Below are 230686 nucleotides of genomic sequence, written 5' to 3'. Positions count from 1 at the left end.
GTCAGTTGCTGGTCCTCGCCGAGGAAACCGCCGCTCTGGTGCTGCCATAGCCGTGCATAGATACCGTTTTTCGCCAGCAGCTGGGCATGGGTGCCCTGTTCGAGAATGCGCCCCTGGTCCATGACGATGAGCCGGTCCATGGCGGCGATGGTCGACAGGCGGTGGGCAATGGCGATCACGGTCTTGCCCTGCATCATGTGATCGAGGCTTTCCTGGATGGCCACTTCGACTTCCGAGTCCAGCGCGCTGGTGGCCTCGTCGAGCAACAGGATCGGCGCGTTCTTGAGCATCACCCGCGCAATCGCCACGCGTTGGCGCTGGCCGCCGGACAGCTTGATGCCCCGCTCGCCCACCAGGGTGTCGTAGCCACAGTGGCCCTGGCGGTCGCTCAGCTGGCTGATGAACTCATCGGCCTGGGCGCTGGCGGCCGCACTGCGCACCTGTTCATCGGTGGCATCGGGACGCCCATAGGCGATGTTGTCGCGAATGGAGCGGTGCAACAGCGAGGTGTCCTGGGTCACCATGCCGATCGCGCTGCGCAGACTGTCCTGTGTCACATGGGCGATGTTCTGCCCATCGATGCGGATCTCGCCGCTGTCGACGTCGTAGAAGCGCAGCAGCAGGTTGATCAGCGTCGATTTGCCCGCACCCGAGCGCCCGACCAGGCCGATCTTCTCACCCGGGCGGATGTCCAGGCTCAAACCGTCGAGCACCTGGCGTTCGCCGTTGTAGTTGAAGCTCACGTTGTCGAACGTCACCGCCCCGCCGGAAGTCGTCAGCGCACCTGCGTCGGGCGCGTCCTGCACCTTCGCCCCGCGGGTCAGCGTGCCCATGCCATCCTGCAGCGTGCCGATGTTTTCGAACAACGAGGTCATCTGCCACATGATCCAGTGCGACATGCCGTTGATACGCAGCGCCATGGCCGTGATCGCCGCGACGGCGCCGGTCCCGATCTCGCCCAGGTGCCACAGCCACAGCGCGTAGCCACCGGCCGCCATCAGCAGGCCGACCACCAGTGCCTGGTTGACGATCTCGAACTGGCTGACCAGACGCATCTGGCGGAAGCCGGTGTTCTTGAAGTCTTCCATGGCCGCGCGGGCGAAGTGCGCCTCGCGGTTGGAGTGGGAGAACAGCTTGACCGTGGCGATGTTGGTGTAGGCATCGGAGATGCGTCCGGTCATCGACGAACGGGCGTGGGCCTGCTCTTGCCCGACCTTGCCCAGGCGCGGCACGAAATACAGCATGGCCAGGCCGAACAGCACCAGCCAGGCCACGAACGGCAGCATCAGCTTGGGTGCGAAACCACCGGCCAGAGCGATGATGGCGATGAAATACACGCCGATGCCCGGCAGGATCTCGATCAGCGTGAACAGCACGTCGCGCACGGCCAGGGCGGTCTGCATCACCTTGGTGGTGACCCGCCCGGAAAATTCGTCGGAGAAGAACGACAGGCTTTGCCGCAGCATCAGCCGGTGGAAGTCCCAACGCAGCCTGAGCGGCAGGTTGATCGCCAGAATCTGGTGCTGGACCATGGTGCGCAAGGCGACCAGGGCAATGCTGCCCACCATCACCAGGCCCATGCCCCACAACACGCGGCTTTCCTGGGCAGCGGCATCGCCGCCCTGCTGCCAGGTGGTGAGCAGGTCGACGACCTGGCCAAGAAAGGAAAACAGCCAGGCTTCATAGACCGACACCGCAGCGCTGAGCACCGCAAATGCCAGGATATAGCCGCGCGCGCCGCGCGTGCAGGCCCAGAGAAAACGGGCCAGGCCATCGGGTGGCGGCGGTACTTCATCGGGTGGGAAAGGGTCGAGCCTTCGTTCGAATGCACGAAGCATGGGGGTCTCCATCGGAATCAAGTGGCGCAGATTCTGCCACTTAATGGCGCACTCGTGGGTCGCGATGGGCGCCTTTGCGAAGAACGGTGCATTCGGCAAACGCGCGCGGGGTGCAATCCACTAGCTCGCCAGGGCCTTCAATCCCCAGAGCACGGCCATTCCGACGGCCAGGGTCAGCACCGTGCTCTTGAACTTCCAGGCGACCACCGCGGCGGCGATCGCCGCCGGAATCTGCGGATTGTCCAGCACCGGTGCACCCTGTCCGTTCGGGTAGATCACCGCCGGCAGCACCAGCGCGGCGAGGACGCTGGCCGGCACGTAGCGCAAGGCGCGACTGAGCAGCTCGGGCATGCGCCAGCGGCCGTGCAGCTCGACAAAGCACAGACGCATGGCGAAGGTTCCCACGCCCACGGCAACGAACAGCGCCCACAGGCCCAGGTCGCTCACGAGGCTCGCCCCCCGGGGTCGGCGCCAGCGCGCGAGGCGATCCGGTCGCGCCTGGTTTCGATGGCGAGGCCCGCAGCGATTCCACCCACCGCAGCGATGACCAGTCCAAGGTTGTAAGGCAGGTTCACCGCCAGCACGGCGAGCACCCCGCCTACCACGGCCGCGCCCAAGGTCGCCGGACTGCGGATGCCAGGCACCAGCAGCGCCAGGAAGGACAAGGGTATGGCAAAGCTCAATGACCAGCTCTGCGGGATGCTCGCGCCCAGGTACACACCTGCCAGTACCGACACCTGCCACGCCAGCCACATGCCCACTGCGGTGCCAGCGTAGTAATGGTGAGCATGGCGGCCCAGTTCCCCGCTGTCGAACTTCAGTGTGCACAGCGCGTAGGCCTGGTCCGACAGCAGGTAGCACAGCGGCCAGGTCCAGCGCCGCGGCAGGCCGTGAAAATGCGGCGCCAGCGACGCGCTGTACATGATGAAGCGCAGGTTGATGATCAATGCCGTAGGGACGATCGCCACGGGCAGGACACCGACGTGCAGCAGCTGCAAGGCGACCATCTGCGCTGAACCCGAGTAGAAGAGCAACGTCATGCCGATACTGGTGCCCGGCGACAGACCCAGCTCGACCGCCATCACCCCAGTGACCAGGCCGAACGGAATCACCCCAGGGGTCAACGGCAGCAGTGCACGGATGCCCTGGATGAACGCTTGGCTTGCACTCGGGAAAGGCATTCAGGTTCCTCGGCTGGGTATGATCTCAGGCCTCAGCAAGACACTTCGCGTGGGGCCTGTGCGACGGCAGCGGCATCGCCTTCGCGCTCGATCCACTCGATCAGTCGTTCGCTGGCCATCGGCGCAGCAATGAAGTAACCCTGCCCCTCGTCGCAACCCCAGCCTTTCACTGCGTCGAAACTGGCCTGGTTCTCGATGCCCTCGGCCACCACCTTGTAGCCCAGACGCTGCGCCAGATCAATGAGTGTGGTGACCAGGCGCCGATCCTTTTCCTGGTTTTCGATGTCCTTGAGCAGCGAACGGTCGAGCTTTACCGAGGTGGCAGGCAGTTCGCGCAGGTAGGTCCAGTTGCTGTAGCCGGTGCCGAAGTCATCGATGGAGATCTCGATGCCCAGCGCACGCAGGCGGGTCAGCTGGTTCCGGCATTCGGCGGGGTTCTTGATCAACGCGCCTTCGGTGAACTCGATCTCCAAGGTGGCAGCCTCGACGCCATAGCGTTCCAGGGTCTGGATCAGCCGGTCGGTGAAAGCCGGCCCCTCGAGATCGCAGGGGCTGATATTGATCGCGACCTTGAAGTCGTAGCCTGCATCCCGCCAATGCCGGGTCTGCTTGATGGCGGCCTCGACCACCCACACGCTCAACAGCCGAATCAGGTCGGTCTTCTCCGCCAGCGGGATGAATTCGTCCGGTCCTATCGGCCCCAAAGTCGGGTGGGTCCAACGCAACAGCGCCTCGACCGCGCAGCAGCGTCCACTGGCGAAGTCGATGCGCGGCTGGAACACCAGGCCCAGTTGCTCGGACTCTTCCAGGGCGTACGACAATGAACTGAGCAGCACGAAGGCACGTTGCTGGGCGATGTCCAGTTCGGCCTGGTACCTGGCCCAGCCGATCCCGCGGTCACGCGCGTAATCGGCGGCACTGACCACCAGACGCACCCAGTCACGGTCGTGGATCGTGTGGCAGTCCAGCTCCAGCGCACCCATGCCGATCTGCGTGCGAATCGGGATCCCGTCATGTTCGACCGGGGTGGCGAAGGCCGTGGAAAACCTCGCGTACAAGGTCGCCAGGCATTCGTCACGCGGCTTGATGAATGCGAAACGGGTGAGACCGATCCGGTACAGCACGCAGTCGTGGCCGATCAAGCCCGCCACCCGACGGCTGATTTCACTGACCAGACGCTGGGAAAACGAATAGCCCAGCGCCTTGACGATATCGTTGACGAAACTGGGCGAGAGGAAATCGACCGCGACCAGCAACGGTTCTTCCCTAGCGCTCAGATGCCGATGGATGTCGTCTTCCAGGCGAATACGGTTCATCAGGCGGGTGGGCCGGTCGATGAACGAATCGGCGCGCAGGTCGTGGAGCCGGTGCACCACCAACTGCGCCAGGTGCCGCAGGCTCGCCCGCTGGCCGGCGGACATTGGCTCACGCGGCTGCTTGTCGATGACGCACAGGCTGCCCAAGGCATGACCGTCATCGGTCAGCAGCGGCACGCCGGCGTAATAGCGTATGCCTGGTGCACCGGTGACCAGCACGTTGTGCCGAAACCGCGGGTCGCGGTGGGTGTCCGGCACTTCGAAGAAGTCGTCGACCAAAATGGTGTGACCGCAAAAGGACACATCCCGTGGCGTGGATGAAACGGTGATGCCGACCTTCGCCCGAAACCACTGTTGCTGTTCTTCGAGAATGGAAATGAGCGCTATCGGCGTGCCGAAGACTTCAGCGGCCAGCGCCACGATCCGATCCAGCACCTCGTCGTCGACCGCGTCGCGGTAGCAGAGCTCGGCTACGCGGCGAACGCGCTCGCGCTCGTTGTCCGGGAAAGGTGGAGCGAAGTGGGTCATCACGGTATTCATTGCCCGATGGTCAGTCGCAAAGGGAGGCACTCAAGACAAGGCTGCATCCCTGTATCGGCAGCCTTTCCGGGAACTGTATACAGCTTTGCCCCAAGAGCACCACTGCCCTTCGTCTCCCTAGACAGCGCCGAAGAAGGCCACCTTCTGCGAAAGCCGGTCCGCCAGGCGAGCCAGCTCGGTGCTGGCGGTCGCGACCTGCTGCGAGCCGGTCGCTGACTGCACCGTCGAGCCATGGATGCGCGTGATGTTCTGCGAGACGTCGTCGGCAACTGCGTTCTGCTGCACCGAAGCGCTGGCAATCTGTGCGTTCATCAGGTTGATCGCGCCCACCTGCTCGCTGATCTTGGCCAGGGCCTCCTGCGCACTGCGCGTCTGGGTGACGGTGTGCCCGACCAGTTCGCAGCTGTTGCGCATGGTCTGCGCGGCCGTCTCGGTGCCCGATTGCAAGGTGCTGATCATCTCGCGGATCTCTTCGGTCGACTGTTGGGTGCGATTGGCCAGCGAGCGCACTTCGTCGGCGACCACTGCAAAGCCACGGCCGTGCTCGCCGGCGCGGGCGGCCTCGATGGCGGCATTGAGGGCCAGCAGGTTGGTCTGCGCGGCAATCGAGTTGATCACGTCGATGACCGACTCGATCTTTTCGCTGTGGCGCGACACCTGGTCGACGGTGTCGGTGGTCTGCTCCAAAGTGAGCGCCAACTGCTCGATAGCCTGCGTGGTGCTGGCCACCAGCCGATTGCCGCTTTCCACTTCGATATCCGCCAGGCGCGACGCATCCGCAGCCTGGGCAGCGTAACCGGACACTTCGCCCACGGTCGCCGCCATCTGCGTGATGGCGGTGGCCACCTGTTCGGCCTCACGGGTCTGCAGGCGAATATGCGCGTCGTTGGCGGTGGAGGTCGCCGACAGCTGCGCCGAAGAGTGAGTGACTTCCCGCGCCGCCGTACGCACCTGCTCGATGGTCTCGCGCAAATGGCCCAAGGCGGTTTGCAATACCCCCATCACGCTACCTGGGTAATCGGTCACGATGGTCTGGTTCAGGTTGCCTGCGGCGAGTTGCTCGATTGCCAGGGCCACTTCGGCCGGCTCGGCGCCCAGCGTCGACTTGACGAAGCGGATGATCACGATCGACAGCACGATGCTCAGCAGCAGCGCGATACCGGTGGCCACCAGCATCAGCGTGCTGAACTGGCTGGCGGTAGCCTGCACATCACCCAGCTTGGCCTTGATCGCGGCTTCCTCGTAGTCGATCAGTGCGTTGATGCGCTTGAGCCATTCGCTGTAGTCATCCGAAGTCTGGCGCAGCAGCAAAGCCTGGGCACCTTGCACATCACCGCCCCGACGCAGCTCGATGAGCGTGCGGGTCGATTCCAGGGTCTGCCGCTCGATGCCCTTGATGGCCGCCAGCAACTGACGCTCCTCCCCTGTTACGCCAGCGCTCTGGAACAGCTGCTCCATGGGCGCGGCGGAATCGACATAGTCTTTTTCCAGCGAGGCCACCTGCGCCAGGTGTTTTTCCAGGTCGCGATCATTGTCCACCAACACCGCGTCACGGATGGCGATGGCACGGTTGTGCACACTGCCACGAAAATTGATGGCGTAACGCTGGATCTTTGCGGCGTTCTCGCTCACGTCACTCAACGTGGAGTCGATGAACGCAACACGCTGGATGCCGATGGCGGTGATCATTACCAACAAGGCGAGAATGGCCGCAAAGCTCAGGGCTATGCGCGTGGCCAGAGACAGAGGTTTTTTCATGGCAGGCTCGAAAGTTCGCCCGATGAGGACGGAAAAGGCGCGCGATCCGAAGGTGCAGTCGCGCCGAAGCGGCGGACGTTACGGCCCTGCTGGCAAGGAAGCCAATTGGCATTTCGCGAAGCAATGATAGCTAAACGCTATCAAACTAATCCCGCGGTGAGTTGTGCATTGGGTTGACACGCAAAACGATCGCTCTACAGTCGCCTGATGGACAACCACTCAGAAATTCCAGCGGTTTTCGACGGTGCGCCAGCTGCCGCCAGGGAGGTCGGCGTGGTCGCTGCCGATGAGGCCAGGCAGGCCGCGCTGACCCTCACGGTTTACGCAAAGGTCCGGGCATCATGAACGCCGGTCGTAACCTGGTAGCGGCGGCATTTGCCCTCACCGCGCTCTCGTACGGGCTGGCGCGTTTCGCCTATGGCTTGCTGTTGCCGCAGATGCGCGTGGAGCTGTCGCTGGACCCCACGGCCGCAGGCTGGATCGGCAGCGGCGCCTTCGCGGCCTACTGCGCAGGCATCGTCTTGACGTTCGTACTCAACGGCACGTTCACGCCACGCACCCTTGCGGTGCTCGCGGGTCTGGCCGCCACGGTGGGAATGGCCTGTATCGTGGTCGCTTCATCGGGGTGGGTGCTGGGTGCCGGTGTGGCGCTTGCCGGGCTGAGCACCGGGTTGACCTCACCACCGCTGGCGAGTGCAGTCGCCGCTCGGTTCAACGCTGCCGGCCGCGCGAAGGCCAATGCGGCGATCAACGCCGGCACGGCTGCTGGCATCGTCTTCTCGGGTGCGGCTGCGGCCATGACCGTGGACGCCTGGCGTGAGCTGTATGCCGTGTTCGCCCTGATCGGCGCAGCGATCACCCTCTGGCTGTGGCGGGCCCTGCCGCAGGGTGGTGGCAGTGACACCGGCGCTGGCATGTCCTTGAAACTGCTTGGCCGACCGGGGCTGGCCCTGCTCTGCCTGAGTGCCTTCGCCATGGGCCTGTCGAGCACCGCCATCTGGACCTTCGGCGCCGACATCCTGCGCGGCGCGTTCGGGGTCAGCGACAGCGGCATTGCCTGGGCCTGGATCGTGCTGGGGGCAGCCGGGGTCAGCGGCGCTGCCACCGGCGTGCTGATCGACCGCTTCGGTACGGCCGTCATCCATGGCGGCTCGCTGTTCGCCATCGTCACAGCGATCCTGACCCTGGCCGCTAGCGAGTTCAGCATCGCCTATGGCTTCGTCGCCATGGGCCTGTTCGGCGCGGCCTACATCATGTCCTCGGGTGCTTACCTGATCCAGGGTACTGCACTGCTGCCGGATCGACCCGACCTGGGCCTGGGTTTTCCGTTCCTGTGCCTGGCACTCGGGCAGACGGCCGGCGCGCCGTTGTTCGGTGCAGCCATGGGCGCCATGGGTGTCACCGCTGCCCTTTTCGCCTTTGCCCTGCCTGCGTTTCTGGCGATATTTCTCAGGCCCAAAACCCGCTAGCAGAATCTTCATTCGATTGCGCTGTGGAGCCCGGAACTTACGCCCGATCCGCCCACTCAGTTCTGTACCTGCCTGCCCTCATTCGAGACCACTGCCTTGGCCACATCTGCCACTTCGCGGCGTAACGCGCTGTCTCTCGACGGCCTGAATTTCTTCCTGGCCGATGTCCGTGACGGGCTCGGACCCTATCTGGCAATCTACCTGCTGGCGGTGCACAAATGGGACCCCGGCAGTATCGGCCTGGTGATGACCCTTGCCGGGCTGGCGGCGCTGCTCACGCAGACACCCGCCGGCGCCCTGATCGACAAGACCCGGCACAAACGTGCGGTGGTGGTGGTTGCCGCCCTGCTGGTCACCGCCAGTTGCGTGGTACTGCCTTTCATTACTTCGTTCGGCCTGGTGGCCGCTACCCAGGCGCTTGGCGCCATCGCCGGCTCGGTGTTCGCTCCGGCCATCGCCGCCATCTCCCTGGGCATCACCGGGCCCAAGGCCTTCACCCGGCGTACCGGTCGCAACGAAACCTACAACCATGCCGGCAACGCCTTCGCCGCCCTGCTGGCGGGCGGGTTTGCCTACCTGTTCGGACCGGTCGCGGTGTTCTACCTGATGGCCGCCATGGCCTTGGCCAGCGTACTGGCAGTGAGCTGCGTGAAGGCCGATGCCATTGACCACGACGTCGCCCGCGGGCTGGAGGCACACCACAAGGACGGTCACGAACAGCCCTCCGGCTTCAAGGTGCTGCTGGGCAACCGTGCGCTGCTGGTGTTCGCGGTGTGTTGTGCGCTGTTCCACCTGGCCAACGCGGCGATGCTGCCGCTGGTGAGCCAGAAGCTTTCGCAGATCGACCTGAGCATGGCCACCCCATTGACCTCGGCCTGTATCGTCGCCGCGCAACTGGTGATGGTGCCTGCGGCCCTGCTGGTGGGTGCGCGCGCCGATCAATGGGGGCGCAAGCCCCTGCTGCTGGCCGGCTTCCTGATCCTGCCGATTCGCGGTGTGCTCTATACGTTTTCCAATGATCCATACTGGCTGGTGGGCGTGCAATTGCTCGACGGCATTGGCGCCGGCCTGTTCGGTGCACTGTTTCCGCTGGTGGTCAAAGACCTCACCCACGGTACCGGGCGTTTCAACGTCAGCCTGGGCGCCCTGACCACGGCGTTCGGCCTGGGCGCTGCGCTGAGCAATGGCCTGGCCGGCCTGGTCGTGCAGGAGGCTGGCTACAGCGCAGCTTTCCTGACCCTGGCCGGGGTCGCTGCTGCGGCCTTCGTCCTGCTGCTCACCGCCATGCCGGAAACCCTGCGCCGCGGCACTGAACAGGAAGCCACGCCTTGCCCCACGCCAGCTTGATCATCTGGGGCGTCAGCCTCCTCGCGACGTTGGGCATCATCACCAGGCCATTGCGCATCCCCGAATACTTCTGGGCGCTGGCGGCAGCGATCGGTCTGGTCGCTGGCGGTTTGATCGCCTGGTCTTCGGCACTGGCAGCGGTACTTAAAGGTACCGATGTCTACCTGTTTCTGGTGGGCATGATGCTGCTGGCCGAACTGGCCCGCCGTGAAGGGTTGTTCGATTGGCTGGCGACCGTCGCTGCCCGCCAGGCCCGCGGCAGTGCGCAACGGCTGTTCGATCTGGTGTTCGTGGTTGGCACCGTTGTGACTGTTTTCCTGTCCAACGATGCCACGGCCGTTGTGCTGACCCCGGCCGTGTACGCGGCCACCCGGGCAGCACGCGTCAACCCGCTGCCGTATCTGTTCGTCTGCGCATTCATTGCCAACGCTGCCAGTTTCGTCCTGCCGATTTCCAACCCGGCCAATCTGGTGATATTCGGCAAGCACATGCCGCCGCTGCTCGATTGGCTGGCCATGTTCAGCCTGCCGTCCCTGGCGGCCATCGCCATGACCTATCTGGTTTTGCGCCTGACCCAGCGTCGCCATCTGCAGCAGCGCCTGGAACTTGTCGAACAACTACCCCACCTGAGCGCAGGTGCTCGACTCACCGCCTGCGGGCTGGCCGTCACGGCGGTGTTGCTGTTGACCGTATCGGCCCTGGACGAAGCGCTGGGCCTGCCGACGTTCCTCGCCGCCGTCAGCACCCTCGCCGTCGTCCACCTGTACCAGAGAAGCAATCCCTGGCCGGTGTGCAAGGGCGTGGCCTGGGGCGTGCTGCCGCTGGTAGCGGGGCTGTTCGTGCTGGTGGAAGGCATTGGCCAGACCGGCGTGACCGGTCAGTTGGCCAACTGGCTGGAACAGGCCGCAAGGCACGCGCCGGCCCAGGCGCACTGGTGGGCAGGAGGCCTGGTGGCGCTGGCCTGCAACATCGGCAACAACCTGCCGATCGGCCTGCTCAGCGGGTCCATCAACGAACTGGCGCACCTGCCGCCCACTGTCACCGGCGCGCTGGTGGTCGGCGTCGACCTGGGCCCCAACCTCTCGGTCACCGGCTCCCTGGCGACCTTGCTGTGGTTGATCGCGGTGCGCCGCGAAGGGGTCGAAATCAGCGCCTGGACGTTCCTCAAGCTCGGCGCAGTGGTCATGCCGCCGGCCTTGATCGCCGCCCTGTGGCTGCTCTGAGGCCGCAGGCGCATTCGCGTCTCAGAACTTCACCGTCGCGGTCAGACGCGCCGTGCGCAACGCGCCCTCTTCCACCTGCAGCGTGCTGCTGCCGGTGGTAGCTGGGTAATACTGCTTGTTGAACAGGTTGTCGATGTTCAGCTGCAGGCGCGTTTCGTAACCCTGGGTGGGCAGGTCCCAGCGCACGAAAGCGTCGGCCAGGGTGTAGCTGTCCATCCAGAAACTGTTGGCGCTGTCGCCCGGCCGCTCGCCCACGTAGCGCGCGCCTGCGCCCACATGCCACTGGCCGGTCTGCGCGGGCAAGGCCAGATGATGGGTCAGGTACAGGCTGGCCGTGTGCATCGGCGCGTTGGGCAGACGATTGCCTTCCTGCTCGGGCGCTTCGGCGTTCTTCAGCACTTCGGTATGGCTGTAGGCATAGGTGCCGATCACACTCCAATTCTCGGCTATCCGACCGGTGACATCCAGCTCGACACCGCGCGAGCGCGCCTTGCCGACCGCCTCGTCGAGGCTGTCGCCATTGCTCTGCAGCACGCTGTTGACCAGGTTCTTCTTCTCGATGTCATACACCGCCAGGTTCACGTTCAGCGCAGCGGTCGGCGTGTATTTGACCCCGGCTTCGTAGCTGCGACCCTCGGTGGGCTTGAAGCTGTTGCCTGCATCGTCGGCGTCGTTGGGCACGAACGAGCGGCTGTAGTTGGCATACAGTGCCACCGTTTCGCTGGGCTGGTAGACGATCCCGCCAAAGGGAATGAATTCGTCGCCGTTGGAATCGGCACCGGGCGCGTACGAGCGGCCCAGGCCCTGATCGCTGTATTGGTCCCAATGCGCCTGACGCCCACCGAACACCAGGATCCAGCGATCGTTGAGGTGCCAGTTATCCTTGAAGTACAGGGATGTGGTGACCAGGTTGTTCTCGGCATTGCTCTGCGCCGCGCTGACCGTGACCGGCTCGGCCAGACGGCCATAGACCGGGTTGCGGATGTCGATATTGCCGGCGGCGGTATTGGCGTTGCGGTAGGTCTTGCCGCGGTATTTGTCCAGCGACTCGTTGTCCAGGCCCACCACGATTTCATGCCGCTGGCCGAACAGCTGCTGGTCGCCGATCAGGTCCAGCGCGGTGTAGCGGCTTTCGTAATCGTAGTGACCGCCATTGGCGATGCGCCGCAACGTGTTGCCGGTGAGCGTGTTGGGTTGAGCGATAGCCAGGCTGTAGCGATCCTGCGTCCAACCGTAGGTCAGGCGACTGCGCCAGGCGTCCCCCAGCTGGTATTCGAACTTCGCTGTGGTGCTCTGGCTGATGCCCACGGTCTTGGCCCAGCGCTCGTCGAGGCGGTCGCGGTAGCTGATGTCGGCGGGTCGCCCAGCGACGAACACGGTGCCACGGTCGAACGGGCTGGCGTAGTCGTTGTAGGTATAGGCCAGCGAAGCACTGGCCCGCTCACCGACCCAGGCAATCGACGGAGCGATCAGGGTGTGCTCGTCGGTCCCATAGTTGCGCCAGTAATCCTCGTGGCTGCGCTCGGCCACCAGCCGGTAGGCCAGATCGGTATCGCCCAGCGGGCCGGTGGTGTCCAGCGACAGCGAACCGCCACCCTCGCTGAAGCCGGATGCGCCGAGGGTGGTGCTGCGGGTGAACTGCGGCTGCTTGCTGACAACGTTGATGACCCCGCCCGGTTCGAGCGCGCCATACATCAGCGAGGCCGGCCCTTTGAGCACTTCAACATGATCGGTGGTCGCCCCCAGGTTGCGACCGATGGCCGAGCGGATGCCGTCGCGCAGGATCGAGTTGTCGTCGTTGCTGCCAAAGCCGCGCTTGATCAGCGCATCCTTGGTGCCGCCCAGGGTGTTGGTCTGGGTGACACCGCTGACGAAGCGCATCGCGTCGTTCAAATCCTTGACCTGGTAGTCGTCCAGCGTGCGTGCCGTTACCGAATTGATGGTCTGCGCTTCATCACGGTTCTGCGTGGCGCTCTTGCTGGCGGTTTCGCCGAGCACGCGGGCATAGCCGTCATCGCCCTCACCTTCGCCGGTGGCCTGGATGACACTGGATGGCAGCTCGGTGGCCGCCATGGCCAGGCAAGGCAGGACTGAGCACAACAGCACCCAGGAATGGGCCCGATTCAACGACTTGACCACGCGTGTAACTCCGTACTGGATAGAAGACGCGAATGCGTCCCATCTCAATTGTACGGACTATCGTGAGCATTTGCTGAATCGGCTGTACGATTTTTTACTACCTGAGAGACGAATTCAGAGACGGAAGCGACCCACCAGATCGTTGAACGAGATGGCCAGGCGCGACAGATCCTGGGTCGATGCGCTGGTCTGGTGAGCGCCTGCGGCCGTCTGCGTCGACAGATCCTGGATGTTGATCAGATTCCGGTCGACCTCACGGGCCACGTGGGCCTGCTCTTCACAGGCGCTGGCGATGACCAGGTTGCGGTCGTTGATCTGCGCGATCCCGGTGGCGATGGATTGCAGCGCATCCCCGGTGGCTTTGGCCAATACCTGAGTGTCCCCTACCAGCCCCTGGCTCTTGCCCATGGCAGCGACTGCCTGGTCTGCCCGCGAACGCACTGCACCGATCATGCTTTCGATCTCGCCCGTGGACGACTGGGTACGCGCCGCCAGTGCCCTGACCTCGTCGGCAACCACCGCGAAACCACGCCCCTGTTCGCCGGCGCGGGCCGCTTCGATGGCCGCGTTGAGGGCCAGCAGATTGGTCTGTTCGGCGATACCGCGAATCACGTCGAGCACCTTGCCGATATCGCGCACCTGAACCGCCAGATCTTCCACGATGGTGGTCGAGGACTGGATTTCGATGGTGGCATTGTTTACCGCTTCTACGGCATTGCGCGCCTGCGTCAGGCCATCGGTGGCCTGGCTGCTGGCGGTCTTCGAGGCTTCCGAAGTGGAGATGGCGTTGCGCGCGACCTCTTCCACGGCCGACGTCATCTCGGTGACGGCCGTGGCCGCCTGCTGAATCTCGTCGTTCTGACGCAACAGCCCACGGCTGCCGTCTTCAGTGACCGCGTTCAACTCTTCGGCTGCCGAAGCGAGTTGATTCGAGGCGTCGGCAATCTGGTGGATGGTGGCCTTGAGGCCTTCCTGCATTTCGCCGAGCGCGGCGAGCAGCTGCCCGGTCTCGTCACGGGCCGAGCTGCCAATGCTGTGGGTCAGATCACCCTTGGCGATCAATTTCGCGCTGGCCACCGCGGTGGCGATGGGCCTGCTGATCAGGCGGCTCATGAACAGCCCCAGTGCCAGTGCTGCCAGGAAGGCCAGTGCGATACCGATATAAAGCACGGTGATCGCCGCCCGCTCCTGCTCGTCGGCGTCACGCGCGCCTTCCTGGATCTGCCGGTTGTTCGACTCGACCATCACGGTCAGCTCGTCCATGACGGTGCGATAGGCCGGCTGGATCTCGCCCGACATGAGCGAGCGCGCCGCCGAAACATCGCCGGTGTCCAGCACCGACAGGACCTTCTGCAGCTGCGCCTGATAGAGCGGCCAGTCACGTTCCATCTTGTCGCCGGCGGCACGCTCGTCGTCGGCCTGTGGCGTCTTGCGGTACGTCGAAAAAGCCTTCTCGCTGTCAGCCAGGTTGGTGTTCATGCTCTGGCGAATCGAGTCCTTGACACCCTGCGAATCGTTCTCCGCATGGGCGGCGATCAGGGCGTAGAGGTCCTTGAGCTGGGCAATCGCTTTGCTCTTGGCTTCGGCCGTCTTGGCAACCGACACCAGGTTGTTAGAGAACACCCCTTTGAGGCTGTCCGACAGCTGACTGACGCCGCGGCTACCCAGCATGCCGACGCCCAGGGTAATGAACGCACACAACCCGAAGGCCGCAATCAGTTTGGAAGATAACTTTGCATCGCGAAGCCACGTCATACAGGTATCCTGTCAGGTCCACCAAAAAAAGCCCCGGGTTCGGCACTTTCCTTAGCGTCGTGGGCGGTATGAACCCGCTATCGGCATCGCCGCAGGAAGCTTGAATAGTGTTCGCAGGCCGTGTGGCCACTTGGCCCTACCTTCTGTCGTGGCGACCAAATGCACCTGCCATACGATCAGCGGTATGAACGCTTATGAGATGATGGCTGTCTGACATCACTCTATCCGCATGACCTTGCGATGCCGCCCATGAACGATCTCAACCGCCGTAATCCATGCCGCTTGCCGATGCTTCTGACGCTGACGCTGCTCACGATCGTGGGGCTCTCCATCCTGTGGGAGTTCCACCTCGAAGCCTATGTGATGCACTGGCTGAACCTGCCCTACGACGGTGACTTCGAAGATGCCGAACGGTGGCGTTTCGTGCTGACATCTTCGGGGTTCTCGATGATTTCGCTGATCGTGCCGACCATCGTGCTCAAGCGCATGGTCACCAGTACTCAACTCAGCTACCGGCGTCTGCAGCGGATCCAGTTTCAAACCGAAACCCTGGCCAAGTACGACTCCCTCAGCGCCTTGATCAACCGTCGCGGCTTTATGGACCTGCTGTGCGAACGGCTTGCACAGCACCGTTGCGTATCGATCATGCTGATCGACCTGGACCACTTCAAAGCCATAAACGACCAGCATGGCCACTCTGGCGGAGACAGCGTGCTGGTCGAGGTGGCCGACCGGCTCAAGCACATCGCACGCTTGCACGGTGGCACCGCCGCCCGACTGGGTGGGGATGAATTCTGCCTGCTGTTTCTGGACTACAGGGATGAGCGCGAGTTGAGCGACATTGCCGCAACGACCATCCAGCGGGTCAGCGAGGCCTTTGTCGAACCCTCTACCCCCGTGCGGCTGGGCGCGACCATTGGCATATCGCGTTCCTGGATCGATGCCACCGAGGCGTCCGCACTGCTGCACTGCGCAGATACGGCGATGTACCGGGGAAAGAACGCTGGCCGCTCCATGTTCAATTTCTACGACAACGAATACGAGCGGCAGCTGCGGGCGCAAGCCGACCTCGACCAAGCCCTCAGGCACGCGGTGGAGCGCGAGGAAATCGTGCCGTTCTTCCAACCCATCGTCACCCTTCCGTCGCAGACGATCGTAGGCTTCGAGGTGCTCGCACGCTGGGCCCGGCCCGACGGCAGCACCGGCATGCCTACCGACTTCATCCCGATACTGGAGCGCCTTGGCCTGATTCCGGCCATGACCCGCTCACTGGTCAAGCAGGCCTGCAGGGCGGCCAGCTTCTGGGACGACACACTGCACCTGTCGCTCAATGTCAGCGCCACCATGATCACCGACGAGCTGTTCCCCGATCGCCTGGCCGAGCAACTCAGGCATGAACGCTTCCCCTACGAGCGCTTCGAAGTGGAGATCACGGAAGAAGCGCTGGTGGGCAACCTCGACGCCGCCCAGCGGAACCTGAGCAAGCTGCATGCCTACGGCATCAGCGTGGCGCTGGACGACTTCGGCATCGGCTATTCGGGCCTGTACCATCTGACGCGGCTGTCCATCGACAAGATCAAGATAGACCGCTCTTTCTTCGAGGCCGGCAGCATCGACCACCTGCCCATGGTGGAAGCCATCCTGGGGATGGCACGCAGTCTGAAAATGAAGGTTACGGCCGAAGGCATCGAGGACTTCCACTTGCCCTACCTGCCGAAATGGCTGGCTGAAAATGGTTGCCATTATGCCCAGGGGTATCTATATGGCCGCCCACAGGCAGGGAGCACCATCGCCGCCGCCGTCCAGGCGCCGTTGACGGTCTGCGCCGCAGCTCAGAACTGAACCCGACGCCCGGTCACCGGGTAGCTCGGGTCGGTGTAGCCAGGCGTCGAGCTATGGCCCGCCACCACCAGGGCGTCGATGAACGCCTCGTCCTCTACGGTGAACCGGTACTGCAACGCCGGCACATAGTCGCGCCATTGCTGTTCGGTGCGAGGCCCGGCGATGGCCGAGCTGATCAATGGGTTGTTGAGCACCCAGGCCAGCGCGAACTGCCCCGAGGTGATACCGCGGGCCTGGGCGTGATCCTTGATGCGTTGCGCCAGGTTCAGCGACTCTGGGCGCCACTCGGTCTGCTGCAGGCGCGGATCGCTGCGCCCCGCCCGCGTGTCGACACCCGGTTCGGCACCGGGGTCGTACTTGGCGGTCAGCACGCCTCGCGCCAGCGGGCTGTAGGACACCACGCCGATGCCATAATGCTCGGCTGCCGGCAGATGCTCGGCTTCGATCTGCCGATTGGCCAGGTTGTACAGTGGCTGGCTCACGGTCGGCCGCTCGACCCCCAGCAGGTCTGCCACCCGGCAGAATTCGGCAAGCTTCCAACTGCTGTGGTTCGACAGCCCGTAGCCGCGGATCTTGCCGGCGCGAATCAGATCGGCCAAGGCGCGCACGGTCTCTTCCACCGGCGTGAAAGGGTCTTCACGGTGCACGTAGTAGAGGTCGAGGTAATCGGTCTGCAAGCGGCGCAGACTGCCTTCCACCGACTCGATCACGCTATGGCGCGAAGCCCCGCGCCCATTCGGCCCATGCACGCCGGGGTTGGGGTTGACGAACTTGCTCGACAGCACCCAACGCGAGCGCTGGCCGGCGATCAGCTTGCCCACCGCGATTTCCGAAGCGCCGTCGTTGTAATTGTTCGCCGTGTCGATGGCATTGATGCCCTGCTCCAAAGCATCGTCGACGATACGCTTGGCAGTGGCGTCGTCGGTCTGGCCACCGAACATCATCGTGCCCAGGGTGATTTCGGAAACCTGCAGACCGTGGCGGCCCAGGCGGCGGTATCTGACGTCGCTCATCGGAAAGTCCTCTCTTGGCAAAACCGGCGGCCATGCAAGGCCCTGTTCCTCGATGCTGGCGTATCCGATCCAATCCAGCAACATACTGGCCTATAGCCTCTATCGGAAAAGACTATTTAAGCTGCGCGGGCTGTGGCCGATAGACTGATCACACTCAAATGAAACAACGCTCATCCCGTGGCCAGGACGCCTACACCAAGATAGAGCCCTCGGAGCACCGCATGCCCACCACCCACATCACGGAAATGCAGGAAGACGTCCATGACGCGGCACGTCAGTTGGAAATGATCTACCAAATGCTCCGCGGCCACGCCTTGTTTCTGCGCAGCAGAAACATCGACCATCTCATAGATGATGTCTTGCTCGTTGAGAACCAGGCGGGCGCTCTGGCCCTGTCCATTCAAGATCTAAAAGGGGCCGCGTCCAGGATGGCCAAGGCGGCGTAGCTCGAAAAGCCTCGTATCCCACAACGTCCAGTATACACGACTCTTATTCCATTCAGGAATTTACTGAAACCATTTAGTGATTATCCAGGCATAAGCACCAATGCTAGTGTCGACGACATACCGATCAGCATTCGTGTCGTCCTTATGCCCAATTATCTCGATTCCCGTCACCGCCAATCGATCCTGAAACTGCAGAATACCTGGACCGCGCGCAGCGACTGGCCAACCTGGCTGCTGCTGCTCTGCACCTATGGCGCCTGGTGGGCGCTGATCGAATTCGGTTCGTTCATCGGGCGACCGCTCACCGTACTGCTGCTGGTGCCGCTGCTTACCTTGTGGATGTCGCTGCAGCATGAACTTCTGCACGGCCACCCTACCCGCTGGCGCAGCGTCAACAAGGTCCTGGGCTATGCCCCGCTGGCTATCTGGTATCCCTACACCCTGTACCGCGACAGCCATCTGGCCCATCACCGCGACGAGACGATCACGCTGCCACGCGACGACCCGGAAAGCCGTTACCTCGATGCCCGGGCCTGGTCAGGCAGCGCGGGGCCCGGCCGGACGCTGCACTGGCTGAACAAGACCCTGCTGGGCCGTCTCTGCGTAGGCCCGGCCCTGGCGCTTGCCGGTTTGATTCACGAGCAGTGCGCCCGCCTGTTGCGCGGCGAGGCGCAAGCGTGGCTGATGTGGGGCACTCATCTGCTCTGCCTGCTGACGCTGTTCGGGTTCATCAGCGCCCAAGGCGTGGCTGTCTTCGATTACCTGCTGGCGAGCATTCTGGCGCTGGCGCTGTCCATGGTTCGTTCCTACTACGAACATCGCCCTGCAGAGGCACCCGAGCAGCGCTCGGTGCTCAACGAGGCGGGCTGGCCCTGGCGCTGGCTGTTTCTCAACCTCAACCTGCACCTGGTGCACCACGACCTGCCGGGGTTGCCTTGGTACTACCTGCCCCGCGTGTACCGCGAGCGCCGCGCGGACTGGCTGCAACGCAGCGGACATTTTTTGGTCAATGGCTACAGCGAGCTGTTTCGGCGTTATGCCGTGTCCCCCGTCGACAGTCCTCTGCATCCTCTAGGTCGAGGCACCCAGCCATGAGCGCCGATGTAATCGCTGCACTGCCCATGTATCCCACGCCCGCCGTAATCGGTGAGGCGTACCAGCGCTGGCTGGAGGAAACCCTGCAGTTGCTGGGCACCGACCGTCCCACGCCCTGGCCGGGTTCACTCGCGGACCTGTGGCTGCATCCACGACTGCTGTTGGCGCAGACCTGCGGCTTGCCTTTGATCACCGAACTCAAGCATCGGGTCCGTATCGTCGGCCGACCTCATTTCGCGCTACCCGAGGCACAGGCCGGACAACATTGCAGCCTGCTGATCGCTCGCCTCGATGACCCACGGCAGACCCTCGCCGAATTCTTCGATTGCCGGGGCGCCTACAACAGCCTCGACTCCAACAGTGGCATGAACCTGCTGCGCCATGCGCTGATCCCCCATGTGCGGGAGGGTCGGTTCTTCAAAAGCGTTCTAGCGACTGGCAGTCATCGCCAGAGCATTGCCCACGTCGCCACAGGCATCGCCGACCTGGCGGCCATCGACAGCGTGACCTTTGCCTACCTGGCTCGCCATGCCCCGAATGAAGTCGCCGGCGTGCGGGTCGTGGAACGTACGGCCAATGCGCCGACATTGCCGTATGTCACCAGCCTCCACGGGCCAGAGCCAGGCTTGCTGCGCGAGGCCATGAATGCGGCACTGGCACATCTGCCAGAGGTTGCGGCAGTGTTGGCTATAACGACCGTGCAGGAAACGGCCTTCGCCGATTACGAAGTATTGCTGGAGTATCGGGACAAGGCGCGGCGGCATATCGGACAAGCCGAGCTGTGGTAGCCTCGCATCGCTTGGGCCGACCCTGGCCGTCAGAAAAAGTACCTTACCGATGCGCCCAGGGTGGTTGATGGCTGAGGCACGATCACCAGGCCGCTGTTGGTGCCATAGGCCACTTCGCTGCCATACCGGTGGGGCTGAAAAGTGCCGTAGACACTGAACTGGTAATCGCTGTAGTCGTAGCTGGCGCGCAGGTCATAGCGCGTGTAGGCAGGCATGGTCTTCCTGCCAGTGCCGACGTAATAGGGAATGCCGCCCAGATGATAAGCATCGGCATTCAATGTAACTTGCCCACCCATGAACCCGTCTCGATACTGAACGCCCGCCTTGTAGGTGTGCTCCGGCACGACCAGTCGCGCACCGATACCCGGCGCCGGGTTGGTGATGACCGCATCGATGATCCGGCCATAACTGATGTAGGTACTGACGGTCGACGTGGCTTGATAGTTGACACTGGTCTCCAGCCCTTTGCGCGTGGTGTCACCTACTTGCTCGTACACACCCGGCGAGGTTTGCACGGTCTCGCTGTCGTTCTGGATGTAATAGAACTCGGTGGTACTGGACAGGCTATCGGTAGGCCGCAGGGTAAAACCCACGTCGTAGGACTTGACCTTGCTGGGGCGTACGCTGCCGTTTATCTGTCCACCCGTGTCCCTGAGCGGAAGCGCACTGCTGCTGCCTGAACTGATGTACTCCGCCGCTGGGGAGCGGAAACCCTGAGCCACATTGGTGAACAGTTCGAGCTGATCGATCGGTGTCCATGCCACGCCGAACCTGGGCGTTGTCACCGAGCTGTTGTAGCCGGTACTGGCGTCTCGAAACTTCAGGTTGTCGATATCGTAGTCGAACCGATCGTGACGGATACCGGCGAGCAACTTGAGCGAATCGATGGGCTTGTACTGGCCCTGCGCGAAGACCCCATAGGTGATGAGGTCCATGTCGAAGTCGTAGTAGAAGTTTTGCGTGGGCTGGAAGTTGCGGTACTGCTGGCGAAAGGCATCGCCTTTGTCGCGACGCACGTCCGTACCGACCATGAGCGATGCCGTGTCTTCATACACGAAGTTATAGGCCAGGCGACCACCGTAGATGTCACGATCATCCTTGCCATAGTTATGTGTGTTCGTACCGTTGGAGATGCCGCGTACGCGCCTGAAGTCTTCGTAATAGGCCGTGTAGTACAGGCCCGCTTCGCCCTCGGCCGGCGACCGATTGAACACGTAGGTATTGCGATTGGCGTTGCCGAAGCCATACAGGTTGTCGGTATCGCGGCGGCCGACGGTGCCCGCCTTCAATGCGGGCAGGCTCAGATAGCCGTCATTCCTGAAGTCCGATTCGTAATGGCTGAACCGCGCCGAGTATTTCGCATCGCCAATGACTTTGGAAAGCTTCCAGAAATAGTTGTCGCGCTGGTTTTCGGCGGCCTTGCGGTATCCGTTGGTCCTGTAGAGGTCAGTCACCAACAGTGACTCCAGGCCTTCATGTTCACCGCCTAGTACCACGTTAGTCCGCTGGCCATCGAAGCTGGCGACATCCACCCCGATGCTGGACGCGACGTCACTGCCGTCCAAGGTTTCGATGTTCACCGCGCCTGCCCGATTCTGATCGCCGTACAGTGCCGACACCGGGCCTTTGATGACGTCCACACGCTTGATCATCTGCGGCGTGAGCCATTCCAGAAATACGGGACCATGCCCTGCCCCGCCCTGACTTGAGGGAATGTTCTGCGGCACCCCGTCCACCGACACCGCCACGTCGGCCCCGTGGGTGCCATTGGTGGCGAACCCGCGCATGCGAAAACCGTTACCGGTGTCCCCCTGATCGATGTTGTTGGCTACCACGCCCGGCACCCGTCGGTAGATGTTGGAGATATCGCGATCCACGTTGAGGGTGCGGATCTCTTCTTCGGTTATCGTCGAGACGGCAGTCGGCAGGCTTTGCGAGGCCGTGCTGATCCGATTGCGCACCAGCGGTTGCGCTATACCCGTGCCGTATCGATCGCCAGAAATCTCGACAAGGCCCAACTCGGTAGGCCCTGGTGGTTCCGACTCCTGTGCCGCCAGCGGCGTGTAGAAACCAACGCTGCCAGTCAGCGCCGCGCCAGCGAATGCCAGGCGCCTGAAGTGATTCGCATATCCGTACATGAATAATTCTGCCTACGTTATGATATAACGTGACAAGATTACAACCGAAAATGTCCGTTGACCAGAAGCGCCCTACACGATTGCCGTGCTGCACCCGCGATGCCTATCGGCATCGTTCGATGCGCACGGTTCAACCCCTGCAGAACACTCGGGAAAACCCATGAAAATTGCTTTGTCATTGCTTGCCGCTGCAACCCTTCTCAGCGCCCAAGGTGCGTATGCCCATGGTATCTGGACCGAACAACGCTACGGCCAGTTGGACGTCGTCTACGGGCACGGCGCAGAAGACCAGGCCTATGCCGCGGATAAGGTCAAAGGCGCATGGGCCTACGATAAACGCGGACAAATGATCCCGGTGACGGTCGAGAAGCTCGGCGACCACGCGCGCCTGCATCCAGCCGCGCAGCCCGCCGTGCTCGCCGTTGCCCTGGACAACGGTGTCTGGAGCAAGAACGCTCAGGGAGAATCGGTGAACAAGCCCATGGCTGACGTACCTGGCGCCGTCAGCGCCAGTCACAGCTACAAGTACAGCCTGGCGATCCTGAAAGCACACGCGCAGGTGCCCGACGCGCTGAAATTGGCCATGGTCATTCGTCCGTTGAAAGATCCGAGCGAAGTAGGCGTCGGTAATCCATTACCCGTTGAACTGACGATCGATGGCAAGCCGGCCGGTGGCATCGCCCTGCTCGATGACTATCGAGGCATGTCGGACGCCAGTAGCGTCGTCACCGATGCACGAGGTCGCGCCACCGTCACCGTGCGCAACGCCGGGTTGAACGTCATCGCGGCTCAAGCCAAGGTAGCCGCGGTCGATCGCAAGGACGTTTCAGAGCGCAGCCTCTTCACCTCGCTGACCTTTGTCGGCAAGGCACACCAACACTGAGTCCGCGAGCCGCCCTTCATTTCAACCAATCCAGCGTCATGATCAGGCGGCGCTCGCCAGCCCGTGCCTGCGGCGAGCGATGAATGATTCCGCGCCCTTCGTTGCTCATCCATCGCTCACCCTTGAACAAGGCCACGTCAGCCGCCAGCAGCTTGTGCGGTGCATCCACCGGTTCGGACCCGGCCTGCCCCAGCCCCGCCCTGGGCATCGCACCCTCTTCGAGCCATTCGCTGCCCCGGCCAGCGTACGTCGTGATCAAGCGCACGGAGACCCGATCGACGTGATAACGCGGACACATCGCCTTGTCCAGAATGCGCAGACGCAGGCCGATACGCTCGGCGCCCAACAGGCAACCGTAGGCCTGGGTCAACCAGGCAACATCCTCGACGAACTCGGCGTAACCCTCACACTGAGCGAAAGCGGCAGCCAGCCCGACCAGATCCGGGGGCTCTTCCCCCTGTAACTCAATCACTCGCGACTCCGATAGTGGATCGTCACGGCACAACAACGCATCAGTGAAACTCGCGATCGCGGGCGAAAATTGCCGCGTCCAGATGGCCAGGTTTATGTCCTCGCGCAGGATCTCCGCCAGCACGGCGGGCTCGGGCGACTGAATGTAATGGGGGGTGGCGGGCATGGCATACATCGCATCAGTGGAGGATATGAATAGATATAACATAACATATCAATAACCACGCCCATGATCCAACGAGATGTGTTAGTCGCGCCGTTGTCACAGCTTTATCACCCAAAGGAGGATGAGCCAGTGAAACAGATTCAAGCAGGCGTGCTCAACGTCGCGTACCGGGACCTTGGCCCAGCCGATGGGCCTGCGGTCGTGCTGTTGCATGGCTTCCCCTACGACATCCGCGCCTACGACGCGGTGGCCGAACGGATCACCGCTGCCGGTTGCCGATGCATCGTCCCCTACCTGCGCGGATACGGGGGCACGCATTTCATCGACGCAAACACGCCTCGCTCGGGTGAGCAAGCAGCCTTGGGGTCGGACCTGCTGGCATTATTGGATGCTTTGAAAATTTCCCAGGCCGTACTTGCCGGCTACGACTGGGGTGGCCGCGCAGCGTGCGTGGTGTCCGCCCTGTGGCCCGAGCGCGTCGTGGGAATGGTCAGTTGCGAGCCGGGCTACAACATCCAGGACATTGCCCATGCGACCCGCCCCGCCGCCCCGCAAGCCGAACAGCGCTTGTGGTATCAGTACTACCTGCACGGCGCCCGCGGCTACGCAGGCCTTGAAGCCGACCGGGATGCCTTCTGCAAGCTGCTGTGGCAACTATGGTCGCCGACCTGGGCATTCACCGATGAGGTGTTTTTGTCCTCGGCGCAGTCGTTCCACACTCCCGACTTCGTCGACGTGGTCACGCACTCCTATCGCCATCGCTTCGGACTGGTCGACGGCGATGCGCAGTACGCGGCCATCGAACAGAGGCTGGCGAAGCAACCCGTCATTGCCGTGCCAACGGTCATCCTGGCCGGTGCTTGCGACGGTGTCACCCCGGTTCAGGATGAGCAGCAGGCGCTACGCCGATTCAGCGGCCCTGTTCGTCGATCAATCCTCGAAGGCGTGGGCCACAACGTCCCGCAGGAGGCACCGGAGGCATTCGCCCAGGCGGTGCTGAGCCTGTCAGGGCCGTGAGGCCCCTACCATGGTGTGGCCCATCAATTGGTGTCGGGTGTCTATTCACTCAAGAGCGTGCGCAGCAGCTCGATCATAGGCTCGACCGCCGGGCTGCTTCGATTGGGTGCCTGCACCAGATGCAATTGCCTTGACGCCACGGAATCATCCAGATCGCGAACGACTATATCCGCCCTGCAGGTGGTGGTGGACAGTTTCGGTGCAAGCGCCACGCCCAACCCTGCAGCGACCATTGCCTGGGTTTCCTGATAGTCGTTGGCCAACAGGGCGATGCGTGGCGTGAACTTGCACTGGGCAGCGGTGCGGTGCAGCAGCTCGGTGATTTCATGACCATCGGACCGGCACACCCAAGCCTCCTTGGCGAGCTGAGCCAGGTTCAGAGGTCCTGCCTCCTGCGCCATTGCGTGCCCTGCTGGCAGCAATACCACCGTAGGGTCCGTGCGTAGCTGCAAGGTCGACCCAGGTTCGTTCAGCCACGGGTATGTCCAAGTAATGGCCAGATCGAGCTCACCCGAGCCGATGAGTTGACGCAGCGCCACCAGACGAGTGCTGCGCACATCCAAGGTGATGGTCGGATGCCGCGCCCTGAACTGCATGACAATTCGCGGCAACAATGAAGACCCCAGCGTCGGAAACACCCCCAGCGACAGGTGGCCGGCGCGGCCTTCGGCAACACTGCGCAGTTCCGTCTCGAGCTGCGCCATCTGTGCCTCGATCAGGTTGACCCGGCGCATGACCCGCTCCCCGGCATCGGTAAGCACCATGCCATGGGGTCGACGCTCGAACAGTGGCAGCCCGATGACGCTTTCCACACGCTGTACCGTTTGAGAAACCGCGGAGGGGGTCAGGTGCAAGCTGCGTGCGGCAGCGGTCATCGAGCCGACTCTGCCGACTTGTGCCACCACTCTGAGTTTTTCGATATCGAGCTTCATGGAAAGAGCCTATTTGCTATTAAGCCAGACTTCAATCTGTGTTTAGCATTTGTCGTTAGGCTTAACGACCTGGCGTTGATATCTTTTTATCAAGCGCTGCAATTCTCGTCAGCAGCACTACCCAGACACAATAAAAACAAAAGGCACCGCTCATGAACCCACGACACAACCTGGTCTCGCAGACAGATCACTGCCTGCCCCATCCGCCCGTCCCCTTTATTGTTCCTGTCCCATTCGACGCCTGCTGAGGAGCACCGACATGTTGGCTCTCCTCGGTTTTGCCACCTTGGGTGTGTTCATGCTGTGCGTCATCCGCAAATGGATGACGGCCTTCGTCGCGATCATAGTCGTGCCAGCATTTTTCCTGCTGTTTACCGGCCAGGGCGCACAGCTGGGCGAAATGATCGCCGCCGGCATCAAGACGGTAGCACCCACTGCCGTGTTGCTGTTGTTCGCCGTGCTGTATTTCGGCTTGATGATGGATGCGCGCTCGTTCGATCCGCTATCGCGACTGATCATCCGCATATCCAAAGGCGACCCAGTCAATATCTGCGTGGGCACCGCCGTCCTCGCCTGTCTGGTCGCCCTGGATGGCGACGGAACCACCAGCTACATGATCATCTGCTCGGCTTTCCTGCCGCTCTACAAAAGGCTTCACATCAACCCGTTGATCATCGCGACCATCGCCACCATGGCGCTGGGTACCGTGTCCGGGACGACCCCTTGGGGCGGTGCTGCAACACGGGCCGTCAGTATCCTGCACCTGGACGCCAGCGAGTATTTCGCGGCAATGCTCGGCCCGATGATCCTGTCCTGCGCCTTCGTCTGCCTCATTGCCTACGTGCTGGGGCGCAAAGCGCGCAAGGCAATCGATCCGCAGCACAGTGCGCAGGTTTCAGCGCAGATCATCGCCGAGAGCTGCCAGGTCGAGCACGCCGCCAACTGGCGGACGGCATTGAACGCTGCACTGACCGTCCTGCTGCTGGTGTGCCTGGTCTTGGGTGTAGCCAACCTCATGGTGTTGTTCATCGCCGGTTTCGTCATCGCACTGTTCGTCAATGTGCCACGTGCTGCCGACCAAGGCGCTGTCATTCAGCGGCATGCAGCAAGTGCCGTGCCTGTGGTGATGCTGGTATTAGGCGCAGGGGTCTTCACGGGGATTTTGACTCAAACCGGCATGACCACGGCGATGGCCGAAGCCTTCGTGGGCAGTCTGCCCAGCCACCTCGGCTCCTTGATCCCACTGGCCACCGCGCTGATCGGCATCCCCCTGAGCTTCTTCATGGCCAACGACGCGTACTTCTTTGGCATCGTGCCGGTACTGGCGGAAATGGCCGCGCGCTACGACATCCCCGCCATGGAGATCGCTCGTGCCGCCGTCATCGGCCAGATGGCCCATTCGATAGGCCCGGCCTCGGCGCCCTTGTGGGCCTTGCTCGGCATCATCAAGGCAGACCTGGGCGACTTCCAGAAATTTGCCTGGAAATGGGTGCTGCTGGCATCGCTGGCCTACATGACTTTTGCCGTCCTGACCGGGGCAATCTCCGTCTCCAGGTAGATCCCGCTCTGCATGGCGAATTTGACTCCATCCCGGCAATGCGGCCTTGAACGAGGTACCGACACGCCTGGTCGATACCTCCCTTCACGATTGGACTCACAATGAAACTGACCTCTACCATCGCAGCACGCACCTGCAGTCTGACCTTCGAGCACTTATCCCCACAGGCCTTATGGAATGCCAAGCTCGCCATCCTCGACACCGTGGGCTGTGCCTTGGCAGGCGCACGTGAACCCGTGGTGCACACGCTGCTGCAGACCGGGGGACTGAACACCCTCGGCGCAGTACCGGTACTGGGCAGACACGAACGACTGGACCCGCTGTGCGCGGCCCTGGTCAACGGTGCTGCAGCCCATGCGCTGGATTTCGACGACGTGAACATCGCCATGGGCGGGCACCCTACCGCGCCGATCCTGCCGGCCTTGTTGGCCTTGGCTGCAGAAGGGGGACACACCGGCCGCCAGCTGTTGCTGGCTTACGTGGCCGGCTTCGAAACGCAGGCCCGCCTGGCACAGAGCGTCAATTTTCATCACTACGACAAGGGCTGGCACCCAACTGCCACCTTAGGCGTGTTCGGCGCAGCTGCGGCCAGTGCTCGGTTGCTTGGCCTCGATGAACAGCAGACCTCGATGGCCTTGGCGCTGTGTGTGTCGTTGGCCTCGGGTGTCAAGGCCAACTTCGGCACCATGGCCAAGCCCTACCACGTCGGCCATGCCGCCAGGAACGGCTTGATGGCAGCGCTTTTGACCCGCAACGGTTTCACCGCAAGCCTGGATGCCTTCGAACATCGCCAAGGTTTCTTCGAAGTGTTCAACGGCCCCGGAAACTATACGCCAGCACTGGCATTGCAGAATTGGGCTGCTCCCCTGGACATCGTGGAGCCAGGTATCGGCATCAAGCTCTACCCCTGCTGCGACAGCACACACACCAGCCTCGATGCCTTGTTCACGCTGCGCCGTGACCACCCTTTCGAGGTTCGCGACGTTGCAGGCATCGAGGTTTACCTGCATCCACTGCGTCTGACCCATGTCGACCGCTCTCTGCTACGGACCAGCCTGGATGCCAAATTCAGCGTGCAATATTGCCTGGCCCGCGCCCTGATCGACGGCCGCATCGTACTTGACAGCTTCAGCGAAAACGCCTTCAACGACGCCGAAGCGCTGGCGCTCATGCAACGCATACATGCCCTGCCTCACCCCACTCCCTCTCTAGCCAGACCAGGCAACTACCTGACCGAGTTGCACATTCGATTGCACAACGGGACGCGGCTGACCGTGCGAGCGCACAGTCCGGCCGGCAGGACCGCCGACCAGCCAGCCCCTCTGGAGAGCATCATGACCAAATTCAACCACAACGCGGCCAAGGCCTTGGATACGCAAGCCGTTGCAACCTTGAGCGATACCCTCATGCGCATGGAGCAATTGCCCCGCGCCGAGGTGATCGGCGATCTTTGCGCGACGCGTTGAACGTCGGTAAAACGCCAAGTGCGTCCTGGGGCAGGTAGTGCAGAACACGGGGCCGAATATATGCACTCGCCCATGTGCACTCGAGGGGCATCCACTTGGACACCGCTGCTGCATTCCCTGTATTGACCGCTCAACCAATGCGAAAGAAAATCTTGCCCAGCATCAGCAGGCTTACGCAAACACAGAGCACAGAGAACATCTGCTGCAAGAGCCGTGCAGGTAGGGTCGGCGCCACAAGGCGGCCGCCAATCATGCCGACCAGTGCCGATACGGTGAACACGGCGCCTGCCGAGGAAAACTTCATACCCTGGCTGAACAGATGGCCCAAGGTACCCAGTGACACCAGTGCAACCACCATCAGTGAAGTGGCCACGACGCCATGCATGCGCACGTCGCTGAACGTTCGAAAGGCGGGAACGATGAAAAACCCTCCTCCAACCCCCAGCAAGCCGGTCAGGAACCCCGAACCCGCGCCAATCGAAGCCAGCGTCGCCAGGCAGCGGGCATTCCAATCGAGTTTGCCCGTTGCAGGGTCGAGCATACAGTTGCGCTGCAGCGCGCCCTGGGCCTCGTCGTCGCGTCGGGACTGCAGGTACATTCGACACGCTACAACCAACATGACCAGCGCAAACACTGTCGTCAATGCTGTACCGGGTACGCGCGCGGCCACGTGAATCCCCAGAGGAGCTGCCACCCATCCGGCGGCAGCCATGGTGGCTGCTGCCTTGTAGCGTACCAGGCCCTGGCGCAACCCCTGCAGCGCGCCGATCGAGGCGGCGCTGCCAACCGCCAGCAACGCGATGGGCGTGGCTTGGGTAATCGACCAACCCAATCCAAGGGTCAGGGCCGGAATCGCCAGAATGCCACCACCTGCTCCGGTGAGCCCCAGCACCAGACCTACACATGCGCCCAATATGAACGTCAGCATCCGATCACTTCGAAGAGCAGTCGGTGAACCACTCGCGCCCCTTGAGCATGCCGTTCCAATAGAACCATGGCAGCAATCGTGCCTTGAGGAACCACGCCGACCTGCGCGGGATCGTCGGGTCCATCGGGAACGTGGGTAACAATTTTCCACCATACCCAAACTCGGCCAATATGACCTTGCCGTTCTCGACAGTGAGTGGACACGAACCGTAACCGTCATAACGGCGAGGCGGTTCCAGGCCTTTGCGCAGTGCGATGAGGTTGTCTGCGACCACTACCGCCTGCTTGCGCGCAGCCGCTGCGGTTTTGGCGTTGGTGGTGCCGCAGACATCCCCCAGGGCAAATATTTCAGGGTAACGCGTGTGCTGCAACGTGGCTGGATCGACCTCCAACCATCCGGCCTTGTCGGCGAGCTCGCTGCGGCGAATCACATCCGGCGCTTGCTGTGGTGGCACGACGTGCAGTACATCGAAGCGTTTTTCCACGCGCGTCACGTTTCCGGCCGTGTCTGTCACATCGAACCATGCGGTCTTGCTCGGGCCATCGACCCTGACCAGATTGGACTGGAAGGCGAGTTTCGCGCCGTAGGCTTCGACATACTTCATCAGCGGGGCGACGAACGTGGCGACCCCGAACAGCACGGGAGCTGCCAGGTTGAACTCGGCCGAAATCGACGACAGCACGCCCTCCTTGCGCCAGTGATCACAGGACAGGTACATCGCCTTCTGCGGCGCGCCTGCACATTTGATCGGCATGGGAGGCTGGCTGAACAAGACCTTCCCACTGCGCAGCGAGCGAACCAGTTCCCAGGTATAAGGGGCCAGGTCGTGACGGTAGTTCGACGTCACGCCGTTCTTGCCGAGGGTGTCTTCAAGACCTTGGATTTCTTCCCAGGCCAGTTGCAGACCTGGGCAGACGATGAGTTGCTGGTACGCCAGCTCGCTGCCGTCGCTGAGCAACACCAGCTTGCGGTCGGGAGCGAAGGCTGACACCGACGCCCTGATCCAGCATGCGCCTTGGGGAATGACGCTTTGCATTGGGCGGACGGTGGCATCGATGGGGTAAGCGCCCCCGCCCACGAGCGTCCAGGCGGGCTGATAGTAATGCTCGGTGGCGGGCTCGACGATCGCAACGCGTAACGATGAATCACGCTTGAGCAGACTGGCCGCTACAGCGATGCCAGCAGAACCTCCGCCCATGACGACTACATCGTACTGCTGGGTCAGAGGGCGGCCTTTGGTTGCCGCCTCGTACAACTTGGCGGACCGATTGCCGGTACGGCAGTAGGCAAGCACCGGCTTGGGCAACTGCTCCAGAAGCGCGTTCAGCGCTTGAGCCTGGGCTGCCGTAGCACCGGAGCTCGCCACCGGTAGATATCGGAACTCCAGCCCCGACGCGACAGCCGCTCGGTGCATGGCCAGGTGGCTGGGTTGCTCAGCCCCACCTTCATCGTCAGGACGATTGCAGATCAGGCTGGCGAACCCTTGAGCCCGCACCTCAGGCACATCCTGGGGATCGAGTTGGCCCGCCACCGAGAACGATGCGTCTATTCGCTTTATCACTTGCTCCATTACAAACCCCGGGCATAGCCACCGTGTGAGAGTTCCAACACCGCGCCCCGGCCGAGCCACGCAAGGTGCGATGGCACAGCGACAAGCAACGGGTCGTGCAGAGGCTTACTTCTTCAGCGCCTGGCCACAATAAAGCCCCGACAAGGTCTGCATCAGCGAGACCACCTCGAAGCTGGCCAACGAGTAGTAGATGTACTTGCCCATTCTGCGGGTGTTGACCATTCCTTCATCGCGCAGCACACCCAGCTGCTGCGACAGCGTCGGCTGCCTGATCCCGGACAGCGCCTCCAATTCCCCGACGTTTCGCTCGCCTTGGGTCAATTGGCACAGCAGCAACAGACGGTCTTCGTTCGCCAAGGCCTTGAGCAAGGCACACGCCTTGGACGCGGAATCGCGCAACAGACCGATTTCTTCGGTGGACAATTGAGCAGTCATGGAAAGCCCCGATGGTTGACCGGTCGACAGTCTACGATTGAATAGTATATGTTTCAATATAGTGTAATGACGTGAATCGAAGAGGTTGCCCGATGACTGCCCAGATAGAAGGTTTCTACGACACCGCCACCTCGACGGTGAGCTATGTCATTTTCGAAGCGTCAGGGGGGGCATGTGCAATCGTGGATCCGGTGCTGGATTACGATGCCAAAGCCGGGCGAATCGGTACCGATAACGCGGACCGCATCATCGCCTTCGTGGACAGCCATGGGTTGCAGGTGCAGTGGCTACTGGAAACACACGCCCATGCCGATCACCTCTCGGCCAGCGCTTACCTCAAAGCCAAGCGCGGCGGCAAAATCGGCATCGGTGCGCAGATCACCGTCGTGCAGAGCGCGTTTCGGGATATCTACAACCTCGAATCCGACTTCCTGCTGGATGGCTCGCAGTTCGACACGCTGTTCGAAGCGGACCAGATCTTCCACATCGGCATCATACCGGTCCAGGTTCTGCACGTGCCTGGCCACACACCTGCGGATGTCGCCTATCGAGTCGCAGACACACAGGTCTTTGTCGGCGATACGCTGTTCATGCCGGATGTCGGCACTGCCCGATGCGATTTCCCCGGCGGAGACGCCGTACAGATGTATGACTCGATCAAACGGCTGCTGAGCCTACCCCCGCAGACCACACTGTTCATGTGCCACGACTATCCTCCTGCCAACAGGGAAGCATCCTGGATCACCACCGTTGCCGAGCAGCGCGCGAACAACATTCATGTGGGTGACGCGTCCGATCTCGAGTCGTTCGTACGCATGCGCACAGCTCGCGATGTCAGCCTGTCGGTCCCGGCGCTGTTGCTGCCGGCGATCCAGGTGAATATCCGCGCCGGGAATCTGCCCCCTGCCGATGAAAGTGGGTTGTGCAGCCTGAAGATTCCTTTGAACAGGTTTTGAGAGGGTTTGTCGTGGTTAGGTAATGGCCTCAGTGAGCATGAGCGGAGCTGTTTCATCGCCACCTCGCTAGAAAGTATCGCCGAAACCCATCTCGAAATAGTTGCTCGAATGATTGCCGGACACCCTGTTCAACAATGAGTTGAATACGGCGTTGAAAGGCGTATGCTCGCTCTTAACGAATAACGTTAAGCGTTCAATCCATGATTCGAAGCTTTGCATGCGCCGATACGGAAGCACTTTTCACCACCGGCAGGACAAGGCGCTGGGCAGACATCAAGTCAGTCGCGGAGCGTAAACTGGCCGCACTGCATGCTGCGAAAGAGCTTCGAGACTTGCGCTCACCGCCCGGAAACCGGCTTCACACCTTGGAAGGTGACAGAGCCGGCCAGCATAGCATCAGCATCAACATGCAGTGGCGGGTATGCTTCATATGGACCCAGAACGGCCCTGAACACGTTGAGATTGTCGACTATCACTGAGGTGCATCATGTTCAAGAATGGCATGCGTCCCATACATCCCGGCGAGATTCTTCGCGAGGATTTCCAGCACGAAATGGGCTTCAGTGCCGCTGCTCTGGCCCGTGCTTTAGGCGTATCTACGCCGACCGTGAATAACATTCTGCTTGAGCGTGGTGGCGTATCGGCTGACATGGCCTTGCGCTTGGCCGTCTGCCTGGATACCACTGCAGAGTTCTGGCTCAACCTGCAAACAGCGTACGAGTTACGTAAGGCAGAGCTGGAGCATGGAGATGCGATTGCAGCGGTACAGCGCTTGGTTGCTTGAAATGAATCCAGATGCCCGCCAAGGGCGGGCTTCAGACACGCGCAGGCTCAAGCGCTCCATTATGACCCTCCCTGGCGCTCCTGTTGCGCCGCTGAAAACTCCTGACCCACTCGCCTGCAAACGCTCGGGGATCATCAGTCGCTGCACGGCAGGGATAATGGCTCAGAGCGAGTCCCGGGAGATCCCATTACTCACACGAACGATGTCAGCCATTACGGCCAGGGCAATCTCCGCCGGTGTCTTGCTTCCCAGGCTCAAGCCTACCGGTGCGCTGATACGGCTAATTGCCCGATCGTCCAAAGCGCCGATGCGGCGAACGCGTTCAAGGCGCTTTTCACTGGTACGTCGTGAGCCCATGGCGCCGATATAGAACGCGGGCGTTCGCACCGCTTCAAGTAACGTCAGATCATCCAGGCGTGGGTCGTGGGTGAGCGCGACAACGGCGGTGCCCGCGTGGCAGCCACCCTTGGCGATGAAGACCGCGGGTAGTTGCTCGATGACTTTCACCCCTTCCACGTGAAACCTGTGGAGCAGCTCGGTGCGCGGATCACAGACAATGACTTCATAGCCCAATGACACGGCGAAACTTGCGCAAAATTCTGCCACAGGCGACAGCCCCGCTATCAATAGCCGCCGCGCTGCGCCAATGCGAATGGCGACCTGCTGGTCGAATACTTCGACGGTTTGACCCTGCGCAGAAGAGGTGTCGAGTGCACGGTCGTCGCTGACCAGAGAAACGTTACGGATGATCCGTTGCTGGCCTTGCAGCGCGTGCAACATCAAGGAAAAGTGCTCGAGTGACTGACAGCCGGGGCCGAACTGCTCAACGAGTACGTCAAGGACGCCTCCACACGGCAGCTCCATTGAAGGCGCCAGACCTCCTTCGCCATATCGAACGATTTGGTTGTCGGGCCCGAACTCGTCACGCGCAAGACGCTCGAGGAAGTCGTCCTCGACACAACCGCCTGAAAGGGACCCGCAAAAACTTCCACTGGCCAGCGCAACCAGCATTGCCCCTGGCCCCCGTGGCGCAGAGCCAAACGTAGAAAGAACAGTGCAAAGCCACACGCACTGCCCCTGTTCAAGCCACTGCTGCCCTTGCTGGACTACTTGGAGGTCAAGGTTGTTCATGGGGCTTACGGTCCACTGTGTTTGCAGAAACCCGAGCAATGAGGTGGGCTGGGACTACCCGATTCAGTATGTGTTGGAGCGACTTTCAAAAGTTGCCCGATCCGCGCGGGTTATTGCCTATTTCTTGCGACCTTGAGGCTAAACCAAGCGCATGCTGCGAGCTCGTCGAACCGGGCAATCATTGCCGCGAACCCGGAAGGTACTGACCTGGCGATCAGATGAGGATGGATGACACACTCATCCGGTGATAGTGGCGAAGTTCGCCGACCACCTCGCGCCCAAAGGCGCGCGCCAGCAGGCTTTGCTCATCCACTCTGAAATCATCCAGGTAGTCTTCGAATGCTGCCAAAGCGCGCATCAGTTCGATCAGTACAGGGACATCGGTCGCAGCGGCTGCGCGAACTGCCGAGCCTGAGGTCAGCACGCGCAAGAGATCGAAGTGGAGGTGCTCTGCACAATGTCGGTATTCGAGAGGCTAAGGCCTTCATCGAGCCAGCCGGTGACACCACCGATCATTTCCTTCACCGCATAACCGAGCTGAGCTATTCGTGCAGCTGCCCGGTGCACACCGTTACAGTGAGGGCCGGCACAGGCTGCAACATGCACGCATGACTCAGGCTCGCTCGCTGCTTGAGAGCACAGTTCTCAATACCGAGCAAATCGCCGAGCGATGCGGATTCGCCTCGGTGGAAAGCTTCAGGGTGGCCTTTCGCAAGGCAGTCGGGCTTGCGCCATCGCTCTATCGAGACGGTTTTGGCCAGCGTTGAATCAGGAGCACAACCAGCAGCCCTGCCGCTCACCCTGCTTTCGGTGTAACGGCTCGTGTAAAAATGAAGACAAAAAAAAACCACTTTCGAGAAGTGGCTTTCTTGTCTGATTTTACTCAGGAATAAATGGTCGGGACGGAGTGATTCGAACACTCGACCCCTTGCACCCCATGCAAGTGCGCTACCGGGCTGCGCTACGCCCCGACCGAGCGTAAAGCTGTTCCAGAACCTCTGAGAACGTCGAGGAATATACCTTAAGCATTTGAATTATGGAAGTATTCTTTTCCAGAAATTCACTTCTTGAGGACACTCAGCACATCTTCGAGCTCGGAGATCGTCTGGCGGATCAGTTGCTTGTACTGCGTAGTGTCATCCTTGGCCTCGTCGCCGGACAGGCGCAGACGCGCGCCGCCGATGGTGAAGCCCTGGTCATACAGCAGCGCGCGGATCTGGCGAATCATCAGCACATCCTGGCGCTGGTAATACCGACGGTTTCCGCGACGCTTCACGGGGTTGAGCTGAGAAAACTCCTGCTCCCAATACCGCAGCACATGTGGCTTGACGGCACACAAGTCGCTCACTTCACCGATGGTGAAGTAGCGCTTGCCGGGAATGGGCGGGAGTTCGTCGTTATGACTTGGTTCCAGCATAGGCCTCAACTCGGGCTTTCAACTTCTGCCCTGGACGAAAGGTGACCACGCGGCGAGCCGTGATCGGGATTTCTTCACCGGTTTTCGGATTGCGGCCAGGCCGCTGGCGTTTGTCCCGAAGGTCGAAATTGCCGAAACCGGACAATTTGACCTGCTCGTTGTCTTCAAGAGCGTGCCTGATTTCTTCGAAGAAAAGCTCGACCAATTCCTTGGCCTCTCGTTTGTTCAGGCCCAACTCTTCATAAAGACGTTCCGCCATTTCAGCTTTCGTCAAAGCCCCCATGCGCTACTTCCTTAACGTGGCGTTCAACCTTTGTTCGAGCGAGGTGAGGATTGTTTGAGTCGTGGCATTCACCTCATCGTCATTAAGAGTGCGCGATGGATGCTGCCAGGTCAAGCCAACAGCCAGGCTTTTTCTATGAGGATCAATGCCTTTACCCTGGTAGACGTCAAACAGCCTGAGGTCCGTGAGCCATTCCCCTGCATTCTCGCGAATGACCGCGAGCACTGCGCTGGCAGCCACATCACGATCGGCCAGCAGCGCCAGGTCGCGGCGCACTTCGGGGAAGCGCGACAACTCCTGGAACTTCGGCAGACGGCCTTCGGACACCTGCGCAAGCACCAGCTCGAAAACGAAGACAGCGCGATCCAGACCCAGCGACTTCACCAGTTCCGGGTGCAATGCGCCCAGATAACCGACCAGCTGACCCTCGCGCTCGATGCGCGCAGTCTGGCCCGGATGCAGAGCAGGATGCTGCCCCGGAACGAAGGTGAAGGCATCCAGCGCACCGGCGAAGCCAAGCACGGCTTCCACGTCGGCCTTGACGTCGAAGAAGTCCACCGTCTCGCGACCCTGCGCCCAGCCTTCGGGCAGACGACTGCCGCAGACCACGCCAGCCAGCATGGGCTCTTGCTTCAAGCCATCGAGCTGACCGACGAAACGCAGGCCGCTCTCGAACAGGCGTACGCGATCCTGCTGGCGATTGAGGTTGTGCTGCAGAGCCTTGACCAGGCCTGGCCACAGCGACGAGCGCATGGCCGCCATGTCGGCCGAGATCGGGTTGGCCAGCAGCAGCGGCTCGACGCCGGGGCTGAACAGTTCGAACAGCTTGGGATCGATGAAGCTGTAGGTGATAGCCTCCTGGTAACCACGTGCAACCAACAGGCGGCGCAGGGCCGGCAAGTCGGAACGTGCCTCCGGGGCGGCCTGTGGCGCCAGCCGCGCTTGCGGGTAGCGCACGGGCAGGCGGTTGTAGCCATAGAGCCGTGCCAGCTCTTCGATCAGATCGACTTCCAGGCTGATATCGAAGCGATGGCTCGGCACCTCCACGGACCACTGCCCTTCCCCGCTGGCCGTGACACCGAGGCCCAATCCGGTCAGCAACCCTTCAATTTCGCTGGCGCCCATTTCCAGGCCCAGCATCTGGCTGACCCGATCGGCTCGCAAGGTGATCGGCGCAATCTGCGGAAGATGCTCCTGGCTGACGTGTTCGACGATCGGACCCGGTTCGCCGCCGGCGATTTCCAGCAACAGTGCGGTCGCACGCTCCATGGCTTCACGGGCCAGATTCGAATCGACACCGCGCTCGAAACGGTGCGACGCATCGGTGTGCAGCCCGTACGAGCGGGCCTTGCCGGCCACCGAGATCGGTTCGAAAAACGCCGCCTCGAGGAACACGTCGCGGGTCTTGGCGGTCACGCCGCTGTTCTCGCCACCCATCACGCCAGCGATGCCCAGCAGGCGCGCGTGGTCGGCAATGACCAGCGTGTCGCCGCGCAGTGCTACTTCCTGACCGTCGAGCAGGGTGATCTTCTCGCCCTCCTCGGCCATGCGCACGCGGATGCCGCCGTCGATTTCGGCAAGGTCGTAGGCATGCATCGGCTGGCCCAGCTCGATCATCACGTAGTTGGTGATGTCTACCGCGGCATCGATGCTGCGCACTTCGCTGCGACGCAGACGCTCGACCATCCATAACGGAGTGGCCCTGGACAGGTCGACGTTGCGCACCACTCGGCCGAGGAAGCGCGGACAGGCGGCAGGCGCCAACACGTCCACTGGCAGCACGTCGTCGCTGACCGGGACTACCGCAGCGATGACCGGACGGGTCACTGGGGCTGCATACAGCGCGCCCACTTCCCGCGCCAGGCCCGCCAGCGACAGGCAGTCGCCGCGGTTGGGCGTCAGGTCGACCTCGATGCTGGCATCGTCCAAGCCCAGGTAAACCCGGAAATCCTCACCCGCAGGGGCATCGGCCGGCAGCTCCATCAGGCCGTCGTTGCCCTCGCCGACCTGCAGCTCTGACTGCGAGCAGAGCATGCCGTTGGACTCGACGCCGCGCAGCTTGGCTTTCTTGATCTTGAAATCGCCCGGCAACTGGGCGCCGATCTTGGCGAACGGAATCTTCAGGCCGGGGCGCACGTTTGGCGCACCGCAAACCACCTGAAAGGTTTCGCTGCCATCGCTGACCTGACACACACGCAGTTTGTCGGCGTCCGGGTGTTGCTCCGTGGCAAGCACTTCACCCACCACCACGCCGCTGAACTCACCTGCGGCCAGGGTCACACTGTCCACTTCCAGACCTGCCATCGACAGACGTGCAACCAGCTCGTCTCGCGAGGCCTGCGGGCTTACCCAGCCGCGCAGCCATTGTTCACTGAATTTCATCCTGCTCTCCTGAAAGATTCGTTACGGCTAGCGAAATTGCGCGAGGAACCGCAAGTCGTTGTCGAAGAACAGGCGCAAGTCGTTGACGCCGTAACGCAGCATGGCCAGACGTTCTGCGCCCATGCCGAAAGCAAAACCCTGGAACTCTTCGGGGTCGATACCCGACATGCGCAGCACGTTCGGGTGCACCATGCCGCAGCCCAGCACTTCCAGCCAGCCGGTCTGCTTGCAGACCCGGCAGCCCTTGCCGCTGCACATCACGCATTGGATATCGACTTCAGCCGAAGGCTCGGTGAAGGGGAAGAACGAGGGCCGGAAGCGTACTGCCAGCTCTTTTTCGAAGAACACCCGCAGGAATTCCTCGATGGTGCCTTTCAGGTCCGCGAAATTGATGTCGCGGTCGATCAGCAACCCCTCGACCTGATGAAACATCGGCGAGTGGGTGATATCCGAGTCGCAGCGATAGACCCGTCCCGGGCAGACGACCCGGATCGGCGGCTGTTGCGACTCCATGGTCCGCGCCTGCACCGGTGAGGTGTGGGTACGCAGCAACATGTTGGCATTGAAATAGAAGGTGTCATGCATCGCACGGGCCGGGTGATGGCCTGGGATGTTGAGCGCTTCGAAGTTGTGGTAGTCGTCTTCCACCTCGGGGCCTTCGGCGATGCCGTAGCCTATGTGGGTGAAAAACTGCTCGATACGCTCCAGCGTCCGGGTAACCGGATGCAGGCCGCCAGTGGTCTGGCCACGGCCAGGCAAGGTGACGTCGATCTGCTCGGCGGCGAGCTTGGCGCTCAGTTCGGCTTCTTCGAATGCCGTCTTGCGCGCATTGAGGACATCTGTGACACGTTCCTTGGCTTCGTTGATCAGCGCGCCCACCTTGGGCCGCTCATCGGCAGGCATGTTGCCCAAGGTCTTCATCACCTGGGTCAGTTCGCCTTTCTTGCCAAGGAATTGAACCCGGATCTGCTCCAGGGCATTGATGTCTTCAGCGTGTTGCACGGCCTCCAAAGCTTGAGAGACCAGCGCATCCAGGTTTTCCATGTACAGACTCCAGATACGAAATAGGGGAAGAGCTTGAAGGCTCTTCCCCTATTCATGACGTTTAACACCCCAGCCCGCCGACGGCAGGCTGGGGTGATTGTCGGGGTACTTAGGCCAGCGAGGCTTTAGCTTTCTCGACAATCGCAGCAAACGCCGCTTTTTCGTTCACTGCCAGATCAGCCAGAACCTTACGGTCGATCTCGATGGACGCTTTCTTCAGGCCAGCGATGAAACGGCTGTAGGACAGACCGTTTACACGAGCACCGGCGTTGATACGAGCGATCCACAGGGCGCGGAACTGACGTTTTTTCTGACGACGGTCACGGTAGGCGTATTGGCCTGCCTTGATTACCGCTTGCTTGGCAACACGGAATACGCGCGAACGAGCGCCGTAGTAGCCTTTAGCCAGTTTCAGAATTTTCTTGTGACGCTTACGGGCAATGACGCCACGCTTAACACGAGCCATGAGTTAGTCCTCTATCTTTGACCGAAATTAACGAAGGCGCAGCATGCGCTCGACTTTTGCCACGTCAGACGGATGCAGCAAGCTGCTACCGCGCAGTTGACGCTTACGCTTGGTCGACATTTTGGTCAGGATGTGGCTCTTGAAAGCGTGCTTGTGCTTGATGCCGTTAGCGGTTTTCAAGAACCGCTTAGCTGCACCACTTTTGGTTTTCATCTTTGGCATGTTCGGGTACTCCACATTCAATTGATAAACATAACCGCAAGGCCTGCCGTGCCCTGGTGGTTACTTCTTTTTCTTGGGGGCGATGACCATGATCAGCTGGCGTCCTTCCATCTTCGGATGCTGTTCGACGGAACCGTATTCGAGCAGGTCACCTTCGACCCGCTTCAACAGCTCCATACCCAGCTCCTGATGCGCCATCTCACGGCCGCGGAATCGCAAGGATACCTTGGCCCTGTCCCCGTCACTCAGGAAACGTACCAGGTTGCGGAGTTTTACCTGGTAGTCCCCTTCTTCCGTCCCTGGACGAAACTTGATTTCTTTAACCTGAATCTGTTTCTGGTTCTTCTTCGCTGCGGCAACCTGCTTCTTCTTCTCGAAGATCGATTTGCCGTAGTCCATCACCCGGCATACGGGCGGGATGGCGTCAGCGGAGATTTCCACCAGATCCAGCTTCGATTCTTCAGCGATACGAAGCGCTTCATCGATAGAGACGATGCCAATCTGCTCGCCGTCAGCGCCAATTAACCGAACCTCGCGTGCCGAGATATTCTCGTTGATCGGGGCTTTCGGTGCAGCTCGTTTATCTTGTCTCATTTCACGCTTAATAATAATTACTCCGAATCTGGGCGACCACGCCGGGAAACCGCTTGTGCAAGGTACTCGGTGAATTGCGCGATGGGCATGGAGCCCAGGTCAGCGCCTTCACGGGTACGCACAGCGACAGTTTGCGTTTCAACTTCCTTGTCCCCGATGACCAGGAGATAAGGAACCTTGAGCAAAGTATGCTCACGGATTTTAAAGCCGATCTTTTCATTTCTCAAGTCGGACTTGGCACGAAACCCGCTTTCCGTCAGATTTTTTTCGACAAGCTGTACAAAATCGGCTTGTTTATCAGTGATATTCATCACCACTGCCTGTGTCGGCGCCAGCCAGGCCGGGAATGCGCCCTCGTAGTGCTCGATCAGGATCCCGACGAATCGCTCGAACGAACCCAGGATCGCCCGGTGCAGCATCACGGGATGCTTGCGACCGTTGTCTTCGGTGACGTATTCGGCGCCCAGGCGGATCGGCAGGTTGAAATCGAGCTGCAGTGTACCGCATTGCCAGACGCGACCCAGACAATCCTTCAACGAGAATTCGATCTTGGGGCCGTAGAAGGCGCCCTCGCCCGGCTGCAGATCGTAGGGAAGCCCGGCCGCGTCGAGTGCCGCAGCCAGGGCTGACTCGGCGCGATCCCACAGCTCGTCGGAACCGACACGCTTTTCAGGACGCGTCGACAGCTTGAGCTGGATGTCCTTGAAGCCGAAGTCGGCGTAGACGTCCATGGTCAGCTTGATGAAGGCTGCGGATTCGGACTGCATCTGCTCTTCGGTGCAGAAGATGTGCGCATCGTCCTGCACGAAGCCACGCACGCGCATGATGCCGTGCAGCGCGCCCGAAGGCTCGTTGCGGTGGCAGGCACCGAACTCGGCCAGGCGCAGCGGCAACTCGCGGTAGCTTTTCAAGCCCTGGTTGAACACCTGCACATGGCACGGGCAGTTCATCGGCTTGATGGCGTAGTCGCGGTTTTCCGACTCCGTGGTGAACATGTTCTCGGCGTAGTTGGCCCAGTGCCCTGATTTCTCCCAGAGGCTGCGATCGACCACCTGGGGCGTCTTGATTTCCAGGTAGCCGTTCTGCTGCTGGATCTTGCGCATGTACTGCTCGAGCACTTGGTACACGGTCCAGCCGTTGGGGTGCCAGAAGACCATGCCCGGAGCTTCTTCCTGGAGATGGAACAGGCCCAGGCGCTTGCCGATCTTGCGGTGATCGCGCTTCTCGGCTTCCTCGATGCGCTTGACGTAGGCCGCCAGCTGCTTCTTGTCGGCCCACGCAGTGCCGTAGACGCGCTGCAGCTGCTCGTTCTTGGCATCGCCGCGCCAGTAGGCGCCCGACAGCTTGGTGAGCTTGAAGGATTTCAGGAAACGCGTGTTCGGCACGTGCGGACCACGGCACATGTCGACGTATTCTTCGTGATAGTACAGGCCCATGGCCTGTTCATCCGGCATGTCTTCGACCAGACGTAGCTTGTAGTCTTCACCGCGAGCGGTGAACACGTCGATGACTTCGGCACGCGGCGTGACCTTCTTGACCACGTCGTATTCGGTGTCGATCAGCTGCTGCATGCGCTGCTCGATCGCCGCCATGTCGTCTGGCGTGAAAGGCCGCTCGTAGGCGATGTCGTAGTAGAAGCCTTCTTCGATGACCGGACCGATCACCATGCGCGCAGTGGGGTACAGCTGCTTGACCGCATGGCCGACGAGGTGGGCGCAGGAGTGACGAATGATCTCCAGCCCCTCTTCGTCCTTTGGCGTGATGATCTGCAAGGTGGCGTCGGCGGTGATCAGGTCACAGGCATCGACCAGCTGGTCGTTGACCTTGCCGGCAACGGTGGCCTTGGCCAGGCCGGCGCCGATGGACGCGGCGACCTCGGCGACGGAAACCGGGTGATCGAACGAACGCTGACTGCCGTCGGGAAGAGTAATGGTGGGCATGGCGCCTCCTCTCCTAGTGGTGACCCCTACCAAAGGTCACATGGGTTGGGATGAGCCAGTACGCGATTCGCCCGGTATGCCCGCCTTACATTGGCAGGAGCCTTGCGGCCGACCGGAACACGAACCAGAGTGACTGGAGCAATCGAAAAAGGTGAATCCCGCACCTCGGCGCCTACTCAAGGCAGCGCCGAACGCAGGGCCGAACATCCTAGCACAGAAGATGCGTCGACTTGCTGCGTCATGTGCACGATACGGCAACTGGGCCCGTCGCTGAACTTGCTGCCCTCTTCACCCCTCAGATGACATGAGTCAAAACCGCCTGAGAACAAGGAGCTATTCATTATGGGTCTCAAACGACTTCTTCCCCTGAGTGCCTGCCTGGCCCTGGTGCTTCCATTCGCGGCCCAGGCTGCCGCGCTGTCCGCCGATGCCAAGGCCGAATATACCGCGCAGTGCCAGGCCGCAGCCGTGCAGCAAGGCGTGGACGCCGCCAAGGCGCAGGCACACTGCAGCTGTGGCGCGAAAGTGATCGAGGAGAAATTCAGCAAGGCCGAGATCGACCAGCTCACCAACAAGCAGGTCGAACCGCCAATGGCGCTGCGCCAGAAGCTGATGAAGGAAGTGCTGGTTTGCAATAACCAGTAGCGCTTTCAGCAGCACCGCAGGACGGCCCCGAGAGACGCCAACGGCGCTACTGGGGGTCGACGGCTGCGGTCAATCGAATCAAGTGCGACTTGATGCGGTTTTTTTTTAAAACATTTTTCAGCTGCAAACCTCAATGAAATAAGGGGCTTAGCAGTTTTGGACAGGCCAATTTGCGACAACTTTGGTTCTTGCGCCAATCAAAGGGGGTTCACAGTCCAGGTTTTGGACTATGATAGGCCCCGTGTGCCCAGTTGGCCTGAGCAGCACAGCACTACTGAATATTATGTTTCTTGGAGATTCACCATGTCTAATCGCCAGACCGGCACCGTAAAATGGTTCAACGATGAGAAAGGCTTCGGCTTCATCACTCCTTCAGGTGGCGGTGACGACCTGTTCGTACACTTCAAAGCTATCGAATCCGACGGTTTCAAAAGCCTGAAAGAAGGCCAGACCGTTTCGTTCGTGGCTGAGAAAGGCCAAAAGGGCATGCAAGCTGCTCAAGTTCGCCCAGAGTAATCTCGGCAACTGAAAAAAACCCGTCCATGTGACGGGTTTTTTTTCGCCTGCGATTCGTGTCGAGTGCGACGATTATTCAGCCACAGTTGACACGGGTGATCTGGCCGCTGTCATCGGCGTTGAGGTTGAGACGGTCGGAACGGTATTCCAGGGTCACCATGTCGTGCGGGCGCAGGACGCGGGCGACCTGTGCGCCTGCCTTGACCCTCGCCTGCTCGAGCAGGTCTGCGGAAACCGGCTTGCCAACGGTGTAGCGTGCGCCGTCGGCGTTGCAGCGCCCATCGAATGCAGGGGCGGCAGCGGCAGACTGTCCGGTCGAGGTTCCGGATGTAGAACAGCCAGTTACAGCCAGGGCTGCCATCAGGATCAACAAGGTCTTGCGCGGGAAAGGCATGCAGCCTCCTCTTTTCAGTGGGTTTTTCTGGTAGGTAAGGTTGTGCGACCGCCTCTGGCCGATTTGGTTGCACATTGGCCTAGTCTGCCCGAGCGCATCGTTACGCGGTGTCAGAGAAATCGTCACTGGATGTGTGTCTGCGGATCAGTACAAGTCAATGTAGTCGGATAGGGGCATGGGCCAGTGTGTCTGCAGGGCCGTGTGGATCTGCTTCACCCAGGTGGCGTCGGATGCCGCAGCAGCGCCAACGTAACCGGATCCGGCGGCCCAGGTTTCCAGACGGAAGCACAGGCCCTGGATATCCGTGCCGCCGACCGCCTCGGTGGAGAGGAAGGCGATGCCGTCGCGGGTCACGCGCAGCTGGGTATGGATGGCCGGATTGCCCGAGGCGATCAGCGCACGGACCGCATCCAGGGTGAGTGAATCGCTTTGCTTGAGATCGATGTGCACATGAGCCTCCATGGCGAAGATTTGACCAAAGTTTGACACGCGCCCTGCCATCTGCCCAAGGGCCGGTGTAAAGCGCTGGCGAAAATGCTTTACTTGGCCACGTGGAGCGAACGTCGTTCGCTCGTGACCGTTGGCGAGAGCAACATGGCAAACGTATCAATCAAGGCGGACATCAAGGTCCAGTGGCCTCAGGGCCAGAGCTCCTTCAGCCCCGGTACGCCCGAGGAGCTGGCGATCATCGGCGTCGACGTGCTGGTCAAGGCATTGGGCACCGATGCGGCGCGCAGCTTCGTCATGCAGGTGTTCGAGCGTTACGCCCACGAACACGTGGCAGCGACGGGCAATACCGTGGCGCACCCCTTGAAGAACGTGCCCACGCCATAACCCGTGATGCACCGGCGCTTCGGCCGGTCAGGGCAGACGCTGCAGGCGTTGGGTCAGCAGATCGAAAAAGCCCTGTGCATTCCCCTCGTTCACCCAGAACACGTTGGCCGGCTGCTCGAGCGTACCGTACCAGTCGGCCACGGTCTGGCCGAAGCTCGGGCCTTCCCGGCTGTCGATGGTAAGGTTGACCTTGCGCCCGCTGAACAGCTCTGGCGCCAGCAGATAGGCAATCACGCTGGCATCGTGAACCGGGCCGCCGGGCAGCCCGTAGTGCTCCATATCGGCCTTGACGTACGCCTGCAGGATATCCACCACCCGCGGCCCGGCCTTGTTCTGCAAGGCAGCCAACTGCTGCAGGCGCGCCGGGCTGGTCAGAACCTTGTGAGTGACATCCAGTGGCACGTAGGTGAGCTTGACGCCGCTGGCCAGTACCACCTGGGCGGCGTGAGGGTCTGCGAACAGGTTGAACTCGGCCACCGGGGTGATATTGCCGCCATTGAAGTGCGCGCCCCCCATGACGATCACTTCCTTGATGCCCTGGGTGATGCCGGGCGCCTGGATCAATGCCAGCGCCAGGTTGGTCTGTGGCCCCAACATCGCCAGGGTGATGCTGTGGGGTTCGGCATTGCTCAGGGTGTCGATCAAATACTGCACCGCGTTGCCCTCGGCCAGCCCTTTGCTCGGCTCATGCACGGCGATACCAGGCACGCCCTCCTCGCCATGCACGTTGGCGGCATAGATCGGCTCGCGGACCAGCGGCTTGGGTGCACCGGCATAGACCGGCACATCTTCGCGACCCGCCCACTCACGGGCCAGGCGTGCGTTTCGCGAGGTCTTGTCGAGGCGCACGTTGCCGGCCACGGTCGTGAGGGCGCGGACGTTGATCTCCTCGGGCGAAGCCAGGGCCAGCAGCAAGGCGACGACATCGTCGGCGCCAGGGTCGGTGTCGATGATCAGATCGATCTTGTCGGCCGCCGTGGCGGCAGCGCTGGTCAGCAGGGCCATCAATGAAAATCCTCGAAGCAGGGTCAGCAGGGAACGTTGCATGTTGCACTCCTTGTGCTCAGTGGTAAGTCTAGAAAGTGACGCCCGCCAACAGGGCGATATTGCTGTAGGGCTGACATTCGCCAGTGCGCACGATGGCGCGAGCGTTCCGCGACAGCTCCTTGAACCGCGCATGGCTGACCGACTGGCGCACACCGAGGGCGCCCTGCTCGTGCAACTGCTGGATTCGCGCCGACGCCGGCGGCAGCACCTGCAGCATCTCCTCGGCGATCACGTGGCTTTCCACCTGCATTTCGCTGAGCAGCACGTCCAGCGTGCTGATGAAGCTGGGAATGCCTGGCGTCAAGGCCAGATCGATCAAGGGCACGCCCGGTGGTACCGGCAAACCGGCATCGCCGATCACGACGATATCGCCATGGCCCAGGGACGCAACCAGTTGCGAAAGCGAGATGTTCAACAAGGCGGTCTTTTTCACGATGCAACCTGCTCCACTTGCGCCAGGGTCGGGATGGAAGGCTGGGCGCCGGCGCGGGTGACCGACAGTGCAGCGGCGGCCTGGCCGAACGCAATGGCCTGTGACTCGTCCAGGCCTCTGGCCAGCGCCGCGGCAAAGCCACCGACGAACGTATCGCCAGCCGCCGTGGTATCCACCGCCTGCACCTTGCGTCCAGGATAATGCCGGGGCTGCGCGCCGTCGGCAAACAGCAGGCCCTGCTCACCCAGGGTGATGAGCACCTTGCCGGCGCCGGCCTGGCGCAGAAGACTGGCCGCCTGCTCGGCCTCGGCCACCGAGCTGACGCTCAGGCCGGTGAGCGCCTGAGTTTCGGTTTCGTTGGGGATCAAATAATCGACCCAGCCCAGCCATTGCTGCGGTAACGGCCCGCTGACCGGCGCCGGATTGAGAATGACCGTCTTGCCAGCCTGGTGAGCGCGCTGCAAGGCGAAAGCCACCACCGCATGAGGAATTTCCAGCTGGCACACCACCACATCGGCGGCCAGCAGCAGGCGGTCGAAACGCTCGATGTCGGCGCATTCGAGCTGGCCATTGCCGCCCGCCACGATGACGATCGCATTCTGGCTGTTGGCATCGACCACGATCATCGCGATCCCGGTCGCTACCGCTTCAGCCACCCGTACGCCCTGGCAGTCGATGCCTTCATCGGCCAACGCCTGGCGCAGCGCCTGGCCATAGGCGTCGGCGCCGACGCAGCCGATCATCGCCACTTGCCCGCCCAGCCGCGCGGCAGCGACCGCCTGGTTGGCGCCCTTGCCGCCCGGCACGGTCGCGAAGGACTGGCCCAGCAGGGTTTCTCCCGCCTGCGGCAAACGCTCGGCCTGTGCCACCAGGTCCATGTTCAGACTGCCTATTACCAATACGTTTGCTTGCATCATCTACCACTCTCAGCGCAATTCATGGGAAAGACCGGCGTATCGCGCCGTGGACTCGCGCACCACGATCTGTGGCGCGATGACGTGTTGCGTCGCAGCCGCACCGGCCGCTCCGGCGATGCGCGCCAGAAGCCGCTCGGCAGCCACTTCACCCAATTCGCCGATGCGCTGGCCGACGGTGGTCAGGGCCGGGTACACATAGCGACTGAGTTGGATATCGTCGAAACCGATGACCGACAGCTGTTCGGGCACCCGGACGCCACGCTCGGCGGCCGCGCGCAGCACGCCCAGGCCGATCATGTCGTTGGCCGCAAAGATCGCCGTGGGCACCGGCCCCGCGAGCAGCTCGACCGCTGCACGGTAGCCACCCGGACTGGTGAAATCGCTGTACAGGACATGCTCGGGCGCGGGTTGCACGGCGTACTCGGCGAGCGCACGACGATAGCCGTCCAGGCGCAGCTGCGCCACGTGGGTATGTTGCGGGCCACTGATGCAGGCGATGGCGCGATGGCCCAGTTCGAGCAGATGCCGGGTGGCCAGGTAGCTACCCTGTTCGTGATCGATGCACACCAGGTCGGCTGCCACCTGCTGCAGGCCGCGGTCGACGATAACCATGGGCGTGCGCACCGCCGCGAGCATATCGGTCAGTGCGGCATCGCCACCCACCGAGGCGAATACGATACCGTCGACGCGCTTCTCCAGCAGCACGCGCAAGTAGTTGCGCTGCTTCTGCGGGTCGTCGTCGCAGTTGCAGAGGATCACGCAGTAGCCGTTGCGCTCGCAGCAGTCTTCGATACCACGCGCCAGCTCGGCGAAATACGGGTTGACGCTGTTGGGCACCAACAAGCCGATGGTCGCTGTGCTGCGCGCTTTCAAGGAGCGCGCCACCGCACTGGGAACGTAGTTGAGCTCGGCAATCGCCAACTCGACCTTGCGCCGCACGTGCGCGCTGACCGGCCGACTGTTGTTCACGACGTGCGAGACGGTGGTGTAGGAGATACCGGCTCGCGCCGCCACGTCCTTGATGGTCGCCATGCTAGCCCCGCTTGCGTGCGCGTTGGCTGCGGTAGGTGTCGAGCACCACGGCGATGACGATCACCGCGCCGGTGATGATGCGCTTGGTCGGCTCGGTTGCGCCGATCTGCGCCAGGCCGGCCGCCAGCACGGAAATGATCAGCACGCCAAAGAAGGTGCTGATGACCGAGCCGCGCCCGCCCATCAGGCTGGTGCCGCCGATCACCACGGCGGCGATCACCTGCAGTTCCAGGCCAGCACCGGCATTCGGGTCGGCCGCCTCCAGCCGGGATATCTGGAACAGCGCGGCCACGCCCGCCAGCAGGCCCATGAGGGAGAACACCAGCACCTTGTAGGGCTTGGGGTTGATGCCGGCCAGGCGCACGGCCTCTTCGTTGGTACCGATGCCGATCAGGTAGCGGCCGAACACGGTGCGAGTCAGGGTCAGGTGGGCAATGGCAATGACGCCGAGGGCGATCAGGAACGAGGGCGCTATGCCGAACGCTACCGGGTCGGACAGCCAGGCGAAGGCATCGCCGATATAGGCGGTGCGCGAATCGGTCATCTGGTAGGCAACCCCGCGGGCCATTTCCAGCACACCCAGGGAGACGATGAACGAAGGAATCCGCCAGGCCACGGTGATCGAGCCGGTGATGGTGCCGGCGAGCGCTGCGCAACCCATGCCGAGCAGGGCTGCGGGCAATACGCTCCAGCCCCAGCCGAGGATCGCCACACTGACCGCCGAGGCCGCCAGCGCCAGCACCGACCCCACCGACAGGTCGATGCCGCCGATGATCAGCACGAAGGTCATGCCGACGGCCAGCACCATGAGGTCGGGGATCTGGTTGGCGATGGTGCTGAACGTGCTGTACGAAAGGAAATGGCTGCTGAGCAGGGAGAACAGGACGATCATGGCCAGCAATGCGCCAGCCAGACCCAGATAGGTGCCGAGGCCCAGGTAAGTGCCGCCGGTTTTTGCGCCGGGAGTGTCTTTGGGCAGTGTCGAAGTTTTCATGCAGGGGTCCTTGCTGCAGGCTCGGCCAGCAGCGCATCGCGTTTTTGATAACCGGCGAACGCGGCTGCCAGCAGTTCATCCTGGCTCCAGTGTTCGCGCTCGAAGGTGTCGATCAGGCGGCCGGCCGAGAGCACCGCGATGCGATCGCAGATCAGCATCAGCTCGCGCAGGTCGCTGGACACCACCACCAGTGCCTTGCCCTGACGGGTGAGCTCGCCCAGCAGGGCATAGATGTCGAATTTGGCGCCCACGTCGATGCCACGGGTGGGCTCGTCGAACAGCAGCACGTTGCAGTCACGCTCCAGCCAGCGGCCGATCACCACCTTCTGCTGATTGCCGCCGGAAAGCTCGGCCACCGTCTGCGCCGGGCTGGAACTGCGGATGCGCATGGCCTCGATCTGGCGCTGGGCCAGGCCTCGCTCGGCCTTGTTGTCGACGATACCGGCCGCGGAAATGGCCGGCATGTTGCCCAGGGCGATATTGGCGCTGATCGACTGCGACAGCAGCAGGCCTTCGCCCTTGCGGTCTTCGGTGATCAGGGCGATACCATGAGCAACGGCGTCGGCCGGGCTGCGAATGCTCACCGGTTTGGGTGGTTGACCGATCGCGACGGTACCGGCATCGCTGGCATCGGCGCCGAAGATCAGCCGCAGCAGCTCGGTACGCCCAGCCCCGATCAATCCGGAAATACCGAAAATTTCACCCTGGCGCACCTCGAAGGACACGTCCTTGACCTTGTCGCCACGGGTCATGCCCTGCACCTTGAACATCGGCGCGCCGATGCGTCGCTCGCCCAGGTCGATACGCTCGCCCAGTTCGCGCCCGACCATGAGGTTCACCAGTTGCTCGCTGTCGTAGCGCGCCATCGGTTCGACACACACCAGGCGTCCGTCGCGCAGCACGGCGATGCGTTGCGCGACCTGCGCCAGTTCTTCCAGCCGGTGGGAAATGTAGATGATCGACACCCCGCGTTCGCGCAGCCGCAGGATCTGCGCGAACAGCATGTCGACCTCGCGTGCGGTGAGCATGGCGGTAGGTTCGTCGAGCACCAGCACCTGACAGTCGCCGATCAGGTTGCGGGCGATTTCGACCATCTGCTGATGGCCGATGCCAAGGTCGCTGACCAGGGTGTCCGGGTCGATGGCATCCAGGCCCACCTGCGCCATGGCCTGGCGGGCCTGTTCGCGCAGGCGGCGACGGTCGATCCAGCCAGCACGGCTGGGCAGATCATGGAGGAACAGGTTTTCCGCGACGGTCAGGGTAGGCAACAGGTTGAGTTCCTGCATGACCATGCGCACCCCGCCGCGCTCGGCTGCAGTGCGACTGCCCGGCAGCCATGGCTGGCCCTGGAACTGCATCTGGCCGGTGGTGGGTGCTTCCAGGCCACCGATTATCTTCGACAGCGTGCTTTTGCCTGCGCCGTTCTCCCCGGTCAAGGCCAGCACTTCGCCGCGGTGCAACTCAAGGTCGATGTCCCACAGCACCGGCTGGGCATAGGTCTTGCCGATGCCACTTACCGACAGCACAACGTTGGATGTCATAGGTTTCTCCAGGCACACCTGCAGGCGACAGGCCGGCACTGGCCAGACCTGCCGCGAGGTGCACTGCATCAAGGCTTGGTGACGAGCTCGACCGGGGTCTGGATGACACCGTTGGCGTCGACGTTGAGCTTGTCGCCCTTGACCAGGGCCAAGGCGTTCTGGATGCCGAACACTGCCTGGCGGGCGGCGAACTGGTCGGCCGTGGCCAGTATGCGGCCGTCCTTGAGCATCGGCTTGATGGCATTGATGTTGTCGTAGCCGACCACCTGGACCTTGCCCGCCTTGCCGGCGGCGCGCACTGCAGACACTGCGCCCAGCGCCATGCTGTCGTTGCCGGCCAGCAGCGCCTTGAGGTCCGGGTACTCGTTGAGCATGGCCGAAGCGACGGCATTGCCCTTGTCGATTTCCCAGTTACCCGACTGCACCGAGACGATGTTCATCTGCGCCGCTTGCATGGCGTCCTTGAAACCGGCAGTGCGCATCTGCGCGTTGGTGGTGGTCGGTACACCTTCGATGATCCCCACCTGGTCGCCAGCGCTCAGGCGCGTAGCCAGGTAGTCACCCACCAGCTTGGCGCCCTTGCGGTTGTCGGGGCCCACGAACGGCACCTGGATGCCTTTGCTCTTAAGCACCCCGGCATCGAGCTGGTTGTCGATATTGACGACCTTGATGCCTGCATCCATGGCTTTCTTGATGATGGGTACCAGTGCCTTGGAGTCCGCCGGAGCAATGACCAGCGCGTCGACCTTGGCGACGATCATCTGCTCGACGATACGGATCTGGTTGGCGGTGTCGGACTCGTCCTTGATGCCGTTGGACACCAGGTCGAAATCGGCAGCGTGCTCTTTCTGGTAGCTTTTGGCGCCGTCTTCCATGGTCAGGAAGAATTCGTTGGCCAGGGACTTCATGACCAGCGCGACCTTGGGCTTCTGGGTATCGGCGAAAGAGGATTGCAACGGGGCGATGGCGCCGATGGCAGCCATCAGGGAGACAGCGAGCAGGCGTCCGGCGAAGGGCAGCTTCATGGGTTTACTCCGATCTTATGATTGTTATCGAGCGCAGCTTGCGGAAACCCGCAAACGTTTGCGTGACAGGAACTATGGTCAGGGATCGGAGAATTGTCAATCGGTGCCGCGGGCTGTAGCAAGGGTCATCACAGCGCCCACTCGAGGCGGGCCGAAACACGGCAGGTTACAACAGCGGGAAACCTATCCCTGATTCCTGTTTATCGGTACTGCCATGACTGACGCTGCTGCTCACACCATCCATGCTGCAACCCCTGCCCTGCGCTGCTTCGACGGCCGGGCGCGGGTGCTGCGCGAGATTGCCTACCACCGCGACCAAGCGGGTCCTGCGCAGGCCCGCATCACTCGCTACGGCCATGACGCCAGCGGGCAATTGATCAGCAGTATCGATCCGCGCCTTCACGCGGCCCAGGCCGAGCGTCCCGAAGTGGCCGCCAACCTGGTACAGGTGCGCAGCTTGAGCGGTCGATGCCTGTACACCCGCAGTGTCGATGCCGGCAACACGCGAACGCTGTACGACGCGTGTGGCCGCGAGGCGATGACATGGCTGGCGAACGGTGTCGAGCAGACGCGCTGCTACGAACCTGCGGCACTGCCCGGCCGGCTGCTGTCGATCCGGGAGCGCTCTGCCCAAGGCGCCTTTCGCACCGCCGAGCGCTGGCAATGGGCGGGCGTTGACGCAGAGGCCAAAGCGTTCAACCTGGCCGGCCATTGCCAGACACGTTTCGACAGCGCCGGCAGACACGTCGTGCAAGCGCGCAGCCTGCTCGGTGCAATCGCCGGCGAGAACCTGCAACTGCTAGCTGGCCACACCGAATGCGACTGGGCGCAGGACGATGCCCAAGGCGAGGCGCGGTGCCTGGAACCGCAAAGCCTGACCAGTACGGTGAGCTTCGATGCCTGCGGCGCAATCATCGCCAGCGAGGATGCCAGGGCGCATCGACAACGCCATGGCCATGACCGTTGCGGGCAGTACCGGGCCAGTTGGGTCACTCGCAATGGCGGCTTGGAGACGCCGGTGGTGCTGGACGTGACCTACACAGCCGGGGGGCAGAAAGAAGTCGAGCGGCATGCCAACGGTGTCGTCATCACCCATACCTATGCAGCCGACACCCAACGCCTGGTCGGCATGCGTACCCAGCGCGCCAGCGACCGCCAGACCTTGCAGGACCTGCGCTACCGGTATGACCCCACCGGTCGGGTGACTCGGGTGCGCAACGAAGCGGAGCAGACACGCTTCTGGCGCAATCAGAAAATCGATCCGCAGCAGGACTACCGTTACGACTCGCTGTCGCAGTTGATCCTGGCCAGCGGTCGGCAGATGGCTGCACTCGGCCAGATGAGCAGCAGCCTGCCATCTGCACTCCCCATCGATACCCGTGCCCATGCGTTGTACCAGCGTCGCTACGCGTACGACGAGGCCGGCAACCTGCAGAGCATTCGGCACACCGTGCCAGCCACTGATTCCGGCTACACGGTCAGACTGACGACCTCGGCGTGCAGCAACCGGGCGGTGTTGAGCAGAGTGTGCGATGACCCTGCATTGATCGACCGCCAGTTCGATGCCGCCGGGCAACAACGCGGGCTGGACGGCTCACAATCTGTCGCCTGGAACAGTCGCATGCAGCTGGCCAGCGTGACGCGCGCCGGGGCCGGCACCGAGCACTACCTCTACGGCCAGCAGCACCAGCGACTGCGCAAGACCCACGCGCAGGGAAGCACTTGCTACCTGCCGGGGCTGGAGTTGCGCCTGCATGACGGCCAGACCCTGCATTGCCTCAAGGTAGCCGAACATATTCGCCTGTTGCACTGGCCAGACGGCAGTCCCGAGGGCCTGGCCAACGATCAGTTGCGCTACAGCTACACCGACCTGCTGGGCAGTCATGGCCTGGAACTCGACGGCGACGGTCAAGTCATCAGCCGCGAGGAATTCTTCCCGTTCGGCGCTACCTCGATCTGGGCGTGCCGCCACCAGGTCGAGGCGAGCTACAAGACCGTCCGTTACTCGGGCAAGGAACGCGACGACACCGGGCTCTACTACTATGGCTACCGCTACTATCAGCCCTGGGCCGGACGCTGGCTGAGCGCCGATCCGGCGGGGACGGTGGATGGGCTCAATCTGTATGCCATGGTGCGCAACTCGCCGTCGTCTGCAGTGGATGACGATGGCCGGATGATGCGTGCCTTGTTCAAAGGCGGCGTCGGCGCAGCGGGTATCGGCTACGAGGCGTACAAGTACCACGAACGTCAGTCGCAAGCGCCAGCACAGCCAGCTGCTGCTCCGCCAAGCACCTCGATGGGCGACCAGCGTGCGGACAACGCCATGGGCAAGGTTCAGCGCATGAAGGACCAATTCAGCCCGGGGCAGCAGATTCTGAACAGCGCCAAGGGCCGTGCGCAGACGGCAGATCACCTCGCGCATGGGCAAGTGCCGGGCGTCGGTGCAGTGCTCAAGGGTGCTGAAAGCGTTGGCACCGTGGTCGAGTTCAGCCAGACCGGGGACCTCTCGCAGATCAACAAAGCACCTCTGGCGGGGGCTATTGCCACGGATGCGGTGAACGGCGTTGCGCACAGCATCAAGGCCACTATCAAAAACACCCAGAAAGCCATGCAAGGCACTGCCGAGCTGGCAACCCTGTCCGAAACCAAGGCCGAGGAACTGCAAGCGTCACTGCACGACCTGCAGGAGCTGACGCAAGACAAGCTGATCACCGGCCTGTCGTTCGGCGCTACGGTCAAGGCAGGCCTGGACGGCGCTGCTGCGGTGGTGCCGCATCCAGTAGCGAAGTTCGGACTCAAGGTGTTGTCGACGGCGTGGACCGTGACCGGTGTGGTGCATGGCGCGGAGGAGCTTGGAGAGATTGCCAAGACTCATGAGGATCTGCTTGCGAGCAAGACCGGTGAAAACCTCATGGGGCAGATGAAGACAGTCAATGCGTCGAATCGCTCGGGGATCATGGACCGCGTCAAGCAGAGCTATGGTCTCTCGGGCAATCCATAACGCCAGCTCGCCACCTGTGCCAGTAGCCACTGGCCGCGACGTTTTGCCACTCAACTAACGCTCTGCCAGGCAGTCACAGCTGAAGCGGTTACATTTTGTAGCCATTTCAGGGGCGCAAGCCCGGCGAGGCCTGATGAGCTTTATTTTGTGGATGGCCGTTCTTGGCGTCCTGCTGTTGATGCTGGCGCTGACGGCGTCTTACTTGCGCTGGCTGCCGGTGACGACCTCTGCGGTGTGCCTGGCATTCGGCGTGGCCATCGGTCCCATGGGGCTGGGCCTGTTCACCACCGATTTCAAGGACACCGCCTCGTGGCTCGAGCGCCTGGCGGAGGCTGCCGTGCTGTTCTCGCTGTTCAGCACCGGGATCAAGCTGCGACTTGGCCTGGGGCGCAGCGCGTGGCGAGCGGCCTATATGCTGTCGGGTCCGGTCATGCTGGTGTCGATTCTGGGCGTGTGCCTGGTGGCGCACTACGGCCTGGGCTTGTCCTGGGGCGTGAGTACCTTGCTGGGGGCCATGCTGGCGCCGACCGATCCGGTGCTGGCATCCATGGTCCAGGTGAATAGCGCGCAGGACTTCGACCGTGTGCGCTTCGGGCTGTCGGGTGAGGCCGGGCTCAACGACGGTACGGCCTTTCCCTTCGTGATCCTCAGCCTGCTGATGCTGCACCATGGCAGCCTGGACAGCCACTGGCTGGGCCAGTGGGCCTTGGAGAATCTGCTGTGGGGCGTGCCGGTCGGGCTCTTGGTCGGTTACGGGATGGGCCGGGCCATCGGTCACCTGATGATCTACCTGCGCGTGCGCAATGCCGACAGTACCAACTCGCCCAACGACTTTCTGGCGTTGGCGCTGATTGCCCTGTCGTACTTTGGCGCCGCATCCCTGGGCGCTTTCGGATTTCTCGCAGTGTTCGCGGCCGGCCTGGGGCTGCGTCAGGCAGAAGTGCGTACGTCGAGATCCGAGGTGCCTTCGGAGCATCTGGCCAAGCCGGTCGTGGGGCACCGCGACCTGGCGCCCGAGGAAGGTACCGTCACCCATCCCAAGGATCTGGAGGACGGGCAATTGGCCGCTGGGGTGATGATGGGAGACATCCTGGTGTTTGGCAATCTGGTGGAGCGGTCGATGGAAGTCCTGCTGATCACCATTCTGGGGGCGACGTTGTCTGCCTACTGGGACTGGCGTGCGGTCGGCCTGGCGGCGGCACTGTTCTGCGTGATCCGCCCGCTGAGCGTATGGCTGCTGGTCAGCCGCCGTCTGCTCGATGGGCACCAGCGGGCGTTGCTGGGCTGGTTCGGCATCCGCGGGATCGGTTCGATCTACTACCTGTGCTACGCCCTGGCTCACGAACTGCCGGAGTCGGTCGAGCAGGTGTGCATCAGCCTGACGTTGTCGGTGGTGGCCTTGAGCATTCTGGTGCATGGCATCAGCACCCAGCCATTGCTGGAGCATTACGAACGTCGGCGCAAGTCCGTCTAGCGGTGGTCGAGGTGGATCAGGGGCTGCGCGGTGCTGCCGGACGCGGCTTGCGCCGCTGCTACAGGGAGTGCGAACACCTGCCATACCGTTATGCGACGACCTTCTGTAGCATCGCCGCAAGCCGCGTCGGCGGTGTATGCGGTGTATCTGAATGGATGCGGTGACACCTGACGCGGCTTGCGCCGCTGCTACAGGGTATGGGTTCGGATGCACCGGCTTGGTCAAAAAGGTATAGAATCCCCAGCATTTGAAGGATCGGTCACCGTCGTGCAGACATGGCCGATCGCGTACAACCCATACAGGCAGATCGGATATTGGAACAGCTAAAGCGCCTCGCGAGCGGGATTGAAGGGCTCGATTTGTTGCTCAAGGGTGGGCTGGTGGCCGGTGCGTCATACATCGTGCAGGGCCGTCCGGGTTCGGGCAAGACCATCCTGGCCAACCAATTGGGCTTCAATCACGTGAGCCAGGGCGGCCGGGTCCTGGTCGCTACGCTGCTCGCGGAATCCCACGAGCGGCTGTTCCAATACTTGTCTACCTTGAGCTTTTTCGATGCCTCGAAGATAGGCAACGAAATCCAGTTCGTCAGTGCGTTCGACACCCTGGAAAACGAAGGCCTGGACGAAGTGGTCAAGCTGCTGCGCCGCGAGATCAGTCGGCAGAAAGCGACGGTATTGATCGTTGATGGCGTGCTCAATGCCCGCTCCAAGGCCGACTCGCAGATCGACACCAAGAAATTCATCTCCGAGCTGCAGGGCCATGCAGCGTTCGCCGGATGTACGGTGCTGTTCCTGACCAGCTCGCGACTGGACGACGGCAGCCCCGAGCACACCATGGTCGATGGTGTGATCGAGCTGGGCGAGGAGCTGTTCAACACCCGTTCGGTGCGCCGCATCCAGCTGCGCAAGACCCGTGGCAGCGGCGCGCTGTCAGGGTTGCATGAATGCGAGATCACCGACGATGGGCTGGTGGTGTACCCGCGCCTGGAAAGCCTGTACAGCCACCCCTCGTGCCCCGACCCCACCGATCTTACCCGCATACCCAGCGGCATTCCGGCGCTGGACAACCTGATTGGCGGCGGTCTGCCGCGTTCCTCGGTGACGCTGGTAATGGGCCCGTCGGGCATCGGCAAAACCAGCATGGGAATCAGCTTCCTGTCGGCGTCCACGCCCGAACAGCCGGGCATGCTGTTTGGCATGTACGAGTCCGAGCGCCGCCTGCAGGTCAAGGCGCGATCGCTTGGCCATGATTTCGAGGCGCTGCAAGCCAGCGGCGCTTTGCACGTGTGCTGGCAGCCCACCACAGAAGGGCTGCTCGACGGTCTGGGATTACGGCTGTTGCGCCACGTCGAGGTCCATGGAATCAAGCGCCTGCTCATCGACAGCCTGGGCGGCATGGCCCGCACGGCGACCAGTACGGTACGCCTGACCGAGTTCTTCAGCACCCTGATGAGCGAGCTGCGCGCCCGCGGCGTGACGGTATTCGCCACCTGGGAGGTTCGCGGCTTGTTCGGCCCGGAGATCACCTCGCCAGCGCCAGACCTCTCCAGCATCGTCGACAACATCCTGCTGACGCGATTCGTCGAACATGAGTCTGAACTAAAGCGCCTGCTGTCCATTCTTAAAGTCAGAGACAGCTACTATGATCCGTCGCTATTGGAGCTGGTCATTCATGGTCATGGAATCGACCTGAGAAAGGCGTTCACAAATGCAGAGGCAGTGTTATCAGGTAGTGCCTCCACGATTTCGAATCCGTGATGCTGCCGGGGTCGAACTGACATGCCCACTATCCTGATCGTCGACGATGAGTATCTCATCGCCGACATTCTTGGTTACGCGTTGGAAGACGAAGGCTATATGGCCGTCAAGGCCGGTAATGGCAAGCGTGCGCTTGAGATCCTCGATCGCGAGCGTCCGGCATTGGTCATTACCGACTTCATGATGCCTGGGATGAACGGCCTCGAACTGGCGCAGAAGATCCGTAGTCACGCTTCGTTCGAGTCTGTGCCCATTCTTTTGATGAGTGGCGCCCAAGGCAACGTCGGCCGGGCAACGCCCGAACTTTTCAACGCCGTATACGACAAGCCCTTCGACATCAACGAAGTGGTAGCACGCGTGCGCGAATTGGTGCCGCTGGATCCGGCCTAGGCGCAAAAGCCGCCGCTCGCGCGTTTTAGAGCGTGAGGATTTCGTAGCCATCGGCAGTCACTGCCACCATATGCTCCCATTGCGCGGACAACGACCGATCGCGGGTCACCACGGTCCAGCCATCGGCCAACTGGCGGGTTCCAGCCTTGCCGGCGTTGATCATGGGCTCGATGGTGAAAATCATGCCCTGGCTCAAACGCATCCCCTCGCCCTTGCGGCCGTAGTGCAGCACTTGCGGATCGTCATGGTAGATCTGTCCGATGCCATGCCCGCAGTACTCGCGCACTACGCTGAAACCTTCACGGTGCGCCACGCTCTGGATGGCGTGGCCGATGTCGCCCAAGGTCGCACCCGGCTTGACCACTTCGATACCAGCCAGCATTGCCTCGTAAGTAGTGTCCACCAGCCGTTTTGCCAGCGCGCTGGGTTCACCGACGTAGTACATGCGGCTGGTGTCGCCGAACCAGCCGTCTTTTATGACGGCCACATCGATGTTGACGATGTCGCCGTCGGCCAGCACCACTTCGTTGCTGGGCACACCGTGGCAAACCACCTCGTTCACCGAAATGCACACCGTCTTGGTGAAACCGTGATAGCCAACGTTGGCCGGGATCACTTTCAATTCGTTGACGATGTAGGCATTGCACAGCTCGTCCAGGTACTGCGTGGTCACGCCGGCCTGTACGTGCGGTGCAATCATGCGCAGTACGTCAGCGGCAAGCGCCCCGGCGCGGCGGGCCATGGCGACTTGCTCGGGGGTGCGGTTCAGATTCTTGCGGCTCACGGGTTTCTCCTGCGATTCGAGCCTCTATGCTAGCAGAGCGCCGCTGCCGTGCCTGTGCGACGCACGCCGACATCATTTAATTTCAAACGATACAAAACTTTTTGTAACCACTTCGTTCATAAGACTCACAGCCCAGCGCCATACCGGCAGATGGTCGCGAAAAGCGCACAGGCAGTGTCTTCGGCAGCGTGATCGACTGCGGTTCGAAGACTTCAACATCAAAGCAGTTCGACATAATCATAATATCCGCTGAAGCCGACGGCCTTTGGGAGTGACCCCTTCCCGGGCCGGCATCGCAACACCGAACGCTGATACCTGCCCTGCTCCTTTCGTGCGCGATCCTGCATGGCGCATAACGACGCATTGCCTGCGCGTAATGAAAGGAATGAGCCTTGTCCAGTTCCAACACCACAACACCCGACACTTCGCCTGCAGGCGAGGAAAACGACGCCACACGCACCTCTCCCGGCCAGATAGTGGTGCGTGTGGCGATCATCGCCACCATGGGCGCGCTGGCCTTCGGCTACGACACGGGGGTGATTTCCGGCGCCCTGCCCTTCATGACCCAGGGGCCGGACCAAGGTGGCCTGGGCCTCACTCCGTTCACCGAGGGCCTGGTGGCTTCCTCGCTGATTCTGGGCGCCGCCTTCGGCTCATTGTTCGCCGGCCATCTGGCCGACAAATACGGACGCCTGACGGCGCTCAAAGGCCTGGCCATCCTGTTCATGATCGGCGCCCTGGGTTCCGCCCTCGCGCCGACGGTGGCGATCATGATCGCCACTCGCTTCGTGCTGGGGTTGGCAGTCGGTGGGGCATCGGCGATCGTGCCGATGTTCATTGCCGAAATCGCCGGCCCCAACAAGCGGGCGCGGCTGGTCAGCCAGAATGAGTTGATGATCGTCACCGGGCAGCTGGTGGCCTATGTCTCCAACGCCCTGCTCGCGCATTTTGCCCACACCCCGGATGTATGGCGCTGGATGCTCGCCATCGCAGTGATCCCGGCGGCCCTGCTGTGGATCGGCATGCACTTCGTGCCCACCTCACCGCGCTGGCTCGCCAGCAAGGGCCGCATGGACGAGGCACGCGAAGTGCTGGAAAGGCTGCGTTCGAGCAAGAAGCAGGTCGACAAGGAAATGAAGGAGATCATTGCCCAGAACGAAGAGCAGCGCGCCGATGTCAGTTGGTCCTCGATCTGGGCCGAGCCCTGGCTGCGTCGCCTGCTGCTGGTGGGCATGGGGCTGGGCTTCGTGGCTCAGCTGACGGGGGTGAATGCGTTCATGTATTTCACGCCGGTCATCCTCAAGTCCACCGGGCTGGGGACCAACGCGGCACTCACCGCCACCATCGGCAACGGCGTGGCTTCGGTGATCGCCACCCTGATCGGCATCTGGCTGGTCGGGCGCCATGGCCGTCGGCCGATGCTGATGACCGGCCTGTGCTTCGTGATCCTCGCGCAGGTGCTGCTCTGCTGCGTGCTGACCATGCTGCCCGCCTCGCTGCTGCAGAGCTACCTGGCACTGGCCTGCATCCTGATGTTCCTGCTGTTCATGCAGACCTTCATCGCTCCGGTCTACTGGCTGCTGATGTCCGAGCTGTTTCCCTCGCACCTGCGTGGCCTGATGACCGGCACGGCGGTGTGCTTCCAGTGGCTGTGCAATGCGTCGGTGGCGTTCATGTTCCCGATCGCCCTGGCCGGCTTCGGCCCTTATACCTTCATGTTGTTCGCGGTGATCAACGTCATGTCGCTGATCTTCGTGATGACTTGCGTGCCGGAAACCCGGGGCAAGTCGCTGGAGCAGATCGAACGGCACATGGAGAAGGAGTTCACTCCGGACGAGGCCGCCAGCGCCTGAGCCGGCAACGGGTCGATATGTCCAGTGCGAGACGTTGCAGGTAACATGGCTGAAGTTGTTTTCATATTCGCCATGTTGCCTGCAAGGACGAACGCCCTCCATGACCCATCCCGACGACGTCATCGCCAGCCGCGTCCTGCAATTGCTGGAGCACCGCGCTCCCGGCGCTTCGATCTGCCCCTCCGAAGTGGCTCGCTCGCTGGAGCAGGATGAACCGCAGTGGCGCGCGCTGATGCCCGAGGTTCGCCGGGTGGCCAGGGCCCTGGCCGCCGCTCGCATCATCGACGTGACTCAAGGCGATGTGCGGCTCGACCCGGACACTGAAGCCGAAGGGCCGATCCGGCTGCGCCGTGGCGCGCACTTCAAGCACCCGTGATGCATAGCCGACCGCCGCTGCTGACGGGCGTCCGGCCAAATGCCACCGACGGGTACTCCGACTGCCTTCTCCGATCTGGCTGAAACCGATGACTCGAACACCTGCGCAAGACCCTGGCGTCACCGACGACACCTGCAACGACCGGCGTGCCCGGACTCGCTTCTGGCTGATCGCCCTGGCGTTTCTGATCACCATGATCGGCACCACTCTGCCAACGCCGCTGTATGCCTTGTATCAACAACACCTGGGTTTCGGTCCGACCTGGGTGACCTTGATTTTCGCCATCTATGCCGCCGGCGTGATCTTTGCGTTGCTGGCGGTCGGCAGCTGGTCCGATCAACTGGGCCGGCGACCGATGCTGCTGGCCGGCCTGGCCATGGGCGCGCTCAGTGCGCTGATCTTCCTCTGCACCGACTCCATCGGCGGGCTGCTGGTCGGTCGGCTGATCTCGGGCTTCTCGGCCGGCATCATGACCGGTACCGGCACGGTGGCGGTGATCGAGGCGGCGCCCAAGCGCTGGCAGGGCAATGCCACCCTGGTCGCCACCGCAGCCAACATGCTCGGCTTGGGCCTGGGGCCACTGCTGGCCGGGCTGACTTCACAATTCCTGCCATGGCCCGTACACCTGGCGTTCGTCGTCCACCTGGTGCTGCTGCTGGCGGCTACCGCAGCCATTCTGTCTGTCGGTGAAACCGTCCAACGCCCGGCCAAGCCGCGGCTTGCCTTCCAGCGTCCCAGCCTGCCAGCGGCGGTGCGCGGGCCGTTCATTCCTGCGGCCATTGCCGGCCTCGCCGGTTTCAGCGTGACGGGGCTGTTCACCTCGCTGGTGCCGTCGATCATGCGTCAGGTCATGGGTCACGACGGAGGGGTCGTGATCGGCGCGGTGATCTTCGTGCTGTTCGCAGGCTCGGTCGTCGGCCAGGCCTGGGTCCGGCGGATCCGCGACAGTGCGCAGATGAGCATCGGTTGCAGCGTGCTGATCGTGGGCGTGGCCTGCCTGGGCATGAGTATCGCCAGCGCGCAGCTGTGGCTACTGGTGCTGGGCGGCGCCTTGAGCGGTATGGGCCAGGGCCTGACCTTCCGCGCCGGCATGGGCGCGGTGGCCAACGCCGCGCCGGCCGGCCAGAAAGCCGGGGTGACCTCGGCGCTGTTCATCGTCTACTACATGTCCATGTCGGTGCCGGTGATTGCGGTCGGCGTGAGCATTCCACAGTTCGGCCTGCATCATTCGGCGGAGTTTTTCAGCGTGCTGGTTGCCTTGGTTGCGGTGGTGGCCATGGTCAGCATGAACGTCGTGCGTGCCCGAGCGTCCAACGTCTGAGGCGACCCGTGCAGGTCGCGACGTATTTCTTCTACAGGAGAATGACCATGACACCGGAAACCGAAGGTACTGAAGAGAAAGGCCCGAACGGCGTGCCTTTCATCAACGACCCAGGCAACGAAGACCCCGGATCGGGCACGAGCAATGCCCCCGTGCCGCTTGAAGACGAAGATGATCAAGATGACGCCTATGAATAGGTCGAATCGGCCACATGCATGACTGTACGGGCCAGTGTTCCCCACGACGGAACACTGGCCGCTATGCTGGATGCCTCCTGCATCCCCTAGCGAGGCATTGGTACAGATGGAGCCCCTTACTCCCGCTGCAAACAGCTGGTTGACCCTTCCCGCCCACCGGCACTGGCTGGCCCTGCAGGGGCAGCGATTGCTGGAGTTTGCCAAGGCCGCGCGGATCGAGAACGGTTTCGCCGACCTCGACCACCGTGGCCGACCGCTGCTGTCCAGCGGCGCATTGACCATTCAGACCGCGCGCATGATCCACAGCTTCGCCCTCGCCTGCCTCCAGGGGATCCCGGGCAGCGCAGCCATGGTCGACCACGGCATTCGCACGCTGCAGGGCCCACTGCGTGATGCACGAAATGGCGGCTGGCATGCCAGCGAGAAACCCGTGGCTGCAGAGCGCAAGCAAGCCTACCTGCATGCCTTCGTTGCCCTGGCGGCGAGCTCGGCGGTTGCCGCCGGACGGCCCGGCGCGACAGCGTTGCTGGCGGATGCGGTCGATGTGCTGGAACGACGCTTCTGGTGCGAGGAGGAGCAGGCATTCCTGGAGTCCTTCGCCCAGGACTGGAGCGATCCGGAAAGCTACCGCGGTGGCAACAGCAACATGCACGGCGTGGAAGCGTGCCTGGCGCTGGCCGACGTCTGCAACGACGACAAATGGCTGGATCGCGCGCTGGCAATCAGTGAACGGCTGATTCACCACCACGCGGCTGCGGCCAGCTACCTGCCGGTCGAACATTTCGACGCCCGCTGGCAACCCCTGGCGGACTACAACCACGAGCGCCCCGCCGACGAGTTTCGCCCATACGGGCAAACCCCAGGGCACGCATTCGAGTGGGCGCGATTGCTGCTGCACCTGGAGGCCGCCAGGCACCGCATCGGCCTGACCAACCCAAGCTGGCTGGCCGACGACGCCCAGCGTCTGTTCGCCGCAGCCTGCGACCTGGGCTGGGCTGTGGACGGGCAGCCGGGAATCGTCTACACCATCGACTGGCAGCACCGTCCAGTGGTCGCGCAGCGCCTGCATTGGACGCTGGCCGAGGCAGTGGCCGCCGCCGCGGCGTTGCACCAGCGCACCGCGGATGCCGCTTACGAGCGCTGGTATCGCGAGTTCTGGGACTACATCGACCTCTACCTGATCGACCGCGAGCACGGCAGCTGGCACCACGAACTCGACGCTCGCAATCGACCGGCAGGGACCATCTGGCCGGGCAAGCCTGATCTCTACCATGCCTACCAGGCAACTTTGTTGCCGACCTTGCCGCTGGCTCCGAGCCTGGCAACCGCGCTGGCCCGCCAGGCCGGCCTGGGCTGAGCTGAGCTGAGCTGAGCTGAGCTGAGCGAGCTACCAGGCAATCTGCGGATTGGCGCGGGCGCGCCAATCCAACGGAATTTTTCTGGCGGGCCATACTCCGACGCACATCACGCCGCTCATCACAAGGAAGAACCTCGGCCCCATGAACAACGCGAAACTGTTCGTCATCGACTATACCCTTCACGGCGATCCCAAATCCTTCGTCATCAGAGCCGAGAAAATGGACAACAGCGAAGCCTGGCATTGGGCGAGCTGCGATGCTGGCGTTGGCCGCATCGGTCGATTCGGCCGCGAGCACGTGACCAAGACCAGCCAGCCCTCGGCCGAGAAATTCGGCATTCACGCGGTGAGCTGGCGCCCTGCCTGAGCAGGCTCGGCGCTCGGATTACCCGCGCGGCAACGTGGCTGGAAAAACTTAGCTAGCGAACGAATTCACTTTACCTGAGGTTGATCTGGAACATATTGTTACAAGATATGTTCCCGGAGTCGGACAGCTGTGCCCGATTGGCCAGGTGTTCGAATCCATGGGTCATCAACAAGATCAAGTAGAGTGAGCACGGCCATGACGTCTGAGGTGGGTAAAGGCAAGGCGATCTTTCGCGTTGTCAGCGGCAATTTTCTCGAAATGTTCGATTTCATGGTCTATGGCTTCTATGCCACGGCAATCGCCAAGACTTTCTTTCCGACCGACAGCGCCTTCGCTTCATTGATGCTATCGCTGGCCACCTTCGGTGCCGGTTTTCTCATGCGCCCGCTCGGGGCAATCTTTCTGGGTGCCTACATCGACCGGCACGGGCGCCGCAAAGGGCTGATCGTGACCCTGGCGTTGATGGCCATGGGCACGGTGTTGATTGCCTGCGTACCGGGCTATGCGACCCTGGGCGTTGCAGCGCCTTTACTGGTGTTGCTCGGCCGGCTGCTGCAGGGCTTTTCCGCAGGCGTCGAACTGGGCGGGGTGTCGGTGTATCTGGCGGAAATCGCCACACCAGGGCGCAAGGGCTTTTTCGTCAGTTGGCAGTCTGCCAGTCAGCAGGTCGCCGTGGTCTTCGCCGGCCTGCTGGGGGTATTGCTCAACCACTTCCTGGATGCACGACAGATGGGCGAATGGGGCTGGCGGGTGCCGTTCCTGGTGGGTTGCATGATCGTACCCGTGATCTTTTTCATCCGCCGTTCGCTGGAGGAGACGCCGGAGTTCGAGGCTCGTACCCACCGCCCAACCCTCAAGCAGGTCGTGCACTCGGTCGCGCAGAATTTCCGTCTGGTGCTGGCGGGCATGGCGCTGGTCGTGATGACCACCGTGTCGTTCTACCTGATTACTGCCTACACGCCGACGTTCGGCAAGAACGAGCTGCACCTGTCGGACATGGATGCGTTGCTGGTGACCATGGCGGTGGGCATTTCCAACTTCATCTGGTTGCCCATCATGGGCGCGCTGTCGGACCGCATCGGGCGCAAACCGTTGCTGCTCGCGGCCACGGTGCTGGCGATTCTGACGGCCTATCCGACCTTGTCATGGCTGGTGGCTGACCCCAGCTTCGCGCGTTTGCTGACGGTCGAGTTGTGGCTGTCGTTCCTGTATGGCTCGTACAACGGTGCCATGGTTGTGGCGCTGACCGAGATCATGCCGCTGGACGTGCGCACCACCGGGTTTTCCCTGGCCTACAGCCTGGCCACGGCGACGTTTGGCGGGTTTACCCCGGTCGCCTGCACCTACCTGATTCATGCCCTGGACAACAAGGCGGCACCGGGCATCTGGCTCAGTGGCGCGGCGGTGTTGGGGTTGGTGGCGACTTTGGTGCTGTTTCGTGGCGACCGCCATGCGCAGCGGACTGCGTTGGCGGCGCAGGCGTGAAACGGTGGCGCGGCCTTCGCGGGCAGAGACCCGCTCCCACAAAAGCACGCGGGCTCTGCCCGTGACGGGGTCCTGACTGACACCCACACACAAAAACGCCCCGAACCAGTCGGGGCGTTTTCATTCAGCGGTCAGGCTCAGTGAGGGAAAGCTGGAGGGTTGACGCCCGCCATGTCTTCCATCACGCGCACGACCTGGCAGCTGTAGCCGAACTCGTTGTCGTACCAGACGTACAACACGACGCGGTTGTCGTTGCAGATGGTGGCTTCGGCATCGACCACACCGGCGTAGCGCGAGCCGACGAAGTCGGTCGATACCACTTCCTGCGAGTTGACGAAGTCGATCTGCCGGGACAGGTCCGAATGCAGCGCCATGTAGCGCAGGTACTCGTTCATTTCTTCGCGAGTACTGGCCTTTTCCAGATTCAGGTTGAGGATGGCCATGGAGACGTTCGGCGTCGGCACGCGGATCGCGTTGCCGGTCAGCTTGCCAGCCAGTTCAGGCAGAGCCTTGGCGGCAGCGGTGGCGGCGCCGGTCTCGGTGATGACCATGTTCAACGCCGCGGAACGGCCGCGACGGTCGCCCTTGTGGAAGTTGTCGATGAGGTTCTGGTCGTTGGTGTACGAGTGAACGGTTTCGACGTGGCCGTTGATGATGCCGAACTTGTCGTTGACCGCCTTGAGCACCGGCACGATGGCATTGGTGGTGCAGGACGCCGCCGAAACGATCTTGTCGTCTGCGGTGATCTGGCCGTGGTTGATGCCGTGCACGATGTTCTTCAGCTTGCCCTTGCCCGGTGCGGTCAGCACCACGCGGTCGATGCCGGGGCAGGCCAGGTGCTGGCCGAGGCCGTCGGCATCGCGCCACACGCCGGTGTTGTCGACCAGCAGGGCATTCTTGATGCCGTACTGGGTGTAGTCGACTTCGCTGGGGTTCTTGGCGTAGATGACCTGGATCAGGTTGCCGTTGACCGTCAGGGTGCTGTTGGCTTCGTCGACATGGATGATGCCGTCGAACGAACCGTGCACCGAGTCGCGACGCAGCAGGCTGGCGCGCTTGACCAGATCGTTGTCGGCGCCCTTGCGCACGACGATCGCCCGCAGACGCAGGCCATCGCCGGCACCTGCCTTCTCCACCAGGATGCGCGCCAGGAGGCGACCGATGCGGCCAAAACCGTACAGCACCACGTCGGTACCGGTACGCTCGCCTTCGTTCTGCTTGCCGACCACGTCTGCCAGTTCTTCACGCACGAACTGTTCGGCAGTGCGCCCGTTGCCGCTTTCCTTGAACTTGACCGCGAGTTTGCCCAGATCGACGGAGGCGGCGCCCAGCTTGAGTTCGCTCATCGCCTTGATCAGCGGGAACGTCTCGTGCACCGACAGCTCCGAGGAATCGGACTGGCGGTGGCGAGCGAAGCGGTGCGCCTTGAGCAGTTCGATCACCGAACGGTTGATCAGGCTGCGGCCGTAGATGGAGGTGACTACGTTGTTATTGCGGTAGAGCTGGCCGATCAACGGAATCATCGCTTCGGCGAGTGCTTCACGATCGATCCATTCACCAAGACACTGGTCGGGCTTCTGAGTCACGGTAACCTTCCACATGTAGGGGCTGAGAAAACGGGCTACATTATGACTTCGCCGCGCGGCGGGAGCAATCCGCGCTTATCGGCGTCGTGAAGTTTGGCGAATCGGGCCGTCAAAAAAACCGAGGTGTACCAATGAGGTAGGCGACACCCGGCGGTTTTATGGCGAGGGACCATGGCGCGCCCTCTGCGGGCCGATTCCTCCGCGATCGAACAAGAAAATCAATGCCCGGATCCTTCAGGGTCTGCTTGTAGAAGCCGCACAATGGCACAACCCCATCACAGCACCTGACAGCCCCCCGCCGCCCCGGTACAATCCCGGTTTTCCGCCGCAACGCTTGGAGCTCAACCTCCCGTGCCTGTTCTGCGCCTTCCGCAACTCCCTGCCTCGGCAGGCAAACATGCCTGGGGCAACCTGCCCGGGGCCGCCCTGAGCCTGGCGATCGCCGAAGCGGCCAATGCCGCCAAGCGCTTCACCCTGCTGCTGACCGCCGACAGCCAGAGCGCCGATCGGCTGGAACAGGAACTGCGCTTTTTCGCCCCGCAGTTGCCGGTGCTGCATTTCCCCGACTGGGAAACCCTGCCCTACGACCTGTTCTCGCCGCACCAGGACATCATCTCGCAGCGCATCGCCGCCCTCTACCGCCTGCCCGAGCTGGCACACGGGGTTTTGGTAGTGCCCATCACCACTGCCCTACACAGGCTGGCACCGACCCAGTTTCTGCTCGGCAGCAGCCTGGTGCTGGATGTTGGTCAGCGCCTGGACGTGGAGCAGATGCGCACGCGCCTGGAAGCCAGCGGCTACCGCTATGTCGACACCGTCTATGAACACGGCGAGTTCGCCGTGCGCGGCGCCCTGATCGACCTGTTCCCCATGGGCAGCAAACTGCCCTACCGGATCGACCTGTTCGACGACGAGATCGAGACCCTGCGCACCTTCGATCCGGAGACCCAGCGTTCCATCGACAAGGTCGAATCGATCCGCCTGCTGCCGGCACGTGAGTTCCCCTTGCAGAAGGAGGCGGTAACCCGCTTCAAGGCGCGCTTTCGCGAACGCTTCGACGTCGACTTCCGGCGCTGCCCGATCTTCCAGGACCTGAGCAGCGGCATCACGCCTGCTGGCATCGAGTACTACCTGCCGCTGTTCTTCGAAGAAACCTCGACCCTGTTCGACTACCTGCCCCAGGACACCCAGGTGTTTTCGCTGCCCGGCATCGAACAGGCCGCCGAGCATTTCTGGAGCGATGTGCGCAACCGCTATGAAGAGCGCCGGGTCGATCCCGCGCGGCCCCTGCTGCCGCCCGCAGAGCTGTTCATGCCGGTGGAAGACTGCTTCGCCCAACTCAAGACCTGGCCGCGCGTCATCGTTAGCCAGGACGATCTGGAACCGGGGCCGGGCCGCGAGCGCTTTGCCGCAGCCAAACTGCCGGACCTGGCCATCGAGGCCAAGGCCAGCCAGCCCCTCGCCGCGCTGGCCGGATTCCTCGACCAGTTCCCCGGACGGGTGTTGTTCACCGCCGAATCGGCTGGCCGCCGCGAAGTGCTGCTGGAGTTGCTGGAGCGGCTCAAGGTCCGCCCGAGAACCGTAGACGGTTGGGAAGAGTTTGCCCAGGGCAAGGAGCGCCTGGCGATCACCATCGCGCCACTGGACGAGGGCCTGCAGATTCTCGACCCGGCCTTGGCCCTGATCGCCGAAAGCCCGCTGTTCGGCCAGCGCGTCATGCAGCGGCGACGTCGCGACAAGCGTGCCGACGCCGCCAACGACAACGTCATCAAGAACCTCACCGAATTGCGTGAGGGCGCGCCGGTGGTGCACATCGACCACGGCGTGGGCCGCTACCTGGGTCTGGCGACGCTGGAGATCGACAACCAGGTGGCCGAGTTCCTGACCCTGGCCTACGCCGAGAACGCCAAGCTGTACGTGCCGGTGGCCAACCTGCACCTGATCGCCCGCTACACCGGCAGCGACGACGCGCTGGCGCCGCTGCACCGGCTCGGCTCGGAAACCTGGCAGAAGGCCAAGCGCAAGGCGGCCGAGCAGGTCCGCGACGTGGCCGCCGAGCTGCTCGACATCTATGCCCGCCGTGCTGCCCGCAAAGGCTATGCCTTCGCCGATCCGGCGCTGGACTACGCCACGTTCAGTGCCGGCTTCGCCTTCGAGGAAACCCCGGACCAGCAGTCGGCCATCGACGCGGTGCGCCACGACATGCTGGCGCCCAAGCCAATGGACCGCCTGGTGTGCGGCGATGTCGGCTTCGGCAAGACCGAAGTGGCCATGCGCGCCGCGTTCATCGCCGTGCACGGTGGTCGCCAGGTGGCCATTCTGGTGCCGACCACCCTGCTCGCCCAGCAGCACTACAACAGCTTTCGTGACCGCTTCGCCGATTGGCCGGTCAGTGTCGAGGTGATGAGTCGCTTCAAGTCGGCCAAAGAAGTCGGCGCAGCCGTCGAGCAGCTGGCCGAAGGCAAGATCGACATCGTCATCGGTACCCACAAGCTGCTGCAGGACGACGTCAAGATCAAGAACCTGGGCCTGGTGATCATCGACGAGGAGCACCGCTTCGGGGTCCGCCAGAAAGAAGCGCTCAAGGCCCTGCGCAGCGAGGTCGACATCCTGACCCTGACCGCCACGCCGATTCCGCGCACCCTGAACATGGCCGTGGCCGGCATGCGAGACCTGTCGATCATCGCCACGCCGCCGGCACGGCGGCTGTCGGTGCGCACGTTCGTCATGGAGCAGAACAAGAGCACCGTGAAGGAAGCACTGCTGCGCGAGCTGTTGCGCGGTGGCCAGGTGTACTACCTGCACAACGATGTGAAGACCATCGAGAAATGCGCCGCCGACCTCGCCGAACTGGTGCCCGAGGCACGCATCGGCATCGGCCACGGGCAGATGCGCGAGCGCGAGCTCGAACAGGTGATGAGCGACTTCTACCACAAGCGCTTCAACGTGCTGATTGCCTCGACCATCATCGAGACCGGCATCGACGTGCCCAGCGCCAACACCATCATCATCGAGCGTGCCGACAAGTTCGGCCTGGCCCAGCTGCACCAGCTGCGCGGCCGCGTGGGGCGCAGTCACCACCAGGCTTACGCCTACCTGCTGACCCCGCCGCGCCAGCAGATCACCCCGGACGCGGAAAAGCGCCTGGAAGCCATCGCCAACACCCAGGACCTGGGGGCGGGTTTCGTTCTGGCTACCAACGACCTGGAGATCCGCGGTGCGGGCGAGCTCCTCGGCGAAGGCCAGAGCGGGCAGATCCAGGCAGTCGGCTTTACCCTGTACATGGAAATGCTCGAACGCGCGGTGAAGTCGATCCGCAAGGGCGAGCAGCCCAACCTCGACCAGCCGCTGGGTGGCGGCCCGGAAATCAACCTGCGTCTGCCGGCCCTGATTCCCGAGGACTACCTGCCCGACGTGCACGCACGCCTGATCCTCTACAAGCGCATCGCCTCGGCGGTGGACGAGGACGGTCTCAAGGACCTGCAGGTGGAGATGATCGACCGCTTCGGCCTGCTGCCCGAGCCGACCAAGAACCTGGTGCGCCTGACCCTGCTCAAGCTTCAGGCCGAGCAACTGGGCATTACCAAGGTCGATGGCGGCCCGCAGGGTGGACGCATCGAATTCGGCCCGAGCACGCCGGTCGATCCGCTGACCCTGATCAAGCTGATCCAGAGCCAGCCCAAGCGCTACAAGTTCGAAGGCGCCACGCTGTTCAAGTTCATGGTGCCGATGGAGCGCGCCGAGGAGCGTTTCAACGTCATCGAGGCGCTGTTCGAACGCCTCACGCCGAAAGCCGGTTGATATGCCCGATGAGCGCTTGATCGATACCCTGCAACCGCGCCCTCGGTTGTGGCTGGGCAGTGTCGAGTTCAGCGCTTTCGAACCGCGCAACGGCAAGATGCAGCGCTACGTGCAGCACCGCGCAGCGCTGGCCTACGGCTATGCGGGCGAGTATGTCAGCGGCCCGCGGCCTACTGCCGTGGCACGCCAGTGGAACAACCAGAGCGCTCGGATCCAGCGCCAGCCGGCCGCCGAGCGGGCCTTGCGCGAGCAGCTGCAGGGCATCGGTTTCAAACTCGCCACCCGTCAGAGCAAGGCTCTGCCCGAAAGCGCCGGCGAAATCTTCGAGCTGCCCAGCGATGCCGCCTGGCTGCGTTTCATCCTCAACGAACTGCCGGGGTTGCGCGAGCAAGGCTGGGAAATCGAATACGCCGAGGATTTCGCGTTCGACCTGACGCCGGTAGAGCGCTGGTACGCCGCAATCGAAGAAGGGCCGGAACGCGACTGGTTCGATCTGGAGCTGGGCATCGTGGTCGACGGCGAGCCGTTGAGCCTGCTGCCGATCCTGCTCAACCTGCTGCGCAGCCACCCCGAGTTGCTCAACCCGGCGCACCTGGCGCGACGGCGCGACGACGAGCAGATTCTGGTGCCCATCCACACCTCCCACCTCGGCTTCCAGCGAACCCTGCAGGTCGCCCTGCCCTATGGGCGGCTGAAGCCGGTGCTGGCGACCCTGGGCGACTTCTACCTGCGCGAGCCTGGGGAAACCTCGATCCGCCTGGCTACAGCCGATGCCACGCGCCTGGAAGGGCTGCAGGCATTGTCCCTGGACTGGCAAGGCGGCGAGCAGGTACGCCATTTCGCCGAACGGCTGCGTGACATTCGCCATTGCCCGGTGGCAGCGCCCGAGGGCCTGAATGCAACCTTGCGCCCCTACCAGCTGGAGGGCGTGAGTTGGATGCAGGCCTTGCGGCAGCTGGAAGTGGGCGGCATCCTGGCCGACGACATGGGCCTGGGCAAGACCCTGCAGACCCTCGCCCACCTGCTGATCGAGAAACAGGCGGGGCGCCTGGATCGCCCGGCCATGGTGGTGATGCCCACCAGCCTGGTGCCCAACTGGCAGGACGAGGCTGCCCGCTTCGCGCCGACCCTCAAGGTCCTCGCGCTGCACGGTGCCGCGCGCAAGAAACACTTCGCCCATCTGGCCGACTACGACGTATTGCTGACCACCTATGCCCTGCTGCCCAAGGACATCGAGGTGCTCGAGCGGGTGCCGCTGCACGTATTGGTGCTCGACGAAGCCCAGTACATCAAGACCCCTGGCAGCAAGGCCGCGCAGACGGCGCGCCAGCTCAACGCGCGGCAACGCCTGTGCCTGAGCGGCACGCCCCTGGAAAACCACCTGGGCGAACTGTGGTCGCTGTTTCATTTCCTCATGCCCGGCTGGCTCGGCGACAGCAAACAGTTCAGCCGCAACTACCGCGTGCCGATCGAAAGGCGGGGCGACGAGGCACGCTTGCAGCATCTGAACGCGCGCATCAAGCCGTTTCTGTTGCGTCGGACCAAGGAGCAGGTGGCCACCGAGCTGCCGGCCAAGAGCGAGATCGTCCACTGGGTCGAACTCAATGACGCACAGCGCGACGTGTACGAGACGGTACGCCTGGCCATGGACAAGAAGGTCCGGGCCGAGATCGACCGCAAGGGCCTGGCGCGCAGCCAGATCATCATTCTCGAAGCGTTGCTCAAGCTGCGCCAGGTCTGCTGCGACCTGCGTCTGGTCAACAGCGTTGCGCCGCCTGCACCAGGGCACAGCTCGGGCAAGCTGACCAGTCTGCTGCAATTGCTCGACGAACTGCTGGGCAACGGTCGACGCATTCTGCTGTTTTCCCAGTTCACCTCGATGCTGGGATTGATCGAACAGGAGCTGCACAAGCGCGGCGTGCCCTATGCGCTGCTCACCGGTACCACCCGCGACCGTCGGGCACCGGTCAAGGACTTCCAGGACGGCAAGCTGCAGATCTTCCTGATCAGCCTCAAGGCCGGCGGGGTGGGCCTGAATCTGACGGCGGCGGACACGGTCATTCACTATGACCCGTGGTGGAACCCCGCAGCCGAGCACCAGGCCACCGACCGCGCCTACCGAATCGGCCAGGAGAAACCGGTGTTCGTCTACAAGCTGATCACCCGTGGCACGGTAGAGGAAAAGATCCAGCGCCTGCAGCAGGAAAAGTCGGCCCTGGCGGCGGGCGTTCTCGATGCCCGCGAAGGCAGCGACTGGCGCCTGCAGGGCGACGATATCGACGCCCTGCTCGCACCGCTGCCCAGCCCTCCCTCCCAGCGCCGCTGAACGCAGGTTCAGTCGAGGAAATCGGCGACCGTTTCGCGCTGCCCCAGCAGGAACCCATCGGCCACCAGGCGCAGAGGCTGCAAGTCGGTATCGCTTCGACCGGCCTCGATCAACTGCGCGAAATAGTGGTAGAGCAATGGGTATTCGCCTGTCGTGGCGAGCGTCTGTGGCACGTCGTCGATCAGCAGGTGTGCACCGCCATGGGTCAGGCGCAGGCAGCCTTCGGCGCAGCGCACCTCGATCTGCCAGAGTTCGTCGTGGCCGTGGTCCCAGTCGAACGCGGCGCTGACCGTCAGGCCGGTGGCGTCACTCATGGTCAGGTCGGCCGCAATCGGCGCCTGCCGGTTGCCGGGAAAGCGCAGGCTGGCGTGGGTGACGAACAGCGGTTCGGGCAACACGTGGCTGATGATCGACAGGGCGTTGATACCCGGATCGAACACACCCAGCCCCCCGGCCTGCCAGATCCACTGCTGGCCCGGGTGCCACTTGCGCACGTCCTCCTTCCACTGGACCGTGACCGCCTGCAGCTGCTTGCCCACCAGCCAGGCCCGCGCGGCCTCGACGCCTGCGGCGAAGCGCGAGTGCCAGGCGAACAGGCACGTCACGCCCTTCTCGGCGGCCAGTTCGACCAATGCCATGGCCTCACCGAGGCTGGCGCAGGGTGGTTTTTCCACCAGCACATGCTTGCCGGCCTCCAGGGCTTCACGCACTTGTGCATAACGGCCCTGGGGCGGCGTGCAGAAGGCCAGCGCCTGGATGTCCGGGCCGTTATCGAGTAGCTCGCGCAGGCTGCCGAAGTGCGCGACACCGGGGCAAGGTGCCCCCAGCGTGGCCACTGCGGCCAGCTCGAAGGCCGGGTTGTCGCGCAGGGCGGGCACATGCTGATCCTGGGCGATCTTGCCGTAGCCGACCACGCCGAGACAAATGGGGGACATCGTGAACTCCTTTTTTATTGTTTGGCTGGGGCGTTATAGCAGTTACGCGGCTGCCGGCATACGCAGCGGCGTACAAGCGGCCAACGGGGATCGGACCGGGACTTGCATGCAGTCGGGCTGTCCATCATCGAAGTTGCGAGCCCGCCATGCCCGACCGCGCCCTGCCAGACCGCCCCATGCCCCCTGCCCTGCGCTTCATGCTGGCCGCCCGCCGCAGCGAGCTGGAAGGTCTGCGCGGACTTGCCGACACCTGCGAACTGGTGACCTTGATCAGCCGCCTGGTCCACGCGCTGCAGCGCGAGCGGGGCTACACCAATGTCTACCTGGGCAGCCAGGTCGAAACCTACCGCAGCCAACTCGACCTGCATACGGAACAGGCGCGGGCACTTGAACAGGACGTGCTGCAGCGGTTGCAGGCCATGGACCTGAACGCGGCCAGCGCTGCCGACCGTGCCCGCCTGTTCAATCGTGTGGCCTACGTGCTGCACGGCTTCGACGAACTGCCCGGCCTGCGCCGTCGCATCCGCGAACGTCTGCTGAGCCCCAGCGTCGCCACGGCGGCCCTGACCCGCCTGGTGGGTGGGCTCATGGCCGTGGTGTTCGAAGCGGCCGACACCGCCATTGATCCGAGTATCACCCGAGTGCTGGTGGCGCTGTTCAATTTCATGCAGGGCAAGGAGCTGGCCGGCCAGGAACGCGCCACCGGCGTGGCGGGCTTCTCGGCAGGCTTCTTCGATGCCGGTGTGCAGGAGCGCATCCTGCACCTGACGCAAAGCCAGCAGCGCTGCTTCCAGACCTTCGGCGAGTTCGCCGACCCAGTGGCCGGGCAGCGCTGGGCCGACCTGCAGCACAGCGAGATCACCGCACAGTTGCTACGCCTGCGCGAAGTGGGTATGCGCACCTCGGCGCAACACCCCGTGGACCCCGGCCTGTCGCAGCTGTGGTTCGAGCTGCACAGCCAGCGCATCGACCAGATGCACGAGGTAGAGACACACCTGGCCGAACAACTGCTCGCCAGCTGCCAGAGCAGCATCAAGCTGGCCAATGCCGACCTGGACAACCACCGCGTGCTGCTGCAACGCCTGGCCAGCCTGGAAACCATGGGCTGTGGCGATGCCCGCCTGTTCAGCGTGCAGGCCAGCGATCTCGACAGCCCGGCGCCCGACGGCCACGGCCCGCAGATGGGCCGCTCGTTGCTGGACCTGCTGCAGGCCCAGACCCACCGCCTGCAGGACGCCAACCTGCAGCTGGACGAAGCACGCCAGGCGCTCAACGAACGCAAGTTGGTGGAACGCGCCAAGCAGTTGCTGATGAACGAATACGCGTTGAGCGAGAGCGAGGCCTACACCCGACTGCGGCAATCGGCGATGTCGCGCGGGCTGCGCATGGTCGACATGGCGCAGAACGTACTGGCCGTGGCCGGCAAGGGTTGATGCCGACATTGCGCCCTATTTGCACATCCCACGGGCGGCATGCTCCGCATCCGTGCACGGTGACGCGGCCTGAAGCTGGCAAACGGCCGCAGCGCCTGGCGCAGGCCGCCTTGGCACGCAACCTGCTTTGAGACCAACAGGACCGCAGCCACCTGTGGTCGACATTTCGAATCCTGGACAACGGTGTCCACGCGCTCCCGACAGCATTGCCGGGAACGGGTGAACGCCGTTTTTTTTGCATTTTTTTTTGGCCGCCACCAGCAGGGGAATCAGCGATGGATGACAAGCCTTTCAAAGGACACCCGGAAAGCGCACACGACGCCAGGCGTCGGCACTTTCTCAAGCAGTCGTTGACCGTCGCCGGTGCCGGCGCAGCCCTCGGCCTGCTGCCACCGGGACTGTCTTCGGCGGTGTGGGCGGCGGGCAGCGACGGCCTGGAAACCACCACGGCCAAGCTGGGCTTCATCGCCCTGACCGACGCCGCGCCGCTGTTCGTCGCCGACGAGAAAGGCTTTTTCGCCAAGCATGGCATGACCGGAGTGGAAGTGCTCAAGCAGTCCTCCTGGGGTACCACGCGGGACAACCTGGTGCTGGGCTCGGCCGCCAATGGCATCGACGGTGCGCACATTCTCACCCCCATGCCCTACCTGATCGCGGCCGGCAAGGTCACCCCCAACAACCAGCCGGTGCCGATGTACATCGTCGCGCGGCTGAACCTGGCCGGCCAGTGCATCTCGGTAGGCAACGAACACGCGGACCTGGCGCTGGGCCTGGATTCCGCGCCGTTCAAGGCCGCGCTGGCCAGCAAGCGGGCCAGTGGCAAGGCCGTCAACGCGGCGATGACCTTCCCCGGCGGCACCCATGACCTGTGGTTGCGCTACTGGCTGGCGGCAGGCGGGATCGACCCGAACAAAGACCTGTCGACCATCGTCGTGCCGCCGCCGCAGATGGTTGCCAACATGAAGGTCGGCAGCATGGACAGCTTCTGCGTGTGCGAGCCGTGGAACGCCCAGCTCATCAACCAGAAGATCGGCTACACCGCCAACACCACCGGCGAGATCTGGAACAAGCATCCGGAGAAAGCCCTGGCCCTGCGCGCCGACTACGTCGACAAGAACCCCAACGCGACCAAAGCACTGCTCAAGGCGGTTATGGAGGCGCAGATGTTCTGCGAGCAGCCACAGAACAAGGAAGAAGTCGCGCAGATCTGCGCCAAGCGGCGCTGGATCAACGCGCCTGTCGCCGACATCACCGAGCGCATGAAAGGCAACTTCGATTACGGCAACGGCAAGGTGGTCAACAACAGTCCACACATCATGCGCTACTGGGATGACTTCGCCTCCTACCCATTCAAGAGCCACGACCTGTGGTTCCTCACCGAGAACAAGCGCTGGGGCTACCTGCCCAAGGACTTCGACAGCCAGGCCTTGGTCGCCAAGGTCAATCGCTCCGACTTGTGGCGCCTGGCCGCTGCGGAACTGAACGTGCCAGCGGCGCAGATTCCCGATTCCGACTCGCGCGGCATCGAAACCTTTTTCGACGGCAAGACCTTCGATCCCCAGAACCCCCAGGCCTATCTCGACAGCCTGTCCATCAAGGCCCTGGCCTGATGTTTCCCGCACGCACCGGAGGTTATCATGAATGCTGAAGTGAAGAAGCTGCACAGCGCCGCGCAAGCGGTCGCCAAGGCTCAGGTCAAGCCGCCGGTACTGGCGGGCCTGCTGAAGAACACCCGGCGCTTCGTGCTTCAGCAGTGTCTGCCGCCGGTGGTGATCGGTGCCCTGCTGTTGCTGGTCTGGCAATTGGTCTGCAGTGGCAAGGGCGCAGCGCTGCCGCCGCCCACTCAGGTCATCACCGACACCTGGGAGCTGATCGTCGATCCGTTCTACGACAACGGCGGCAATGACAAGGGCATGGCCTGGCAGTTGCTGGCGAGCCTGTCGCGGGTCGCCTATGGCTACGCCCTGGCCGTGGTGGTGGGGATCAGCCTGGGCGTACTGGTGGGGCAATCGACCTGGGCCATGCGCGGGCTCGATCCACTGTTCCAGATCCTGCGCACCGTGCCACCCCTGGCCTGGCTGCCGCTGTCGCTGGCCGGCTTCAAGGACAGCTATCCTTCGGCGATCTTCGTGATCTTCATCACCGCCATCTGGCCGATCATCATCAACACCTCGGTCGGCGTGCGCAACATTCCCGAGGACTACCGCAACGTGGCCAAGGTGCTGCGCCTCAATGGCGCGGAATACTTCAGCAAGATCATGCTGCCGGCTGCCGCGCCCTACATCTTTTCCGGCCTGCGCATCGGCGTCGGCCTGTCGTGGCTGGCGATCATCGCTGCCGAGATGCTGATCGGCGGCGTCGGCATCGGCTTCTTCATCTGGGACGCCTGGAACGCTTCGCGCATCAGCGACATCATCCTCGCCCTGGCCTACGTGGGGGTGGTCGGCTTCTGCCTCGACCGCCTGGTGGCGATGGTCGGACGCCTGGTCACCCGCGGCACTTCGCAAAGCTGAGGAGGCAACATGAGCCATTACTTGAGTATCGAAAACGTCGACAAGCACTTCGAGCGCGATGGCGTTACCAGCCAGGTGCTGCGCGGCATCAACCTCAACGTCGCGCGCGGTGAGTACATCTCCATCATCGGCCATTCAGGCTGCGGCAAGTCGACGGTGCTGAACATCGTCGCCGGGCTCATCGAGTCGAGCAATGGCGCGGTGATCCTCGACGGCAAGGAGGTGCGCCAGCCGGGGCCCGATCGCAGCCTGGTGTTCCAGAACCACTCGCTGCTGCCCTGGCTGACCGTCTATGAAAACGTCGCGCTGGGGGTGGACAAGGTCTTCAAGCGCAGCAAGAGCAAAAGCGAACGCCACGCCTGGACCTTGCACAACCTGGAAATGGTCAACATGATCCACGCCCTGCACAAGCGTCCGAGCGAGATATCCGGCGGCATGAAGCAGCGTGTCGGCATTGCCCGCGCGCTGGCGATGCAGCCCAAGGTGCTGTTGCTCGACGAGCCGTTCGGCGCGCTGGACGCGTTGACCCGTGCCCATTTGCAGGACGAGGTGATGCGCATACAGAGCGAGCTGCACAATACCGTGATGATGATCACCCACGATGTCGACGAGGCAGTGCTGCTCTCCGATCGCATCGTGATGATGACCAACGGCCCGGCAGCGACCATCGGCGAAATCCTCACCATCGACCTGCCGCGCCCGCGCAGCCGACTGGCCCTGGCCGACGACCCGAAGTACAACCAGTACCGCCTGGCGGTGCTCAGCTTCCTCTACGAGAAGCAAGGCAAAGTCATCGAAGCGGTGGCCTGATCCACCGCATTGATTGCCGACGCGGCTCGCGCCGCTGCTACAGGGGAATGCAACCCTCCTGTAGGAGCGGTCCGTGGCCGTGAAACGGACGACGCGGCGCATCTGTCAATCCGCGGTGCCCCTTTAGCGGCCGATGACCGCTCCTACGTTGACCGCCCTCCTGTAGCAGCGGTCCGTGGCCGCGAAACGGACGACGCGGCGCATCTGTCAATCCGCGGTGCCCCTTTCGCGGCCGATGACCGCTCCTACGGGATACTTGCCACAGGGCGCGGGCGAACGAACGCTGGTTGGGGTCGGTCTACTGAATGCCGACCAGCGCGTGCAACCCGTGCAAATTTGCAGGCAACGCCTGCATTAATCTGCATTGAAAGCTGCAAACTTGCCTGTCACGATCGCCTGGTCCGCTTATTTATCTCAGGAAATCAATAACAAGCAGGGATTCAGCGATGACAGCTCATGTCTTTCCCCCGCCCCAGCGCTCTTCCCTGGGGCTCGACGATCAAGTACTCGGCGAAGTCCGCAACCATATTGGTCACTTGACCCTCAACCGGCCAGCCGGTCTGAATGCACTCACCCTCGACATGATCCGTACCCTGCGCGGCTACCTGGATGCCTGGGCGCTGGATCCGCACATCCATGCCGTTGTAATGCGCGGCGCCGGCGACCGTGGCTTCTGCGCCGGTGGCGACATCCGCAGCCTCTACCACAGCCATCTCAACCAGGACGCCCTGCGCGAAGTGTTCTTCAACGAAGAATATGCGCTGGACCAATGCCTGCATCTGTACCGCAAGCCAGTCATGGCGCTGCTGGACGGCTATACCCTGGGCGGTGGCATGGGCCTGGCGCAGGCAGCCGAGCTGCGGGTAGTCACCGAACGCAGCAAACTGGGCATGCCCGAAGTGGCCATCGGCTATTTTCCCGATGTCGGCGCCAGCTACTTCCTGAGCCGTATCCCCGGCGAAATCGGCACTTACCTGGGGGTTACCGGCATCCAGATCGAGGCGGCCGATGCACTCTACTGCGGCTTGGCCGACTGGTACCTGGAAAGCGACCGCCTGGCCCTGCTGGACGAGCGCCTGGACAGACTGCAATGGAGCGACAACGCCCTCAAGGACCTGCAGGGTGTGCTTGCCCGCCTTGGTGTGCAAACGCTCGCGGATGCCCCGCTGCACCGCTTGCGGCCGGCCATCGACCACTTTTTCGGCCAGGACGACCTGACCAGCCTGGTCGAACAGCTGGAACACGTGAACGTCGCCGACAGCCAGGCGTGGGCACAGAACACCGCGCGGCTGATGCGCACCCGCTCACCGCTGGCCATGGCGGTCACCCTGGAGCTGCTGCGCCGCGGTCGCCACTGCTCCCTGGAAGAATGCTTTGCCCTGGAGCTGCATCTCAACCGCCAGTGGTTCGAACAGGGTGACCTGATCGAGGGCGTGCGTGCTTTACTGATCGACAAAGACAAGAACCCGCGTTGGAACCCACCGACGCTAGACCGGCTTACCCGCGCACGCGTCGAGCCATTCTTCCAAGGCCTCTGAGGCCGGAGTCTGCCATGCAAGACCTGGAACTGAGCGAAGAACAGATCATGATCCGCGACATGGCGCGCGACTTCGCCCGCGCCGAAGTGGCGCCCCATGCCCGTGCCTGGGAACAGGCGGGCTGGATCGACGATGCCTTGGTGGCACAGATGGGCGCCCTCGGCCTGCTGGGCATGGTGGTGCCCGAACAATGGGGTGGCAGCTACACCGATTACGTCGCCTACGCCCTGGCCGTCGAAGAGATCTCCGCTGCCGACGGCGCGCTGGGTGCATTGATGAGCGTGCACAATTCCGTAGGCTGCGGCCCGCTGCTCAACTACGGCAGCCCGGCGCAGCAGGACACCTGGCTGGCCGCCCTGGCCAGCGGCGAGGTCATTGGCTGTTTCTGCCTCACCGAGCCCCAGGCCGGTTCCGAAGCCAACAACCTGCGCACCCGCGCCGTGCTCGACGGCGAACATTGGGTGATCGACGGCGCCAAGCAGTTCGTCACCAATGGGCGACGGGCCAAGCTGGCCATCGTGTTTGCGGTCACCGACCCGGAGCTGGGCAAGAAAGGCCTGTCGGCCTTCCTGGTGCCCACCGACACCCCAGGTTTCAGCGTCGACCGCAGCGAGCACAAGCTCGGCATCCGTGCCTCCGACACCTGCGCAATCACCTTGAGCCAGTGTCGCGTGCCGGCCGCCAATCTGCTCGGCGAACGCGGCAAGGGCTTGAACATCGCCCTGTCCAACCTCGAAGGCGGCCGCATCGGCATCGCTGCCCAGGCGCTTGGGATCGCGCGGGCCGCCTTCGAAGCGGCGCTGGGTTACGCCCGTGAACGCGTGCAGTTCGGCAAGCCGATCATCGAACACCAGAGCGTGGCCAACCTGCTGGCCGACATGCAGGTGCAGGTCAACGCTGCACGCCTGCTGGTGCTGCACGCCGCACGCCTGCGCAGTGCCGGTCTGCCCTGCCTGTCCGAAGCTTCGCAGGCAAAGCTGTTCGCCTCGGAAATGGCCGAACGGGTCTGCTCCAGCGCCGTACAGGTGCACGGGGGCTACGGTTACCTTGAAGATTACCCCGTGGAAAAGTATTACCGCGATGCACGCATCACCCAGATCTACGAAGGCTCGAGCGAGATCCAGCGCATGTTGATCGCCCGCGAGCTGCGCAACTATCTGTTGTAGTGCCGCATGCAACACGTGCCATCGAGGGGGGCTGGTCGACGACCAGTCCCCCTTTTTGCTCAATGACCCTTGAACTGCGGCTCGCGCTTGGCGATGAACGCCGCCATGCCTTCTTTCTGATCTTCACTGGCAAACGCCGCGTGGAACACCCGCCGCTCGAAGCGCACGCCTTCGGACAGGCTCACTTCGAAAGCGCGGTTGACGCTCTCCTTGACCATCATGGCGATCGGTAGCGACTTGGCTGCGATCTGCTGCGCAACTTCCAACGCCTCGTCGAGCAGTCGGTCGGCGGCCACGATACGGGCAACCAGCCCTGCCCGCTCCGCTTCCTCGGCGCCCATCAAACGACCGGTCAGGCACAGCTCCATGGCCTTGGCCTTGCCCACCGCATGGGTCAGGCGCTGGGTGCCACCCATGCCTGGCAGCACGCCCAGCTTGATCTCCGGCTGGCCGAACTTGGCATTGTCGGCGGCCAGGATGAAATCGCACATCAACGCCAGCTCGCAACCCCCGCCCAAGGCAAAGCCGGCCACGGCAGCGATCATCGGCTTGCGCCGATTGGCAACCCGGTCGCTCTCATGGAACAGATCGTCGAGGTAGATCTGCGGGTAGCGCAGCTCTGCCATTTCCTTGATATCGGCGCCGGCGGCAAACGCCTTGGCAGACCCGGTAAGGACGATGCAACCGATCTCGCGATCGCTTTCCAGGCGATCGAGCGCCTGGTTCAATTCGTCGATCAGCTGGGCGTTGAGGGCATTCAACGCCTGCGGCCGATTGAGCGTGATCAAGCCTACGCGGCCGCGTGTTTCCAAGAGGATGGTTTCAAAAGCCATGGCATGTCTCCAGATAGAGGCATTGTCTGCCTCGCTGATTATTGTTGTATCGACCCCTGGGCCGCGAACTGCCCAGGATCGCGTCGTGTTTGTAGCATTCTGAAACCTGATAGCGGACATTCTTTCGCTGCAGCTCGGCACCACCTGGGCGTGCAAACCTCCAATGGATGCTACGGTACAGACCTGCGACACCCTGTGCCGGCGTGTCCACGTCACTTCACAGTCCACTCCAGGAGGTCCCCCATGCTTCGCCTGTCCACGCTGGCGCTCGCCGGCATCTTTGCCCAGCCACTGCTGGCCGCCGATTCATCGCCCACCTATGGTCCCGAACTACAAGGCTTCGACTATCCGTACACGCTGCAACATTACGCCTTCGAGTCCCAGGGCAAAAGCCTGCAGATGGGTTATATGGACGTTGCAGCCAACGGCAAGGCCAACGGCCGCACGGTGGTACTGATGCATGGCAAGAATTTCTGCGGCGCCACCTGGGAAAGCTCGATCAAGGCCCTCAGCGATGCCGGTTACCGGGTGGTCGCGCCCGACCAGATCGGCTTCTGCACCTCCAGCAAGCCTGAGCACTATCAATACAGCTTCCAGCAGTTGGCCAACAATACCCATGACCTGCTGACCCGTATCGGGGTCAAGGAAGCGGTGATCATGGGCCACTCCACCGGTGGCATGCTCGCCACTCGCTACGCCTTGATGTTCCCCGAAGACACCGAGCGCCTGGCCATGGTCAACCCCATCGGCCTGGAAGACTGGAAAGCCATGGGCGTACCCTATCGCAGCGTCGACCAATGGTTCGAACGCGAGACCAAGGTCACCGCCGAAGGCATCCGCAACTACGAGCGCAGCACCTATTACGGTGGTCGCTGGAAGCCTGAGTACGACCGCTGGGTAGACATGCTTGCGGGGTTGAACAAGGGTCCGGGGCATACCTTGGTGGCATGGAATTCGGCGCTGATCTACGACATGATCTTCACTCAGCCGGTGGTCAACGAGTTCAAGGACCTGCAGGTGCCGACCCTGCTGCTGATCGGCGACGCCGACACCACCGCGATCGGCAGCGACATCGCGCCACCCCAGGTCAAGGCCACGCTGGGCAAATACACCGTGCTGGGCAAGCAGGCCAGCCAGCTGATTCCTCACAGCACACTGGTGGAGTTTGCCGGGCTTGGTCACGCCCCGCAAATGGAGGAGCCGGCGCGCTTCCACAAGGCCCTGCTCGACTGGCTGGACACTCCTCAGAAACCGCTTTGACAAGAGGCAATCCCCCATGCGAATAGCCGTCATCGACGACTGGCAATCGGTCGCTGAAAACGTGGTCGACTGGACCCCGCTGCAGGCCGTAGGCGACCTCGACTTCATTCACGACTACAGCGGCGGGAGCGCGGCGCTGGCCGAGCGCCTGGCGCCCTACGCCATCATCTGCGTGATGCGTGAACGCACGCTGTTCGACGCCGGTCTGCTGGAACGACTGCCGCAGCTCAAGCTGCTGGTGACCGGCGGCATGCGCAACGCAGCCATCGACCTGCAGGCGGCGACCCGGCTGGGCATCCAGGTGGCCGGCACGGACAGCTACAAGCACGCCGCGCCGGAACTCACCTGGGCACTGCTGATGGCGCTGACCCGTGACCTGCTCGGTGAAGCGAACTCGCTGCGCGCTGGCGGTTGGCAGATCGGCCTGGGTGGCGATCTGCACGGCAGCACACTGGGCCTGCTGGGCCTGGGCAGTATCGGTGAAAAGGTGGCGCGCTTCGGTCAGGCGTTCGGCATGCGCGTGATTGCCTGGAGTCAGAACCTGACACCCGAGCGTGCCGCGCAGGTGGGCGTCGAATACGTGAGCAAGCAGCAACTGTTCGAGCAGGCCGATGTGCTCAGCGTGCACCTGGTGCTGAGCGAACGCAGCCGGGGGGTGGTCGATGCCCAGGCGCTGGGGTGGATGAAGCCGGGCGCGCGGTTGGTCAACACGTCGCGCGGCCCGATCGTCGACGAAGCAGCGTTGATTCAGTCCCTGCGTGAGGGCCACCTGGGCGGCGCGGGACTGGACGTGTTCGATCAGGAGCCCCTGGCGCTGGACCACCCGTTCCGGACCCTGCCCAATGTGCTGGCAACGCCGCACATCGGCTATGTCAGCGGCAACAACTATCGGCTGTTCTTCAGCCAGATGATCGAAGACATACTGGCCTGGCATTCGGGCCAGCCAGTGCGCCTGCTGACCGGCTGACCGCAACCCTCAGTCGATCAGGCCGGCGCTGCGCAATGCCGCTGTCGCCTGCTGCCAACGCGGATGCCGGCGGTACTCGACGTCGGCGTGGCTCCGCCCGCGCATGGCGGCGATCCGTGGCGAGGGCTGCACGCCCAGGCGCTGCGCCGCGCTCAAAGCCAGCTCGGCCGCCGCCCGGTCGTTGCACACCAGGCCCATGTCGCAACCAGCGCCAAGGGCCGCCTCGATACGGCTGGCGGCGTCGCCGACCACATGGGCGCCGGCCATCGACAAGTCGTCGCTGAAGATCACCCCTTCGAAGCCCAGCTCGCCGCGCAATATGTCCTGCAGCCAACGGCGCGAAAAGCCGGCTGGGTTGCTGTCTACCTGGGGGTAGATGACATGGGCCGGCATGACCGCCGCCAGCTTGCCCGCCAGCCGCGCGAATGGCACCAGATCGCAGGCGCGAATCTGCTCGAGGCTGCGCTCGTCGGTGGGAATTGCCACGTGAGAATCGGCTTCCGCCCAGCCGTGACCGGGAAAATGCTTGCCGCATGCCGCCATGCCTGCCGCATTCATGCCACGGATGAACGCGCCCGCCAGCAGCGTGGCCCGCTCGGGATCGCCTTCGAACGCGCGGGTGCCGACCACGGCGCTGTGCCCGTGATCCAGGTCCAGCACCGGCGCAAAACTGAGGTCCAGCCCAGCCGCCAGTACTTCGGCGGCCATCAACCAGCCGCAGTGCTCGGCCAGGACGGCCGCATCCGCGTGGTAGGCCAGCTCGCGCATGGCCGGCAGACGCACGAAGCCCTGGCGTAGCCGTTGCACGCGTCCACCCTCCTGGTCCACCGCCAGGATCAGGTCGGGCCGCACCGCGCGGATGGCGGCGGTCAACTCGCGTACCTGACGCGGATGCTCGATGTTGCGCGCGAAAATGATCAACCCGGCCACTTCGGGCTGGCGCAGCAGATGGCGGTCCTCTGCGCTGAGCCAGGTACCGGCGACGTCGACCATCAGGGAGCCTTGCAGACGAGCGCTCATGGATTTTCCTTGTAGAGAGGGATCTGGAGGGCGACCGGGCACACGTCAGGCCTTGGCAACCGCCGGGGCGCTCTTGCTGCGTGGCCGCAATTGAGCGGCGGCCATGGCCTGGTCGGTCACCGCACTCTGCGCGCGCATGCCTGCAGCGAGGAACGGCACCATCAAGCGCATTACCTGTTCGATCGAGGTATCGACGCCGAAGTCGGTTTCCGCGATGGCACGCAGTGCCTTGATCCCGGACATGCTGAAGGCGGCAGCGCCCAGCATGAAATGCACGCGCCAGAACAACTCGAGGGGGGGAATGCGCGGTGCGGCTTCGTTGACCAGCAGCATGTAGCGACGAAAGACCTTGCCGTACATGTCCTCCAGGTAACGGCGCAAGTGACCCTGGCTCTGGCTGAAGGCCAGGCCCAGCAAACGCATGAAGATGGAGAGATCGTTGCCGCTGCGCGGCTGGACCACGAGCGCCTGCTCTACCAGGATTTCCAGCAGCTCTTCGAGGCTGGCCTTGGGCATCGCGCTGGTCTGCCGCCGTTCCAGCTCGCGGTCGAGGCTGGCACAGAAAGGCCCGAGAAATCTGGAGAATACCGCCTGGATGAGCGCTTTCTTCGAACCGAAGTGGTAGTTCACCGCCGCCAGGTTGACCCCAGCCTTGCTGGTGATCAGGCGCAGCGAGGTTTCCGCGAAGCCTTTCTCTGCAAAAAGCTGTTCGGCGGCATCGAGGATGCGTTCAACGGTTTCCGACTGGGCCATGGCAACTCCGCCTGACAAACACTTGTTTGAAACATACGTTTCAAAGTGCGTGACTGTCAAGTCCATACAGGCTTTTCGTGGCCATGCGGTCACGTATTAAAGCATACAAATTCATCGCCTTAGCGCAGCATGCGAACTTCGGCAGGCGACGCGCCCGGAAAACGGTATTGCCAAGGGCCATCTACTGTATATAATCCCAGTCACTGTACAAAAAGACAGAGCCATCGACATGTTGAAATTGACGCCACGCCAAGCTGAAATTCTGGCCTTCATCAAGCGCTGCCTTGACGACAATGGCTTTCCACCTACCCGTGCGGAAATTGCTCAGGAACTGGGGTTCAAGTCACCCAACGCGGCCGAGGAACACCTCAAGGCACTGGCGCGAAAAGGCGCCATCGAAATGACCCCGGGCGCCTCGCGCGGCATTCGCATCCCCGGCTCCGAAGCCCGCAACGACGACGCCAGCCTGCCAGTCGTCGGGCGCGTTGCTGCAGGTGCGCCGATTCTGGCGCAGGAACACATCGAAGAGTCCTGCAAGATCAACCCGGGCTTCTTCCATCCTCGCGCCGACTACCTCCTGCGCGTACAGGGCATGAGCATGCGTGACGTCGGCATTCTCGACGGTGACCTGCTGGCCGTGCACACCTGCCGCGAAGTCCGCAACGGGCAGATCGTGGTGGCGCGCATCGGCGACGAAGTCACCGTGAAGCGGTTCCAGCGCGAAGGCAACAAGGTTTTCCTGGTTGCGGAAAACCCCGACTTCGCACCCATTGAAGTCGACCTCAAGGATCAGGATCTGGTCATTGAAGGTCTGAGCGTCGGCGTCATTCGTCGATAAGGAGGCATCATGCAGTTTCCCCTGTCACCCCAACAAGCACAAATGTCGCTGTTCGAAGCATTCATGGCTGCACCGGTGACGCCGCTGTTCAAGGAGGCCGTAGAATCGCCCTGGACTGTCGCCGATCCGGATGTATTCAGCGAGATGTCTCTGCGTGGTGCCGCGGGGAACTGCCTGAACCTGCTGGCACCCATGCTGCGGGAATTGAGCGAAGAGCAGGACGCGCGCTGGTTGACGCTGATCGCTCCGCCGGCAAGCCTGACGCAGGCCTGGCTGCGCGATGCAGGGCTCAATCGCGAACGCATATTGCTGCTGCAGCCGCGCGGTATGCAAAGCGCCCAGCAGTTGGCGTGCGAAGCGCTGCGCCTGGGGCGCAGCCATACCGTGGTGAGCTGGCTCAACCCACTGCCCTCCGTGGCGAGGCAGCAATTGATGGCAGCGGCGCGCCAGGGCAGCGCGCAGAGCCTGAACATCCGTTTGGGGTGATACCTGCGGTCAAACGATACTGCCCGCCAAGGCCAGCGCAAGGCGCTCGCTGCGTGGCAGGATCAGTGCAGGACGTGCGGCCCGTCGTCCTTGTCGATTTCGCCTTCCACCAGCTTGCCGGCCATCTGCACACCGACACTGAGCATGGCCTTGGCCACTTCCACGTGCTGGCCCTGCAGGAATGCCTTGGCATCTTCGGAAAAATTCAGCGTCACCAGCGAACCTTCGTCCTCGGCACGACGCAACTCGATGCGGCCGTCAGGCAGCTCGACAATCTCAAGAAAGGACGTTGGCATAAGGACATGTTCTCCACGAAAGGCGGGCATTGTAGCAGTGCCAGTGCAAATCAGCACTCACTCAGCCCTTCGCGGAAACGAACGGTCAGGCCCTTGAGCTGCTGACGCCAGCTTTCGAGCACCTCGCGGCTGAGTTCCTGCTCTTCGACTTCATCCAGATTGACTGCCTGGATGAGTGGCTGGGTCACATCGCCCTTGGGCTTTTTGGGCGCCTTGGGCGGCACGAACAGCGCGCTGTGCGCCGCAAGCAGTTGCGCCAGCCAGGTATGCGAATGCTGGGCCAGCTCCACCAACTCCGCCAGCTCGGGAATGGACGTGCCGTCGAGCGCTTGCGGGGTCAGCAGGTTTTCCGCACGGGCAGTGCCGGCCTGAGGCAGGCGGTAATAACCAGCGATCTCGTGACACAGCCCCAACAATGCACCGTACAGGTGGAACAGCGCGGATTCGCGCTGCGCCTGCAGCTGAGCCTGCGCATTGATGGCCTGGCCCAGTTCGGCCTTGCCCATGGCTTCCAGCGCCAGCCCGGCGAAATAGATTTTCTGGTTGGTACGGGTATAGAGCTCATAGGCCATGCTGGCGATCTCCGCAGTGAACACTCGACTGCCACAGTGTCGGGAACCTGCCCAGCCAGTGCAAGCCACAAATGAAAAGGCCGCACAGCCCTGGGGACGGTGCGGCCTTGGTGCTGCTAGCGCTTCAGCGCTTGTCTTCGACCTTCCACGTCTTGCCGTCGTAGAACGCCTTCCAACCGGTAGGTTTGCCCTCGACCTCGCTCTGCACGTACTGCTCCTTGGTCTTGCGGCTGTAGCGAATCACGGTAGGACGGCCGTCCGGGTCCTTGATCGGCGCGTCGAACAGGAAGCTGTACTTGGGATCGATCTCATCCTTGTGCGGGATGATCTCGAGCACCAACGGGGCGCGGGTTTCGCGGTTCTTCGGAAACTGGCTGGCCGCCAGGAACAGACCGGATGCGCCATCGCGCAGCACGTAGGTATCGTTGACCTTCTCGCACTTGAGTTCGGGCATCTTCACCGCGTCCATCTTGGGCGGCGCCGCTTCGCCACTCTTGAGCAGCTTGCGGGTGTTCTTGCACTCCGGATTGGTGCAGCCGAAGAACTTGCCGAAACGGCCGGTTTTCAACTGCATCTCGCTGCCGCACTTGTCGCACTCCAGGCTCGGCCCTTCGTAGCCCTTGATGCGGTAGTTGCCCTCTTCGATCTCGTAGCCCGGGCAGTCGGGGTTGTTCCCGCAGATGTGCAGCTTGCGCTTCTCATCCAGCAAGTACGCGTCCATGGCGGTCGCACAGACCGGGCAGCGGTGCTTGCCGCGCAGAATCTGCGACTCGGACTCGCCCTCGTCGTCGGCCGCTATCTCATCACCCGGAATCAGGTTGATGGTGGCCTTGCAGCGCTCCTTGGGTGGCAGCGCATAGCCCGAACAGCCCAGGAACACCCCGGTGGATGCGGTGCGGATCATCATCGGCCGACCGCATTCGCGGCAGGCGATGTTGGTCAGGGTCGGCAGGTTGGCGCGCATGCCGCTGTCGGCCGCACCCGCAACGTCCAGCTTGCCCTTGAAGTCACCGTAGAACTCGTCGAGAACGTTCTTCCAGTCGCGCTCGCCGTGCGCCACGTCATCGAGGTTCTCTTCCATGCCGGCGGTAAAGCCGTAGTCCATGAGGTTGGAGAAGCTTTCGGACAGCCGCTCGGTGACGATGTCGCCCATCTTTTCCGAGTAGAAGCGACGGTTGTGCAGCGCCACGTAACCACGGTCCTGGATGGTCGAGATGATCGCCGCGTAGGTCGACGGACGACCGATGCCGCGTTTTTCCATCTCCTTGACCAGGCTCGCTTCGGAATAGCGCGCAGGCGGCTTGGTGAAGTGCTGGGTAGGGTCCAGGTGCAGCAACTTGAGCTGCTCACCCTGGTTCATTTCCGGCAGCACGTCGTCGTCGCCCGGCTTGCTCATCTGCGGCAGCACGCGAGTGTAGCCGTCGAACTTGAGGATACGGCCCTTGGCGCGCAGCTCGAAATCACCCGCTGCCACCGTGACGGTGGTCGACAGGTACTGGGCAGGCGGCATCTGGCACGCGAGGAACTGGCGCCAGATCAATTCATAGAGGCGCTCGGCATCGCGTTCCATGCCGTTCAGCTTGCTCGGATGAGTGTTCACGTCCGATGGGCGAATGGCTTCGTGTGCTTCCTGGGCGCCCTGCTTGCTGCCGTACACCATCGGTGCTTCCGGCAGGTACTTCTTGCCGAACTCGTTCTCGATGTAGGCGCGGGCCATCTCCACGGCGTCGACCGACAGATTGGTCGAGTCGGTACGCATATAGGTAATGTAGCCGGCCTCGTACAAGCGCTGCGCCATCATCATGGTCTTCTTTACGCCGTAGCCCAGGCGGTTGCTCGCGGCCTGCTGCAGCGTGGAAGTAATGAACGGGGCCGACGGCTTGCTGCTGGTCGGCTTGTCTTCGCGCTTGACGATGCTGTAGCTGGCATCCTTGAGCTTGGCCAGCGCGGCCATGGCGTGGGCTTCGTTCAGGGGCTTGAAGGCTTCGCCGTTCTCGCGAGCCACTTCGAAACGCACCTTGGCGGCCTTGGCCGACGCCAGGTCGGCGTGCACTTCCCAGTATTCCTCGGGGTTGAACGCGCGGATTTCACGCTCACGCTCGACCACCAGCTTCACCGCGACAGACTGCACGCGACCAGCGGACAACCCGCGGGCGATCTTCTGCCAGAGCAGCGGCGACACCATGTAGCCAACCACGCGGTCGAGGAAACGCCGCGCCTGCTGGGCGTTGACACGGTCGATGTCCAGCTCGCCGGGGCGAGAGAAAGCTTCCTGGATGGCCTTCTTGGTGATCTCGTTGAACACCACGCGCTTGTAGCGGCTGTCATCGCCACCGATGGCTTCGCGCAGGTGCCAGGCAATGGCTTCCCCCTCGCGGTCCAAGTCCGTCGCCAGATAGATGGTGTCGGCGTCCTTGGCCAGCCGGCGCAGTTCCTCGATGACCTTTTCCTTGCCGGGGAGGATCTCGTACTTGGCCTTCCAGCCCTGGTCCGGATCGACGCCCATGCGTGCCACCAACTGCTTGCGGGCCTTTTCCTTGGGCGACAGCGCCGGCGCGTCGGCAGCCGCAGCCTTGCCGCGCTTGGCGGCCGGCTCCTTGCTGGCGCTCGCCGAACCGCTGGTGGGCAAGTCTCGGATATGGCCGATACTCGACTTCACCACGTACTGGTCACCCAGATACTTGTTGATGGTCTTGGCCTTAGCCGGGGATTCCACAATGACCAGCGATTTGCCCATGGATCGGAAAATTCCTGAATACTTGAAATGAAAGGCATGCGGCGCCTTGCGAGGCCCCGCTATATATAGTGGTGAGAACGTGAGGTCAAGCGCCGAGGTTCAAGCGGTCGGCGCCTGCGGAACGGAAAACAGGCTGGGTTCGGCCTTCACCAAAGCAAAGCGCGGGACGCTCTCGCCGTCAACCTCGACCGACTCCAGGAACATGCTCAGCGGGCGCACCCAGAGGCCGAATTCACCGTACAGCGCCTGGTAGAACACCACTTCCTGTTCGTCCTCGGAACTGCGCGCGACGCCGTAGACACGATACTCGGGGCCTTTGTAATGACGATAGAGCCCTGGTTGTATATGCATGTTGCGCCTCGCTTGAAATACTTTTTCGAATGAACCGGGAAAAAACAAAACCGGGACACTGGGCCCCGGTTCGTTCGACTCGCTCGTCAGGACTAGACGCGCTCGAAGACCGTGGTGATGCCCTGCCCCAGGCCTACACACATGGTGGACAGGCCGAAAGTGCCGCCATTCTGCTTCATGACATTGAGCAAAGTGCCGGAAATTCGTGCGCCTGAACAGCCAAAAGGATGCCCCAGGGCGATCGCGCCGCCATGCAGGTTAACCTTCTCGTTCATCTTGTCGAGCACTTTCAGATCCTTCAGCACAGGCAGGGCCTGTGCGGCGAAGGCTTCGTTGAGTTCGATGAAGTCGATGTCGGCAATGCCCAGACCTGCGCGCTTGAGCGCTTTCTGGGTGGCCGGAACCGGCCCGTAGCCCATGATCGCGGGGTCGACGCCGGCCACTGCCATGGAGCGGATTACCGCCAATGGCGTGATGCCCAGGTCCTGGGCGCGCTGCGCCGACATCACGATCATGCACGAGGCACCGTCGGTGATCTGCGACGAAGTACCGGCCGTGACCGTACCGCCCTTCGGGTTGAAGGCAGGCTTGAGCGCCGCAAGGCTTTCCAGGGTGGTGTCGGGGCGAATCGTTTCATCGTAGTCGAAGACCTTGATGAAGCCATTTTCGTCGCAACCCTGCATCGGGATGATCTCGTCCTTGAACTTGCCCTGGACCGTGGCCTGGTGGGCCAACTGGTGCGAGCGCACGCCGAAGGCATCCTGCTGTTCGCGAGTGATGCCGTGCATTTTACCGAGCATCTCGGCGGTAAGCCCCATCATGCCCGAGGCTTTCGCGGCGTACAGCGACATGTGCGGGTTCGGATCCACGCCGTGCATCATGCCGACATGGCCCATGTGCTCGACGCCGCCGACCACGAACACGTCGCCGTTGCCGGTCATGATCGCCTGGGCGGCCGTGTGCAGCGCGCTCATGGACGAGCCGCACAACCGGCTGACGGTCTGGCCGGCCGCAGTGTGCGGGATCTGCGTCATCAGCGACGCCATGCGGGCGATGTTCCAGCCCTGTTCCAGGGTCTGGTTGACGCAGCCCCAGATCACGTCCTCGACTTCGGCCGGATCGACCTTGGCATTGCGTTCCAGCAGCTTGCTGATCAGGTGCGCCGACATGTCCTCGGCGCGGGTGTTGCGGTGCATGCCGCCTTTGGAACGGCCCATGGGGGTGCGACCGAAGTCGACGATCACCACGTCTCTAGGATTCAAGCTCATCAGTCATTCACCCTTGTTCTGTATGTTGGCCGCTTGCCCGAAGAAGGTCTGGCCAGCACGCGCCATTTCACGAAGCTTCTGCGTAGGCTGGTACAGCGGACCCAGTTCGGCGTAGCGGTCGGCCAGTTCCACGAATTCGGCCACGCCCAGCGAATCGATGTAGCGCAGCGCCCCGCCGCGGAACGGAGGAAAACCGATGCCATAGACCAGGCCCATGTCGGCCTCGGCCGCGGTTTCGACGATGCCGTCTTCCAGGCAGCGTACGGTTTCCAGGCACAGCGGGATCATCATCCAGTTGACGATGTCCTCATCGGAGACCTCGCGCTGTTCGTAGATCACCGGCTTGAGCACGTCCAGCGCCGCAGGATCGGCCACCTTCTTCGGCTTGCCGCGCTTGTCGGTTTCGTAGGCATAGAAGCCCTTGCCGTTCTTCTGCCCCAGGCGGTTGGCATCGTACAGCGCGTCGATGGCGGAGCGACGCTCGTCTTTCATGCGATCCGGGAAGCCTTCGGCCATCACGTCACGGCCATGATGGCCGGTGTCGATGCCGACCACGTCCATCAGGTAGGCCGGGCCCATGGGCCAGCCGAATTTCTCCATGACCTTGTCGATGCGCACGAAATCGACACCGGCGCTGACCAGCCGGGCGAAGCCGCCGAAGTACGGGAACAGTACGCGGTTCACCAGGAAGCCGGGGCAATCGTTGACCACGATGGGGTTCTTGCCCATCTTGCGGGCATAGGCCACGGTGGTCGCCACGGCAACCTCACTGGACTTCTCGCCACGGATCACTTCGACCAGCGGCATCATGTGCACCGGGTTGAAGAAGTGCATGCCGACGAAGTTTTCCGGACGCTTGAGCGCCAGGGCCAGCAGGTTGATGGAAATGGTCGACGTGTTGGACGCCAGAATGGTGTCGTCCTTGACCTGCGCCTCGACTTCGGCCAGCACTGCCTGCTTGACCTTGGGGTTTTCCACCACCGCTTCGACGACGATGTCGACATGACCGAAATCGCCGTAGGACAGCGTGGGACGAATGTCGTTGAGCGCTTCGGCCATCTTCGCCGGGGTCAGGCGACCTTTTTCGACGCGCGCGCCGAGCAGCTTGGACGCCTCGGCCAGGCCCTGTTCGATGCCCTTCTCGTTGATGTCCTTCATCAGGATCGGCGTGCCTTTGAGCGCCGACTGATAGGCGATGCCACCGCCCATGATGCCAGCGCCCAGCACGGCCGCCTGACTCACATCGCGTGCCACCTTGTCGTAGCCACGGGCCTTGCGCTTGAGCTCCTGATCGTTGAGGAACAGGCCGATGAGGCTTTGCGCAGCCGAGGTCTTGGCCATCTTGGCGAAGCCGGCGGCTTCGATTTCGAGGGCTTTCTCGCGACCGAAACTGGCTGCTTTCTGGATGGTCTTGATGGCCTCGACCGGCGCCGGATAGTTGGGCCCGGCCTGGCCGGCGACGAAGCCCTTGGCGGTTTCGAACGCCATCATCTGTTCGATGGCGTTGAGCCTGAGCTTGACCAACTTGGGCTGGCGCTTGGCCTTGTGATCGAACTCGCCGCTGATGGCGCGCTGGAGCAGGTCTAGCGCGGCGGCCGCCAGCTTGTCCGGCGCCACCACCGCATCGACCGCACCCACCTTGAGCGCATCGTCGGCGCCGTTTTCCTTGCCCGACGCAATCCACTCGATGGCATTGTCGGCGCCGATGATGCGCGGCAGGCGCACCGTGCCGCCGAAACCTGGGTAGATGCCCAGCTTGACCTCGGGCAGGCCGATCTTCGCTTCGCTGGACATGACCCGGTAGTCGGCAGCCAGGCACATTTCCAGGCCGCCGCCCAGGGCGATGCCGTTGATGGCGGCGACCGTCGGCACTTCGAGGTCCTCGAAGTCGCTGAAGATGCGATTGGCCTGCAGGTTGCCCGCGACCAGCTCGGCTTCGGGCAACTTGAAATTCTCGACGAATTCGGTGATGTCCGCACCGACGATGAAGACGTCCTTGCCACTGGCGACGATCACGCCCTTGATCGAAGCGTCGGCCTTGATTGCCGCGATCGCTTCGCGCAGCTCTTCGAGCGTGAGGCGGTTGAATTTGTTGACGGACTCGCCCTTGAGGTCGAACCGCAGTTCGACGATGCCGCTTTCAAGAGCCTTCACCGTGATGGCTTTACCTTCGTAAATCATCCACTGATCTCCACGATATGGAAGCTGAACAGTACACGCCTGACGCTGGATAAAAGGGGGCGATACATGGCCGCCGCTCTCTGTAGCCAGGCATACCCGTCAGCGCGGTAGTCGGGATAGTGCTGGAGCGTGACTGAAAAACGCTCGATTCATACGCCCGTTTGATTGGGCTGCGTGTACATTCACGGAATTGCGGGCGATTGTCAAATGCCGCGCCAGCCGCGAGAAAACGCGACTTTGCGGTCATTTCTGGAATGCGCAGAAACGCGCACCTGCGACAGCCTGCCGCAGGCATATGACGATAGCTCGAGACAACGATCAAGCCAGTGCTTGCAGGACCTTTGCAATATCCTGAAGCACCTTTTCGTCACCCTTTTCGCCCCAGTACAACGCGAGCATCTGCGACCCGGCTTCGAGCTTGTAGACGTCGGCGGGCAACGTGGCCAGGTGAGGCAGCAGCAGCGGATCGATACAGGCTTCGCGCCACTGGTTGCACCAGACCCCCGGCTCGATCTGCCAGTAGCTCCAGCTGTCGACCCTGCCCTTGCGGCGTGGCCGATGGTATTGCGCGCAGGGGTCGGGTGGCTCGACGCTGAGCCAGTGCGGCCACTGCTGGGGAGCCAACTGCATGGCCAGGCCCATCCGCCGCGCCTGCAGGCGCACGGCCATGCGGCCGCTCTGGCTGCGCGACGGCCGCAGCCATACCATGGGGCTGAGAATCAGCGCAAGGATTGACACGACTATCCACACCGTCATAAAGAGTACACCCGCTAAGCGTTTCAAATAGATCGGCGAGGGTTGTTCATGTTGCGCCCCGCCTAAACAGTCCATACTCAAGCTATCGCAATCGTCAGGAGTGCTTCTCATGCCCTACCAACACATTCTGGTCGCCGTCGACCTCACCGAGGAGTGTGACCCGGTCATCAAGCGGGCCCGGGAGCTGGCGGTCAGCAACGGCGCCAAGCTCTCGCTGGTGCACATCGTCGAACCCATGGCCATGGCTTTCGGCGGGGACGTGCCGATGGACCTCTCGCAGTTGCAGCAGCAGCAGTTCGATCAGGCCAAGGAGCGCCTGGAAACGCTGAAGGTCAAGTACCCGGACCTTGTCGTCGGCGACTGCCACCTGACCTACGGCCAGCCGCGTCAGGAGATTCACAACCTGGCGAAGAAATCGGAATGCGACCTGGTGGTGGTCGGCAGTCATGGCCGTCATGGCCTGGCATTGCTGCTTGGTTCGACGGCCAACGACGTGTTGCACGGAGCGCCGTGCGACGTTTTGGCGGTGCGCCTGGTCAAGCGCGCCGAATAAGGATCATCAGCGGGGCCGAGCAGCAGCTGCGGCCTCGCTGATGATTCCAGAGTCGAGAGCTCAGGCGTCGAGTTCGGCCCAGCGCTCGACCATGACTTCCAGCTCGGCCTGCGAGGCTTCCAGCTTCGCCATCACTTCCGCCGTCTGCGCGGCAGGCCGCTGATAGAACCCGGCATCGGCCATCTCGGCTTCCAGCGCAGCGATTTCCTGCTCCTTGGCTTCGATCTGGCCCGGCAGGGCTTCCAGCTCGCGCTGCAGCTTGTAGCTGAGCTTCTTCTTGGCGGGCGCCGGTGCTTCCACAGGTGCAGGCTCTGCGGCCTTGACCACGGCGCTGTTGAGCTCGGCCTTGCCTGACTTGTTCTCGGTCACGCCGAGCAGCTTGGGCGAGCCGCCCTGGCGGATCCAGTCCTGGTAGCCACCGACGTATTCGCGAACCTTGCCCTCGCCTTCGAACACCAGCGTGCTGGTGACCACGTTGTCGAGGAAGGCCCGGTCGTGGCTGACCATCAACACGGTACCCTTGAAGGCGGACAGCACTTCTTCAAGCAGTTCGAGGGTCTCGACGTCGAGGTCGTTGGTCGGTTCGTCCAGCACCAGCAGGTTGGCCGGCTTGCTGAACAGCTTGGCCAGCAACAGGCGCGCGCGCTCACCGCCCGACAGGGCCTTGACCGGCGTGCGTGCACGCTGGGGGCTGAACAGGAAGTCGCCCAGGTAGCTCAGCACGTGGCGGCTCTGACCGTCGATGTCGATGAAATCGCGGCCCTCGGCAACGTTGTCGATGACGGTCTTTTCCAGGTCGAGCTGGTGACGCAACTGGTCGAAGTAGGCGACGTCCAGGCGCGTGCCGACGTCGACCGAACCGTTGGTGGGCTGCAGGTTGTCGAGCATCAGCTTGAGCAGCGTGGTCTTGCCGGTACCATTCGCCCCCAGCAAGCCGATACGGTCCTCGCGCTGCAGGACCATGGAGAAATCCTTGATCAGCATCGGCCCACCCGGATGGGCGAAGCTGACGTTGTCGAGGACCATCACCTGCTTGCCGGACTTGTCTGCGGTATCGAGCTGGATGTTGGCCTTGCCGGTGCGCTCGCGGCGTTCGCCACGCTCCACACGCAGTGCCTTGAGCGCACGCACCCGGCCTTCGTTGCGGGTGCGTCGGGCCTTGATGCCCTGGCGGATCCACACTTCTTCCTGGGCCAGGCGCTTGTCGAACAGCGCGTTGGCGGTTTCCTCGGCCGACAGCATGGCCTCTTTGTGCACCAAGAAGCTGGCGTAGTCGCCGTTCCAGTCGATCAGGCCGCCGCGATCGAGCTCGAGAATGCGCGTGGCCAGATTCTGCAGGAAGGAACGGTCGTGGGTAATGAACAGCACCGCCCCCTGGAAATCCTTGAGGGCTTCTTCGAGCCAGGCGATCGCGCCGATGTCCAGGTGGTTGGTCGGTTCGTCGAGCAGCAGCAGGTCAGGTTCGGACACCAGCGCCTGCGCCAGCAGGACGCGGCGGCGCCAGCCACCGGACAACTGCTTCAAGGTCTTGTCTGCAGGCAGCTGCAGGCGGCTCAAGGTGCTGTCGACCAGTTGCTGCAGGCGCCAGCCGTCACGGGCTTCGAGATCCTGCTGGACATGCATGAGCTTGTTCAGGTCTTCGTCGGTGACGATGTTCTGGCTCAGGTGGTGGTACTCGGCCAGCAGCGCGCCGACCCCGTCCAGGCCCTCGGCAACGACGTCGAACACGGTCCGGTCGTCGGCCACCGGCAGTTCCTGCGGCAGCTCGCCGATCTTCAGCCCCGGCGCACGCCAGACGGCGCCGTCGTCGGGTTTCTGCACGCCCTTGACCAGCTTCAGCATGCTGGATTTGCCAGTGCCGTTGCGGCCGATGATGCACACCCGCTCACCACGGGCGATCTGCCAGGACACCTTGTCCAACAACGGCATCGCGCCGAATGCAAGGGACACATCGCTGAATTTGAGCAGGGTCATGAGCTTCTCCAAAAACCGGGCGCGCATTCTAACCGACTTTTGCCCTGGCAGACCGAAGGCGGCAATAAAATGAATGATCCTGAACGCTTTCATCGCGCCTGCCCTAGAGGCTAAGCTAGGCTCACTTCTTTAGTGCTGGCACTGCCGACACTTGTCACGTCTTTTCTGCCTGGAAGTCTCATGCGCAGTCGCCTGTTCAGCTTGTTGTCCTGCCTCATCCTCTCTGCATCCAGTGTCGCCAACGTCCAGGCCGCCGACCTGGCCACGCAGCGTCAATACTACGACGAGGCCAAGCGCGCCCTGGCCAAGGGCGACAGCGGCCCGTACATGCGCTACGCCGCCGAGCTTCAGGACTACCCGCTGGAGGCCTACCTGGCCTACGACGAGCTCACCCCGCGCCTGCGCAGCGCCAGCAACGCCGAGATCGAAGGCTTTCTCGCCAAGCACGGCGACCTGCCACAGGCCAACTGGATGAAACTGCGCTGGCTGCGGCAGCTCGCCGAGCGCGGCGAGTGGGCGCCGTTCGTCAAATACTACGACCCCAAGCTCAACTTCAAGGAGCTCGACTGCCTGTACGGCCAGTACCAGCTGAGCAACAGCCAGCTGCGCGCCGAAGGCTATGCCAATGCCGACAAACTGTGGCTCACCGGCAAATCGCTGCCCACGGCCTGCGATGGGCTGTTCCAGCGCTGGGCCAGCGAAGGCCAGCTGACCGAGAACAAGCGCTGGCAGCGCGCCAAGCTCGCAGCCCAGGAGCGCAACTACCCGTTGGCCACCAGCCTGGTGCAAAGCCTGACCAGCCTGTCGAGCCAGGGTCGACTGCTGCTGGATGTCGCGCAGAAACCCGAACTGCTCGACCAACCGGCGCGTTTCATGCCGGTCGACGAAGCCATGTCCGACGTGGTCGGGCTGGGGCTGCGCCGCCTGGCCCGTCAGGACCCGGAAAAAGCCATGCGCATGCTCGACAGCTATGCCAGCAGCATGCGTTTCTCGGCCGAGGAGAAGGTTGCCATCGCCCGCGAGATCGGCCTGACCCTGGCGCGGCGCTACGATCCGCGGGCGCTGGAGCTGATGACTCGCTACGATCCGGAGCTGCGCGACGACACCGTGACCGAATGGCGCCTGCGCCTGCTGCTGCGCCTGGGCCGCTGGCAGGACGCCTACGACCTGACCACCCGCCTACCCAAGGACCTGGCCAAGACCAACCGCTGGCAGTACTGGCAGGCGCGCAGCCTGGAGCTGGCCCAGCCGCAGAGTGCCAAGGTGCCTTCGCTGTACAAGGCGGTGGCCAAGGAGCGCGACTTCTACGGCTTCCTGGCGGCCGACCGCATCCAGGCGCCCTACTCGCTCAACAACAAGCCGCTGGTGATGAGCCAGGCGCTGGTCAACAAGGTGCGCAACACCGCCGGTGTACGTCGTTCGCTCGAGCTCTACGCACGTGGCCAGATCGTCGATGCGCGACGCGAGTGGTATCACGTCAGCCGCCATTTCGACCGCGACGAGATGGTCGCCCAGGCCAAGCTGGCCTACGACATGCGCTGGTACTTTCCGGCCATTCGCACGATCAGCCAGGCGCAGTACTGGGACGACCTGGACATCCGCTTCCCGATGGCCCACCGCGACACCCTGATTCGCGAAGCCAATGTGCGAGGCCTGCACACCAGCTGGGTGTTCGCCATCACCCGTCAGGAAAGCGCCTTCATGGACGACGCCCGTTCCGGCGCCGGCGCCATGGGATTGATGCAGTTGATGCCGGGCACCGCCAAGGAAACCTCGCGCAAGTTCAGCATCCCGCTGTCGTCGCCCCAGCAGGTACTCGATCCCGACACCAACATCCAGCTCGGTGCTGCATACCTGAGCCAGGTACACAGCCAGTTCAACGGTAACCGGGTACTGGCCTCGGCCGCCTACAACGCGGGCCCCGGGCGCGTACGGCAGTGGCTCAGAGGCGCGAATCACCTGAGCTTCGATGTCTGGGTGGAGTCCATTCCATTCGATGAAACCCGCCAGTACGTGCAGAACGTGCTGTCCTACGCGGTCATCTATGGCGAGAAGCTCAACGCGCCGCAGCCGGTGGTGGACTGGCACGAACGCTTCTTCGACGACCAGTGAGCCCAGCCTGGCAGCCCGCCGGCTGCCGGCCCGTCACTCGAGCACGGTGATCGGCATGCCCACTTCCAGCACGCCGGCGCCATCGCATACCAGATTCTGGCCGAACATGGCGTGGCCGTCCTGCTGGCGGTAGCGCTTGAGGGTTGCCAGGGGCTCGCGATCGGCACTGCGCTCCCCGGTGTGCGGGTCGAGCGTGGTCAGAATGCAGCGCGCGCAGGGCTTGAGCACACGAAAATCCAGGCCGCCGATGCGAATGCGCTTCCAGCCATCCTCGGCGAAGGCGGCGCTGTCCTGGACGACCAGATTGGGCCGAAACCGCGCCATCTCCAGCGTCCGTCCGACCCGTGCGGACAGGTCGTCCAGCGAGCCCTGACCGATCAACAACAGTGGAAAGCCATCGGCAAAAGCCACCTTGTCGCCGCCCTCGCCGTAACCGGCGCTGACGGTACGGGCGCGCTCGGTAGGCACGTACACCAGCCGAGTCGGCTTACCGACGAAATCACTGACCCAGCGCGCTGCTTCCTCGCCGGCGTCGGGCACGCGGAAGCTGTCGTTCCACAGCGTGACTCCGCGCAGTTCGCCTGACTCCGGGACCGCGACGTTCAGCTCAGGGTATCCGCTTGCGCTCAGGCGCAGGCCTGCGTCTTCACCGACTTGCGTACCCAACTGCCCCAGGCGAGGGTCTGCGCGCTGGCTGAGGAACCGACCGCTCTGGGCGTCGACCAGCATCCAGCGCCGATCGCCGAGCAGCCCCAGGCCATCCACAGGCGACTGCTGCAGCGACTGGCCAATGGCCGATTTGAGCGGGTAACGGTACAGCGCGGCAAGGCTCGACATGGCCCGGCTCCTCAGGACAGAGAAAAACCCAGTCTAGCGGAACCGGCAGGAGAATAACGAGGGCCTGTCAGCGTTGATCCAGCTCCAGGCGCTGACGCACCACGTCGACCAGTTTGTCGGGCTGGAACTTGGACAGGAAGTTGTCACAGCCGACCTTTTTCACCATCGATTCGTTGAAGCTGCCCGACAACGAGGTGTGCAGCACCACGTAGAGGTCGCGCAGTCGCGGATCGTTGCGGATCTCGGTGGTAAGCCGGTAGCCGTCCATTTCCGGCATCTCGGCGTCGGTGAAGACCATCAGCAGTTTGTCGGTCATGCGCTCGCCGGTGTCGGCCCACGCCTTGAGCTTGTTCAACGCCTTGAGGCCATCGCTGGCCACGTGCATCTTGATGTCCAGCTGCGACAAGGTATCGCGCAGCTGCGCCAGTGCCACCGTCGAGTCATCCACCAGCAGCACTTCCCGGCCACGAGCGCGCGCCAGCAAGGGGTCGTCGAGCTTGTCGCGGGAAACGCGAGCGTTGTAGGGGACGATTTCGGCGAGCACCTTTTCCACGTCGATGATCTCGACCAGTTGCTCGTCGACCCGGCTGATTGCGGTCAGATAGTGCTGGCGCCCGGCACTGGCCGGAGGCGGCAGGATGGCTTCCCAGTTCATGTTGACGATGCGGTCGACACCACCGACCAGGAAGGCCTGGATCGAGCGGTTGTATTCGGTGACGATGATGGTACTGCTCGGCCCCGGCACCAGCGGGCGCATGCCGATGGCCTGGGACAGGTCGATCACTGGCAGGGTCTGCCCGCGCAGGTTGATCACACCGCAGACATACGGATGGCGCTGCGGCATCAGCGTCAGCTTGGGCAACTGCAGGACTTCCTGGACCTTGAACACGTTGATCGCGAACAGTTGCCTGCCGGCCAGGCGAAACATGAGCAGCTCCAGACGGTTTTCACCCACCAGCTGCGTACGTTGGTCAACCGAGTCAAGAATGCCGGCCATGTAAAACTCCAAAGCCCAAGTGAAAGAAGAGGTACCGGGCTATCGGCGCTGGCGCGAATATCTTGACTGCCGTCGCTGCGGTTATGTCAGTTAAGTCAGTTGTCCATGGCTCAGCAGCGGCGACCCGGCGGGCAAATGAACTTTCAATGCCTTGGGCATGGTGCTGAAGCGCAGGTTTTCACCCCGCAATGGCTCGCCATCGAGGTTGATGTCGAGGTTTTCCTTGCTGTTGATTTCGACCCACGGCAGCCGTGCACGCACGAACAGTGTTTCCAGTCCGCCGCCGCCGAGCAGGCTTTTCAAGGTGCCGACCACTTCGGTCGGTGCCGGCAGAATGCTGATCTCCAGCAGTCCGTCGTCGACCACGGCTTCGGGGCACAATTCGTGGCCACCACCGGCCTGGCGTCCATTGCCGATGCCCAGCGCCAGCAGATCGCCTTCCCAATGGAAGTCCGGGCCGCTGAGCGAAGCGGAGGCAGCGCGCAATTCGCTGAACCGCGACAGCCCGGTGAACAGGTAGGCGGCGCCACCGAGCACCTTCTTCAAGTCTTCGGAGGTATTGGCCGTGACCTGACTGCCGAAACCACCGGTTGCCATGTTGAGAAACACCTGCCCGCCCACTTCACCCAGATCGATGGCCTGAGGCTCGCGGGCAAGCAGCGCCAATGCGTGTTCGGGTTCGAGGGGAACGCCGGCGGCACGTGCGAAATCGTTGGCTGTGCCCAGGGGCATCAACGCCAGGCTGGCGTCGGTCTTGGCCAGCGCCATCGCTTCGGCCACATCGCGCAGGGTGCCATCGCCACCGCCGGCGATGATCTGGGTGTAGCCGGCTTGCAGTGCCTCATCGACCAGACGCTGGGCGTCGCCGCCTTCCCAGGTCAGACGCACGTCCAGCGCGTTGCCTTGCTCCCGGTAATGCTCCACCGCGCTGCGGACGTCTTCGTTGGAAGCTTGTTTGCCGTGCAATATCAGAATTGCCTTGCGCTCGCTCATGCTGCATGTCTCCGGTGGCCAGTAAGTGGAACTGTGCCTGATGTGACCACAGCCGCAGGAAAAAAAGCCCCGACGAAAAGTTTTTAACCATTCGTACATTTACCACTCGCCAACCGTTCTCGTTTAGGCTTTACTGCGAAGCAACTGGCCACTATCGAAGTCGCCGTTACCTCCCGATTCCTGCACGTCCAGCCCGTCTCCAGGCGGGCGGTAGCATTGTCGAATCGCAGAATCCTGCGCCCTGCCCTTCTTCATCGACCTTTTCCTGCATCCAGCCCGGCTGGACGTGTGCGCTTGCCTTCGCAGGTGCCGTCCGCCACCTTCAACTCGAGGCTCGACCTATGACGACTCTGATTCCCTGCATCATCGCCGGCGGCTCCGGCACCCGCCTGTGGCCCGTATCGCGCGAAGCCATGCCCAAGCCGTTCATGCGCCTGCCGGACGGCGAAAGCCTGCTGCAGAAAACCTTCACCCGTGCCTCGCAATTGCCAGGCGTGGAGCGGGTGCTGACGGTGACCAACCGTGAGGTGTTCTTCCGCACGCTGGACGACTACCGCCAATTGAACGACCGCGATGCCCTGCTCGACTTCATTCTCGAACCTGCGGGCCGCAACACTGCGCCAGCCATCGCCAGCGCCGCCTTGCATGCCGCCAAACACTACGGCGCGTCGGCGCAGTTGCTGGTACTGCCGGCCGACCACCTGATCCGCGACATCGACGCCTTCCAGGCCGCGGTCAGTGCAGCACGCAAGAAAGCCGACGAGGGTTGGCTGGTGACGTTCGGCCTGGTGCCGCAAACGGCGGAAACCGGTTTCGGCTACATCGAGCGCGGCGCCGACCTGGGCGATGGCAGCTATCAAGTCGCGCACTTCCGGGAAAAGCCGGACCAGGCCACCGCCCAAGCCTACCTGGACAGCGGTGACTACCTGTGGAACGCCGGCATGTTCTGCATGCGTGTGGACGTGCTTCTGCGCGAACTGGAAAAGCACGCACCGGACGTGCTGCTGGCGGCCACCACCTGCCTGCAGGTCAGCCACAGCAAGCAAGGCAACCGCGAGCTGCAAGTTGAGCTGGACAGCAGCACCTTCGCCCTGGCGCCGGACATTTCCATCGACTACGCGCTGCTCGAACGCTCCGACAAGGTGGCGGTCATTCCGTGCCAGATGGGGTGGAGCGACATCGGTTCGTGGCAGGCGGTGCGCGAGCTGACTCCAGCCGACGCACAGGGCAACCAGTGCAACGGCGAAACCGTGCTGCATGACGTGAGCAACTGCTACATCGACTCGCCACGCCGCCTGGTCGGCGCCGTCGGCCTCGACAACCTGGTGGTGATCGATACGCCTGACGCACTGCTGATTGCCGACGGCAGCCGCACCCAGGACGTCAAGTTCCTTGCCCAGCAGCTCAAGCGCCAGGGTCACGATGCCTTCCGACTGCACCGCACGGTCACTCGGCCATGGGGCACGTACACGATCCTCGAGGAAGGCAAGCGCTTCAAGATCAAGCGCATCGTGGTCAAGCCCGGCGGCACCCTGTCGCTGCAGATGCACCACCACCGCAGCGAGCATTGGATCGTGGTCAGCGGCATGGCCCGAGTCACTAACGGTGACAACGAGTTTTTGCTCGACACCAACGAGTCGACCTTCATCAAGCAGGGCCACGTGCACCGCTTGGTCAACTCCGGGGTGATCGACCTGGTCATGATCGAAGTGCAGAGCGGTGAATACCTGGGCGAAGACGATATCGTGCGCTTCACCGACATCTACGGCCGCGCACCGGCGGCCGTCGAAGCGACCAAGAGCAACGCTTAAAAAAGTTCGCTGAACGGGATGAAGGCGACCAGTTCGCCTTCATTCAATGTGCAGCCTTCGCGTATTTCCACCAACCCATGGGCCCAGGCCGCGCTCAGCAGCACGCCGGAGCTCTGATTGGGGTAGATCACAGCCCGGCCCTGCTCGATACGCCCGCGCAGGTACTCGCGACGGGTACCGGCGCGCGGCCAGGCAAACCCGGCTGGCACCTGGAAGCTCAGCGGCGCAACGTCGCGAACACCCAGCCGACGCAGCAGGTAAGGCCGTGCCAGCAGGGTGAAAGTGACCAGTGTCGATGCCGGATTGCCCGGCAGGCCGATGACCGGTACGCCACGGAAGTGGCCGAACGTCAGTGGCTTGCCGGGTTTGATCGCCAGTTTCCAGAGGGCCAACTGCCCTTCCTCGCGCAAGGCGATGCCGAGAAAATCGGCTTCGCCCACCGAGACGCCCCCCGTGGACAGAATCAGGTCCACATCACCCAGAGCCGCCAGGCGCTGGCGTGTCTGCTGCAGATCGTCGGGCAGAATCCCGGCATCCACTACCTCACAGCCCAAACCACTCAAGGCACTGCACAGCACCTGACGATTGCTGTTGTAGATCTGCCCTGGCCCCAGCGGCTGACCTGGCTCGACCAATTCATCTCCCGTGGACAGCACCGCCACCCGTGGCCGACGGACCACGTCGATGTGCGCATGCCCCATGGAGGCCAACAGGCCCAGTTCGATCGCACCCAAGCGGCTGCCAGCTTCGAGCAGGCGTTCGCCGATGCGGGTTTCCTGGCCCTGGGGACGGATATTCTGGCCGATCCTCAAGGGCTGGTCGAAGGTCACCCGCTGGTCGTCCACGATTTGCACGTTCTCCTGCATTTCCACGCAGTCGGCGCCTTCGGGCAGCGGCGCGCCGGTAAAGATGCGTGCGCACGTGCCGGGTTCCAGGGGCGCGGGCACGGCGCCCGCGAACACGCGCTGGCTGACCCGCAACGGCTCGCCCTGCCAGTCTTCGCGGCGCAGCGCGTAGCCGTCCATGGCACTGTTGGGCCAGGGCGGCAGGTCGAGCGTGGCGATCAGGTCAGTGGCCAGCACGCGACCGACGCCTTGGGCCAGGGCGACCCTTTCGCGCTCGCGCACCGGCGTGCCATCGGCCATGGCCAGTAGTTGCGCCAGTGCCTGTTCTACCGGAAGCAGCGGCTGCGCCGCTGGCAACTCAGCCACGGCTGACGCAGGGCTCGGCCTGCTTGAGGTGCACGACGAAATTGCACGGCCGGTGGCGCACGTCCAGCTGCTCGGCGAGAATCCCATCCCAGCCGGTGCGGCAGGCGTTGGTCGAACCGGGCAGGCAGCACACCAGGGTGCCGTTGGCGAGCCCGGCGAGCGCACGTGACTGCACGGTCGAGGTGCCGATGTCGGCGACGGAGATCTGCCGGAACAGCTCGCCGAAGCCATCGACTTGCTTGTCCAGCAGGCAGGCCACGGCTTCCGGCGTACTGTCACGGCCGGTGAAGCCGGTGCCGCCGGTAATCAGCACCACTTGGCATTGGTCATCGGCGATCCACTGCGCAACCTGTGCACGGATCTTGTACAGGTCGTCCTTTAGCAGCACGCGGGCATAAAGGCCGTGGCCCGCCGCGCTCAGGCGATCGACGAACAATTGGCCAGAGGTATCGGTTTCCACGCTGCGGGTGTCGCTGACAGTCAACACTGCAATATTGAGCGGCACAAAGGGTACATCTGCCTTGGCTTTCATTGGCTGGGTCCGGTTGTTTGGCGGGATGGACGGTGTTATATCACAGCCCCACAGCCACTGTCCGAGGCCCCGAATGAACCCTGCCGACACCTTGCCCCCCTGCTCTGTCCTGCTGCTGGCAGGCGGCCGCGGACAACGCATGGGCGGCCGCGACAAGGGCCTGATCGACTGGCATGGCCGGCCCTTGATCGAGCACCTGCAGCAACGCGTGCGACCCCTGACCGATGACCTGATCATTTCGTGCAACCGCAATTATCCGCGATACGCAGCCTTCGCCGACCGCTTGGTGCACGATGACAGCAGCGACTTTCCCGGACCGCTGGCGGGCATTCTGGCCGGCCTGGCCGCCGCTCGACACCCGCTGCTGCTGGTATTGCCCTGCGATGTGCCGGGCGTGGACGAGGCCCTGCTCGACGCCATGCGCCATGCGCAGCAAACTCATCCAACCCAGCCGCTGATGGTGCGTCAGGGTGAGTTCTGGGAACCGTTGCTGTGCATCGTTGGCAAGGTGCATCAACCGCTCGTGCGACAAGCCTGGGATGCCGGCGAACGGAGCCCGCGCAAGGTCTTGCTGGCACTCGGCGCCCAGCCGCTGCAATGTGCCGAGAACGATCCGCGCCTGGCCAATTTCAATACGCCTCAACTGCTGGGTCGCTGAGCAGGTCGGCAAACGCTAGACTGCACCGGTCGGACCAACGGAACTTTGCTGGCGCAAGCAGCGTCTTATTCCCGTATACGCCAGCACCCTTTTTTGTTTTGTGGAGAAACACAATGACTCACCGGATCCTTCCCGCTTTCATGCTCGCGCTGGGCCTGGCATCGCTTGCCGGTTGCGCATCGCCTACCGTGATCACCCTGAACGACGGTCGTGAAATCCAGGCGGTGGACACGCCCTCCTACGACGAAGACGCTGGCTTCTACGAATTCGAGCAGCTGGACGGCAAGACTACCCGTGTCAATAAAGACCAGGTACGTACCGTCAAGGAACTCTGATCAAACAGAGTTTAAGTGTTGCAAGACAAAGCCCGCCCTCTGGCGGGCTTTGTCGTTCTAGAACGTCAGCTTCAGTTGTGTCTCGAAATTGCGCAGGCGACCGTCGAGCGGGTCGTGGAACTGCAGCGAGCGTGCCAGCAGCTTCAACGGCCGGGCATAGTCGTCCACCTCGGTATTGCTCAGCTGCGGGTAGAACGGATCGTTGCAGATGCTGGCCCCCAGCGCGGTCATGTGGACGCGCAGCTGATGAGTCTTGCCGGTGACCGGGTTGAGCACGTAGCGCCACACGTGTTCGCCTTTTTCGGCGACCTCCAGGCGAGTTTCACTGTTGCTCGGCCCCGGCACTTCGCGCATGCGAAAAAACGGCTCGCCATGCTCCAGGCGGCTGCGGTGCACCCACGGAAAAGCCAGGTCGGGCAGTGCGGGCGCGATGGCCTCGTAGCGCTTTTCGATCTGTCGAGTGGGAAACAGCTGCTGATAGGCACTGCGCGTCTGCGGATTGGCCGAGAACAGCACCAGACCTGCCGTATGCCGGTCAATGCGGTGCAGCGGCACCAAGTGCGGGTTGTCGAGACGGCGGATGAGCCGCCGCAGCAAGGTGTGTTCGACGTACTCGCCGGTCGGTGTCACCGGCAGGAAGTGTGGCTTGTCGGCCACCACCAGATGCTCGTCGACGTGCAACACCTGCTCCTGTGCAGCGATCGGCCGTTCGTTCGGCACTTCGCGAAAGTAGTGGATGCGCAGGCCCTGGCGGTAGGCATGGGCAGGTCCGATGGGTACGCCGTCGGCGTCCAGCACCCGGTCCCTGGCCATGCGACTCAGCCACTGAGCGCGATCGATGGCCGGAAAATGTTCGCACAGGCAATCCAGCACGGTTGCCCATTTGCCGGGTGGCAGGCACAGGGTGCTGGCCTGATGCGCAGCAGGGTCGAATTTGGGTGCAGACATGCCTAGATCCACGATGGTTTCAGGCCGCGAGTATCGCCCACGGCGTTACGGCTGTCATCGCGCGTGGACAGCCTCGGCTGCCTCGGTGAATTCCTTGAGCCAACGCAGCACCTCGACCGCTTCCCAGCGAGTTGGGTCGTACAAGGCGTACAGCAGGCCCTTGTAGCCGACCACATCCAGCGGTCGGTGATAGCCGGCACGCTGGAACAGCGCCTCGACCTCGGCAAAGCAGGTGTTGAAGTGCAGCTTGCTAAACGGGGTCTTGCCTTCGGTAACCAGGCCGTCGAGACGCAGTTCCAGCACGGCTTCGCGAACCACGTCCGGGGCCATGCGGTTGACGCTGTACTTGAGTTGTTCGACGTTGAGCATGGGCGAGTGATTATCCATATACTGTATCTTTATACAGCATAAGGCAGCCGTCCGAGACCCGTCAATTGCCCCGACATGTCGATAATGGGCTATACAAAGGATTATGCCGCGCAATGGCACTGAACCTTCGGGATCACCCTCACTCGAAATATCCAGACGCCACCCATATGGAGATCAACATGGCCACCCCGAGCACCAAAGCAGCCCAAGAAGTTCTCAAAGCCGATTTTCAGACCCTGGTCCGTGACACCGAGAAACTTCTCGAACACACCGCCAGCATCGCCGGCACCCAGGCCGAAGAACTGCGCGCGCAGATCAACGAGAGCCTGCTGAAGGCTCGCGAATCGCTGCAGCAGACCAAAGAAACCGCAGCCGAGCGCAGCCAGGAGGCCGTAGTCGCAGCCGAAGGCTACGTTCAGGAAAACCCATGGCAGTCCGTCGGCATCGCCGCAGGCGTAGGCTTCCTTCTGGGCCTGCTGGCCACAAGGCACTGATATGTCCCTCCTCGACTCGGATACCACAGATAACAGCACCGGCTCCACCTCTCGGCGCCTGGGTGCTGCCATGCTCGGCCTGCTTCGCAGTCATGTCGAACTGTTCGGCATCGAGTTGCAGGAGCAGAAATCTCGAACCGTCAGCCTGTTGCTGTTCGCAGGCCTGGCCCTGGTCTTCGCCTTGCTGGCACTGGTGGCGTTGTCCGGGCTCATTCTGATTCTGCTGTGGGACAACTACCGCATGGCCGGCATGGTCGGCCTGGCGGTGTTCTACGTACTGGCAGGTATTTTCTGCGCATTCCGCCTCAAGGCGGCTGTGTTCGATGAATCCTCGCCATTCAGTGGGACACTGGAAGAACTGGCCAATGACCGGGAGCGCCTGCTGCCATGAGCCGAAACGAACCTACCAGCGCCCAGTCACGGCGCGACATGCGCAAGTCGTTGATTCGGCTGCGCATGGAAATGCATCGCCAGGAGTTGCGGCACGAGTCGCGGCAATTGGTCAATCCGCTCAACCGCCTGCGCGGATTGGGTCAATCGGTGCAGACCGGCATGGGTATCAAACATGCCTCACTGTGGGGCATCGCAGGCGTCACCCTGATGGGTTTCCTGACCGGACGCGGGGCTGGCAACAGCGCCCGTGCGCCGGTCGTCGCGCCGGTTCGTGGTCCGGGCCGTCTTTCGCGGCTGGCCAAGGTCGGCACGTTGCTGTTGCCGGTGATCAAGCTGGCCATGCAGGGCTCTTCGCGCAGACGCTAGGCTTGGCTGAAAGAGCAACCCGGGTGCGGTCGTAAACGTATCCGGGTTGCTTTTTTTTGCCTGACATTCCTGGCTGCACCTACCTGTTCAATACGTTCAAGGCCCGATGCCAGCCTTGCCAGCCAGCCCTCGCAGGCCGACACTGCAGGCTCGATCGGGTCCCGGAGGAATCGCCTTGGATTGGCACACACTGCTTACACGCGAACGCTTGGGCAAGCCCCTGCACAGCCCGGAAGAACTGGGCCGCAGCCCGTTCCACAAGGATCACGACCGCATCATCTTTTCCGGCGCCTTCCGCCGGCTGGGGCGCAAGACCCAGGTCCACCCGGTGTCGAGCAACGACCACATCCATACGCGCCTGACCCATTCGCTGGAAGTCAGTTGCGTGGGCCGCTCCCTGGGCATGCGCGTGGGCGAAACCCTGCGCGACCAGCTGCCGCAATGGTGCGAGCCCAGCGACCTGGGCATGGTCGTGCAGTCGGCCTGCCTGGCGCACGACATCGGCAATCCGCCCTTCGGGCATTCCGGTGAAGACGCCATTCGCCACTGGTTCCGCCAGGCAGCCGGGCGTGGCTGGCTCGACGCAATGAGCGAAGTGGAGCGTGACGACTTCCTCAATTTCGAAGGCAATGCCCAAGGCTTCAGGGTGCTCACCCAGCTCGAGTATCACCAGTTCGACGGGGGCACCCGGCTGACCTACGCAACTCTGGGCACTTACCTCAAATACCCGTGGACGGCGCGCCACGCCGATGCATTGGGCTACAAGAAGCACAAGTTCGGCTGCTACCAGAGCGAACTGCCGCTGCTCGAACAGATCGCCGGCAAGCTGGGTCTGCCATTGCTCGAAGAGCAGCGTTGGGCCCGGCATCCGCTGGTGTACCTGATGGAGGCCGCAGACGACATCTGCTATGGCCTGATCGACCTGGAAGACGGCCTGGAAATGGAGCTGCTCGACTACGCCGAAGTCGAGGCACTGTTGCTCGACCTGGTAGGCGATGACATCCCGGACACCTATCGCCAGCTCGGCCCACTGGACTCGCGGCGGCGCAAGCTGGCGATCCTGCGCGGCAAGGCCATCGAGCACCTGACCAACGCTGCCGCGCGCGCGTTCGTCGAACAGCAGCAGGCGCTGCTGGCCGGCCAGCTGAGCGGCGATCTGGTCGAGCACATGCACGGTCCGGCCAAGCGCTGCGTGCTCGACGCCAAGGACATGGCGCGCAAGAAGATTTTCCAGGACAAGCGCAAGACCCTGCACGAGATCGGCGCCTACACCACCCTCGAAGTGCTGCTCAATGCGTTCTGCGGGGCGGCGCTGGAGCAGCACACCACAGGCAGGTTGTCGTTCAAGCACCAGCGCATTCTCGATCTGCTGGGGCACAACGCGCCGCAGCCGGACTGGCCGCTGCACAAGTCGTTCCTGCGCATGATCGATTTCATCGCAGGCATGACCGACAGTTATGCCGCAGAAATGGCCGGCGAAATGACCGGGCGCTCGAACTCGTTCTAGTGTGTAGCGTGGAAATAAACGAATACAAACGATAGTTGACTCTTTGGAATCAAACTATCTTTGTATTCCGTTACGTTTATATCTGTAGGAAGTTTCCTAGAATCACTCTTTCCCGAGTCCATTCGTATGCCCTTCGAAGCAACTGGGCTAAGGTGCGCGCTTTTACTGGATCGTTCAGGAGAGGCTGCATGCGTAATGTATTCATCATCGATGATCACCCTGTCATTCGGCTCGCCGTCAGAATGCTTCTGGAAAACGAAGGCTACTGCGTCGTAGGCGAGAGCGACAACGGGGTGGATGCCATGCAGATGGTGCGCGAGTGCCAACCTGACTTGCTCATTCTCGATATCAGCATTCCCAAGCTCGACGGGCTCGAAGTACTGACCCGCTTCCATGGCATGAACGTCCCCTACAAGATCCTGGTACTGACCGCTCAGGCCCCGGCTCTGTTCGCCATACGCTGCATGCAGTCGGGCGCCGCCGGTTTCGTCTGCAAGCAGGAGGCGCTGAGCGAGTTGATCAGTGCCGTCCGCGCAGTGTTCTCTGGCTACAACTACTTTCCCAGCCAAGCGTTGATTCCGTCACGAGAAGATGAAGGCCAACTTCAGGAACTCGAGCTGTTCAAGACCATCAACGACCGCGAGTTGATGGTCTTGCAGTTGTTCGCGCAGGGCCGCAGCAACAAGGAAATTGCCACAGGCATGTTTCTCAGCAACAAGACAGTCAGTACCTACAAGAAACGCCTGATGCAGAAACTTCAGGCGAACTCATTGGTTGAACTTATCGAAATGGCCAAGCGCAACGCGCTGGTGTGATTGCACACATGAACATCATCGACCCACTCAACGTCTTGACCGGCGGCAACAGCGTGCTCACGCGGCGACTGCTCGAGGAAGTACTGCGCAGTTGCACGGAGGATAGCCAGCGACTGCTTGCCATTGCCGACGACGACCACCAGGGCGTGGTGGAGATTGCTCACAAGATCAATGGCGCCGCTCGCATCGTCCAGGCGCACGCGGTCTATGAAGCGTGCCTGGCGCTGGAAGCAAGCCACCCATGGGACGATCTGCGTACGGGACGTGAGGCCTTGCACCTGGCGTTGCTGGAATTGCAGACGCAGTTGCGCCTGGCACTGGCCGGGCTGGGCGAGTAGGTGCAGGGCAAGTCATTTGTCACTGAATCAGGCAGGCGCCTGGCTTAACTGGTAGACTGCGCCGCGATATTACCTAAGAGGATTGTTTCATGGCCACTAACCGCTCCCGTCGTCTGCGCAAAAAACTGTGCGTCGACGAATTCCAGGAATTGGGTTTCGAATTGAACCTGGACTTCAAGGAGGATTTGGCTGACGAGCAGATCGACGCATTCCTCGATGCGTTCCTGACCGAAGCAATGGACGCCAACGGCCTCGACTATGTTGGCGGCGACGACTTCGGTCTGGTTTGCCTGGCCAAGCGTGGTTCCGTCACCGAAGAGCACCGCACTATCGTCGAAGCCTGGCTCAAGGGTCGCAGCGAACTGACCCGCGTCGAAGTCAGCCCGTTGCTGGACGCCTGGCACCCAGAGAAGCCGATCAACTCGGCAGCTTGATGTACCGCTGAAAAAGGCCATCTTCGGATGGCCTTTTTTGTGGGCGCGATTCGCTAACGGGGTACTGCTGCGCCGGCGTGGGCGCGCGCTACGCGCGATGCGCTCTGCCTGCCCAGCGCGAGCATGATCGACTGCCCTGCCTGCACGACCTGCGCCAGATCCACGCCGGTAGCGATGCCCAGCCCGTGCAGCAGGTAGAGGACGTCCTCGGTCGCGACGTTGCCGCTGGCGCCCGGCGCGTAGGGGCAACCGCCCAGCCCCGCCACCGAGCTGTCGAACACCTGCAGGCCTTCCAGCAGGCAGGCGTAGATGTTCGCCACGGCCTGGCCATACGTATCGTGAAAGTGTCCGGCCAGATGCGCCCGCGGCACGCGCTGTGCGACCACTTCGATCAATTTACGCGCAGCCCCAGGCGTACCGACGCCGAGGGTGTCGCCCAGGGAAATCTCGTAGCAGCCCATCTGCAGCATGGCGCTGGCCACGTCGCGCACCTGCACCGCAGCGATCTCGCCTTCGTACGGACACCCCAGCACGCATGACACGTAGCCACGCACCTTGATACCGCGCTGGGCGGCGGCCGCCAGAACCGGTTCGAAGCGCTGCAGGCTCTGTGCGATGGAGCAGTTGATGTTGCGCTGGGAGAAGGATTCAGACGCCGCGGCAAACACCGCCACCTCCGATGCACCAGCTTGAATGGCGGCCTCGAAGCCTTGCAGGTTCGGCGTCAGTGCCGCGTAGGTCACCCCCGGCGAACGCTGGATGGCGGAAAAGACCGCCGCGCTGTCGGCCATCTGCGGCACCCAGCGCGGCGACACGAAACTGCCGACCTCGACATGCTGCAAGCCCGCCGCGACCAGCGCGTCGACCAGCGCTACCTTGTCTTCGACGCGCACACGGCCCTGCTCGTTCTGCAACCCGTCACGGGGCCCGACCTCGACGATCCGCACCCGTTCAGGCAGCATGTTCGGCCTCCTGCAACTCGATCAATACCCTGCCTTCGCTGACCATCTCGCCCTCTTCGCAGCACAGCGCCTGAACCACGCCTGCGCGGTTGGCACGCACGGTGTGCTCCATCTTCATGGCCTCCAGCACCACCAAGCCATCGCCCAACGCCACCTGCTGGCCCGGACTGACCAACAGACGGACGATGCTGCCGTTCATGGGCGCAGCGAGCGAGTCGTCGGACGCATGGGCACCGGTGCCCGCCGCCAGGGAGTCAACCAGCGCGACCTCGTAGGGATCGCCTTGCCACTGCAGGTAGACGACGTCGCCGCGGCGGCCGATCAGCCGTGCTTCATCCAGGCCGGCGCAAGCGTTGCTCAAAGCCACCGCGCACAATCGGCTCTGGGCGCCACAGCGCAGGTCGAGCGTGGCTTGCGCAGGCATGAGTTGACGCCAACCAGTGGCAGCGCTCCAAGGTGAATGCGGGTCTTGTTCACAGGCAACAAGCGGGGCCGAACGCAGGAAGGCACGCGCGGCGCTGTGCCAGAACGCTTCGGTCAGCGCCGGTGGCGCAGGCAACAGCGCGTCGGCGTGGCGTTCGATGAAGCCGGTGTCGATTCGGGACGCGGCGAACGCAGGCGTGGCAAGGATGCGCTGCAGCAGGGCCAGGTTGCTCTTGATCCCGCCGACCGCCGTTTCGGCGAGCATCGCCAGCAGGCGCAGCCGGGCCTCTTCGCGATTTTCACCCCAGGCAATGAGCTTGGCGATCATCGGATCATAGAATGGCGAAATCACGTCGCCTTCGCGCACCGCGCTGTCCACTCGCCGACCGGGTCCGGCTGCCGGTTCCCGATACAGTGCCAATTGCCCACTGGCCGGCAGGAACCCGCCTGCTGGATCTTCGGCATACAGGCGCACCTCGATGGCGTGCCCGAACAGGGGAACCTGCGCCTGGGTCAGCGGCAGGGCTTCACCACGCGCGACGCGAATCTGCCAGGCCACCAGGTCCAGCCCGGTGATCGCTTCGGTCACCGGATGCTCGACCTGCAGGCGGGTATTCATCTCCATGAAGTAGAAACGCCCTTCCCCATCCAGCAGGAACTCCACCGTGCCTGCGCCCACATAGCCGATCGCCTGGGCTGCGCGCACCGCGGCTTCGCCCATGGCCTGGCGCAGGGAGGCATCGAGCCCCGGTGCCGGTGCTTCCTCCAGCACTTTCTGATGCCGTCGCTGGATGGAGCAATCCCGCTCGTGCAGATAGAGGCAATGCCCCTGTGCGTCGGCAAAGACCTGGATCTCCACGTGCCGGGGCGCCGCCAGGTATTTCTCGACCAGCATATGACCGTCGCCGAAGGCTGCCACGGCCTCTCGCCGCGCCGAGTCCAGGGCAGGTGCCAGTTCGGCGGCGGACTCGGCCACCTTCATGCCCTTGCCGCCACCGCCGGCAGCGGCTTTGAGCAGCACCGGGTAGCCGATGCGCTGCGCCGCATCGGCGAAGGTCGACAGGTCCTGGGCCTGGCCGTGGTATCCCGGCACCAGCGGCACTCCGGCGCGCTCCATCAGGGCCTTGGCCGCCGACTTGCTGCCCATGGCTTCGATGGCCTCGGCGGGCGGGCCGATGAACAGGATGCCCTCACGCGCCAGGCGCCGGGCGAAGGCGGCGTTTTCCGACAGGAAGCCGTAGCCGGGATGGACCGCGTCGGCGCCACAGGCCAAGGCAGCGGCAACCACCTTGTCGATCTGCAGGTAGCTGTCGGCGGGTTTGCTGCCACCCAGGGGGATGGCCAGATCGGCCTCGTGCACATGGCGGGCATCGGCGTCGGCGTCGCTGTAGATGGCCACGCTGCGGATGCCCATGGCCCTGGCGGTGCGGATGATGCGGCAGGCGATCTCGCCACGGTTGGCGATCAGCAGCGTTGCCACGGTCTGCGGGAGTGGCTTCATGGGGTTACCTCTGCCCAGGCGGGCGCGCGTTTGTCGAAGAAGGCCTGCATGCCTTCCTGGCCCTCGGCGCCAGTGCGCAGCCGGGCGATCAGAGCCTGCGCCTGGGCCTGGCGTGGCGCCGTGACCTGGCCATCGCCGATAGCCAGCAGCAGCGCCTTGCAGGCGCGCATCGCTTCGGGACCGTTAACCAGCAGACGCCGTTGCCACGCCTGTACCGCCCGTTCCAGTTCGGCGCGCGGATACACTTCGTCGAGCAGTCCCAGTTCGCGGGCCCGCACGGCATCGAAACGCTCGGCGCTGAGCGCATAGCGGCGCGCGGCGCGCGAGCCGATGGCCTGGACCACGTAGGGACTGATCACCGCCGGCGCCAGGCCCAGGCGCACTTCACTGAGACTGAACAGCGCGTCGTCGGCGCCGATGGCCATGTCACAGCAACTGACCAGGCCCATTGCCCCGGCGAACGCGGCGCCCTGCACCACCGCGACGGTGGGCAGTGGCAGGCGCTGCAGCTGCTCCATCAGCTCGCTCAGACGCGTGGCCTCGGCGAGGTTTTCCGCGTAGCTCAGCCGGGCACTGGCTTGCATCCAGGCCAGATCGGCACCGGCGCTGAAGTGTTGCCCATGGCCACGCAGGAACATGAAGCGCAACCCTGGCCGCTGGCTGATGTGGTCGAAAGCCTGGCGCAGCTCCTCCAGCATGAGCGCATTGAATGCGTTGTTCTTGTCCGGTCGATCGAGCCAGACGCTGGCCACGTGTTCGGCGCTGATGTGCAGCTGTATCGTGGAAAATTCGTGCATACCCTGATCCCCGATTCCTGATAAGTGCATGGGCTACATGCGGAAGACGCCGAAGCAGGTTTCGGCCAGCGGCGCGTTCAACGCCGCCGATAAACCCAGCGCCAGTACGGTTCGGGTTTGCGCAGGATCGATCACGCCGTCGTCCCACAGACGTGCCGAGGAATAGAACGCGTGGGCCTGTTGTTCGTACTGCGCCACCATGGGCTCGGCCAGTTGCCGGGCCTGTTCGTCGCTGAACGCCTGACCCTGGCGCTGGGCCTGCTCCTGCTTGACCTGGACCAGCACGCCGGCCGCTTGCTGGGCGCCCATCACGCCGATCTTGGCGTTCGGCCACATCCACAGGAAGCGCGGATCGTAGGCGCGCCCGCACATCCCGTAATTGCCCGCGCCGTAGCTGGCACCGATGATCACGGTGAACTTGGGCACCTTGGCGCAGGCCACCGCCGTGACCAGCTTGGCGCCGTGCTTGGCGATACCGCCGGCCTCGTATTTCTGGCCGACCATGAAGCCGGTGATGTTCTGCAGGAACACCAGGGGTATTCCACGCTGGCACGCCAACTCGATGAAGTGCGCGCCCTTCTGCGCGGCTTCGGCGAACAGCACGCCGTTGTTTGCCAGGAGCGCCACCGGGTAGCCATGGATATGGGCGAAACCACAGATCAGGGTCGGCCCGAACAGCGCCTTGAACTCGTCGAAGGCCGAGTCGTCGACGATGCGCGCGATGATTTCGTGGATCGGCAGTGGCTGCTTGGGGTCAGTGGGGACCAGACCGTAGATCTCGTCTGCGGCATGGCGTGGCGGCCGCGGTTCGATACAGGCCAGCCAGCCCTGCTTGCGTCCGTTCAGATGGGCGACGCAGCGCCGGGCGATGGCCAGTGCGTGCTGGTCGTTTTCGGCGTAGTGATCCGCCACCCCCGACTGCCGGCAATGCAGGTCGGCACCGCCGAGGGCCTGCGCGCTGACCACCTCGCCGGTGGCGGCCTTGACCAGCGGCGGGCCGGCCAGAAAGATGGTCGCCTGATCGCGAACCATGATGGTCTCGTCACTCATGGCCGGCACATAGGCGCCCCCGGCCGTGCACGAGCCCAGCACCACGGCGATCTGGGCGATGCCCTGGGCGCTCATGTTGGCCTGGTTGAAGAAGATCCGCCCAAAGTGCTCGCGGTCTGGAAACACTTCGTCCTGACGCGGCAGGTTGGCGCCCCCGGAGTCGACCAGGTACAAACAGGGCAGGCGGTTATGCTGGGCGATTTCCTGGGCGCGCAGATGCTTCTTCACGGTCAGCGGGTAATAGCTGCCGCCTTTGACCGTGGCATCGTTGGCAATGATCATGCACTCGACGCCGGACACCCGTCCGATACCGGTGATCAAACCGGCAGCGGCGACCTGTTCGGGATACACCTCATGGGCGACCAGCAGGCCCACTTCGAGGAAGGCCGAGCCTGGGTCGAGCAGCACGTCGATACGCTGCCGCGGCAGCAGCTTGCCGCGCGCGACATGCCGCGCCTGCGCCGCTTCACCACCGCCCTGGTGAATCTGCGCCGCGCACTGCTGCAGCGTTTCGAGCTGCCGCAGCATCGCTTCGCGATTGGCGGCGAAGTCGGCGGAACGGGTGTTGACCTGGGTGTGCAGAATGGCCATGGGCATTTCCTGTGCGAATACGGCACCAGAGGGACGCGTCAGCGATTGCGGGCTCAGCGGGTCTGCTCGAACAGCTCGCGGCCGATCAGCATGCGACGGATCTCGCTGGTGCCTGCGCCGATCTCGTACAGCTTGGCGTCACGCCAGAGCCGCCCGGCGGGAAATTCGTTGATGTAGCCATTGCCGCCGAGGATCTGGATGGCTTCACCGGCCAGCCAAGTGGCTTTTTCAGCGGCATACAGAATGACCCCGGCGCAGTCCTTGCGCACTTGGCGCACGGGTGCCTGGCCCAGTGCATCGAGGTGCCGGCCCACGGCGTAGAGGTACGCCCGGCATGCCTGCTGGGTGGTGTACATGTCGGCCAGCTTGCCCTGGATGAGCTGGAACTCGCCGATGCTCTGGCCGAACTGCTGGCGATCGTGGACGTACGGCAACACCAGGTCCATGGCCGCCTGCATCAACCCCAGGGGGCCACCGCTGAGCACGGCGCGCTCGTAGTCCAGGCCACTCATCAGCACACCGACGCCCTGCCCCGTCTGGCCCAGCACGTTCTGCAGCGGCACTTCGACGTCCTGGAACACCAGCTCGCCGGTGTGCGAGCCGCGCATGCCCAGCTTGTCGAGTTTCTGCGCGACGCTGAAGCCAGGCGCGCCTTTCTCCAGGATGAACGCAGTGATGCCCTTGGCGCCGGCCGCCATGTCGGTCTTGGCGTAGACCACCAGCACGTCGCAGTCCGGGCCGTTGGTGATCCACATCTTGGTGCCGTTGAGCACGTAGCGGTCGCCCTTGAGGTCGGCGCGCAAGCGCATGGAAACCACGTCGGAACCAGCGTTGGGCTCGCTCATGGCAAGTGCACCGATGTGTTCGCCGCTGATCAGCTTCGGCAGGTAGCGGGCCTTCTGTTCGGCAGTGCCGTTGCGGTTGATCTGGTTGACGCAGAGGTTGGAATGGGCGGCGTAGGACAAACCGATGGCCCCGGAGCCGCGGGAGATTTCCTCCATGGCGACCATGTGCGCCAGGTAGCCCATGCCCGTCCCGCCCCACTCTTCGGCCACGGTCAAGCCCAGCAGGCCAATGTCGCCGAACTTGCGCCACAGGTCGGCAGGAAACTGGTCGCTGCGATCGGCCTCGGCGGCACGCGGGGTGATCTCGCGCGCCACGAAGGCGGCCACGGAATCGCGCAGCATGTCGATGTCTTCGCCAAGGAAGAAATCCAGTCCCGGTACTGAAATCATGTTCGCCACCCACTTGTTGTTTTTTTTGGGGAGAAAGCTGTTGAGCACAATCATCTTGCAGGAAACGTTACGGGGGACACTGCGCACCGCAGGCGCGCTCCGGTCAAGTCTGCAGCGCGGCGCGGCAGCGTTCTTCAGCGGTGTCGAGCTCCACCTGCATCTGTTCGATGTCCAGCATCTGCTGCTGCAACTGCGCCCGGCGCTCGGTGATCTTCTCCAGAAAACGGTCGAGTTGCTTGCGGTTGCCCGACGGGTCGTACATGTCGATGAGCTCTTTGCATTCGGCCAGGGAGAAGCCGATGCGCTTGCCGCGCAGGATCAGTTTCATCGCCACCAGGTCGCGCGGCGCATAGATCCGCTCCTGGCCACGGCGCGTCGGCGTGACCATGCCCTGCTCTTCATAGAAACGCAGGGTCCTGGGCGTTACGTCCAACAACTGGGCTATGTCGGAAATGCTGTAGGTCGCGCTCACGTCGATCGACTTCCTCGTGCTTTACGTTAACGTAAACGTCAGCGAGAGGCCTGTCAATACACGCCGCTGTGCTATCGAGGGGCGGGAAGTCTCGGGACGCGATCCTGGGAGCGCGTCATCGGCAGCGGTCAGGCGAAAGCCGGCACACCGCTGTGGAAGCGAAATTCGGGGTCGGGCGTTTCGATCAGTTCGGCTTCGGCCACGCGGACCCTGTCGACGGTCTGGGCGATATCGGCGGCATCGCCGTATTGATGCGCCAGTTTCAGGTAGCCCTGGTAATGCCGCGCTTCGCTCATGAGCAGGCCGTTGTAGAAGATGCCCAGCTCTTCGTCCAGATGCGGCACCAGAGCCGCGAAACGCTCGCAGCTGCGCGCTTCGATGAAAGCGCCAACCACCAGGGTGTCGACCAGCTTGACGGGCTCGTGGTTGCGCACCTGCTTGCGCAGCGACGAGGCATAGCGGCTCGCCGACAGGGGTTGCAGTTCGATCTTGCGGCGCTTCATCAGACGCAGGACCTGCTCGTGATGCACCAGCTCCTCGCGGGCCAGGCGCGACATCATATTGATCAGATCGGCATGGGTGCAGTACTTGGCGATCAGGCTCAGGGCCGTGGAAGCTGCCTTGAATTCGCAGTTCTTGTGGTCGATCAGCAGGGTGTGCTGGTCGGCCAGCGCGGCCTGGACCCAGGCATCGGGCGTGGGGCAGCCGAGAAAGGCATGAATTTCAGACAACATGGCCAGGCACCTGGAAAAAAGGGGGCGATTATACCCAGCTCGCCTGCAACTGGGTATGTGCGCCGAACGACCGGCGCTGCGAGGCGATCAGTCGCTTTTCTTGCGGATCCAGTAGCGGTAGGTACCGCCCTCCTCGTCCTGCTGAACCAGCTCATGGCCCAGGAATACGCAGAACTTGGGGATGTCGCGACGGGTCGAGGGGTCGGTGGCAATGACTTTCAGCAGGCCGCCTGCAGGCAGGTCGCGCACATGCTGGTGCAGCATCATTACCGGTTCCGGACAGCTCAGGCCGGTGGCATCCAGGGTACGGTCGGCAGGCAAGGTTTGGGTCATGAAAAGCTCCAGGTCAAGCGGGCATTCAGGCGCACGTTCGAAACCAATAGTGTAGCGCTGGCGCGCGGTTCGGGCGCAGCGTGCGACGTCAGGCCGCAGCGCCCGGATCGGTCAGCGCCGGCCACCGTCGAGTCGACGCAGGTGGCAGGTGACTTCCTCGCGGTCATGGTAGAGCTGCTTGCAACCAATCTGCACCTTGATGCCGCGCGTCTTGAAACCGTCCTCGATGCGTTCGAGCAAACGCCGCACTTCGGCATAGCGCTGCTTCATCGGCAGCTTCAGATTGACCACCGCTTCGCGGCAGAGGTTCTCGCCCAGCCAGGTTTCCAGCAAGGCGGCGTTGCGCGCCGGCTTCTCGACGATGTCGCAGACCATCCAGTCCACCGTCTGCTTGGGCCGATAGGTGAACCCGTCGGCCATCAGATGGGTGACCAGTCCGGTGTCCATCAGGCTCTGTGCCATGGGCCCGTTGTCGATAGCGGTAACCAGCATGCCGCGGCGTACCAGCTGGTAGGTCCAGCCACCGGGTGCGGCGCCCAGGTCGACACCGGTCATGTCGCCGTGCAGGCGTTCGTCCCATTGCTCGCGGGGAATGAAGTGATGCCATGCCTCTTCGAGTTTCAGGGTCGAACGGCTGGGCGCTTCGCGGGGGAACTTGAGCCGCGGGATGCCCATGGGCCACATGGCGAAATTACCCGCGTCGGCCATGCCCAGGAAGACTTCGCGACCACTCTTGAAGGTCAGCAGCAGGCGCGGCAAGGCAGGATCGTCCACCAGCCTGCCAGCACCCAGCAGGGCCTTGCGCAGCGGTGCTTCGAACTTCTTGCAGAAATTCGACAGCTCCTTGCCATCGTTGGTGTCGAGCACTTCCAGCCACAGGCTGCCACACACTGGATAGGCCGCCAGGTGGTCGAGCAGCACGCTGATGCGGTCGGTTTCGGGCAACTGCACGAAATCGCCCCTGGCCCACTGCCGTGGAAATATCAAGTCACTAAAACGCAACTCGCGCATCAACCGCGCCGGACCGGCCGGTTCGTGGCAGATGAATTCGGCGCAGGCGGTCAGCGGCTTCGCCTTGGCATACCCGGCAACCCCCAGCCGTGCGGCGTGTTCGGCGATCTCCGAGCAGACCTCGCCTTCGAAGCCGGGGCGGCAATGCATAAACAGCGTATTCATAAAGGGACTTTCACCGCCGGGGTGCTCAAATCGGCGCATGATAAAGGAAATCGGAACCCTGGGCATGCACTGGAAGTCCCTGACTGAAAGAACCTGTTTATCCAGCCCGTGCCGTGCGGGCCTGAAAAGGAGCTGATCCATGTCCTCCCTCGATAGCCTGAAAAGCCTTAAGACGCTAGACGTCGCGGGCACGTCCTATCACTACTTCAGCCTTCCCGATGCCGCCAACAGCCTGGGTGACCTGCAGAAACTGCCGATGTCGCTCAAGGTCCTGCTGGAGAACCTGCTGCGCTGGGAAGACGGCAAGACCGTGACCGGTGCCGATCTGCAGGCCCTGGCCGATTGGCTGCAGGAGCGCCGTTCCGATCGGGAGATTCAATACCGCCCGGCACGGGTGCTGATGCAGGATTTCACCGGGGTACCGGCGGTGGTCGACCTCGCCGCCATGCGCGCGGCCGTGGCCAAGGCCGGCGGTGACCCGCAGCGAATCAATCCGTTGTCGCCGGTGGACCTGGTGATCGACCATTCGGTCATGGTCGACCGTTATGCCACCGGGCAGGCATTCGAGGAAAACGTCGACATCGAGATGGAGCGCAATGGCGAGCGCTATGCGTTCCTGCGCTGGGGTCAGAGCGCGTTCGACAACTTCAGCGTGGTCCCGCCGGGCACCGGCATCTGCCACCAGGTCAACCTCGAATACCTTGGCCGCACCGTCTGGACCAAAGAAGAGGACGGCCGCACTTACGCCTTTCCCGACACCCTGGTGGGTACCGACTCCCACACCACCATGATCAACGGCCTGGGGGTACTGGGCTGGGGCGTCGGCGGTATCGAAGCGGAAGCCGCCATGCTCGGCCAGCCGGTGTCGATGCTGATTCCCGAGGTCATTGGCTTCAAGCTTACCGGCAAGCTCAAGGAAGGCATCACGGCGACCGACCTGGTGCTGACCGTGACGCAGATGCTGCGCAAGAAAGGCGTCGTGGGCAAGTTCGTCGAGTTCTACGGTGATGGCCTGGCCGATCTGCCCCTGGCCGACCGCGCGACCATTGCCAACATGGCGCCAGAATACGGCGCTACCTGCGGTTTCTTCCCGGTGGACGACGTGACCCTGGGTTACCTGCGCCTGTCCGGACGGCCGGAGGCCACCGTGCAATTGGTCGAGGCCTATTGCAAGGCGCAGGGCATGTGGCGTCTGCCCGGCCAGGAGCCGGTCTTCAGCGATACCCTCGGGCTGGACATGGGTGAGGTCGAGGCCAGCCTGGCCGGGCCGAAGCGCCCGCAGGATCGCGTGGCACTGCCCAAGGTCAGCGCGGCGTTCGACGATTTCATCGGCCTGCAGCTCAAGCCGACCAGCAAGGAAGAAGGCCGCCTGGAAAGCGAGGGCGGCGGTGGCGTGGCGGTGGGCAACGCCGACCAGACCGAGGGTACGCCGTATACCTGGCGCGGCAAGACGCATAATCTGCAGCACGGCGCGGTGGTCATTGCGGCCATCACTTCGTGCACCAACACCTCCAACCCCAGCGTGATGATGGCCGCCGGCCTGGTGGCGAAGAAGGCGGTCGAGAAAGGCCTGACCACCAAGCCGTGGGTCAAGACTTCGCTGGCCCCCGGTTCCAAGGTGGTCACCGACTACTATCGGGCCGCAGGCCTGACCCAGTACCTGGACACGCTGGGCTTCGCCCTGGTCGGTTATGGCTGCACCACCTGCATCGGCAACTCGGGGCCGCTGGACGAGCCTATCGAACAGGCCATTCAGAGCGCGGACCTGACCGTGGCGTCGGTGCTCTCGGGCAACCGCAACTTCGAAGGCCGGGTGCACCCGCTGGTGAAGACCAACTGGTTGGCCTCACCGCCGCTGGTGGTGGCCTACGCCCTGGCCGGCAGCGTGCGTACCGACATCAGCAGCGAACCCCTGGGCACCGGCAGTGATGGCCAGCCGGTCTATCTGCGCGACATCTGGCCGACTCAGCAGGAGATCGCCGACGCGGTGGCCAAGGTCGACACGGCCATGTTCCACAAGGAGTACGCCGAGGTGTTCGCCGGCGATGCGCAATGGCAGGCAATCGAAGTGCCGCAGGCGCCTACCTACGTCTGGCAGTCCGATTCGACCTACATCCAGCATCCACCGTTTTTCGAGGATATCGCCGGTCCCGCACCCGTGATCGCCGACGTGCAGGGCGCAAGCATTCTGGCCTTGCTGGGGGATTCGGTCACCACCGACCACATCTCCCCTGCGGGCAACATCAAGGCTGACAGTCCGGCGGGCCGTTATCTGCGCGACAAGGGCGTGGAACCGCGTGATTTCAACTCCTATGGATCGCGCCGGGGCAACCACGAAGTGATGATGCGCGGGACCTTTGCCAACATCCGTATCCGCAACGAAATGCTCGGGGGTGAAGAAGGTGGCAACACTTTGTTCATTCCTACGGGCGAGAAGCTGCCGATCTACGATGCGGCCATGCGCTACCAGCAGGCCGGCACACCGCTGGTGATCATTGCCGGCCAGGAGTACGGCACCGGTTCGAGCCGCGACTGGGCTGCCAAGGGGACCAATCTGCTGGGCGTCAAGGCCGTGGTGGCGGAGAGTTTCGAGCGTATCCACCGTTCCAACCTGGTGGGCATGGGCGTGCTGCCCTTGCAGTTCACCGACGGGCAGAGCCGCAAGAGCCTCGCCCTGACCGGCCGCGAGACCCTGGACATCGTCGGTTTGAGTGGTGCCCGGCTGCAGCCGCACATGCGCCTGGACCTGCGCATCCGCCGTGAGAACGGCCAGCAGGAAACCGTCGAACTGCTGTGCCGGATCGACACGCTCAACGAAGTGGAGTATTTCCGTTCCGGCGGTATCCTGCACTACGTCTTGCGCCAGTTGATTGGGAACCCCGTGGTGTAAAGCATCTGTAGGAGCGGTCAGCGGCCGCGAAAAGAACACCGCGGATGATCTGACATGCCGCGGTGTCTGGTTCGCGGCCGCGGACCGCTCCTACGGGGGATCGAAGGGATTGCTCCCGTTGACCGGCGGGTATCAACCACAACGGGGCCTGCAGCGCTTTCTGAAACATTAGGTTTCAAATGATTGCACCCGTAATTCATTTGGTTCTTGTTCTCATTCTTGTTTATCCAGTGCAATAGCCGCCATCCAAATCCGTGGCCACCTGTTCGCTGGATCCGGAAAGTGCCCTCAGGCGACCGGCTTCGTGAATCGAGAACGTTTTCCCATGTCCAAGAAATCCCGCTCGAAAATCTGGTTCCTGGTGCACAGCTGGTTGGCCCTGCCGATCTGGTTTTTCGTGCTGATCGTATGTGTGACCGGCACCCTGGCCGTGGTGAGCACCGAGATCATGTGGCTGATCAATCCGGAAATGCGTGCCAACAAACCATCCGACGACGCCCAGCCGTTGAACTACGACCAACTGATGGCCGCCATCGAACGCGATCATCCCGAGCTGCGAGTCAGCAATCTCATTCACCCCGACGGCGACTACTTCGCCGTCAACGCCAGTGTCACCTACCCGGACGGCCGCTCGCCAACGGTCTATGTGAACCCCTATACCGGCGTGCTGCAAGGCGTCAGTCCGGCGTTCGACTTCCCGGCCTTCACCCGCGCCCTGCACGGCTGGTGGCTGGTGCCCTTCACCAACGGTTTCTCCTGGGGCTGGTACCTGGTGTCGTTCCTCGGCCTGCCGCTGCTGGCGTCCTTGATCACCGGCCTGGTGGTGTACAAGAAATTCTGGAAGGGCTTTCTCAAGCCCACCCTGCGCCTGAACCAGGGCGCACGGGTGTTCTGGGGTGACTTCCACCGCCTCAGCGGTATCTGGTCGATCTGGTTCATCGCGGTCATCGCCATTACCGGCGTGTGGTTCCTGATTCGCGCCATCCTCTACGACAACCAGATCAGCATCTCCAGCTACTCGCCGGTCACCTCGGTGATTGCCCGGGCCGACGTGCCGCTGGTGGCCGACGGCACGCCGGCACCGATGATCCCGGTCGAGCAGGCCATTGCCGTGGTCAAGCAGCAAGTGCCGGGCCTCGATGCCAGCTACGTGTCGCTGCCGCTCAACGCCTACAGCCCGATGGAAGTGGGTGGCCGCAGCTGGTACCCGCTGATGTTCCAGACCGCCAGCATCAACCCCTACACCGGGCAGCTGATCAGCTCGCACCTGCTGGGCGACCGCAATGCACTGGAGTTCGTTACCGAGTCCATGCGCCCGCTGCACACCGGTGACTTTGGCGGGCTGTGGATCAAGCTGATCTGGGCTTTCTTCGGCCTGCTGCTGAGCATGATGGTGCTCAGCGGCTTGATGATCTGGAGCAAGCGCACTGCCCTGGCCACGGCCCAGGCGTTCAAGCGCGACGCCCGCCACGAAACTGCGCAGACGCCCACCGGCAGCCTGCACCCGATTGCCCACAAGACCGCGGAGCGCAGCCTGTGAGCCGAGTCCTCAGTGCCCCCACGCCTTCGCCCCTGTCGCGTTTCTGGCGCAAGTGGCGGTTCCATATCAACGTGCTGCTGGTGTTCATCCCGCTGAGCTTCATGCCGCACTATTTCGCCGAGAACGCCATGGATCGCGGCGACAGCGGCCTGGGCGAGCGGACAGTAGGCGACATCGCCGTCGGGCCGTGGAGCCTGACCTTGGCCGAACGCCGCATCGAAGGCCCGACCGCCGAAAGCGGCCAGGACATCAAGTACTTCAACGCGGCCCTGTGCAAGACCTGCATCGACCAGGTCAAGGCCACCTACCTGCGCATCGGCAAGCCACGCAGCCTGAGGGCTGCAGGCGTGATCTTCTTCGGCAGTGGCTACCGCATGTTCGCCGGGTTGCCAGTGCCGGCCAAAACCCAAGCCGATGCTCAGCTGTGGATCACCATGGAAGGCTGGGACGGCTCGATGCACCAGACCTCCATTCCATTGAGCCAGGCATCACCCGCGACGGTGGCCTGGCTGAACCGTCAAGGAACCCGACCATGACCCGCGTTTCATTCATCCGCTGGCCCGCCCTGGCACTGGGGCTGCTCGCTGCCGCCTGCAGCGGCGTGGCCCTGGCGCACAACCCGATGTGCGAATGCAAGCAGATCGACGACCAGCAGATCCGCTGCACCGGCGGATTTTCCGATGGCAGCGGTGCGCCGGGGGTGACCCTGGACGTGGTCGGCTATGACGAAAGCATCCTGGTACCCGGCAAGCTGGGCAGCGATTCGACCGTGACCTTCAAGCGTCCGGATGCCGAGTTCTATGTGCTGTTCGATGCCGGCCCCGGCCACGTCGTCGAAATCGACCAAGCCGACATCGAGGCACCATGAGCACGCCTGTCACGCACATCGTGCGCCCGGCCGGTGCGGGCCATGAAACCCTGTACGTCGGCCTGCTGTGCCTGTTCATCCTGCTGGCGGCGGCCGGCGTCGTGTCCTGGCACGGGGTCAGCCACGAAGCCGTCGCGGTACCGTCCCACCAGCTCGACGCCCGACGCGACCTGAGCGCCGCCGAACAGGGCATCTACGCCGACCTGCGAGTGACCCTCGACGAGGTCCGCCTGCTGGCCGAGGAACAGTCCGATCCGGTCACGCCCGAGCAACTGGCCCGCGAGGGCTTCCCACCCTTCGCCCAGGACGCCAGCTCGGTCAGCCGCGGCAGCCACGCCTGGCAGATGGTCCAGGGCGCCTACGTGGGCCTGAGCCAGGCGCCAGAGGTGGCGGGCTCGTTCCTGCTGCGCATGAACGGCGCGGACGCCGATGTCTGGTTCAACCGCGCACCCTCCGCCAGTGCACCGGCGCTGCTGGACGACACGTCGCTTGCCGACAGCGGCTGGCAGCAGGTCATCGCCCAGTTCGACACCGGTGTCACCCGCCAGCATCGCCATTGAATACGCCCTCTTCACCAGGATTCTTCATGCCCAGATCTATCGCCCGCCGTCCGTTGCTGCGACTCCTGTCCGTTGCCGTGCTGGGCACCCTGTTCACCAGCACCGCCTGGGCCGCCGACGGCAAGCCGCTGCGTATCGGCATCACCCTGCACCCCTACTACAGCTATGTGGCGAACATCGTCGGCGACAAGGCCGAAGTGGTGCCGTTGATCCCGGCCGGGTTCAACCCCCATGCCTACGAGCCACGCGCCGACGACATCAAGCGCATCGGCAGCCTGGACGTGATCGTGCTCAATGGCGTCGGCCATGACGATTTTGCCGACCGCATGATCGAAGCCAGCGAGAAACCCGATATCCACGTGATCGAGGCCAATGCCGACGTGCCCCTGCTGGCGGCCACCGGGACGATGGCGCGCGGCGCCGGCAAAGTGGTCAATCCGCACACGTTCCTGTCCATCAGTGCCTCTATCGCCCAGGTCAACAACATCGCCCGCGAACTGGGCAAGCTCGACCCGGACAACGCCAAGTTCTACACCGCCAATGCCCGGGCCTACGGCAAGCGCCTGCGCACGCTGCGCGCCGACGCCCTGGCCAAGCTGACCCAGGCGCCCAACGCAGAGCTGCGGGTGGCCACGGTACACGCGGCCTACGACTACCTGCTGCGCGAGTTCGGCCTGGAAGTGACCGCCGTGGTCGAGCCGGCGCACGGCATCGAGCCCAGCCCCAGCCAGCTGAAGAAGACCATCGACCAGCTGCGTGAACTGGACGTCAAGGTGATCTTCTCGGAAATGGATTTCCCTTCGACCTATGTGGAAACCATCCAGCGCGAGTCGGGAGTGAAGATGTACCCCCTCTCGCACATCTCCTATGGCGAGTACAGCGCCGACAAGTACGAGAAGGAAATGGGCGGCAACCTCAACACCGTGGTCCGGGCCATCCAGGAGGCCGGCGCATGACGGCCGCCGAACCCCTCGCCCTCGCCCGCAGCGGCCCCGCCATCGAGTTCGCCGAAGTGGGCCTGGTGCTGGGCCGCACGCTGATTCTCGACCAGGTCTCCTTTCGCGTGGCCAGCGGCAGCGTGCACGCGCTGGTCGGACCCAACGGCGGTGGCAAGAGCTCGTTGATCAAGACCCTGCTGGGGCAGATGCCCCATCGTGGCCAGTTGAGCCTGCAGTGGCCGGGCAGCCCCGGGGTGATCGGCTATGTACCGCAGGCACTGGAATTCGACCGTGGCCTGCCGATGACGGTCGACGATTTCATGGCCGCCATGTGCCAGCGTCGGCCTGCCTTTCTCGGCCTGTCGAAACACTATGCCGGCGCCATTGGCGAGGCCCTGGAGCGGGTCGGCATGCAGGACAAGCGCAAGCGCCGCATGGGCGCGTTGTCGGGCGGCGAACGCCAGCGCGTGCTGTTGGCGCAGGGCCTGATCCCGACGCCGCAGCTGCTGATCCTCGACGAGCCCATGTCGGCGCTCGACGAAGCCGGCATCCAGGTGTTCGAGCGCCTGCTGCTGGACTGGCAGCAAGCCGGCATCACGGTCATGTGGATCGAGCACGACCTGGAAGCGGTCAAGCGTCTGGCCGACCACGTTACCGGGCTCAACCGACGCGTGCTGTTCGACGCCAGGCCGGCGGACGCACTGACGCCAGACCGGCTGTTGACGCTGTTCTCCACTCATCCACGCGCCGGGGGCCTCGCCTGATGGACTACGAACAGTTTCGCCTGGCCATCCAGGGCCTTGCCTCGGACGGCTACCTGCCCGCTGCACTGGCCTATGGTTTCGTGGTCAACGCCTTGATCGCCGGGTTGCTGATCGGCCCGGTACTGGGCGGCCTGGGAACGCTGGTGGTGGTCAAGCGCTTTGCGTTCTTTTCCGAAGCGGTCGGGCATGCCGCGCTCACCGGCGTGGCCATCGGCATCCTGCTCGGCGAACCCTACACGGGCCCCTACGGCAGCCTGTTCGGCTACTGCCTGTTGTTTGGCATCGTGCTCAATTACCTGCGCAACCGCACCGGCCTGGCGCCGGACACGCTGATCGGCGTGTTTCTGTCGGTCTCGCTGGCCTTGGGCGCCAGCCTGCTGTTGACCCTGGCCGGCAAGATCAACGTGCACATCCTCGAGAACGTGCTGTTCGGCTCGGTACTGACAGTCAACGGCAACGATCTGCTGGTACTGGCCGTGGTCGGTACCCTGGTCCTGAGCCTGAGCCTGCCGCTGTACAACCGCATCATGCTGGCCAGCTTCAATCCGCAGCTGGCCGCGGTGCGCGGCGTGGCGGTGAAAGCCCTGGATTACCTGTTCGTGATTCTGGTGACGCTGATCACCGTGGCAGCGGTGAAGGTCATCGGCGCGATCCTGGTCGGTGCGCTGCTGGTGATTCCGGCAGCGGCGGCACGGCTGCTGAGCCAGTCGCTCAAGGGCTTCTTCTGGATCTCGGTGATCATTGCCACGGTGAGCACCCTGTGCGGGATCCTGCTGCCGATCCTCTTCGATCTGCCGGTGCCTTCCGGGGCGGCCATCATCCTGGTCGCAGGCCTGGCCTTCGCTCTCGCCGCCATCGCCCGCGGCACCTTGCCCAGCCTCAAAGGGAACATCGGATAAATGTCTACTCTGCGCAAACTGACAGTCGCCCTGGCCCTGTGTGCGGCGCTCGCCCCTGCGATCCAGGCGGCAGAGCCGGTGAAAGTCCTCGCCAGCCTGCCGATCACCTACGGCCTGGGCCAACTGCTGCTCAAGGACAGCGACGTGCAACTGCAACGTGCGGCCGCTGCCAACCTGCCCGGCTCTCGACAGAATGCCTATTTCACCGGCCGCGGCGCAGAAGCCCTGGCCGGACTGGCCGGCTCTGCCGACGCGGTGATCGGGCTGCGTTCGCTATGGCCTGACGATTCCCTGTACCCGCTGGCGCGTCGCAGCAACATTCGCATCGTCGAGATCGACGCTGCGCGCCCGGTCGACGGGGTACTGCCCGGTATCGCGGTACAGCCGGGCGTGAGCGGACTGAACAGCCAGCCGTGGCTGTCGAGCAACAACATGGGGCGCATGGCCGACGTCATGGCTGCCGACCTGGTACGCCTGGCTCCGGCCGCCAAACCGCGGATCGACGCCAACCTGGCCGCACTCAAGCAGCAACTGCTCAAGCTCAGCGCCGACAGCGAGGCACGCCTGGCAAAGGCGGACAATGTCAGTGTGGTCAGCCTCAGCGACCGCTTCGCCTACCTTGCAGCCGGTCTCAATCTGGACACGGTGGCCACCCAGGTGCTCAACGACGAACAGTGGGACACCGCGCAGCTGGAAAACCTGAGCATGACGCTCAAGGACAACGACGTTGCCCTGGTCATCGACCATCGCCAACCGCCCGAAGCGGTCAAGGCGGTGATCACTGCCGCAGGCAGCAAGCTGCTGGTGCTGGCCGAGGAAAGCGACGACCCGATCGCCGACCTGCAGGCTCACATGAGCGCCGTCATCCAGGCCCTTTGACCCTACCCTGCCGTAAGCAGGCTGCGGTTCCCGGGCCTGCTCGGCAATGACTTTGAAGCCCTCCCACCGCCCTTCGCCGATATCCCATTCAATCTTTTCCCGAGCTGGCCGAGAACCTGTCAAAGCCCCACGGAATGAATGGACACTCATGCGTAACAATCAGCCTATCACCCAGCGCGAACGGACCTTCCCTGCCCAGCAGCGCCTGATTTCCACGACCGACACCCAAGGAATGATCACCTACTGCAATGATGCTTTCGTGGAGATCAGCGGGTTCACCCGCGAGCAGCTGATTCGCGCGCCGCACAACACCGTGCGCCACCCGGACGTGCCTTCGGCGGTGTTCGAGCACATGTGGGCGACGCTGCGCCAGGGCCTGCCATGGATGGGCATCATCAAGAACCGTTGCGAGAACGGCGACTACTACTGGGTCAACGCCTACGTCACTCCGGTACTTGAAAACAAGCAAGTGGTGGGTTACGAATCGGTACGGATCAAGCCGACGGCCGAGCAGATCCGCCGTGCCCAGTCGCTCTACGAACGCTTGAACAACGGCAGGTCGGCGGTACCCGGCCGCGATCGCTGGATGCCGGTGCTGCAGAACTGGGTGCCGTTCATTCTGGTCAGCCAGGTCGGCTTCATGATCGGCACCTGGCTGGATACCTCATGGGGGTTCGCCCTGGCCGCCGGGCTGTCGCTGCCACTGGGCCTGATGGGCCTGAGCTGGCAGCAGCGGGGTATCAAGCGCCTGCTCAAGCTGGCGGACCAGACCACCTCGGATCCGCTCATCGCGCAAATGTACACCGACAGCCGGGGCGCCCAGGCGCGCCTGGAAATGGCCATTCTGAGCCAGGAAGCGCGCTTGAAGACCTGCCTGACCCGTTTGCAGGACACCGCCGAGCACCTGACCGGTCAAGCCCGGCAATCCGACGCTCTTGCACACCAGAGCTCCCAGGGCCTGGACCGTCAGCGCCTGGAAACCGAGCAGGTAGCCGCTGCGGTGAACCAGATGGCGGCCACTACCCAGGAAGTGGCCAGCCATGTGCAGCGCACTGCCGACGCCACCCAGGAGGCCAACCGCCTGACCAGCCGCGGGCGCGACATCGCCGGCGAAACCCGCGAGGCGATCCAGCGCTTGTCGGTGGTCGTCGGGGAAACCGGGCAGACCGTGACCCAGCTGGCCAAGGACAGCGATGAGATCGGCGGCGTGGTGGATGTGATCAAAGGTATCGCCGACCAGACCAACCTGCTGGCGCTCAACGCAGCCATCGAAGCGGCACGCGCCGGCGAAATGGGCCGCGGCTTCGCCGTGGTCGCCGACGAGGTGCGTCAGCTGGCACAACGCACCAGCGAGTCGACCGGGCAGATCCATGGGCTCATCGCCAAGCTGCAGCAGACCGCCAACAATGCCGTGCAGACCATGGATGCCGGTCACCGTCAGGCCGAGGAAGGCGTGGCTCGCGTGCTGGAAGCCGACCAGGCGTTGATCGGCATCAGCGAAGCGGTCGCCAACATCACCGACATGACCACGCAGATCGCCGCAGCCACCGAAGAGCAGAGTGCAGTGGCCGAGGAGATCAGCCGCAACATCACCACCATCTCGCACCTGGCCGATGAAACCAGCGAACAGGCGCAGAACTCGGCACTGCTCAGCGAAGAGCTGACCAAGACCGCCAACAGCCAGTATTCGCTGGTGGAGCGTTTCAACCGCTGACTGCCCCCTGCCCTCGCATCGCAGCCTGCATGGCAGGCCACGTGTCGGCTACGCGAGTCAGGACAGGAAGGCCACGATCCGGTCGGCGGCGGTCTGCAGATGCTGGTCGTGGCTGAACCCGGATGACTTCAAGGGTTTGAGGTCATGATCGGCGGCGCTGAGCCAGTACAGCTCGACTTGCTCCGACAACTCATAGCCTGCCACTGTCTCGCAGTTGCCCAACGCATCGCGCTCGCCCTGGATGATCAGGGTTGGCGTGCTCAGGTCGGCCAGGTGTTCGACTCGCGGCTTTTCCGGCTTGCCCGCCGCGTAGAAGGGATACCCCAGGCACACCAGTGCATCGGCACCCAGTTCGTCCGCCAGCAGGCTGGCCATCCGTCCGCCCATGGATTTGCCCCCCACGGCTAGGGTTCCCGTCACCAGCGGTCGCACCAGGGCATAGGCCTGTCGCCAGCTTTCCAGCAGGCTTGCCTGCGGACTGGGCGGACGCTTGCTGCCGCCGCTGCGGCGCTGGGCCATGTAGGGAAACTCGAAGCGCACCACGCTGACCCCGCCAGCGGCCAGGCGCTCGGCCATGCTGTTCATGAAGGCACTGTCCATCGGCGCGCCGGCACCGTGCGCGAGGATCAGGCACGGCGCCTGCGCGCCAGTCTGGGCAGGGTTCCACAGCCAGCCGTTGTCTTGCATGCGTTGGCTCCACTGATCTTCGCTCATCATCCTTCCGTCGACGTTTGGCACTATTGGCGATTCACAGACTCTGAGGCAAAACGCGGCACAGGAAAAGTGCCCTGTGCATGATGGCGTGCACGACGTCAGCGTGCAGGCGCGGCTCGCCCCCTCCCCTATACTCAATGATCTTTTCGCGAAGGATAGCGATTCATGAACTTCGACTGGCACAGTGCTCCCATCACCCGTTACACCCCCCTGGACAGAGGCTATCGCAACACTCAGAACGTGCGGCGTTTCCTGACCGAGGCATGCGGCCCGAACTTTCATTTCGACCGCCCCTTCATGGCCTGGCTCAAAAGTGGCGAAGCCAAGACCATGGGCCAGGTCGCGGACCACTGGAACCTGCTGCATCGCCGCTGACGCGCGAAGCGCTGGCCAGGGTGCGAAACGCTGCTTTAATGAGTGCAACCCTCACCGCTTGGTGTCTTCCGATAGGAGTGCCCGATGGATCGCCTCAGTGCCAAGGATTTTTCCCCCGAGTTGCTGGAACTGTACGACTTCTATGCCCATGGCAAGATCAACCGCCGCGAGTTCCTCGACCGCGCGGCGTTGTTCACCTTTGGGGGGCTGACGGCAGGCGCCTTGCTGGCCAGCCTGAGCCCGAACTATGCATTGGCCCAGCAGGTGGAATTCACCGACCCACAGATCGTGGCCGAATACGTCACCTACCCCTCGCCCAGTGGCCATGGCCAGGTGCGTGGCTACCTGGTGCGGCCGGCCCAGGCCACCGGCAAGGTGCCAGGCGTGGTGGTGGTGCATGAGAACCGCGGGCTCAACCCCTATATCGAAGACGTCGCACGGCGGGTCGCCAAGGCCGGCTACATGGCCCTGGCCCCGGATGGCCTGACCTCGGTCGGCGGCTATCCGGGCAACGACGACAAGGGTCGGGCGCTGCAGGAGAAGGTCGACCCGACCAAACTGATGAATGATTTCTTCGCTGCGATCCCCTGGCTGATGGCGCACGAGGGTGCCACCGGCAAGGTCGGCATGACTGGCTTCTGCTATGGCGGCGGTGTGTCCAATGCGGCGGCGGTGGCCTATCCCGAGTTGGCGTGCGCGGTGCCGTTCTATGGCCGTCAGGCCGATGCCAAGGATGTAGCGAAGATCAAGGCGCCGCTGCTGCTGCATTTCGGCGAACTGGATACGCGCATCAACGAAGGATGGCCCGCGTACGAGGCAGCGCTCAAGGCGGCAGGCAAAACCTACGAGGCGTACATCTATCCCGGCGCCAACCATGGCTTCCACAACGATTCGACCCCACGCTATGACAAGGCTGCCGCCGACCTGGCCTGGGAGCGCACGCTGGGCTGGTTCGAAAAATACCTGAGCTGACGTAGAATGCCTGCCCTTCGAAGCCGTGATCCTTGCCATGAACGCCGACGCTCTCGCCACCTTGCACAAACACCTGCTGCAAGCCCTCGCCCAGCCGCCGCTGGAAACTCGCCGGTTGCTTCACGGCCGCGGTCGGCGCTGGCCGGGGCTGGAGCAACTGACCGTGGACTGGCTGCAGGGCATCGTGCTGGTGTCGCTGTTCAAGGAGCCGCTTGCCGAACAGCTGGCAGGCTTGCAACAGCTGCTGGCCCGACTGGCGCAGCAACCGGCGTGGGCCGCCAGCGGTGCGCGCGGTCTGGCCCTGCAGCACCGCTATCTGCCCGGCAGCGATGTGCACTGGCTGATCGGAGAAGCGCAAGAGCAGGTGATCCTGGTCGAGAACGGCCTGCAGTACCGCATCGACCTGGGGCGTAAACAGAACAACGGCTTGTTTCTCGACATGCGCCACGGTCGCGACTGGGTACGCGAAAACGCCCAGGGTCGACGTGTGCTCAACCTGTTCGCCTACACCTGCGGTTTCTCGGTGGCCGCCATAGCTGGCGGCGCAGCCCATGTGATCAACCTCGACATGTCTCGCGCCGCCCTTACCCGGGGACGCGAGAACCACCACCTCAATGGCCACGACCTGGGCAAGGTCAGCTTTCTCGGCCACGATCTGTTCAAGTCCTGGGGCCGGGTCGGCAAGGACGGCCCTTACGACATGGTGATCATTGACCCGCCGTCGTTCCAGAAAGGCAGCTTCCTGCTGACCAAGGATTACCAGCGGGTACTGCGCCGCCTGCCGGAACTGCTCAGCGAATCGGGCGTGGTGCTGGCGTGCATGAACGACCCGGCGCTGGGCCCCGAATTTCTCGTCGACGAGCTGCGCCGCGAAGCACCGCAGCTGCGCCTGCAGCGGCGCCTGGACAACCCACCGGAGTTTGCCGACATAGATCCAGCCAGCGGCCTCAAGGCCATGGTGTTCGCGCGGGAGTGATTACCGAATAGAGCAGGGGAAGGGCCTAACATACCGTACGGCGACTGGCCATCTTAAAGATTGAACAATTTCACGTGCCCGGCGAACCAAGTAAAGGAGAGCCACCGGGAGGTGAGAGTCCCGGCGGCTCGGGTGACACATCGAATGAAACCCTTGAGAGGTATCCGCCATGTCAGCGCAGGAATATAACACCATCCGCCATACCCCTGTCAGTGCATTGGGCACAATCCCGGCCAGCCAGTTGATCGCCTTCGTCGAAGCCTGCCGCCCGCTGGTGCGCGACGCGATCCTGAACGCCAGGTTGACTCGATGAGCCCGCTGGTTGTGAGCAGCCCCGCCATGGCGGGGCTTTTTCATGGCCGCAGAACAGGTTTCATGGCTGCCATTGCGTGATAAGCATGCGCACGCGCTCGCTCAGCGCCTCCAGGGCGAACGGCTTGGTCAGCACCTCGGTGCAAGGCTGCAGATGGCACTGATCCAACGCCAGGTTCTGCGCGTAGCCGGTGATGTACAGCACCGGCAAGCCTGGCCGGGCCGAGCGCCCCAGCTCGGCCATCTGCCGGCCATTGAGCCCGCCAGGCAAGCCCACGTCCGTGACCAGCAGGTCGATGCGCGCAGCCGATTGCAGCAGGTCTCGGCCCTGGGCGCTGTCGCCGGCCTGCAGGACCACATAGCCCAGGCTTTCCAGCAGCTCGGCTACGGAACCGCGCACCGAGGCTTCGTCGTCCACCACCAGCACGGTCTCGCCGCTGCCACCGAGGTCGATGGGCGCCTGGCTGGGCACCACCGCTTCTGTCTCGAGGCCTGCGCAATGCCTGGGCAGGTACAGGCTGACCGTCGTGCCAAACCCCGGCCGTGACTGGATCTTCACCAGTCCGCCGGACTGCCTGGCAAACCCGTAGATCATCGACAGACCCAGGCCGGTGCCCTCGCCCACCGGTTTGGTGGTGAAGAACGGCTCGAACACCTTGGCCATGACCTCCTCGCTCATCCCCGAACCGTTATCGGTCACGTGAACCACCAGGTACTCGCCGGCCTGTACCTCGTGATTGAATGCATCGCTGTGAGGCAGCCACTGATTGGCGGTTTCGATGGTGATCCGCCCACCACCGGGCATGGCATCGCGAGCATTGATACACAGGTTGAGCAAGGCGTTTTCCAGCTGGGTCGGGTCGATCAGCGCCGTCCACAGACCCTGGGTATGGCGCACGCTCAGTTCTATGGAGGGTCCGACCGAACGTCGCACCAGTTCTTCCAGGCCGTGGATCAGCGCGTTGACGTCGGTGGGCACCGGAGCCAGGGTCTGCCGCCGAGAGAACGCCAGCAGGCGATGAGTCAGTGACGCGGCGCGCTTGACGGCCCCCTGGGCGACGTCCAGGTAGCGTTCGAGGTCAGCGGTACGGCCCTGTTTCAAGCGCATGTGCATCAATTCGAGGCTGCCGGACAGGCCCGCCAGCAGGTTGTTGAAGTCGTGGGCGATACCCCCGGTAAGCTGGCCGACGGCTTCCATCTTCTGCGCCTGGTGCAACGCTGCCTCGGCTTTTTCCCGCTCGGCAATGGCGATGCGCACGCGCTCTTCCAGGGTCTGATTGAGCTCGCGCACCGCAGCCTCGGCCTTCTTGCGCGCGGTGACGTCGATGGAGGAGCCGATCAGGCCAATGACTTCGCCGTCCTCGTCGAGCAGAGGCGTCTTCAGCGACAGCCAGGTCGCGGCGGTGCCGTCGGCCTGGCGTACCTCCTCTTCCACCTCCTGGGTGTGCCGACCTTCCATGATGCGCCGGTCGGTTTCCATGATCACCCGTGCCTGGACCTTGTCTTCCAGGAACTCCATATCGGTGCGGCCGATGTATTGCTCGGGCGGTTTGCCGATGAGTTCGGTGGTGCCGCGATTGGCAACCAGCATCCGGCCCTGGCGATCCTTGGCGTACACCACACCGGGCACCGCGGCGGTGAAGGTGCGCAGCAGGTGGGTCATGCGATCGCGCTCGGCCTCGGCGCTGCGGCGTTGCTGGATGTCCAGCAGCACGCCGGGAAAACGCTGCGGACGCCCCGCCTCGTCGAATTCGACGTGGCCGTTGGCTTCGATCCAGCGATAGCTGCCGTCGCTCTGCAGCACGCGATACTCGCAACGGTAGTGACCGCCGTTGCCGAGGGTCTCGAACACGGCTGCTTCGACCCGCGGGCGATCCTGCGGATGGACGCTGGCCATCGCTTGCTCCAGCGGCAGGCCCTGGGCACAGACCTTGCCGGACAGACCGAAGGTGCGGGCGAAGCGTTCGTCGGCACTGAAGTGGTCGGCCGCAACATCCCATACCCAGGTACCGACGATGGCCCCGGTATCCAGAGCCAGCTGCAGGCGCTCGGCGGCATCCTGGGCGGGTGTCTCCTCAGGTACGGAGGGGGCGCGAAAATGTTCGGGAGGCTGGGTCGGCATATCGGCTCACAGCGGAACGCAGGGTGCCCTGATGGTGACGTTGGCGTTTAGGTAATACAAGCCTGCGCAACGCGAAATCCGCGCGCAAGACCGACAAGCCGCGTCGGCAACCCCGCAAAACACCAAACAGCCCTTGTAGCAGCGGCGCAAGTCGCGTCCGGCAACCCCGCAAAGCACCAGACAGCCCCTGTAGCAGCGGCGCGAGCCGCGTCCGGCAACCCCGCGCAACTTCAGACACGCCGCCTGAGCAGATAACTGTCCATGATCCAGCCATGCTGGCTGCGCGCCTGCTGCCGCGCATCGGCAATGGTCTGCGCCATGTCGTCCAGCCTTCCCGACAGCAGCACTTCATCGGCCGTACCGACGTAAGCCCCCCAATAGATATCCAGATTCTGGCCGACCAGCGCCTTGAAGCTGTCCTGTACATCGAGCATCACCACCACCGTGTCGACGCCCTCGGGCATGCCCGCCGACAGGCGTCGACCCGTAGTGATCTGCACGGCACCGGCAATGCTGTTGAGGGTGATCCGGTGCGCCGCGGTTAGCGCCTGAATGCTGGTCACACCGGGAAACACCTCATAGTGCACCGCTCGCGCGCTGTTGGCAGCGATTGCCTCGACAATGCGCAGCGTGCTGTCGTACAGCGAAGGATCGCCCCACACCAGAACGCCCGCGCACTCCCCGTCCGCCACTGCATCATCGAGCAGCCGCTCGAAGGCCGCCTGCTTGCGCGCATTCAGGGTATTCACCGACGTCCGATAGTCCGGCCCGGCCGGACGCTCGGGCTGCCGCACCTCGACCACCCGATACGCCCCAGGCGTTGCATGACGCTCGAGGATCTCTTTGCGCAGGGCATTGAGCTTGCCCTTGTGATCGCCCTTGTCCATCAGAAAGAACACATCGACCCGCGCCAAGGCACGCGCCGCCTGCACCGTGATGTGCTCGGGATGACCAGCGCCGATGCCGATGATGAGGAGTGTTTTCAAAAGTGCTCCGCCGGACAGTTCACCACAACGCGCCTATGGCCGTGCCGATAGGGGCCCCTCTGCACAACTGGCCCATGCCAGACCTTACAGCGTCCGTTTCAAGGTGAATACAGGGTTGCGCGAATTGGCACAGTTCCAGCTGTCCACGCCCTTTCGGCCTTGACACGTATGGGCATCTGCTACGAATGCCTGTGATGATCGACGGGCGGGCGCATTGCACGCCCGCCCTCTCGGTCACTGGATCACAGCGACCACTTCAGCGAGAACATCAGGTTGCGCGGGTCGCCGTAGGTGCCACTGCCGGTCGCGGTAGGAATACCCTGCCAGTACTTCTCGTCCAGCACGTTGTTGAAGTTGACGCGGGCGTCCCAGTGTTCGTCGAAGCGATAGCCGGCCATCAAGCCCAGTACCGCGTAGGAATCCTGCTCCGCATGACCGGTTCCGACACGGCCGTAGGTTGCGCTCTGCGCCAGCACGTCGGCACCGATACGCAGCCTGTCCAAGGCACCTTCGAACCGGTAAGTGGTTGCGGCCTTGAACAGATGCTTGGGCTGGTTGGGCGCGAACAGATTGCCTTTCTCGTAGGTACGGTCTTTCACGTACTGGCTGAGCACCAGGGTATAGGCGGCCGAGAACTGCCAGTTGGGCGTGAAGGCGCCACTGATTTCGGTATCCAGGCCACGGCTGCGTACCTCGCCCGCAGCCTCGTAGCAGGTGCGGTTGGTGGCCCGGCAGCTGGCCGGTTGATCGGGAATGGCGTAGGCGCGGTTCTGCTGGGTCATGTCGAACATGGCCACGGACGCATTCAGTCCGCCATCGAAGTACTCGCCCTTGATGCCGATCTCATAGCTTTCACCGGTCATCGGGTCCAGCACCGTGCCGCCGACATCCTGCTGCGTCTGCGGCTTGAAGATTTCGGTGTAGCTGGCATAGACCGAGTAGGTATCGTTCAGGTCATAGATGATGCCGGCGTAGGGCGTGACTTCCTGGGTCACTTTGTAATCACCCGTGCCCGAGCGGTTGTCGTAGTCATACCAGCTGACCCGGCTGCCGACGATGATGTGCAGCGGGTCCAGCGGGTTGAAACGCGCGGCGGCGTAGACACCCTTCTCGGTAGCCGTGTTCTTGCTCTCGTAGAGCCGATAGTCGCTGCGAGTACGCGAAGGCTTGGCAATGACACCCGGATCGAAGTTGTAGATATCGATGGGCGTGGAGTCATTCCAGTAGCCACCGGTCTGGTCGAACTTTTCCTGGCGACGGCTCGCGCCGAGGGTCAACTGATGCTCGCGCCCGAACAACTGGAACGGGCCAGCGAGCGAGGCATCCACGTTGGTCTGCACGTCGGTGGTGTCGTAGGCGCCTGTGGCCTGCCCGTACACACCATTGCGGGGCGCCGTCAGATAGCTGGAAAAGGTGTTGGACTCGGCCCATATCTTCGCGGCCGCAGCCTTGGCGGTCCAGCCGTTGTCGAAGCGGTGGGTGACGTCGGTGAATACGCTGACGTTGTCCCGGTCCCAGTAGGCCCAGTCATTGCTCAGGAAGGTGGAGCGCGACAGATGCAGGTCTTCGCCATTCGGGCCTGACGGCAGGCTGCCCCAGTCAGAGGTGGCATCATCGCGCTGCTTGGAAGCCCCGAGGGTCAGGGTAGTCGCCTCGCTCAGGTCCGCTTCGAATACGCCGTAGAAGGTCTGGCGCTGCTTTTCACGCTCGTCGATGTAGCTGTTGTCGTCTTCGTAGGCGGCCACCACCCGGCCACGCAGGGTGCCGGACTCGTTGAGCCGGTTCGACGCATCCACTTGCGTGCGGTAGCGGTCCCAGGTACCGGCGCTGGTGGTGATGCTGACCTGAGGGGTGGCGGTAGGACGCTTGCGCACCAGGTTCAGGGTTGCCGACGGGCTGCCGGCACCGGTCATCAAGCCGGTGGCGCCGCGCACCACTTCAACCCTGTCGTACAAAGCCAGGTCGGCACCGGCGATGGTGTCTAGGGTGAACTGGCCGATGCTGGTCGGCAGGCCGTCGTACATGATGTTGTCGATGTTGAACCCGCGCGCCTGGAACGCCTGGCGGTCGCCGCCAAACTTGCGCAAGGTAATGCCGGGCGCGTACTTGACCACATCGTTGAGGTCGTTCATGCCCTGGTCGTCCATGCGCTGGCGCGTGATGACGCTGACCGACTGCGGGGTTTCGCGGATCGACAGCGGCAGCCCGGTCGAGGTGCTCATGCTGCCGGTGGTGTAGGAGCCGGAGTGTTCGGTGGTGGCCGTGCCGGCTATGGAACTGGTGGCGGCCGAGACGGCCGTCGCGCCCAGTTCCACCGCGCCGCCAGTGGACGCTGTAGCGGGCGCGGTGACGCTGACCACGTCGCCCTGCACCGTACCGACCAGGCCGCTGCCGGCCAGCAGGCGTTGCAGTGCCAATGCGGGTTCCATCCGGCCGGTGACCGAAGGTGCCGTCTTGCCGGCAATCGCCGCTGGTTCGAACACCACTTGCAGGCCGCTGGCCTGACCCAACTGGTTCAGCGCTTCGCCCAAGGGTTGCGCGGGCAGATTCAGCGCAATCGGAGCTGCCTGCGCCAGGCCGGCAATGGACAAAGAGATGCACAGCGCAACACTGCGCAACGGAAAATGATTCATGGCATGACCTCAGGAACCCACACAAGGCGGTCTGCCCCCCCCGGGCGAAGACTCGAATGCGGGCTGTAGGAAGCCACGCAAACTTGTGTGCGAAACCGCGTTGAATGCGGAAGCGGCGCAAGGCTATGCAAATGTCAAAAAAATGTAAATGATAATTCATGGCACTTGGCAAGCATTCGCGGCTGCCAACCAGAAGCATTGGTCTTTGCCAGCGAGCGCGCAGGCTGAATAAGTGCGTATGAAGAGCGCAGAGCGTGCGGGCTGCACGATGGAGAGGGGTCGTTGCAGGGGGCGTCAGGATGGATGTCCCGGCAGTGATGAACGCCACCGCCGGGAAATTATTACTGGATATGTCTAGCTATTGGCGCAACCGGATCAGCCGCGCGCGGGAAGTTTCCAGTCGGGACGTACGAAATGGCAGGTGTAGCCGTTGGGAATACGCTCCAGGTAATCCTGATGCTCGGGCTCGGCTTCCCAGAAATCACCTGCAGGGGCAAGCTCGGTGACGACCTTGCCGGGCCACAGGTCGGAGGCATCGACGTCGGCGATCGTTTCCAGTGCGACGCGTTTCTGCTCCTCGGTGTTGTAGAAGATCGCCGAGCGGTAGCTCAGGCCTACATCGTTGCCCTGGCGGTTGGCCGTGGACGGGTCGTGAATCTGGAAGAAAAACTCGAGGATCTGGCGATAGCCGATCACGCTGGGATCGAAGACGATCTCGATGGCTTCGGCGTGGGTGCCGTGGTTGCGGTAGGTCGCATTGGCGACATCGCCGCCGCTGTACCCGACCCGCGTCTGCAGGACGCCCGGATAACGACGGATCAGGTCCTGCATGCCCCAGAAGCAGCCACCCGCCAGCAGAGCGGTTTCGGTCTGGACTGTCATATCGATTACCTTCGCTGAATGAACGTGGCCCATTCTAATACAACCGTTGCGAAGGTGCCGTACAGGCCGTCAGAGGTTGGTGAAACGCGCCACCGCCTCCACCACTTTCTTGGCCCCGTCCTGGATCTCGACGATCACGTCACCGGCCTGACCGGCCAGTTGTACGCCCTGCTCGGCCTGCTGCCTGCTGTTGGCCATGTCGCGCACGGTGCCGTCGACCAGTGCCTGGTTCTGCTGCACCACGGCGGCGATCTCGTCGGTGGCGGTGCTGGTCCGGCCCGCCAGTTGCCGGACTTCGTCGGCCACCACGGCGAACCCGCGCCCCTGTTCGCCGGCGCGGGCCGCTTCGATGGCGGCGTTCAGCGCCAGCAGGTTGGTCTGTTGGGCGATGCTGCTGATGGTCTGGATGATCGAGCTGATCAGCAGCGATTGCTTGCCCAGCGCTTCCACACCGCTGGACGCGGACTGCATGTCGTCGGCGATCTTGCGCATGGTCTGCACGGTATCGGTCACTACCACCGCGCCACGCTGGGCGCTGATGTCGGTGCTGCGCGAGATTTCATAGGCGGTCTGCGCGGCCTGATTGACCTCGGCCTCGCGCTCGACCTGCTCGGTGACCACGGTAGCGAACTTGACCACCTTGTAGAGCTTGCCTTCGGTGTCGTAGACGGGGTTGTAGGTCGCCTCGAGCCAGATGGTGCGGCCCATGCTGTCGAGGCGCTTGAAGCGCCCGGCGACGAACTCACCGCGATTCAGGTTTGCCCAGAATTCGGTGTAGCTCGGCGAACTGGTTTCTTCGCTGTGGCAGAACATGCGGTGATGCTTGCCCTGCACCTGCGCCAGGGTATAGCCCATGCCGCGCATGAACTGGTCGTTGGCCGACAGCACGGTGCCTTTCAAATCGAACTCGATGACCGCCGTGGAGCGCAGCAAGGCGTCGATGAACGAAGCGTTCTCCGCTGCTTTCTCCATGCTCTTGGTGACATCGGTGGCAAAGCACTTGATGTGCATCAGCACACCTGCCGCATTGCGGATGGGCTTCCAGTGCGCATTGACCCAGACCAGGCTGCCGTCCGCCCTGAGGTAGCGATAGTTGTCCGACACCGAAGTGCCCGCTGCCACCGCCGCACGAAAGTTGTTATAGCACGGCAGTTTGGTCACGTAGGTGGGGACCAATTCGGTCATCAGCCTGCCAACCAGCTGGGCTTCGGTATAGCCCAAAGTGGTCGCAAACAAGTCGTTGCAGGCGATGATGCGCAGCGATGCATCGATGTCCAGGCTGAGCATCTCGTGGGTCATGCCGGCTACCAGTTGACGCAATTCCACCAGTTCGTCGGCTTGGCCGCTGAGTTGCTGCTTGAGTTTGTTGTTGAACATAAGGCACCGGCATCAGGGTCATGGTCGTGTTATCGGCGGCAATGGCCGAGGGTTTAGCCCCATGTGACAGATGTCTGCCCTTTCGGACGCGACCAACCCCGTGCCAGAGCGCGTCCTTGGGACAATCCACAGAAGCTGTGGATAAGTCAGTGGACAACCCCCCCCTGCCCCTCGCAAACCCATATGGAATGGGGCCTGAAGTCAAACTGTCGATTTTTTCACCAACTCGAAAAGACGTTTTTTTTCATTGACTTGCGTGAGTCATACCGAGTAGCCATGATCGACGAAGCACGATCAGACCGGACAGACACGTTTTCTTGCACCTGCAGTGACCGGGCCTTCGTTTGCGTCTTCAAGGTAGCCATAAGGTATTTTTTCGGAATATCGCTTGCGCTTCTCATAGCCGATGCGATAGTCTTCGACCCGTTAGTACCAAGCTGAAAGTCAATTCAGGTCGACCACCCTGTTCACACGGGCTCGACCAACATGATGGTCTCCAGGTAACGCTCCCCGACTTGCGAACAAGTCCGGCATCAAGCGAATTACTCTGCCCCGACCAACCTACGATTGATCAGGATCTGCATCCAGGGCCCCGAACCTTAGCCCGGAATGTTGCCTGCCCTCCTAAGTACCTACCAGTCAGCCCAACAGCCAAAACGATAAAGCGCTGTTCACTGGCTGTCTTGTTCCAGACAGGTTCTTCGCCCGGCCCAAAGGCCCGCGCTACTGGAACGTTTTTATCGATCACGGCTCCAAGTCGTGACCATTGCAGGAACATACAACAACATGACTCATATCCAGACCCAGGATGCCATCCGCACCCTCACCCACGCCTTCGCTCCGATGAACTGCCTGATCATGGCCGCGCGCAAAGGCTGCTTCAGCTTCACCATCGTCAATGAGCACGGTATCGCCCGTCACAGCGAACGCTTGTATCCGGAACAGTACTCCAGTGCCGAACCGCTGCAGGCCGTGATCGACCGTACGCGTCAGGCCCTGGTTGCCTGATCGCTGCAGCGATGCACAACGATGTGATGTATAGAAAAGCCTCGACCCGTCGGGGCTTTTTCATGCCCGCGATTTGGGGGAGGCGCAGGCCTTGGCATGCTGTCGATGCATGCAACTGTAAACGCACATTACAGTTCGCCAGTCCGGCCGAAGGACCACCGCGCGTCGCCCACTGACTCGCGATCGAAAATCTGACGTCATTTTTCTGCACGCCAATGACCCCGTCTTGCCCGAGCTAGACAGCTGCGTGGAATCTACCAGGCACCGGCGTGCGCCCATGGCACAGGCGTGGCGCATACGCGGCCCCTGGAAGCTGCATTCGGGCGCCCGTAAATTCTGGTCGGATTGTCCTACAAAACCGCTCTAGCCAGAGTGTTTCAGGCTATAGCGTTGCAGTGAAAATGTTGGTAGCTTGCGCCTCAGTGCCCCCCTAGAGTTAAAACAATGAAAAGACCAATGCTCAAGACCACTCTCGGCTTCGCTGTCACCCTGGCATCCAGCCAGCTTTTCGCTGCCGGCTTCGCCCTCAATGAACAAAGCATCAGCGGCATGGGTACCGGCTTCGCCGGTCGCTCGTCGTCCGCCGAGGACGCCAGCACTGTCTATGGCAACCCTGCCGGCATGTCCCGCATCAAACGTGAACAGGTCAGCGTCGGCGCTGCGGCCATCGTCGCCAAGACCGACATCAGCGGCCGTGGAACCTTCGGCGGCAGCAACGACGGCGACATGGTCCCGTTCGTTGGCGTCCCGATGGGCTACTACGTCAAACCACTGGATGACAACTGGACCGTCGGTTTCGGTCTGTACGCGCCTTTCGGTCTGGTCACCGACTATGAAAGCGGTTTTGCCGGCCGCTACTGGGGCGACAAGAGCCATGTGGCGGTCGTCACGCTGCAGCCTACCGTCAGCTATGCCTTCAACGAGCGCGTGTCGATCGGCTTCGGTCCGACCTTCAACCGCCTTGAAGGCGAGCTGACGTCGGCCGCGCTGAACCGCGCGACGCCAGGCCGCAACGACGGCGAAGTCAAGATCAAGGGCGACGATACCGCCGTGGGCTTCAACGTCGGCGTGCTCGTTCAGGCCACTGACAATACCCGCGTGGGCCTGACCTACCACTCCAAGGTCAAGTACAAGCTGGACGGCCATACCAAGGTCGAAGGTTCGGGGTTCGGGCCGTTCAACGGCAGCAAGTACGATGCATCGCTGGACATCGACACGCCTGAGTCGGTGGACTTCTCGGTCACCCACGAACTCAACCAGGACTGGACCCTGTACGCAGGCAGCACCTGGACCCGTTGGAGCCGCCTGAAGGAAATCTCGGTCGAGAACGAAGGCGTGCCTGCCGCGCTGCGCTCGTCGATCGGCACCATCACCGAAGAACAGAACTGGCACGACACCTGGTCTCATGCCGTGGGCGCCGCCTACAAACTGAACAAACAGTGGACGCTGCGCACGGGCTTTTCGGTTGACCAGTCGCCGACCAACAACACCAACCGTTCGCCACGCATCCCGACGGGCGACCGCGCCATCCTCAGCCTGGGTGCTGGCTGGAGCCCGACGGACGACCTGACCTTCGACTTCGCCTATTCCTACCTGAAGGAAGAAGACACGAAGATCAACCTGGTCAGCGCCACCAAGGGTGCCTACCAGGCCAAGTACGAGAACAGCGCACATGGCTTCGGTACTTCAGTGACCTACCGCTTCTGATCGATCAGGTAATACGAAAAGCCCCGACCGGTTCGGGGCTTTTTCATGTGTGACGTCAGCACAGGCTCATGTTCATTTGCAGCAGGGCCAGTCCGCCCTGCTGCCAGCCCCACCACGCCAGCCCCAGCAGCGCCGCCAGTGCGCATGCCATGGCGAGTTGCACGCTGCGGAGTCTGCTCATGCGCTCGCTCCCTGCGCCTGCAGCCGGGCAACGGGGCGTTCGCGCACCGGCCAGTTGAGCGCACCGGCGAGCAGGCTCAACGCAATCGACAGCTGCCAGACCAGGTCATAGCTGCCGGTCTGGTCGTACACCAGGCCGCCCAGCCAGCCTCCCAGAAACGCGCCCAGCTGGTGGAAGAGAAACACGATGCCACCGAGCATCGACAGGTTGCGCACGCCAAACAGCGTTGCGACGGTACCGTTGGTCAAGGGAACGGTGGATAACCAGAGCAGCCCCATCGCCATGCCGAACAGGCAGGCGCTGACGGTAGTGACCGGGAACCACAGGAACAGCACGATCACGACGGCGCGCATCAGGTACAAGGCGGTCAGCAGTCGCGGCTTGGACATGCGCCCACCCAGCCAGCCGGCGATGTAGGTGCCGAAGATGTTGAACAGCCCGATCAGCGCCAGAACCGTGGTGCCGACGCTTGCCGGGAGGTGCTGGTCGACGAGGTAGGACGGCAGGTGCACACCGATGAATACCACCTGGAAACCACACACGAAGAAGCCCAGCGCCAGCAGCCAGAACCCTGAATGGCCGCACGCCTCACGCAGCGCCTGGCCAAGGCTCTGATCGTGGGCCTGGGCTGGCAGTGGCCGGTCCTTGAGCATGCGTACCAGGGGGACGATGAACGCCACCAGTACGCCCATCACCAGCAAGGCCGTCGACCAGCCCAGCCAACTGATAAGGCCGAGCGTGCCGGGCAGCATCGCGAATTGCCCGAACGAGCCGGCAGCGCTGGCGATCCCCATGCCCATGCTGCGGTGTTCAGCGGGCAGGGCTCGCCCGACCACGCCCAGAATCACCGAGAACGACGTACCGGAGAGCCCCAGGCCGATCAGCAGGCCAGCGCTGAGGCTCAGGCTCAACTCGGAGTTGGCCAGCCCCATGCAGCCAAGGCCGACCGCGTAGAGCACACCACCCACCGCAACCACCCGCCCGGCGCCGAAGCGATCCGCCAGGGCGCCGGCAAAGGGTTGGGCCAGGCCCCAGATCAGGTTCTGCAGCGCGATGGCCAGCGCGAATACGCCCCTGCCCCAGCCGAACTCCGCGCTCATGGGCGCCAGGAACAGACCGAAGCCGTGGCGAATGCCCAGGGACAGGGCAAGGATCAGGGCTGCGCCGAGTAGGACCCAGCCGCTGGTACGCCATACCGATGTCATTATTGTGTGCTCCAGGCATGAGGGGACAGGCCGCTCGATTGTATGCCTGTTCATCGCCGACAGGCAGCGCCGCATGCAACCATCTGCCAGGCAGGTTCTACAGCGCAGCGCCCAGCAGCAGCAACAGTTCGAGCAACTCGAGCATGGCGCCGGCGGTGTCACCGGTGGTGCCGCCCAAACGCTTGATCATCTGGCGTCGCAGCGCCACGAAGCCAGCCAGCACCAGCAGGCTGATCCAAACCCCGCAGAACGCCAGGCTGACCAGTGCCACGCCTGCCAGCAACCAGGCGCCGGCACGACGCGGCAGGTGGTCGGCCAGGGCCTGGCCCAGCCCGCCTGCGCGCACGTAGGGCGTGGTCATGAACAAGCCGAGCATGGCAGCGCGCGCCAGTATCGGGGCCAGCATCAGCGCGGCCTGCTGGCCCTGCTCGAGCAAGGCCAGCAGCGCACAGAACTTGAGCAGCAGCACCAACATCAGCGTCACCACGGCCATGGGACCGCTGCGTGGGTCCTTCATGATCAGCAAGGTGCGTTCGCGGTCGCCGAATCCGCCCAGCCAGGCATCGGCACTGTCCGCCAGACCGTCCAGGTGCAGGCCACCGCTGAGCACCACCCACAATGTCAGCAACAGGGCGGCGTGCAGAAGCACTGGCGTTCCGGCGAGCAGCGCACTGGCGGTCCACAAGAGCACGCCGAACAGCAGCCCCACGGCAGGATAGAACAACAGCGAGCGCCCGGAAGCCTCTGGACTGGGCATACCGGGCAGGCGCACCGGCAAGCTGCTGAGAAACTGCAAGGCGATCCAGAACGGCAGCATGCTCAGGACGGCTCGCTCAGGCTGCCGTCGGCTGCCATCACCACACTGAACAAGGCAGCGTGTCCGACCTCGACTTGGAGCAGCTGTTCGCGTGGCAGGGCGCGTGCTTCGGCCAGCAACAGGCGCATGACCCCGCCGTGCACCACCAGCAGCAACCGCTCGCCCGGATATTGCAGGTGCAACCTGCGCAACGCGGCATGGATGCGCGCGGAAAAATCCAGCATGGGCTCGCCGTCGGGTGGCGTGAAGGCGTAGGGGTCGTTCCAGAACAGACCCAGGCCGGCTTCGTCGGTCTGCATCAATTGCGCCGCACTCAGGCCTTCCCAGGCGCCGAAATGCAGCTCCTGAAGACCGACTTCGAAGCTCAGCGGCAGACCGCGCTGTTCGGCCAGCACCTCGGCGAAGCGTGCGCATCGCTGCAGCGGTGAGCTGACGATGCGGTCCCAACCGGAACGGTCGGCAACCGCCGCGTGCAGTTGGGCCCAACCGCGCTCGGTCAGGGCGTCATCGAGGCTGCCGCGAAACCCGCCGATCTCGGTTTCGCCATGGCGCAGCAGATCCAGGTGCAGGGTCATGCCGGACGGTCCGCGACGGCCGCTTCGGCGAAGGTCGCCATTTGCCCGTGGAGGTCGCACGCCAGGCGCAACAGCGGCACGGCCAAGGCGGCGCCGCTGCCTTCGCCCAGGCGCAAGCCCAGTTGCAGCAACGGTTGCGCCTCGAGGGCTGCCAGGACATGGCGATGGCCGGGTTCGGCGCCGTTGTGAGCGAACAGCAGCCAAGGCCGGATGGACGGGTTCAACTGCACCGCCAACAGCGCCGCGACACTGCAGATGAAACCATCCACCAGTGCCACGATGCCCTCCTGGGCACAGGCCAGGTAGGCGCCGACCAGCGCGGCAACCTCGAAGCCACCGTAGCAGAACAGGCGCTGCAGTGGTTCGTCGGGCAGCCCGGCATGGGCCTTCAAGGCGCGCTCGATGACCTGCACCTTGTGGGTCACGCCAGCGGCGTCCAGACCGGTGCCCGGCCCGGCCAGATCGACCACGGCGCACGCCAGCGAGGCGCAGGCCAGCGCGGTGGCAGACGTGGTGTTGCCGATGCCCATCTCACCGCCGATGAACAGCTCGGTGCCGCTGGCTTTCGCCCGCAGCACGCTGTCGCGACCGGCCTGCAGTGCCTGCGTGCCCTGCTCGACACCCATCGCCGGCGCGTCGATGAAATTGCGCGTACCGGCAGCGATCCGCACATGCTGTACGCCAGGCAGATCGCCCAGCGGCGTCGCGGTACCGAGGTCCACCACTTCCAGGCGTGCCTGCAGGCGGCGGGCCAATACGCTGATGGCCGCACCGCCGTCGACGAAGTTGTGCACCATTTGCGCAGTGACTTCCTGCGGATAGGGCGAGACGCCCTCGGCGACGATGCCGTGGTCGGCAGCGAACACCGAGACCCAGACCTGCTCGACCGAGGGCTTGAGCCGCCCTTGCAATGCGGCCAGTTGCACGGCCACCTGTTCCAGCGCGCCGAGCGAGCCGGCCGGCTTGGTCAACTGCTGCTGACGCTCCAGCGCCTCGCGATGAATGCGGGCATCGGCGGCACGGGCAGTGTGCAGCCACCAGGCTGAGTTCATAACGCAGGTCCTTTCAATACCATGGGAAGGCCGGCCACGGTGAACACCACTCGCTCGCAGCGTTCGGCCAGGGCCTGGTGCAGCAGGCCCGCCTCGTCGACGTAGCGGCGGGTCAGTTCACCCAGCGGCACGACGCCCAGGCCGGTTTCGTTGCTGACGAATAGGATGTGTCCCGGCAGGCCAGGCAGTGTTTCCAGCAGAGCTTGACGCTCTGCCTTCAAGCGCTCGGGCTCGTCGAGCATGAGCAGATTGGTCAGCCACAGGGTCAGGCAGTCAACCAACAGGCAGCGATCGCTGCGCGCTTGAGCACGCAGCACGTCGGCCAAAGCAAGTGGCTCTTCCACCAGCCCCCAATGATCGGGACGGCGCTCGCGGTGCAAGGCCACCCGCTGGTCAAGCTCGCCATCCACCGGCTGACTGGTAGCAATGTATACGACGTGCAGCTGGCTGTCGGTGGCCAGCCGTTCGGCCAGGCGGCTCTTGCCGGAGCGGGCACCGCCGAGGATCAGTTGCAGCATGTCAGGCACCTCCCCCAGGCAAGCCGCACAGCTCGCGCAGGCGCGCGGTGTCCAGGTGCTGCTCGACCAGGTCGGCCAGGCGCTCGATGTCGGCCTCGCGCAACGCGTGGTAATCCACCGACTGCACGTCGGCCAGCCCCGCCCAGCGCAGCAATGCCACCGATGACTGCGGCGCTTCGAACAAGCCGTGCAGGTAGGTGCCCAGAATCTGCCCGTCGGCGCTGATCGCGCCATCGCGGCGACCGTCGCTCAATTGCACCGCCGGATGATCCAGCGCCGCCCCGGTGGTCACCCCGGCATGGATCTCGTAGCCGCTGACGGCGGCCTGTTCAAGGGTCAACTGGCCGGTCACGTTGCGCAGCTGCTTTTGCGCCTGCAGTTCGGTGGTGAACTCCAGCAGGCCCAGCCCCGTACTGGAACCGGCTGCGCCTTCGAGGCCCAGCGGGTCGTCGATGCGCGTGCCGAGCATCTGCAGCCCGCCGCAGATGCCCAGCACTTTGCCGCCATAACGCAAATGGCGGGAGATCGCTTGTTCCCAGCCCTGGGCACGCAGGTGGGCCAGGTCGGCACGCACGCTCTTCGAGCCGGGCAGGATGATCAGGTCGGCCGGGGGGATGTCATCGCCCACGCCGATGAACTGCAGGTCGACCTGCGGGTGCAGGCGCAGCGGGTCGAAATCGGTGTGGTTGCTGATGCGCGGCAAGACCGGCACGATCACCTTGAGCACCTTGTCGGCCTTGCTTGACTGACGCCGATCCAGGCCGTCTTCGGCCTCCAGGTGCAGGTCCATGACATACGGCAGCACACCGATCACCGGCTTGCCGGTACGGGCCTCCAGCCAATCCAGGCCTGGCTGGAGCAAGGCGATGTCGCCGCGAAAGCGATTGATGATGAAGCCCTGAACCCGCGCCTGTTCAGTCGGCGAAAGCAGTTCCAGGGTACCAACCAGATGGGCGAATACACCGCCGCGGTTGATGTCGGCGATCAGCAGCACCGGGCAGTCCACCGCCTCGGCGAAGCCCATGTTGGCGATGTCGCCGGCGCGCAGGTTGATCTCCGCTGGCGACCCGGCGCCTTCGACCACCACCACCGGGTAGCTTGCGCTCAGCCGTTGGTGCGAAGCCAGTACCGCCTGCATGGCGATGGCCTTGTAGTCGTGATACGCGACGGCGTTCATGCTGGTCACGGCGCGCCCATGGATGATCACCTGGGCACCGGTGTCGCTGTTGGGCTTGAGCAACACCGGGTTCATGTCGGTGTGCGGCTGCAGGTACGCGGCCTGGGCCTGCACCGCCTGGGCGCGACCGATCTCGCCGCCGTCGGCAGTCACCGCACTGTTGAGCGCCATGTTCTGCGGTTTGAACGGCACCACCGCCACGCCCTGACGGGTCAGCCAGCGGCACAGCGCGGTGACCAGCGTGCTTTTCCCGGCATCGGACGTGGTGCCCTGAACCATCAATGTGCTCATGCATGCTCCTTGCGATACTCGCCCAGGGCGGATTCGAGTTGTGCCCAGTCGCCCTCGCGGGCAGGCAGGCCGAAGCGCAGGCGGCTGTCCTGCTTGAACAGCCGGACGAGGATGCCGCGACGGGCGAGGAAATCCTGCAGGCGCTCGGCCCCTTCGTACGCCACCGACTGGAACAGTGCGCAGCCGCCCTGTGGCGCCAGGTCGTGGCGCCGCAAGCATTGGGCAAGGCGCTCGCTGGCGGCGGCGCAGCGGGCGATCTGCGCCTGCTGCGACGGCTGGTCGAGCAGGCAGGCCTGCCCCAGCTGGCGTGTCGGTCCGCTCACTGCCCAAGGGCCGATCAGGTCGGCCAGCAAGCGCAGCAGGCGCGGCTCGCCGAGGACGAAGCCCAGACGTACACCCGCCAGCCCGAAGAACTTGCCGAACGAGCGCAGCACGATCAACCCAGGTTGTACGCCGTAGCGAGCCAGACCGGCACGCGGGGTGTTGTCCATGAACGCTTCATCGACCACCAGCCAGCCGCCCCGGCTGTTCAGACGCGCATTCCAGGCCAGCAGGCAGTCGGCGGACAACAGCCGGCCAGTGGGGTTGTTCGGGTTAACGACGACCAGCACGTCGAGACTGTCGATGAAGTGCTCGACCTCGTCTTCGCTGATTTCGCGTACCACATGCCCCGCTTGTCGCCAGCCCTCGGCATGTTCGGCGTAGCACGGCGACAGCACCCCTACCCGACCACTGCGACGAAGGCGTGGCAGTGTCTGAATGGCCGCTTGCGAGCCCGGCACCGGCAGCACGTGCGCGAAGCCGTAGTAGCTGCGCGCGGCGTCTTCCAGGCCGTCTTCGTTTTCCGGCAGCCGCGCCCAGGCGCGCGCTGTGATCTCGGGCAGGGGGAAAGCCCATGGCGCAATACCGGTGGACAGGTCGACCCAGTCGTCTTCGGCGATACCGTATTCGAGCACCGCCTGGCGCAAGCGCCCTCCGTGTTCAAGCATCGAGCAAGCCTCCCAGACACAGCACCAACAGCCACAGCCACACGCCGCGCTGGACCAGGTTCCAGCCGCGCTCGATGCTGTCGGCATCGGCCGGCGCACCCTCGCCCAGCACGGCCCGCTCATGCAGCTCGCCGTGATAGATAGCCGGACCGCCCAGCTGCACGCCCAATGCGCCGGCCCCTGCCGCCATCACCGGGCCGGCGTTGGGGCTGTCCCACTGCGGTGCCTGCCGGCGCCAGCAGCGCAAGGCCAGGCGGGTCTTGCCCAGCACGGCATAGGTGAGCGCAACCAGGCGCGCCGGGATGTAGTTGAGCACGTCGTCGATCCGCGCCGCCGCCCAACCGAAACGCTCGAAGCGTTCGTTGCGGTAGCCCCACATGGCGTCCAGCGTGTTGCTCAAGCGATACAGGACAACCCCGGGCGCGCCGGCCACGACGAACCAGAAGATCGCCGCGAACACCGCATCACTGCCGTTTTCCAGCACCGATTCGGTGCCGGCCCGGGCCACTGCTTCGGCGTCCAGCTCATCGGTCTGCCGGCTCACCAGATAGCCGACACGCTGACGAGCGCTGGCCAGATCGTCGCTGCGCAGGGCCTGGGCCACGGGCATCACGTGCTCCCCCAGGCTGCGCATGCCCAGCGCCAGGTACAGCGCGCCAATCTCCACCAGCCAGCCGACCAGCGGCAGCCAGGACAGCAATGTCGCCAACAGGGTCAGGGGCAACACGGCCAGGAACCAGGCGGTGACACCGTGGCTGCGCCAGCCACGTCCGGCACGGTTGAAACGTGCTTCGATCCGGTTGGCCAGACGGCCGAAGGCAACCAGCGGATGGTGCCTGCGCGGCTCGCCCAACAGGGCATCGAGCGCCACCCCGGCCGCCGTCATCAACGCAATGCTCACAACGATTTTCCCCATTGGTTTTCGTACAGCATGTGTTCGAGCGGCTGGGGGGCAGCCCAGCCTTGAAGTTCCAGCATCGGCGCATCGTAGAAGCCTTCGACCGGCCCCAGGCACAGTACCGCCACCGGCTTGGCTCCAGCGGGCATGCCCAGTACCTCGGCCAGTGCATGGGGATCGAACAGCGACACCCAACCCATGCCCAAACCCTCGGCGCGCGCCGCCAGCCACAGGTTCTGGATGGCGCAGGACACCGAGGCCAGGTCCATTTCCGGCAAGGTCCGGCGGCCGAACACATGGCGCTCGCGATCGTCCATCAGCGCCGCCACCAGCACCTCGGCGCAGTCCGCGATCCCTTCGACCTTGAGCTGCATGAACTGGTCCGAACGCTCGCCCATGGCGTGTGCGGTGCGCAGTCGTTCTTGCTCGACCAACGCCTGGATGCGACCGCGCACACCCGCGTCGCTGATGCGAATGAATCGCCAGGGCTGCATCAGGCCGACGCTGGGCCCCTGGTGGGCGGCCGCCAGCAACCGCGCAAGCAGCTCCGGGGGGACGCTGCCGCCGGCGAAGTGACGCATGTCGCGGCGTTCGGCGATCACTCGGTAGATGGCGGCGCGCTCGCTGTCGCTGTAGGGCTCGCTCATGACGCCGCCCGATGCCCGGCTGCAGGCGCGCGATCATCGGGCGCGAACAGTGCGGCCACCGCCGTGGGATTGGACGGGAAATAGAAATGCACGTAAGAGGCCGTCATCCGACCCTGGCGGTAAACCGCCTCGGCGCCGCGACCGCCATTGGGGCTGACGCCGCGAGCAATCGGCTGCAGTTCGGTACTGGTCAGCGAGTGGTGATAGGTGTGCCCGCGCAATACCCCCTCCGGCAGCTCGACCGCCTGCAAGGCCAGGGCCGCCAGGCGCTTCTGCATGACTGCTTCGCCGGGCAGCAGACCCAGCAGTTGCGCGCGGGCCCCTTCGACATCGGTCAGTGCGTCGAGCAAGTAGAGCATGCCGCCGCATTCGGCCAGCAGCGGCTTGCCCGCGGCATGGTGAGCGCGGATATCGTCGAGCATCGAAACGTTGGCGGCGAGCGCCAAATGGTGCAGCTCGGGGTAGCCACCGGGTAGGTACAGGCTGTCGCATGGCGGTAGCCGCAGGTCGTGCAACGGTGAGAAGAACACCAGCTCGGCGCCCATGTCGCGCAACACATCCAGACTGGCGTCGTAGACGAAAGCGAACGCGGCATCGCGGGCCACACCAAGGCGCACGCCATCGAGCAGGCGCACCACCGAGCGTTCGACCGGGGCGGCGAAGGTGACCGCAGGCGGCAAGGCCACCTGGCAGGTCTGGGCCAGCGCGGCGGCCGCGGCATCCAGGCGGGTATCCAGGTCGTTGAGCTCGCTGGCCTGGACCAGCCCCAGATGGCGGCTCGGCAGTTCGATCCCGGTTTCCCGGGACAACGCGCCGTACCAGCGCAGACCCTGGGTCAGGCTGCCTTCGAGCAGTTGCGCGTGACGCACCGTGCCGACCCGGTTGGCCAGGACGCCGGCGAACGGCAGATCGGGTTGGTAACAGGCCAGGCCCAGGGCAAGAGCGCCGAACGTCTGCGCCATGGCGGTGCCATCGATCACGGCCAGCACCGGAACGCCGAAATGACGCGCCAGATCAGCGCTGGACGGCGTGCCGTCGAACAGGCCCATGACGCCTTCGATGAGGATGATGTCGGCTTCCTGCGCGGCTTCCCATAACAGCCGCCGGCTGTCCTGCTCGCCGACCATCCACATGTCCAACTGATAGACAGGCGCGCCGCTGGCGCGAGCGAGGATCATCGGATCGAGAAAGTCCGGGCCGCACTTGAACACCCGCACCCGCCGCCCCTGATTGCGATGCAGGCGCGCCAGGGCGGCGGTCACGGTAGTCTTGCCCTGCCCGGAGGCCGGGGCGGCGATCAGCACCGCCGGACACTGGCGCGGCTCGGTCATAGTTCGATGCCCTTCTGGGCGCGGATGCCGGCCTGGAACGCATGCTTGACCACGCCCATTTCGGTGACTGTGTCGGCCAGTTCGATCAGCTCGGGCTTGGCCCCGCGACCGGTGACGATCACATGCTGCATGGGCGGACGTGCCTGCAGATCATGCAGCACGGTGTCCAGGTCGAGATATCCATGCTTGAGGGCAATGTTGAGTTCGTCGAGCACCACCAGGCCAATGGCCGGATCGCTCATCAGCTGCCTGGAGACGTCCCAGGCAGCCTCGGCCGCCGCGGTGTCTCGCTGCCGATCCTGAGTTTCCCAGGTGAACCCTTCACCCATCACGTGGTAGCGCACCTGCTCGGGAAAGCGCCGGAAGAACAGTTCCTCGCCGGTGCTGTTGCGCCCTTTGATGAACTGCACCACGCCGCACTGCAGGCCGTGGCCCATGGCTCGCGCGAGCATGCCGAACGCCGAACTGCTCTTGCCCTTGCCGTTACCGCTGAGCACCAGCAGCAAGCCACATTCGTTGGGAGAATTGGCGATGCGTTCGTCCATCACGGCTTTCTTGCGCAGCATGCGCGCCAGGTGACGGGCGTCGCGTTCGGTCGTTTCGTTCATGGTGGCTCTCCGCTACACCTGCACGCAGGCAGCATCGACGCGACACCGCGGCCGGCTGGCCGAACAGTGAACGTCAATGCCGCTCTCCCCGCGCGACAGTACATGGGTCAGGGCACGGCCCGGCGCAACGACGCCCGAGAATGAGCGCCGGCCCTGCAGCGTGCAGTAAAGGTGGACCAGGCCGGTCTCCGGGCTCACGAGCGGGGCTGTACACACCCAGGCCACACGCCTTCCCGAATCACTTCAGTGGCATCGTGTGCAGCCTTGACTCGTCTACCGTTGCGGGGGCAGCGCCGGGATGGCGCGTCGAACGCTGCGCACCGGCTTCCCTGTTTCACTCGTCTGGATCGTCCGATCGCCGAGCACCTGGAACAGCCGCGCAGGTTAGAGGGTTGAGCCAGGAGCGTCAATTGATCCGCAGCACCTGATCCCCTGCTGCCGCTGACCGGCAACGCGGTTGAACCTTGCCAACCGCCAGTGCCTCTACCTTCTGTGAACAAAACCTCAGAGAGCCCGACCATGCACAAGACCCGCCTCGCTACATTGATCCTGCTGGCTGCCGGCCTTGCCGCCTGTGGCGAAACATCGTCATTGCAGGTCAGCGACGGGACGGGCCCCTCGCCCAAGCTGCCCGAGCCCAACAAGACCCTGATCCCTACCGTCAACATCGCGCCGGCGGTGGGCTGGCCCGAAGGTAGCAAGCCAACGGCGGCGCCCGGCACCCAGGTGGCCGCTTTCGCCGCAGACCTGGACCACCCGCGCTGGCTCTACGTGCTGCCCAACGGTGACGTGCTGGTGGCGGAAACCAACTCGCCGGCCAAGCCCGACGACAGCAAGGGCATTCGCGGCTTCGTCATGGAGAAGGTGATGAGCCGGGCGGGCGCCGGCGTGCCCAGCGCCAACCGGATTTCGCTGCTGCGCGACAAGGACGGTGATGGCGTGGCCGAGACCCGTACCGTCTTCATCGCCAACCTCAATTCGCCGTTCGGCATGACCCTGGTCGGCAACGATTTCTATGTGGCGGACACCGACAAGCTGCTGCGCTTCAAATACACCGATGGCGCCACCTCGATCAGCGGCGCGGGCGAGAAAGTCGTGGACCTGCCGGGCGGCACGCTCAACCACCACTGGACCAAGAACGTCATCGCCAGCCCAGATGGCAAGAAGCTGTACGTCACCGTTGGCTCCAACAGCAACGTGGGCGAGAACGGCATGGATCAGGAACAAGGCCGCGCAGCAATCTGGGAAGTGGATGCTGCCACGGGCCAGCACCGGATTTTCGCCTCCGGCCTGCGCAACCCCAACGGCATGGCCTGGGAACCCAAGACCGGCAAGTTGTGGACGGCGGTCAACGAGCGCGACGAGATCGGCAGCGACCTGGTGCCGGATTACATCACCTCGGTCAAGGATGGCGGTTTCTACGGCTGGCCCTATAGCTATTACGGGCAGCATGTAGACGTACGCGTCGAGCCGCAGAATCCCGAACTGGTGGCCAAGGCCATCGCGCCGGACTATGCAGTCGGGCCGCATACGGCATCGCTGGGCTTGAGTTTCGCCGACGGCAGCGGATTGCCTGCCCCCTTCACCACGGGCGCACTGATCGGCCAGCATGGATCGTGGAATCGCAAGCCGCACAGCGGCTACAAGGTAGTGTTCGTGCCGTTCGTGGACGGCAAGCCGAGCGGCCAGCCCATCGACCTGCTCAGTGGTTTCCTCAATGGCGACGAGAAAGCCATGGGTCGCCCGGTTGCGGTACTGCCCGACCACAAGGGCGGTGTGCTGGTTGCCGACGATGTGGGCAACAAGATCTGGCGAGTCACTGCCGCCAAGTGATCGAGCCAAGCCGGGGCGAGATCACTCGCCCCGTTCGGGTCACGGATTGCGCGCCAGCTGGCCGGGTTGCAGTACCCGCTTGGCGTTGAGATAGGCTTTTTGCCAATAGGGCTTGTTCAGGTAATCGAGCTTGACCGTGCCGCCGCTCGACGGGGCATGCACGAAACGCCCCTCCCCTACGTAGATACCGGCGTGACTGACTTGCGAGCTACCGCTGGTGGCAAAGAACACCAGATCACCGGACTGCAGGTGCGACTGGTCGACATCCGGCGAGCGCATCACGATCATTTCCCGCGTCGAGCGCGGCAGGGCAATGCCGGCGGCATCGCGATAAACGAAGCTGATCAGGCCGCTGCAGTCGAACCCGGAGTCGGGCGTATTGCCTCCCCAGCGGTACGGCGTGCCCACCAATCCCAAGGCCCGGAACAAGACGTCGTCGGCGGCGCCGACCATGTCGTTGTTGGGGTTCATGACGATCGGGTTGATGACCTTGGGCCTGACTACCTTGGCCGGAGGCGCACTGGCGCAGCCGGTAAGCACGGCGGCCAATGCGATTGAAGCGAAAACGCGTGCCTGGGTAGACATGTACCGAACCATCCTGAGCCGACTGCCGTAATAGACTAGATTCATTACCCGAAAACACAAACGGCGCTGAGGTTTTCACCTCACCGCCGCTTTGTTGCGCTGCATCCGTTATTTGCTGGAGATCATCGTGGTGGGCGCCATGGCCAGGGCCCGCTTGGCCTCGATGAAAGTCTTGCTCCAGTAGCTGTCGCCCAGGCTGTCTACGCGAACGCCACCGCTGCGGCGGCTGCTGGAGTGGATGAACTGGTCATCGCCCAGGTAGATGCCGGCATGGCTGACACGACCACGGCCGTTGGTGCTGAAGAACAGCAGGTCACCGGGCTTGAGCTTGTTGCGGGCAACCAGTGGGGCCTTGACGTTGATCATCTCGCGAGTCGAGCGCGGCAGGTTCATACCCGCCTCTTCGCGAAACAGATAGCCGATGAAACCACTGCAATCGAAACCGGAAGCCTTGTCGGTGCCGCCGAAACGGTAGCGGGTACCGATCAGGGATTTGCCACGCTCAAGGATGCTGTCGGCCAGGATCGGCAAGCTGTAGCCCTTGCTGCCGTCGAACTGGGCCAGCTGGTCTTCGGTGGCGATTTCTTCTTCGAACAGCAGCGAGGCTTTCGAAGGGGATTGATGCGGCTGGACGGCGGTGACCGGGTCCAGAACCTGCTGCTGGGAGACCGGCGCTTGCGCCGCGCAACCGACCAGAAGGGTCAACAGTGCGATGGGCACGAGGGGTGCTAAGCGATTGAGCATGGGCACGACCGTGACGAGGAATAGTGAAAGAGAAGCGACTATACCTGTATCGCGATTATTTGCAAATTCAATCGAACGAAATGTGACTCAGGAGAATTACGGTGACATCTAACGCCCCATTTTGCAGCCCCGCTCGCACCCCGTTGCACGATAATGACGCCGAATCCCCGAATTCATTGGCCGAAAGATAATCGCAAAATGCCACCATCATGACTGGACGTCTATACAGATAAGAATGCTGCAGAGGCGGACTTAGAACCGATTGGAACACCGGTGAAACAGGTCATAGAGCGGCTGAATCGACCTGCCTTTTCTACCACCCCAGCGTTTCCTTGAGGAAAGGGATGGTCAGCTTGCGCTGCGCCTGCAGCGAGGCCTGATCGAGGCGCTCGAGCAGCTCGAACAGTGCACTCATGCTGCGCGTGCCACGGGTGAGAATGAAATGGCCGACCTCGTCGGTCAGGTGCAGGCCGCGACGCGATGCACGCAGTTGCAGGGCGCGCAGTTTGTCCTCGTCGGACAGCGGGCGCATCTGGAAGATCAGGGCGAGGGTCAGGCGCGACTTCAGGTCGGCAAGCTTCACCGGCAGTTCGCGGGGCGAGTGGGAAGCGGCGATCAGCAGCCGGCGGCCACTGTCGCGAAGGCGGTTGAACAGGTGGAACAGGGCTTCTTCCCACTCCGGCTTGCCGGCCACCACATGCAGGTCATCCAGGCATACCAGCTCGTACTGGGCCAGATCATCGAGGATGCCGACGCCACGATCGAGCAGTTCGGCCAGCGGCAGGTACACCGCCGGTTCGCCCAGTTGCTCGAAACGCAGGCAGGCTGCGTGCAGCAGATGAGTGCGCCCTACCCCGTGCTTGCCCCACAGGTAGATGAGGCTTTCGGTCCAACCGGCGTCGGCTTCGCACAGGCGCTCGACGTAGCCGAGTGCCGCGGCATTGGCGCCTGGATAGTAATTGATGAAGGTCGCGTCATCCCGCAGACGCACACCTAGGGGCAGCTGAATCGGTTTCATGCTGGCTGAACAGCCCTGGGATCGAGCTGCAACGGGCCTCAATGTGAAGTGTGCAAAGTCTATACCTGCCCGGGCAGCCGCACAATGCGCAACACTGCTTGGAAAATCAAAGGTTTACAGTTTGGCTGCAGCGAGCACGCAGGGCCCGCCGCGCTCACAGGTCTGGATCCTCGGAGCCGGCGTAGATGTTCGAGTCCTTGTACAGGTCGTGCATGTGCCGCACCAGGACCATGATCACTGCAGCCACCGGCAGCGCCAGCAGCACGCCGGTGAAACCGAACAGCTCGCCGCCGGCGAGAATGGCGAAGATCACCGCCACCGGGTGCAGACCTATGCGATCGCCCACCAGCAAAGGCGTGAGCACCATGCCCTCCAGCGCCTGGCCGATCATGAATACGGCGACGATGGCGATCATGTGGAACGGGTCCAGGCCGAACTGGAACAGGCCGGCGATGATCGCCGAACCGATGCCGATGACGAAGCCCATGTACGGCACGATGGCCGCAAGCCCGGCCACGACGCCGATCAACAGGCCCAACTGCAGGCCCACCAGCATCAATCCGGTGGCGTAGATGACACCCAGGGCCAGCATCACCAGCAGCTGGCCACGCACGAACGCGCCCAGCACCTCGTGGCACTCACCCGCGAGGCGCACGATCTGCCCTTCCCGTTGCCGTGGCAGCAGACCGCGGATCTTCGCCATCATCAGGTCCCAGTCGCGCAACAGGTAGAAGGCGACTACGGGGATCAGCACGAAATTGGCCAGCCAGGCCATGAACGCGAGACCGGACGCCGTGGCCTGGGACAGGATCACCCCGACCACATCGGTGGTCTGTCCCATATGGCTGCTGATGGCGGCCTTGATCTGGTCGAATTTCCAGAATCCTTCGGCCAGGCCCAGCCGGGTCTGCACCCATGGCAGCGCCGAATGCTGCAACCAGTCGAGCATCTGCGGGGCCATCTGGTACAGGCTGACCAACTGCTTGGCGAGCATGGGGATGAGCACCAGCAGCGCCAGCACCAACAGCAGCGTGAACAGGGCGAACACCACCACCACGCCCCAGGTGCGCGACAGCTTCCATTTCTCCAGTCGATCGACCAGCGGATCCGCGAGATAAGCCAGCAGGATACCGACCAGAAAAGGCGAGAGAATCGGATGCAGCAGGTAGAAGAACACGCAGAGCAGCAGCACTGCTCCCAGCCAGAACCAACGGCGCATATCAGTCATCGGACAGCCCAGCTATATATAGAAGAGACAAAACGGGAATTGGGTGCGACGCCAGTGCGGCGCCGCACTGGCGTCGCTGGCTTACCAGCGAAAGCTCAGGTCCGGCGCGGGCTGGGGCGCTGCCGCCGGCATGCCGGGAGCCGCCTGGGCATCGACCGGTACCGCGGGCGCCTGGTACGGCACCTCCTGCAGCTTGGCCAGGCCCAGTTGCGCGCGCAACTGCTCGGCACTGCCCGTCACGCGGTAGACGACCTTGTCGCCGTCCACCGTGCGCAGGCGCGCACCGTAGGATTCGAGCAGGCGACCCATCTGCGCGTAACGCTCCAGGTTCATGCCTTCGACCGCCAGGGTCATTTCGCTGCTGGCGCCGGGCTTGGCCACGAAACGCGTGGCCAAGCGCTGACTGACGGCCAGCAGCACGGCATCGGCAAGGGCCGCCTGGTCGGCGCCCTCGGCCTTGCCCTGTTCGCGCTGGTTGCCCAGCCACAGGCGCCAGGTGCCCGACCATTTGCCTTCCTCCTCGCGCGCATGCACAGCCAGCAGGCCATCGGCACCGTAGCGCTCGGACGCGCCACGCAGCGCCGCCGGGTCGCTGGCTTCGAGGTTCTGTGCAGTACCCACGCCCTGCTCGCCGAGGTCGGCCAGGGGCAGGCGCAATGGCAGACCGCGATGCTGTGCGGCGCGGCGCAGCGGCGCGGCGGCGGATTGGCCGTCACCGACCAGGCTGCTGCCCTCGACGCTGTCGCTCAACCACCAGCCCAGGATCGAAGGCCGATTGCTGCCCCAGGTCGGCAGACCCGCCGAGCGCAAGGCGGTGTCGGTGCTGGCCATGTCGAAATCGACCTGCAGCGACTCGGGCGGGCCTGCATCGTAGCCGTACTGGCTGATGATCTGCTGTGGATCCTTGCGCACGCTGGCCAGGCCTGGGCTGGCAAACGCCTTGGCGTCGCCGGTCAGGCGCAGCACCAGGGTTTCCAGCGCACGCTGGGTGGCCTGGGTACGCTCTTCCGGCGTCTGGCTGGCCACGGGCTCACGCACCTGATACAGGTTGCTGATGGTTTCGGCGTGCAGCGGCACGCTCGACAGGGTGATGCAGGTGGCTAGCAGGTAGTGGCGCAGACGCATGGACGTTTCCCGACGGTAATAGCGGATTGAGGCTGTGACCGTACAATCGGCAAAAAGCTCAGTGGTCAAGCTCGGCGCCCAATGTAGCATGCCCGCGCGCGCCTTGGCTGCGGGCGGGCGCAAGCCGGCAATGGCACAACCGTCGAACCGCGCTGGTGACGTTCGGACAAGCCTGATAAAATCGCGCGCCTTCGTGGATCGACGACGGTCGACTCCCCCGACTCCCTCCTTTAAAGGCCTGGATCATGAGCAATAAACCCTCCGTGAGCTACAAGGACGCCGGTGTAGACATCGACGCCGGTGAAGCATTGGTCGAACGCATCAAAGGCGTCGCCAAGCGTACCGCGCGCCCCGAGGTCATGGGCGGCCTGGGCGGTTTTGGTGCCTTGTGCGAAATCCCGGCCGGCTACAAGCAGCCCGTGCTGGTGTCGGGCACCGACGGTGTGGGCACCAAGCTGCGCCTGGCACTGAACCTCAATCGCCATGAAAGCATCGGCATCGACCTGGTTGCCATGTGCGTCAACGACCTGGTGGTGTGTGGCGCCGAGCCGCTGTTCTTCCTCGACTACTACGCCACCGGCAAGCTCAACGTCGACACCGCCGCCACCGTGGTCACCGGCATCGGCGCCGGCTGCGAACTGGCCGGTTGCTCTCTGGTAGGCGGCGAGACGGCCGAGATGCCGGGCATGTATGAAGGCGAAGACTACGACCTGGCCGGCTTCTGCGTGGGTGTGGTCGAGAAGGCCGAGATCATCGACGGCAGCAAGGTCGCCAACGGCGACGCGTTGATCGCCCTGCCGTCTTCGGGCCCTCACTCCAACGGTTATTCGCTGGTGCGCAAGATCATCGAAGTCGCCGGTGCCGACATCGAGACCGTCGAGCTCGACGGCAAGCCGTTGACCGACCTGCTGATGGCACCCACGCGCATCTACGTCAAACCCCTGCTGCAACTGATCAAGGACACCGGAGCCGTCAAGGCCATGGCCCACATCACCGGCGGCGGGCTGCTCGACAATATCCCGCGGGTCCTGCCCAAGGGTGCCCAGGCCGTGGTCGACGTCGCCAGCTGGCAGCGTCCTGCGGTGTTCGACTGGCTGCAGCAGCAGGGCAACGTCGATGAGCACGAGATGCATCGCGTGCTGAACTGCGGCGTCGGCATGGTCATCTGCGTGGCCCAGGCCGATGTCGAGAAAACCCTGGCGTCCCTGCGCGCCGCCGGCGAGCAACCTTGGGTCATCGGTGAAATCGCCCAGGCCGCTGAAGGTGCCGCACAGGTCGAACTGAAGAACCTCAAGGCTCACTGATGCCTTCGACCTGTAACGTCGTGGTGCTGCTGTCGGGCACCGGCAGCAACCTGCAGGCCTTGCTCGACAGCCTGCAGGCAGGCAACCCCGCCCGCATCGCCGCGGTGGTTTCCAACCGGGCCGATGCCCTTGGCCTGCTGCGCGCACGCGATGCAGGCATCGAGGCACGCGTACTGGAGCATCAGGGGTTCGCCGACCGCGAAGCCTTCGATGCTGCCCTGATCGACCTCGTCGACCAGTACCAACCCCACCTGGTGGTCCTCGCCGGCTTCATGCGCATCCTCAGCCCGTCTTTCGTGCGTCACTACCAGGGCCGTCTGCTCAACATCCATCCCTCCCTGCTGCCGCGTTACAAGGGTCTGCATACCCACCGTCGCGCGCTCGAGGCCGGGGACCGGGAGCATGGCTGCAGCGTGCACTTCGTCACCGAGGAACTCGATGGCGGGCCACTGGTCGTACAGGCAGTGATTCCGGTACAGTCGACCGATACGCCAGACACCCTGGCGCAACGGGTGCATGCCCAGGAACACCAGATCTACCCGCTGGCAGTGCGCTGGTTCGCCGAAGGCCGTGTGCGCCTGGGCGAACAGGGCGCACTGCTCGATGGCCAGCCGTTACCGGCTTGTGGCCATTTGATTCGACTCTAGGAGTTTATATGCGTCGCGCCCTGCTCTTCGCCGTTGCCCTGCTGGCCCTTCCGCTTCACGCCGCAGAGCTCAAGCCCTTTTCCGCCAGCTACACGGCCGACTGGAAACAGCTGCCCATGAGCGGTACTGCCGAGCGCAGCCTGAGCAAAGGCGCCAATGGCGATTGGACGCTGGCATTCAAGGCCTCGATGATGATTGCCAGCCTGAGTGAAGTCAGCACCCTGCGTGTCGACAAGGAAGCCATGCTGCCCGAGACCTACAATTTCGAACGTGGCGGGCTGGGCAAGGCCCGCAAGGTCAACCTCGACTTCGACTGGGCGGCCAAGAAGGTCACCGGTACCGACCGTGGCGACCCGATCAACCTGCCCCTCAACACCGGCGTCCTGGACAAATCCACCTATCAGCTGGCTCTGCAGCACGACGTTGCCGCAGGCAAGAAGAGCATGAGCTACCAGGTGGTCGATGGCGACGAGATCGACACCTACGACTTCCGCGTGCTGGGTACCGAGAAGGTCGAGACCAAGGCGGGCCAGGTCGACGCGATCAAGGTCGAGCGCGTGCGCGATCCCACCCAAAGCAAGCGCATCACCGTGCTCTGGTTCGCCAAGGATTGGGACTACCTGCTGGTGCGCCTGCAGCAGGTCGAGACCGACGGCAAGGAGTACAACATCATGCTGCAGGACGGCACGGTGGACGGCAAATCGGTAAAAGGCAGCTGAGTGGCTGCGTTGCGGTAACGACAAGGGCCCTGCGGGGCCCTTTTTCGTGGGCGGATATCCGCCACGGTTTCGGCGCAGGGAGGCGCACAGGGCGGATTCCCGCCACTTGTACAGCTATGTGACGACAACCATACGCCTGCCCAGGCCGCAGCCACCCGTGTTGTGCCATCAGTACGCAACTATGGCACGGCACCTGCAATACATTCCGCAGAGGTTTGCCACCGTGCAACTCGCCCACAACAAATCCCTCCAGACAGGAGGGTTCGTGCTTTAGGTGTCGCGAACACTCCGGAACGGGTGCCAGGCGATACACTTGAGGAACTTGCAAAATGACGACTCGTCAGCCGCTGTACAAATCGCTGTATTTCCAGGTGATCGTCGCGATCATCATCGGTATTCTGATCGGCCACTTCTACCCTCAGTTCGCGGTCAAGCTCAAGCCTTTCGGCGACGGCTTCATCAAGCTGATCAAGATGGTCATCGCCCCCATCATCTTCTGCACCGTGGTCAGCGGCATCGCCGGCATGCAGAGCATGAAGTCGGTCGGCAAGACCGGTGGCTACGCCCTGCTGTACTTCGAAGTCGTCTCGACCCTGGCGCTGATCATCGGCCTGGTTGTGGTCAACGTGGTCCAGCCCGGTGCCGGCATGCACGTCGACGTATCGACCCTGGACGCCAGCAAGATCGCCAGCTACGTTTCGGCAGGCGCTGACCAGAGCATCGTCGGCTTCATCCTCAACGTGATCCCGAACACCATCGTCGGCGCCTTCGCCAACGGCGATATCCTTCAGGTATTGATGTTCTCGGTGATCTTCGGTTTCGCCCTGCATCGCCTGGGTGCCTACGGCAAGCCGTTGCTGGACCTGATCGATCGCTTCGCCCACGCCATGTTCAACATCATCAACATGATCATGAAGCTGGCGCCGCTGGGTGCGTTCGGTGCCATGGCCTTCACCATCGGCGCCTACGGTGTAGGTTCGCTGGTGCAGCTGGGCCAACTGATGATCTGCTTCTACGTCACCTGCGTACTGTTCGTGCTGCTGGTGCTGGGCGCCATCTGCCGCGCTCACGGCTTCAGCGTGGTCAAGGTGATCCGTTACATCCGTGAAGAACTGCTGATCGTTCTGGGCACTTCTTCCTCGGAATCGGCACTGCCTCGCATGCTGATCAAGATGGAACGCCTGGGTGCGAAGAAGTCGGTAGTAGGCCTGGTCATTCCGACTGGCTACTCGTTCAACCTGGACGGCACCTCGATCTACCTGACCATGGCCGCCGTGTTCATCGCCCAGGCGACCGACACCACCATGGACCTGACTCACCAGATCACCCTGCTGCTGGTACTGCTGCTGTCCTCCAAGGGCGCTGCCGGTGTCACCGGTTCGGGCTTCATCGTGCTGGCCGCTACGCTGTCGGCCGTTGGCCAACTGCCGGTCGCCGGCCTGGCACTGATCCTGGGTATCGACCGCTTCATGTCCGAAGCACGCGCACTGACCAACCTGGTCGGTAACGCGGTTGCCACGCTGGTGGTTGCCAAGTGGGTAGGCGAGCTGGACGAGAAAGTCCTGCAGACCGAGCTGGCTTCCGGTGGCCGCGCCATCATCGACGGCCGTCCGGAAGACGACCTGGGCGTTGCCGAAGGCCGTGATGCCGACACCACGCCACAGAGCACTACCCTGCGCTGATCCCGTGCAGCGATAAAAAAACCCATCTTCGGATGGGTTTTTTGTTGGATGAAATTTGTTTCACAGCGCTGAACCGGCTGCGACAATCCGCCGCAGCGCACGCCCCATGGGCGTTTGCCGATTGCTGCTGTTTCGGTAAAAAACTGTTGCAGGATTCGTCTGTTTACTTAGCAAGCTACCCAACTCTATAACAAAGACCTGCACACGCCAGGTTGCAGATATTCGAGAAAGGAGCTTTCCCATGACTGTAAAAGTGACCGAACGCGACGAAGCCCATATGTCCCACGAAGGCGTGGCGGCAGGCATCCAGATCTGGGATGTCTATCAGCAGGACCTGTTGGTAGGGATGTTCCACAACGAGAACGATGCCCACAGCTACAAGAACGAACTGGAAACACTCGAAAGCCAACGCGCTTCGAATTGACCGTTCGCCGCGCAAGAAAAACCCCGCTCAGGCGGGGTTTGTCGTTTCAGGCCATTACCACATCAGGTCGTCCGGAATCTTGTAGGCGGCGTATGGATCTTCTGCCGACTCGACTTCTTCGGTGGCCACATTGAGCATGACGATGCGCTGCGGCGCGCGCCCCTGGACCTTGAGCGCGGCCTCGCGCGGAATCACCTCATAGCCTCCGCCATGCTGCACGATCGCCAGCGAACCGTTGCTCAGCTTGCTGCGCATGAGGTTGTTGACCGACAGGCGCTTGACCTTCTTGTCGTCGACGAAGTTGTAGTAGTCCTCGGTGGTGAGCTTGGGTAGCCGAGTCGCCTCGATCAACTGCTTGACCTGCGCGGCGCGGGCCTTCTCCTCGACCTTGTCCTGCTGCTGGCGATTGAGCTCCTGGTCGCGGCGCGCCTTCTCGGCCATGGCTTGCTGGGCAATACGCTGCTGCGTGTCGTCCACCTCGACCTGGCCCTTGTTTTCCAGACGCTTCTGCTTCTGCTTGTCCTTGCTGACTTGCTTGACCTGCTTCTGGTTGACCAGTCCAGCTTTCAACAATTGGTCGCGGAGGGAAAGGCTCATGGTGTTCTGCTCACTTATAAAACGGCTCAGCCACAGCTGGGCAGATTCTGTTCCTGACGTTTGGCCTCGCCCCACAGGGCGTCCATGTCTTCCAGGGTGCAATCTTGGATGTTGGTATGGGTGTCGCGCAATGCCTGCTCGATGAAGCGGAATCGCCTGTCGAACTTGACGTTGGCACCGCGCAGGGCATTTTCCGGGTCGACCTTGAGGTGGCGGGCCAGATTGACCACGCTGAACAACAGGTCGCCGATTTCTTCGGCCACCGCTGGCGCATCGTCGGCGGCCATGGCCTCCAGCACCTCGTCGAGTTCTTCCCGGACCTTGTCGAGCACCGGCAGCGGTCCCGGCCAGTCAAAACCGACAACCGCGGCACGCTTCTGCAACTTGGCAGCACGCGACAAGGCCGGCAGCGCTGCGGGCACGTCGTCGAGCAGCGACAGCTGCTCGCCCGCCCCGCCCTTCTCGGCACGCTCCTGGGCTTTGATTTCTTCCCAGCGCTGCTTGACCTGTTGCTCGTCTAGCTGCGGCGTGTCCAGGGCCGCGTAGAGCTCGCCGGTGGGGAACACGTGGGGGTGGCGGCGAATCAGCTTGCGGGTGATGCCATCGACCACGCCATCGAACTCGAAACGGCCTTCCTCGCGCGCCAGCTGGCTGTAATAGACCACTTGGAACAGCAGGTCGCCAAGCTCGCCCTGGAGGTGCTCGAAGTCCTCGCGTTCGATGGCGTCGGCCACCTCATAGGCTTCTTCCAGGGTAAACGGCACGATGCTGGCGTAGGTTTGCTTCACATCCCACGGGCAACCGTGCTGCGGATCACGCAGCCGGGCCATGAGGTTGAGCAGGTCTTGCAGTGTGTACATGCTCGGGCTCTTTGCAAAGGTGTCGGGATCCGCCGGTTCACGGCGTCCGGTTACGGCGTGTCTCGATGATGTTGGGCAACTGCGAGATGCGTCCGAGCAGGCGTCCGAGGGCGTCGAGGCCGGGGATCTCGATGGTCAGCGACATCAAGGCGGTGTTGTCTTCCTTGTTCGAGCGGGTATTGACCGCCAACACGTTGATCCGCTCGTTGAGCAGGATCTGCGAAACGTCGCGCAGCAGGCCCGAACGGTCGTAGGCACGGATGATGATATCGACCGGATAGGTCAGCACCGGCACCGGGCCCCAGCTGACCTGAATGATCCGCTCCGGCTCGCGCCCGCCCAGTTGCAGCACCGATGCGCAGTCCTGGCGGTGGATGCTCACGCCGCGGCCCTGGGTGATGTAGCCGACGATGGCATCGCCCGGCAGCGGCTGGCAGCAGCCGGCCATCTGCGTCATCAGGTTGCCGACGCCCTGGATCTGGATATCGCCGCGCTTGCCTGGCTTGTAACCGGTGGCCTTGCGGGTGACCAGCTCCATCGGTTCGTTGCCGCGCTCGGGTTCGACCAGTTGCTGCGCCGAATTGACCAGATGCGCCAGGCGCAGGTCGCCCGCGCCGAGGGCGGCGAACATGTCCTCGGCGCCCTTGTGGTTGGCCTTTTCGGCCAACTGGTCGAAGTCGACCTGAGGCAGGCCCAGGCGACTGAGCTCGCGCTCGAGCAGCGACTTGCCGGCGGCGACGTTCTGGTCGCGGGCCTGCAACTTGAACCAGTGGACGATCTTCGCCCGTGCGCGGGACGTGGTGACGTAGCCAAGGTTGGAGTTGAGCCAGTCACGGCTGGGCGTGCCGTGCTTGCTAGTGATGATCTCGACCTGCTCGCCGGTGTTCAGGCTGTAGTTGAGCGGGACGATGCGGCCGTTGATCTTGGCGCCGCGGCAGTTGTGACCGATCTCGGTGTGCACGCGGTAGGCGAAGTCCAGGGGCGTAGCGCCCTTGGGCAGGTCGATGGCGTGGCCGTCGGGGGTGAACACATAGACCCGGTCGGGTTCGATGTCGACCCGCAACTGGTCGGCGAGGCCACCGATGTCGCCCAGCTCCTCGTGCCATTCCAGCACCTGGCGCAGCCAGGAGATCTTTTCTTCGTATTGATTGGACCCGGACTTGACGTCGGTGCCCTTGTAGCGCCAGTGCGCGCAAACACCCAGCTCCGCCTCTTCGTGCATGGCGTGGGTGCGAATCTGCACTTCAAGCACCTTGCCCTCGGGACCGATCACCGCAGTGTGCAGCGACCGGTAGCCGTTCTCCTTGGGGTTGGCGATGTAGTCGTCGAACTCCTTGGGGATGTGCCGCCAGAGGGTGTGCACGATGCCCAGCGCGGTATAGCAATCGCGCATTTCCGGAACCAGCACGCGAACCGCGCGCACGTCGTAGATCTGGCTGAACTCCAGGCCCTTGCGCTGCATCTTGCGCCAGATGGAATAGATGTGTTTTGCCCGCCCGCTGATGTCGGCCTTGACCCCGGTGTCGAGCAGTTCGTTGTGCAGCTGGCTCATCACCTCGGTGATGAAACGCTCGCGATCCAGGCGGCGTTCGTGCAGCAGCTTGGCAATCTGTTTGTATTGGTCGGGCTCCAGGTAGCGGAACGACAGGTCCTCGAGTTCCCATTTGATGTGGCCGATGCCCAGTCGATGCGCCAGCGGTGCATAGATGTCGAACACCTCGCGGGCCACGCGGTTGCGCTTTTCGTCGTCGGCGCTCTTCACCGCGCGGATCGCGCAGGTACGCTCGGCCAGCTTGATCAGCGCCACGCGGACATCGTCGACCATGGCCACGAGCATCTTGCGCAGGTTCTCGACCTGTACCTGCGAGCCCAGCACCATGGACTGGCGCGGGCTGAGGCTGGCGCTGATGGCCGCCATGCGCAGCACGCCGTCGATGAGCTTGGACACGGTGCTGCCGAAGCGCCGGCCGACCTCTTCCAGGCTCGCCTTGCCCTCGCGGACCGCGCGGTAGATGACCGCGGCCATGAGTGAATCCTGGTCGAGCTTGAGGTCGGCGAGAATCTCGGCGATCTCCAGCCCCGCCTGGAAACACGACGTGCCGTCGGCCCAGGAATGCTGGGCCGGGTTGCCGACCAGTTCGGCGGCCTGGGCGAACTCGCAGGCCTGTTTCAGGGCCTCGCGATCCAGCACCAGATCCACGCTGACGATATGATCCAGCCATGCATCGAGATTGATACTGCCGTCGGTGTTGATCGGCTGGCGTGCTCTCACCTGTACCATCTTGCTTACCTTTCCCTACAACACGCCGAAGCGCATCAACAGTCGCTGGCTATGACCAATGCTGGGCCGGCAATGATCAGGCGTTTCGCGCGCCAGTCGGATTGGACGGGCCATCCTGGCCCGCTTCGAATAACGCCATGGCCTCGACATGCGCAGTTTGCGGAAACATGTCGAGGATCCCGGCTCGTTTTAGCCTGTAGCCTTGCCTCAACAATTCGACCGTATCGCGGGCCAAAGTTGCCGGGTTACAGGAGACATACACCAGACGTTGCGCACCCAGTGCGCGGATCGTGCGCACCACCTCGAAAGCACCGTCGCGAGGTGGATCCAAGAGTACCGCAGAAAAACCTTCGCCCACCCACTCGGCGGCGTCCAGAGGCTGCGACAGGTCGCTCTGGTAAAAACCAGTGTTATGCAAATTGTTGCCAGCGGCATTGTCGGCAGCACGCTGCACCATGGCCGCCACGCCTTCGACCGCCACCACTTCGCGCGCGCGCTGGGCCAGGGGCAAGGCGAAGTTGCCGAGCCCGCAGAACAGATCCAGGACTCGCTCGTGGGGTTCGGGTGCCAGCCAGTCCAGCGCCTGGGCGATCATGGCATCGTTGACGGCCGCGTTGACCTGGACGAAGTCACCGGGTCGGTACGCCAGCTCGAGCCCCCAGGGGGCCAGGGCGAACCCCAGCGTTGCGCCTGCGACCAGCGGTGCCGGCTCGCCTTCGCCGTGCAGCCACAACTGCAGGCCCAGGTCCGTGCAGAAGGCTTGCAGCGCCGCCAGGTCAGTATCGGCCAGCGCGGCGGTATGACGAAGCAGCAAGGCCAGTGCGGTACCCGCGTACAACTCGACGTGGCCCAGCGACTGGGGTTTGACGAAGCTGCGCAGCAGCTGTGGCAACTGCTCGATGACCGGCTGCAACGCCGGCACCAGCACCTGGCACTGGCTGATGTCGACGATGTCCTGGCTGGCTGCAGCGCGAAAGCCCACGGCCAGATGACGCGTCTTGGGATCCCAGCGCACTGCCAGCCGGGCGCGTCGGCGATAGCCCAGCTCGGGCCCGCTCAACGGTGCTGCCCATTGCTCGGGCGCGACTCCGGCCACGCGCGACAACTGCTCGGCCAGCAGACCTTGCTTGAGCGCCAACTGCCGGTCGTGCGGCAGGTGCTGGAGGCTGCAGCCACCGCAGGTGCCGAAATGCGGACACGGCGCCGGGCGGCGCAGCTCGCTGGCCACGAGCACGCGCTCGCAGCGCGCTTCGACGATCTTGCCGTGGGCATTGAGCACCCGCGCCTCGACCTGCTCGCCGGCCAGGGCGCCACTGACGAACCACGTCCGGCCTTCGAAGAAAGCAATGCCGCGGCCGTCGTTGGCCAGGCGCTCGATCGGCAGGCGCTGTTTCTTGCCGGTCGGTACCTGTGGCGCACGGGTGCCGCCTGTCGGCTGGAAGCGCAGGCCCGGTTTGGTTCTGGCCATCAGTTGGGCGCGTCGAAGATGCCGCTGGACAGGTAGCGGTCGCCGCGGTCGCAGATGATCGCGACGATGACCGCATTGCTCACTTCGCGCGACAGGCGCAGCATGCCTGCCACCGCGCCGCCGGACGACACGCCGCAGAAGATGCCTTCTTCGCGGGCCAGCCGACGGGTGGTTTCTTCGGCTTCGTGCTGGGCCATGTCGATGATCCGATCGACCCGATCGGCCTCGTAGATGCGCGGCAGGTATTCTTCCGGCCAACGGCGGATGCCGGGAATGGCAGCCCCCTCCATGGGTTGCAGGCCAACGATCTGCACCGCGGGGTTCTGCTCCTTGAGAAAACGAGAGGTGCCCATGATGGTGCCGGTGGTGCCCATGGAACTGACGAAATGGGTAATGGTACCGGCCGTCTGCTGCCAGATCTCGGGGCCGGTGCTGCGATAGTGCGCCTCGGGGTTGTCGCCATTGGCGAACTGGTCGAGGACCTTGCCGCGCCCTTCGCGCTGCATGCGCTCGGCCAGGTCGCGCGCGCCTTCCATGCCCTGCTCGCGGGTGACCAGGATCAGCTCGGCGCCATAGGCGGTCATGGCCGCCTTGCGCTCGGCTGTCGAGTTGTCGGGCATGATCAGGATCATCTTGTAGCCCTTGATCGCCGCCGCCATGGCCAGGGCGATACCGGTATTGCCGGAGGTCGCTTCGATCAGGGTGTCGCCGGGCTGGATCTGCCCGCGGCTTTCGGCGCGGCTGATCATCGACAGCGCCGGGCGGTCCTTCACGGAACCGGCCGGGTTGTTGCCTTCCAGCTTGAGCAGCAAGGTGTTGCTGGTCTCGCCGGCCAGGCGCTGCAGGCGCACCAGCGGCGTGTTGCCGACGCAGTCGGCGATGGTTAGGTACTGCGGGGTCATGGCGTATTCGCAATCCAGACTGCGGGGGTGGCCTATCATACCGGCAAACGGCGCCTACCCATATCACGCAAAGTGCGCACCTTATAGCGCGAAAGCATAAGCAACCGGTGCGGCACCTTCACACGCGCAAGTCCAATGCCCTTCCATCACCTTTGGTCGTTCAGGTTCAGCCCCTGGCGACCTTGCACATGCCATTGGCCCAACGCCGCGGCGCGCGCGACTGGCGCATCGGCACGCCCCGCTGTATTTTCCCAGCATTGCTCAGTCAGAAAGGCGCCTGCGGCGTGTTGAAGAAACTCGGTATCAAAACCCGCGTGCTGTTGCTCGCGCTCATTCCGGCCACCTGCATGGCGCTGATCCTGGGGGGTTATTTCACCTGGATGCAGCAGTCCGACCTGCAGCGGCAGTTGCTGCAGCGCGGTGACATGATTTCCGAACAGCTCGCGCCGCTGGCCGCACCGGCACTGGCGGCCAAGGACCGCGAGCGCCTGGAGCGCATCGCCGCGCAATCCCTGGAGCTGACCGACGTGCGCTCGGTGACCTTCCTGGGGGCGGACAGGACCCTGCTCGCCCATGCCGGGCCGATGATGCTCAACGCGGTGCCGATCGGCAACAGCACGCACTCGCTGCAGCGCAGCGGCTTCGACGCCACGCGCTATCTGATGCCCGTGTTCGGCCGCCATCGCGACTTGGCCAGTGACGAGGTGCCCGGCGAAGTCGATCACCTGCTGGGCTGGGTCGAACTGGAACTGTCCCATGACGGCACCTTGCTGCGCGGCTACCGCAGCCTGTTCGCCAGCCTGCTGCTGATCCTCACCGGGCTGAGCATCACCGCGCTGCTTGCCGCGCACATGAGTCGCAGCATCAGTGCGCCGATTCGGCAGATCAAGGACACCGTCACGCAGATCAAGGACGGCAATCTGGAAAGTCGCGTACCGGCCATGGGCAGCCATGAAATGGACGCCCTGGCCGCCGGCATCAATCGCATGGCCGAAACCCTGCAGGACGCCCAGGAAGAACTGCAGCACAGCATCGACCAGGCCACCGAAGACGTCCGGCAGAACCTGGAAACCATCGAGATCCAGAACATCGAACTGGACCTGGCGCGCAAGGAAGCGCTGGAAGCGAGCCGGATCAAATCCGAATTCCTCGCCAACATGAGTCACGAAATCAGGACCCCACTCAACGGCATACTGGGGTTCACTCATCTACTGCAGAAAAGCGAGCTCACCCCGCGCCAGCTGGATTACCTGGGCACCATCGAGAAATCCGCAGACAGCCTGTTGGGCATCATCAATGAAATCCTCGACTTCTCGAAGATCGAGGCGGGCAAGCTGGTACTGGACAATATTCCCTTCAATCTGCGCGACCTGCTGCAGGACACGCTGACCATCCTCGCGCCCGCCGCCCATGCCAAGCAGCTCGAACTGGTCAGCCTGGTCTACCGCGACACCCCGCTGTCGCTGATCGGCGACCCGCTGCGGCTCAAGCAGATCCTCACCAACCTGGTGAGCAACGCCATCAAGTTCACCCGCGAGGGCACCATCGTCGCCCGCGCCATGATGGAGGACGAGAACGAAGACAGCGTGCAACTGCGCATCAGTGTCCAGGACACCGGTATCGGCCTGTCCGGCCAGGATGTGCGGGCGCTGTTCCAGGCCTTCAGCCAGGCCGACAACTCGCTGTCGCGGCAGCCCGGCGGTACGGGCCTGGGGCTGGTGATTTCCAAGCGTCTGGTCGAACAGATGGGCGGCGAGATCGGGGTCGACAGCACGCCCGGCGAGGGCTCGGAATTCTGGATCAGCCTCAATCTGCCCAAGGCCCGCGACGATGCCGAGGACCTGCCGTCGGCGCCCCTGCTCGGCCGTCGCATCGCGATCGTCGATGGCCATGAACTGGCGCGGCAGGCCCTGCAGCATCAGCTCGAAGACTGTGGCCTGGACGTCACCGACTTCAAGTCGCTGGACAAGCTGGTACTGGCCACCCACGCTGCGCGGCAGGCAGGCCAGCCGCTCGACCTGGCCGTGCTGGGCATCACCGCCCATGAGATATCGCCGGAACGTCTGGGCGTGCAGATTCGCGAGATCGAGCAGAGCGGCTGCCAGGTGCTGGTGCTGTGCCCGACTACCGAGCAAGCGCTGTTCCATGCCGCAGTGCCCAATGCGGATCGTCAGCTGCAGGCCAAGCCCAGCTGCACACGCCGACTGCGCCGTGCGCTGGCGGACCTGATCAACCCCAAGCAATTGCGCTACGAAAGCCCCGAGGGCAGCGGCGAGCGCGCACCGCGCGTGCTGTGCGTGGACGACAATCCGGCCAACCTGCTGCTGGTGCAGACCCTGCTCGAAGACCTCGGCGCCGAGGTGCGAGCGGTGGACAACGGTGCGGCAGCGATCAAGGCCGTACAGGAAGGCGGGCTCGACCTGGTGCTGATGGACGTGCAGATGCCGGAGATGGACGGCCGCGAAACCACCGAGCGCATCCGGCTGTGGGAAAGTGCCCAGACCGGTGCCGCCCTGCCCATCGTGGCGCTGACTGCCCATGCGATGGCCAATGAAAAGAGGGCCTTGCTGCAGAGCGGCATGGACGACTACCTGACCAAGCCCATCAGCGAACGCCAGCTGGCCCAGGTGGTGCTGAAATGGACCGGGCTGGCGCTCAGCGCGCAGGGCCTGGACAAGACCGCGGACCTGCCGCTGGAAAGCAATACCCTGCAGGTGCTCGATGCCGCCGAAGGCCTGCGCCTGGCGGCAGGCAAGGCCGATCTGGCCGCCGACATGCTGGCGATGCTGCTGGCGTCACTGCAGGCCGACCGCGAAGCCATTCAACTGGCGCGAATCAATGCCGATCAGAATGCCATGATCGAGCGGGTGCATCGCCTGCACGGCGCCACACGCTACTGCGGCGTGCCGCAACTGCGTGCGGCCTGCCTGCGCAGCGAAACCCTGCTCAAGCAGAACGATCCGGCAGCCTTGGCGGCGCTGGATGAACTGGACGACGCCATCACTCGCCTCGAGGAACAGGCCCGCGCGATGGCCTGAGGCCCCGCCGTGGCCGGCGTGCTAGCATGTCGCGTCTATTTGGAGGACCCATGGTCGAACACGATTTCCGCTTCAGTCTGCTCAACCCGCAGCACACCTTGATCGAGTGCCGCGCGCTCATGCCCGGCCGTTACCAGGTCACCGGCAACGGCGGCTCGATCCACAACACCGACACCCTGCTGGTCACCCTCAAGGGCAGCAAGGATCTTTCGATGCGCCTGGTGGTGGAGAAGGTCCGTCATCTGATCAACCTGCCTGGCCAGTGGGTGGCCGTGGCCACCGGCCCGGTGTTCGGCGAACTGGCGATCCATCAGTGGAAAGTCAATTGCGACAGCTGCGGCAAGGTCCTCGACTTCGAATTTGCGGTGGACGCCAAGCTCGGCACCAAGGCGCAGAAACCGGCAGCGGAGGTACGCATTGCCGAGCTGGGCTGGGCCAATCGCAATGGCAAGCATGTCTGCCGACAGTGCCAGGCCGCCCCGGCGGGCTGAACGCGGCAGCCGCATAACGCAGTTGGGCATGTGGTGTTCGCTTTGGGGATGCAGCGGACGGTGCGGAACGTGGACTAATTGACATGGCGCCACGGCACACGAGGGCGCTTTAGCTGCACTCGTCTTTCCCTGGAGCCATAGCCCATGAAAACCGTCGCGGAACTGTTGAAGAGTAAAGTCCAGCACAACCAGCAGGTGCACACCATCGAGCCGCAACAGATGGTGTTCGATGCCCTCAAGCTCATGGCGCAGATGAACGTCGGCGCCCTGCCGGTAGTGGTCGAGGGGCGCGTGGTGGGTATCGTCAGCGAGCGCGACTATGCACGCAAGATGGTGCTGCTGGGGCGCTCGTCGATTGGCACGCCGGTCAGCGAGATCATGAGCGCCCATGTGATCACCGTGACTCCCCAACAGAACATCGATCATTGCATGGCATTGATGACCGAGGGTCGTCTGCGCCACCTGCCGGTGGTCGACAATGGCCAACTGCTGGGGCTGCTGTCCATCGGTGACCTGGTCAAGGAAGCCATCGCCGAACAAGCCAGCCTGATCGAGCAGTTGCAGCAGTACATCCGCGGCGAATGAAGCAGCCAGCGTGGTAAACCCTGTGGGAGCGGTCCCACCGGTTGCCTGCGGGCAGGAATTCTGGACAAAAAAAAGCGACCCGAAGGTCGCTTGTTTTTTGCTTCAGAGAGTTCAAGGGCTCTGAGGCGGAATTAATGGCGCAGCGGACGGGACTCGAACCCGCGACCCCCGGCGTGACAGGCCGGTATTCTAACCGACTGAACTACCGCTGCGCGTAACACTGAGAGAGATTGGTGGGTGATGACGGGATCGAACCGCCGACCCTCTGCTTGTAAGGCAGATGCTCTCCCGGCTGAGCTAATCACCCTTTGTCTCTCGGTGTGGCGCGCATTCTACGGAGCGACCCAAACTCTGGCAAGCACTTTTTCAAAAAAATTTTCGAGGCCTTCCAAACACTTAGCACAGGGATGGCGTCGGCTTCGCACACGGAGAATAATGCCTGCCTAATGTTGAGGAGTGCTTCACCCCATGTGGTTCAAAAACCTGCTTGTCTACCGTCTTACCCAGGATATCCCCTTCGACGCCGAGGCTCTGGAAACCGCACTGGCGAGTAAACCGGCACGCCCATGTGCCAGCCAGGAACTGACCACCTATGGTTTCGTGGCGCCGTTCGGCAAAGGCGAAGACGCCCCGTTCGTGCATGTCAGCCAGGATTTCATGCTGATCGCCGCACGCAAGGAAGAGCGCATCCTGCCGGGCAGTGTCGTGCGTGACGCGGTCAAGGAGAAGGTCGAGGAGATCGAGGCCGAGCAGATGCGCAAGGTCTACAAGAAGGAACGCGACCAGATCAAGGACGAGATCATCCAGGCCTTCCTGCCGCGCGCGTTCATTCGTCGCTCGTCGACCTTCGCCGCCATTGCGCCCAAGCAAGGCTTGATCCTGGTCAACTCGGCCAGCCCGAAACGCGCCGAGGATCTGCTGTCGACCCTGCGTGAAGTGATCGGCTCGTTGCCGGTGCGCCCGCTGACCGTGAAGGTGGCGCCGACCGCGACCATGACCGAGTGGGTGAAGACGCAGAAAGCGGCCGATGACTTCCATGTTCTGGACGAGTGCGAGCTGCGCGACACCCATGAAGATGGCGGTATCGTGCGTTGCAAGCGCCAGGATTTGACCAGCGACGAGATCCAATTGCACCTGAGCACTGGCAAGCAGGTGACCCAGTTGTCGCTGGCGTGGCAGGACAAGCTGTCATTCGTGCTGGATGACAAGATGGTGGTCAAGCGTTTGAAGTTCGAGGAATTGCTGCAGGATCAAGCCGAGCAGGACGGTGGCGAGGAAGCGCTGGGGCAGCTGGATGCCAGCTTTACCTTGATGATGCTGACCTTCGGTGAATTCCTGCCCGTGCTGTTCGAGGCGCTGGGCGGCGAAGAGCTGCCCCAGGGGATTTGACCGGCAGCGCGCCCTTCGCGGGCAGAGCCCGCTCCCACAGGGGTTGCGCGATTTCTGTGGGAGTGGGCTCTGCCCGCGAAGGGGCGCTGCGGTGTGTCAGGCAGACCGTGGTGCGGCTTTCGCGGCCGCGGACCGCTCCTAAAGGGGGTGCGCGATTTCTGTGGGAGCGAGCGCTGCCCGCGAAGGGGCGCTGCGGTGTGTCAGGCAGACCGTGGTGTGGCTTTCGCGGCCGCGGACCGCTCCCACAGGGGTTTGCGGGTACCAACATGATGATTCTATATAAGAAGGAACTACCCCATGCGCGCCTTGGCCGCTTTGAGTCGCTTCGTTGGCAATACCTTTGCCTACTGGGTCCTGCTGTTCGCCATACTGGCGTTTCTGGCGCCTGAATGGTTCATCGGCCTCAAGCCGCTGATCGTGCCGCTGCTGGGCCTGGTGATGTTCGGCATGGGCCTGACCCTCAAGCTCGACGATTTTGCCGAGGTAGGGCGTCATCCGTGGCGCGTGGCGCTGGGCGTGGTTGCGCACTTCGTGATCATGCCAGGTGTCGCCTGGCTGTTGTGCCAGGTGTTCCATCTGCCGCCGGAGATCGCCGTCGGCGTGATTCTGGTCGGTTGCTGCCCGAGCGGCACCTCGTCCAACGTGATGACCTGGCTGGCCAAGGGCGACCTGGCGCTGTCGGTGGCCATCGCCGCGGTGACCACCCTGCTCGCCCCGCTGCTCACCCCTGCCCTGATCTGGCTGTTGGCTTCGGCCTGGCTGCCGGTATCGTTCATGGAAATGTTCTGGTCGATCCTGCAACTGGTCATGCTGCCGATCGTTCTGGGCGTCGTTGCCCAGAAGCTGCTCGGTTCGCGGGTCCAGCTGGCGGTCGATGTGCTGCCGCTGGTGTCGGTGGTGAGTATCGTGTTGATCGTCTGCGCCGTGGTCGCGGCCAGCCAGGCACGCATTGCCGAGTCGGGCCTGTTGATCATGGCGGTGGTGATTCTGCACAACAGTTTCGGTTTCCTGCTCGGCTACTTCACCGGCAAGCTGTTCAAGCTGCCGCTGGCGCAGCGCAAGTCATTGGCCCTGGAAGTCGGGATGCAGAACTCGGGACTGGGCGCGGCCTTGGCCAGTGCTCACTTCTCACCGCTGGCGGCGGTGCCCAGCGCCTTGTTCAGCGTCTGGCACAATATTTCCGGAGCACTGCTCTCGACCTATTTCCGGCGCATGGAAGGCACCGAGCCGGGCGCGTTGAAGACCGAACCTTGATCCGCCGCACTTGATCCATCGAGCAAGGATGGGCAACATGGTGTTCGGCGCCGGGACGACCCGGCGCCACTTTTCCTGCAAACGGGGACGACCCCATCTTCGATGAGGGTTTTTCCATGTCCTGGTTACTGTTGTTCTTCGCCGGTCTGTTCGAAGTGTGCTGGGCCATCGGCCTGAAGTACACCGACGGCTTTACCCGCCCCCTTCCTACCGTGTTGACCGTTGCCGCCATGGCGGCGAGCCTCGGCCTGCTCGGCCTGGCCATGCGTGAGCTGCCCTTGGGCACCGCCTATGCCATCTGGACCGGGGTCGGTGCGGTGGGTACGGTGATTGCCGGTATCGTGCTGTTTGGCGAGTCGATGGCGCTGATGCGGATGGTCAGTGTGGGTCTGATCATCCTGGGGTTGGTGGGGTTGAAGGTCAGCACCTGATTCTGTAGCAGTGGCGCGAGCCGCGTCCCGGTCTACGGTGTGCTGTCTGAGTCTGACATACCGTGGGTGCCGCCGACGCGGCTTGCGCCGCTGCTACAGGGATTGAGTTGTCTGTAGCAGCGGCGCAAGCCGCGTCCGGGAGCGCCGCTGTCACGCGGGTTACGCGAGGCTTTTGCTGACCACTTCGTAGACGTCGCTGGACAGCGGGCCGGAGGCGAGAATCCGTTCAAGCTCGGCTTTCATCAGTGCCTGCCGCGCACTGTCGTACTTTCTCCAACGGGTCAGCGGCGACAGTTGTCGCGAGGCGATCTGCGGGTTCAGGGCATTGAGCTCGATCACCAGGTCGGCCAGGAAACGGTAGCCCGAGCCATCGGCCGCATGGAAGTTGATCAGGTTCTGACCCGCGAACGCACCGATCAGCGCACGCACCTTGTTCGGATTCTTCAGGGTGAACGCCGGATGCTGCATCAGCGCCTTCACCCGCTGCAGCCCGCCCGGCAAGCCACTGGCCGCCTGCACGCTGAACCACTGGTCCATGACCAACGGGTTGTCCTTGAAGTGTTCGGCGAACGCTTCCAATGCACGGGTCTTTTCCGCGTCAAATGGCGAATTGACCAACACTGCCAGGGCCGTCAGGCGCTCGGTCATGTTGTCGCAGGCATCATATTGTTCGAGGGTAGCGGCGAGCACTTCGGGACGTCCGCTGAGCATCAGGTAGGACAACGCGATGTTCTGCAGCGCGCGGCGGGCGAAATGCTCTTTCTCGGCCACGTACGCAGTGGCCCTGGAGACCTCGCGATTGGCCTGGTAGCGCGTCCACAGCCCATCGAACAGACCGTCGGCCAGCTGCTTGCGGGCGAATTCGCGAGCGGCATGGATCGCGTCGACATCGGCCACTTCGCTGATCTCGGCCAGATAGGCCTCGCTGGGCAACGACAACATCTCGGCAACCATCGCCGGATCCAGTTGCGGATTCTCCAGCACGCTGGCCAGGGCCGTGAGCAGGCGTGGATCCATCGACAATGACTCGCCGCGCTGGTACTGGCCGATCATTTCCTGCAGCACCTGGACCGACAGCTGCTGGCCGGCATCCCAGCGGTTGAAACCGTCGCTGTCGTGCTGCATGAGGAACATCAGCTGGTCACGGGTATACGGGAAGATCAGTTTGACCGGCGCACTGAAGCCGCGCAGCAGCGACGGCAATGGTTGCTCGGCGATGTCGACGAAAGTGAACGTCTGCTCCGCCTCGGTCACCGCCAGCACACGGCTGGTACCGACCGCCGCGGCCTCGTCGCGCAAACGCAATGGCAGCTCGCGGCCACTGGCGTCCAGCAGGCCCAGCGCAACGGGAATCACGAATGGCAGCTTCTCGACCTTGTCCGGGGTCTCGGGGCAGCTCTGGCGCAGGGTCAAGCTGTAGGTGCGAGCTTGCGCATCGAAGTGTTCGCTTACCTGAAGGCGTGGCGTGCCCGCCTGGCTGTACCAGCGCTTGAACTGCTCGAGCTCGACACCGTTGGCGTCTTCCATCGCACTGATGAAGTCGTCGCAGGTCACGGCCTGGCCATCGTGACGCTCGAAGTACAGGTCGCTGCCCTTGCGGAAGCCTTCGGCGCCCAACAGGGTGTGCAGCATGCCGACCACTTCCGAGCCCTTCTCGTACACGGTCAAGGTGTAGAAGTTAGAGATCTCGATGAAGCTGTCGGGGCGCACCGCGTGGGCCATCGGGCCGGCATCTTCGGCGAACTGGTGGGTGCGCAGGTAGGCGACGTCCTGGATGCGCTTGACGGTCGGCGAATGCATGTCGGCGCTGAAGCCTGCATCGCGGTAGACGGTGAAGCCTTCCTTGAGCGACAACTGGAACCAGTCGCGGCAGGTCACTCGGTTGCCCGACCAGTTGTGGAAATATTCGTGGGCGACGATGGCCTCGACCCGCTGGTGGGCGGCATCGGTGGCGGTTTCGGCGCGGGCCAGCACGGCGCTGGAGTTGAAGATGTTCAGGCCCTTGTTTTCCATGGCTCCCATGTTGAAGTCGTTGACCGCGACGATCATGAAGATGTCCAGGTCGTACTCACGGCCGTAGGCTTCTTCGTCCCAACGCATGGACTTCTTCAGGCTGGTCATGGCGTGAGCGCACTTGTCGATGTTCTCCGGCTCGACATAGATGCGCAGCGCCACATCGCGACCACTGACGGTGGTGAAGCTGTCTTCCACGCACCACAGGTCACCGGCCACCAGCGCGAACAGGTACGCCGGTTTCACGAACGGGTCTTCCCAGGTGGCCCAGTGCCGGCCATCTTCCTGGGGACCGTTGCCGACCGGATTGCCGTTGGACAGCAGGATCGGATACTGCTGCTGGTCGGCGATCAACGTGGTGGTGAAGCGGCTCATCACGTCGGGACGATCAAGGTAGTAGGTGATCTTGCGGAAGCCTTCGGCTTCGCACTGGGTGCAGAACATGCCCGTGGACTTGTACAGGCCTTCCAGTGCGGTGTTGGTTTCGGGGTGGATGCGCACGCTGGTGTCGACGGTGAAAGCCTCGCTGCGCGGCTGCAGGGTCAGGCTATCGGCGCTCAGCTGGTAGTCGGCGGCACCCAGGTCGCTGTCGTCGAGCTTGACGCCGAGCAGCTCCATCAACTCGCCGTCGAGCACCAGCGGTGGCAGCCCGGCACCACGCGCCGGGTTGCGGCGCATGACCAACTGCGCGTGGACCAGGCTGTGATCGTCGAACAACTCAAAGGTCAGGTGCGTCTCGTCGATCAGATAATCGGGCGCCTGATAGTCTTTCAGGTAGATCATTTTCGGTTGTTCGGTACGCATGCGAAAACCCTTCTACTGATGCACGGCCAATTGGTAAGCCGTGTACTTGCGAATATTGATGACGCCGGAGTCGAAGATCAGGTATTGACCCTTGATGCCCAGCAACGTGCCTTCGGCGATGGGGTTCTTGTCCAGGTTGAAGCTGGCGATCTTGCTCGGGTAGGTGTGCACCGGGTAGCGGATCTCGATGGGGTCCACATCGTTCAGGGCCTGGATCGCCTGCAGGCCGAAGCGATCCTGCAGCATGTGGATACCGGCCGCGCAGCTGTCGAACAGTTGCTCGCGGATGGCCACCAGGTCCACCGCCGGGGCGTCACCCTTGAGCAGCGCGCGCCAGTTGGTGCGGTCCGCGACCTGCGAGCGGAACAGGTCTTCGACCAGCCCGGATTGCTGGCGGGTCGCCACGCGCATGATCGGCAGTGCCTGGCTGGCGCCCTGGTCGAGCCAGCGGGTAGGCAACTGACTGGCCCGGGTGATGCCGACCTTGACCCCTGAAGAGTTGGCCAGATAGACCACATGATCGGTCATGCAGAACTGCTCGCCCCAGGCCGGATCGCGGCAGGTACCGGCGTCGTAGTGGCATTTTTCCGGAGCCATGATGCACACGTCGCACTGGGCCAGCTTGGTCATGCAGGGGTAGCAGTAGCCTTGGCTGAAACTGGTCTTGGTCTTGCGCCCGCAGTTCACGCAGTGGATAGCGCCGAGAAACTCCAGGCGCAGCTTGCTGCCGATCAAGGGATTGACGGCAATCTGCGTATCGCCCAGACGCAGCTGGTATTGCACCACTGGCGCCTCGAGCTGTGCGGACATCTTGCTGGCCGCACCGCGACCGAGCTCTTGCAGGGTGTCTTGCGCAAAGAGATCGCAGGTCAATGGATCGAATCCGACTTGAACAGGATGTTTTCGATCGGCGCGGACTTCGAGGCGCACTCTTGCGGGCCCATGTAGCCGGTACGCTGATCTTCGGGCAGGTTCTTCATTTCCCAGGCGATGATGGCCTGCAGGGTCAGTTCTTTCTGCTCGGCGGTCAGCTTGCGGCCATCGGACCATTTGCCGATCTCGACGGCCAGCTTGAGGCTTTCGTAGATATCAGGGGTGATGTTTTCGATCATGTGGGCGAATGACGACATGCGGAGGCCTCCAATGGATGCTGGCATTTTAAACGGTGTACCGAGTGCGTAAAGCGAAATCCCGGCCCCCGGCCATAGACCACTAGGCAACCGAGCCGGCCGGGGTCAGTCGCGCGGTGAGGAATTCCAGCAGGGCATGCACCTTGGGCAGGGCTTCACGGCTTTTCAGCCACACCAGGTTCATTGCCAGGCCGTCGGTGGCCAATGGCGCGAGCACTTCGACCAGCGCGCCGCTGTCCAGATGCCGCTGGATCAGCCAGGTCGGCAGCTGGGCGATGCCCTGCCCGGCAAGCACGGCCATCACCTGCCCTTCGCCATCGCCAACGGCCACGTGCGGATGAATGGTCCGTCGCTCCATGTCGCCAGCCTGGCGGCCCTTGAAGTACCACGGATAGACCGTGCCATCGGTCTGCCCATAGCCAACGCAGCGATGCTGTTCCAGCTCACGCTCGCCCTGTGGCGTGCCGTGCTCGTGCAGGTAGGCGGGCGCTGCGCAGAACACCAGCCGCTGACGCCCCAGGAAGCGTCGCCCGACGTTGCTCGGCCAGGCATCGGAACCCCCGATGCGCACGACGATGTCGATGCCTTCCTGGACAGGGTCGACGAAGCGGTCCGAGAACGACACGTGAGGCTGCAGCCGCGGATGCCGCGCAGCGAACTCGAGAATCAGGGGCAGCACGTGCAATCGGCCGTAGGACGCAGGCAGGTCGATGCGCAGGCGGCCATGGGGTTCGCGCTGCTCGGCGCTCATGGCCAGTTCCACCTCTTCGAGGTCGGCGAGCACGCTGGTGCAGGTGCGGTAGAAGGTTTGCCCTGCCTCGGTCAGCGCCAGGCGTCGGGTGGTCCGCTGGAACAGCCGTACGCCGAGTCGCGCTTCCAGGCGCGCAACGCCTTTGCTGACCGCCGAGTTGCTGAGGTTCAGGCGTTCGGCGGCGGCAGTGAAACTGCCCAGGTCGGCGACGCTGACGAAGACGTCGATGCCCTTGAGGCGCTCCGAGGAAAACATCGCATCTCCGATTGGTGAATTCAGTTCAATTCACAAGGTAATTAATGGCCGGGATTTTCCAGGACTTCCCCAATAGGCTATTACAAAATCTTTCAGGAGTTAAGTTCGATGTCTTCTTCCCACATGGCCGACGCCGCGCCGTCTGCCTCGAGCAGCAGCGCTTCCGGCGTGCAGATCCTGATCATGGCCGTAGCGGCCTTCATCATCGTGACCACCGAGTTCCTGATCGTCGGCTTGTTGCCGAGCCTGGCACGAGACCTGGACATTTCCATAGCCCTGGCCGGTCAGGTGGTAACCCTGTTCGCGTTCACCGTGATGCTGTTCGGACCGTATCTGACGGCGCGCCTGGCGCACGTCGAGCGCAAGAAGCTGTTCACCCTGATTCTGCTGGTGTTCGCGGCGTCCAATGTGCTGGCGGCGGTGTCCACCAATATCTGGGTGCTGGCCATCGCTCGCTTCATCCCTGCCCTGGCGCTACCGGTGTTCTGGGGCACGGCCAGTGAAACCGCCGGCCAACTGGCTGCGCCCGGACAATCCGGCAAGGCCGTGGCCAAGGTGTACCTGGGCATTTCCGCAGCGTTGGTGTTCGGCGTTCCGCTGGGCACCGTGGCCGCCGACCTGATCGGCTGGCGCGGGAGCTTCTGGGTGCTGGCTGGGGTGTCGCTGCTGATTGGCGTGCTGATGCATCTGGTAATGCCGAAACTGCCCGGCTCGCCCGCCGCCGCTGTCGGCGAGAAGCAGACGGCGATCCTGCGTCAGCCGCGCTTCCTGGCCCACGTGCTGCTGTCGGTGCTGACCTTTACCGCCATGTTCACCGCCTACACCTACCTGGCCGACATCCTCGAGCGATTGGGTGGTGTGCCGGCAGGTCAGGTCGGCTGGTGGCTGATGGGCTTCGGCGCAGTCGGCATGCTGGGTAACCACTTGGGTGGCAGCATGGTCGACCGACGCCCGCTGGGGGCGATGGTGGTGTTTCTGCTGGTGCTGGGCGCAGGCATGACCGCTGCGGTGGCGCTGGCCGAGCAGCGCGCCTGGTTGATCGCGGCACTGATTGCCTGGGGCATCGCCTATACGGCGCTGTTTCCGATCTGCCAGGTACGCGTCATGCAGGCTGGCGCCAAGGCCCAGGCCCTGGCGGCGTCGCTGAACATCTCGGCGGCCAATGCCGGCATTGGTCTGGGCGCTATTTTCGGTGGCCTGGGCATTCGTCAGTTCGGCCTGGAATCCCTCAGTCTGCTGGCCACCGGCGTGGCGGTGCTGGCGCTGATCGTAGCCCTGCTGATGATCAAGCGCCCGGCAGCCGCCAAGTAATCGGATGGTCTGTAGCAGCGGCGCGAGCCGCGTCGGCGGGCAAAGCGGTGTGTCTGGATGAACGCGGTAAGGCCAGACGCGGCTTGCGCCGCTGCTACAGGTCGGTGGGGAGAGGGTGTAGCAGCGGCGCGAGCCGCGTCGGCGGGCAAGGCGGTGTGTCTGGATGAACGCGGTAAGGCCGGACGCGGCTTGCGCCGCTGCTACAGAGGAATGCGGTATGCAGCCTCAACGGCGATCGAATGTAGCAGCGGCGCGAGCCGCGTCGGCGGGCAAGGTGGTGTGTCTGGATGAATGCGGTGAGGCCGGACGCGGCTTGCGCCGCTGCTACAGAAGAATGCGCCAAGCCGCCTCGACGGGAATTGGGTGTAGCAGCGGCGCGAGCCGCGTCGGCGGGCAAGGCGGCGTGTCTGGATGAACACGGTGAGGCCAGACGCGGCTTGCGCCGCTGCTACAGGTCGGCGGGGATTGGATGTAGCAGCGGCGCGAGCCGCGTCGGCCGTGGATGCAGCAAAGTGGAGGGATGCATGGTCTGAACCGGCAAGGAGTTTTTCACCATGCCCTCACTCAGTACCGACATCGAGCTGTTCTATCAGCCGCCTTTCGACTGGCAGCGCCTGCTCAGGTTCTACGGCGGGCGCTCCAGTGCCCTGGTCGAAACCGTCATCGACGGCGTCTACCTGCGCACCGTCGAATGGCAGGGTGACGAAGGCCTGCTCAGTGTCCGCCAGGACCCCACCCGTGACTGCCTGATCGCGCGCATCGATGGACCGGCCAGCGTTCACCTGCCCGCGCTGGTGCCACGCCTGCGGCGCATGTTCGATCTGGATCTCGACCCGCAGCGGTTGCACGCGGCGCTGGACAGCGACCCCTGGCTTGGTCGCCTGCTGCTGCAGACGCCGGGACTGCGCGTGCCTGGCACCTGGTCGACCTTCGAGCTGATCGTGCGCACCATCGTCGGCCAGCAAGTCAGCGTCAAGGCGGCCACCACCATTGCCGGGCGTCTGGCCGAGCGGGCCGGGCGGCCGGTGGCGCTGCCACAGCACCCACAAGTCGCGTGGCAGTTTCCCACTCCCGCTGCCTTGGCCGAGGTCAACCTCGACCGCATCGGCATGCCCGGCAAGCGCGTGGCCGCGCTGCAGAACTTCGCCGCTGCAGTGGCTTGCAATCAGGTACAGATCGAAGCGTTCGTCGATGAACACACACGTACCGACCTGACGCCCCTGCGCCAAGGCCTGCTGACACTGCCGGGCATTGGCCCGTGGACGGTCGAATACGTGGCGATGCGTGCCTGGCGCGATGCCGATGCCTGGCCGGGCAGCGATCTGGTGATCATGCAGGAGATCACGCGCGCGCACCCCGAGCTGCTCAAGCCCGGTCATCAACGGCTGCGCAGCGAAGACTGGCGGCCATGGCGTGCCTACGCCGTCATGTACATCTGGAATGAGCTCATGGACCGCACCGATGGCCAGCGTGGCGGCTGACACCCGAGCGCCATGACGCCCAGGTGTCAGCCGTACGCTCAGCGCTGCAAGGGTGGCGTGCGGGGTGGAATCGCCCGGCGGTTGCCCGTGGCTTCGAAGGCCGCGGCGAACCGCAGCAGTTGCGTGTCGTCGTAGGCGCGGCCGGCGAACGTGAGACCCACCGGCATGCCGATGTCGGCCATCAGGCCCATCGGCACGGTCACGGTCGGCACGCCCAAATGGCGGATCGCCAGATTGCCGTTGGCCACCCACACACCATTGCTCCAGGCGATGTCCGCCGCGGCCGGGTCGACGTCGGCATTGGCCGGTGCCACGTCGGCGACGGTAGGAAACACCACGGCATCCAGCTGCAGTGCCTGCAGCCAGTCTTCCAGGTCGATCTTGCGGGTGTGTTCCAGTGCACGCAGGCCCTCGGCGAGGGTGTCGATCCGGTCCCACGGGGTGATGCCCCGCTCGGCCATCTTCACGTACTCGTCCATACCGGCGGCCAGGTCGCCTTCGCGGTTGGGCAGCGTGCCGGGGTCGTGCGGAAAGATCAGCGGCCCATCGACGTCCACCAGACGGTTGAGCGCCGGGTCGCCATTGGCGCGCAGGAAATCGTCGAACGCCCAGGCGGTCAGGTCCCACAGCTCATGGTGAAGGAACGCCGGGTCGACGATGCCGCGGTTGAACACGGTTGGCGCACCCGGTCGGTCGCCTTCGCAATTGGACACCAGAGGGAAGTCCACTTCCACGACTTCGGCGCCGGCAGCCTCGAGGGCGCGCCGTGCCTGCTGCCACAGTTCGATCACCGAGGCACGGGTGTGGATGCGCTGCCCGGTCGGGCCGCCAATGCCCGGTTGCTCCGCCGTGCCCGCCAGCGGGTCGGCATTGATGTACATGCGCGGAACGCCGAAACGCTTGCCTGCCAGTGCCTCGGCGGGCGCGGCCAGCTCCAGGTAGGACGCCGGGCGCACGCTGGCGACCTGGGGTATCGGCACCCAGGGTTGCAGGCGCCACAGGTCGCCCCGGGTGTCGGGGTCGTCGGCGACCACCACGTCGAGGATTTCCAGCAGATCGGCCATGGTGCGAGCAAATGGCACAACCACGTCCATGGTCGGCGTCAGTGGCCAGTTGCCGCGCACCGAGATGATCCCGCGCGAGGGTGTGTAGGCGCACAGACCATTGTTGGACGCAGGGCCGCGCCCGCTGGACCAGGTTTCCTCGGCCAGGCCGAAGGCCGCGAAACTGGCGGCGGTCGCGGTGCCGGCGCCATTCGACGAGCCGGACGCGAAAGGCGCCGTGAGAAAGTCGGCGTTGTACGGGCTTTCGGCGCGCCCATAGACACCGCGCTGCATGCCCCCGTTGGCCATCGGCGGCATGTTGGTCTTGCCCAGACAGATCGCCCCGGCAGCGCGCAGGCGCTCGACGGTGAACGCATCGCGCTGCGCCACCAGCCCGGCGAAGGCCGGGCTGCCGGAAGCTGCGGTCAGGCCCTTGACCAGGTAGCTGTCCTTGGCCGTGTAGGGGATGCCATCGAGCGGCCCCAGCGTCTGGCCACTGGCGCGACGTGCATCCGCCGCGCGGGCTTCGACCAGCGCCGAGGGATTCGGCACCACCAGCGCGTTCAGCGCGGTGGGCGTGTCGGCGCCGTCGTAAGCAGCGATGCGCTGCAGATAGGCCTGGACCAGCTCGACAGCGGTGGTCTGGCCGTTTTCCAGCGCGGCGCGCAGTTGCGCGATGGAAACCTCGGTGACTTCGATCATGCTGCTCTCCTGCACGATCAGCCCTTGGCTGCCATGGCGGTGACTTCCACGCGCATGCCTGTGGCAGCGAGCGCGTTGATGCCCACCGCCGCACGCACCGGCCAGGGCTTGGCGAAAAAGCGCTGGTAGACCTCGTTGAACGCGGGACGATCAGCCATGTCGGTCAGGTAGATGGTCAGGTGCAGGACGCGATCGAGCGAACTGCCCGCCGCCTCCAGCGCCACCTTCAGCGCCTGCAGCGTGCATTCGCTCTGCTCGGTGATGCTGCCCAGCTCCAGGCTGCCGTCGGCGCGGGTCGGGATCTGGGTAGTCACCAGCAGGCCGCCGAAGCCTGCAACGTCCGAGGAAATCGACTCGGGGTCGGGGTCTGGCAGGAACGTGATGTCGGAATGGGCCATGGGAGGCTCCTGAAATAAGGGATGGCAATGGCCGGCATGTTAACGCCCGGCCATTGCAAATTGAAACGGCGTGAAGCTCAACCCACCAGGTGCAGGAAGTGCATGTGCCGCTCGTAGTGGTCGAGAATGTCGCCGATCACCTCGTCGCGGGACCAGCCCATCACGTCATGATCCTGGCCACCCTCGCGCAGATGCACTTCGGCGCGGAAGTACTTGCGCTCTTCGCCCGGCGGCCCGCTCATGACGAAGCTGGGTGTGGCATAGGCATGGGGCCTGATCTCGTAGATGAAGGCGGTGTCGGTAGGACCGACGCTCAGGCGCACGCCGCCCTCCTCGCCATCTTCCACGGTGCAGTCGTAACCCTGCAGGCGCCATTCCTCGGCAACGCCAAGGCACGCCGGACGCGCCACGTCCTCGATGAAACGAACCACGTGGGCACGCCGCGGAAACATCGCCAGGGTACGCAGGCGGCGCTGCCAGGTGCCGCCGGTACGCGGCGTGCTTGGCGAGATGGCGAGCGCCTGGTGACGCAGGTCACGCTTGGTGGCGTCGAGCTTGAGCGCCTTGAGCAGGCCGCGCATGCTCAGCAGCAAAGCCAGGGTAAAGGGCAGCGCGCTGGCGATGGTTGCGGTCTGCAAGGCCTTGAGGCCGTCGGCCAGCAGCAGCGCGATCGCCACCAGGCCCATGCTGGATGCCCAGAAGATGCGCTGGCGCACGGGGGTGTTTTCCGAACCGCCGGACGCAAGCATGTCGACCACCATGGCGCCGGAGTCGGCGGACGTCACGAAGAACACCACTACCATGATGATCGCCAGCGCGCTGATCACCCCGGAAAACGGGAAGTGCTGGAGAAACGCGAACAGTGCCAGGGAGGTGTCCTTGTCCACGGCAATGCCCAGGTCCACCATGCCCTGCTCAAGGATCATGTGGATCGCGGTGTTGCCGAACACGGTCATCCACAGCAGGGTGAACGCGGTAGGCACCAGCAGCACGCCGGTGACGAATTCACGAATGGTGCGGCCGCGCGAGATGCGCGCGATGAACAGCCCCACGAACGGCGACCAGGCCAGCCACCAGCCCCAGTAGAACAGGGTCCAGCCGCCGATCCAGTCGGTGGGCTGGTAGGCATTGAGGTTGAGCGTGCGGCTGACGATTTCGCTCAGGTACCCGCCGGTGTTCTGCACGAAGGTCTGCAGGATCAGCACGGTGGGGCCGAGAATCATCACCATGGCCATCAGCAGCACGGCCAGCCCGAGGTTGAGCTCGGACAATCGGCGGATGCCCTTGTCCAGACCCGACACCACCGACAGCGTGGCCAGCGCAGTGGTGCCGATGATCAGCGCGATCTGGATCGGGATCGACACCGGCACGCCGAACAGCGCGTTGAGGCCGGTGTTGATCTGCGCCACGCCGAAGCCCAGCGAAGTGGCCACACCCAGCACCGTACCGATGATGGCGAAGATGTCCACGGCATGCCCGATGGGGCCGTAGATGCGCTCGCCGATCAGCGGATAGAGTGCTGAACGCAGGGTCAGCGGCAGGCCGTGGCGAAAGCTGAAATAGGCCAGGATCAAGGCAACGATGGCGTAGATGGCCCAGGCATGCAGGCCCCAGTGAAAGAAGGTGATCTTCATCGCCTCGCCTGCCGCAGCGACCGTGGCACCCTCCCCGTAGGGCGGGTTGAGGAAATGCATGACCGGCTCGGCGACGCCGAAGAACATCAGGCCGATGCCCATGCCTGCCGAAAAGAGCATGGCAAACCAGGTCATGCTGCTGTAGTCCGGGGTGCTGTGGTCCGGGCCCAGCTTGATGTCGCCGTAGCGACTCACGCCCAGGAACACCACGGTGCCCAGGATGATCGCCACGGCCAGGATGTAGAACCAGCTGACGTTGGTGAAAATCCAGTCTTGCACCACGGCAAAGAAGGTCTGCGCCTGCCGCGGCATCAGGCTGGCGAACAGCACCAGCAGCAACAGCAAGATGGCCGATATCCAGAATACCGGTGGGTTGAGGGTCGAGGGTTTGACGGGGTCTGACTTCACAGTCATCGAAAAGCTCCTGGTGGGACGTGCAGCGCTTGCCTGCGGTGGAAAGTGTAGGTGTGACCGCACTGGGCCCTCGAGGTTTAGCGGACAGGAAAATCAGTCACCCGTTTGCGGTTGATGTATTTGCAAACATATTCATCCGTGCACTTGGGCAACGTTGGCCAGGCCTTCCGGTCTATCACTGAACAGGCGTTCGCGACGACGCTGCGTGACTATCTATTGGAGGATTCGATGGCATTTGTCGACAGCTATGTGAAAGAGATCATCGCACTGGAAGTGGCGCTCTTTCATGCGCGGGTACGTCTGCAGGCAGCGACCGACGAAGAGGCGCTGCACGATCTGCGCATTGCCGTACGGCGCATTCGCAGCCTGTTGATACCGGTTCGTGCGCTGCCGGCGCTGCAACCGCTGCTGAGCGCAGCCAAGAACGTGGGCCGCTTCACCACGCCCACCCGCGATCTGGAAGTCATGGTGCAGGAGCTGGAGCGGCGTGGCTTGCACGGCGCGGCCGACAAACGTCGCGCGCGGCTTGCAGGCGAGCATCGGGTGATCGTCGACCATTCGAGCCTGAACGCCCTGTTCAGTGCGCTGGACACCTGGTCGGCCGCGTTCCGCGCCAGCGAACTGGGCAGCCACTCGCGAGCGTTCGAAAAGCTCGTGATCAAGACCCTCGACAAGCACGTGCGCAAGCTGCGGCACGCCTTGAAGGATGCCGAGTTCGACCGCCACGAACTGCGGATCCTGGTCAAGCGCACACGTTACCTGATCCAGGCGTTCGGGGACCTGTCGCCGCTGTCGCCCAAGGCGGAGAAATCCCTCAAGGCGGTGCAGTCGGCACTGGGCTCGTGGCACGACCATCACCAGTGGTGCATCAAGGTCAAGGTCGAGCCCGACCTGCAGCCGCTGCAGCGGGTCTGGGAAGAGGCGTCGGCCATGGAGCTGGCCAAGGCCGAAGTGGAGATGCGCAAGCTGGCGCGGCTGCTGCCCAAGGGCAAGTAGCGCCAGCTGGCGGCGGGGCGCTCGCTCAAGCCGCCTTGATGCGCGCGGTGACCTGAGCCAGTTCCGCCGACAATTGATGCAGGTGGCTGCTGGCAGCCTGGGTGCGCTCGACGCTGCCCTGGTTGGTGGTGGCGATGGCGGTGATTTCAACCAGATTCTGCGCGATGTCTTCGACCACCGCGTTCTGTTCCTCGGCAGCGGTGGCAATCTGCCGGTTCATGTCCCTGATCGACTCGATGGCCTGGGTGATGCGAGTGAGGGTCTGACCCGCCGCCACCACTTGCTCGGCGCCCTCGTCGCTGCGCTTCTGCCCGCTTTCGATGGCCTGCACGGCGTTCACCGCGCCGGTCTGCACGGTGTCGATGATCTGATGGATTTCCTGGGTGGAGGCGGCGGTGCGCTGCGCCAGGGTACGCACTTCGTCGGCCACAACGGCAAACCCGCGGCCGGCATCGCCCGCGCGCGCGGCTTCGATGGCGGCGTTGAGCGCGAGCAGATTGGTCTGGTCGGCAATGCCGCGGATGACTTCCAATACCTTGCCGATGCGGCCACTGTCGTCGCGCAACTGACGAATGACATCGCCGGTCACGGCAATTTCACCGCGCATGCGGGTGATGGTATGGATGGTGGCTTGCATCGCCTGCTCGCCGTCCTGGGCTTCGCGGTCGGCGTCATCCGCCGCAGTGGCGGCGCCAGCGGCGTGGCGTGCGACTTCCTGGGCGGTCGCAGACATTTCCTGCATCGCCGTGGCCACCTGGTCGGTGCGTTCGAACTGCTCGCTGGTGCCTTGCAGCATGACTGCAGCGATGGTGTTGAGCTCGCCGCTGGCCTGGTCCAGATTGGCCGTGCTGCGTTGCAGGCGGGTGAAGGTGTCGGCGAGGAAATCACGCAGGGTGTTCGCGGCCACGGCCAGGCGACCCAGCTCGTCACGGCGATGGCTGACCACACGCTCGGCCAGATGGCCCTGGCTCAGACGGGCCACGTAGTCGATCAGATCGCGTACCGGGGTGACCAGGTTGCGGTTGACCAGCCACAGGCTCAGGGCCGTGATCAACAGGCCCGACACCAGCATGATGGCGATGCCCCAGATGATCGCCTGGTGGCCTCGGTGGTTGATCAGCAGCGATTGTTCGTCGGCGAGTGTACGCAGTTCGCTGACCAGGGCATTGAGCTGCTCGCTGGTAGCGCGGTCGACGCCTGCCACTGCGCGGTCACCGCTGGCAGCATCGGCGCCGCTGGCCAGGAAGGCGTTGCGCCCCTTGCGATAGGCTGCACCCAGCACCGCGTGTTCGGCGCGCAGGCGTTGCGCATTCTGACTGATGCCGGCGGGCACCCCCGGCAGCTCGCCAAGGGCTTGCAGGGTCGCCGCCACCGCGCGTTCCTGCTCCTCGAACTGCGCCCAATACTTGTCCGCCGCCTTGGCATCCTTACCGCGCAGCAGCACGTTCTTCCATTCCTGCACCTGGGTCTTGAACTGGACGTTGGCCCGGTCCACCAGTTCAGTGGCACGCAAGGGGCCCGCCACCAGCGCCGTGTAGTCATCCAGGCTGGCCGCAAGAAACTTGAAGCTGCCCAGGGCAATCAGCAGCAGGATCAGCAACCCACTGGCCAGCAGCGCCAGGACCTGTGCGCGCAGAGACGTTTTGAACATGACAGACCTCGAGAAGGAGAACCCTGCGAAAGCATGGGCTGGCGTTGTATCGGCCACTCGAGGCGATTGCTTGAACGAAGATCGCGACGCCCGACGGCCGGTGGCGTCTGGCTCGGGCCATTGCGCTGGGCTGCGCATGCGCCGCGTAAAATATTTCGACACGAAGCCTGGTGAACTAACAGTTGGCGTCGGCGATCCCTTGCTATGCGCACCCTGCGCCCCTGACGAGCCGGTACACCCGTGCCGATGTTGTCCAACGATGAGGAACAATCGTGACCACTTCTACCCAACTCGCCTATCGACACAGGCCAGGCCCGCTGCATGCGATTTTTCTGGCTGGCACCGTGCCGCTGTTTCTCGGCGCCCTGCTCAGTGATATCGCCTACTCCCAGAGCTACCAGATCCAATGGAGCAACTTCGCCGCCTGGCTCATCGCCGGTGGCCTGGTGTTCTGCGGGCTGGCGCTGGTCTTTGCGCTGATCAACCTGATCCGTGCCGAGCACAAGGGCGGCCGTGCGGTGCTGTATTTTCTGCTGTTGCTGGTCACGTGGGTGCTGGGCCTGGTGAACGCCTTCGAGCACGCCAAGGATGCCTGGGCGGTGATGCCCACCGGGTTGGTCATGTCGGTGGTGGTGACCGTACTGTCGCTGGTGGCGGCATGGATCGGCTTGAGCAATCTGCGTTCGGGAGGTGTTCGATGAAATATTCAGGCGCATTGACGGCCTTGAGCATGGCGCTGCTGCTCGCCGGCTGCGGCAGCGAAGCCGACAGCACCCAGGCACGCGGGCCCGACCCGAAGTTGCCGGAAGCGCAGCGCGGCCTGCTGCCGAGCATGAAGATCGCCGAGCCGGTGGCGTGGGGTGACAGCAAGCCGACCGTGCCGCAAGGCTATACCATCAGCGCGATCGCCACCGGCCTGGCCATCCCGCGGCAGACCCTGGTCTTGCCCAATGGTGACATCCTGGTGGCCGAGGGTCGCGGTGGCAGCGCCGCCAAGCTCAAGCCCAAGGACGTGATCGCCAGCTACATCAAGGCCCAGGGCAACACCCAGGTCAAAGGCGGCAACCGCCTGACCCTGCTGCGCGACGCCGATGGCGACGGCACCTATGAGCTGAAAACGGTGTTCGCGGAAAACCTCAACGCGCCCTACGGCCTGGCCTATGCCAACGGCAAACTGTACGTGGCCAACCAGGATGCCCTGGTGCGCTTCGACTACACCGACGGGCAGACCAAAGCCAGCGCGGCACCGACCAAACTGGCCGACCTGCCGTCGGCGATCAACCACCACTGGACCAAGTCGCTGGCCATCAGTGACGACGCGCGCTACCTGTACGTGGGCATCGGCTCCAACAGCAACGTGACCGAACGCGGCATGGAGGTCGAGATCGACCGCGCCATGGTCTGGCAGATCGATGCGCAGACCGGTGCGCACAAGCCCTACGCGACCGGTATACGCAACCCGACGGCGCTGACCATTCAGCCGGGGACCGGCCAGCTGTGGGCGGTGGTCAACGAGCGTGACGAATTGGGCCCGGACCTGGTGCCCGACTACCTGAGCTCGGTACGTGAAGGCCAGTTCTATGGCTGGCCGTACAGCTACTGGGGCCAGAACGTCGATTCCCGCGCTCAGCCGCAGAACCCGGCGAAAGTCGCCGCTGCGGTCAAGCCCGACTACAGCCTGGGCTCCCACGTGGCTGCACTGGGTGTGGACTTCTCGATCCCGGCCATGGGCGAGAAATTTGCCCAGGGTGCATTCGTCGGTGAGCACGGCAGCTGGAACCGCGACAATCCCGTGGGCTACAAGGTGATCTTCGTGCCGTTCGCCGGTGACAAACCCGCCGGCGAGCCTATCGACTTCGCCACTGGCTTCCGCGGCGACGATGGCAAGACCCGCGGCCGCCCGGTGGGCGTCACGGTCGACCCGCGTGGTGCGCTGATCATCGCCGATGACCTGGCCAACACCATCTGGCGGGTCACCCCCAACCGTTGAGGCCGGCCTGGGGGCGCCCTGCCCTTGGGTGATCTGGATCTGCGCGGCGCCCGCCGCGCGGATCTTGTAGTGCAACCGCGTTCACTCACTCGCTCATCAGCGCCAAGGCGCTCGCCAGGGCATACATGTCGGCTGGCGTGGTGTTGATGCCTGGCGTCACCCGTATGCAGGGTCCGCACGCCGAGCCGGCGCGGGCCACCGTGAAGATATTGAACTGCGCCAGCAACTGGTCGATCTTGCCTTGTTGGTCCTCGACGTCGCGAAAGCGGAACGAGGCGATGCCGCACGCCAGGCGCGGATCGTCCGGCGTGAGCACTTCAATGCCGGGCAGCGCACGCGCCGCCGGCAACCAGAGGTCGCGCAGGTAGCGCAGGCGTGCACCTTTCACCTGCCAGCCCCCCAGTGCCTGGTGTTCGGCAAACACGGTCGGCAGGCTCATCAGCGCCGGCACATTGGGGGTGCCATAGGGTGTGAGGCAGCGTATGTCGTCGGCCGGGTAGCTGGGGTTGCCCATGTCCGGCGCGAAATCGGCCAGGCGCTCGCGGCGTACGTGAATGACCCCGAGGCTGAGCGGCGCGCCGATCCATTTCTGCAAATTGAAGCCGGCCATTTCCACGCCCATGTCGGCGAGATCGACCTCCATCTGGCCCAGTGAATGCGCGCCGTCGAGAATCACGTCGATCCCATGCGCACGGGCTTCGGTGGCGATGGTTTTGACCGGCATGACCAGGCCGGTGCGATGGGTAACGTGGGTCAACGCCATGAGTTTGAGCCGTGGGTGGGTGGCGAAGGCCTCACGGTAGCTGTGCAGCAGGCCGTCGTGGGTTGCAGGGTGGGCATGGACCAGGGTGACCAGCTCGACCCCGCGCGCCTGCTGCAGCCAGTCGAACGCGCCCTGTACCGAACCGTAGTCCAGGTCGCTGATCAGCACCTGGTCGCCCGGCTGCAGACGCTGGTAATTGCGGATCAGGGAATAGAGGGCTTCCGACGCGCTGCGGGCGAAAGCCAGCTCGTCGGCAGGCACCCCCATCAGCTCGGCGAGTTGCTGGCGGATGGCTTCGGCCTGGTGCTTGTCGAAATGCTCACGGACCTGCACCGAGTTGCCGCGGTTGACCTGCCTGATCGCATCTTCATAGGCCTGTACCACGCCCTCGCTCATGCGCCCGAAATAGCCGCCATCGAGGTTGATTGGCCCATCGTCGCGCGGGTAACGCGCTGCAACGTCCTTCCAGAAGGTTTCATCCATGGCCAGTTCGGCAGGGCTTTGCGTTACGCAGGGCATGACAGCGCTCTCGGTTGGAAAAGCCTGTGAGCATCGCCGCGCCGCTCGCGCGATGCAAGCGTCGGCGCCGACCGTCGCCGGGCATGAGTACAGCGCCAATGGTTATTTGACCATTCGTTCAAGAATCCCTAGGGTAGCCAGCTTCATTTTTGTCCGAGATGCTCATGACCACCCGTTCCAAGCTTCCGCCGACCGTCTACCTGTTGGGTTTGACGATTTTCTCGCTGGTGACTGCCGAGTTCATGGTGGCGGGCATGATGCCTGCCCTGGCCTCGGCGTTTTCCGTGAGCCTGGCCCAGGTCGGCAACCTGATCGCCCTGTATGCGCTGGGCATGGCCCTGGGCGGACCGCCGGTCACGGTTCTGCTGCTGTCGCGCGGGATCAGCAATCAGCGCGCCCTGGTCGGGCTGCTGGCGGTGTATGTGCTGGCTGGCGCCTTGGCCGCGGCCGCGCCCACCTATACGGTGCTGGCACTGGCCCGGATCGTCATGGGGGTTTCCAGCGCGGCCTGCATCGGCCTGTGCATGACCCTGTGCGCGGGGTTGGTCAGCCTGCAGGACCGCGGCCGGGCCATTTCGGTGGTGCTGGCCGGGCTAATGCTGTCGCCGGTGGCCGGCGTGCCGGCGACCGCTTGGGTCGAACATCACTATGGCTGGCGTGCCAGTGCCTGGCTGGTAGTGGCGCTGGCCTCGCTGTGCACGGTGCTGGTTGCCACCCGCCTGCCTCGCGCCGAGGCTGGAGACGAGCCGTCGCTGGGCAGCCAGTGGATCAGCCTGAAGAATCGCAGCCTGTGGGGTGCCTATGTCACCAGCGGACTGATCATCGGCGCCACCTTCGCCGCCTTCAGCTATTGCACGCCGATACTCATCGAGGAAGTCGGCGTGGCGCCCGCCCAGGTGGCGCCGTTGCTGGCGCTGTACGGCGTGGCCAACGTGCTCGGCAACATGGTGGTAGGGCGCATCGCCGATCGGCACACCTACGCGGCGCTGGGTTGGGGCCTGGCGCTGCTGGTACTGGCCCTTGGCGGATTCGCCCTGGCCGGCCAGGTGTTCTGGCTGAACCTGGCCTGCTTCCTCACGGTCGGCCTGACCGGGGTGGCATTGAACCCGGCCATGGTCGCGCGGGTGATGAAAGCCGCCGAGCCCGGCGCACTGGTCAACACCCTGCACACCTCGGTCATCACCGCCGGGCTGGCACTGGGCAGCTGGGCCGGCGGCGCGGTGATCGATGCCGGGCTGGGTTTGCGAGCGCCCCTTTGGGTGGGCGCAGGCATGGCGCTGCTGGGCCTGCTCAGCCTGCTGCGACCCTGGTATCACGCTTCGCCAGCGGCCGCTGCGCGCTAGCCCCCAGGTCGGTTACAGCGGCTTGGCCAACACCCCTGCCGGGGCATGGTCGGCCGCCGTGGCTGGTTCGCCCTGGTCCAGTTCACGCGACACCGACAGGCGTTCCTCAGCGATGCGCTGGACCAGATTGAGCGCGCGCTCGGCGCTGCCCAGCAATGCCAGAATCGCGCCGCGTTCATCCCAGCCAAGCTTCTGTTCGCCCTGCAGGCAACGTTCGCGCAAGGCCAGCAAGTCCTTGGCGTGGGCATTCGGCAAGTAGACCCCTTGCGGCCCCTTGCGCACCGCCGGCTCGACGATATGGAGGATGGCGTCGATGATCTTGCGCGCGTTGGCGCTGAACACCTGACGCTCGATGCGGCGGGTGATCTGCGACAGGGTCCGGGTCAGGCTCGCGCTGAAATCCTCTTCCTCGATGAGGCTGGCCAGCAGGTTGGTCTGGCGCGCAGTCAGATCGTTCTTGAACATCTGCGCGGTGTAGCCGCGGATCTCCTGACTCAGGGTGTCCAGCGCGTGCTCATGTTCCGTGGCGTTCTTCAGCGCCTGGGACTGGCCGCGCGCCGCATCCAGCAGCAAACCCATGCCTTGGCCATGGCGGGTCAGTTCCTGGCTGACCGCCGCGACACCGGTGTTCACACTGGCCAGCGCGGCGCGGTCGAGATAGCGCGGCACGGCATAGTCCTCCTCGTCGCTGCGGCTCGCGCCGATGCGCGACAGCACGCGGTCGAACACGCCGATGAAGGGAAACATCAGCGCTGTGTTGAAGATATTGAAGCCGATTGAATAGAGCCCCACTGCCACGGGCACCAGCGGGAAGCTTTCCTTGCCGTCGACCATTTCCGAGCGGGTGACGTCCATGCCGAACAGGCCCATGGCGCCTTGCAGGATGTCCATGGACAGAAAGAACAGCGGAAACATCACTGCGACGCCGATGAAGTTGAAAGCGATGTGCGCGTAAGCGGCGCGCTTGGCGTTCTTCGACAGGTTCAGCGAAGCCAGCCATGAGGTGACGGTGGTGCCCAGGTCGGCGCCCAGGGAGAACGCGACGGCGGTCTGCCAGTCCAGGATGCCCGCGGCGCCCAGGCCCATGACGATGCCGATGGTGGCCGAGGACGAATGGATCATCGCGGTGATGCCCGCGGCGGTCAGCACGCAGATGGCCAGCCCGGTATAGCTGTCGGCCTGCAGACTGGAAATGACCGACATCACCTCGGGCAGGCCGCGCAGGGGTTTGAGGCCGCCGGTGAGCAGGTTCAGGCCATAGAAGATCAGCGAGAAGCCAATGATGGCCAGCGCCAGGTGACGGGTTTTCTCGCTCTTGCTGAACACATAGACCAGGGCGAACACCCCGGCGAAGATCAGCCCCAGCGGACCCAGCGGCATGGCGATCAGGCCGTTGCCCAGGGTGGTGCCGATGTTGGCCCCCATGATCACGCTGATGGCGGGTCGCAGGCCGACCACGCCGGCGTTGACCAGGCCAACCACCATGACTGTCATGGCCGTGCTCGATTGCAGCACGCCGGTGATCACCGTGCCGGCGGCCAAGCCTTTCACCGGCGTGCCGGCCAGCTTGGCGAGCCAGGCGCGCATGCGGTTGGCCGCCAGGTTATTGATGCCATCGGACATGAACTCCAGGCCGAGCATGAAGATGCCCAGACCACCGATGACGGGGACCAGCAGGTCTTTGAAGATATCGATTTCCATGGCGGCTCTTTGCGGTAGGGAAGAAGGCCGGCGCCCGGGGTGTGATGATCGAAGCTAGACATGAAATGTGACATATGGGTGACGCGTCGGCCCTGTAGGCCCTGGCCGCGACCACCGGTACATCCGGGACCCCGTAGGAGCGGGCATCGGCCGCGAATGGAGCGCCACTGATCGGCTGATGCATCGTGGCGCCGGGTTCGCGGCCGATGACCGCTCCTACAAGCCAGCGAGCAATTCGCAGAAAGGAAGGCGGTTTTTTTGATACGCCTGCGCCATGTGTAGGAATTTTCTGAGACAATAGTGCTAACGATTCGCATTAACCTTGTCTGGCCAGGAAGCTTTACATGTCACGCCCTACCCCGCTGCAACGCCCCCACGCTCCGCGCAATCTGTTGGCAGTGGCCATTTGCATGGCCACGATGGCCCCGGCACTGGCCGCCGATGGCACCCAGACCCAGGGACAGACGGCCCCGGGCGTCATCGAATTGGGTGCCAGCCAGATCACCTCGGATTCGTTCCAGCTGGGCAGCTTCACCGAAGGCTCGCAGTCCTACACCACCGGCGCCATGGCAACCGCCACCAAGCTGCCGCTGAGCCTGCGCGAAACGCCGCAATCGGTGACCGTGATCACCCGTCAGCGCATGGATGACCAGGCCATGACCAGCATCAACGATGCGGTGCGCGCCACCCCGGGCCTGTTCCTCAACTATGCCAACGGCCCCGGCCGCCAGGCCTATTCGGCGCGCGGCTTCGACATCGACAACCTGATGTACGACGGCATACCCAGCGGCTATTCGGGCGTCACCATCGGTGCCCAGCCTAACCTGGCCATGTTCGATCGGGTCGAGGTCGTGCGCGGCGCGACAGGGCTGGTGACCGGTGCCGGCAACCCCTCGGCGGCGATCAACCTGGTGCGCAAACGGCCATTGGCCGAGCAGAAGGTGACCTTGACCGGCGCTGCCGGCAGCCACGACGACTACCGTGGCGAGATCGACGCGTCCAGCCCGCTCAACGAGGCCGGCACGCTGCGGGGCCGAGTGGTGGGTTCGTACCGAGACGCAAACAGTTTCATCGACGGCGTCGAAGAGGACCACGGCCTGTTCTACGCCGTCACCGAGGCGGACCTGGGCGAAGACACCCTGCTGACCCTCGGTTTCTCCCATCAGAAAGACAAGACCAACTACTTCTGGGGCTCCTCGATGATCGGCCAGGACGGCCATCATCTGGACCTGCCGCGTTCCTACAATCCGGGTACCGACTGGGAAAACAAGGACCAGGAAATCAATACCGTGTTCGCCGAAGTGCGCCAGCGCCTGGCCAACGACTGGAACCTGCAGGTCAACGCCAACTACGCCGAGCAGAACGGCTTGTTCTCGGGCTCTTATCAGTCGCGCTGGGTCAACAACACGCTGGCGCGTACCGTGTACCAGTCCGCTCACGACGAAAACCAGGCCGGCCTCGATGCCTTTGCCAGCGGCCCGTTCCAGGCGTTCGGGCGCACCCACGAACTGGTCGTAGGGGCCAGCAAGCGCATCTACGACATGACCACGCACAACTACGACCCGTACGACACCAACTGGCCGATCGACGCCGGCAAGCCGAACTTCACCCACACCGACAACGGCCGCGAGGTGACTACCCAGGATGGCGTCTACCTGACCACGCGGCTGAGCCTTGCCGACCCGCTGAAGCTGATCCTGGGTGGTCGGGTGGACTGGTACGACTATGACAATCGCGACGGCGAAGGCGACTACAAGGTGACTCGCAACGTCACTCGCTACGCCGGCCTGATCTACACGCTGGACGACCACCATTCGGTGTACGCCAGCTACAGCGATATCTTCACCCCGCAGAGCGCGCAGGACACCAGCGGCACGCCGGTCAAGCCGATCGTGGGCAAGAACTACGAAATCGGCATCAAGGGCGAGTACTTCGACGGCGCCTTGAACGCCAGCCTGGCTTTGTTCCGGGTCGACCAGGAAAACCGCGCGGTGCAGATCTTCGTCGACAACTGCCCGCAACTCAGCTGCTACGAAGCCTCGGGCGAGGTGCGCAGCCAGGGTATCGACTTCGAGCTGCAAGGGGCGCTGACCGATAACTGGCAGGTGGGCGGTGGCTACACCTACGCGCGGGTCCACACGCTCAAGGACAACGCGAACCCACAGAATGAAAACCAGCGTTTCGACACCGACATTCCCGAGCACCTGTTCAAGGTCACCACCAGCTACCGCTTCCAGGGCCCGTTGGAAAAACTGCGCGTGGGCGGCACCTTGTCCTGGCAGAGCCGCCTGTACAACGACATCGACCTGGCCGACGGCAGCCGCTACCGCCTGGAACAGGGTGGCTATGCCATCACCGACCTGATGGCCGGCTATCAGGTCAACCGCAACCTGGACCTGCAGTTGAATGCCAACAACGTGTTCGACCGCAAGTACTACAATGCCATCGCCAACTCGACCAGCTATGGCGGCGACAGCTACGGCAATCCGCGCAACCTGATGCTGACGGCCAAGTACAGCTTCTGATCGGGCGCAACAAGCGGGTCGATGAGCCGTACTGGTATCATCGCCCCACTTTCCGCCTGGGCCACGCCATGAATCGCCGCAAGAAAATCAAACAGCTGTTGCAGGCACACGCCAAGAAGGCCAGCGCCAAGCTGGCACCACAGAGCAAGGACCGCTACATCAGCAAGGCCGATCGGGCGAAGCTGGCGCTCGAGGACGATGCCCCGCGCCCGGCCGCCGAGCAGGAGTGACGCGAGTTCGGGTAGCGCGTCATGGGCAATGCGGCGGCAGTGTGCGGTCGCCTGTCAGGGCGCAGGGTAGCTATCCATGAACGCCCCCTTAGAACGTTCGACCGCAGTGCCGGGTCCTATCGGTACGATCCTTGTCCCGGGCGGTGCAGCATGGCGTTGATACCCGATCTATCCAGTGGCGCCTGCGCGCTGATCTGTGGTGCCAGTCAGGGCATCGGCTTGGCGTTATGCGAGCAGCTGTTGCAGCGTGAGGATGTCGCGCAGGTGTTTGCGGTCTCCCGGCAGGCGACAACCAGCGTCGAACTCGCGGCATTGGCCCAGCGCCATGGATCGCGGTTGGTCACCCATGATTGTGATGCGCGCGATGAGCAGGCGCTGCAGCGGCTGGCCAGTGCAGTAGCGGGCGATTGCAATCATTTGCACCTGGTGATCAGCACGCTGGGCATTCTGCATCAAGACGGCGCGCGGCCGGAAAAAGGTCTGGCGCAACTGGAGCTGAGCAGTCTGCAGGCCAGTTTTGCCACCAATGCCTTTGCGCCGGTGCTGCTGCTCAAGCATCTGCTGCCGTTGTTGCGCAAACAGCCGGCGACCTTCGCGGCGCTGTCGGCCCGCGTCGGTTCGATCGGCGACAACCGTCTGGGTGGCTGGTACAGCTATCGCGCCAGCAAGGCGGCACTCAACCAGCTGCTGCGCACTGCCAGCATCGAGCTCAAGCGTTTGAACCCCGCCGCCACGGTCCTGGCCTTGCACCCGGGCACCACCGACACCCGCCTGTCCCAGCCCTTTCAAGCCAACGTGCCGGCCGACAAATTGTTCGACCCCGACTTCGCCGCACGCTGCCTGCTCGAATTGATCGGCCAGCACGGACCGACGCAGACCGGCAGCTTCTGGGCCTGGGATGGGCAACCCATACAGTGGTGAGTCCGACGCACCGCGTAAGCTATGACACGGCTTGCGCCGCTGCTACAAGGGATTGAGGGATTCGATCCAGTCGATGTGTTCGGCCAGCTCCACTCGTTTGCTTTCGAGCCCGTTCTGCCGGGCGTGGGCCAGCCGCTCGAGGGTGCGGCGCTTGAGGTGCAGCAGGCGTTGCCACTTGGCCAGGAACGCCGGCGTGCGTTGCTGCAGTTGCAAGGGCCCGAAAAACAATTCCTGTGGGCTGTACGCGACCGGCTCGCCAGGGTCAGCGACGATGATCTCGTAGTCGAAGCGATTTTCCCGCAGCACCTCTTCATGGCGGATGCCATAGCCATTGTCCATCAGCCACTGCCGCAGGTGGCGTTCACCGCCATTGGGCTGCAGGATCAACCGCTCGCCGGTGCTCAAACGCGCCTTGCCCGCCTGCAGAATGTCGCGAATGGTTTCGCCGCCCATCCCGCAGAGGGTCACGGCCGTGATCCGGTCGCTCGCTTCGATTGCCGCCAGGCCGTCGGCCTGACGCACGCTGATGCAATGCGCCAGCCCGTTCTCGTCAACGCTGCGCCGGGCCGCCAGAAACGGCGTCAGGGCGACCTCCCCGACCACGGCCCGAGGGACGATGCCACGCAGGACCAAGGCCACCGGCAGGTAGGCATGATCCGAACCGATGTCAGCCAGGCGCGCGCCGGCGGGGACCTGGGCGGCGACCTGCTCCAGGCGGTGAGACAAGCTCTGCGGGTTCACGAGGCAACGATTCTCCAGGTTCAACGCGTGCCGTTCAGGCCCGCATGGGCGGGCATTCTGGCGAGCACGCCGGGGTATTTCAACTCATCCGGCAGGATCCTGCGCAGCGCGTGCCGCCAGCAGGCGGACGACCCATTCACGGCTGTATGCCAGCGCCCGCGCGGCCATGGGCGTGGGGAAGTGGATGAAGCCATGGGGCGAGGCCGGCAACAGGCGCAGCTCCACGCTGGCCACCCTGCCCCAGCGTTCGGCCATCAGCAGGGTATCGTCGCGCAATGGGTCCAGTTCACCGACGAACATCAGCGCCGGCGGCAGTTCATCCAGGTCGCCATGCAGCGGCGACAGCGACGGTTGCCGCCGTTGCTCGTCGTCCAGGCCGGGGGTTAGCCGACGGAAGGCCTCGAGCATGCCTGGCCCGTCCAGCACCAGGGTTTCGGGGCCCGCATCGCGCACGCTGGGCGTGCCGGTCAGGTCGAATACCCCGTAATACAGCAGCGCCCCGCACACGCGCTGCAGCAGCGCCGGCCATCGCTTGAGCTGCAGCAGCGTGGCCGCTGCCAGGTGGCCACCGGCGGACTCACCGACCATGATCACCGGCAGGCCATCGAACTCGGGAAAGCCGCCACCGAGCACGCAGCGTGTGGCCGCCAGACAGTCGTCGAGCAAGCCCTGCAGCGGGGTCGACACGGCCAGCCGGTAATCCACCGAGACCACCGCCACGTCACAGGCCTGAACCAGGGCGATGTTCACGTCATCGTTCATCTGCGCGTTGCCGATCACCCAGCCGCCGCCATGGAAATCCAGCACCAAGCCCTTGGCTGGCCCCTGCGGGCGGATGATGCGCACCCTCACCGGAACGGCATCGGCGCTGACCAGCACGCGATTCTCGATGGCCAGGCCATGGTTGACAGGCTTCAGCGCCTTGCCCAGCTGGCCGGCACGCAGCAGTGTCTGGATCAGCATTGGCGTGACGCGGTTGCGGATGCGGAACCGCGGCAGGCGCTCGAGGGTCTTGTTGAAGCGCTGCGCCTGCGCGATCTGCGCTGCATCGAACGACCAGCTTTGCTTGGTCTCCACCTGGAGTGTCCTCAGTGCGTAGGTATGTATCGGATATGGATGGGCTGAGGTCGACGCGGTTCCCATGCGAGCAGGTAGCGCCATTAGCGACTATGCTGGCCGTCCAGGAGCCTGCCATTGAAAGTCATCGGATCGTTGCCATGGGTCATCTGAACCGCACTTGCGGATTGCTGTTCAAGGCTGTCTGCGGTCTGCTGCTGTGCAGCGCTCTCCTCCCGGCTGCCTGGGCCGCGCACCCGCGCACCTTCGATCTGTACATGCCCGAGGCGCCGCCGTTGAGCATGGCGGGGGATGCGGGCCAGCAAGGTATCGTCGCTGACGCCGCTCGGCAGGCCATGACGCTGGCGGGTTATCACATGAATATCAATGTGCTGCCCTGGCTTCGCGCGCAACGGACTGTGCAGCACGGGCAGGACCTGCTTATCGTGCCGCTGTCGCGAACTCCCGACAGGGAAACGAGCTACACCTGGATCGCCCCGATCATGAGCATGGACCGGGCGTTTTTCACCCTCGACAAGCGCGTCGACAGCTTTGCCCAGGCACGTCGGACCTATCGACGGATCGCCGTGGGCATGGGCAGCGCGCAGGAGCGCAAGCTGTACGACGAAGGGTTCGATGCGTCGCAGATCTACCCGTTGCGCATCGGTGAGAATCCGGCGCAGATGCTGCTGCTGGGACGGGTCGATGCCTGGTTCAACGGGGTGCCTGAATCGCAGTACATCTGGCGCCAGGTTTCCAAGCAGCCGCTGCTGATGAGCCCGGTGCTGATGACCACGGACCTGTACCTGGCGTGTTCGAAGACATGCTCGCCGCGCGTGGTGAGCAGTTTGCGCAAAGCGGTGGAGACGCTGCACCGCAACGGTTCCATCCAGCGGCTGCTGGATCATTATCTGCCAGCCGCGCCTTGAAGGCGGTGCTGCCCTTCTTCCGTAAGAGCGGTCCGTGGCCGCGAAGGGCGCAGCGCGGTGGATCAGACAGTCCGCAGCGCGTTCTTCACGGCCGATGACCGCTCCTACGGGCGGCTGAGTTTTCCGTAGGAGCGGCCCGTGGCCGCGAAAAGGGCAGCGCGGTGGATCAGACAGTCCGCAGCGCGTTCTTCGCGGCCGATGACCGCTCCTACGGGCGGCTGAGTTTTCCGTAGGAGCGGCCCGTGGCCGCGAAAAGGGCAGCGCGGTGGATCAGGCAGTCCGCAGCGCGTTCTTCGCGGCCGATGACCGCTCCTACGGGCGGCTGAGTTTTCCGTAGGAGCGGCGCGTGGCCGCGAAAAGGGCAGCGCGTTGGATCATACAGTCCGCAGCGCGTTCTTCGCGGCCGATGACCGCTCCTACGGGCGGCTGAGTTTTCCGTAGGAGCAGCCCGTGGCCGCGAAAAGGGCAGCGCGGTGGAGCAGACAGTCCGCAGCGCGTTCTTCGCGGCCGATGACCGCTCCTACGGGCGGCTGAGTTTTCCGTAGGAGCGGCCCGTGGCCGCGAAAAGGGCAGCGCGGGGGATCAGGCCTTGGCGCGGGCGCTGTGCAGTTTCTTGTAGCTGTCGATCAGGCGCAGGTGACGGTCCAGCCCTTCGAGCTTCATGCTGGTCGGGGTCAGGCCGTGGAAACGCACGCTGCCATCCACGGATCCCAGCGCTGCCTCCATCCGCGCGTCACCGAACATGCGGCGGAAGTTGACCTCGTAGTCGGCCATGTCCAGGTCGCTGTCCAGCTGCACCTCGAGCACCACGTTCAGCGCCTGGAAGAACAGGCCGCGCTCAAGCGTATTGGCGTTGTACTGCAGGAACATCTCGACCAGCTCCTTGGCGTCGTCGAAGCGCTCGAGCACCAGCTGGATCAGCACCTTCAACTCCAGAATGGTCAGTTGCCCCCACACGGTGTTCTCGTCGAACTCGATACCGATCAAGGTGCGGATGTCGGTGTAGTCATCCAGCTCCGACTCCTCCAGGCGCTGCAACAGATTGCCCAGCGCATCGTCATCGAGCTGGTGCAGGTTGAGAATGTCTTCGCGGAAAAACAGCGCCTTGTTGGTGTTGTCCCAGATCAGATCTTCGATCGGATAGATCTCCGAATACCCCGGCACCAGGATCCGGCACGCCTTGGCGCCCAAGTGCTCATAGACCGCCATGTACACCTGCTTCTCCATGTCGGCGAGAATCCCGAACAACGTCGCCGCTTCCTCGGCGTTGGCGTTCTCACCCTGTGCGGTGAAATCCCAATCGACAAAGGCAAAATCGGCCTTGGCACTGAAGAAGCGCCACGACACCACGCCGCTCGAATCGATGAAATGCTCGACGAAGTTGTTCGGCTCCATCAGCGCATGGCTTTCGAAGGTCGGCTGGGGCAAGTCGTTGAGCCCCTCGAAACTGCGGCCCTGAAGCAACTCGGTGAGGCTGCGCTCGAGCGCTACTTCCAGGCTTGGATGGGCGCCGAACGAGGCGAACACGCCGCCGGTGCGCGGGTTCATCAAGGTCACGCACATTACCGGGAAGCGACCGCCCAGGGAGGCATCCTTGACCAGCACCGGAAAGCCCTGCTCCTCCAGCCCCTGAATGCCGGCCTGGATAGCGGGATAGCGCGCCAGCACCTCGGCCGGGACGTCGGGCAGCGCCAGTTCGCTTTCGAGAATCTCGCGCTTGACCGCGCGCTCGAAGATCTCCGACAGGCACTGCACCTGGGCCTCGGCCAAGGTGTTGCCGGCACTCATACCGTTGCTCAGGTAGAGGTTTTCGATCAGGTTGGACGGGAAATACACCGTCTCGCCGTCGGACTGGCGCACGAAAGGCAGCGAACAGATGCCCCGCTCCATGTTGCCCGAGTTGGTGTCGTAGAGGTGAGAACCGCGCAGTTCGCCGTCGGCGTTGTAGATGGCCAGGCAGTGGGCATCGAGTATCTCGGCAGGCAGCGCATCCTTGCGGCCCGGCTGGAACCAGCGCTCGTCGGGGTAGTGCACGAAGGCCGCATTGGCGATGTCTTCGCCCCAGAACTGATCGTTGTAGAAGAAGTTGCAGTTGAGCCGCTCGATGAATTCACCGAGGGCAGACGCCAGCGCGCTTTCCTTGGTCGAACCCTTGCCGTTGGTGAAGCACATCGGCGAGTAGGCATCGCGGATGTGCAACGACCATACGTTGGGCACGATGTTGCGCCACGAGGCGATCTCGATCTTCATCCCCAGCCCGGCGAGGATGCCAGACATGTTGGCGATGGTCTGCTCCAGCGGCAGGTCCTTGCCCAGCACATAGGTGCTCGCCCCTTCCGCCCGCGCCGGCATCAGCAAGGCCTGGGCATCGGCGTCGAGGTTGTCGACCTCCTCGATGATGAAATCCGGGCCGGTCTGCACGACCTTCTTCACGGTGCAGCGGTCGATCGAGCGCAGGATGCCCTGGCGATCCTTGGCCGAGATGTCCGCTGGCAGTTCGACCTGGATCTTGAAGATCTGGTTGTAGCGGTTTTCCGGGTCGACGATGTTGTTCTGCGACAGGCGGATGTTGTCGGTGGGAATGTTGCGGGTGTTGCAGTAGAGCTTGACGAAGTAGGCCGCGCACAACGCCGAGGATGCCAGGAAGTAATCGAACGGGCCCGGCGCCGAGCCGTCGCCCTTGTAGCGGATCGGTTGGTCGGCCACCACCGTGAAATCGTCGAACTTGGCTTCAAGTCGAAGGTTGTCGAGAAAATTGACCTTGATTTCCATGGGGCAGCACCTGATGACAGCTAAAACGAATGGCCGGCATTATCCGGTTTTTTGGCGTCTCCGTCTTGGGCGATCTGTCGCTCCCATGGGTACGCTGGCGCCCGGACAACCGCTGCGATACTAAATCGCCGTCATCAGTGAATTATTTAGTGTCATTTTGTATCTCATGGGGACAAGCCGCTTTGACACAAGAGAAACACCCATGAAATCTCGCAGAAAAACCGTCAACCCGATCGGGTTGAACGACATCACCATCGTCGACGACGTCAAGATGCGCAAGGCGATCACCGCCGCCGCGCTTGGCAACGCCATGGAATGGTTCGACTTCGGCGTCTACGGCTTCGTGGCCTACGCCTTGGGCAAAGTGTTCTTCCCGGACGTCGATCCCAGTGTGCAGATGATCGCGGCCTTGGCCACCTTCTCGGTACCCTTCCTGATTCGCCCGCTGGGCGGCCTGTTCTTCGGCGCCCTGGGCGACAAGTACGGACGGCAGAAAGTCCTGGCTGCCACCATCGTGATCATGTCGTTGAGTACGTTCGCGATCGGCTTGATTCCGTCCTATGCCTCCATCGGCATCTGGGCGCCCATCCTGCTGCTGCTGGCGAAGATGGCCCAGGGCTTCTCGGTGGGCGGTGAATACACCGGCGCCTCGATCTTCGTGGCCGAGTACGCTCCGGACCGCAAACGCGGCTTCCTCGGCAGCTGGCTGGACTTCGGCTCGATTGCCGGTTTCGTGCTCGGTGCAGGCGTGGTGGTGGGCATCTCCGCAGTGATCGGCGAAGAGAAGTTCCTCGACTGGGGTTGGCGCGTGCCGTTCTTCCTGGCCCTGCCGCTGGGCATGATCGGCCTCTACCTGCGTCATGCGCTGGAAGAAACCCCAGCGTTCCAGCAGCACGTCGAGAAGCTCGAACAAGGCGACCGCGAAGGCCTGGCCGGCGGCCCCAAGGTATCGTTCAAGGAAGTGGCAACCAAGCACTGGCGCAGCCTGCTGACCTGCATCGGCATCGTCGCGGTGACCAACGTCACCTACTACATGCTGCTGACCTACATGCCCAGCTACCTGTCGCACAACCTGCACTACAGCGAAAGCCATGGCGTGTTGATCATCATTGCGATCATGGTCGGCATGCTGTTCGCCCAACCGCTGATTGGCTTCGCCAGCGACAAGTTCGGCCGCAAGCCTTTCATTCTGTTCGGCAGCATCGGCCTGTTCTTCCTGGCCATCCCGGCCTTCATGCTGATCAACAGCGGCCAGATCGGTTGGATCTTCGCCGGGCTGCTGATGCTGGCCGTGGTGCTTAACTTCTTCATCGGCGTCATGGCGTCCACGTTGCCCGCGATGTTCCCAACGCACATCCGCTACAGCGCCCTGGCCAGTGCATTCAACGTTTCGGTACTGATCGCCGGCCTGACGCCGACGGCCGTGGCCTGGCTGGTGGAAAGCACCGACGACCTGTACATGCCTGCCTATTACCTAATGGTGTTTGCAGTGGTCGGCTTCATCACCGCCATCACCATGAAGGAAACGGCCAACAAGCCGTTGCGCGGCGCTGCGCCAGCGGCCTCGGACATCGCCGAAGCCCGAGAACTGCTGGTCGAGCACCACGACAACATCGAGCAGAAGATCGAGGACATCGACAGCGAGATCGCCGCGCTGCAAGCCAAGCGCGAGCTTCTGGTGCAACAGCACCCGCGGATCAACTGAGCCAAGCCTGGCCGGGGGCTGAAGACTGCACTCGCCGTCTTCAGCCCCTGGCCAGACGATCGCGCAGGTAGTCGACCACGGCTGCCTGATCGCCGGCGAACTCGATGCGCGCCGCCTTGCTCTCGCGTTGATAGGCGTACATCGGGTCGTAGTACTCGTGCAGCAGGCCTTCGATCCAGCCGCGGTGCAGGTCGACCAGGCCATAGCGCCGCTGCTCTTCCAGCGCGGCCTGCATCAGCCCCTGCAGACGTTGATGGCGCTCGCCGCCCAGACGCTTGTGGATGCGGTCCAGACTCTGCAGCAGACGCTCGGCAAACAGCGCTTCACCGCGCTCGCCATACAACCCGACGAAGTCTGCGCACAGGTCTACCACGTAGTCGCGCAGAATACGCTTGACGCGATTCTGGAAGCTGTCTTCCAGCCAGACCAACGGATACGCCTGCATGCCCTGATGCAGGCTCAACGGCACGTTGCAACTGCCCACCAGGCGGCTTTCGTCCTCGAGCACGAACTGCTCGATGCCAGCAGCCCGCTTCTTCAACACGTCGATCGCCAGGCTGTTCTCGAAATCGATCTGCGCAGGCTGCCCGGTCGCACGCTTGCCGAAGCTGGAGCCGCGGTGGTTGGCATGGCCTTCCAGGTCCAAAGCGTTGCTCAATTGCGCCAGTACGTCGGTCTTGCCGGTGCCGGTCATGCCGCCCAGCACGACGAACTGGCACTGTTCGACGGCTTGTTCCAGGGTGTCGAGCAGAAAGCTGCGCATGGCCTTGTAGCCGCCCAGTACCCGCGGGTACTCGACGCCTGCCTCGCGCAGCCAGCGCTGCACCGTCTGCGAGCGCAGGCCGCCGCGGAAGCAATACAGATAGCCCTCGGGATTGGCCTTGGCGAATGCCACCCAGGCTTCGATCCGGCGTGCCTTGATCTCGCCGGACACCAGGCGGTGCCCCAACTCGATGGCGGCTTCCTGGCCGTGCTGCTTGTAGCAGGTACCGACTTTCTGCCGTTCCAGGTCGTCCATCAAGGGCAGGTTGTGCACCCCGGGGAATGCACCCTTGTCGAATTCGACCGGCGCGCGCGCGTCCATCATCGCTACCTCGCCGAGGAACAACGCGCGGTAGTCGCTGCTGTCTTCGCGCATCAGAACACCTCGACAGCGTGGGGCTGGCGTTCGATCAAGGTGCCGATCGGCGCCAGGTGCAGACCCAGCTCGACAGCCAGCGCGACGAACTCGGCTTCGCCGGCAGCGCTGACGGCAACCAGCAGGCCGCCGCTGGTCTGCGGATCGCAGAGCAGATCACGCTGCTCGTCGCTCAGGGCAGCGATGCGTTCGCCGTAGCTGTCGAAGTTGCGCTGGGTGCCGCCAGGCACGCAGCCCTCGCTCAGGTAGTGGTCGATACCCGGCAGGCGCGGCACGGCGGCGTACTCCAGGCGTGCAGTCAGTTGGGCGCCGTCGGCCATTTCGACCAGGTGCCCGAGCAGGCCGAAACCGGTGACGTCGGTCATCGCGGTGACGTCGCGCAGCTTGCCGAAGCGGCTGCCGGGCTTGTTCAGCGTGCACATCCAGTCGCGCGCCACGCCCACGTCTTCTTCGCGCAGGCGGGATTTCTTCTCCGCAGTGGTAAGAATGCCGATGCCCAGCGGCTTGGTCAGGTACAGGCGGTCGCCGACCTGAGCGGTGTCGTTGCGTTTCATGTGGCGCTTGTCGACCAGGCCGGTCACCGCCAGACCGAAGATGGGTTCGGGAGCGTCGATCGAATGCCCACCGGCCAGGGGAATGCCCGCCGCATCGCACACCGCCCGACCGCCGCGGATCACCTCGCGGGCAACCTCCGGGGGCAGCAGGTTGACCGGCCAGCCGAGAATGGCGATGGCCATCAACGGATCGCCGCCCATGGCATAGATGTCGCTGATGGCGTTGGTGGCGGCAATGCGCCCGAAATCGAAGGGGTCATCGACGATGGGCATGAAGAAATCGGTGGTCGACACCACACCGCGCTCGTCGTCGATGGCATACACCGCGGCATCGTCGCGCGAAGCATTGCCGACCCACAGCTTCGGGTCCAGGTTCTGTGCGCCGCTGCCGGCCAGAATCACCTCCAATACCTTGGGCGAAATCTTGCAGCCGCAACCGGCTCCATGGCTGTACTGGGTCAAACGGATAGGCGAATTCATGGCAGCATTCTCGACGTCCTGGAATCAGGCTGCGAATTCTATCAAAGCTGGCCTTTCCTGCAGTGACTCTTATAATCGCGCCACCTCGTATCCACGCGTGCCGGGCCTTGCCCGCGCTGCTTGCGTCATCTTTCGGAGACCCACCATGTTCAAGCGCTCCCTGTCACTGGTCGCCGGCCTCGCTCTTTGCGCCAGCGCCGTCACCAGCTTCGCTGCCGATGTCTTGCGTGTTTCGGCCATCCCGGACGAGGCGCCCACCGAACTGCTGCGCAAGTTCAAGCCGCTGGGTGCCTACCTTGAAAAGCAGATCGGCATGAAGGTCGAGTTCGTGCCGGTGGCCGACTACCCTGCCGTGGTCGAGGCGCTGGCGACCGATCGCCTGGACATGGCCTGGCTGGGCGGTTTCACCTTCGTTCAGGTCAACCTGAAGACCGGCAACGCGATTCCCCTGGTACAGCGCGAGCAGGATGCGCAGTTCACCAGCAAGTTCATCACCAGCGACCCGAACGTCAAGTCGCTGGCCGACCTCAAGGGCAAGACCTTCGCCTTCGGTTCGATCTCGTCGACCTCCGGCAGCCTGATGCCGCGCTACTTCATGCTGCAGGACAACATCAAGCCGGAAACCTACTTCAGCCGGGTCGCCTACTCCGGCGCCCATGACGCCACCGCGGCGTGGGTACAGGCGGGCAAGGTCGACGCCGGCGTGCTCAATGCCAGCGTGTGGGACAAGCTGGTCAACAGCGGCAAGGTAGATACCAGCAAGGTCAAGGTGTTCGCCACCACGCCGACCTACTTCGACTACAACTGGACCGTGCGCGGTACCCTGGACCCGGCCCTGGCAGAAAAGATCAAACAGGCCTTCCTCGCCCTCGACCCGGCCAAGCCCGACGACAAGGCCATTCTCGACCTGCAGGCGGCCAGCCGCTTCATCGCCACCAAGCCTGAGAACTACAAGGGTATCGAGGACGCCGCTCGCGCTGCCGACCTGTTGAAATGACCCTGCGGCTGTCGGCCATCGACCTGCGCCACCGTAACGGTGTGCAGGCCCTGCGCGATGTGAACCTTAGCATCGAGCCCGGCGAGCGCGTGGCAATCATCGGCCCTTCGGGCGCCGGCAAGTCCAGCCTGCTCAACGTGCTGGCAACCGCTCTGCCGCCCAGCGCCGGTGAGCTGCAGGTGCTGGGCATGCAGCCCTGGCGCCTCGGCAGTCGCGCGCGCCAGCGTCTGCGCGCACGTATCGCGCTGATCCATCAGGCCCCGCCCCTGCCCCCGCGGCAACGCGTGGTGACTGCCGTGCTGGCCGGCAAGCTGGGGCAATGGGGGCTGGGCAAGAGCCTGCTCAACCTGCTGCACCCGGTGGACATCGACGGGGCCCGCGCGCTGCTGGCGCGGCTGGACCTGGACGACAAGCTGTTCGCCCAGTGCCAGCAGTTGTCCGGCGGCCAGTTGCAGCGTGTCGGCATCGCCCGCGCCCTGTACCAGGCGCCGGAGCTATTGCTGGCCGACGAGCCCGTCTCGGCGATGGACCCGCGACTGGCCAGGCACACGCTGGACATGCTCTGCCAGCACGCCAGCGAACAGCACGTCACGCTGGTGGCCAGCCTGCACACGGTGGAGCTGGCGCTGGCCTGCTTCCCACGGATCGTCGGCGTGCGCGACGGCCAGATCGCTTTCGACCTGGAGGCCACGCAGGTCACCGCGCAGCGCCTGGAGGCGTTGTACGCGAATGAACACCTGAGCAGCGTGCAAACGCCGGCCGACACCCCTGCTCACTGGCTGCCGCGATGCTGAAAAGGGACCGACGCGACCCTGCCGCGCTGCCGCGCCTTCTGCTTGCCGCCCTGGCGGTGCTGTTGTTGTGGCCCGGCATACGCCTGGCCGAGCTCGATCCATGGGTCCTGTTCGACCCGGCCAGCACCCAGTCCATGGGGGCCTTTCTCGCCGACTTCTGGCCGCCCGCGCATGACCCCGCGTTTCTGACGCTGCTGCTGGACGCCACCTTGCAGACCCTGGCCATCGCCACGGCCGGCATGGCCCTGGCGCTGACCCTGGCCATTCCCGCCGGCCTGCTGGCCAGCCGCGCGCTGTCGTTGTCGGCTGCCAACCTCGGCGGCCAACCCGGCTGGGCTGGCACCTGCGTACGCTGGCCGGTGCGTGGCGTGCTGATTTTTCTGCGCAGCGTGCCGGAAATCGTCTGGGCCCTGCTGTTCGTCCGCGCCGTCGGCCTGGGCCCGACGGCCGGCGTGCTGGCCATCGCCATCACCTACGCCGGCATGCTCGGCAAGGTGTATGCCGAGATCTGTGAGTCGGTCGACCAGCGCCCGGCCCAGGCGCTGCTGCGCGCCGGCGCCGGCCGGCTGGCTGCGTTCGCCTACGGCATTCTCCCGGCCGCTGCCGCCGAGCTGACCTCCTACACCGTGTACCGCTGGGAATGCGCCGTGCGCGCCTCGGTGGTGATGGGCTTCGTCGGCGCCGGCGGGCTGGGCCAGCAGATCGACCTGTCGATGCGCATGTTCGCCTCGGCCGAGGTGGCCAGCATGCTGCTGACGTTCATCGCCCTGGTGTTGCTCGCGGACCTGCTCAGCCGCCTGCTCAGGGGACGCTTCGCATGAGGCGCCTAAGCAACCTGCTGCTGGTGCTGGCGATGGTGCTGGCGGTGGTCGGCTCCTTCGTCTATCTGGGGCTGGACCTGTTCACCCTGGGCAATGTCGACAGCCTGCGGCACATGACCAGCTACGCGGCACGCTTCATGTCGCCTGACCTCAGTGCTACCCACCTGCGGGCGGTGGGCCATGGCGCGCTGGAAACCCTGGCGATGTCGGCGTTGGGCACGCTGCTGGCGGCGCTCGCCGGTCTGCTGCTGGCCATCCCTGCAGCCGGGCGCCTGGGCTGGCTGGCGCAAGGCGTGACGAAACTGGTGCTAAATGCCCTGCGGGCCATTCCCGAACTGGTCTGGGCGGTGTTGATGGTGCTCGCCGCAGGCCTGGGGCCGAATGCCGGCACCCTGGCCCTGGCGCTGCACACCGCCGGGGTCCTCGGCCGTCTGTTTGCCGAGGCCCTGGAAAACACCCCTGCCGCACCCGCCGCCGCCATCCGCCTGCAGGGCGGCAATGCCTGGCTGGCCTTCTGTTACGGCACCTTGCCCAATCTGTGGCCGCAACTGCTGGCCTACACCCTGTACCGCTGGGAAAACAACATCCGCATGGCCAGTATCCTCGGTTTCGTCGGTGCCGGCGGGCTGGGACAGATGCTCTACGTGAGCCTGAGCCTGTTCCAGGAAGCACGGGCCAGCACGCTCATTCTGGCCATGCTGGCCCTGGTGCTGGCGGTGGATGCCTTGAGCGGCTGGATGCGCCAGCGCTGGATTCGCCTGTAGCCAGGCCGTGCTGACCGCAAGCGGCATTCGACCTTGGTGTATTTCGACATTAGTCGCGTTGACAAGATCGCCGAGAGCTGTCGATAATCCGAAATAAGTCATACGACAACAGATGACAAAATAATAACGATAAAAGGACTCGCTCATGACAGGCACTCACTCCGTCCAGAATCCCTTCGATCGCCTTCTCCTAACCGGCGCCGCCGGCGGTCTGGGGAAGGTGCTGCGAGAAAGTCTGAAACCCTTCGCCCGCACCCTGCGGCTCTCCGATATCGTCCCGCTTCCCGCCTCTACCAATACAGCTACTCGTTCCGATACCCAGGAAGAATTCCAGTTGTGCGATCTCGCCGACAAGCAGGCAGTGCACGAGCTGGTGCAGGGCGTGGACGCCATCGTGCATTTTGGCGGGGTGTCGGTGGAGCACGCGTTCGAAGACATCCTGGGGCCCAATATCTGCGGGGTCTTCCACATCTACGAAGCCGCACGCCGGCATGGCGTCAAGCGCGTGGTGTTCGCCAGCTCCAACCATGTGATCGGTTTCTACAAGCAGGACCAGACCATCGACGCCCATTCGCCCCGGCGTCCGGACAGCTATTACGGCCTGTCCAAGTCCTACGGCGAAGACCTGGCAACGTTCTACTTCGATCGCTACGGCATCGAAACCGTCAGCATCCGCATCGGCTCTTCGTTTCCCGAGCCGGCCAATCGCCGAATGATGAGCACTTGGCTCAGTTTCGACGACCTGACCCGCCTCATCGAGCTGAGTCTGTTCACCCCGGACGTCGGCCACACGGTGGTGTATGGCGCCTCGGCGAACCGTGACTTGTGGTGGGACAACCGTTTTGCCGCGCACCTGGGCTTCACACCCAAGGACAGCTCGGAAGTGTTCCGCGACAAGATCGAAGCCCAGCCGATGCCTGCCGCCGACGACCCGGCGAGGGTCTATCAGGGCGGCGCCTTCGTGGCCGCCGGGCCGTTTGGCGACAACTGAATCCTTTGCGACTTTAAAACAACAACAACGCTGGAGTTATCCATGGATTTCAAACGCACGTTACTCGTAGCCGCTCTCCCGCTCGCCTTCTGCCTGTCCGGGCTGGCGCAGGCCGAGATCAAGATTAAGTTCGCCGAAGTGCACCCGGCCGGCTACCCGCCGGTGGTGGCCGAGCAGGCCATGGGCAAGAAACTCGAAGAGCAGAGCAAGGGCGAGATCAGCTTCAAGATGTTCGCAGGCGGTGTACTGGGTTCCGAGAAGGAAGTGGTCGAGCAGGTGCAGAGCAACGCGGTGCAGATGACCCGCGTCAGCCTGGGCATCGTCGGCCCGGTAGTACCGGACGTGAACGTGTTCAACCTGCCGTTCATTTTCCGCGACCAGGCCCACATGCGCAGCATCATCGATGGCGAGATCGGTCAGGAGATTCTCGACAAGATCACCAACTCCGAATTCAACCTGGTCGCGCTGGGCTGGATGGATGGCGGTACGCGCAACCTCTACACCAAGAAGCCGGTACGGCAGATCAGTGACCTCAAGGGCATGAAGATCCGCGTGCAAGGCAACCCGGTATTCATCGACACCATCAACCAGATGGGCGGCAACGGCATCGCCATGGCCACCGGCGAGATCTTCAGCGCCCTGCAGACCGGCGTGATCGACGGCGCCGAGAACAATCCGCCGACCATGCTCGAACACAACCACTACCAGAACGCCAAGTTCTACACGCTCACCGAACACCTGATCCTCCCCGAGCCGATCGTGATGTCGAAGATCACCTGGAACAAGCTCAACCCCGAGCAACAGGCGCTGGTGAAAAAGCTCTCCCGCGAAGCACAGATGGAAGAGCGCGTGCTGTGGGACAAGAAATCCAGCGAAGCCGAAGCCAAGCTCAAGGCCGGTGGCGTGGAGTTCATCACCCTCACGCCCGAGCAGAAGAAAGCCTTCTACGACGCGACCCAGCCGGTGCGCGACAAGTACGGCGCGCCGTACAAAGAGCTGATCACCCGCATCGAAGCCGTCAAGTAAGTCTGTCCGTCAACACCACGGGGGACCGGGCATGTGCCCGCTCCCCCGCCGCTGGGTGAGCCTCATGAAAAACACTGTGCTGCGTTTCAACGACCTGCTTTACCGGGTGTGCATCGGGATCGCCGGCTTGTCGGTCCTGACCATGACCCTGATCATTCCATGGGGCATCTTTACTCGCTACGCGCTGGGCAGCGGTTCCAGTTGGCCGGAGCCGGTGGCGATTCTGCTGATGGTGGTCTTCACCTTCTTCGGCGCCGCCGCCAGCTACCGCGCCGGCGCGCACATGGCCGTGGCCATGGCCGTGGACCGCATGCCGGCGCAGGTTCGCCGAGTGGCGGCATTCGCGGTTCAGCTGCTGATGGCGGTGGTCGCGCTGTTCATGATCTTCAAGGGCTTCAAGCTGTGCGCCAACACCTGGAACCAGTACCTGGGTGAAATTCCTTCCATGCGGGTAGGCATTTCCTACCTGCCCATCCCGATCGGCGGCATCGTGACTTTGGTCTTCATCCTGGAAAAACTGTTCCTGGGTGACCAAAGCCACCGTGCCGTGATGCGGTTCGACGTCGTAGAAGCCAGTGAAGGTGCTGCGTAAATGGATGCTCTCATACTGTTGGGCAGCTTCATCGCCTTGATCCTGGTGGGCATGCCGGTGGCCTATGCGCTGGGCCTGTCGGCGTTGATCGGGGCCTGGTGGATCGACATCCCGGCCGACGCCCTGATGATCCAGATCGCCGGTGGGGTGAACAAATTTTCGCTGCTGGCCATTCCGTTCTTCGTGCTGGCGGGTGCGATCATGGCCGAAGGCGGCATGTCGCGCCGGCTCGTAGCCTTCGCCGGCGTGCTGGTGGGTTTCGTGCGCGGTGGGTTGTCGCTGGTCAACATCGTCGCTTCGACCTTTTTCGGGGCCATCTCCGGCTCGTCGGTCGCCGATACCGCGTCGGTGGGTTCGGTGTTGATTCCGGAGATGGAGCGGGCCGGCTATCCGCGTGATTTCTCCACGGCCGTAACCGTCAGCGGCTCGGTCCAGGCCCTGCTGACGCCACCGAGCCACAACTCGGTGCTGTACTCGCTGGCCGCTGGCGGCTCGGTGTCGATCGCTTCGCTGTTCATGGCCGGGATCATGCCAGGGCTATTGCTCAGTGCGGTGATGATGGGCTTGTGCATGATCTTTGCGCGCAAGCGCAACTATCCCAAGGGCGAAGTCATTCCAATGCGCCAGGCGCTGAAAATCGCCGGTGAGGCATTGTGGGGAATGATGGCGCTGGTGATCATTCTCGGCGGCATTCTCTCGGGCGTGTTCACCGCGACCGAATCGGCAGCCATCGCCGTGTTGTGGTCGTTCTTCGTGACCATGTTCATCTACCGCGACTACAAGTGGCGCGACCTGCCCAAGCTGATGCACCGGGCGGCGCGGACCATTTCCATCGTGATGATTCTGATCGGTTTCGCCGCCAGCTTCGGCTACATCCTGACGCTGATGGAAATCCCGATGAAGATCACCACGGCGTTCCTGACGCTGTCGGACAACCGCTACGTGATCCTGATGTGCATCAACGTGATGCTGCTGATGCTGGGCACGATCATGGACATGGCGCCGCTGATTCTGATCCTGACACCGATCCTGTTGCCGGTGATCGTCAGCGTGGGTGTGGATCCGGTGCATTTCGGCATGATCATGCTGGTGAACCTGGGCATAGGCCTGATCACACCGCCGGTGGGTGCGGTGCTGTTCGTCGGTGCGGCGGTCGGCAAGGTGACCATCGAAGACACGGTCAAGGCGCTGCTGCCGTTCTACCTGGCGCTGTTCATGGTGCTGATGCTGGTCACCTACGTTCCGGCCATCTCCCTCTGGCTGCCGAGTGTGGTGTTGTAAATCCAAGTATTGCGGGGTGTCCAACACCCTGCAACGAACCGATGCACTGAAATCCCTTGTAGCAGCGGCGCAAGCCGCGTCGGCGGTGCGTGCTATCCGCCTGTCACATCGCGGCGTATCCGGACGCGGCTTGCGCCGCTGCTACAGGGGGACGAAGGTGTTCCTCAAGGGCCTTCGTAGGAGCGGTCCGTGGCCGCGAAGTTGTCGCCGCGGTGTGCCAGACCATCCGCGGTGCCCTTTCGCGGCCGATGACCGCTCCTACGCACGGTGCTGGCGGCAGTCACGCACATCCCCACACCACCGCAGCCCCTTGTAGCAGCGGCGCAAGCCGCGTCGGCGGTCACGCACACCCCCCCACACCCCCGCAGCCCCTGTAGCAGCGGCGCAAGCCGCGTCGGCGGTGCATGCTATCCGGCTGTCACACCGCGGCGTGCCCGGACGCGGCTTGCCCCGCTGCTACAGGGGGACGGAGGTGCTCCTCAAGGGCCTTCGTAGGAGCGGTCTGTGGCCGCGAAGCCGTCGCCGCGGTGTGCCAGACCATCCGCAGCGCCCCTTCGCGGCCGATGACCGCTCCTACGCAGGGTGCTGGCGGCAGTCACGCACATCCCCACACCACCGCAGCCCCTGTAGCAGCGGCGCAAGCCGCGTCAGCGGTGCATGCTATCCGGCTGTCACACCGCGGCGTATTCGGACGCGGCTCGCGCCGCTGCTACAGGGGATGGAGGCGTGCCTGCAGGGCCTTCGTAGGGGCGGTCTGTGGCCGCGAAGCCGTCGCCGCGGTGTGCCAGATAATCCACAGCGCCCCTTCGCGGCCAATGACCGCTCCTACGGGGAGTGCAGGCGCGTCGGCGGACACACACCCCCGCAGCCCCTGTAGCAGCGGCGCAAGCCGCGTCGGCGGTGCATGCTATCCGGCTGTCACACCGCGGCGTATCCGGACGCGGCTTGCCCCGCTGCTACAGGGGGACGGAGGTGTTCCTCAAGGGCCTTCGTAGGAGCGGTCTGTGGCCGCGAAGCCGTCGCCGCGGTGTGCCAGACCATCCGCGGTGCCCTTTCGCGGCCGATGACCGCTCCTACGCACGGTGCTGGCGGCAGTCACGCACATCCCCACACCACCGCAGCCCCTTGTAGCAGCGGCGCAAGCCGCGTCGGCGGTCACGCACACCCCCCCACACCCCCGCAGCCCCTGTAGCAGCGGCGCAAGCCGCGTCGGCGGTGCATGCTATCCGGCTGTCACACCGCGGCGTGCCCGGACGCGGCTTGCCCCGCTGCTACAGGGGGACGGAGGTGCTCCTCAAGGGCCTTCGTAGGAGCGGTCTGTGGCCGCGAAGCCGTCGCCGCGGTGTGCCAGACCATCCGCAGCGCCCCTTCGCGGCCGATGACCGCTCCTACGCAGGGTGCTGGCGGCAGTCACGCACATCCCCACACCACCGCAGCCCCTGTAGCAGCGGCGCAAGCCGCGTCAGCGGTGCATGCTATCCGGCTGTCACACCGCGGCGTATTCGGACGCGGCTCGCGCCGCTGCTACAGGGGATGGAGGCGTGCCTGCAGGGCCTTCGTAGGGGCGGTCTGTGGCCGCGAAGCCGTCGCCGCGGTGTGCCAGATAATCCACAGCGCCCCTTCGCGGCCAATGACCGCTCCTACGGGGAGTGCAGGCGCGTCGGCGGACACACACCCCCGCGCAGACCCTGTAGCAGCGGCGCAAGCCGCGTCGGCGGTGCATGCGATACCCGCGGGCTTTGGAGGGTTGGCCTGGTCGATCACCGCGGACAACTGGCGAGCAGCAGCTCTTCGAACCGCGCGCCGTCCAGGGGCCGACTCAAGTAATAACCTTGGCCCTCGTCGCAAGCCACCGAATCCAGCAGTTGCAGCTGTTCCAGCGTTTCCACGCCTTCGGCCGTCACCGTCAGCGACAGTGCCCGACCCAGGCCGATCACCGCCTCGATGATGGCCAGGTCGGGTTGGCTGTCGCCCAGCCGGCCGACGAAACTGCGGTCGATCTTGAGCCCATCGAAGGGAAACGTGCGCAGGTAGCTCAGCGATGAATAGCCGGTGCCGAAATCATCCATGGCCAGCCGGACGCCGAGGCCCTTCAGCGCTCGCATCAGGGTCAACGCATTGTCGGCATCTTCGAGCATCACGCTTTCGGTAACCTCAAGCTCCAGCCTCGCCGCCGACAGGCCCGACCTCAACAAGGCGGCCCTGACCCGCTCCACCAATTGTCCGCCCTGGAACTCCTTGGAAGACACGTTGACCGACACGAACAGCTCTTCAGCCCATTGACTGGCCTGCCGGCAGGCCGCGTTCATCACCCAGTCGCCAAGTGCGGTGATCAAGCCCGTGTCTTCGGCGATCGGAATGAATGCATCAGGCGCCAGCAGGCCACGCTGTGGATGCTGCCAGCGCACCAGCGCCTCGGCCCCGACCATCTGGCCGTCGGCAATGCGGAAGCGCGGCTGGTATTGCAGGCGCAACTCGCCATGCTTGATCGCATAGCGCAGGTCGCTTTCCAGGCGCCGACGCTCGATGATCCGCTCATTCATGTCGCCATCATAGAAACGCCAGGTGCCGCGCCCGCTTGCCTTCGCCTCGTACAAGGCGATGTCCGAATAGCGCAGCAGTTCAGGGGCGTGCGCCGCATCGCCCGGCGACACGGCAATGCCGATACTGGCGCTGACATGGATGTCCTGGTCGTCGACCTCGATGACCTGCTCGATCAGCTCGATCAGCCGTCGACACAGCGCCTCGATCTCCGCATGCCCGACCGCGCCCGCCACGACCATGACGAACTCGTCGCCACCGACCCGGGCGACGATGTCCTGGCTGCGCACGCATTGCCTGATGCGCTCGCCGATCTGGTACAGCACGCGGTCGCCGGTAGCATGGCCGAGCAGGTCGTTGACCGGCTTGAAGCGATCCAGATCGATGGTCAGCATGACCAGTGGCTGGCGGGCGGCAAGCGCGTTTTCCAGACGGCTTTCCAGGTAGTCGCGCAACTGGCTGCGGTTGGGCAGGCCGGTCAGCACGTCATGGCGCGACAGGTACTCGACCCGTCGCCGCGCGTCGATCTCCTCGGTGACATCGGTGGCGGTACCCCGAAAGCCTTGATCGCCGATGGTCCGCGCAGCGATCCGCGCCGTACGCCGTTGCCGATGCACGTCCATATAGCTGCATTCAGTGGTCAGGTTGCCCTGCCCTGGATTGCCGCGCAGCCACGCCAGAAGCGTGCCCTGGGGCAATTCGACCAGGTCGTCGATCGAGATGCCCAGCCATTGCGCCTTGCCCACGCCAGTGACCGTCTCGAAGCGGTCGGACAGGTAGGTGACATGACCATCGCCATCGGTTTCCCAGATCCAGTCGGAGCTGGCTTCGGCTACGTCGCGAAAGCGCGACTCGCTGAGCGCCAGCGCCACCTGGCTGTCGCGCAGCAATTGGTGGCTGCTGTCCAGGGCGCGCGCAGCGCGAGTATTGCGCCGCAGCATGACCCAGGTCATGCCGAGGATGATCAGCGTCGCCAGGATGATCATGGGCAATACCACGATGATCATCTGCCGCCCCGGCCTTGCTGCGTCCCACTGCAGGTCCAGGCCGGTGCCGTGCTCGGCTTCGAGCCGTGCATGGGCGGCCGTGACATCGTCCGCACGAGCCATACGCAGCCCGCGCAGGCCCATGCTCTCGCCGAGCGCCTGAAGCCGCTGCGGATCGAGACGATTGACCACCAGCATGACCGACGGCGGCCGGTCGTCGGTCTGCACCGTCGGGTCGGTGCTGGGCGTGATCGCTGCCGCCACGACCAGGGCCGGTGTACCGGCCAGGCTGGTCAGTGCGGTGAAGACCTTTTCGTCGTCGGCCAGGGCGCGTGCGGCGGCGACCCACTCATCGACGGGGCGGCCCAGCCAATCCGCAGCCGCTATGGTTTCATACTTGCCGTCGATTACCGCATACACCGAGCGGTTGCCCGGCCCTATGACGAACGCGGCCTGGTAGCCGAAATCGTCGTACAACGCCGGACCGAAGTTTTCCCGCACATAGGCCCATTCCATGTCCACCTTGAGATGCAGGTGCCGATAGGCCTCCCCCCAGAACGAGTAGTCCTTGATGGTCAGTTGCAGGAGCCGGCGTTCGGACTCGATGCTTTTCTGCACCATCGACTGACCCTGGACGCGCTCGGTGCGATCCAGACCGTGGGCGAAATACAGGGACAGAGCGACCGCCAGTGCAAAGACCACGGCGAGGCTGGCGCAAAAGGTGACCAACGAGGTCTGCGCCAGGGCGGTGCTGCTCGCAGGCCTGGCGGAGGATGCCGGAGAGGTGAAACTGGACTTGAGCATGAGTGGCCTGAAAGAGAATGCGCGGAACCGATACAAGGCTATCGGCCAGCCGCGCGCTTCCATGAACACCTAGGCTCTTGCCAAAGCAGACTCATATGGCCAGCAGTAGATTCATGTGGGATGCAGCAGATTCATGTGGGAGCGGGCTCTGCCCGCGAAGAGGTCCACGCTGGCCTCTTCGCGGGCAGAGCCCGCTCCCACAAAAGCCAGAACAGGCTCAGCCCTCCCACAAAAGCCAACACAAGCTCAGCCCTCCCACAAAAGCCAACACAAGCTCAGTCCTCCCACAAAAGCCAGAACAAGCTCAGTGCTCCCACAAAAGCCAGCACAAGCTCAGGCTATCGGTGTCACGCAGGCCGCGCCTTGCCGAAGCTGAGCTTGCCCCAGGCCAACCCCAGCACCGCCGCCACCGTGGAGGCCGCCAGCACACTGAGCTTGGCCGAAGCCAGCAGGGTCGGGTCGGAGAACGCCAGCGACGCGATGAAGATCGACATGGTGAAGCCGATCCCGGCGAGCAGACCGACCAAGCCTACCCCACTCCAGGTCACACCCTCGGGCAGCCTGCAGATGTTCAGCCTTACCAGCAGAAAGCTGAACAGCAGCACGCCCAGCGGTTTGCCCAGCACCAGGGCCAGCATCACACCGCCAAACACATGCTGCGACACCGCGTCACTGAGGTTGGCGCCGGCGAAACTGACCCCGGCATTGGCCAGGGCAAACAGCGGCATGACGCCGAACGCCACCCACAGGTGCAGCCCGACCTGTATCCGCTGCACCGGCGGCAGCACTTCACGCTGCGCATCACGCAATTGCCTGAGCGGCTCGGCCACCGCCTCGCGGTTGTCCGTGCCGGGGGTGAAGCGTTCCATCAGCTCGTTGAAGTTGCGGCGGATGATATCCACCGGGCGCTCGCTCATCGGCTTGGAATAGACCGGCGTCATCAAGCCCAGAATCACCCCGGCCAGGGTGGGATGCACGCCCGTCTTGAGCAGGCCGAACCAGACGATCGCGCCCGGCAACACATAGGCATACGCCTTGCTGATGCCCATGCGCTGGAACAGCAGCACCAGCAGCAGCCCGGCCACGGCCACCAGCAGACCCAGGTAGTCGAGGCTGGCGGTATAGAACACCGCGATGATCAGGATGGCGACGATATCGTCGATGATCGCCAGGGCCAGCAGCAGGATCCGCACGCTGGCGGGAATGGATTTACCCAGCAGCGCCAGCACGCCCACGGCGAAAGCGATGTCGGTAGCGGTCGGCACTGCCCAGCCGGCGCTGGCCGGTGTGCCGTGGTTGAGAGCAAGGTAGAGCAAGGCGGGCATCAGCACGCCACCCAGTGCCGCACCCAGCGGCAGGGCTGCCAGCTGCAGGTTGGCCAGCGCGCCATCCTTGATTTCCTGGCGTATCTCGGCACCCACCACCAGAAAGAAAATGGTCATCAGGCCATCGTTGACCAGAAAATGCAGGGACTGCGAA

206 protein-coding genes, 3 tRNA genes, 6 pseudogenes and 1 riboswitch (2 of these 216 only partly in view) are annotated in these 230686 nt (G+C 63.6%); of the genes and pseudogenes, 100 read left to right on the top strand and 115 right to left on the bottom strand.

The features are described 5' to 3' along the window. The 6 genes and pseudogenes from IFT75_RS08435 to IFT75_RS21615 form a co-directional block, all read right to left on the bottom strand. Positions 1 to 1838, bottom strand: partial view of an ABC transporter ATP-binding protein gene (locus IFT75_RS08435; RefSeq protein ID WP_192054256.1) — the 5' portion only. It extends 22 nt beyond the left edge of the window; 1838 of the gene's 1860 nt are visible here — the first part of the coding sequence; it begins with the start codon at positions 1836 to 1838; the stop codon falls past the left edge of the window. A 120-nt stretch (positions 1839 to 1958) separates the two neighbouring features. Then, positions 1959 to 2285, bottom strand: a complete 327-nt coding sequence (locus tag IFT75_RS08430) for an AzlD domain-containing protein (RefSeq protein WP_185793653.1) — start codon at positions 2283 to 2285, stop codon at positions 1959 to 1961. After that, entirely contained in the window at positions 2282 to 3019 is a 738-nt protein-coding gene (locus tag IFT75_RS08425; protein ID WP_192054254.1) for an AzlC family ABC transporter permease, read from the bottom strand. The genes IFT75_RS08430 and IFT75_RS08425 overlap by 4 nt, the downstream gene beginning before the upstream one ends. A 32-nt stretch (positions 3020 to 3051) precedes the next feature. Then, positions 3052 to 4863, bottom strand: coding sequence for a putative bifunctional diguanylate cyclase/phosphodiesterase (locus IFT75_RS08420; protein WP_192054252.1), 1812 nt, complete (start codon positions 4861 to 4863; stop codon positions 3052 to 3054). Positions 4864 to 4992: 129 nt separating this feature from the next. Then, positions 4993 to 5700, bottom strand: coding sequence for a methyl-accepting chemotaxis protein (locus IFT75_RS21620; protein ID WP_446731063.1), 708 nt, complete (start codon positions 5698 to 5700; stop codon positions 4993 to 4995). Between the two features lie 423 nt (positions 5701 to 6123). Next, a pseudogene (locus IFT75_RS21615) lies at positions 6124 to 6633 on the bottom strand (MCP four helix bundle domain-containing protein); the annotation flags it as partial. A gap of 341 nt (positions 6634 to 6974) precedes the next feature. Here IFT75_RS21615 and IFT75_RS08410 point away from each other — a divergent pair. The 3 genes from IFT75_RS08410 to IFT75_RS08400 all read left to right on the top strand — a co-directional run bounded on the left by IFT75_RS08410 (position 6975) and on the right by IFT75_RS08400 (position 10672). Beyond that, the gene (locus IFT75_RS08410) at positions 6975 to 8102 is read left to right on the top strand and encodes an MFS transporter (protein ID WP_192054249.1); all 1128 of its coding nucleotides are present in this window, start codon (positions 6975 to 6977) and stop codon (positions 8100 to 8102) included. A gap of 96 nt (positions 8103 to 8198) precedes the next feature. Continuing rightward, on the top strand, positions 8199 to 9449 hold the full coding sequence (locus IFT75_RS08405) for an MFS transporter (RefSeq protein WP_192054247.1): 1251 nt from the start codon (positions 8199 to 8201) through the stop codon (positions 9447 to 9449). Beyond that, positions 9431 to 10672, top strand: a complete 1242-nt coding sequence (locus tag IFT75_RS08400) for an arsenic transporter (protein WP_192054245.1) — start codon at positions 9431 to 9433, stop codon at positions 10670 to 10672. The genes IFT75_RS08405 and IFT75_RS08400 overlap by 19 nt, the downstream gene beginning before the upstream one ends. 21 nt (positions 10673 to 10693) lie before the next feature. Here IFT75_RS08400 and IFT75_RS08395 read toward each other — a convergent pair whose 3' ends face one another. The 3 genes and pseudogenes from IFT75_RS08395 to IFT75_RS21605 form a co-directional block, all read right to left on the bottom strand. Continuing rightward, entirely contained in the window at positions 10694 to 12745 is a 2052-nt protein-coding gene (locus IFT75_RS08395; RefSeq protein WP_192054497.1) for a TonB-dependent siderophore receptor, read from the bottom strand. 180 nt (positions 12746 to 12925) lie between these two features. Beyond that, complete coding sequence (locus IFT75_RS21610; RefSeq protein ID WP_425311990.1) at positions 12926 to 13789, bottom strand: methyl-accepting chemotaxis protein; 864 nt, start codon at positions 13787 to 13789, stop codon at positions 12926 to 12928. Beyond that, positions 13784 to 14566, bottom strand: a pseudogene (locus IFT75_RS21605) (MCP four helix bundle domain-containing protein); the annotation flags it as partial. The pseudogene IFT75_RS21605 and the gene IFT75_RS21610, both read right to left, overlap by 6 nt. Positions 14567 to 14815: 249 nt before the next feature. Between IFT75_RS21605 and IFT75_RS08385 the strand changes: the two are divergent. Further along, a complete protein-coding gene (locus tag IFT75_RS08385) occupies positions 14816 to 16408 on the top strand; it encodes a putative bifunctional diguanylate cyclase/phosphodiesterase (RefSeq protein WP_192054240.1) in 1593 nt (530 codons plus the stop codon). Here IFT75_RS08385 and IFT75_RS08380 read toward each other — a convergent pair. Beyond that, a complete protein-coding gene (locus IFT75_RS08380) occupies positions 16399 to 17421 on the bottom strand; it encodes an aldo/keto reductase (RefSeq protein WP_192054238.1) in 1023 nt (340 codons plus the stop codon). The genes IFT75_RS08385 and IFT75_RS08380 overlap by 10 nt on opposite strands. Positions 17422 to 17642: 221 nt before the next feature. Here IFT75_RS08380 and IFT75_RS08375 point away from each other — a divergent pair, with 221 nt between their 5' ends. From IFT75_RS08375 to IFT75_RS08365, 3 genes are all read left to right on the top strand, one after another. Then, the gene (locus IFT75_RS08375; protein ID WP_122712920.1) at positions 17643 to 17867 is read left to right on the top strand and encodes a hypothetical protein; all 225 of its coding nucleotides are present in this window, start codon (positions 17643 to 17645) and stop codon (positions 17865 to 17867) included. Between the two features lie 144 nt (positions 17868 to 18011). Then, positions 18012 to 18962: a fatty acid desaturase gene (locus tag IFT75_RS08370; RefSeq protein WP_192054235.1), complete on the top strand. Its 951-nt coding sequence runs from the start codon at positions 18012 to 18014 to the stop codon at positions 18960 to 18962. Further along, positions 18959 to 19750, top strand: coding sequence for a phosphate/phosphite/phosphonate ABC transporter substrate-binding protein (locus IFT75_RS08365; RefSeq protein ID WP_207186127.1), 792 nt, complete (start codon positions 18959 to 18961; stop codon positions 19748 to 19750). Before IFT75_RS08370 ends, IFT75_RS08365 begins: the two co-directional genes overlap by 4 nt. Before the next feature lie 29 nt (positions 19751 to 19779). On the opposite strand, the gene IFT75_RS08360 is transcribed toward IFT75_RS08365, so the two are convergent. Further along, on the bottom strand, positions 19780 to 21888 hold the full coding sequence (locus tag IFT75_RS08360; RefSeq protein ID WP_192054233.1) for a TonB-dependent receptor: 2109 nt from the start codon (positions 21886 to 21888) through the stop codon (positions 19780 to 19782). Positions 21889 to 22048: 160 nt separating this feature from the next. Between IFT75_RS08360 and IFT75_RS08355 the strand changes: the two genes are divergently transcribed. Then, positions 22049 to 22771: a DUF4198 domain-containing protein gene (locus IFT75_RS08355; RefSeq protein WP_192054231.1), complete on the top strand. Its 723-nt coding sequence runs from the start codon at positions 22049 to 22051 to the stop codon at positions 22769 to 22771. A gap of 16 nt (positions 22772 to 22787) precedes the next feature. Here the strand turns inward: IFT75_RS08355 and IFT75_RS08350 are convergent, their stop codons facing one another. Further along, on the bottom strand, positions 22788 to 23417 hold the full coding sequence (locus IFT75_RS08350) for a DUF1826 domain-containing protein (protein ID WP_192054494.1): 630 nt from the start codon (positions 23415 to 23417) through the stop codon (positions 22788 to 22790). Between the two features lie 120 nt (positions 23418 to 23537). Between IFT75_RS08350 and IFT75_RS08345 the strand changes: the two genes are divergently transcribed. Then, entirely contained in the window at positions 23538 to 24425 is an 888-nt protein-coding gene (locus IFT75_RS08345; protein WP_192054229.1) for an alpha/beta fold hydrolase, read from the top strand. 41 nt (positions 24426 to 24466) lie between these two features. Here IFT75_RS08345 and IFT75_RS08340 read toward each other — a convergent pair whose 3' ends face one another. After that, complete coding sequence (locus IFT75_RS08340; protein WP_192054227.1) at positions 24467 to 25357, bottom strand: LysR family transcriptional regulator; 891 nt, start codon at positions 25355 to 25357, stop codon at positions 24467 to 24469. A 259-nt stretch (positions 25358 to 25616) separates the two neighbouring features. On the opposite strand from IFT75_RS08340, the gene IFT75_RS08335 reads away from it, so the two are divergent. Together IFT75_RS08335 and IFT75_RS08330 are read left to right on the top strand one after the other, a co-directional pair. After that, positions 25617 to 26915: a CitMHS family transporter gene (locus IFT75_RS08335; RefSeq protein WP_192054225.1), complete on the top strand. Its 1299-nt coding sequence runs from the start codon at positions 25617 to 25619 to the stop codon at positions 26913 to 26915. 101 nt (positions 26916 to 27016) lie between these two features. Continuing rightward, positions 27017 to 28381 carry an MmgE/PrpD family protein gene (locus tag IFT75_RS08330; protein ID WP_192054223.1) on the top strand — a complete coding sequence of 455 codons (1365 nt, stop codon included), beginning with the start codon at positions 27017 to 27019 and terminating at the stop codon, positions 28379 to 28381. 130 nt (positions 28382 to 28511) lie between these two features. On the opposite strand, the gene IFT75_RS08325 is transcribed toward IFT75_RS08330, so the two are convergent. From IFT75_RS08325 to IFT75_RS08315, 3 genes are all read right to left on the bottom strand, one after another. After that, positions 28512 to 29309, bottom strand: a complete 798-nt coding sequence (locus tag IFT75_RS08325; RefSeq protein ID WP_192054221.1) for a sulfite exporter TauE/SafE family protein — start codon at positions 29307 to 29309, stop codon at positions 28512 to 28514. Between the two features lie 4 nt (positions 29310 to 29313). Then, positions 29314 to 30879, bottom strand: coding sequence for a bifunctional protein tyrosine phosphatase family protein/NAD(P)/FAD-dependent oxidoreductase (locus IFT75_RS08320; protein ID WP_192054219.1), 1566 nt, complete (start codon positions 30877 to 30879; stop codon positions 29314 to 29316). A gap of 105 nt (positions 30880 to 30984) precedes the next feature. Continuing rightward, a complete protein-coding gene (locus IFT75_RS08315) occupies positions 30985 to 31314 on the bottom strand; it encodes an ArsR/SmtB family transcription factor (protein ID WP_122478691.1) in 330 nt (109 codons plus the stop codon). Between the two features lie 92 nt (positions 31315 to 31406). Here IFT75_RS08315 and IFT75_RS08310 point away from each other — a divergent pair, with 92 nt between their 5' ends. From IFT75_RS08310 to IFT75_RS08300, 3 genes are all read left to right on the top strand, one after another. Beyond that, on the top strand, positions 31407 to 32270 hold the full coding sequence (locus tag IFT75_RS08310; protein WP_192054217.1) for an MBL fold metallo-hydrolase: 864 nt from the start codon (positions 31407 to 31409) through the stop codon (positions 32268 to 32270). A 200-nt stretch (positions 32271 to 32470) separates the two neighbouring features. Next, the gene (locus IFT75_RS08305; protein ID WP_192054215.1) at positions 32471 to 32749 is read left to right on the top strand and encodes a type II toxin-antitoxin system RelE/ParE family toxin; all 279 of its coding nucleotides are present in this window, start codon (positions 32471 to 32473) and stop codon (positions 32747 to 32749) included. A gap of 8 nt (positions 32750 to 32757) precedes the next feature. Then, the gene (locus tag IFT75_RS08300) at positions 32758 to 33054 is read left to right on the top strand and encodes a HigA family addiction module antitoxin (protein WP_122478697.1); all 297 of its coding nucleotides are present in this window, start codon (positions 32758 to 32760) and stop codon (positions 33052 to 33054) included. 162 nt (positions 33055 to 33216) lie between these two features. Here the strand turns inward: IFT75_RS08300 and IFT75_RS08295 are convergent, their stop codons facing one another. The 3 genes and pseudogenes from IFT75_RS08295 to IFT75_RS21400 form a co-directional block, all read right to left on the bottom strand. After that, positions 33217 to 34185 (bottom strand): XdhC family protein, encoded by a 969-nt coding sequence (locus IFT75_RS08295; protein ID WP_192054213.1) that lies wholly within the window; start codon positions 34183 to 34185, stop codon positions 33217 to 33219. A gap of 214 nt (positions 34186 to 34399) precedes the next feature. After that, positions 34400 to 34615, bottom strand: coding sequence for a hypothetical protein (locus IFT75_RS08290; protein ID WP_192054211.1), 216 nt, complete (start codon positions 34613 to 34615; stop codon positions 34400 to 34402). Next, positions 34603 to 34812 (bottom strand): annotated as a pseudogene (locus IFT75_RS21400) (rhodanese-like domain-containing protein); the annotation flags it as partial. The gene IFT75_RS08290 and the pseudogene IFT75_RS21400, both read right to left, overlap by 13 nt. Here IFT75_RS21400 and IFT75_RS08285 point away from each other — a divergent pair. After that, positions 34779 to 34952, top strand: a pseudogene (locus IFT75_RS08285) (helix-turn-helix domain-containing protein); the annotation flags it as partial. The pseudogenes IFT75_RS21400 and IFT75_RS08285 sit on opposite strands and share 34 nt — an antisense overlap. 127 nt (positions 34953 to 35079) lie before the next feature. Here the strand turns inward: IFT75_RS08285 and IFT75_RS08280 are convergent. From IFT75_RS08280 to thrS, 9 genes are all read right to left on the bottom strand, one after another. Beyond that, a tRNA-Pro gene (locus IFT75_RS08280) sits at positions 35080 to 35156 on the bottom strand. An 89-nt stretch (positions 35157 to 35245) separates the two neighbouring features. Further along, entirely contained in the window at positions 35246 to 35602 is a 357-nt protein-coding gene (locus IFT75_RS08275) for a MerR family transcriptional regulator (RefSeq protein ID WP_192054209.1), read from the bottom strand. Beyond that, a complete protein-coding gene (ihfA, locus tag IFT75_RS08270; RefSeq protein ID WP_002553164.1) occupies positions 35583 to 35885 on the bottom strand; it encodes an integration host factor subunit alpha in 303 nt (100 codons plus the stop codon). The genes IFT75_RS08275 and ihfA overlap by 20 nt, the downstream gene beginning before the upstream one ends. Positions 35886 to 35888: 3 nt before the next feature. Beyond that, on the bottom strand, positions 35889 to 38267 hold the full coding sequence (pheT, locus tag IFT75_RS08265; protein WP_192054207.1) for a phenylalanine--tRNA ligase subunit beta: 2379 nt from the start codon (positions 38265 to 38267) through the stop codon (positions 35889 to 35891). 27 nt (positions 38268 to 38294) lie between these two features. Next, positions 38295 to 39311 carry a phenylalanine--tRNA ligase subunit alpha gene (pheS, locus tag IFT75_RS08260; RefSeq protein ID WP_122478722.1) on the bottom strand — a complete coding sequence of 339 codons (1017 nt, stop codon included), beginning with the start codon at positions 39309 to 39311 and terminating at the stop codon, positions 38295 to 38297. Positions 39312 to 39420: 109 nt separating this feature from the next. Next, complete coding sequence (rplT, locus tag IFT75_RS08255) at positions 39421 to 39777, bottom strand: 50S ribosomal protein L20 (RefSeq protein ID WP_043188388.1); 357 nt, start codon at positions 39775 to 39777, stop codon at positions 39421 to 39423. Positions 39778 to 39804: 27 nt separating this feature from the next. After that, positions 39805 to 39999: a 50S ribosomal protein L35 gene (rpmI, locus tag IFT75_RS08250; RefSeq protein WP_002553160.1), complete on the bottom strand. Its 195-nt coding sequence runs from the start codon at positions 39997 to 39999 to the stop codon at positions 39805 to 39807. 60 nt (positions 40000 to 40059) lie between these two features. After that, on the bottom strand, positions 40060 to 40611 hold the full coding sequence (gene infC, locus IFT75_RS08245; RefSeq protein ID WP_172979313.1) for a translation initiation factor IF-3: 552 nt from the start codon (positions 40609 to 40611) through the stop codon (positions 40060 to 40062). Next, entirely contained in the window at positions 40611 to 42533 is a 1923-nt protein-coding gene (thrS, locus tag IFT75_RS08240; protein WP_192054205.1) for a threonine--tRNA ligase, read from the bottom strand. The genes infC and thrS overlap by 1 nt, the downstream gene beginning before the upstream one ends. Positions 42534 to 42875: 342 nt before the next feature. On the opposite strand from thrS, the gene IFT75_RS08235 reads away from it, so the two are divergent. Continuing rightward, entirely contained in the window at positions 42876 to 43178 is a 303-nt protein-coding gene (locus tag IFT75_RS08235) for a hypothetical protein (RefSeq protein WP_122478725.1), read from the top strand. 303 nt (positions 43179 to 43481) lie between these two features. Further along, on the top strand, positions 43482 to 43694 hold the full coding sequence (locus tag IFT75_RS08230) for a cold-shock protein (protein WP_122478726.1): 213 nt from the start codon (positions 43482 to 43484) through the stop codon (positions 43692 to 43694). A 76-nt stretch (positions 43695 to 43770) separates the two neighbouring features. Here the strand turns inward: IFT75_RS08230 and IFT75_RS08225 are convergent, their stop codons facing one another. Both IFT75_RS08225 and IFT75_RS08220 read right to left on the bottom strand, forming a co-directional pair. Further along, a complete protein-coding gene (locus IFT75_RS08225) occupies positions 43771 to 44088 on the bottom strand; it encodes an I78 family peptidase inhibitor (RefSeq protein ID WP_122478728.1) in 318 nt (105 codons plus the stop codon). A 144-nt stretch (positions 44089 to 44232) separates the two neighbouring features. Next, the gene (locus tag IFT75_RS08220) at positions 44233 to 44538 is read right to left on the bottom strand and encodes a hypothetical protein (protein WP_192054203.1); all 306 of its coding nucleotides are present in this window, start codon (positions 44536 to 44538) and stop codon (positions 44233 to 44235) included. Positions 44539 to 44682: 144 nt separating this feature from the next. On the opposite strand from IFT75_RS08220, the gene IFT75_RS08215 reads away from it, so the two are divergent. Next, on the top strand, positions 44683 to 44922 hold the full coding sequence (locus tag IFT75_RS08215; protein ID WP_122479686.1) for a hypothetical protein: 240 nt from the start codon (positions 44683 to 44685) through the stop codon (positions 44920 to 44922). Positions 44923 to 44949: 27 nt separating this feature from the next. Here IFT75_RS08215 and IFT75_RS08210 read toward each other — a convergent pair whose 3' ends face one another. The 7 genes from IFT75_RS08210 to IFT75_RS08180 all read right to left on the bottom strand — a co-directional run bounded on the left by IFT75_RS08210 (position 44950) and on the right by IFT75_RS08180 (position 51911). Next, positions 44950 to 45969: a nucleoside hydrolase gene (locus IFT75_RS08210; protein WP_192054201.1), complete on the bottom strand. Its 1020-nt coding sequence runs from the start codon at positions 45967 to 45969 to the stop codon at positions 44950 to 44952. A gap of 28 nt (positions 45970 to 45997) precedes the next feature. Then, positions 45998 to 46402 carry a D-ribose pyranase gene (rbsD, locus tag IFT75_RS08205; RefSeq protein ID WP_192054199.1) on the bottom strand — a complete coding sequence of 135 codons (405 nt, stop codon included), beginning with the start codon at positions 46400 to 46402 and terminating at the stop codon, positions 45998 to 46000. Further along, on the bottom strand, positions 46399 to 47316 hold the full coding sequence (rbsK, locus tag IFT75_RS08200; protein ID WP_192054492.1) for a ribokinase: 918 nt from the start codon (positions 47314 to 47316) through the stop codon (positions 46399 to 46401). The genes rbsD and rbsK overlap by 4 nt, the downstream gene beginning before the upstream one ends. 12 nt (positions 47317 to 47328) lie before the next feature. Further along, positions 47329 to 48351, bottom strand: a complete 1023-nt coding sequence (locus IFT75_RS08195) for a LacI family DNA-binding transcriptional regulator (RefSeq protein ID WP_192054197.1) — start codon at positions 48349 to 48351, stop codon at positions 47329 to 47331. Position 48352: 1 nt separating this feature from the next. Next, entirely contained in the window at positions 48353 to 49345 is a 993-nt protein-coding gene (locus IFT75_RS08190; RefSeq protein ID WP_185793690.1) for an ABC transporter permease, read from the bottom strand. Further along, positions 49342 to 50886 (bottom strand): sugar ABC transporter ATP-binding protein, encoded by a 1545-nt coding sequence (locus tag IFT75_RS08185; RefSeq protein ID WP_192054195.1) that lies wholly within the window; start codon positions 50884 to 50886, stop codon positions 49342 to 49344. The genes IFT75_RS08190 and IFT75_RS08185 overlap by 4 nt, the downstream gene beginning before the upstream one ends. Positions 50887 to 50954: 68 nt before the next feature. Then, complete coding sequence (locus IFT75_RS08180) at positions 50955 to 51911, bottom strand: sugar ABC transporter substrate-binding protein (protein ID WP_192054193.1); 957 nt, start codon at positions 51909 to 51911, stop codon at positions 50955 to 50957. Between the two features lie 214 nt (positions 51912 to 52125). On the opposite strand from IFT75_RS08180, the gene IFT75_RS08175 reads away from it, so the two are divergent. The 4 genes from IFT75_RS08175 (at position 52126) to IFT75_RS08160 (ending at position 58533) form a co-directional block, all read left to right on the top strand. Beyond that, entirely contained in the window at positions 52126 to 54912 is a 2787-nt protein-coding gene (locus IFT75_RS08175) for an RHS repeat domain-containing protein (RefSeq protein ID WP_192054191.1), read from the top strand. Between the two features lie 133 nt (positions 54913 to 55045). Further along, positions 55046 to 56386, top strand: a complete 1341-nt coding sequence (locus IFT75_RS08170; protein ID WP_185793694.1) for a cation:proton antiporter — start codon at positions 55046 to 55048, stop codon at positions 56384 to 56386. Between the two features lie 311 nt (positions 56387 to 56697). Continuing rightward, entirely contained in the window at positions 56698 to 58143 is a 1446-nt protein-coding gene (locus IFT75_RS08165) for an ATPase domain-containing protein (RefSeq protein ID WP_192054490.1), read from the top strand. A gap of 21 nt (positions 58144 to 58164) precedes the next feature. After that, on the top strand, positions 58165 to 58533 hold the full coding sequence (locus IFT75_RS08160; protein WP_122478751.1) for a response regulator: 369 nt from the start codon (positions 58165 to 58167) through the stop codon (positions 58531 to 58533). A 25-nt stretch (positions 58534 to 58558) separates the two neighbouring features. Here the strand turns inward: IFT75_RS08160 and map are convergent, their stop codons facing one another. After that, the gene (gene map, locus IFT75_RS08155; RefSeq protein WP_342214372.1) at positions 58559 to 59317 is read right to left on the bottom strand and encodes a type I methionyl aminopeptidase; all 759 of its coding nucleotides are present in this window, start codon (positions 59315 to 59317) and stop codon (positions 58559 to 58561) included. A 392-nt stretch (positions 59318 to 59709) separates the two neighbouring features. On the opposite strand from map, the gene IFT75_RS08150 reads away from it, so the two are divergent. The 7 genes from IFT75_RS08150 to tcuC all read left to right on the top strand — a co-directional run bounded on the left by IFT75_RS08150 (position 59710) and on the right by tcuC (position 66273). Continuing rightward, positions 59710 to 61170 carry a sugar porter family MFS transporter gene (locus IFT75_RS08150; protein ID WP_274598223.1) on the top strand — a complete coding sequence of 487 codons (1461 nt, stop codon included), beginning with the start codon at positions 59710 to 59712 and terminating at the stop codon, positions 61168 to 61170. Between the two features lie 100 nt (positions 61171 to 61270). Further along, a complete protein-coding gene (locus IFT75_RS08145) occupies positions 61271 to 61546 on the top strand; it encodes a DUF3253 domain-containing protein (protein ID WP_192054189.1) in 276 nt (91 codons plus the stop codon). Between the two features lie 88 nt (positions 61547 to 61634). Continuing rightward, positions 61635 to 62867, top strand: a complete 1233-nt coding sequence (locus IFT75_RS08140; protein WP_192054187.1) for an MFS transporter — start codon at positions 61635 to 61637, stop codon at positions 62865 to 62867. Between the two features lie 47 nt (positions 62868 to 62914). Continuing rightward, positions 62915 to 63064: a hypothetical protein gene (locus tag IFT75_RS08135; RefSeq protein WP_163007597.1), complete on the top strand. Its 150-nt coding sequence runs from the start codon at positions 62915 to 62917 to the stop codon at positions 63062 to 63064. A 106-nt stretch (positions 63065 to 63170) separates the two neighbouring features. Beyond that, entirely contained in the window at positions 63171 to 64421 is a 1251-nt protein-coding gene (locus tag IFT75_RS08130; RefSeq protein ID WP_192054185.1) for a D-mannose isomerase, read from the top strand. A 142-nt stretch (positions 64422 to 64563) separates the two neighbouring features. Continuing rightward, positions 64564 to 64788: a DUF6555 family protein gene (locus IFT75_RS08125; protein ID WP_185793697.1), complete on the top strand. Its 225-nt coding sequence runs from the start codon at positions 64564 to 64566 to the stop codon at positions 64786 to 64788. A gap of 195 nt (positions 64789 to 64983) precedes the next feature. Next, a complete protein-coding gene (gene tcuC, locus IFT75_RS08120) occupies positions 64984 to 66273 on the top strand; it encodes an MFS transporter (protein WP_185793698.1) in 1290 nt (429 codons plus the stop codon). 137 nt (positions 66274 to 66410) lie between these two features. Here the strand turns inward: tcuC and IFT75_RS08115 are convergent, their stop codons facing one another. Beyond that, positions 66411 to 67874: a glyceraldehyde-3-phosphate dehydrogenase gene (locus tag IFT75_RS08115; RefSeq protein WP_192054183.1), complete on the bottom strand. Its 1464-nt coding sequence runs from the start codon at positions 67872 to 67874 to the stop codon at positions 66411 to 66413. Between the two features lie 336 nt (positions 67875 to 68210). Here IFT75_RS08115 and mfd point away from each other — a divergent pair, with 336 nt between their 5' ends. Both mfd and IFT75_RS08105 read left to right on the top strand, forming a co-directional pair. Beyond that, positions 68211 to 71660: a transcription-repair coupling factor gene (mfd, locus tag IFT75_RS08110; protein ID WP_192054181.1), complete on the top strand. Its 3450-nt coding sequence runs from the start codon at positions 68211 to 68213 to the stop codon at positions 71658 to 71660. 1 nt (position 71661) lies between these two features. Continuing rightward, the gene (locus tag IFT75_RS08105) at positions 71662 to 73986 is read left to right on the top strand and encodes a DEAD/DEAH box helicase (RefSeq protein WP_185793699.1); all 2325 of its coding nucleotides are present in this window, start codon (positions 71662 to 71664) and stop codon (positions 73984 to 73986) included. A gap of 8 nt (positions 73987 to 73994) precedes the next feature. Here IFT75_RS08105 and IFT75_RS08100 read toward each other — a convergent pair whose 3' ends face one another. Then, positions 73995 to 74921, bottom strand: a complete 927-nt coding sequence (locus tag IFT75_RS08100) for a Gfo/Idh/MocA family protein (protein WP_192054179.1) — start codon at positions 74919 to 74921, stop codon at positions 73995 to 73997. A 176-nt stretch (positions 74922 to 75097) separates the two neighbouring features. On the opposite strand from IFT75_RS08100, the gene IFT75_RS08095 reads away from it, so the two are divergent. From IFT75_RS08095 to IFT75_RS08070, 6 genes are all read left to right on the top strand, one after another. After that, the gene (locus tag IFT75_RS08095) at positions 75098 to 76354 is read left to right on the top strand and encodes a nitrate regulatory protein (RefSeq protein WP_185793701.1); all 1257 of its coding nucleotides are present in this window, start codon (positions 75098 to 75100) and stop codon (positions 76352 to 76354) included. 275 nt (positions 76355 to 76629) lie between these two features. Beyond that, positions 76630 to 77964, top strand: a complete 1335-nt coding sequence (locus IFT75_RS08090; protein WP_185793702.1) for a CmpA/NrtA family ABC transporter substrate-binding protein — start codon at positions 76630 to 76632, stop codon at positions 77962 to 77964. A 27-nt stretch (positions 77965 to 77991) separates the two neighbouring features. Then, the gene (ntrB, locus tag IFT75_RS08085; protein WP_122478773.1) at positions 77992 to 78867 is read left to right on the top strand and encodes a nitrate ABC transporter permease; all 876 of its coding nucleotides are present in this window, start codon (positions 77992 to 77994) and stop codon (positions 78865 to 78867) included. 9 nt (positions 78868 to 78876) lie between these two features. Then, a complete protein-coding gene (locus IFT75_RS08080) occupies positions 78877 to 79677 on the top strand; it encodes an ABC transporter ATP-binding protein (RefSeq protein WP_192054177.1) in 801 nt (266 codons plus the stop codon). Positions 79678 to 80123: 446 nt separating this feature from the next. After that, on the top strand, positions 80124 to 81215 hold the full coding sequence (locus tag IFT75_RS08075) for an enoyl-CoA hydratase/isomerase family protein (protein WP_192054175.1): 1092 nt from the start codon (positions 80124 to 80126) through the stop codon (positions 81213 to 81215). A gap of 14 nt (positions 81216 to 81229) precedes the next feature. Further along, positions 81230 to 82381 (top strand): acyl-CoA dehydrogenase family protein, encoded by a 1152-nt coding sequence (locus tag IFT75_RS08070; RefSeq protein ID WP_192054173.1) that lies wholly within the window; start codon positions 81230 to 81232, stop codon positions 82379 to 82381. A 59-nt stretch (positions 82382 to 82440) separates the two neighbouring features. On the opposite strand, the gene IFT75_RS08065 is transcribed toward IFT75_RS08070, so the two are convergent. Next, positions 82441 to 83214: an enoyl-CoA hydratase gene (locus tag IFT75_RS08065; protein ID WP_122712961.1), complete on the bottom strand. Its 774-nt coding sequence runs from the start codon at positions 83212 to 83214 to the stop codon at positions 82441 to 82443. A 243-nt stretch (positions 83215 to 83457) separates the two neighbouring features. Between IFT75_RS08065 and IFT75_RS08060 the strand changes: the two genes are divergently transcribed. After that, on the top strand, positions 83458 to 84474 hold the full coding sequence (locus IFT75_RS08060) for an alpha/beta fold hydrolase (protein ID WP_192054171.1): 1017 nt from the start codon (positions 83458 to 83460) through the stop codon (positions 84472 to 84474). Between the two features lie 16 nt (positions 84475 to 84490). Continuing rightward, positions 84491 to 85441 (top strand): D-2-hydroxyacid dehydrogenase family protein, encoded by a 951-nt coding sequence (locus tag IFT75_RS08055; protein WP_192054169.1) that lies wholly within the window; start codon positions 84491 to 84493, stop codon positions 85439 to 85441. Positions 85442 to 85450: 9 nt separating this feature from the next. Here the strand turns inward: IFT75_RS08055 and nagZ are convergent, their stop codons facing one another. Continuing rightward, entirely contained in the window at positions 85451 to 86461 is a 1011-nt protein-coding gene (nagZ, locus tag IFT75_RS08050; RefSeq protein ID WP_192054167.1) for a beta-N-acetylhexosaminidase, read from the bottom strand. Positions 86462 to 86506: 45 nt separating this feature from the next. Next, positions 86507 to 87214 carry a TetR/AcrR family transcriptional regulator gene (locus tag IFT75_RS08045; protein WP_122478788.1) on the bottom strand — a complete coding sequence of 236 codons (708 nt, stop codon included), beginning with the start codon at positions 87212 to 87214 and terminating at the stop codon, positions 86507 to 86509. Between the two features lie 229 nt (positions 87215 to 87443). On the opposite strand from IFT75_RS08045, the gene lexA reads away from it, so the two are divergent. Further along, entirely contained in the window at positions 87444 to 88052 is a 609-nt protein-coding gene (gene lexA, locus IFT75_RS08040; protein ID WP_043188277.1) for a transcriptional repressor LexA, read from the top strand. Between the two features lie 9 nt (positions 88053 to 88061). After that, on the top strand, positions 88062 to 88538 hold the full coding sequence (gene sulA / locus IFT75_RS08035; RefSeq protein WP_122478790.1) for an SOS-induced cell division inhibitor SulA: 477 nt from the start codon (positions 88062 to 88064) through the stop codon (positions 88536 to 88538). A 62-nt stretch (positions 88539 to 88600) separates the two neighbouring features. On the opposite strand, the gene IFT75_RS08030 is transcribed toward sulA, so the two are convergent. From IFT75_RS08030 to IFT75_RS08000, 7 genes are all read right to left on the bottom strand, one after another. Beyond that, on the bottom strand, positions 88601 to 88834 hold the full coding sequence (locus IFT75_RS08030) for a hypothetical protein (protein ID WP_163007598.1): 234 nt from the start codon (positions 88832 to 88834) through the stop codon (positions 88601 to 88603). A 50-nt stretch (positions 88835 to 88884) separates the two neighbouring features. Then, on the bottom strand, positions 88885 to 89406 hold the full coding sequence (locus tag IFT75_RS08025; RefSeq protein ID WP_122479691.1) for a DUF6586 family protein: 522 nt from the start codon (positions 89404 to 89406) through the stop codon (positions 88885 to 88887). 124 nt (positions 89407 to 89530) lie between these two features. Then, the gene (topA, locus tag IFT75_RS08020) at positions 89531 to 92143 is read right to left on the bottom strand and encodes a type I DNA topoisomerase (RefSeq protein ID WP_192054165.1); all 2613 of its coding nucleotides are present in this window, start codon (positions 92141 to 92143) and stop codon (positions 89531 to 89533) included. A 99-nt stretch (positions 92144 to 92242) separates the two neighbouring features. Next, positions 92243 to 92494: a DUF1653 domain-containing protein gene (locus tag IFT75_RS08015; protein WP_122478796.1), complete on the bottom strand. Its 252-nt coding sequence runs from the start codon at positions 92492 to 92494 to the stop codon at positions 92243 to 92245. A gap of 92 nt (positions 92495 to 92586) precedes the next feature. Beyond that, positions 92587 to 93762 carry an acetyl-CoA C-acyltransferase FadA gene (gene fadA, locus IFT75_RS08010; protein WP_043188265.1) on the bottom strand — a complete coding sequence of 392 codons (1176 nt, stop codon included), beginning with the start codon at positions 93760 to 93762 and terminating at the stop codon, positions 92587 to 92589. 3 nt (positions 93763 to 93765) lie between these two features. Beyond that, positions 93766 to 95943 carry a fatty acid oxidation complex subunit alpha FadB gene (gene fadB / locus IFT75_RS08005; RefSeq protein ID WP_192054163.1) on the bottom strand — a complete coding sequence of 726 codons (2178 nt, stop codon included), beginning with the start codon at positions 95941 to 95943 and terminating at the stop codon, positions 93766 to 93768. A gap of 318 nt (positions 95944 to 96261) precedes the next feature. Next, on the bottom strand, positions 96262 to 96699 hold the full coding sequence (locus IFT75_RS08000; RefSeq protein WP_192054161.1) for a hypothetical protein: 438 nt from the start codon (positions 96697 to 96699) through the stop codon (positions 96262 to 96264). 109 nt (positions 96700 to 96808) lie between these two features. Between IFT75_RS08000 and IFT75_RS07995 the strand changes: the two genes are divergently transcribed. Continuing rightward, positions 96809 to 97252, top strand: a complete 444-nt coding sequence (locus tag IFT75_RS07995; RefSeq protein ID WP_043188257.1) for a universal stress protein — start codon at positions 96809 to 96811, stop codon at positions 97250 to 97252. A gap of 60 nt (positions 97253 to 97312) precedes the next feature. Here the strand turns inward: IFT75_RS07995 and IFT75_RS07990 are convergent, their stop codons facing one another. Continuing rightward, a complete protein-coding gene (locus IFT75_RS07990) occupies positions 97313 to 99226 on the bottom strand; it encodes an ATP-binding cassette domain-containing protein (RefSeq protein WP_122478802.1) in 1914 nt (637 codons plus the stop codon). A gap of 180 nt (positions 99227 to 99406) precedes the next feature. Between IFT75_RS07990 and IFT75_RS07985 the strand changes: the two genes are divergently transcribed. After that, positions 99407 to 101338, top strand: a complete 1932-nt coding sequence (locus tag IFT75_RS07985; protein ID WP_122478804.1) for a transglycosylase SLT domain-containing protein — start codon at positions 99407 to 99409, stop codon at positions 101336 to 101338. A gap of 33 nt (positions 101339 to 101371) precedes the next feature. Here the strand turns inward: IFT75_RS07985 and IFT75_RS07980 are convergent, their stop codons facing one another. The 3 genes from IFT75_RS07980 to yegS form a co-directional block, all read right to left on the bottom strand. Continuing rightward, positions 101372 to 102175: an MOSC domain-containing protein gene (locus tag IFT75_RS07980; protein WP_185793712.1), complete on the bottom strand. Its 804-nt coding sequence runs from the start codon at positions 102173 to 102175 to the stop codon at positions 101372 to 101374. A gap of 67 nt (positions 102176 to 102242) precedes the next feature. Beyond that, positions 102243 to 103172: a chemotaxis protein CheV gene (locus IFT75_RS07975; protein WP_122478808.1), complete on the bottom strand. Its 930-nt coding sequence runs from the start codon at positions 103170 to 103172 to the stop codon at positions 102243 to 102245. A gap of 90 nt (positions 103173 to 103262) precedes the next feature. Next, positions 103263 to 104165: a lipid kinase YegS gene (yegS, locus tag IFT75_RS07970; protein WP_122478809.1), complete on the bottom strand. Its 903-nt coding sequence runs from the start codon at positions 104163 to 104165 to the stop codon at positions 103263 to 103265. A gap of 341 nt (positions 104166 to 104506) precedes the next feature. Between yegS and IFT75_RS07965 the strand changes: the two genes are divergently transcribed. Next, positions 104507 to 105976 (top strand): mannose-1-phosphate guanylyltransferase/mannose-6-phosphate isomerase, encoded by a 1470-nt coding sequence (locus tag IFT75_RS07965; protein WP_122478811.1) that lies wholly within the window; start codon positions 104507 to 104509, stop codon positions 105974 to 105976. Here IFT75_RS07965 and IFT75_RS07960 read toward each other — a convergent pair. Then, the gene (locus IFT75_RS07960) at positions 105973 to 107187 is read right to left on the bottom strand and encodes a molybdopterin molybdotransferase MoeA (RefSeq protein WP_342214320.1); all 1215 of its coding nucleotides are present in this window, start codon (positions 107185 to 107187) and stop codon (positions 105973 to 105975) included. The two genes, IFT75_RS07965 and IFT75_RS07960, sit on opposite strands and share 4 nt — an antisense overlap. Continuing rightward, the gene (gene moaB / locus IFT75_RS07955; RefSeq protein WP_122478815.1) at positions 107180 to 107719 is read right to left on the bottom strand and encodes a molybdenum cofactor biosynthesis protein B; all 540 of its coding nucleotides are present in this window, start codon (positions 107717 to 107719) and stop codon (positions 107180 to 107182) included. The genes IFT75_RS07960 and moaB overlap by 8 nt, the downstream gene beginning before the upstream one ends. A 73-nt stretch (positions 107720 to 107792) precedes the next feature. On the opposite strand from moaB, the gene mobA reads away from it, so the two are divergent. Together mobA and IFT75_RS07945 are read left to right on the top strand one after the other, a co-directional pair. After that, the gene (mobA, locus tag IFT75_RS07950; protein WP_192054157.1) at positions 107793 to 108377 is read left to right on the top strand and encodes a molybdenum cofactor guanylyltransferase MobA; all 585 of its coding nucleotides are present in this window, start codon (positions 107793 to 107795) and stop codon (positions 108375 to 108377) included. 113 nt (positions 108378 to 108490) lie between these two features. Then, on the top strand, positions 108491 to 108712 hold the full coding sequence (locus IFT75_RS07945) for a YgdI/YgdR family lipoprotein (RefSeq protein WP_043188230.1): 222 nt from the start codon (positions 108491 to 108493) through the stop codon (positions 108710 to 108712). A 57-nt stretch (positions 108713 to 108769) separates the two neighbouring features. Here the strand turns inward: IFT75_RS07945 and IFT75_RS07940 are convergent, their stop codons facing one another. Both IFT75_RS07940 and IFT75_RS07935 read right to left on the bottom strand, forming a co-directional pair. Beyond that, on the bottom strand, positions 108770 to 109660 hold the full coding sequence (locus tag IFT75_RS07940) for a pseudouridine synthase (protein ID WP_122478818.1): 891 nt from the start codon (positions 109658 to 109660) through the stop codon (positions 108770 to 108772). A 54-nt stretch (positions 109661 to 109714) separates the two neighbouring features. Next, a complete protein-coding gene (locus IFT75_RS07935; RefSeq protein ID WP_122478820.1) occupies positions 109715 to 110029 on the bottom strand; it encodes a transcriptional regulator in 315 nt (104 codons plus the stop codon). A gap of 179 nt (positions 110030 to 110208) precedes the next feature. Between IFT75_RS07935 and IFT75_RS07930 the strand changes: the two genes are divergently transcribed. From IFT75_RS07930 to IFT75_RS07900, 7 genes are all read left to right on the top strand, one after another. Beyond that, positions 110209 to 110523: a DUF883 family protein gene (locus IFT75_RS07930; protein WP_122478822.1), complete on the top strand. Its 315-nt coding sequence runs from the start codon at positions 110209 to 110211 to the stop codon at positions 110521 to 110523. Between the two features lies 1 nt (position 110524). Next, positions 110525 to 110914 carry a phage holin family protein gene (locus IFT75_RS07925; RefSeq protein ID WP_049859111.1) on the top strand — a complete coding sequence of 130 codons (390 nt, stop codon included), beginning with the start codon at positions 110525 to 110527 and terminating at the stop codon, positions 110912 to 110914. Beyond that, a complete protein-coding gene (locus tag IFT75_RS07920) occupies positions 110911 to 111282 on the top strand; it encodes a hypothetical protein (protein WP_185793716.1) in 372 nt (123 codons plus the stop codon). The genes IFT75_RS07925 and IFT75_RS07920 overlap by 4 nt, the downstream gene beginning before the upstream one ends. A gap of 175 nt (positions 111283 to 111457) precedes the next feature. Then, a complete protein-coding gene (locus IFT75_RS07915) occupies positions 111458 to 112789 on the top strand; it encodes a deoxyguanosinetriphosphate triphosphohydrolase (RefSeq protein WP_122478826.1) in 1332 nt (443 codons plus the stop codon). Positions 112790 to 112977: 188 nt separating this feature from the next. Continuing rightward, a complete protein-coding gene (locus IFT75_RS07910; RefSeq protein ID WP_122478828.1) occupies positions 112978 to 113604 on the top strand; it encodes a response regulator transcription factor in 627 nt (208 codons plus the stop codon). 8 nt (positions 113605 to 113612) lie between these two features. Then, positions 113613 to 113942 (top strand): Hpt domain-containing protein, encoded by a 330-nt coding sequence (locus tag IFT75_RS07905; protein ID WP_192054155.1) that lies wholly within the window; start codon positions 113613 to 113615, stop codon positions 113940 to 113942. An 89-nt stretch (positions 113943 to 114031) separates the two neighbouring features. Then, complete coding sequence (locus IFT75_RS07900) at positions 114032 to 114376, top strand: YggL family protein (RefSeq protein WP_122478832.1); 345 nt, start codon at positions 114032 to 114034, stop codon at positions 114374 to 114376. A 53-nt stretch (positions 114377 to 114429) separates the two neighbouring features. Here the strand turns inward: IFT75_RS07900 and IFT75_RS07895 are convergent, their stop codons facing one another. The 9 genes from IFT75_RS07895 to rlmM all read right to left on the bottom strand — a co-directional run bounded on the left by IFT75_RS07895 (position 114430) and on the right by rlmM (position 123650). Further along, entirely contained in the window at positions 114430 to 115338 is a 909-nt protein-coding gene (locus tag IFT75_RS07895; RefSeq protein WP_122478834.1) for a hydroxymethylglutaryl-CoA lyase, read from the bottom strand. Beyond that, entirely contained in the window at positions 115328 to 117262 is a 1935-nt protein-coding gene (locus IFT75_RS07890; protein WP_192054153.1) for an acetyl/propionyl/methylcrotonyl-CoA carboxylase subunit alpha, read from the bottom strand. The genes IFT75_RS07895 and IFT75_RS07890 overlap by 11 nt, the downstream gene beginning before the upstream one ends. Then, positions 117259 to 118059, bottom strand: coding sequence for an enoyl-CoA hydratase-related protein (locus IFT75_RS07885; RefSeq protein ID WP_192054151.1), 801 nt, complete (start codon positions 118057 to 118059; stop codon positions 117259 to 117261). Before IFT75_RS07885 ends, IFT75_RS07890 begins: the two co-directional genes overlap by 4 nt. 33 nt (positions 118060 to 118092) lie before the next feature. Further along, a complete protein-coding gene (locus tag IFT75_RS07880) occupies positions 118093 to 119700 on the bottom strand; it encodes a carboxyl transferase domain-containing protein (protein ID WP_192054149.1) in 1608 nt (535 codons plus the stop codon). A 53-nt stretch (positions 119701 to 119753) separates the two neighbouring features. Continuing rightward, positions 119754 to 120932 carry an isovaleryl-CoA dehydrogenase gene (locus tag IFT75_RS07875; protein ID WP_342214373.1) on the bottom strand — a complete coding sequence of 393 codons (1179 nt, stop codon included), beginning with the start codon at positions 120930 to 120932 and terminating at the stop codon, positions 119754 to 119756. Positions 120933 to 121038: 106 nt separating this feature from the next. Beyond that, positions 121039 to 121407, bottom strand: a complete 369-nt coding sequence (locus tag IFT75_RS07870) for a MerR family transcriptional regulator (RefSeq protein ID WP_122478842.1) — start codon at positions 121405 to 121407, stop codon at positions 121039 to 121041. Positions 121408 to 121535: 128 nt separating this feature from the next. Continuing rightward, positions 121536 to 122141, bottom strand: a complete 606-nt coding sequence (gene miaE, locus IFT75_RS07865; protein WP_192054145.1) for a tRNA-(ms[2]io[6]A)-hydroxylase — start codon at positions 122139 to 122141, stop codon at positions 121536 to 121538. Between the two features lie 87 nt (positions 122142 to 122228). Further along, positions 122229 to 122474 (bottom strand): sulfurtransferase TusA, encoded by a 246-nt coding sequence (gene tusA / locus IFT75_RS07860; RefSeq protein ID WP_122712992.1) that lies wholly within the window; start codon positions 122472 to 122474, stop codon positions 122229 to 122231. Positions 122475 to 122585: 111 nt separating this feature from the next. Beyond that, positions 122586 to 123650, bottom strand: coding sequence for a 23S rRNA (cytidine(2498)-2'-O)-methyltransferase RlmM (gene rlmM / locus IFT75_RS07855; RefSeq protein WP_192054143.1), 1065 nt, complete (start codon positions 123648 to 123650; stop codon positions 122586 to 122588). A 139-nt stretch (positions 123651 to 123789) separates the two neighbouring features. On the opposite strand from rlmM, the gene acnA reads away from it, so the two are divergent. From acnA to IFT75_RS07805, 10 genes are all read left to right on the top strand, one after another. Continuing rightward, positions 123790 to 126540 (top strand): aconitate hydratase AcnA, encoded by a 2751-nt coding sequence (acnA, locus tag IFT75_RS07850; protein WP_192054141.1) that lies wholly within the window; start codon positions 123790 to 123792, stop codon positions 126538 to 126540. Positions 126541 to 126865: 325 nt separating this feature from the next. Next, the gene (locus tag IFT75_RS07845; RefSeq protein WP_192054139.1) at positions 126866 to 128080 is read left to right on the top strand and encodes a PepSY-associated TM helix domain-containing protein; all 1215 of its coding nucleotides are present in this window, start codon (positions 126866 to 126868) and stop codon (positions 128078 to 128080) included. Next, the gene (locus IFT75_RS07840) at positions 128077 to 128616 is read left to right on the top strand and encodes a thiamine pyrophosphate-binding protein (RefSeq protein ID WP_122478854.1); all 540 of its coding nucleotides are present in this window, start codon (positions 128077 to 128079) and stop codon (positions 128614 to 128616) included. Before IFT75_RS07845 ends, IFT75_RS07840 begins: the two co-directional genes overlap by 4 nt. Continuing rightward, entirely contained in the window at positions 128613 to 128948 is a 336-nt protein-coding gene (locus IFT75_RS07835) for a hypothetical protein (protein ID WP_122478856.1), read from the top strand. Before IFT75_RS07840 ends, IFT75_RS07835 begins: the two co-directional genes overlap by 4 nt. Further along, entirely contained in the window at positions 128945 to 129508 is a 564-nt protein-coding gene (locus tag IFT75_RS07830) for a DUF6162 family protein (protein WP_192054137.1), read from the top strand. The genes IFT75_RS07835 and IFT75_RS07830 overlap by 4 nt, the downstream gene beginning before the upstream one ends. Positions 129509 to 129534: 26 nt before the next feature. Then, positions 129535 to 130464, top strand: a complete 930-nt coding sequence (locus IFT75_RS07825; RefSeq protein WP_192054134.1) for a metal ABC transporter substrate-binding protein — start codon at positions 129535 to 129537, stop codon at positions 130462 to 130464. Next, positions 130461 to 131210, top strand: coding sequence for a metal ABC transporter ATP-binding protein (locus IFT75_RS07820; protein ID WP_192054132.1), 750 nt, complete (start codon positions 130461 to 130463; stop codon positions 131208 to 131210). Before IFT75_RS07825 ends, IFT75_RS07820 begins: the two co-directional genes overlap by 4 nt. Next, a complete protein-coding gene (locus IFT75_RS07815; RefSeq protein WP_122478864.1) occupies positions 131210 to 132109 on the top strand; it encodes a metal ABC transporter permease in 900 nt (299 codons plus the stop codon). Before IFT75_RS07820 ends, IFT75_RS07815 begins: the two co-directional genes overlap by 1 nt. Beyond that, positions 132110 to 132988, top strand: coding sequence for a metal ABC transporter substrate-binding protein (locus IFT75_RS07810; protein WP_192054130.1), 879 nt, complete (start codon positions 132110 to 132112; stop codon positions 132986 to 132988). Positions 132989 to 133136: 148 nt separating this feature from the next. After that, positions 133137 to 134702 (top strand): methyl-accepting chemotaxis protein, encoded by a 1566-nt coding sequence (locus IFT75_RS07805; protein ID WP_185793730.1) that lies wholly within the window; start codon positions 133137 to 133139, stop codon positions 134700 to 134702. A gap of 57 nt (positions 134703 to 134759) precedes the next feature. Here IFT75_RS07805 and IFT75_RS07800 read toward each other — a convergent pair whose 3' ends face one another. Beyond that, positions 134760 to 135416 (bottom strand): alpha/beta family hydrolase, encoded by a 657-nt coding sequence (locus tag IFT75_RS07800; protein ID WP_244646855.1) that lies wholly within the window; start codon positions 135414 to 135416, stop codon positions 134760 to 134762. 165 nt (positions 135417 to 135581) lie between these two features. Between IFT75_RS07800 and IFT75_RS07795 the strand changes: the two genes are divergently transcribed. The 4 genes from IFT75_RS07795 (at position 135582) to IFT75_RS07780 (ending at position 138052) form a co-directional block, all read left to right on the top strand. Beyond that, the gene (locus tag IFT75_RS07795; protein WP_122478872.1) at positions 135582 to 135791 is read left to right on the top strand and encodes a DUF6434 domain-containing protein; all 210 of its coding nucleotides are present in this window, start codon (positions 135582 to 135584) and stop codon (positions 135789 to 135791) included. Between the two features lie 84 nt (positions 135792 to 135875). Continuing rightward, complete coding sequence (gene yghX, locus IFT75_RS07790; RefSeq protein ID WP_185793732.1) at positions 135876 to 136763, top strand: YghX family hydrolase; 888 nt, start codon at positions 135876 to 135878, stop codon at positions 136761 to 136763. A gap of 37 nt (positions 136764 to 136800) precedes the next feature. Then, a complete protein-coding gene (locus IFT75_RS07785; RefSeq protein WP_185793733.1) occupies positions 136801 to 137739 on the top strand; it encodes a class I SAM-dependent methyltransferase in 939 nt (312 codons plus the stop codon). 169 nt (positions 137740 to 137908) lie between these two features. Next, positions 137909 to 138052 carry a hypothetical protein gene (locus tag IFT75_RS07780; RefSeq protein ID WP_163007599.1) on the top strand — a complete coding sequence of 48 codons (144 nt, stop codon included), beginning with the start codon at positions 137909 to 137911 and terminating at the stop codon, positions 138050 to 138052. 60 nt (positions 138053 to 138112) lie between these two features. Here the strand turns inward: IFT75_RS07780 and IFT75_RS07775 are convergent, their stop codons facing one another. From IFT75_RS07775 to IFT75_RS21595, 6 genes and pseudogenes are all read right to left on the bottom strand, one after another. Beyond that, positions 138113 to 140173, bottom strand: coding sequence for a hybrid sensor histidine kinase/response regulator (locus tag IFT75_RS07775; RefSeq protein WP_192054128.1), 2061 nt, complete (start codon positions 140171 to 140173; stop codon positions 138113 to 138115). Positions 140174 to 140403: 230 nt separating this feature from the next. Beyond that, positions 140404 to 141159, bottom strand: coding sequence for a precorrin-6A synthase (deacetylating) (cobF, locus tag IFT75_RS07770; RefSeq protein WP_192054126.1), 756 nt, complete (start codon positions 141157 to 141159; stop codon positions 140404 to 140406). Between the two features lie 242 nt (positions 141160 to 141401). After that, the gene (locus IFT75_RS07765) at positions 141402 to 143792 is read right to left on the bottom strand and encodes a TonB-dependent siderophore receptor (RefSeq protein WP_192054124.1); all 2391 of its coding nucleotides are present in this window, start codon (positions 143790 to 143792) and stop codon (positions 141402 to 141404) included. A 375-nt stretch (positions 143793 to 144167) separates the two neighbouring features. Further along, complete coding sequence (msrA, locus tag IFT75_RS07760) at positions 144168 to 144674, bottom strand: peptide-methionine (S)-S-oxide reductase MsrA (RefSeq protein WP_122478881.1); 507 nt, start codon at positions 144672 to 144674, stop codon at positions 144168 to 144170. A 69-nt stretch (positions 144675 to 144743) separates the two neighbouring features. Further along, a pseudogene (locus IFT75_RS21600) lies at positions 144744 to 145172 on the bottom strand (methyl-accepting chemotaxis protein); the annotation flags it as partial. A gap of 102 nt (positions 145173 to 145274) precedes the next feature. Then, positions 145275 to 145961, bottom strand: a pseudogene (locus IFT75_RS21595) (PAS domain-containing protein); the annotation flags it as partial. An 876-nt stretch (positions 145962 to 146837) separates the two neighbouring features. Between IFT75_RS21595 and IFT75_RS07750 the strand changes: the two are divergent. Both IFT75_RS07750 and IFT75_RS07745 read left to right on the top strand, forming a co-directional pair. Further along, the gene (locus tag IFT75_RS07750; protein ID WP_122478886.1) at positions 146838 to 147059 is read left to right on the top strand and encodes a hypothetical protein; all 222 of its coding nucleotides are present in this window, start codon (positions 146838 to 146840) and stop codon (positions 147057 to 147059) included. A gap of 444 nt (positions 147060 to 147503) precedes the next feature. Next, on the top strand, positions 147504 to 148766 hold the full coding sequence (locus IFT75_RS07745; protein ID WP_192054120.1) for an OmpP1/FadL family transporter: 1263 nt from the start codon (positions 147504 to 147506) through the stop codon (positions 148764 to 148766). Between the two features lie 55 nt (positions 148767 to 148821). Here IFT75_RS07745 and IFT75_RS21495 read toward each other — a convergent pair whose 3' ends face one another. The 12 genes from IFT75_RS21495 to cobO form a co-directional block, all read right to left on the bottom strand. Next, positions 148822 to 148947 carry a hypothetical protein gene (locus IFT75_RS21495; RefSeq protein ID WP_264382555.1) on the bottom strand — a complete coding sequence of 42 codons (126 nt, stop codon included), beginning with the start codon at positions 148945 to 148947 and terminating at the stop codon, positions 148822 to 148824. Then, entirely contained in the window at positions 148944 to 150152 is a 1209-nt protein-coding gene (locus IFT75_RS07740; protein ID WP_185793738.1) for an MFS transporter, read from the bottom strand. Before IFT75_RS07740 ends, IFT75_RS21495 begins: the two co-directional genes overlap by 4 nt. 97 nt (positions 150153 to 150249) lie before the next feature. Beyond that, a complete protein-coding gene (locus IFT75_RS07735) occupies positions 150250 to 150969 on the bottom strand; it encodes an adenosylcobinamide-GDP ribazoletransferase (RefSeq protein ID WP_192054118.1) in 720 nt (239 codons plus the stop codon). A gap of 2 nt (positions 150970 to 150971) precedes the next feature. Continuing rightward, positions 150972 to 151544, bottom strand: coding sequence for an alpha-ribazole phosphatase family protein (cobC, locus tag IFT75_RS07730; RefSeq protein WP_192054116.1), 573 nt, complete (start codon positions 151542 to 151544; stop codon positions 150972 to 150974). Beyond that, positions 151541 to 152596 (bottom strand): nicotinate-nucleotide--dimethylbenzimidazole phosphoribosyltransferase, encoded by a 1056-nt coding sequence (cobT, locus tag IFT75_RS07725; protein ID WP_192054114.1) that lies wholly within the window; start codon positions 152594 to 152596, stop codon positions 151541 to 151543. The genes cobC and cobT overlap by 4 nt, the downstream gene beginning before the upstream one ends. Beyond that, the gene (gene cobU, locus IFT75_RS07720; RefSeq protein ID WP_185793742.1) at positions 152593 to 153114 is read right to left on the bottom strand and encodes a bifunctional adenosylcobinamide kinase/adenosylcobinamide-phosphate guanylyltransferase; all 522 of its coding nucleotides are present in this window, start codon (positions 153112 to 153114) and stop codon (positions 152593 to 152595) included. The genes cobT and cobU overlap by 4 nt, the downstream gene beginning before the upstream one ends. A 1-nt stretch (position 153115) precedes the next feature. After that, a complete protein-coding gene (locus tag IFT75_RS07715) occupies positions 153116 to 154582 on the bottom strand; it encodes a cobyric acid synthase (protein ID WP_192054112.1) in 1467 nt (488 codons plus the stop codon). Further along, positions 154579 to 155571, bottom strand: a complete 993-nt coding sequence (cobD, locus tag IFT75_RS07710) for a threonine-phosphate decarboxylase CobD (RefSeq protein ID WP_185793744.1) — start codon at positions 155569 to 155571, stop codon at positions 154579 to 154581. The genes IFT75_RS07715 and cobD overlap by 4 nt, the downstream gene beginning before the upstream one ends. Then, the gene (cbiB, locus tag IFT75_RS07705; protein ID WP_446731058.1) at positions 155564 to 156472 is read right to left on the bottom strand and encodes an adenosylcobinamide-phosphate synthase CbiB; all 909 of its coding nucleotides are present in this window, start codon (positions 156470 to 156472) and stop codon (positions 155564 to 155566) included. The genes cobD and cbiB overlap by 8 nt, the downstream gene beginning before the upstream one ends. Next, positions 156469 to 157116 carry a 5,6-dimethylbenzimidazole synthase gene (bluB, locus tag IFT75_RS07700; protein ID WP_185793746.1) on the bottom strand — a complete coding sequence of 216 codons (648 nt, stop codon included), beginning with the start codon at positions 157114 to 157116 and terminating at the stop codon, positions 156469 to 156471. Before bluB ends, cbiB begins: the two co-directional genes overlap by 4 nt. After that, a complete protein-coding gene (locus tag IFT75_RS07695; RefSeq protein WP_192054108.1) occupies positions 157113 to 158447 on the bottom strand; it encodes a cobyrinate a,c-diamide synthase in 1335 nt (444 codons plus the stop codon). The genes bluB and IFT75_RS07695 overlap by 4 nt, the downstream gene beginning before the upstream one ends. Further along, positions 158444 to 159055 carry a cob(I)yrinic acid a,c-diamide adenosyltransferase gene (cobO, locus tag IFT75_RS07690; RefSeq protein WP_192054106.1) on the bottom strand — a complete coding sequence of 204 codons (612 nt, stop codon included), beginning with the start codon at positions 159053 to 159055 and terminating at the stop codon, positions 158444 to 158446. Before cobO ends, IFT75_RS07695 begins: the two co-directional genes overlap by 4 nt. 162 nt (positions 159056 to 159217) lie before the next feature. Then, a riboswitch (cobalamin riboswitch) is annotated at positions 159218 to 159440 on the bottom strand. Between the two features lie 134 nt (positions 159441 to 159574). Here cobO and IFT75_RS07685 point away from each other — a divergent pair. Next, positions 159575 to 160888 (top strand): PQQ-dependent sugar dehydrogenase, encoded by a 1314-nt coding sequence (locus tag IFT75_RS07685; RefSeq protein WP_192054104.1) that lies wholly within the window; start codon positions 159575 to 159577, stop codon positions 160886 to 160888. Between the two features lie 39 nt (positions 160889 to 160927). On the opposite strand, the gene IFT75_RS07680 is transcribed toward IFT75_RS07685, so the two are convergent. From IFT75_RS07680 to IFT75_RS07660, 5 genes are all read right to left on the bottom strand, one after another. Next, on the bottom strand, positions 160928 to 161473 hold the full coding sequence (locus tag IFT75_RS07680; RefSeq protein ID WP_192054102.1) for a C40 family peptidase: 546 nt from the start codon (positions 161471 to 161473) through the stop codon (positions 160928 to 160930). Between the two features lie 108 nt (positions 161474 to 161581). Beyond that, on the bottom strand, positions 161582 to 162217 hold the full coding sequence (locus IFT75_RS07675) for a C40 family peptidase (protein ID WP_192054100.1): 636 nt from the start codon (positions 162215 to 162217) through the stop codon (positions 161582 to 161584). Positions 162218 to 162530: 313 nt separating this feature from the next. Further along, positions 162531 to 163235, bottom strand: coding sequence for a DnaA regulatory inactivator Hda (gene hda / locus IFT75_RS07670; protein ID WP_122478914.1), 705 nt, complete (start codon positions 163233 to 163235; stop codon positions 162531 to 162533). Between the two features lie 154 nt (positions 163236 to 163389). After that, positions 163390 to 164463, bottom strand: a complete 1074-nt coding sequence (locus tag IFT75_RS07665; RefSeq protein ID WP_122478916.1) for an AI-2E family transporter — start codon at positions 164461 to 164463, stop codon at positions 163390 to 163392. An 81-nt stretch (positions 164464 to 164544) separates the two neighbouring features. After that, complete coding sequence (locus IFT75_RS07660) at positions 164545 to 165588, bottom strand: DUF2066 domain-containing protein (RefSeq protein ID WP_192054098.1); 1044 nt, start codon at positions 165586 to 165588, stop codon at positions 164545 to 164547. A 245-nt stretch (positions 165589 to 165833) separates the two neighbouring features. Here IFT75_RS07660 and purM point away from each other — a divergent pair, with 245 nt between their 5' ends. The 5 genes from purM to IFT75_RS07635 all read left to right on the top strand — a co-directional run bounded on the left by purM (position 165834) and on the right by IFT75_RS07635 (position 170364). Next, the gene (purM, locus tag IFT75_RS07655; RefSeq protein WP_122478920.1) at positions 165834 to 166892 is read left to right on the top strand and encodes a phosphoribosylformylglycinamidine cyclo-ligase; all 1059 of its coding nucleotides are present in this window, start codon (positions 165834 to 165836) and stop codon (positions 166890 to 166892) included. Next, positions 166892 to 167539, top strand: coding sequence for a phosphoribosylglycinamide formyltransferase (gene purN / locus IFT75_RS07650; RefSeq protein WP_192054096.1), 648 nt, complete (start codon positions 166892 to 166894; stop codon positions 167537 to 167539). The genes purM and purN overlap by 1 nt, the downstream gene beginning before the upstream one ends. A gap of 8 nt (positions 167540 to 167547) precedes the next feature. Beyond that, positions 167548 to 168258, top strand: coding sequence for a DUF3108 domain-containing protein (locus IFT75_RS07645; protein WP_122478924.1), 711 nt, complete (start codon positions 167548 to 167550; stop codon positions 168256 to 168258). 329 nt (positions 168259 to 168587) lie between these two features. Beyond that, positions 168588 to 169940 (top strand): dicarboxylate/amino acid:cation symporter, encoded by a 1353-nt coding sequence (locus IFT75_RS07640; RefSeq protein ID WP_192054094.1) that lies wholly within the window; start codon positions 168588 to 168590, stop codon positions 169938 to 169940. A gap of 241 nt (positions 169941 to 170181) precedes the next feature. Beyond that, the gene (locus tag IFT75_RS07635) at positions 170182 to 170364 is read left to right on the top strand and encodes a hypothetical protein (protein WP_122478927.1); all 183 of its coding nucleotides are present in this window, start codon (positions 170182 to 170184) and stop codon (positions 170362 to 170364) included. Between the two features lie 54 nt (positions 170365 to 170418). Here IFT75_RS07635 and IFT75_RS07630 read toward each other — a convergent pair whose 3' ends face one another. The 5 genes from IFT75_RS07630 to cysM form a co-directional block, all read right to left on the bottom strand. After that, positions 170419 to 170961, bottom strand: coding sequence for a DUF2058 domain-containing protein (locus IFT75_RS07630; protein WP_192054092.1), 543 nt, complete (start codon positions 170959 to 170961; stop codon positions 170419 to 170421). Positions 170962 to 170987: 26 nt separating this feature from the next. Beyond that, a complete protein-coding gene (gene mazG / locus IFT75_RS07625; RefSeq protein ID WP_122478930.1) occupies positions 170988 to 171821 on the bottom strand; it encodes a nucleoside triphosphate pyrophosphohydrolase in 834 nt (277 codons plus the stop codon). A 37-nt stretch (positions 171822 to 171858) separates the two neighbouring features. Beyond that, on the bottom strand, positions 171859 to 174102 hold the full coding sequence (gene relA / locus IFT75_RS07620; RefSeq protein WP_122478932.1) for a GTP diphosphokinase: 2244 nt from the start codon (positions 174100 to 174102) through the stop codon (positions 171859 to 171861). Between the two features lie 76 nt (positions 174103 to 174178). Then, on the bottom strand, positions 174179 to 175570 hold the full coding sequence (gene rlmD / locus IFT75_RS07615; protein ID WP_192054090.1) for a 23S rRNA (uracil(1939)-C(5))-methyltransferase RlmD: 1392 nt from the start codon (positions 175568 to 175570) through the stop codon (positions 174179 to 174181). After that, entirely contained in the window at positions 175570 to 176472 is a 903-nt protein-coding gene (gene cysM, locus IFT75_RS07610; RefSeq protein WP_163007601.1) for a cysteine synthase CysM, read from the bottom strand. Before cysM ends, rlmD begins: the two co-directional genes overlap by 1 nt. A 284-nt stretch (positions 176473 to 176756) precedes the next feature. Here cysM and IFT75_RS07605 point away from each other — a divergent pair, with 284 nt between their 5' ends. From IFT75_RS07605 to IFT75_RS07595, 3 genes are all read left to right on the top strand, one after another. Beyond that, a complete protein-coding gene (locus tag IFT75_RS07605) occupies positions 176757 to 179510 on the top strand; it encodes a response regulator (protein ID WP_192054487.1) in 2754 nt (917 codons plus the stop codon). Between the two features lie 50 nt (positions 179511 to 179560). Continuing rightward, a complete protein-coding gene (locus IFT75_RS07600; RefSeq protein WP_192054088.1) occupies positions 179561 to 180001 on the top strand; it encodes a hypothetical protein in 441 nt (146 codons plus the stop codon). A gap of 144 nt (positions 180002 to 180145) precedes the next feature. Next, on the top strand, positions 180146 to 180586 hold the full coding sequence (locus tag IFT75_RS07595) for a CBS domain-containing protein (RefSeq protein ID WP_122478939.1): 441 nt from the start codon (positions 180146 to 180148) through the stop codon (positions 180584 to 180586). A 135-nt stretch (positions 180587 to 180721) separates the two neighbouring features. Here the strand turns inward: IFT75_RS07595 and IFT75_RS07590 are convergent. Together IFT75_RS07590 and IFT75_RS07585 are read right to left on the bottom strand one after the other, a co-directional pair. Then, positions 180722 to 180798: transfer RNA gene (locus IFT75_RS07590), tRNA-Asp, on the bottom strand. A gap of 19 nt (positions 180799 to 180817) precedes the next feature. Further along, a tRNA-Val gene (locus IFT75_RS07585) sits at positions 180818 to 180893 on the bottom strand. A 161-nt stretch (positions 180894 to 181054) separates the two neighbouring features. On the opposite strand from IFT75_RS07585, the gene rdgC reads away from it, so the two are divergent. From rdgC to sugE, 3 genes are all read left to right on the top strand, one after another. Continuing rightward, positions 181055 to 181975 (top strand): recombination-associated protein RdgC, encoded by a 921-nt coding sequence (gene rdgC, locus IFT75_RS07580; RefSeq protein ID WP_122478941.1) that lies wholly within the window; start codon positions 181055 to 181057, stop codon positions 181973 to 181975. Between the two features lie 297 nt (positions 181976 to 182272). Then, complete coding sequence (locus tag IFT75_RS07575; protein WP_192054087.1) at positions 182273 to 183229, top strand: bile acid:sodium symporter family protein; 957 nt, start codon at positions 182273 to 182275, stop codon at positions 183227 to 183229. 116 nt (positions 183230 to 183345) lie between these two features. After that, positions 183346 to 183660, top strand: a complete 315-nt coding sequence (gene sugE / locus IFT75_RS07570; RefSeq protein ID WP_122478945.1) for a quaternary ammonium compound efflux SMR transporter SugE — start codon at positions 183346 to 183348, stop codon at positions 183658 to 183660. 159 nt (positions 183661 to 183819) lie between these two features. Here sugE and pepN read toward each other — a convergent pair whose 3' ends face one another. From pepN to IFT75_RS07550, 4 genes are all read right to left on the bottom strand, one after another. Next, positions 183820 to 186477, bottom strand: a complete 2658-nt coding sequence (gene pepN / locus IFT75_RS07565) for an aminopeptidase N (RefSeq protein WP_192054085.1) — start codon at positions 186475 to 186477, stop codon at positions 183820 to 183822. Positions 186478 to 186489: 12 nt separating this feature from the next. Then, positions 186490 to 187320 (bottom strand): DUF2797 domain-containing protein, encoded by an 831-nt coding sequence (locus tag IFT75_RS07560; RefSeq protein WP_122479695.1) that lies wholly within the window; start codon positions 187318 to 187320, stop codon positions 186490 to 186492. A 26-nt stretch (positions 187321 to 187346) separates the two neighbouring features. Beyond that, entirely contained in the window at positions 187347 to 187607 is a 261-nt protein-coding gene (locus IFT75_RS07555) for a YeaC family protein (RefSeq protein ID WP_122478948.1), read from the bottom strand. 82 nt (positions 187608 to 187689) lie between these two features. Then, positions 187690 to 188613, bottom strand: coding sequence for a LysR family transcriptional regulator (locus IFT75_RS07550; RefSeq protein ID WP_122713041.1), 924 nt, complete (start codon positions 188611 to 188613; stop codon positions 187690 to 187692). A 108-nt stretch (positions 188614 to 188721) separates the two neighbouring features. On the opposite strand from IFT75_RS07550, the gene IFT75_RS07545 reads away from it, so the two are divergent. Together IFT75_RS07545 and IFT75_RS07540 are read left to right on the top strand one after the other, a co-directional pair. Next, on the top strand, positions 188722 to 189924 hold the full coding sequence (locus tag IFT75_RS07545) for an MFS transporter (protein WP_192054083.1): 1203 nt from the start codon (positions 188722 to 188724) through the stop codon (positions 189922 to 189924). A gap of 554 nt (positions 189925 to 190478) precedes the next feature. Then, a complete protein-coding gene (locus tag IFT75_RS07540) occupies positions 190479 to 191405 on the top strand; it encodes a DNA-3-methyladenine glycosylase family protein (RefSeq protein WP_192054081.1) in 927 nt (308 codons plus the stop codon). 38 nt (positions 191406 to 191443) lie between these two features. On the opposite strand, the gene IFT75_RS07535 is transcribed toward IFT75_RS07540, so the two are convergent. The 3 genes from IFT75_RS07535 to IFT75_RS07525 form a co-directional block, all read right to left on the bottom strand. After that, positions 191444 to 193150 carry an amidase gene (locus IFT75_RS07535; RefSeq protein ID WP_192054079.1) on the bottom strand — a complete coding sequence of 569 codons (1707 nt, stop codon included), beginning with the start codon at positions 193148 to 193150 and terminating at the stop codon, positions 191444 to 191446. A 17-nt stretch (positions 193151 to 193167) separates the two neighbouring features. Continuing rightward, positions 193168 to 193548, bottom strand: coding sequence for a RidA family protein (locus IFT75_RS07530; RefSeq protein WP_192054077.1), 381 nt, complete (start codon positions 193546 to 193548; stop codon positions 193168 to 193170). 77 nt (positions 193549 to 193625) lie between these two features. Beyond that, on the bottom strand, positions 193626 to 195596 hold the full coding sequence (locus IFT75_RS07525; protein ID WP_192054075.1) for a BCCT family transporter: 1971 nt from the start codon (positions 195594 to 195596) through the stop codon (positions 193626 to 193628). Positions 195597 to 195824: 228 nt separating this feature from the next. Between IFT75_RS07525 and IFT75_RS07520 the strand changes: the two genes are divergently transcribed. Then, positions 195825 to 196592, top strand: a complete 768-nt coding sequence (locus tag IFT75_RS07520; protein WP_192054073.1) for a CHAD domain-containing protein — start codon at positions 195825 to 195827, stop codon at positions 196590 to 196592. 25 nt (positions 196593 to 196617) lie between these two features. On the opposite strand, the gene IFT75_RS21590 is transcribed toward IFT75_RS07520, so the two are convergent. After that, positions 196618 to 197658 carry a methyl-accepting chemotaxis protein gene (locus tag IFT75_RS21590; RefSeq protein ID WP_446731062.1) on the bottom strand — a complete coding sequence of 347 codons (1041 nt, stop codon included), beginning with the start codon at positions 197656 to 197658 and terminating at the stop codon, positions 196618 to 196620. Between the two features lie 857 nt (positions 197659 to 198515). Between IFT75_RS21590 and IFT75_RS07510 the strand changes: the two genes are divergently transcribed. Together IFT75_RS07510 and IFT75_RS07505 are read left to right on the top strand one after the other, a co-directional pair. After that, entirely contained in the window at positions 198516 to 198944 is a 429-nt protein-coding gene (locus IFT75_RS07510; protein WP_192054069.1) for a DUF2231 domain-containing protein, read from the top strand. Next, positions 198941 to 200233, top strand: coding sequence for a PQQ-dependent sugar dehydrogenase (locus tag IFT75_RS07505; protein ID WP_122478964.1), 1293 nt, complete (start codon positions 198941 to 198943; stop codon positions 200231 to 200233). The genes IFT75_RS07510 and IFT75_RS07505 overlap by 4 nt, the downstream gene beginning before the upstream one ends. Positions 200234 to 200318: 85 nt before the next feature. On the opposite strand, the gene IFT75_RS07500 is transcribed toward IFT75_RS07505, so the two are convergent. Next, on the bottom strand, positions 200319 to 201515 hold the full coding sequence (locus tag IFT75_RS07500) for an aminotransferase class V-fold PLP-dependent enzyme (RefSeq protein ID WP_192054067.1): 1197 nt from the start codon (positions 201513 to 201515) through the stop codon (positions 200319 to 200321). A 164-nt stretch (positions 201516 to 201679) separates the two neighbouring features. Between IFT75_RS07500 and IFT75_RS07495 the strand changes: the two genes are divergently transcribed. Then, positions 201680 to 202858, top strand: a complete 1179-nt coding sequence (locus IFT75_RS07495; RefSeq protein WP_122797482.1) for an MFS transporter — start codon at positions 201680 to 201682, stop codon at positions 202856 to 202858. A gap of 12 nt (positions 202859 to 202870) precedes the next feature. On the opposite strand, the gene IFT75_RS07490 is transcribed toward IFT75_RS07495, so the two are convergent. Further along, positions 202871 to 204559: a Na/Pi cotransporter family protein gene (locus IFT75_RS07490; protein ID WP_192054065.1), complete on the bottom strand. Its 1689-nt coding sequence runs from the start codon at positions 204557 to 204559 to the stop codon at positions 202871 to 202873. 344 nt (positions 204560 to 204903) lie between these two features. On the opposite strand from IFT75_RS07490, the gene IFT75_RS07485 reads away from it, so the two are divergent. From IFT75_RS07485 to IFT75_RS07475, 3 genes are all read left to right on the top strand, one after another. Further along, entirely contained in the window at positions 204904 to 207084 is a 2181-nt protein-coding gene (locus IFT75_RS07485; RefSeq protein ID WP_192054063.1) for a TonB-dependent siderophore receptor, read from the top strand. A gap of 68 nt (positions 207085 to 207152) precedes the next feature. Beyond that, the gene (locus tag IFT75_RS07480; RefSeq protein WP_192054061.1) at positions 207153 to 207314 is read left to right on the top strand and encodes a DUF2986 domain-containing protein; all 162 of its coding nucleotides are present in this window, start codon (positions 207153 to 207155) and stop codon (positions 207312 to 207314) included. Between the two features lie 150 nt (positions 207315 to 207464). Then, positions 207465 to 208235 (top strand): SDR family NAD(P)-dependent oxidoreductase, encoded by a 771-nt coding sequence (locus tag IFT75_RS07475; protein ID WP_192054060.1) that lies wholly within the window; start codon positions 207465 to 207467, stop codon positions 208233 to 208235. A gap of 42 nt (positions 208236 to 208277) precedes the next feature. Here the strand turns inward: IFT75_RS07475 and IFT75_RS07470 are convergent, their stop codons facing one another. Continuing rightward, a complete protein-coding gene (locus IFT75_RS07470) occupies positions 208278 to 208976 on the bottom strand; it encodes a tRNA (adenine(22)-N(1))-methyltransferase TrmK (protein WP_185793773.1) in 699 nt (232 codons plus the stop codon). Between the two features lie 84 nt (positions 208977 to 209060). After that, positions 209061 to 210053, bottom strand: a complete 993-nt coding sequence (locus tag IFT75_RS07465) for an alpha/beta hydrolase (protein ID WP_342214371.1) — start codon at positions 210051 to 210053, stop codon at positions 209061 to 209063. A 140-nt stretch (positions 210054 to 210193) separates the two neighbouring features. Here IFT75_RS07465 and IFT75_RS07460 point away from each other — a divergent pair, with 140 nt between their 5' ends. Beyond that, on the top strand, positions 210194 to 210961 hold the full coding sequence (locus IFT75_RS07460; RefSeq protein WP_192054058.1) for a substrate-binding periplasmic protein: 768 nt from the start codon (positions 210194 to 210196) through the stop codon (positions 210959 to 210961). 582 nt (positions 210962 to 211543) lie between these two features. Here the strand turns inward: IFT75_RS07460 and IFT75_RS07455 are convergent. Continuing rightward, the gene (locus tag IFT75_RS07455) at positions 211544 to 213733 is read right to left on the bottom strand and encodes an OsmC domain/YcaO domain-containing protein (RefSeq protein ID WP_192054056.1); all 2190 of its coding nucleotides are present in this window, start codon (positions 213731 to 213733) and stop codon (positions 211544 to 211546) included. A gap of 202 nt (positions 213734 to 213935) precedes the next feature. Here IFT75_RS07455 and proP point away from each other — a divergent pair, with 202 nt between their 5' ends. Further along, positions 213936 to 215438 carry a glycine betaine/L-proline transporter ProP gene (gene proP, locus IFT75_RS07450; RefSeq protein WP_122478977.1) on the top strand — a complete coding sequence of 501 codons (1503 nt, stop codon included), beginning with the start codon at positions 213936 to 213938 and terminating at the stop codon, positions 215436 to 215438. Positions 215439 to 215478: 40 nt separating this feature from the next. Here proP and mnmH read toward each other — a convergent pair whose 3' ends face one another. Beyond that, positions 215479 to 216576, bottom strand: a complete 1098-nt coding sequence (mnmH, locus tag IFT75_RS07445) for a tRNA 2-selenouridine(34) synthase MnmH (protein WP_192054054.1) — start codon at positions 216574 to 216576, stop codon at positions 215479 to 215481. Next, positions 216576 to 217610 (bottom strand): selenide, water dikinase SelD, encoded by a 1035-nt coding sequence (gene selD, locus IFT75_RS07440; protein ID WP_192054052.1) that lies wholly within the window; start codon positions 217608 to 217610, stop codon positions 216576 to 216578. The genes mnmH and selD overlap by 1 nt, the downstream gene beginning before the upstream one ends. A gap of 145 nt (positions 217611 to 217755) precedes the next feature. Between selD and IFT75_RS07435 the strand changes: the two genes are divergently transcribed. The 8 genes from IFT75_RS07435 (at position 217756) to IFT75_RS07400 (ending at position 224876) form a co-directional block, all read left to right on the top strand. Further along, positions 217756 to 218607: a putative selenate ABC transporter substrate-binding protein gene (locus IFT75_RS07435; RefSeq protein ID WP_122478983.1), complete on the top strand. Its 852-nt coding sequence runs from the start codon at positions 217756 to 217758 to the stop codon at positions 218605 to 218607. Beyond that, positions 218604 to 219401, top strand: coding sequence for a phosphonate ABC transporter ATP-binding protein (locus tag IFT75_RS07430; protein ID WP_192054051.1), 798 nt, complete (start codon positions 218604 to 218606; stop codon positions 219399 to 219401). Before IFT75_RS07435 ends, IFT75_RS07430 begins: the two co-directional genes overlap by 4 nt. Then, entirely contained in the window at positions 219395 to 220222 is an 828-nt protein-coding gene (locus IFT75_RS07425; protein WP_192054049.1) for a PhnE/PtxC family ABC transporter permease, read from the top strand. Before IFT75_RS07430 ends, IFT75_RS07425 begins: the two co-directional genes overlap by 7 nt. Further along, positions 220219 to 220986 carry a phosphonate ABC transporter, permease protein PhnE gene (gene phnE / locus IFT75_RS07420; RefSeq protein ID WP_185793780.1) on the top strand — a complete coding sequence of 256 codons (768 nt, stop codon included), beginning with the start codon at positions 220219 to 220221 and terminating at the stop codon, positions 220984 to 220986. Before IFT75_RS07425 ends, phnE begins: the two co-directional genes overlap by 4 nt. A gap of 145 nt (positions 220987 to 221131) precedes the next feature. Next, entirely contained in the window at positions 221132 to 221977 is an 846-nt protein-coding gene (locus IFT75_RS07415; protein ID WP_185793781.1) for an NAD-dependent epimerase/dehydratase family protein, read from the top strand. Positions 221978 to 222019: 42 nt separating this feature from the next. Next, positions 222020 to 223003, top strand: coding sequence for a TRAP transporter substrate-binding protein (locus IFT75_RS07410; protein WP_185793782.1), 984 nt, complete (start codon positions 222020 to 222022; stop codon positions 223001 to 223003). Positions 223004 to 223067: 64 nt separating this feature from the next. Continuing rightward, a complete protein-coding gene (locus tag IFT75_RS07405) occupies positions 223068 to 223595 on the top strand; it encodes a TRAP transporter small permease (RefSeq protein ID WP_192054047.1) in 528 nt (175 codons plus the stop codon). Continuing rightward, positions 223596 to 224876, top strand: coding sequence for a TRAP transporter large permease (locus tag IFT75_RS07400; RefSeq protein WP_192054045.1), 1281 nt, complete (start codon positions 223596 to 223598; stop codon positions 224874 to 224876). It abuts the gene before it with no gap. 1760 nt (positions 224877 to 226636) lie between these two features. Here the strand turns inward: IFT75_RS07400 and IFT75_RS07395 are convergent. Both IFT75_RS07395 and nhaA read right to left on the bottom strand, forming a co-directional pair. Beyond that, on the bottom strand, positions 226637 to 229207 hold the full coding sequence (locus IFT75_RS07395; protein WP_192054043.1) for a bifunctional diguanylate cyclase/phosphodiesterase: 2571 nt from the start codon (positions 229205 to 229207) through the stop codon (positions 226637 to 226639). 347 nt (positions 229208 to 229554) lie between these two features. Beyond that, positions 229555 to 230686, bottom strand: partial view of a Na+/H+ antiporter NhaA gene (nhaA, locus tag IFT75_RS07390; protein WP_192054041.1) — the 3' portion only. Its footprint extends 224 nt past the window's final position; 1132 of the gene's 1356 nt are visible here — the last part of the coding sequence; the start codon falls outside the window, past its right edge; its stop codon occupies positions 229555 to 229557.

The organism is Pseudomonas sp. CFBP 8758 (assembly GCF_014841725.1).
GTDB classification, from domain to species: Bacteria; Pseudomonadota; Gammaproteobacteria; order Pseudomonadales; family Pseudomonadaceae; genus Aquipseudomonas; species Aquipseudomonas baltica.
Note: the sequence above shows the minus strand (reverse complement) of the source record. Positions and strands in the feature narration are given on the sequence as shown.

Coding starts and splice junctions, on each gene's coding strand:
- IFT75_RS08425 (WP_192054254.1), bottom strand. CDS start 3,019: ATGCCTTTCCCGAGTGCAAGCCAAGCGTTCATCCAGGGCATCCGTGCA.
- IFT75_RS08420 (WP_192054252.1), bottom strand. CDS start 4,863: ATGACCCACTTCGCTCCACCTTTCCCGGACAACGAGCGCGAGCGCGTT.
- IFT75_RS21620 (WP_446731063.1), bottom strand. CDS start 5,700: ATGGCGGCGACCGTGGGCGAAGTGTCCGGTTACGCTGCCCAGGCTGCG.
- IFT75_RS08410 (WP_192054249.1), top strand. CDS start 6,975: ATGAACGCCGGTCGTAACCTGGTAGCGGCGGCATTTGCCCTCACCGCG.
- IFT75_RS08395 (WP_192054497.1), bottom strand. CDS start 12,745: ATGGCGGCCACCGAGCTGCCATCCAGTGTCATCCAGGCCACCGGCGAA.
- IFT75_RS21610 (WP_425311990.1), bottom strand. CDS start 13,789: ATGCAGGAAGGCCTCAAGGCCACCATCCACCAGATTGCCGACGCCTCG.
- IFT75_RS08385 (WP_192054240.1), top strand. CDS start 14,816: ATGAACGATCTCAACCGCCGTAATCCATGCCGCTTGCCGATGCTTCTG.
- IFT75_RS08380 (WP_192054238.1), bottom strand. CDS start 17,421: ATGAGCGACGTCAGATACCGCCGCCTGGGCCGCCACGGTCTGCAGGTT.
- IFT75_RS08375 (WP_122712920.1), top strand. CDS start 17,643: ATGCCCACCACCCACATCACGGAAATGCAGGAAGACGTCCATGACGCG.
- IFT75_RS08370 (WP_192054235.1), top strand. CDS start 18,012: ATGCCCAATTATCTCGATTCCCGTCACCGCCAATCGATCCTGAAACTG.
- IFT75_RS08365 (WP_207186127.1), top strand. CDS start 18,959: ATGAGCGCCGATGTAATCGCTGCACTGCCCATGTATCCCACGCCCGCC.
- IFT75_RS08360 (WP_192054233.1), bottom strand. CDS start 21,888: ATGTACGGATATGCGAATCACTTCAGGCGCCTGGCATTCGCTGGCGCG.
- IFT75_RS08355 (WP_192054231.1), top strand. CDS start 22,049: ATGAAAATTGCTTTGTCATTGCTTGCCGCTGCAACCCTTCTCAGCGCC.
- IFT75_RS08350 (WP_192054494.1), bottom strand. CDS start 23,417: ATGTATGCCATGCCCGCCACCCCCCATTACATTCAGTCGCCCGAGCCC.
- IFT75_RS08340 (WP_192054227.1), bottom strand. CDS start 25,357: ATGAAGCTCGATATCGAAAAACTCAGAGTGGTGGCACAAGTCGGCAGA.
- IFT75_RS08335 (WP_192054225.1), top strand. CDS start 25,617: ATGTTGGCTCTCCTCGGTTTTGCCACCTTGGGTGTGTTCATGCTGTGC.
- IFT75_RS08330 (WP_192054223.1), top strand. CDS start 27,017: ATGAAACTGACCTCTACCATCGCAGCACGCACCTGCAGTCTGACCTTC.
- IFT75_RS08325 (WP_192054221.1), bottom strand. CDS start 29,309: ATGCTGACGTTCATATTGGGCGCATGTGTAGGTCTGGTGCTGGGGCTC.
- IFT75_RS08320 (WP_192054219.1), bottom strand. CDS start 30,879: ATGGAGCAAGTGATAAAGCGAATAGACGCATCGTTCTCGGTGGCGGGC.
- IFT75_RS08315 (WP_122478691.1), bottom strand. CDS start 31,314: ATGACTGCTCAATTGTCCACCGAAGAAATCGGTCTGTTGCGCGATTCC.
- IFT75_RS08310 (WP_192054217.1), top strand. CDS start 31,407: ATGACTGCCCAGATAGAAGGTTTCTACGACACCGCCACCTCGACGGTG.
- IFT75_RS08305 (WP_192054215.1), top strand. CDS start 32,471: ATGATTCGAAGCTTTGCATGCGCCGATACGGAAGCACTTTTCACCACC.
- IFT75_RS08300 (WP_122478697.1), top strand. CDS start 32,758: ATGTTCAAGAATGGCATGCGTCCCATACATCCCGGCGAGATTCTTCGC.
- IFT75_RS08295 (WP_192054213.1), bottom strand. CDS start 34,185: ATGAACAACCTTGACCTCCAAGTAGTCCAGCAAGGGCAGCAGTGGCTT.
- IFT75_RS08275 (WP_192054209.1), bottom strand. CDS start 35,602: ATGCTGGAACCAAGTCATAACGACGAACTCCCGCCCATTCCCGGCAAG.
- ihfA (WP_002553164.1), bottom strand. CDS start 35,885: ATGGGGGCTTTGACGAAAGCTGAAATGGCGGAACGTCTTTATGAAGAG.
- pheT (WP_192054207.1), bottom strand. CDS start 38,267: ATGAAATTCAGTGAACAATGGCTGCGCGGCTGGGTAAGCCCGCAGGCC.
- pheS (WP_122478722.1), bottom strand. CDS start 39,311: ATGGAAAACCTGGATGCGCTGGTCTCTCAAGCTTTGGAGGCCGTGCAA.
- rplT (WP_043188388.1), bottom strand. CDS start 39,777: ATGGCTCGTGTTAAGCGTGGCGTCATTGCCCGTAAGCGTCACAAGAAA.
- rpmI (WP_002553160.1), bottom strand. CDS start 39,999: ATGCCAAAGATGAAAACCAAAAGTGGTGCAGCTAAGCGGTTCTTGAAA.
- thrS (WP_192054205.1), bottom strand. CDS start 42,533: ATGCCCACCATTACTCTTCCCGACGGCAGTCAGCGTTCGTTCGATCAC.
- IFT75_RS08235 (WP_122478725.1), top strand. CDS start 42,876: ATGGGTCTCAAACGACTTCTTCCCCTGAGTGCCTGCCTGGCCCTGGTG.
- IFT75_RS08230 (WP_122478726.1), top strand. CDS start 43,482: ATGTCTAATCGCCAGACCGGCACCGTAAAATGGTTCAACGATGAGAAA.
- IFT75_RS08225 (WP_122478728.1), bottom strand. CDS start 44,088: ATGCCTTTCCCGCGCAAGACCTTGTTGATCCTGATGGCAGCCCTGGCT.
- IFT75_RS08215 (WP_122479686.1), top strand. CDS start 44,683: ATGGCAAACGTATCAATCAAGGCGGACATCAAGGTCCAGTGGCCTCAG.
- IFT75_RS08210 (WP_192054201.1), bottom strand. CDS start 45,969: ATGCAACGTTCCCTGCTGACCCTGCTTCGAGGATTTTCATTGATGGCC.
- rbsK (WP_192054492.1), bottom strand. CDS start 47,316: ATGCAAGCAAACGTATTGGTAATAGGCAGTCTGAACATGGACCTGGTG.
- IFT75_RS08195 (WP_192054197.1), bottom strand. CDS start 48,351: ATGGCGACCATCAAGGACGTGGCGGCGCGAGCCGGTATCTCCTACACC.
- IFT75_RS08190 (WP_185793690.1), bottom strand. CDS start 49,345: ATGAAAACTTCGACACTGCCCAAAGACACTCCCGGCGCAAAAACCGGC.
- IFT75_RS08185 (WP_192054195.1), bottom strand. CDS start 50,886: ATGACATCCAACGTTGTGCTGTCGGTAAGTGGCATCGGCAAGACCTAT.
- IFT75_RS08180 (WP_192054193.1), bottom strand. CDS start 51,911: ATGAAGCTGCCCTTCGCCGGACGCCTGCTCGCTGTCTCCCTGATGGCT.
- IFT75_RS08175 (WP_192054191.1), top strand. CDS start 52,126: ATGACTGACGCTGCTGCTCACACCATCCATGCTGCAACCCCTGCCCTG.
- IFT75_RS08170 (WP_185793694.1), top strand. CDS start 55,046: ATGAGCTTTATTTTGTGGATGGCCGTTCTTGGCGTCCTGCTGTTGATG.
- IFT75_RS08160 (WP_122478751.1), top strand. CDS start 58,165: ATGCCCACTATCCTGATCGTCGACGATGAGTATCTCATCGCCGACATT.
- IFT75_RS08145 (WP_192054189.1), top strand. CDS start 61,271: ATGACCCATCCCGACGACGTCATCGCCAGCCGCGTCCTGCAATTGCTG.
- IFT75_RS08140 (WP_192054187.1), top strand. CDS start 61,635: ATGACTCGAACACCTGCGCAAGACCCTGGCGTCACCGACGACACCTGC.
- IFT75_RS08135 (WP_163007597.1), top strand. CDS start 62,915: ATGACACCGGAAACCGAAGGTACTGAAGAGAAAGGCCCGAACGGCGTG.
- IFT75_RS08130 (WP_192054185.1), top strand. CDS start 63,171: ATGGAGCCCCTTACTCCCGCTGCAAACAGCTGGTTGACCCTTCCCGCC.
- IFT75_RS08125 (WP_185793697.1), top strand. CDS start 64,564: ATGAACAACGCGAAACTGTTCGTCATCGACTATACCCTTCACGGCGAT.
- tcuC (WP_185793698.1), top strand. CDS start 64,984: ATGACGTCTGAGGTGGGTAAAGGCAAGGCGATCTTTCGCGTTGTCAGC.
- IFT75_RS08115 (WP_192054183.1), bottom strand. CDS start 67,874: ATGTGGAAGGTTACCGTGACTCAGAAGCCCGACCAGTGTCTTGGTGAA.
- IFT75_RS08105 (WP_185793699.1), top strand. CDS start 71,662: ATGCCCGATGAGCGCTTGATCGATACCCTGCAACCGCGCCCTCGGTTG.
- IFT75_RS08100 (WP_192054179.1), bottom strand. CDS start 74,921: ATGTCCCCCATTTGTCTCGGCGTGGTCGGCTACGGCAAGATCGCCCAG.
- IFT75_RS08095 (WP_185793701.1), top strand. CDS start 75,098: ATGCCCCCTGCCCTGCGCTTCATGCTGGCCGCCCGCCGCAGCGAGCTG.
- IFT75_RS08090 (WP_185793702.1), top strand. CDS start 76,630: ATGGATGACAAGCCTTTCAAAGGACACCCGGAAAGCGCACACGACGCC.
- ntrB (WP_122478773.1), top strand. CDS start 77,992: ATGAATGCTGAAGTGAAGAAGCTGCACAGCGCCGCGCAAGCGGTCGCC.
- IFT75_RS08080 (WP_192054177.1), top strand. CDS start 78,877: ATGAGCCATTACTTGAGTATCGAAAACGTCGACAAGCACTTCGAGCGC.
- IFT75_RS08075 (WP_192054175.1), top strand. CDS start 80,124: ATGACAGCTCATGTCTTTCCCCCGCCCCAGCGCTCTTCCCTGGGGCTC.
- IFT75_RS08070 (WP_192054173.1), top strand. CDS start 81,230: ATGCAAGACCTGGAACTGAGCGAAGAACAGATCATGATCCGCGACATG.
- IFT75_RS08065 (WP_122712961.1), bottom strand. CDS start 83,214: ATGGCTTTTGAAACCATCCTCTTGGAAACACGCGGCCGCGTAGGCTTG.
- IFT75_RS08060 (WP_192054171.1), top strand. CDS start 83,458: ATGCTTCGCCTGTCCACGCTGGCGCTCGCCGGCATCTTTGCCCAGCCA.
- IFT75_RS08055 (WP_192054169.1), top strand. CDS start 84,491: ATGCGAATAGCCGTCATCGACGACTGGCAATCGGTCGCTGAAAACGTG.
- nagZ (WP_192054167.1), bottom strand. CDS start 86,461: ATGAGCGCTCGTCTGCAAGGCTCCCTGATGGTCGACGTCGCCGGTACC.
- IFT75_RS08045 (WP_122478788.1), bottom strand. CDS start 87,214: ATGGCCCAGTCGGAAACCGTTGAACGCATCCTCGATGCCGCCGAACAG.
- lexA (WP_043188277.1), top strand. CDS start 87,444: ATGTTGAAATTGACGCCACGCCAAGCTGAAATTCTGGCCTTCATCAAG.
- sulA (WP_122478790.1), top strand. CDS start 88,062: ATGCAGTTTCCCCTGTCACCCCAACAAGCACAAATGTCGCTGTTCGAA.
- IFT75_RS08030 (WP_163007598.1), bottom strand. CDS start 88,834: ATGCCAACGTCCTTTCTTGAGATTGTCGAGCTGCCTGACGGCCGCATC.
- IFT75_RS08025 (WP_122479691.1), bottom strand. CDS start 89,406: ATGGCCTATGAGCTCTATACCCGTACCAACCAGAAAATCTATTTCGCC.
- topA (WP_192054165.1), bottom strand. CDS start 92,143: ATGGGCAAATCGCTGGTCATTGTGGAATCCCCGGCTAAGGCCAAGACC.
- IFT75_RS08015 (WP_122478796.1), bottom strand. CDS start 92,494: ATGCATATACAACCAGGGCTCTATCGTCATTACAAAGGCCCCGAGTAT.
- fadA (WP_043188265.1), bottom strand. CDS start 93,762: ATGAGCTTGAATCCTAGAGACGTGGTGATCGTCGACTTCGGTCGCACC.
- fadB (WP_192054163.1), bottom strand. CDS start 95,943: ATGATTTACGAAGGTAAAGCCATCACGGTGAAGGCTCTTGAAAGCGGC.
- IFT75_RS08000 (WP_192054161.1), bottom strand. CDS start 96,699: ATGACGGTGTGGATAGTCGTGTCAATCCTTGCGCTGATTCTCAGCCCC.
- IFT75_RS07995 (WP_043188257.1), top strand. CDS start 96,809: ATGCCCTACCAACACATTCTGGTCGCCGTCGACCTCACCGAGGAGTGT.
- IFT75_RS07990 (WP_122478802.1), bottom strand. CDS start 99,226: ATGACCCTGCTCAAATTCAGCGATGTGTCCCTTGCATTCGGCGCGATG.
- IFT75_RS07985 (WP_122478804.1), top strand. CDS start 99,407: ATGCGCAGTCGCCTGTTCAGCTTGTTGTCCTGCCTCATCCTCTCTGCA.
- IFT75_RS07980 (WP_185793712.1), bottom strand. CDS start 102,175: ATGTCGAGCCTTGCCGCGCTGTACCGTTACCCGCTCAAATCGGCCATT.
- IFT75_RS07975 (WP_122478808.1), bottom strand. CDS start 103,172: ATGGCCGGCATTCTTGACTCGGTTGACCAACGTACGCAGCTGGTGGGT.
- yegS (WP_122478809.1), bottom strand. CDS start 104,165: ATGAGCGAGCGCAAGGCAATTCTGATATTGCACGGCAAACAAGCTTCC.
- IFT75_RS07965 (WP_122478811.1), top strand. CDS start 104,507: ATGACGACTCTGATTCCCTGCATCATCGCCGGCGGCTCCGGCACCCGC.
- moaB (WP_122478815.1), bottom strand. CDS start 107,719: ATGAAAGCCAAGGCAGATGTACCCTTTGTGCCGCTCAATATTGCAGTG.
- mobA (WP_192054157.1), top strand. CDS start 107,793: ATGAACCCTGCCGACACCTTGCCCCCCTGCTCTGTCCTGCTGCTGGCA.
- IFT75_RS07945 (WP_043188230.1), top strand. CDS start 108,491: ATGACTCACCGGATCCTTCCCGCTTTCATGCTCGCGCTGGGCCTGGCA.
- IFT75_RS07940 (WP_122478818.1), bottom strand. CDS start 109,660: ATGTCTGCACCCAAATTCGACCCTGCTGCGCATCAGGCCAGCACCCTG.
- IFT75_RS07935 (WP_122478820.1), bottom strand. CDS start 110,029: ATGCTCAACGTCGAACAACTCAAGTACAGCGTCAACCGCATGGCCCCG.
- IFT75_RS07930 (WP_122478822.1), top strand. CDS start 110,209: ATGGCCACCCCGAGCACCAAAGCAGCCCAAGAAGTTCTCAAAGCCGAT.
- IFT75_RS07925 (WP_049859111.1), top strand. CDS start 110,525: ATGTCCCTCCTCGACTCGGATACCACAGATAACAGCACCGGCTCCACC.
- IFT75_RS07920 (WP_185793716.1), top strand. CDS start 110,911: ATGAGCCGAAACGAACCTACCAGCGCCCAGTCACGGCGCGACATGCGC.
- IFT75_RS07910 (WP_122478828.1), top strand. CDS start 112,978: ATGCGTAATGTATTCATCATCGATGATCACCCTGTCATTCGGCTCGCC.
- IFT75_RS07905 (WP_192054155.1), top strand. CDS start 113,613: ATGAACATCATCGACCCACTCAACGTCTTGACCGGCGGCAACAGCGTG.
- IFT75_RS07900 (WP_122478832.1), top strand. CDS start 114,032: ATGGCCACTAACCGCTCCCGTCGTCTGCGCAAAAAACTGTGCGTCGAC.
- IFT75_RS07895 (WP_122478834.1), bottom strand. CDS start 115,338: ATGCTGCCTGAACGGGTGCGGATCGTCGAGGTCGGGCCCCGTGACGGG.
- IFT75_RS07890 (WP_192054153.1), bottom strand. CDS start 117,262: ATGAAGCCACTCCCGCAGACCGTGGCAACGCTGCTGATCGCCAACCGT.
- IFT75_RS07885 (WP_192054151.1), bottom strand. CDS start 118,059: ATGCACGAATTTTCCACGATACAGCTGCACATCAGCGCCGAACACGTG.
- IFT75_RS07880 (WP_192054149.1), bottom strand. CDS start 119,700: ATGGCCATTCTGCACACCCAGGTCAACACCCGTTCCGCCGACTTCGCC.
- miaE (WP_192054145.1), bottom strand. CDS start 122,141: ATGTTGTCTGAAATTCATGCCTTTCTCGGCTGCCCCACGCCCGATGCC.
- tusA (WP_122712992.1), bottom strand. CDS start 122,474: ATGACCCAAACCTTGCCTGCCGACCGTACCCTGGATGCCACCGGCCTG.
- rlmM (WP_192054143.1), bottom strand. CDS start 123,650: ATGAATACGCTGTTTATGCATTGCCGCCCCGGCTTCGAAGGCGAGGTC.
- acnA (WP_192054141.1), top strand. CDS start 123,790: ATGTCCTCCCTCGATAGCCTGAAAAGCCTTAAGACGCTAGACGTCGCG.
- IFT75_RS07845 (WP_192054139.1), top strand. CDS start 126,866: ATGTCCAAGAAATCCCGCTCGAAAATCTGGTTCCTGGTGCACAGCTGG.
- IFT75_RS07835 (WP_122478856.1), top strand. CDS start 128,613: ATGACCCGCGTTTCATTCATCCGCTGGCCCGCCCTGGCACTGGGGCTG.
- IFT75_RS07830 (WP_192054137.1), top strand. CDS start 128,945: ATGAGCACGCCTGTCACGCACATCGTGCGCCCGGCCGGTGCGGGCCAT.
- IFT75_RS07825 (WP_192054134.1), top strand. CDS start 129,535: ATGCCCAGATCTATCGCCCGCCGTCCGTTGCTGCGACTCCTGTCCGTT.
- IFT75_RS07820 (WP_192054132.1), top strand. CDS start 130,461: ATGACGGCCGCCGAACCCCTCGCCCTCGCCCGCAGCGGCCCCGCCATC.
- IFT75_RS07815 (WP_122478864.1), top strand. CDS start 131,210: ATGGACTACGAACAGTTTCGCCTGGCCATCCAGGGCCTTGCCTCGGAC.
- IFT75_RS07810 (WP_192054130.1), top strand. CDS start 132,110: ATGTCTACTCTGCGCAAACTGACAGTCGCCCTGGCCCTGTGTGCGGCG.
- IFT75_RS07805 (WP_185793730.1), top strand. CDS start 133,137: ATGCGTAACAATCAGCCTATCACCCAGCGCGAACGGACCTTCCCTGCC.
- IFT75_RS07800 (WP_244646855.1), bottom strand. CDS start 135,416: ATGAGCGAAGATCAGTGGAGCCAACGCATGCAAGACAACGGCTGGCTG.
- IFT75_RS07795 (WP_122478872.1), top strand. CDS start 135,582: ATGAACTTCGACTGGCACAGTGCTCCCATCACCCGTTACACCCCCCTG.
- yghX (WP_185793732.1), top strand. CDS start 135,876: ATGGATCGCCTCAGTGCCAAGGATTTTTCCCCCGAGTTGCTGGAACTG.
- IFT75_RS07785 (WP_185793733.1), top strand. CDS start 136,801: ATGAACGCCGACGCTCTCGCCACCTTGCACAAACACCTGCTGCAAGCC.
- IFT75_RS07780 (WP_163007599.1), top strand. CDS start 137,909: ATGTCAGCGCAGGAATATAACACCATCCGCCATACCCCTGTCAGTGCA.
- IFT75_RS07775 (WP_192054128.1), bottom strand. CDS start 140,173: ATGCCGACCCAGCCTCCCGAACATTTTCGCGCCCCCTCCGTACCTGAG.
- IFT75_RS07765 (WP_192054124.1), bottom strand. CDS start 143,792: ATGAATCATTTTCCGTTGCGCAGTGTTGCGCTGTGCATCTCTTTGTCC.
- msrA (WP_122478881.1), bottom strand. CDS start 144,674: ATGACAGTCCAGACCGAAACCGCTCTGCTGGCGGGTGGCTGCTTCTGG.
- IFT75_RS07750 (WP_122478886.1), top strand. CDS start 146,838: ATGACTCATATCCAGACCCAGGATGCCATCCGCACCCTCACCCACGCC.
- IFT75_RS07745 (WP_192054120.1), top strand. CDS start 147,504: ATGAAAAGACCAATGCTCAAGACCACTCTCGGCTTCGCTGTCACCCTG.
- IFT75_RS21495 (WP_264382555.1), bottom strand. CDS start 148,947: ATGAGCAGACTCCGCAGCGTGCAACTCGCCATGGCATGCGCACTGGCG.
- IFT75_RS07740 (WP_185793738.1), bottom strand. CDS start 150,152: ATGACATCGGTATGGCGTACCAGCGGCTGGGTCCTACTCGGCGCAGCC.
- IFT75_RS07735 (WP_192054118.1), bottom strand. CDS start 150,969: ATGCTGCCGTTCTGGATCGCCTTGCAGTTTCTCAGCAGCTTGCCGGTG.
- cobC (WP_192054116.1), bottom strand. CDS start 151,544: ATGACCCTGCACCTGGATCTGCTGCGCCATGGCGAAACCGAGATCGGC.
- cobT (WP_192054114.1), bottom strand. CDS start 152,596: ATGAACTCAGCCTGGTGGCTGCACACTGCCCGTGCCGCCGATGCCCGC.
- cobU (WP_185793742.1), bottom strand. CDS start 153,114: ATGCTGCAACTGATCCTCGGCGGTGCCCGCTCCGGCAAGAGCCGCCTG.
- IFT75_RS07715 (WP_192054112.1), bottom strand. CDS start 154,582: ATGAGCACATTGATGGTTCAGGGCACCACGTCCGATGCCGGGAAAAGC.
- cobD (WP_185793744.1), bottom strand. CDS start 155,571: ATGCTTGAACACGGAGGGCGCTTGCGCCAGGCGGTGCTCGAATACGGT.
- bluB (WP_185793746.1), bottom strand. CDS start 157,116: ATGAGCGAGCCCTACAGCGACAGCGAGCGCGCCGCCATCTACCGAGTG.
- IFT75_RS07695 (WP_192054108.1), bottom strand. CDS start 158,447: ATGACCGAGCCGCGCCAGTGTCCGGCGGTGCTGATCGCCGCCCCGGCC.
- cobO (WP_192054106.1), bottom strand. CDS start 159,055: ATGAACGAAACGACCGAACGCGACGCCCGTCACCTGGCGCGCATGCTG.
- IFT75_RS07685 (WP_192054104.1), top strand. CDS start 159,575: ATGCACAAGACCCGCCTCGCTACATTGATCCTGCTGGCTGCCGGCCTT.
- IFT75_RS07680 (WP_192054102.1), bottom strand. CDS start 161,473: ATGTCTACCCAGGCACGCGTTTTCGCTTCAATCGCATTGGCCGCCGTG.
- IFT75_RS07675 (WP_192054100.1), bottom strand. CDS start 162,217: ATGCTCAATCGCTTAGCACCCCTCGTGCCCATCGCACTGTTGACCCTT.
- hda (WP_122478914.1), bottom strand. CDS start 163,235: ATGAAACCGATTCAGCTGCCCCTAGGTGTGCGTCTGCGGGATGACGCG.
- IFT75_RS07665 (WP_122478916.1), bottom strand. CDS start 164,463: ATGACTGATATGCGCCGTTGGTTCTGGCTGGGAGCAGTGCTGCTGCTC.
- IFT75_RS07660 (WP_192054098.1), bottom strand. CDS start 165,588: ATGCGTCTGCGCCACTACCTGCTAGCCACCTGCATCACCCTGTCGAGC.
- purM (WP_122478920.1), top strand. CDS start 165,834: ATGAGCAATAAACCCTCCGTGAGCTACAAGGACGCCGGTGTAGACATC.
- purN (WP_192054096.1), top strand. CDS start 166,892: ATGCCTTCGACCTGTAACGTCGTGGTGCTGCTGTCGGGCACCGGCAGC.
- IFT75_RS07645 (WP_122478924.1), top strand. CDS start 167,548: ATGCGTCGCGCCCTGCTCTTCGCCGTTGCCCTGCTGGCCCTTCCGCTT.
- IFT75_RS07640 (WP_192054094.1), top strand. CDS start 168,588: ATGACGACTCGTCAGCCGCTGTACAAATCGCTGTATTTCCAGGTGATC.
- IFT75_RS07635 (WP_122478927.1), top strand. CDS start 170,182: ATGACTGTAAAAGTGACCGAACGCGACGAAGCCCATATGTCCCACGAA.
- IFT75_RS07630 (WP_192054092.1), bottom strand. CDS start 170,961: ATGAGCCTTTCCCTCCGCGACCAATTGTTGAAAGCTGGACTGGTCAAC.
- mazG (WP_122478930.1), bottom strand. CDS start 171,821: ATGTACACACTGCAAGACCTGCTCAACCTCATGGCCCGGCTGCGTGAT.
- relA (WP_122478932.1), bottom strand. CDS start 174,102: ATGGTACAGGTGAGAGCACGCCAGCCGATCAACACCGACGGCAGTATC.
- rlmD (WP_192054090.1), bottom strand. CDS start 175,570: ATGGCCAGAACCAAACCGGGCCTGCGCTTCCAGCCGACAGGCGGCACC.
- cysM (WP_163007601.1), bottom strand. CDS start 176,472: ATGACCCCGCAGTACCTAACCATCGCCGACTGCGTCGGCAACACGCCG.
- IFT75_RS07600 (WP_192054088.1), top strand. CDS start 179,561: ATGGTCGAACACGATTTCCGCTTCAGTCTGCTCAACCCGCAGCACACC.
- IFT75_RS07595 (WP_122478939.1), top strand. CDS start 180,146: ATGAAAACCGTCGCGGAACTGTTGAAGAGTAAAGTCCAGCACAACCAG.
- rdgC (WP_122478941.1), top strand. CDS start 181,055: ATGTGGTTCAAAAACCTGCTTGTCTACCGTCTTACCCAGGATATCCCC.
- IFT75_RS07575 (WP_192054087.1), top strand. CDS start 182,273: ATGCGCGCCTTGGCCGCTTTGAGTCGCTTCGTTGGCAATACCTTTGCC.
- sugE (WP_122478945.1), top strand. CDS start 183,346: ATGTCCTGGTTACTGTTGTTCTTCGCCGGTCTGTTCGAAGTGTGCTGG.
- pepN (WP_192054085.1), bottom strand. CDS start 186,477: ATGCGTACCGAACAACCGAAAATGATCTACCTGAAAGACTATCAGGCG.
- IFT75_RS07555 (WP_122478948.1), bottom strand. CDS start 187,607: ATGTCGTCATTCGCCCACATGATCGAAAACATCACCCCTGATATCTAC.
- IFT75_RS07550 (WP_122713041.1), bottom strand. CDS start 188,613: ATGTTTTCCTCGGAGCGCCTCAAGGGCATCGACGTCTTCGTCAGCGTC.
- IFT75_RS07545 (WP_192054083.1), top strand. CDS start 188,722: ATGTCTTCTTCCCACATGGCCGACGCCGCGCCGTCTGCCTCGAGCAGC.
- IFT75_RS07540 (WP_192054081.1), top strand. CDS start 190,479: ATGCCCTCACTCAGTACCGACATCGAGCTGTTCTATCAGCCGCCTTTC.
- IFT75_RS07535 (WP_192054079.1), bottom strand. CDS start 193,150: ATGATCGAAGTCACCGAGGTTTCCATCGCGCAACTGCGCGCCGCGCTG.
- IFT75_RS07530 (WP_192054077.1), bottom strand. CDS start 193,548: ATGGCCCATTCCGACATCACGTTCCTGCCAGACCCCGACCCCGAGTCG.
- IFT75_RS07525 (WP_192054075.1), bottom strand. CDS start 195,596: ATGACTGTGAAGTCAGACCCCGTCAAACCCTCGACCCTCAACCCACCG.
- IFT75_RS07520 (WP_192054073.1), top strand. CDS start 195,825: ATGGCATTTGTCGACAGCTATGTGAAAGAGATCATCGCACTGGAAGTG.
- IFT75_RS07505 (WP_122478964.1), top strand. CDS start 198,941: ATGAAATATTCAGGCGCATTGACGGCCTTGAGCATGGCGCTGCTGCTC.
- IFT75_RS07500 (WP_192054067.1), bottom strand. CDS start 201,515: ATGCCCTGCGTAACGCAAAGCCCTGCCGAACTGGCCATGGATGAAACC.
- IFT75_RS07495 (WP_122797482.1), top strand. CDS start 201,680: ATGACCACCCGTTCCAAGCTTCCGCCGACCGTCTACCTGTTGGGTTTG.
- IFT75_RS07490 (WP_192054065.1), bottom strand. CDS start 204,559: ATGGAAATCGATATCTTCAAAGACCTGCTGGTCCCCGTCATCGGTGGT.
- IFT75_RS07485 (WP_192054063.1), top strand. CDS start 204,904: ATGTCACGCCCTACCCCGCTGCAACGCCCCCACGCTCCGCGCAATCTG.
- IFT75_RS07480 (WP_192054061.1), top strand. CDS start 207,153: ATGAATCGCCGCAAGAAAATCAAACAGCTGTTGCAGGCACACGCCAAG.
- IFT75_RS07475 (WP_192054060.1), top strand. CDS start 207,465: ATGGCGTTGATACCCGATCTATCCAGTGGCGCCTGCGCGCTGATCTGT.
- IFT75_RS07460 (WP_192054058.1), top strand. CDS start 210,194: ATGGGTCATCTGAACCGCACTTGCGGATTGCTGTTCAAGGCTGTCTGC.
- IFT75_RS07455 (WP_192054056.1), bottom strand. CDS start 213,733: ATGGAAATCAAGGTCAATTTTCTCGACAACCTTCGACTTGAAGCCAAG.
- proP (WP_122478977.1), top strand. CDS start 213,936: ATGAAATCTCGCAGAAAAACCGTCAACCCGATCGGGTTGAACGACATC.
- mnmH (WP_192054054.1), bottom strand. CDS start 216,576: ATGCGCGAAGACAGCAGCGACTACCGCGCGTTGTTCCTCGGCGAGGTA.
- selD (WP_192054052.1), bottom strand. CDS start 217,610: ATGAATTCGCCTATCCGTTTGACCCAGTACAGCCATGGAGCCGGTTGC.
- IFT75_RS07435 (WP_122478983.1), top strand. CDS start 217,756: ATGTTCAAGCGCTCCCTGTCACTGGTCGCCGGCCTCGCTCTTTGCGCC.
- IFT75_RS07430 (WP_192054051.1), top strand. CDS start 218,604: ATGACCCTGCGGCTGTCGGCCATCGACCTGCGCCACCGTAACGGTGTG.
- IFT75_RS07425 (WP_192054049.1), top strand. CDS start 219,395: ATGCTGAAAAGGGACCGACGCGACCCTGCCGCGCTGCCGCGCCTTCTG.
- phnE (WP_185793780.1), top strand. CDS start 220,219: ATGAGGCGCCTAAGCAACCTGCTGCTGGTGCTGGCGATGGTGCTGGCG.
- IFT75_RS07415 (WP_185793781.1), top strand. CDS start 221,132: ATGACAGGCACTCACTCCGTCCAGAATCCCTTCGATCGCCTTCTCCTA.
- IFT75_RS07410 (WP_185793782.1), top strand. CDS start 222,020: ATGGATTTCAAACGCACGTTACTCGTAGCCGCTCTCCCGCTCGCCTTC.
- IFT75_RS07405 (WP_192054047.1), top strand. CDS start 223,068: ATGAAAAACACTGTGCTGCGTTTCAACGACCTGCTTTACCGGGTGTGC.
- IFT75_RS07400 (WP_192054045.1), top strand. CDS start 223,596: ATGGATGCTCTCATACTGTTGGGCAGCTTCATCGCCTTGATCCTGGTG.
- IFT75_RS07395 (WP_192054043.1), bottom strand. CDS start 229,207: ATGCTCAAGTCCAGTTTCACCTCTCCGGCATCCTCCGCCAGGCCTGCG.